The organism is Streptomyces venezuelae, from assembly GCF_008642315.1.
GTDB lineage: Bacteria > Actinomycetota > Actinomycetes > Streptomycetales > Streptomycetaceae > Streptomyces > Streptomyces venezuelae_D.
The window spans coordinates 2,045,469-2,276,154 of sequence record NZ_CP029192.1 but is presented as its reverse complement, the minus strand read 5'-3'; the positions used below and the strand labels follow the sequence as shown (position 1 = coordinate 2,276,154).

The window sequence follows — 230,686 nt, the reverse complement described above, 5'->3', positions numbered from 1 at the left end:
GCTGGGCGTGGCCGACGGCGGAGAGGAAGGCGAGCAGCTCTTCGCTGTTCATGATCCGCCTTCGCGCTGGTCCCGAAACCTGTCAGTCAAGGCTTACGCATGGCGGGATCCACTGTCAATTCCCGTGGATCCGCCTCAGGAGCCCCTCCGGTAATTCCGTGAATGACAGTTGACGGCTTGTTCCTTCACCTGTCAGTCCCCACTTACACATGAAGCAACGATAGGGCGGGGGAAGTCATGAGAAGGCGATCGGTCACGGTGCGCGTGGCCCGGTGGAGCGCACTGCATCCGGGGCGGGCGGTCATCGGCTGGCTGGTGTTCGTGGTGCTCTGCCTGGGGGGCGGGATCGCCGCGGGCATGAACAGCGCGACGGCGGAGGACTTCCGCGTCGGCGAGGCGGGACGGGCCGAGCCCCTGGCGACCGAGGGCGGCATCCCGCTGCGCTCCACGGAACACGTGCTGATCCGTGACGCCTCGGGCTCGGTGAGCAAGCCCGGCCCGCTGGACGAGGCGGCCGCGGACGCCGCGGTGAAGGACATCACCGCGCGGATGAGGGCCCTGCCCGAGGTCGCCTCGGTGAAGGCGCCCGTGGCCTCGGCCGGCGGACGCGTCCTGCGGGTCCCCGTCGAGCTGACCGGGACCGAACAGGACGACCAGAAGAGGGTTCCGCCGCTCCAGGAGCAGACGGCCGAGGCGGCGAAGGCCCACCCGGGGCTCGTGATCGAGGAGACCGGCGACGCCTCCGTGAGCAAGGGCGTCGACGACCAGCGCAACAAGGACCTGAAGCTCTCCGAGGCGATCACGCTGCCCGTCACGCTGATCACGCTGGCCGTGGTCTTCGGCTCGGTCGTCATGGTCGGCGTACCGCTGCTGCTCGCCGTCACCTCGATCATGGCGACGATGGGCCTGGCGATGGTGGCGTCGCACCTGCTGCCCGACACGGGCGTCGGGATGAGCATGATCCTGCTGATCGGCATGGCCGTCGGCGTCGACTACACGCTCTTCTACCTCAAGCGCGAACGCGAGGAGCGGGCCCGCGCGGGCGGCCGCCTCACCTCGGAGGCGCTGGTCGAGGCCGCCGCCGCGACGGCGGGGCGCGCGATCGTCGTCTCCGGGCTCGCGGTGATCGTCTCCACCACCGCGCTCTTCCTGGCCCGCGACGTCATCTTCGACTCGCTCGCGACCGGCACGATCCTGGTCGTCGCCGTGGCGATGGTCAGCTCGGTGACGGTGCTGCCCGCGCTCCTGGTCAAGCTCGGCCGACGGGCGGAGCGGCGCGCGGCGAAGCGCATCGCGCGGGGCAAGCCCGTCCGGACGTACGGCGAGAAGAAGCCGGGCCGCGCCTGGAACCTCCTGCTCGCCCCCGCCCGCAAACGCCCCGCGCTCACGCTCGGCCTGTCGGTCCTCGTGATGCTGGGGCTCGCGCTTCCGGCGCTGGACATGAACCTGAAGAACCCGGCGCGGGACAGCTTCTCGCGGGACATCCCTGCGATGCGCGGGTACGACAGGCTGCTTGAGGCCTTCCCGGAGCAGCGGGTGCGGCACGTGGTCGTGGTGCGGGCGGAGGCCTCGCGGGCCGGCGATGTGCGGGAGGCGTTGGGGGCGCTGGAGCGGAGGGCGGGGGCGGATCCGCTGTTCGCGCGCGCCGGCGGCGGCCCCGACGGGACCGAGAACGGCTCCGCCGGTGGTCCGCTCCTCCGCTCCTCCGAGGACCGGAGGACCACAACACTGGAACTCAACGTTCCGCACCCGACGTACTCGAAAAAGGCTGAAGACTCGCTCGAACGCCTCCGCCACACCTACCTGCCCGCGACCGTAGGCAAGCTGCCCGGCGTTGAGACGGCCGTCACCGGCGAGGTGCCGCGCGGCGTCGACTACGTGGGCCACCAGAACGACAAGCTTCCGCTGGTCCTCGGCTTCCTGCTCCTCATGACCTTCGTGATGACGGTCTTCGCCTTCCGCTCGGTCGTCCTCGGACTGCTCGGCGTCGTCCTCAACCTGCTCTCCGTCGGCTCCGCGCTCGGCGTGCTCGTGCTCGTCTTCCAGGGGGACTGGGCGGAGGAGCTGCTCTCCTTCGTCTCGCTCGGCGGCATCTCCTCGCGCGTACCGCTCTTCCTCTTCGTGATCCTTTTCGGGCTCTCGATGGACTATCAGGTCTTCGTCGTCAGCCGGATCCGCGAAGCGGCCCTCGACGGCGCGCCCACGCGGCGGGCCGTCATCGACGGCATCACGTCGTCCGCCAAGGTCGTCACCAGCGCGGCGATCGTCATGGTCACCGTCTTCGCGAGCTTCGTGATGCTGCACATCCTGGAGATGAAGCAGATGGGCCTCGTCCTCGCGGTGGCCGTCCTGCTCGACGCGTTCGTGATCCGCGTCATGATCCTGCCGGCCGCGCTGCTCCTGCTCGGACGCGCGGCGTGGTGGCCGTCGAAGGCGATACGCAGGGCGGAGGCACGGGTGGCGGAGGCGCGCCGCGTATCAGGGGACCAGGGGCGCCCCGGAGCGCACTCCACGGCGTACGCCCCCCATCCGGAGGGGCGCAGGATCGCACAAGGCAGATAAGCGGAGCAGTTGGGGGTGGTGGGTGGGCGCGCCCCCATTCGAACGCTTACGATCCTCTGCGTGTCCAAACTGACCGACGTGCCCAAACGGATCCTCATCGGGCGCGCACTGCGCAGTGACCGGCTCGGAGAAACGCTCCTGCCGAAGCGCATCGCACTCCCCGTCTTCGCGTCCGACCCGCTCTCGTCCGTGGCGTACGCGCCGGGAGAGGTCCTCCTGGTCCTCTCCATCGCGGGTGTGTCGGCCTACCACTTCAGCCCCTGGATCGCCGTAGCGGTCGTCGTGCTGATGTTCACCGTGGTGGCGTCCTACCGCCAGAACGTGCGCGAGTACCCGAGTGGTGGTGGCGACTACGAGGTCGCCAACACCAACCTCGGCCCGAGAGCCGGCCTCACCGTCGCGAGCGCCCTGCTCGTCGACTACGTCCTGACCGTGGCCGTGTCGATCTCGTCGGGCATCGAGAACCTCGGGTCCGCGGTGCCGTTCGTGGTCGAGCACAAGGTGCTCTGCGCGGTGGCGGTCATCGTCCTCCTCACCCTGATGAACCTGCGGGGCGTGAAGGAGTCGGGGAAGCTCTTCGCCATCCCGACGTACGTCTTCGTGGCCGGCGTCTTCATCATGATCGCGTGGGGTGCTTTCCGGAGCATCGTCCTCGGCGACACGATGAACTCGCCCACCGCCGACTACGAGATCAAGCCGGAGCACCAGGGACTCGCGGGCTTCGCCCTCGTCTTCCTGCTCCTGCGGGCCTTCTCCTCGGGCTGCGCGGCCCTCACCGGCGTCGAGGCGATCAGCAACGGCGTCCCGGCCTTCCGCAAGCCGAAGTCGAAGAACGCCGCGACGACGCTCGCGCTGATGGGCGGCCTGGCCGTCACCATGTTCTGCGGCATCATCGGCCTCGCCATGGCGACCAACGTCCACATGGCCGAGAAGCCCGCGCACGACCTGATCCACAACGGCGTCCCCGTCGGCAGCGACTACGTCCAGAACCCGGTGATCTCCCAGGTCGCCGAGGCAGTCTTCGGCCACGGCAGCTTCCTCTTCATGATCCTGGCGGCCGCCACCGCGCTGGTCCTGTTCCTCGCGGCCAACACCGCGTACAACGGCTTCCCGCTGCTCGGCTCGATCCTCGCCCAGGACCGCTACCTGCCGCGCCAGCTGCACACCCGCGGCGACCGCCTCGCGTTCTCCAACGGCATCGTGCTGCTCGCGGGCGCCGCCGCCCTGCTGGTCGTCATCTACGGCGCGGACTCGACCCGCCTGATCCAGCTCTACATCGTCGGCGTCTTCGTCTCCTTCACGCTCAGCCAGATCGGCATGGTCCGGCACTGGAACCGCCACCTGGCGAAGGAGAAGGACCAGACGAAGCGCCGCCACATGATCCGCTCGCGCGCGATCAACACGTTCGGCGCGTTCTTCACGGGCCTCGTCCTGGTCGTCGTCCTCGTCACCAAGTTCACGCACGGTGCGTGGGTCGCGCTGCTCGGCATGTGCATCTTCTACGTGACGATGACCGCGATCCGCCGCCACTACGACCGCGTGGCCGAGGAGATCGCCGCCCCGGAGACCCCCAACGACGACAGCGTGCGCCCCTCGCGGGTCCACTCGATCGTCCTGGTCTCCAAGATCCACCGCCCGACGCTGCGCGCGCTGGCGTACGCGAAGCTGATGCGCTCCAACACGTTGGAGGCCCTCAGCATCAACGTCGACCCGGCGGAGACGAAGGCCCTCAAGGAGGAGTGGGAGCGCCGCGGCATCACGGTCCCCCTGAAGGTCCTCGACTCGCCGTACCGCGAGATCACGCGCCCGATCATCGAGTACGTCAAGAACCTGCGCAGGGAGAGCCCGCGCGACGTCGTCAGCGTGATCATCCCCGAGTACGTGGTGGGCCACTGGTACGAGCACCTGCTCCACAACCAGAGTGCCCTGCGCCTCAAGGGCCGCCTCCTCTTCACCCCCGGCGTCATGGTGACGTCCGTCCCCTACCAGCTGGACTCCTCCGAGGCCGCGAAGAAGCGGGCCCGCAGGCGCTCGGAGTGGAACGCGCCGGGTGCGGTGCGGCGGGGCCCGGTGGAGAAGCCGAGGCGCACGAAGGAGCCGACCAAGAAGGCCTGACCGTCCCCTCTCGGCCCCCTGGTCCCTGGTGAGCGGCCGGACGACACCCACGTAGACTGGTGGGCTGTAGTCCGGCCGTTCCCCTTTTTCCCATACGTAGTGGAGTCACCCCGCCATGCAGGCAGAACCGAAGAAATCGCAGGCGGGGAACGCGCGGGAGGGCGCCGCCGAGCCGGCCGTCTCGTTGGTCGGCAAGGAGTACGAGGTCGAGGTCGGCCCCGTCGCGCACGGCGGCCACTGCATCGCCCGTACGGCAGAGGGCCAGGTCCTCTTCGTACGCCACACGCTGCCCGGCGAGACCGTGATCGCCCGCGTGACGGAGGGCGAGGAGGGCGCACGCTTCCTCCGCGCGGACGCGGTTTCCGTGCTGGAGCCCTCCAAGGACCGCGTGGAGGCCCCCTGCCCCTACGCGGGCCCCGGCCGTTGCGGCGGCTGCGACTGGCAGCACGCGAAGCCGGGCGCGCAGCGCCGCCTCAAGGGCGAGGTCATCGCCGAACAGCTCCAGCGCCTCGCCGGGCTCACCCCCGAGGAGGCGGGCTGGGACGGCACGGTCATGCCGGCGGAGGGCGACAAGCTCCCGGCCGGAGAGGTCCCGTCGTGGCGCACGCGCGTGCAGTACGCGGTGGACGCGGACGGCAACGCGGGCCTGCGCCGCCACCGCTCCCACGAGGTCGAGCCGATCGAGCACTGCATGATCGCGGCAGAGGGCGTTTCGGAGCTGGGCATCGAACAGCGCGACTGGTCGGGCATGGCATCGATCGAGGCCATCGCGGCGTCGGGCTCCCAGGACCGCCAGGTGATCCTCGCCCCGAAGCCGGGCGCGCGGCTGCCGATCGTGGAGCTGGACAAGCCGGTCTCGGTCATGCGGATCGGCGAGAAGGACGGCGGAACCCACCGGGTCCACGGCCGCCCCTTCGTCCGCGAACGCGCCGACGGCCGCACCTACCGCGTCGGCAGCGGCGGCTTCTGGCAGGTCCACCCGAAGGCGGCGGAGACCCTGATGCTCGCCGTCATGCAGGGCCTCACCCCGCGCAAGGGCGACACGGCCCTTGACCTCTACTGCGGCGTCGGCCTCTTCGCCGGCGCGTTGGCCGACCGGGTCGGCGAGAAGGGCGCGGTGCTCGGCATCGAGTCCGGCAAGCGCGCGGTGGAAGACGCCCGCCACAACCTCGCGTCCTTCGACCGCGTCCGCATCGAACAGGGCAAGGTCGAGTCGGTCCTCCCGCGCACGGGCATCACGGAAGCGGACCTCATCGTCCTGGACCCGCCGCGCGCGGGGGCGGGCAAGCAGACGGTCAAGCACCTGGCGGGTCTTGGGGCGCGCAGGATCGCGTACGTGGCTTGCGATCCGGCTGCGCTGGCTCGGGACTTGGGGTACTTCCGGGACGGTGGGTATCGGGTGCGGACGCTTCGGGCGTTCGATCTGTTTCCGATGACCCACCATGTCGAGTGCGTCGCGATCCTTGAGCCTGCGGAAAAGGGCCGCTGACCTGCTGTTTCTCTGAGTGTGCATTATGGGCGTTACGTGCGTTACGGGCGATATCTTGACGCATATCTGACGCACGTGACGCACGTTTGACGCACGGACGGCGTGATATCTGATGGGTCGTCATGCTTGATGCGTGACCGCCGGATGGAGTCCTCAACTGTGTGGTCGGAGGCACCCTGAAGGGGCTGGGGCATTGGCTGCCGAGCTGTTGGCTGCCCCTGCCCCATCGGCTTCTCGCTAATGACGTTCCGTGACACTGGGTGGGGTGTCCGGCGCGTGTTGCGTCAGGGGCCGTAGGGACTCCAGTGCCCGAGAAAGGGCCTGAGATCGTCGGCTCGTGGTTCGGGGATGTCAGGCAGCCGGGGCGGTGTGTTCAGCGGGTTCAGATGCTCCACGCGTGCTGCCGCCCAGTCGATCCATGTTTCGGCTTCGGTCCTGGTCTGGCCTGGGGGCATGGCGTCGACTCGGGTGTGTGCGGCGCTGACGTACTCCGCGAGTTTGGTGGCGTGACGCCATGCCGCCTCCTGCGCCTCGAAGTGCCGGAAGCGGTACGCCTCAGCGTACTGGACGCGCGCTTCTTTCATGGCGGCTTCCCAGCGGATGCGCTTCTGGCGGGCCGCCTCGACCTCGTCGAGACGTCTGCGTTCGGCGGCTTCGCCGCGAAGCGTGACCTCCTGCGCGATCTCGGCGAGCTGGTCTTCGAGGGGACGGTTGGGGGTGTCGGCCCATTCGCTCGCCCGGTGCGGCTGGCCGCCGCTGAGGACGAAGCGGAGACGTTCGGAGGGGGTGTAGTCGAAGCGGGGGATCCTGATCCAGGAGTTCTTCTTTGCCTCGGCGAGTTCCTTCTCGGTGGCGATGTGCTCGGTCCGGTCCTGTTCCTGGAGGACAAGGAATCCCACGGTCTGGCCCTGTGCGGTAATGGTGAAGTGTGGATTTGCCCTGCGGCGGCGATGGGACGGGGGTGCGAAGCCGGTCTGTCCCGCCGAACTGGAATGTCCTTCGGCCTCGGCAGCGGTGATCAGCGCCTGGATGAGCCGGAGGGCACGTCCCTGGACGGGCTTCGTGAGGCCCATTGGCTGTTGTTCGTTCTGCATTGTCCGGACCACGGTGTGCGGACGTGCAAGCCGCGCTGGCACAGGGATGGGTTCGAGGACCGCAAGGCGCCAGGCGGGGACGTCGACGAGCTTGATCTCGTACCCGCCCTGGCACCAGCCCCCGTACAGCTCCTTCGTCTCCGGGACCCTTCCGGACCTGCGTGCCGCGGCGACGCGGGGCGGCCACTTCTCCAAGCCCGGACCGCTGCCGCTCTTGACGATCCGGCCGTCGGCCTCCGCGAGCTCTTGCAGCAACTGCTCGGTGAACGTCACGCGATGCTGTGAAGGAGGGCTTGGCCTTCGTGCACAGGCCGGAGTCTCCCGTGCTCCGACGGACGGGGGTTGCGGCACGCCACTCCGGCTCTGCCGCGGGCGTGATTCACGGGGAGGGTACGTGCCGTGCGCCAGGTAGTACTGGCCAGGCCTCGTCAGAGCGACGCTCCACAGCCCACCCTTGCGGGAGACTGTGACCAGGCCTCGGTTCTGAAGTGCCTGACAGGTGCTCGTGTAGGAACCTGTCTCCCAGACGCCAGCAGGACACCCAGCTGCCACCCACTCGAGTACCGCAAGCTGACGTTCGTTGACCGGCCGTTCCACTGGTCCGCCCTCGACTTAGGACTTACGCGACGGGGCGGATGGTGTCAGTGATCGTGGTGCAGGGCGCACGTTCCGTGGAGGTTCACCCGAAGGAGTAGCCAGTGACGCCTTCGTAAGCGATCTTCCTGAGAAAGGCGTGAAGGGGTCCATGTGCGGCATGAAGGGCTAGCCTTCGCGGACACGGATCAGGCGCTGGAGTCCACGGACGGAATGCCGACCACAGACACGTCGATGCCCTGGGCGCGCAGCGCACGGGTTGCCTGCAGCAGGGACACCTGGGCGAAGGTGAACAGGTTCGTCGTCGTCAGGGCCTTCCCGCTCTTGAGCGAGATGGCGTAGACGACCCTCCGCGGGGTGAACTCCTCGCCCACGGGATGCCCCGGGCGTCGTTCCCGCACGCGGTGGACGAACTCGGCGCGCGCCTCCGCGTCGAAGCGCAGAGCCTCGGCGGAGACCCTGCCCTGGGCGAAGAGATGACTCAGCGGCGCCAAGGAGGCGGCCCTTTTGACATGGATCAGAGTTCCGTCCTCCGCGAGAAGATCCGCGGCCTCGAAACCGTGCGGATGCTGGGCGGTCCTGATCAGCCGGCGATCCAGGCACACGTAACCACGCTTCGCTGCCTCCAGGTTGTACTCCTCCTCCGTCGCGAGGTCGGTCGTCCAGCCCGGCAGCGAACAGCCGGCCGGTGCGGTGAGCAGGGCGTCGACCTCGCTCCGGATGCCCTCCAGGTACTGGTCCCCGATCTCGAACCAGCGCCCTTCGTGGTGGAAGTAGCGGCTGGCGCCGAGCGGAATCTCGGCCGTGATCCACTTGTGGGCCTTCACCTGGGCGCTCACCGGATCGGTGCCCTCCTCGTCCCGGTGCATTTGTATGTAGCCCGCGGACAGGGCTTCCAGGCGCCTGCCGGGCGGGATGCCGTCGAGCACCTCCAGAATGTCGTCGATCGCCGGAGAAGGCATGAGGCGGCGGACGGGCCCGACCTTCACCTGGTAGGAGAGTGCGGCGTCCTCCTGGTCGAGGCAGGCGGCGGGGACGGCCAGAGCCAGCGATCCGGTGTCCGCCGAGGCGCCCAGGAGATCGTTGAGGCGGGCCTCCAGGTCGCTGCGTCGCGGGTCTCCGCTCTTGAGCGGCCGGACGCGGGCGATCGCCTCGAACTCCGGTGCGGGAGAGTGGCGGGCGAGGATCGCCCGGATCTGCGTGAGGTCGTGGAGCAGGTCCTCGGGCTGCGCACCGAGATGGATCTTCAGGGCGTCCGTACCGGCCACCTGAGCCGTTCGCCGGCTGTGCTTCCCGATCGTCAGTTCCGTCGAGCTCAGGGTGCCGACCAGCCGGCTCACCACTTCTCCGTACTCCTCGATGGGGAACGCGCGGATGTGCTGTCCCTGGGCGGCCGAGCTCCGGTCCGTGCGGCCTCTGGCGTCCATCAGGCTGTGCGTGACCTGGCGGATGGCGTCGGGCTGCGCCGCGCGCAGGGCGAAGTCGAAGCCGAAGCCGGGGGAGATCCTGCTCTGGTCGAGCAGCAGGTGCCCCATGCCGAAAGTGAGGGCGAAGACGTCGTCGGCGACGGGGAGGAGCAGGACGCACGCCGAGGTGCGGTTCTCCACGGGCGGCTTCCGCCTGGTGAGGGAGTGCACCGCGGAGGTCCAGTCGGGCGGCTGGTGGTGGCCGATCACTCCGTGGCAGAGGAGCGCGGGGGCGTCCCCGACCGTCACGTCCTCGACGGCGAAGGAGTGATCGCGCTCGTACCTGGCGTTGAGTGCTGCCCGCAGGTCCGCGGGAGACGGGCCCGTGTCCCGGAGCAGGTAGAGAGTGCTGCGCCGGGTCTTGGGGGCGGTGGCAGGGCTGTGGGTGATGGTGGGGCCGAGCGGCATGGGGACTCCCGAGGTGGTGAGGCGAGGCCGTGGTGCTAACGACACTCAGTAGATGTGCTCATGAAAGCACTGTCAAACATGAATTCACGCTCGGGTTGTGGTGTAAGGTGTGAACTGCCCGCCAGGAGGACCCGCCTAGAGGAGAGGTGCCGCCCGGTCATGCCCGAGACAACAGCCCACGTAACAGCCGCGGAGATCTCCCGCATCGCTGGCGTCACCCGGGCCACCGTCAGCAACTGGCGTCGACGGCACGCCGACTTCCCCGATCCGTCCGGCGGCACCGACACCAGTCCGCTCTACGACCTCGGAGCGGTCCAGGCGTGGCTCGGCTCACGCGGTCACACGCAGGTCGCCGACCCCCGGGAGGAGCTGCGCACCGCGGTCCGCTTCCAGGCCTCCGACCCGGACAGGACGACCGGCCGCATCGGCTTCGTCCTCACGCTCGCCCGCCGCTCCCCGGACGAGACGGCGGCGCTCGCCGACCTCACGGACGCCGAGCTCGTCGCCCGCGCTGCCGAAGAGGTGGCCGAGCTCTTGGCCTCGCTCCCCGGGCCGGTGCCCGCGAGTCCCCCGTTCTCCGCATCCGACAGCCCCACACTGCGCGCGATCCTTCGCTGCGTACACGAGGAGGGCGGCCCGGCCGCGCTCGCGGTGCTCGCGGAAAGGGAGCTGGAGGACAGCGCCGCGACCGGCGTCTACAGAACTCCCGAACCCTTGACGCGGCTGGTCGCGGAGTTGCTCCCGGCGGGGGTCGCGCAAGTACTGGACCCGGCCTGTGGCAGCGGCGCGCTGCTGGCGGCCGCCGCCGTGCGCGGCGCCACCACTCTGCTCGGCCAGGACTCTGTACCCGTACAGGCCCAGCGTGCCGCCGTCGGGCTCAGCCTCGCCGCGCCGCGGGCCGAGGTCACCGTACGCATCGGGGACAGCCTGCGCGCGGACACCTTCGACGGCCTGATGGCGGACGCGGTGGTGTGCAACCCGCCGTACGGAGATCGCGACTGGGGCCACGACGAGCTCGCCTACGACCCGCGCTGGGCGTACGGCGTGCCGGGCCGGTCCGAATCCGAGCTCGCCTGGGTGCAGCACTGCCTCGCCCACCTCGCGCCAGGCGGCTGGGCCGTGCTGATCCTGCCGCCCTCCACTGCCTCCCGCCCCTCCGGGCGCCGGGTGCGGGCGGAGCTGGTGCGCGGCGGCGCGGTGCGGGCCGTACTGGCTCTCCCGGCCGGGGCCGCACCGCCGCTGCACGTGGGCCTGCAGCTGTGGGTACTGCAACGGCCCGAGCCGGGAGGCCCGGAGCGGAAGTCTGTGCTGTTCGTCGACACGGCAGGGTCGCCCGGGCCGGGTGCGGGGGAACAGGCGGCGGGTTCGCCGCGTACGGGTTCCTTCCGTGCCCCGATCGACTGGGCCGGCCTGACGGCCCAGTCGATCGCACACTGGGCGGCCTTCACCGCCGACCCGGACGGGTTCGCGGCCGAGCCCGGCACGGCACGTGCGGTACCGGTCGTGGACCTCCTCGACGAGCTCGTCGACCTCACCCCGGCCCGCCAGGTCCGTATCTCCCGCACGGATGTCGACCCCGTCGAGCTCTCCACGCGCACGGAGACGGGTCGCCGTGAGCTGACCGAAGCCGCCCGGTCCCTCCTCGACGCGGTGGACCTCACCGCCTGGACCCCACCCGATCCCGGCGGCGCGGCCCGGGAATGGCGTACGGCCACCGCCTCCGACCTCGCCCGGGGCGGGGCGCTGACCCTGCTCCGTACCGTGCCGGACGCCAAGGGACCGGAACCGGAGCCGGGAGTGGCCGCCTCCGCAACGGCGGCGCCGGTCCTCACAGGAGCGGACATCGCGCGCGGGACGGGCCCGACCGGCGACCCGGCGGAACTCCGCTCGGCGGCTCCCGCGCCCGTGATCGCCGTTGGCGACGTCCTGGTGCGGGCGATCGCGGGCGGTGCCGGGCCGATGGCCCGAGTGGCGGATGAGGGGGACGCGGGGGCTCTCCTCGGCCCACAGGTCCATCTCCTGCGCCCGGACCCGGCCCGCCTGGATTCCTGGTTCCTGGCCGGATTCGTCGGTTCGGCGGAGAACGTCGCGGGGGCCTCCACCGGCAGCACCGTCCTGCACGTGGCTCCGGGCCGGCTACGGGTCCCGCTGCTGCCACTGGACGAGCAGCGCCGCTACGGCGAGGCCTTCCGGCACGTCCACGGACTGCGCGTGCGGGCACGGCAGGCCGCGCGCCTCGCGGAGGAGACAGCGGCTCTGCTGACGGACGGCCTCACGGGTGGTGCCCTCCTCCCGGCCACGGCTACCGCCGGGGCGTCGTCCGCCACCGAACCGGCCTGAACCACACGTGCACTTCTCGACCATCCACCACACTTGTCCGCACCCGCTTCCCTTGGGCGGGACGGTCCGGAAGGAAACCGGGGAACCCCTTGAACAGCAGTAAGCACACGGAACTGGCGAATCACGCCTGGTCCGTCGCAGATCTCCTGCGCGGCGACTACAAGCAGTCCGACTATGGCAAGGTCATCCTGCCGTTCACGGTGCTGCGCCGGCTGGAGTGTGTCTTGGAGCCGACCCGGGAGCAGGTCGCGGAGACCGGGGCCCGGTACAAGGACCAGGAGGACATCGACCCGGACTACTGGCTGCGCAAGGCCTCGGGCCACTCCTTCTACAACAAGAGCGACCTGACCCTGAAGAAGATCGCTGGCGACCCGCAGAGTGCGGCGAAGAACCTTCAGATCTACGTCGCCGCCTTCTCGGACAACGCCCGTGAGGTCCTCGACAAGTACGAGTTCTCCCAGCAGATCAAGCGACTCGCCAGTGCCGACCTGCTCTACCAGGTCATCGGTAAGTTCACCGACCTGGACCTGCACCCCGAGGTCGTGCCCAACCACAACATGGGCTACATCTTCGAGGAGCTGATCCGCCGCTTCGCGGAGCAGTCCAACGAGACGGCGGGTGAGCACTTCACGCCCCGCGAAGTCATCAAGCTGATGGTCAACCTGCTGATCGCGCCGGACGGCGACGCGCTTCAGGTGCCGGGCGTGGTGCGTACGGTCATGGACCCGGCGTGTGGTACGGGCGGCATGCTCTCGGCCGCCGAGGACCACATCCGGGCCCTGAACCCGGATGCCACGGTGGAGGTGTACGGCCAGGAGCTCAACCCTGAGTCCTGGGCCATCTGCCGGTCCGACCTGATGATCAAGGGCCAGGACCCGGAACACATCGCGTTCGGCAACTCCTTCAGCGACCCCGCGCACCGCCGCGAGAAGTTCGACTACCTCCTGGCCAACCCGCCGTTCGGTGTGGAGTGGAAGAAGGTCAAGGACGAGGTCGAGTACGAGCACAAGCACATGGGCGAGGCCGGTCGCTTCGCCGCAGGCCTGCCGCGCATCAACGACGGCTCGCTGCTCTTCCTCCAGCACATGATCTCGATGATGAAGCCGGTGGACGCGAAGGGCGGTGGCGGCTCCCGCATCGCCATCGTCTTCAACGGCTCCCCGCTCTTCACCGGCGCGGCCGGCTCGGGCGAGTCCGAGATCCGCCGCTGGATCCTGGAGAACGACTGGCTGGAGGCGATCGTCGCCCTCCCGGACCAGCTCTTCTACAACACGGGCATCTCCACGTACTTCTGGATCCTCACCAACCGCAAGTCCCCGGACCACAAGGGCAAGGTCGTCCTGTTGGACGCGCGCGAGCAGTTCCAGAAGATGCGCAAGTCGCTGGGCGACAAGCGCAAGGAACTCGGCAAGCAGCACATTGCGGCCGTGACGCGCCTGTACGCGGAGGCCATCCAGGCCGCGGCGGACCCGAACCACGAGCTCCACGCCAAGGTCAAGGTCTTGGACAACGAGGTCTTCGGCTACCAGCGCATCACGGTCGAGCGCCCGCTGAAGCTCCGCTTCGAGGTCACGGAGGAGACGCTTTCTGTCCTGGCGGCGGCGAAGCCGGTCCAGAAGCTGGCGGACCCGGAGGCGTTCGTGGCCGCCGTCCGTACGCTGCTCGGCTCATCGTGGTCGAAGAAGTCCGACGCGCTGGTCGCTACGAAGGGCGTGGTCGCCGCCGCTGGCCTGTTGTGGCCGACTGGTGCCCCCTTTGCCAAGGCGCTCCGTGACGCGATCGGCGTCCGCGACCCCGAGGGCGAGTCACAGAAGGTCAAGGGCGAATCGGAACCGGACGCGGAGCTTCGCGACTACGAGAACGTCCCGCTGGGCGAAGACGTCGAGGACTACCTGAAGCGCGAGGTCCACCCGCATGTCCCGGACGCGTGGATCGACCACACGAAGACGAAGATCGGCTACGAGATCCCGGTAACCAGGCACTTCTACGTGTATGAGCCGCCGAGGCCATTGGCGGAGATCGACGCGGAGTTGAAGGCGTTGGAGGCAGAGATTCAGACCCTGTTGGGGGAAGTGACGGAATGAGCGAGTCCCGAGTGGCGCCTTGGCTGGCCAGTTCCCGTTGGGCCACAGTTCCCATTCGCCTAGTAGCCCGTCTGGGATCTGGGCATACCCCAAGCCGCAGCAAGCCAGAGTACTGGGAAGGGTGCACCATTCCATGGATCACTCTGGCGGACGTCTGGCAGTTGCGCAGTGGTCAAATTAGAGTCATCGCAGAGACTAAGGAGAAGATTTCACCACTCGGTGTCGCCAATTCGGCAGCTGTAGAGCACCCTGCAGGCACGGTGATCCTTTCGCGTACGGCATCCGTTGGCTTCTCCGCGATCATGGGGAGTGAGATGGCGACGAGCCAGGATTTCGCGACATGGACTTGCGGCCCAAAGCTCGACCATCGCTACCTCCTGTACACGTTGCGGGGCATGGCGCCGGACCTGAAACGTATTGCTATGGGGTCGACTCACAAAACGATCTACATGCCTGACATCGAGCAGCTCAAAATTCCACTGCCTCCGCCCGAGGAACAGCAGCGCATTGCCGATTTCCTTGATGCTGAGGTCGGTAAGCTTGACGCTATCGTCCGTTCGCGGTCGCAGCAGTATGAGCTACTCAATGAACGCATCGACAGTCAGGTACTCCGTATTATTGGGCGCAGTGAACTCGGGGATCCTGATTCTGGTGAGTCGCTCGCTGCCATGCGATGGCTTCTTCAGAAAGTGACCCGCCCGACGGCACACACCTCGGAGGTCGTCACGGCCTTTCGAGATGGTCAGGTGACTGCTCGCTCGCTGAGGCGAGCCGACGGATATACGAATTCGGCGTCCGCGGAACCTCAGGGGCAACATGTGTTGGCCGGTGACGTCGTCGTTCATGGGCTGGATGGGTTCGCTGGCGCAATCGGTACCTCGGAAGCTGCTGGAAATTGCAGCCCGGTCAATCATGTCATGTTTCCACAGGGTGAGGGTGATTCGCTCTACTACGGGAGATTGCTGCGCATTCTCGCGCTCCAGGGGTATCTCACTGGGTTTTCGCACAGTACGCGCGAGCGGGCATTTGACTTCCGTAACTGGGACATGTTCGGACGTATTCCGATCCCAGTTGCTTCCGTCGATGAGCAGCGTCGTATTGGGAAACAGATCAAGACGGTGCGGCCGTTGCGCGGCAAGCTGGATCTATTCAGTGAACGCATCGCGGAGCGCCGCCAGGCTCTCGTCACCGCCGCAGTAACCGGTCAGTTCGACGTCTCCACCGCCAGCGGACGCAACGTCACGGAGGGAATCACCGCATGAGCCCCGGCCCCGTCCACAGCGAGTCCGCCTTCGGCTCCGCCATAGTTGCCGCGCTGACCGAGCGAGGCTGGCGCGAGGTCAGCCCCGCCGGGTACCAGCCCGACCTCGGCCTGGACGCGGGGGAGCTCTTCGAGTTCATCCGCAAGACCCAGGCCGAGGAGTGGCACGAGCTCCGCACCGTCTACGGCGACGCCACCGAGGCCGAGCGTGGCTTCGCGCGCCGCCTCGACCAAGCCATCGTTAATGACGGCCTGCTCCACGTCCTCCGCAACGGCGTCAAGGACCGTGGCGTACTCCTCCGTGTGGCCTACTTCAAGCCAAACCTGGTTGCCGACGACTCCGTCCTGGACGGCTACCGCGCCAACCGCCTCACGATCGTGCGGGAGCTGGTGTACGCCACCAAGCAGCTCGACTGGGGCCACAAGCTCGACCTAACCCTGTTCCTCAACGGCATTCCCGTGGCCACCGCCGAGCTCAAGAACCCGCTCACCGGCCAGGGCGTCGAGCGAGCCATGAACCAGTACCGCACTGACCGCGACCCCACGGAGCTGATCTTCACCCGCCGGGTCATTGCGAATTTCGCCGTGGACCCTGACTTGGTCTTCGTCGCGACCGCGCTCAAGGGTAAGAACACCCGGTTCCTCCCCTTCAACACCGGCTCCGAGGGCGCCGGCCGCCCCGGCGGCGCTGGCAACCCGGTCCCCACGGCCTTCGGCCAGTACGCGACCTCGTACCTCTGGGAGCAGGTCTGGGAGCGGGAGAACTGGCTAGATCTCCTCCAGCGCTTCGTCCACCAGCAGAAGTCCAAGACCTCCGGCAGCACCACCACCCGCACCACGATCTTCCCCCGCTACCACCAGTGGGACGTGGTCAAGAAGTTGACCGCTCACGCCGCCACCCACGGCGCCGGTCAGAACTACCTGATCATGGCCTCGGCTGGGTCTGGCAAGTCCAACACCATCGGATGGCTCGTCCACCGCCTCTCCGACCTGCACGCGGACAATGACCCCCGCACGCTGAACACCGAGGCCCTGTCCGCCGGCTTCATCAAGCCCGGTGCGCCCGTATTCGACAAGGTCATCGTCATCACCGACCGCCGGAATTTGGACGCCCAGCTCCGTGAGACGGTCGGCAGCTTCTCCCAGACCGACGGCCTGGTCGTCAAGATCGACGAGAAGCACGGCGCCAAGAGCGAGCAGCTCGCCCGCGCGCTCTCCCGCGACACCGGCAAGATCGTCACGGTCACCCTGCACTCGTTCCCCGCGCTGCTCGACTACCTCCAGCGCAACCCGACCGAGATCAAGGGCACCACCTTCGCGATCGTCATCGACGAGGCCCACTCCTCCCAGTCCGGCGACGCCGCGACTTCCGTCCGTGCCGCCCTCCGCGAACTCGGCCTCGACTCCGACTCTGACGACGCCGGCGCGACCAGCGTCACCCTCACCGACAAGCTCAAGAGGAAGGCGCTCGAACGCTCCCGGGCCGCCAACCTCTCCTATTTCGCCTTCACCGCCACCCCCAAGTCCAAGACCCTCGAACTCTTCGGCACCCCGGACCAGGTGAACGGCAAGGCCGCCTACCGTCCCTTCCACACGTACTCCATGCGCCAGGCCATCGAGGAAGGATTCATCCTCGACCCGCTGCGCAACTACGTCACGTACAACACGTACTGGAAGCTGGTGAACCAGAACCACGACGAGCGCGAGGTCGACCCCGCCAAGGCGAACTCGCTCCTCGCCCGGTACGTGCTCACCCACGACTCCACCGTCTCCCAGCACGCACAGGTGATCGTCGAGCACTTCGTCGCCCACACCCGGGGCCGACTCGGCGGGCGCGCCAAGTCCATGGTCGTGACCGCCTCCCGGCATTCCGCCGTCCAGATGGCCCGAGCCATCAAGAGCTACATCAAGGACCGCGACTACCACACCAGGTACCCGGACCTGGGTGTCCTGGTCGCCTTCTCCGGTTCCCTCACCATCGACGGCGAGGAGACCACCGAGCCGAAGGAGAACGGCGGCCTCTCCGAGACCGCCCTGCCCAAGGCCTTCGGCTACACGCGCGCCGACGACAAGGCGGTCAAGGCAGGAGCGAAGGGGCAGCAGGAGTACCGGATCCTGGTCGTCGCCGAGAAGTACCAGACCGGCTTCGACCAGCCCCTGTTGACGACCATGTACGTCAACAAGACGCTGACCGGCATCGCGGCCGTCCAGACCCTCTCCCGTCTGAACCGCACCGCCGAACGCAAAGCACAGGCCGACCTCGCCGTCCTGGACTTCACCAACGAGGCCGAGGACATCAAGGACGCGTTCCGCCCGTACTTCGAGGAGGCGAACACCCTTCCCTCGGACCCCAACCTGCTCTACACCGCCCAGAGCCGGGTCATGTCCGCGCCGATCATCTCCGAAGCGGAGATGGACGAGTTCGCCGCCGCCTACTTCGAGGCGAAGGAGGCGGCCGCCGGCTCGCAGGCCAAGTGGGAGAAGCTGCACGCCGAGCTCTACCGACGGCTGTCCCCGGCCGTCACGCGCTATGAGGCCCTGCGCGACAACGACGAGGACGAGGACGAGGTCAAAACGGCCGAGGACTTCCGCGCCGACCTCATCGACTACGTACGCAAGTACGGCTTCCTCGCCCAGATCGTGCCTTACCACGATCCCGACCTGGAGCGCCTCCACCTCTACGGGCGCTACCTCCTCACCCGGCTGCGCGGGCGCACGGACGGGGGCGTGGACATCGGCGATGTGGACCTCAGCCACCTGCGTGTGCAGAAGACCGGAGAGCATGACGTCTCCCTCAGCCCGGAAGGCCCTGCGACGATGCCGGGCTTCGGCGACGGGCCGGGCGGCGCCAAGGAGGCCGAGAAGTCGCTCTTGTCCGAGCTGATCGAGAAGTTCAACGCCAAGTTCGGCACGGAGTTCACTGAGCAGGACGTCATCCGGCCCTTCGAGGAGGCCAAGGCCGACGCCAAGGTCCGGGCGGCGGCCGTCGTCAACGACGAGGACAACTTCGGCAAGGTCTTCGACAAGGTGTTCGCGGACAAGATGGCCGACCACGTGGACTCCATCGCCGGCCTCGGCCGCCAGTACTTCGGCGCCGACCGGAACTTCAAGTCCAGCCTCGACCGCAGCGCCCGCCGCGCCGCGTGGCGGATGATCCGCCGCGAAGAGGGCGTGGACGACGCCGCGTAGCCCCTCGGCACGTGTCGATGCCCTCGTACACCTCACTGGTGTACGAGGGCACCGCGCCGCCTCAGACCGTGTGGCCGGCCGCCAGCTCCACGAACCCGGCCCAGGCGGCGGGGCCGAGAGTCAGCACGGGGCCGCCGAGCTGCTTGGAGTCCCGGACGTGCACGGTGCCGGGGATGGCGGCCACCTCGATGCACTGACCGCCTTCGCCGCTGCTGGTAACTGCTCTTGAACCACGCCAGGTCCGGCAGACGCGGCTCGGGTATCTTGTCGTTCATCTCTCTCCCAGCAGTTTCTCGACGAAGGTCAGGGATTCGCGCGGCGTCAACGCCTGCGCCCGCAGGATGCCGTACTGCACTTCCATTTCCCTGACTGTCTCGCGGTCGGTGTAGAGGCGGCTGTGTTTCTGCACCTCTACGTAGGCGATCCAGCGCCCCTCGCTCGTCTCGATCAAGGTGAAAGGGCCTGCGAGTCCGCTGTGTTCTTCGCGTTCGTTGGGCATGACCTGGATCTCGACATTCCGACGTTGGCCGTGCAGCAGGACCTGTTCCAGCTGGCCCCTCATGACCTCTCGGCCTCCGATGGGTCGTGTCAGCACCGACTCCTCGATAACGAAGCTGAGCGTCGGCAGCCTCCGACGCGAGAAGATCTCCTGGCGCCCCAACCGTGCTGACAACCTCTGCTCGGTGGTGTCTTCGTCCAGCAATGGGCGCCGCATCCGGAAAACTGCTCGCGCGTACTCTTCGGTCTGCAACAAGCCATTGACCACGTGAGTGTCGTAGACGTGCAGCTCAACCGCCTCGGCCTCAAGCTTCGCCACGTCCCGGAAGAACGCCGGATACTGCGCCCGCGCCACCTCCTCCTTCAGTGCCTTCAGGACACCACCCGCGTCCAGTACGTCGTCCGACTGGTCGATGAGCCTCGGCGGCGGGATGCGCCGTCCCTGCTCGAACGACGCGATCGACTGTGCCGCGTACCCCACCAGCTTCCCGAACTCCGCACGTTCCAGCCCCGCCCGGGTCCGGAACAGCTTCAGCTGTTGCCCGAACGCCGTGACCACGCCCTGTCCCGGCTCGTCCTCCGGGCGCTGTCCCACCGGCTCCCGCCCGGCCTCCGCGTCATCGTCCCGCACCGCCGCCACCCCTCCGCGTGCGTACACCGCACCGCCCGCCCGCGTACAAGCGGCACGCGACGGCGCGTCACCCATGGTTACGCTACGCCACCACGGCTCACCGTGGAGCCATGACGAGCAACCCCGCCAGTACCAGCACCCCCACCCAACCGGCCATGCCCACCCACCATTTCGAGATGCGGTTCACCTCTACGCCCCGCGGCGCCCGACTCGCCCGCCGGCTGTGCGCGGAGCGGCTGCACGCCTGGGGGATCCCGTACAGTACCGAGGCGCACGACGCGGTCGTCCTCCTCGTGGCCGAGCTCAGCGCGAACGCCGTCCAACACGGCCGCGTGCCCGGCCGGGACTTCCACGTACGGCTCACCGTGCCCGCGCAGCCCATCGCTCCCGTGCGGATCGAGGTGACCGACACCCGTGGCGAGCGGACGCCCGTGGCCGCACCGTGCCTCCCCGGCCCGGACCGTACCGAGGGTCGCGGCCTGCTCCTCGTCGCTGCCCTCGCCGACCGCTGGGGCTGGGGCCCGCGCCCCGACGGGGCGCCCGGCAAGATCGTGTGGGCCGAGCGCGACCGGCGGAGCCGGGACGCAACGGCAGTTCTCGGCCATATGTGACAGACGTTCCCGCCCTCCCCTGGACGGAAGATCGCCACCCCCACCACACTGGTCCCGACATGTCGGGCCGGCCGACACCACCTCGGTACGCACGTCGGCGACAGAAACACGACGGGGCGGGGGCACGGTGCCGCAGCAGGTGATTGCCAGACGTTACGAACTCCTGGAGGAGCTCAGCCACGGCGGCATGGGCGACGTCTGGCGCGGCTACGACGCCGTACTCGACCGGCCCGTCGCTGTGAAGCTCATCCGGCCCCAGGCCGTCACCTCTCCGCAGATGGCGGACGAGCTGGCCAAGCGGTTCCGGCGTGAGGCCCGGATCACGGCCCGTATCCAGCACCCCGGCGTGCCGCAGGTCTACGACGCCGTTCTCGACGACACCCACGAGCGTCTGTTCCTCGTCATGGAGCTGGTCGAGGGCGTTCCGCTGTCCGGCTACGTGGACCCGGCCCGGCCGCTGCCGGTGAGCTGGGCTGTGGCCGTGGCCGCGCAGGTGGCCACCGTGCTTTCGCACGCCCACGAGGTCCCGGTGATCCACCGGGACCTCAAGCCGGGCAACGTCCTCGTCGCCCGGGACGGGACCGTGAAGGTCCTGGACTTCGGCATCGCGGCCATCCTGCGCACCGACGCGACCAAGCTGACCGCGACCGGAAGCCCGATCGGGACGTCCCAGTACATGGCACCCGAGCAGGTCCGCGGCGGACGTGTCACCCCGCAGACGGACCTCTACGCACTCGGCTGCGTCCTGCACGAACTGCTCTGCGGACACGCCCTGTTCCAGGCGGACAGTGAGTTCGCGCTCATGTACCAGCACGTCAGCGCAGCCCCCACACCTCTCCGGCAGATGCGCCCCGAGGTCCCGGCCGCCCTGGAAAACCTCGTCCTGCACCTGCTCCGTAAGGCCCCGGAGGCGAGGCCCGCCGACGTCCAGGAGGTGTACGAGCGGCTGCGGCCGTTCCTCCCGCAGGCAGGCCAGGAACCGGCGCCCGGCGAGAGCGGCCCGGCCGGAGCGCCGGACCCGACCGGGCTGTTCCGCCACCCGTACGCGCCCCGCTCCCGCCCCCGGCCGGTGGCCGCCCAGGCGCCTTCCGGGGAGCCGGCCCCCGCGCCCGTGCCCGTACCGGACGGACTCAGGGCGGACATCAAGGAGGCGTACGCGCACTCCGACGCCCTCCTGGAAGAGGAGCGGTTCGCGCAGGCCGCGGAGGTGCTGAGCGAGGTCATCGAACCGGCCGCCCGCGGCCTCGGCACCGACAACCGGCAGGTGCTTGAACTGCGCACCCAGCGAGCGGCCATCCGGCTCCTGGGCGGGGACTACCGCGCCGCCCTGCCCGAGTTCAATGCGCTCACCGACGCGTACGGGCGCATCGCGGGGCCCACGAGCGCGCGGGCCCGCGCCTGCCGTGCCCAGGCCGCCCGCTGCCGCGCCGAACTCGGTCAGGTGACGGAGGCGCTCACGGCACTGGAATCAGTGCTGGCCATCGTCCGGTCCGTGGACAGCGATGCCAGTGAGGAAGCCCTCGAACTGCGCCGTGACATCGGCATGCTGCTGCTCGCCCAGGGCCGCGCGGCTGATGCCCTGTTCGTGCTCGAACCGCTGCACGGCGACCTGAACGTCGTCTACGGGCCCGCGGACGAGCTGACAGCGGAGATTGCCGAGGCGCTGTCGCTGATACGGCTGGATCTGGACGGCCAGGCACCCTGAACGCCGTTCGGCAGGCGGTTCGGGGGCCAGCAAGGTGGCGGGGCCTGTCGGTTCCGCCAAGGGGAGGGAACAAGAGCATGAACGCGCAGCAGCCCAAGGGCGGCCAGCCTGATCTCAACACCCAGGTGAGGCAGGTGGCCAACGCCCTCCAGAAGGTGTACGGCGATCTGCTGGACACCAGCGACCTGGCGGCCAAGTGCTCGGGGGAGGCGTTCGAGACGCGCCGCACCTCCAGGGCGCTGGCCGCGCAGGCCGTGCGGATCGTCGCCGGTTTCAGCCCGGAGGAAGCCGCAGCCACCGTCATCGACGGGGACCTCGACCAGGGCATAGACGCGATCGCGGTGGTCGAGGGGGCCAAGCCGCACGTGTACCTCGTCCAGAGCAAGTGGAGCGCGAAGGGATACGCCAAGGGCGAGCGCGAGGCCGTACTCGAGCTCCTCGCGGGCCTCAGGCTCATCGACGAGGAGAACTTCGCCCCGTTCAACCCGCGGGGCCGCAGGCTGGCCGAGTACGCCAAATCCGTCATGGACCGGGGGACCGTCCCCGTCACCCAGGTCGTGGTGATGATGCGGCCCGACATGCCCGGCGACGGCTTCATGCAGGCGATCAAGAACGGGGAGGAGGAGTTCAACCGGTACGGCGACGTCTTGGGCCACCGGATCATCCTGGCTCCGGAGATCTGGGCTTCCGTACGAGCCGACCAGGCACCCGAGCCGGTGGTCCTGTCCGCCGAGCTGTTCCCCTGGTTCGGCATGGGATCCGACGCGTTGTACGAGTCCTACCAGGGAGTCGTAGACGCCGAGCAGGTCGCCGACTGGGCGGAGCAGCATGGGACGAACCTGTTCAACCTGAACATCCGCAAGCCCCTGGGCCGGACGCCCATCAACAACTCACTGATCGCCACCCTCACCGAGGAGCCGGCCAACTTCTGGTACTACAACAACGGCATCACCGTGCTCTGCGATCGTGTGGAGAAGGTTGAACGGTCGGCACGTGCTCCCCAGCAGAAGCCCCTGATGCTGACCCTGCACAACGCCAGCGTGGTGAACGGCGCCCAGACCGTGCGCGCGGTGGCCGAGGCGTTGCAGAAGGAGGACGCGGCGGCCGAGGCGAAGATAGGCGTACGGATCATCGTCACGCACGCGGCCCAGGAGTTCGCCAGCGACACCACGCGCGCCACCAACCGCCAGAACAGCGTGGGCGACCGCGACTTCGTCGCCCTCGATCCCGTACAGGGGGACATCCTGGACGAGATGCGGGCGGAACTCGGCCTGGAATACGGGGTGCAGCGCAGCGAGGTCGACCTTCCCGAGGAGTCCGGCTGCACCGTGGTCGAGGCGGCCGTTGCTCTGGCCTGCGCCCATGCCGACAGCCAGTACGCGGCCCGGATCGCGCTCGCCCTCGACCCGCTGTGGGAGCGTGGCCCGCAGGGGGTCTATGACGTGCTGTTCCGCCCGAGGCCGGGTGTCTACCTGCTGTGGAACGCTGTCCAGGTGGTCCGGGAGGTGCGCCGCTCCCTTCTCGACCTCCGTAAGCGCTATGAGGGCAGGGCCGCCGCGCTGACGGAGCACGGCACGTACCTGCTGGCCCATCTGGTCTTCCGGCTCCTCGACACCGAGGGGATCGACGAGCCCGACACCAAGCTGACCTGGGCCGGCGACGCCAAGGCGGAAACCAAGGAGATCGTCGAGCGGCTGCTGCCCGTCACCATGCAGGTCATCGACGGGCTCTCCGAGCGGCGCCCGCAGATCCGAGCCGTATGTGCGGACGTCGACCGGTGCCGAGAGGTCTCCGAACGGGTCGTGGAGGCCATGGCAGAGGGCAAGGACGGCTCCGCTCCGGACACGTACCGCCGCGTCCGACCGACTCGCAAGCGTCGCCGCCCCAACGCCGTCCAGATCCTCGTCGACAAGCGGGTACTGCCCGAGGGCGAGCCGCTCGCCCTCAGCACGGCCTACCCGACGGAAGCCGACGCGCTCAGGGACTGGCTGGCGGAAGACCCGCAGCGATCCCGGGCCACATGGACCAACCACCGGACGAAGCCCATCGTCTGGGCCCCCGACGGCAAGCAGTACTCGCCTTCCGGACTGATCACCCTCATGTGGGAGCAGGCCGCATGGGAGGAACGCCCCGTGGCCAACCAGGGCACGGCCCGCTGGGTCACCTCATCGGGGGACACCCTCGCCGATCTCGCGTGGCGGACGCTGGGCGACCTGGAGGAGCCGGACGAGTCCGACGAACCGGGCCGCCAGGATGAGGACGAGACCGACCAGTAACCACGGGAGAGAAGCCCGCCATGCCCCGCCTCGCCTTCGACATCGCCTTCTGCTCCCAGCTCCCCAAACTCCAGGGCACGGTCCGCAAGGGGGTCTTCGACGCCTGGGAGAAGTTCGAGCGACTCACCCTGGACCAGCTGTTCAAGGATCCCGGCCTGAAGCTGGAGTCGCTCAAAGGCGCCCGGGACCCGCACATCCGGACGATCCGGATCGATCGCGGCACCCGAGGGGTCGTGCTGGCACCCGACAGCGGGGACACGTACGTCCTGCTGCGCGTGCTGCCGCACGACGAGGCCAACGCCTGGGCCGTCAAGCAGAAGGCGAGCATCAACACGGTCACCCGGGCCGTCGAGATCCGCGACATCGCCGTCCTGGAGGAGCTCACCCCCGCATACGAGCGGATCGCCCCTGCCGCCGAGCAGCGGCTCTTCGCCCGGTTCTCGGACGGAGACCTCGCTGCCCTCGGCATCGACGGGACGACCCTGCGCCAGGCTCGGGTCCTGACCAGTGCGGAGCAGCTGGAGGCCTTCGCGCCGTTCTTCCCCCAGGACCAGCGGGAGGTTCTGGAGTACCTGGCCGCCGGCTTCACCGTGGAGGACGTGTGGCGCGAGGTGGTCGCCGTCAACCTGGCCGCCGCCGACAGCTCGGAGCCCGTGAACCCCGGCGACTACGAGACCGCAATCCGGCATACCCGCACCCGCATCGCCCTGGTCACCGGATCGGACGAGCTCCGCGAGATCCTCGACAAGCCCTTTGCCGCGTGGCGGGTCTTCCTGCACCCGTCTCAGCACCGGGTGGCCTACCGGGCCTCCTACTCCGGCCCGGCCCAGGTCACCGGAGGCCCTGGCACGGGCAAGACGGTCGTCGCCCTGCACCGCGTACGCCACCTGCTCGGCCACCTGCGTGACGGCGACCGCATCCTGCTCACCACATACACCAACGCACTGGTGGCCGCCCTGCGTGCGGGCCTCGCCGAGCTCGTCGACGACGTGACACTCCGGGACCGGGTGGACATCATGACCGTCGACGCGTTCGCCGGGCGAGTGCTGTCCACGTCGCGTCGGCCCCTGCGCGCCGACGAGGAGTCGGCCCGCTGGCAGCAGGCCGCCCGGGCCGCAGGCTTCACCGGGAGCCCGCAGTTCCTCGCCCAGGAGTACAGGCACGTCGTCCTCGCCCAGAACCTGCGTACGTACGAGCAGTACGAAGCCGCCGAGCGCAAAGGGCGGGGCAGCGCGCTGCCCGGGGCGGCCCGACCTTTGGTGTGGGGCGCCGTCGAGGAGTTCACCGCCCGGCTGGCCTCCGACGGGCTGCGGACCTACCTGGGCACCTGCACGGAGGCCGCGGACCTGCTGGAGCGGGCCGGGCCGTGCTATCGGCACGTCGTCGTCGACGAGGCCCAGGACCTGCACCCCGCCCAGTGGCGCCTACTGCGCGCCGCCGCCCCGGTGCGCCCGGACGACCTGTTCATCGCGGGAGACCCGCACCAGCGGATTTACGACAGCAAGGTCTCCCTGAAGTCGGTCGGGATCAAGGTCGCGGGGCGGGCAACGAAGATGCGCAAGAACTACCGCTCCACGCACGAGATCCTGAGCTGGTCCACCGCGCTCCTCATTGGGCGCCCCTTCGCGGAGCTTGAGGACGACGCTCGTCACGAAACGCTACTCGGGTACCGTTCGGCGCTGCACGGGAGCGGCCCCGAGACCCATGCGGCCGGCTCCGCGGAGGCGGAGCTGACAGCGCTCGTCGCACGCGTTCGCAGCTGGCTGGAGGACGGCATTGCCCCCGGTGACATCGGCGTGAGTGCCCGCTTCAACCGGACCTGCGACCACGTTGCCGCGCGTCTCTCGGCGGCCGGTATCCCTGCTCAGCGACTGCGGGCGGACCGGCCGGCGGCGGTAGACGCGGTGAACGTCGGCACCATGCACTCGTTCAAGGGCCTGGAGTATCGATGCGTCGCGGTGGTCGGCGTCCATGACGGCGCCGTGCCGTTTCCCAAGGCGGTGACGCCGGTGGACGTCGACCGTCTCCAGCACGAGGCCGACCTGTTGGCGGAGCGCTGCCTGCTGTTCGTCGCCTGCACTCGGGCCCGCGACGGCCTGTACGTGTCCTGGGCAGGGGAGCCCAGTCCTTTCCTGTCGACGACCGGACTGTGAGCCGGAACGGATACCTGCAGCGAAGGCCAGACCCCGTCCGCGGCGTTTCCGATGACGACGGAGTCGCTGCCTGTGGCTCTCGTCCGGCGAGACAGTAGTGCGAAGGGCTTTCAGCCCGCTGGCGGACCCTGCTTGTACGTGCTGTGGAGGTAGGTTCGCCGTTTGGCGCCCCGGTCACGAGTGCGTGTCTGGCGGGCACGCACTGACTCATCGCTTGATTCCGTAGCCACGACAACGCTGTGGCCATCATCAACACGCTGCTTGACCAAGGCGTACAGCTGCTCCCTGGTGGTGCCGATAGTTCCGGCGAGCCCGTGCTTGACTAGATCGATGAACTGGGTCCCCGTGAGATGCCGTTCGATCTGGTTGTATCCGAGGATCCGCGTGTCGCTGCCCGACCGCTTGCCGCGCGTGCAGTCGTCATCGAGTAGGAGCCGGATGTACGAGACGGGTAAGTACATGCCCGGAGCGAGCCCTTGAACCGGCTGCCTACTGGCCCCCTGGGGCCAATGAGCGAGCTTCACGAAGCAGGGGTCATTTCCGAGACGCCACTCGCTGGGCTGTGCCGGAGGCCTACTCAGCCTGGCCACTTCTTCAAGCCGGTCGAGTTGGCTTCTTAGGCGCGCGTCCACGTAGATCGATCGAGCATCCGGACCGAGCCGCTTGTACTGAACGAAGACAAAGCTCTTGGTCGGCTCGTGGTAGTAGAGCATGTCAGTGCCGAGGCGCGATTCCACCGGCGTGGCATTGACGTTGACGACCTCGAGCCGCCGTCCAGATGCGTCGTGGAGTACGTGAATGTCACAGCGGACCGTGTCTCCGTGTCGCCACTCGCTGAACATCCCGAACGCCTCGCCTGCGACGCGGACGTCGTAGTCGATCAGGCTGTGCTCTACAGGTTGTGGAATCAGCCCGGCGGTGTAGGGGGCGTCTACTGATCGAGGGCGTTGCCATGCGGCGAGTGCGGCGAGCGGGAAGTCGGCGATGCGTAGCAGGCTGCCCGTAGCGTCGCGCTGCTCCTGCCATGACAGGTCGGCAGGGCTGTCTCCAAAAACAGGAGGGTCCGCTTGGGCAATCAGCCAGTCGAGGAGGGAGCCAAGCCTGTGCCACCTTGCACGTAGCGCGCGTTCAAGTGACTGCGATACGGCGTCGCTGCAGGCGCCGACTGCGCCCAGCAGCGAAGCCTGGTCGAACTCCTGGCGCAGCGGACCTGGCAGATCACGGAGCAAGCCTTCAGAGCCATCGAGTGGAATGGTCTCCAAGCATTCCCGAAGCGGATCGACGGTGATGCTCTTCTCGACAGCCCCCACAGTGCCGTGTCGAGCCACGATGCCTATCCACGCGAGCCACCGTGATCGTTCGCGGTCGGGTTGGGCTGGGGTCTCGCCGATCAAGAGAACGATGGGTGGTCCGTCGAGAGCCGCGTCGAGTTTCAGGCTCTTTGGGCGGGACTTGGTCAGGCGTTGCTCAATTCTGAACTTGTCCTGATTGGCATCGAGTTCTTCCGAACTCAGAGTCACGATGAAGGCCACGTGCGGACTCTATCGGTCAAGGTTCAGGTCGCAATGGTCCTCTGTGGTTGGCGGCTCTGGGGTGGGGTGTTGAGGGGGTGTCGGCCCGAGGGCGGCGATGTTTGATGACGGTGACGCGAGTGCCGCACAGCGCGGTGAGGTCCTCGGGGTTGGAGGTGAGGATTGTGACCGGCCCGGGGCGGCCAATGCAGTGGCGGCGTGGCGTGCGATCAGTTCGGTGATCGGCTCCACGACGAGGCAGGGGAGTGGCCACTCCAGGGTCGGGCGGTTGATGCGGCGTGGACCACTTCGACGAGGGTGGACGCTGAGGTGCTCCGGCAGAGGCCATCGGTGTGGGCCAGGGTGAGCTAGGCGATGACCGTAAGGTCGCGCAGGACGGCCTTGGCTAGGCATTCGCTGTCCAGGACGAGATTGCCGCCGGGGAGCGGGTCCCGCGAGGCATCCGGCATCCGCTCCGTGCCCGTCTGATCGCGTCGCGCCTGGGTGCTCTGTCGCGCGAGGCCTGGGTCTCCTCGCCCGTGACGGGTCCGTGCTCATCCTCAGCGACGGTGATGAGTTCGTTGAGGTTGTCGCGCTCGATCTCGCGAGCCCAGCCGTGGCCACGTTGCGAGCTCATGCGGTGAGATATCCAACGGCGGCCCGTCTGGGGCCGCTGCGGCGTGCGTCAAGAGCTGCCCGTAGCGCTCATAACGCACGCAATGCACATTGATCTTGAGTCCGATTTGCGTCACGTGAGGCTCTGACCTGCGATTTTCTTCGACATGATTTCTGTTGACGTGTTTCCGATGACGCATCATGTGGAGTGTGTGGCGATTTTGGAGCCTGCTGCTAAGGGCGCCTGACCTGTGGTTTCGCCGAGTGTGCATTATGTGCGCTGTAAGCGTTACGGGCGATATCTTGACGCATATTCGACGCACGTGAGACCCGTTTGACGCACGTTCTGATGAGGCGTCAGGCGGTCGTTCTTGCAGGTGGCGGTGCGTCGGGTGGAGCCTGTCGGGTTCCTTCTTCGCTATCTCTTGGGTCAAGGGTCGTCGGTTATGGCCTGGTTTGGGGCTTAGTAGGAGCGGGGCCCGTGCGGGCTCCAGTGGCCGAGGAAAGGCTTGTGGTCGTCGCCGCTGGGCTTCGGTGGGGTGGGCAGCTTCGGCGCTGCGGTGGACTCGGCGAGGTGCTGGAGGCGGGCATCCGCGAAGGCGAGCCGCGCCTCGATCTCGGTCCTTTCCTGCCCAGGTGGCAGTGATGTGGCGTGGTTGCGCACCGCTGTGACGTATTCGTTCAGGCGCTTGGTCTGGTGCCAGGCGTCTGCTTGTTCGTCGAGGTGTTTGACGCGATAGGCGTGGGCGTACGCGGCGCGGGCTTCCTGCATGGCGGCCTCCCAGCGCCGCTGCTGCTCCTCTCGGGTTCGCTGGTCTGCGAGGCGTTTGCGTTCGGCGGCTTCGCCACGGAGGTCGACTTCCTGCGCGATTTCGGCGAGTTGGTCTTCCAGCGGCCGGTCGGGGAGGTCGGCCCATTCGCTGGCGCGGTGTGGGTTGCCGCCTCGGAGCGTGAAACGCAGGCGGTTTGAGGGCGTGTAGTCGAAGCGGGCGACGCGCATCCATGAGTACTTCTTGGCGTCGGCGAGTTCTTTGTCGGTGGGGACGTGTTCGCTGCGGTCCTGTTCCTGGAGGACGAGGAATCCGACGCTTTCGCCTTGGGCGGTGATGGTGAAGTGCAGTGGTGCTTTGCGGCGCCGATGGGGTGGGGGAGCGCCCTGGGTGGTTCCGAGTGCTGCCTTGTGGCCATGTGTTTCGGTCGCGGTGACGAGGGCCTGGAGGATGCGCAGGGCTCGGCCTTGGACGAGTTTGGTCAGACCCATGGGCTGTGGCAGCTTTTGAAGGGCGGCCACGATGGAGTGGGGTTTGGTGAGTCTGACCGGCACGGGCAGCAGGATGAGTTCGGTGAGGCGCCAGGCGGGGATGTCGACGAGCTTGATTTCGTAGCCGCGGTGCGTGCGGTAGCCGTAGAGCGCCTGCGTGTGAGGGATTTTGCCGGACCTCCGGGCGGCACTGACCCGTGACGCCCAATTCACTGCGTGCGGGCCGGATTCGAGGGGCTTGACGAGACAGCCATCGTTCGCGGCCAGTTCTTCGAGGAGATGGTCCGCGTAGCTTGTGCGGGCCTTCGGCACTGTCTTGGGCCGCGGCGGCGCTGGCTTTCGGTCGGGTCGCTTAGGTGGTTCAGCTGTCTGATCCATGGGGCGGATGCCGCGTTCGGTGAGGTGCTGCCGCCCTTTGACGGTGAGGTGGGCGCTCCAATCCCCCGGCGTTTGGCGATTTTGACGAGCCCTCGGTTTTGCAGGGCCTGCGCGCTGACCTTGTATGTGCTGCCCGGCCAGACTCCATCGGGACATCCCTGGCCCACCCAGTCGAGCACGGCCTGCTGCCGTTCGTTGAGGGCCTGTTGCATGTGGTTCTCCTGTGGTTCCCGGTCGTGCTGCCCTGGAGACAATGCCCGTCGTTTCCGTGGGAATTCGGGGCAGCCGTCGGGGGCCCTCGTTCGGATGAGATGTGTTGGGTGGCTCGTCTACAGCTTTCCGGCGAAGCACCGGACGGCTTGGTCAGGGGCGAACAGCCAGGTGAGCCAGCGTTCCCACAGACCATCCTCCTCGGCTGAGCGCCATCAGTCAGGCCGGACCGCGACGCCGCCGAGCGCGCGGGATGGGGTGTGTAGGTGAGTGCGACGTGGGTGGAGTGGTATCTGCGGGGTCGTTAGGGAGAGACAGAGGCTCAACAGGATTTGGCGGTTGGCCATCGACTGTGTCCATGCCGGGCAGAAATGCATGATCTTGATCGGTGTGAGCGCGCTGGGCACGCTCAGGTACCGGGAGGATATGGCGGCGGGTGAGTTCAGCGACGTCGATCATGGGGGCGGCGGCAATGTGGTCGAGGAGTTCTGCCTGCTGAGGTTCCAGGGCTGTGAGATGCCTGAGTACGGCGAGGACTTCGACGAGTTCCCGGCTCCAGTCGGGTTCCCATCGCTCGGGGCGTTCACAGTCGAGTTCACTGGTTACTTTGCCGGCGGCATGGTCGCTGCGGTAGGCGAGCCAACTGTCGAGCACGTTGCGCCCGCCCGTGGAGTAGTTGCGCATGCGTGGAGTGACACCGGTGAAGATGCCGCCTTCGATGACAAGTCGCTGGCCTTCGCTATCAAAGCTGATGGCCGAAGGGAGCTTATCGGGCGCGACTTCTCGGGCGTACGTGATCTCGGGGTATAGGCGCCGCCACCAGTTCGATGTGCCGGCCGGGCGACTGTCGGCGGGGTTGGTGCAGCGTGCTCCAAATGTTGAGGCCCACAATATGTGGTGTCCCAGGCTGATTGCCTCGTGCCAGAGTCCACGATCGGCGGTCAGGGGGACGCGCACGCCGAGGGAGTTGAGGTCGTCCGCGTAACGCTCGGTGAAGGCTGGATGGGCAGTGACAGCGGCGATGTAGGCGAGCAAGTCCTTTGGGAGGACTTGCTGTAGGCCGTATGAGTTGGCGAGGTGGGGTAGAAGCCCTGGGGTGATGTTGGGGGTTCGGTCGGCGTGCAGGAGCGGCAGGACGCGGCCGCCGTTTCCCTTGAAGTAATCGTTGTCCGGAAGGAGGGCGGTGAAGAGCAGAGCTGGACCGGTCTGTAATCGTTGGGTGTGCTGCTCGACTACGAAGATTTGGCCGTCGATGTCGGCCTGCCAAAGCTCGGGGCGGGAGCGGTCGATGACGCGGCCGTCGGGTATGAGCCACTGGCGGTCCAGGGCCCTGCGCGCGATGCGTATGGGAGCGGGACATGGGCCCTGCTCGACGCGCAGGAGAGTTGGTGGGTGGGGATGACCCGGGATTTGGAGGGCTTCCTTGTCTAAGGTGCGGTCCTGGGTCGCTTTGAACAGTTTTTCCTTCCTGGTGGGATCGCGTTCTTGGATAAGGAGGTTCCAACGTTGATGCAGGATGACTCTTGAGGGGCTGATGACCCAGTTTCGGTTGGGTTTGATGCCCGGCTTGCACCAGGGCATGAGCTCGGTGAGGGCGGGGAAGTCATCCCAGCCGCTCCGCGAGGCGGGTGTGAAAGGTACGGGCTCAACAGGTCGAGAAGTGAGCCACTCGGGACCGTCGATGTGCAGACTATGCAGTTGCTCCTCTTTGCTCTGTCGGGTGCCATGAACGGCAACGTAGTGGATCGGGGCCAAGTTCTCTTTTCGCTCGCCTTGCCGGCGGACGAAGATGGCGATGGCCAACTCCTGCTGCACTCCAGGGAAGAAGCGGCTGTTGAGCGGGGGCCTTTTGGTCTCGGGAGTGAGGTCGATGACCCAACCCTCTGTGCAGGTGCGCCGAAGGTAGGAACGCATGCCCTGGAAGCCCGCACCCCGGATGAAGCCGCCGGTGCTGACGAAGCAGACGACGCCGTGGCGGTGATCGCCATGCTGGTCGAAGACCTTGTGGGTGGCCCAGCGCCAGAAGTAGGTGCACAGGCTTTTCAGCTTGTTCTCGTACACGCCTGCTGCACCGCGCAGTCGGAAATCGTCCAGGGGCGGGGCGCCGCGGCCCGGTGAGCCCTTCTCGATCCATCCGCCCTGACCTTCTGCCTGTTCGCGGTGGGGAGGGTTGCCGATGACGACGGTGATGCGTTCGTTGCGTTGAATCGTGCTGGCTGCCTCGGCGTCGTCGCGTAAAGGCCCCCACAAGGCGCCATAGCGATCGAAGAGTTCACTGGGTCGCCACGGGTCGGCGAGAGTATCGGCCAAGTGCAGGCGCATGTCGCGTAGTCGGACCCGGGCATTGAGGTGCCGGAGCATCTGCCCCACACGCATCTGAGCGACGGAAAAGGCACCCATCTGCTTTTCGAATCCGATCAGTCGGCCTGCGAGTTCTTGCACGGATTCGGCGCGGAAGCCTTCGTTGCCACCTTCGGACTGTTTGCGCGCGACGAGGTCGATGATGCCGGTGAGGAAGGTGCCGGTTCCCATCGACGGGTCGATGATGGACACACCGGGGTCGGCGAAGCCATCCGGGCAGTCCAGACTGGTCGCCAGCACCTCATCAACCAGCCGGATCATCTCTGTCACCAGCGGGGCCGGGGTGTAGTAGGTGCCGGAGTCCTTGCGTAGCTCGGCGTCGTACTCCTGCAGGAAGTGCTCGTAGAGATGAATGTGGAAGCCAGGTTCGCCGGCGAGGGCGATTCCCCAGTCGATGGCGTCAATTACGCGGACGAGCATGTCGAGGCTGTCGCGGAATTCTCCCTCGACCTGGTCGGTGAGGATCTGCAAGGCGCGGCCCATGACGGAGTGCTCAGCCCCAAGCCGTCGGCCTACCTCGTGCAGGCTCATGCTGACCAGTGCTTTGTCGTTGCCGTCCGTGGTGTCGGAACCAGCTAGCAGGAGAGCAAAGGTGACGGACTGTGCGTAGCGGTCAGCAAATGTCGCGCGCTTGTCCCGGTCATCTGTGGTCGGGAAGAGATCAACTTCAAGTGTGGAGGCCAGGTCGCTGAACGGGCGCTGGTGGCGTGGAAGGCCCGCTTCGGCATCTAGGCGATCATGAACAGCATCACGCAGAAGCGCGCACAGTGGGGCGACCTGGGCGACCACCTCCCGCATTGACGTCAACGGGTGGGGCTGCCAGCCGAAGAATGCGACAAGCATCGCTTCGAAGGCGGCCTCGCTGGCGACCGGCAGCCGTAGGCGGGAGCCAGCGTTGCGTAGATCACCCTTGAAGTGGATGGCGTCGCCGTACTGCCGACCCGAGCGGTACATGATCCAGGTCTGACCGTTCGTGTAGATCAGGTTGGGCAGTTTCGCCATGCCCTCCCATTGACGGCGGTCGCGCTGGTTCAGGCCGCTGGGATGGATCGTGCTCTTGTCGGGGCTTTTCAGCTCGACGTAGCCGACGATGTTGCGCGGTGACTTTCCAATCCGCACCGCCAGGTCGGGGCGTATCCGGTGCGCGGTGATGGCTACCTCGGCGTGCAGGACCGCTTGCAGTCCCAACACTCCTGCTGCGTCGACGAGAAGGGTTTCGACTGCTCGGCGGATCGCGGCTTCCTTTTGCCCGTGCAGCAACGCCTGCTTACACGTCGCACCAAATTCGCTGACGATCCTCCGAAACCGCTCCTTGCGCTGCATCCCGCCCCCCGAGGCCAGCACGCGCCCGCATCATCTCAACTTACGGTAAACGCAACATCACTACCCGTCGAGAGTGCCTACCGATCGAGGCGCTGGGTGTGCGTGTCAACCCTGGTTCAGCGGCGCGCCTCATGGCGGCGTCGCGCCTGCACCCTTAGTGGCCCGGTGGCCAACTCCATTCCGATACTGGTGGCATTGTGCTGCGGGTAGGGGTTGGCTCCGGCTGCGTCAGGCCTTCTCGATCGTGATCCGGGCGTGGACGGCGGTGAGCATGGCGACGTCTTCGACGTCTGAGGTCAGGATCGTGACGTGCCCGGGCTGCGCTAGGGCGGTGGCGCAGAGCATGGCGTCGATGGCGTGTTTGTGGCCGTGCAGTCCGGCTGTGCGCAGTAGCGTCGCCGCCGACTGGGCGATGGCCTGAGTGACGGGCTCGACCCGGAGCCGGGACAGCGTCCATTTCAGTGCAGCGTCGTTGATCTTCGGGTGGATCACTTCGACGAGCACTGCGGCGGAGGTGAGGACGGGCAGGTCGGCGTCACGGGCTGCGGTGAGCCACTCCTGGACCTCGCGGTCGCGCTGGACGGCCTTGGCCAGGCCCTCGCTGTCCAGGATGAGGGCACCGCTCACGCGGCCGCACCGGCCCCGGAGGAGGGGGCACCAGTAAGCCGGGCCCGCTTGGCGTCCACGGCCGCCGGATCGGCGGGACCGTTGACACTCTCGAAGTCGGCGATCAGCTCGTCCAGGTTATCGCGCTCGATCTGGCGTTGGGCGGCTTTCTCTAGGTACGCGGATACGCCGCGCTTGCCTACTCGCTCGCGAATGGCCTGCAGGGTGCCGGCGGTGAGGGAGACGGAGATGCCGCTGCTGGGGCCATCGCCGGGGAAGAAGTCGCTGTCGTCGTCAGCCATGACACGAGTATGGCATTTCTAATGCTATATGGCGACCTCGTGGGCGGCGATGTGCGTCAAGAGATCGCCCGTGGAGCCCTTAGCGCACGCAACGCACGTTGACCACGAGGTCGACTTGCTCCTGATGCGCCGCTGACCTGCGGTTTCCTTTCACATGTTTTCGATTCACATGTTTTCGATGACGCATCACGTGGAGTGCGTGGCGATTCTGGAGCCTGCTGAGAAGGGCCGCTGACCTGCTGTTTCGTCGAGTATGCATGATGTGCGCTGTGGGCGTTACGGGCGATACCTTGACGCACGAGCGGCGCACGTGACGCACGTGTGACGCACGCCCGTCCCAAGACCTGACAGCCTTTCAGGTGTGTGAGGACTGCCTTGACGGCGCCGAGGGCGCAGGCGTCCGCGTCCTCCGTCGCGATGGTCGCGGCGTTCGGGAACGGTGGACGGCCCAGGCAGGCCCGGAACCGGTCGCGCGGCGCTGCCCCGAGCGCCCCGGCCGCCGGGCAGCAACCGGCCGGAGCGGGGTGGCGCCACCATCTGCCCGGCATGCCGGGCGTTGAGCCGCTGGATCACGTACGCCGCGCCCATGACCAGAACCAGCATGACGCTGATGGTCAGGGCTGCGTCCGTGACGGTCACCGCTCCGTTCCCGGACGGCCGGCCACGGACACGGCGGCGCAGTGGGTCGAGGACGCACCGCCCTCGTACTCCCACGACTCCTCAGGATCCTGTGCCCGTTCGGCGCACGCGTCCCCGTGCCGGGCTTCCTCCGCGGCCATCAGCGCGCTCGCGGTCAGCGCCGGACCTCCGGGATCGCTCGCGGCGGCCATCAGTCGTGCGGCCGCGTCGGCGCCGGTGCCGGGTGGGATCACCAAGAGGTCCCAGCGGCCGACTGTGTAGGAGAGCAGCAGGACCTTGTGCGGGTCGAGCTCCGTCGTGAACCAGCCGACCTTCACCACGTGCCCGTGGACGGGCACCTTGCGCGGGATGACGGGCCAGTGGGTGGGATTGACGGCGATGCGGGTGATGCGACCCCAGTGAGGGTCCAACGCGTCGGTCAGATCGGGCAGTTCCCGCAGCAGGTCGCGGGAGCGGGGCCACCAGGCGCCGTCCAGCAGGCCATGAGGCGACCCCGGGGCTTTCAGCGCGAGGCGGACGGCGGGGGCTGAGGGGTGGGGCGGAAGCGGTGGAAGAATGCTGATGGTCGCGGACATGACGCGAACCCGTCCCCAGGCGGCTGTCTGTGGACGGCGGCCCGGCGTCTTTGCTCGTCGAGAACGACGTCGGCATGGAAGCCAGTGTGCGAAATGCTCTCGACACCTCCAGGCTACTCCCTGTCCGGGCTCAACGGGCCATGTGGAGCAACCGAGTTCACACACTCCGCTCCCGGGGAGTGTCTCACCACTCCTCCCAGGCATCACATGACCGCGGAACGCGTGGACACCGGGCGCCCTCGGCGGGATGCCGGCAGCGGAGGAACTCCTGTCCCAGACGATCGAGCCTGACGGCCGCCGCACCCCCGGGCGGCGACCGTGGGCGCGAGGATGCGAGCCCCTCCTTCACCGCGTCCCCACGCGAGTCCTCCGTGGCAGCGGGGTCGCGGGAGGACCCCGCACCTGTCAGGAGGACGGAGGCTGGAACCGCGATTGTCGGAGCTACGGCCCCAGCCGGGCTTCGATGATGCCGCGCCGACTCGGGGGGCTGGGAGCCGGAGGCCGATGGACAGCGGCGGTGCTCACCTCGCCGGCTGACTCATCTGCCTCGTACGCAGCGTAGGGCGGGTACCCGCTGCCGTGAAGGGCGTACCCCCGGCTCATTCGGGGCGCCCGTACATGGGGGACCTCGCCCTTCGAGTGTGGGTGATCATGCGGAGCTCGTGTCCGGCGTCGTGCGTTGGTGGTCGGGTGCCTGGTCGCCCTGTGGGCAAGTGCCGGCCCGCTTGGCGGTCGGCACCACGGTCGGGCGACTACCGTGGATCGGCCGTGGGGGCTGCGTGCCCGACTCGGTCCGCGGCGACGAGCACGCTCGCGGTCAGCGGCGGACCGTCGCAGTCGGACGCGGCCGCCATCAGGCGGGCCGCCGGTTTCGCCTCGGTCTCGGGCGGGATGACGAGCAGGTCCCACCGCCCGGTGCTGTAGGAGAGCAGCAGTCAGCAGTTCATGACCGACCAACCCGCCAACCCGCCAACGGGTATCGGTCAGTGGCGGCCACCGCACCCCACAGATGCGCACGAGCGGCCGTCCCGAGCGGCAGGGGTACGCTGACAACGTCGAGGGCACGTCGTACTCCGGCGTTCGGACCGGTCTCGTCCTCGTTTCGGCCCCTCAGGAACGGGCAGTCGACTCCCACCGGGCGCCTCGCGCGCCGCCGGTCCGCTCGGCTCCAGCAGACCGCCCGCCGCTCGCGCCCACCAGGGCGAGAGTGCCCGACGACCCCGGCCGCGCTGTCGTCAACGAGGTCAAGGACCGCGCACGTCTCTCACTCGGTCTGGCCGTCCGGCCGCGGGGGCCTGATCCATCCCCTCGATGGCCTGCTCGCCGCGGTGCTCTACGCCGTAACGGGCCTCGGCGTCACGGTCGGCTTCCGCCGTGGCCTGACCAACGGCGGCCACCGGGCCGTCGGGCCGCTGCGCAGCGCGCTCGCGGTGGCCGGATCGACGAGCTTCCAGGGTGACGTGATCGGCTGGCTCCGGGACATGCGCTGCCCCACCCCGGACCGTCTCGCCGCCCGCCGCGCGTGAACACGAGCGACCGCATCCCGTTCAGGAGTTCTCATGACACTTGCCCCGCCGCCCCCGCTCTCCTCGTTGTCCGCCGTCCGCCTGCGTCTGGTGTCCCAGCCGGCCCAGGGCCACATGCCTCGGCTCATCGACGGCGCCTGGTGGCCCCGCTCGCTCGATCTGGTGTCCGAACTGCCCAGACTGCTGGCCGTACTGCCGCACGCCTGGGGGCAGGTCACCAGCGTTCTCGTGGACGAGGCCGCATGGTCCCCGTTCCCGGGTCGACTGCTCGTCGCCCATCAGGTCGTACGCCTGCGCCGCACGACCACCCAGCACTCCCCGTCCACCGTCTGTCTGCTGGCGCCCGGCCGTGGCCGGTGGGACCTACGGGTGGTGCCGCCTGCCGCCACGGACGCGGAGGCCAGGCGGCTGATGGAGAGTATGGCCATCGCTTTGAGGGGCAGTGTGGGGTTGTGAGCCGCAGTTCTTTGAGGGTGGCCTTTCGGCCCCCCGGGCCCGCGGCGCCCGGGCGCGGGCCTGGGGGTGTTGTCACCGAACCCGGCCGGGCAGGCTGCACGTGCCCGGCCCGGGACCGGCCGCGCTGCCGGGACGGGGAGTCCGCTCGGACGGTCGACGGAGTACGCTGGTGTTACCGAGGGTATTTCGTGCACCGGCTTCCACGTCGTTGTCGCTTTCGGTGATCTGATCTCGCCGAGCCGACTCCGGTCGGTCCGGGGCAGGGTTCGCTTCATGACCGCGACCGCTCTTTCCTCCGCGTCGACCTCTGGAAGTACGTCCTCTTCCGCGTCACCCCGGACCCCTTCCGCTCTCCTCGGTTCCTCGTCGGTGGCCGCGCTTGACCCGCTTTCGGGGCGGGGCGCTTCCCTGCGCACCTCGCGCGTGGACCGGTTGATGGTGGACGCGGTGCGCCTGCGTACGGTGTCGCAGACCGACCCGACCGTTTGCGTTCCGCCGACGGCGAGGTGAGAGCGGTGGGAACCCTGGTGGTCACCGCGGCCGCAGTCGGGTCTCCTCACCGCGTTGACGGTCCGGCTCGGCCTCGCGCACGCCGCGATGGCCATGGCCGTACAGGATGACGACACCGGCTCGGCCGAGCGGATTCTGGCCGATACCGGTACCACTCCTGCCGACCCGACCGGCGCATCACGGAGTCGTCCTGGCTGAAGCGGGCGGCACGCCGGGTCGCCACAGACTCGACAGCGGCCCGAGACCCCGGCCGTACCTCAGACGACAGGCCGGGTCCCTCCCGTGCCGTGTGCTTCACGGGCCGTTCGGGCCCGGGACCGTCATCGACGTAAGGAAAGTGAGAACCATGGGTGTTCTGATCACCGTGCTGGCGGTGTGCGCTGTGGCCGGGCTGGTCCTGCTCGCCCTGAGCCTGCACAACGTTCAGCAGTACGAGAAGGGCGTGGTCTTCCGCTTCGGGCGGCTGCTGCCGGACATCCGTGGGCCGGGCCTGCGCGTCACCCGGCCGATCGGGGACCGGATGCGGAAGGTGTCCGTACAGACTGAGGTCCTGGGCATCCCGCCGCAGGGGTCCATCACGGCCGACAACGTGACGCTCACCGTCGACGCGGTCGTCTACTTCAAGGTCATCGACCCCGTCAAGGCCCTGGTGAACGTGCGCGACTATCCTGCCGCCGTCTCCCAGATCGCCCAGACGTCGCTCCGCTCGGTCATCGGCAGGGCCGACCTGGACACGCTGCTCTCCGACCGTGACCACATCAACGCGGAACTCAAGAAGGTGATGGACGCTCCCACCGAGGAACCCTGGGGGCTGCGCATCGAGCGTGTCGAGATCAAGGACATCGCCCTTCCGGAGTCGATGATGCGCTCGATGTCGAAGCAGGCCGAGGCCGAGCGGGAACGCCGCGCGCGGGTCATCGCCGCCGACGGAGAGTTCCAGGCGTCCCAGCGGCTGACCGATGCCGCCGCGACCATGGCCGACACCCCCGGAGCACTCCAACTGCGTCTGTTGCAGACCGTGGTGGACGTCTCGGCCGAGAAGAACAGCACCCTCGTGATGCCGTTCCCCGTGGAGATGCTCCGCTTCTTCGAACATCAGAGTCGCCAGGGTGGGGACAGCAGTGCCGAGTCCGACGGGCGGCTCGTGCGCCGGAGTGACGGGCGCGCCGCGCTCTCCGCAGGGGCCGTGATCCCGGAGCCCGCCATCCACGCACCGGCCCCCGCGCGGTCGGCCTCCCTGCCTGAAGAGCCGACCGGCAGCCGTGCGGAGGTGGCCCGGGAGCGGCGGGACAACTGGCCGACGCGGCGTGACGCCGAGGAAGCTTTGAGCGATTGACCGTCCCGGGGCGCCCGGGGTGGCGCCGATCGTCCGACGTGCGTCTGACACGCGTTTGGCGGACATTCTGACGTGTTGTCAAGTGTGGCGGAGTCGCTCCTGCTCCCGGGCCGACCCGGGAGCAGGAGCTGCTTTCTGGGCGGTCGGGCGGCGCGGGATCGGCGCGCCGCCTTCCGGCCATTTCCACCCGGTCCATCCGGACATGCCCTCGCAGTCCACCGCGCCTGTGCGGATACGCGCTCGCCGGATTCCGCAGCTCGCGTGTGGCGGGATGCGCCTCCTGGCCGCGCGTCGATTCGCGCAGTCGTGGTTTCGTTGCTTCAGCCGGGCCCGGGACGACTCGACGTACGCAGCACTCCTCGTGCCGTGAGACGAGAGGACTCCGTGGATGCCTGCCGTACCGGCTCTCGTACGTGGATTGCTGACCGCCGTCTCCTGGCTGACCAGCCCGCTCACCCCGGACGACTACCTCGGACTGGTGAACCCCCTCCTCGATGCCCGCTTCCCGGTGGGGCGGGTGACAGCGGTGAGCCCGGAGACCGCGGACGTCGGCACGCTCACCCTCCGGCCCGGCCGGGGGTGGTCGGGGCACCGTGCGGGGCAGTACCTGCCGGTCGACGTCGAGGTGGGCGGCGTATGGCATTGGCGCACGTACTCCCTCACCTCGGTGCCAGGTCGAGAGGACGGGCTCCTGACGATCACCGTCAAGGCGGCGCCCGACGGCACGGTGTCGCCGCGGCTGGTCCACCGGACCTTTCCGGGGGCTGTCCTTCGACTCGGCCCGGCACAAGGGGAGTTCGTTCTCCCGGACCAACTTCCGCCCCGAATCCTGATGGTCACCGCAGGCAGCGGCATCACCCCGGTCATGGGCATGCTGCGTACGCTCATGAGTCACCGAACCCCGCACCCCGACGTCGTGCTGGTGCACAGCGCGCCCCGTGCCCGGGACGTCGTCTTCCGCTCCGAACTGCACATGGCCAGAAGGCAGGTGGACTGGCTGGACTATTACGAACACCACTCCCGGCAGCACGGCAGGCTGGCCCCGGAAGACCTCGGCCGGCTCTGCCCCGACTGGCGGGAGCGCGAGACCTGGGCCTGCGGCCCGGCCGGCCTGCTCGACACGGTGGAGGACCACTGGGGCCATGAGGGCCTTGCCGAGCGTCTCCATGTGGAGCGCTTCCGGCTCACGCCGGTCCTGCCGCCGGAGCCCGACGCCGGCCCCGGCTACCGGGTGCTGTTCACGCGCACCGGTGCCGAAAGCACGGCGGACGCCACGACCCCGCTGCTCGTCGTGGGCGAGTCGGCGGGTGCGGCGATGCCGTACGGATGCCGACGCGGCGTCTGCTTCGGCTGCCTCACCCCACTGACTTACGGCCGCGTGCGCGACCTGCGTACCGGTGAAGTCCAAGAACGGACCGGCCAGATGATCCAGACCTGTGTCTCGGCGGCGGCCGGACCGCTGGCCCTTGACGCCTAGCCACCAAGGAATCCCCGTGACCGTGACCCCGCTCGATGCCACCGAAACGACCCCCGGAAAGCACCTCGGCGAGGAACTCGGCGAGGAGCTCGACCGCATCCGCTCCGAGGTCATCGCCGCGCGCGGCGCCGACGACGCCTGTTACATCCGTACCGTGATCGCCACTCAGCGCGGCCTGGAGGCGGGAGGCCGGACAGCTCTGGCCGTCTCGCTGTTCCCGCCCGCCTGGGCTGCGGGTACGGCCATGCTCTCCATCGCCAAGATCCTGGAGAACATGGAGCTGGGCCACAACATCCTGCACGGCCAGTGGGACTGGATGGGCGACCCGGCCATCCACTCGACCACCTGGGAATGGGACTTCCTCACCCCCGCCGAGGCGTGGAAACACACCCACAACCACCTGCATCACACCTGGACCAACGTCGTCGACCGCGACCGGGACCTCGGATACGTCGTCTTCCGGATGAGCGCCGACCAGCGCTGGCGCCCGCGCCATCTCGCCCAGCCGCTCTACAACCTCGTACTCGCCCCGTTCTTCGAGTGGGGCATCGCGCTGTACGACCTGGAGCCCGATGCCGTCGCCGCGGGACGCAAGACATGGCGGTCCTTCGCGGCCGACCTGAGCGGGTTCCTCTCCAAGGCCACCCGCCAACTGGCCAAGGACTACGTCCTGTTCCCGCTGCTCGCCGGGCCCTCGGCCCTGCCCTGCCTACTCGGCAACCTCACCGCCAACACCGTGCGCAACCTGTGGACCAACACCATCATCTTCTGCGGCCACTTCCCCGGCGACGTCCAGACCTTCACCGAGGAGCACATCGAGGGCGAGACGCGTGGACAGTGGTACCTGCGGCAGATCCAGGGCTCGGCCGACATCGAGGGAAGCCCGCTCTTTCACATCCTCAGCGGCAACCTCGGCCACCAGATCGAGCACCACGCCTTCCCCGACCTGCCCAGCAACCGCTACGCCGAGATCGCACCGCGCGTGCGAGAACTCTGCGAGAAGTACGGCATCCCTTACGTCACCGGGCCGTTGTGGCGGCAGTACGGCTCCACCTGGGGGCGCATCCTGCGCTTCGCCCTGCCGGGGCGATGAACCGCGCAGGCGGAACCCAGGTGTTCACTTGGCGAGTGAGCCCTGGTCACCGTACGCCGCCCGGTGCGTCGCCGGGCGCCAATCAGACCGAGCCGACTCCATGACACAGCCGCCGCATGTCAACCGGTGCGGGCGTGCGCACCGAGTTCCTGCGGCGGCTGTGCTTCCTGCGGGGTGGCGGCTTAACCGACCGGCGGGCGCTACATGCGCAGCAGCAACTCTGTGGTCTCCCTGTACTGCCGCAGCGCGAGCCGTAGTTCCTCCGTCTGCGCTTCAGTGTCCTGGCCCCGCCAGCCCGCACGCAAGACACGGTGCCGCTCGGCGAGGGTCGCGGTCAGCTGGGTGACGGCTTCGTCGAAGACGCCGTCGGCCTCCTCCAGCGCCTGTCGTGGGCTCTCCACGAAGGTGTTGAGGGCCTGCTGGAGCCGCATGGTGAGCTTGTCCCGATCGCTTGGGGGGAGAAGCACGAGGCTGGGGGTGTGGTCGGGACCGGTGGTGCTGATGACCGGCTGATCGGGTGTGCGAGCCGGTTCGGAGCGGGGCAACCGCGAGGCATGCTGCTCGGCGGGGTTCGGCCTGTCGGCCCGGGGCTGTTGTGCGCGTTCCTGGTCGTACACCATCGTGTGCCAATTCCCTTCGCGTGACCAACGCCTCGAAGAGGGGGCGGGCTTCGATCATGGCCTCCCGCATCTCCTCGGTGCCGCTCCGGCCGCGGGCGGCCGTGTGCAGGCTGCGGTAGCCGTGGACGTAGTGGGTGTGGAGAGGAGGGTGCCCGCCGCGATGACCACCACGGCGATGATCATGGCTGCCCTCTGTGGCTCGGGCCTCGTGTCCTGCTGGTGCCTGCCGGTGGCGTCCACGCGCCGTGAGTGCCATCCGAGGCGTTGGTGGTCAGCGGCGGAAGGCGTTCTTGATCTTGTCGCCGGACTGCTTCAGGTTCCCTGAGACCCGGTCGGTCCTGCCCTCGCGCTGCAGTCGTCTGTTGCGGGTGGTCCGGCCGAGGCGTTCGGTGATCCGGCCCTTGAGTGCTTGTGCCTTGTTCCTGAACGTCTGTCCAGTACTCATGGCTGTCCTTGGTTCGTCCACTGGGTGGGTTGGGTGCGAGGTCACCTGCCGCTGCGGCTGAACCGGCGCCGACTGCCGCTGCTGCGACTGCCACCGCGGCCTCGCATGAGGAAACCGATGACCCACAGGGCAAGCAGTACGGCCGCGACCCACCAGAGGATCTGCATGGTGAAGCCGAACCCGAAGATCACCAGGATCAGCAGAAGGAGGAGAATCCACATGAGCATCGCCGGGCCTCCAGATCGCGCGGAATGGTTCCTGGTATCCGCGGGGTCCGGGCGAAGCGGGAAGGTGGAATGCGTCCCCGAACGGTCCGGAGTGGCATCGCCCCTACGCCGTGCCGTCAGTCAACGCCCGCTCGGCTCCTGTGTCAACGGCCCTTGAGCAGTGCGGGGTTGGGCGCCTGGTCCGGGGCTGTCGCGGTTGCCGGGACCGTGCCGGGAGCGTCGGCCGGATCGGTGGACGGCAGGACGCGGTCCTCCAACCAGGACAGGCCCATCACCGTGGCGAGCAGTACGAAGGGAACGAGAACGACCAGCGCGTACATGGATACCGCCTGCTCAAGCGTGTGTGCGGCGGGACGGGCACCGGCGGGGCTGCCCGCGACGGGCGCGTCGGGCCTGAGCCGCGATCGCTGTGGGGCGGCGGAAGCGGAGGCGGCGCCGCGCGTGATCGTGCCGCGGCGGACGCCTGCTCCGATACGCGGGGGCGGCCTGGGGCGCGACAACCAAGGGATGCTGCCGGGGGCCGGGGCGACACCGCGCACGCTAGCCCTCGCCACATGCCCTGAACAGGTCGCAAACAGCCAGCTCTATAGGCGGGGCAGGAGGCGGCAGAGGTAAGGACAACGTCCGCACACCCCGCGATGTACCTCACCACGCTGTTGCTCGCGGTGCTGGCCGCGGCCCTGTTCGTCACCCCGGCCGCGCTGTATCGCACGCTGTTCCAGCGTGGGGCCGAGCCCGAGGTCATGTCGGCCTCGTCACGGGTGGCGGGGGCGGGTCCGAGCGTTCTGATGCCGGCTCTCACCGGTGCCGTCCCGCTCGTCGTCGGGCCGGGCGTATCCACAGCCTCTTGACAGGACTACGCTGCGAAGCGAGGCCCCAGTCCCCGGCAGCGAGGTTCCGTTCCGCCCGGGGAGGCCCACAGTGATCGCCTTGTTCGCCATCCTGATCGTGGCCCTGTTCGGCCTCGGCTTCCTCAGTCCCCTGTGGTGGGCCGTCACGGCCGTGCTGATGTTCGTGGCCGTGCGCTACGGCCGGGGGCCTGCGGGCAGCCGGGGACAGGGCGGAAACTTCGAGTACCGCGACTACCGGGACCACAGAGACCGCGAGAACCGGTGGGACCGCCGCTACCGGCGACAGCGCCAGGGACTCTGGAGGCGCCAGGACCGTCGGGACGAGCAGCACCGTCGGTGATCGATGCGGATTCCGGTTTCCACGCGTCCCGCGCCGACTCTGTCCCACGGGCGCATTCAGTGGGTGGTGAGGCAGGTGTCATGGATCAGAGACTCAGGATCCAGGAAGACCGGTGGATGACGGCAGCCGAGGTGGCCTGGGGCGATGCGGCCCTGGACCCGGCCGTCGTAGAACTGCGCGCCGAGATCGCCCGGTTGCGCCGGGCCATGGGCGGCCGGGCGGTGATCGACCAGGCCCTCGGGATGATGATGGCCTTGGTTCCGTGTCCCCGCGGGGAGGCCGGCACCCTGTTGACGGACGTCGCGCGGCACTGTGGTCTCTCACGTCGAGAGGTGGCCGCCGCTCTCGTCGCCACCTCCGAGGGAAGCCCGTTCCCCGAACACCTGGAGCAGGCGCTACGCGGTGCGCTGCGGCGCCTGAACGCGGCAGACCGGACATGACGACCTGCGCCGAGCACACGTCACCCAGCGGATGAACCCAGACGGGAGAAGACGATGATCCAGTCAGCTGATGTCCGTGAGTGGCGCGGCCTCGACGTGGTGGACACGGACTCGCGCAAGATCGGTGTCCTCGAATCGGTCTATGTGGACACCACCACCGACGAACCGGCCATGGCCAGCGTGAGGACCGGGCTGCCCACCCGGCGCCAGCTGATGTTCGTCCCCCTCGACGACGCGATCACCGGGCCGGGCTACCTCAAGGTCGCCTATGCCAAAGCACTGGTGAAGACGGCCCCCTCGATCGGCACTGATGACGTGCTGCCCGCCGAGGACGAGGCAGGGATCTTCAAGCACTACGGGCTGCCCTACGAGCCCGGTGCGGCCGGTGAGCGGCAACTCGCCCGCCGCTGACCGCTTGCGGAGCTCCAGGAAGGCGTGCATAGGCTGTGGCTCCGGTCGCTGTGTTGTGAGGTGGGCACCATGCGTCGAGCGACCATGCCCCATGCCGCACAGCAGGTGACGGCCGCGGCTTCGGCAGGGGACGCGTCTCTGGTGGCCGAGGTCATCAAACTGCGCGCGGAGAACGATCAGTTGGCCAGGGCGCTGTCGAGCCGTGCGGTGATCGACCAGGCGCGCGGCATGCTGATGGCCGTGGCCCCGTGTTCCAGTGAGCGTGCCTGGGGCCTGCTGGTGGACGTGTCGCAGCACTGCAACGTCAAGCTCCGTGACGTTGCGGCGGCTCTGGTTGCCACGACGCGAGAGGAGGAGCTCCCCGAGCAGATGCGGCGGGAACTGCGCCGTGCGCTGGGACGCCTGCACGACCGCTGGTGACGGCTCAGGTGTTCAGCGGGCGGCACCGGGAGCTGTGACCTCAACTCTCCGGTGCCTTCGTCCCGGCCGATCGGCGGACGCCCTCATCGGGTGGCCCTGCGCATGGATCCCAAACCTTTGCGGGGAGGGACACGCTGGTGTGGGCGGAGCCCGGTGCGCCGGAGGGCGCCCTGGCCGGTGTCGTCGAGGTCGCGCTCAGGGCGAGGAGCGCGACGTCGTCGGCGGGACCGGTGGGGAAGGTGGCGAGGAGCCCGGTGAGGAGTTGTACGGCCCGTCGGGCCCCGGCAGGCGTACGTCGGCGGCCAGGCGGCGCAGGAACTCCTCGCGCCCGCGGAACTCCTCGCCCGGCGCGGTGAGTGCTGCGGCGCGTGCATGGGGCGCCTCGGTTCAGGAGACCGGAAGACGTGCGGGACAGGCATCGTGCCCAACTGGCAGTGCGTGGCCCGGGGCTGGGGGCGTCTGCTGTGCGGCATGGCCCCGGGCGGGCACCGCGTTGCCGTGCGCCGATGGCACGGGCTCACTCGGGAGCGGGCAAGTAGACGGTGAGGGCGCGACTCCTCTTGTCGAGGACGAGGGTGTCGGCGGCGGGGCTCACTTCCCCGTCCCGGGTGTAGTCGCCCGCCTCGCTCACACCGTCGATGCGCAGGCGGGTGGCGGTGGCTTCTTGGTAGACGCGGGAGCGGGCGAGGGTGCCGGTGAGGAAGGCCGCGACGAGGCGGGTGCGGGCGAAGGGGTGCTTTGCGTCGACGAGGCGCAGGTCGAGGAGTCCGTCGTCCAGGGTGGGGCGGTAAGTAGGGGCGAAGCCGGGCGGGTCGTAGCGGCTGTTTCCGGCGAACAGCAGCCACAGCCGTCGGGGCCGTCCGTCGAGGGTGATGTCGATGGGGGCGCCGTCGGCCAGGACGCGGAGCAGGCCGACGGCGAGGGCGGGCCATTTGCCCAGGGACGTCTCGCGGGCTTCGCGGGCCCGGACGAGTTCGGGGTAGGCGCCGATGCTGAAGGTGTTGAGGAAGTAGGTGCAGGTGCCGTCGCCGGTGATCCGGCCGAGGTCGACGGTGCCACCGCGGCCTGCCTCCACGGCCTCGGCGGCCTCTTGCAAGGTCGGCAGTCCGAGATCGGCGGCGAAGTGGTTGAGGGTGCCGCCGGGGAACACCGCGAGCGGCAGCCGGTTGTCGACGGCCAGCACGGCCGCGGCGTTGACCGTGCCGTCGCCCCCGACCACGCCGAGCGCGCCGCCGCGGGCCTGTACCTGCGCGGCGGCCCGCCGGAGCACGGTGTGCAGGTCCTCGCCTGCTTCGCACAGCCGTATGTCCGCTTTCGGCAGCAGGGCCCGCAGCTCGACTTCTGCCGGGGCCTCGCCGCCGGCGTCGCTGTTGACGACCACGACAAGACCTTCGCCGGACGGCAGAGCGGGAACCGGGAGTTTCGGTCGGGCGCTGTCGGCGGGCGCATCGCGATGCAGCGGCCACCAGCGGCAGGTCGCCGCCGCGACCCCCACGCCGAACGCGACGTCCACCAGAACGCGGCCGGGAGTGTGCGCCCCCGCGCGCAGACGGGATACGGCGGTGCCCACCGCAACGGGAAGGAGGGCGAACCCCAGCCGGGGCATCTCCAAGGTGGCGGCCGTCGCGAAAGCGGCTGCACCGGCCGTGCGATGGGAGGACACCACCCTGCTCGACGAATGCCGAAGCGGCCGACGCCTGTCGAGCACCTTGGTGGCGGCCTGGATGGCGGCAGAGGCAAGGGCGAGTGAGCCGGTGCCGCGCAACGCGGCCCGGCGAGCGCTGCGGCTGCCGGTCAAGCCCTTGGCGGCCCGGGAGGCGAGCTTCGCGCGTTCGCCGGGAGGCGGTTCATGGGTTCGCATGCCGGCCGAGTACCCCTCTGGGTGGTGAACAGGCTGCTGCGACTTCGGAGCCTTCTCCTTCGCATCGGCCCGCTGGCGCCGCCTGTGAGCAGGGGACCAGCACGGCCCCGGCCATGATCCGCCGGACAGGGCCTGGTCTCATCAAGCCAGGCGCCATTCTCCTGTGTGGGGTGGACGCTGGATGTGAGCGAGCCCGACCACGGCTGCCCTCCCTGTCCCGAGATGGGCCGGTGCGGCGTTCGCTGCGGTAGGCCGCACCTGGCCGGGAGACAGATCCATCCACGCCCGTCACCGGCGGCAAGGAGCAGCCCGCCGTGGCTCCTTCGGGAGGGCCGGACCCGGATCCCGCGCTCCCGGCGCGGAGAATGGCCGCGGCGGCCGAAGCTCTTCGTGGCAGGGTCAGGACACCAGCCCTGCCAGGGGCTCGCTGTCGTCGATGAGGGCGCGGGCAACGTCGGACAGGCGGCGGTTGTGGGCGCGGGCGTAGCGGCGTAGAGCGGTGAATGCCTGTTCCATGTCGACGCCCTGGCGTTCGGCGAGTTTGCCTTTGGCCTGCTCGATCAGTACGCGGCTGTTCAGCGCGGTCTGCAACTGCTCGTTGAGGACCGTGGTGCGCTGGGTGGACCGCTGTTGCAGCAGGCTGATGGTGGCGACATCGGCCATGGCCTGGGCGATGGACGTGCCGACCGGGTCGAAGGGGCCGGGAGCGGACCGGAAGAGATTCAGCGCGCCGACGACCTCGTCGCGCAACCGCATGGGCAGGGCCTGGACCGCGCCGAATCCGCGGAGCTGGGCCTGGGCGGCGAAGCGAGGCCAGCGGGCGGCCTCCCTCCGCAGATCGGGTGCGGACACCGGGGCGCCCGTGCGGAAGCAGTCCAGGCAGGGACCCTCGTCGTTCTGCAGCTGGAAGAGTTCAAGGAGGCGCACCTGTTCGTCGGAGGCGGCCATCACGCGCAATTCGCCGTCCCGGTCCGCGAGCAGCACTCCGGCGGCGCTCGCCCCGAGCAGCCCCACGCAGCGGTCGGTCAGCAGGCGTAGGAAGTCGATCAGGTCGAAGTCGGCGACCAGATTGTCCGCCAACTCGACGAAGGTCTGGGCCAGGAGCCGTTCATTCATCGTCAACACCCTTTACGGAAACTAGTCCTGCCGGAATGGGGCGGGAAGTGCGGCGCGTCATGCGCCCTCCGGTCCGGGCGAGGGCATCAGGTGTCCTCGTCGGTCCGGGTCGGCTCCGCACCCGCGGGGAAGCGGAGCCGGCGGGCCACCACGTCGGCGGCCACGTCGGTGAGCCGGTGCCCTTGGGCATAGGCGTAGGCGCGCAGTCGGACAAAGGCTTCGTCCACGCCGACGCCGAGCTGGACGGTGAGCATGCCGGTGGCCTGGGAGATCTCCGCCCGGTAGCCGCCCAGGTCCTCGATGTGCCTTCTGGTTGCGTCGTCGGGTGGTGCGCCCGTCGCGTCGATCCGGGCGTCGAGCAGGACCAGCGTCGCCAACTCGGCGAAGGCCAGTGCGTCGGCCAGTTCCTCCGCGTTCAGCCGGACCGGGACCTGCGCGTAAAGATCCAGGACGCCGGGACTGATCGCTCCTATCTGCAGAGGGAGCGCGAAGACCGCACGCGCTCCGGCTTCCAGAGCCGCGTCGGCGAACACGGCCCACCTGTCATGCAGTTCACCGGTCCGCAGGTCGGGCGTCAGGACGGCCTCGCCGTGTGTGAAGGCGTCCACGCACGGCCCCTCGCCCAGGGTGAGCTGCAGCTCCTCCAGCCGTTCGCTGATGTCGTCGGTACTGCACAGCGGGTGGCTCGCCGCGGCCGGGGACATCGCCGACATCCCGGCCCCGCCGACCGGCAGCGAGGTCACCGCCGCGGTGCACACATCCATCACGCCGACCCGGGCACCGCGTCGGGCCGCCTGTTCGGCGACCAGTAGGCGGATCCGGGACGACCGGCGGTTGGGCGTCACCCCCGCCACCGGGTCCACGCGTGATGGCCCAGTCCCTCCAGCCGCTCCACGGTTCGCTCTCCGAGGGGAAGCACCAGCACGCGGAACATCGTGGGCAGGCCCGGCCGCCAGATCTCTCCGATGTCCTGCCATCCCCAGGACCGGAAGGCATTCAGGGCCAGGTGATCGGCCGGATCCACCAAGGTGGTCCCGAGCGACGCCTGGTGGCCGGCCAGCAGCCGCTCCTGCAGTCGGCGTGCCAGGTCATCGTCCTGCGGATGCGGGCGGACCAGGACGTTGGTAACCGCGAAAACTCCATCGGCCTCCGTGAGTTGCTCGATACTGCGAGGCAACGCACCGTCGAAGCCGTGCCACCAGGTGCCGTCGCTGCGGACCGGGAATCCGAAGGCACAGCCCACCAGGCCGTCCGTCTCCGCGATCACCATGGCGAACCCCGGCCGGCGGATGTCACCGGCGAGGCGGCTCACGAACTCCTCCCGACCGCGACTGCGGTACTCCTCCTCGGGCTCGGTCTCGCAGGAAGCCATGTATAGGTCCGCCAGGTCCTGGCGCATGTCCTCCGCCAGCCAGCGGTTCACCCGCCGCAGCCGCACACCGGCCATGTCGGACGATTCGTCGCCAACGGGCGCCCGCGAGGGATCCCGCCGGGCCCAGGCCATCACGCCACACCTCCCGGAACAGCGGGGACGGCCGGAACCACCCGACGCGACGTGTCGAAGCCCGCTACGGCAAGCGGGACCGGTGCGGTGGCGAAGAGGGCAGCAGGGCGAGAAACCGGGCCGGGGACGGTCGAAGGACCCTGGAGCAAGAAGCCGGAACCGGTGAGGTCGATGTCGATGGTGCGTACGCCGTCGCGCAGACACCGCTCAAGGGTCGTACGCATCAGCGGCATCGTCTCCAGGCCGATCTCGCCCGCGAGGGTGATCAGGGCCCGGGTCCTTCTGTCGTGCCGGTAGCTGTTCAACGGGGGCAGGGGCATGACGCCTCGTTCCAGAGACTTGCCGACAGAGCCATGGGATGTGGCCGGACCACGGGCTCCTCCACGGGTGCTCCCGGCAAGGAATGCATTCGGCGGAGGTCGCGAACGGACGGTCCGGCCGTCTGTCCAGAGAGGGGACAGAGAGCCCGCCCCGTTCCCTCCAGGGGATGCGCCAGGTGATCGGACGAAGGGGTCCGCTCACCGCGGCCATCTGTGTCGAGCAACAACAGGTCCGCCGGGGTCCAGGACGTCCGTACCTCAGGATACCCCCCATCCCGCACCAAGCAGGCGGCCGGAGGACACCCGTCCTCAAGGGCTGGACGGCGGCCGGGCTCAGCGGTACCTGGACTGCACATTCGTTGTGCCACAAGGCACTTGGAGGCTGGTACGACATGCGGCGACCGACGGTCGCCTGCGCAGGGAAGTCCGTGAACCGAGCACCCCGTCGTCGTCGGCGCGAGGCTGTGGACCGGGGCGAGGGAGCTGTCGGCCACCCGCGGCAAGACGGCCACGGCCGCCACGTAAGCCAGCATCTGTCTGTTCCTGCCAATGAACGGCGCACCACGGGTGATTCCGGTGGCTACGCCGATCCCCGACGAGTTCCCCACTCGGCACTGATCACGTGTGCGCAGTGCCTACTGTGGATGATGCGGGAAGATCACGCGCGGCTCCGGCTTGTCGTGCTGGGACTTCGCCGGCTGTGCCTGGCTACTGTCGCTCTCTGTGTGACCACGGGGCTGAGCTCGTGAAGCTGGGCGCTGAGGCGTGTCAGACCTTCTCTGCGATCGCGCGTGGGTGGTCGGTGGTGAGTGTCTGGATGGCTTCCGTGTCGGTCGAGGCGGGGGGCCTTCTGCGCCGGTTGGGAACGTGCGTCACGAGATCGCACATAGCGCCCACAGTGCACGTAATGCACAGTGCCTCTGCTTCGGCTTGCTCCCGGCATGTCGCTGACCTGCGATTCTCTTTCACATGTTTCCGGTCCACATGTTTCGTGATGACTCATCAGGTGGAGTGTGCGGCGATTCTGGAGCCTGCTGAGAAGGGCCGCTGACCTGTACTCCCGGAGCCTGTAGCCGCGTGCTGTCAGTAGCAGTAGGGATACTTTCCCCCGCGGCCGGAACCGAGGGGGAGAGCGCGTGCGGGATCAGGTGGACGTCGGGGTCAGGCGGGGCCGGGCGTGGAGTGATGGCGAGGACGCTCGGCTTGTCGACGGCGTGCGTGAAGGGCTCGCTTTGTCCGAGCTCGCCGAGCGGCATGGCCGTTCGGCGGGTGGTGTTCGTGCCCGTCTGGCCCGGTTCGTTCCGGTTCCACAGTCCGGTTCGGACGTCGACGATCCGTTGGCCTGGCTGAGGTCCCGGCTGGCCGCGGATCCCGGCTACGCGTGGCGGGCCGTGGGTGCCGAGCGGCGTCGCCGTGAGCGGCGTGAGCGGCGCGGGGGGTGTGTGGCCACCGAGCCCGTGGGGGGTACCGGGGCGAGTACTTCGGCTGAGGTGCTGGCGGACTGGGAGCACGTGACCGGTCATGTCCTGCGTCCCGAGCGCCGTGAGGTGTTCCTGGCCCGGGAGGTGGTTCGCGACTTGGCGGCCGTAGCCGTTGTCGTACGGCGGGCAGCGGCGCGGCGGTTGTGGCGCGACGGTGAAGTGCTGCTACTGGAGCAGTGGTTGCTCGAGTGCGTGTGCCCTGGTGCCGTACGTCTTGCTGCCGACTGGGCGTTGATCGCCGAGCGCGATGCCGACACCGTGCTCGTTCTGCGGGAGTTGGTGGCCGCGGCGGTGAACGAGATGTCCGCGGATCGGGATCGCGAGGTCCTCTCCCGTCGCCTGGGACTCGAGGACCGGCCGGCGCAGACCCTGGAGACGGTCGGACAGTCCCTCGGCGTGTCGCGGGAGCGGGTTCGGCAGCTGCAGACGAGGGCTATCCGTCGCCTGGCCGCGGCCGACGCTCCGGCCTCGCTGAAGCTCCGAGAGTTACTGGCCGACCTGAGCTGTGTGCGGCGGGTGCCGCCCGAGGCGGGGCCTCCGGCGGCCGAACGGCTGCTGGACCTGTCGGACGTGCTGCTGCCCACGGTGCCGCCCCGGCAGGCGATCCCTCTGATCGCACGCCTGGCCGGTGCGGACAAGGTGCGTGCGGACAACCTGGCCGCCGAGGCGTCGACGATACGCATCCTGCGGCACGAGGCCGCCCGTCGTGAAGCGACACGGGAGCGGCGCATCGAACGTTCCAGTCGGCGCTGGGAAGCTCTGGGCGGCGCGATCACTTGGTTCGGCGAGCCCGCACCGGCCCCGCCCCGAACCGCGTTGGAAACGCTCCGCGAGGAGGAGAACGCCGACCGGGGCCGCTTCGGAGTGTGGACCTGCCCGAAGCTGGGCCGAGACGTGTCGTACGAGTCGGAGACCGAGCTGGGCGTCATCCAACTGCTCAGTCACGCGCCGCAGATCGCGTACTACCTGGAACAACCCCTGGCCATCGGCTACGAGTTCGCCGGGCGACAGCGCACCTACTACCCGGATCTCCTGGCCGCGACAGTGGACGGCCGTTGCATCCTGATCGAGGTCAAGCCGGTCTACGAGATGGCGATGGCCGTCAACGTCGCCAAGTACCGGGCCACCGAGGAGTTCTGTCGGCTTCGGGGCTGGGGCCTCCTGGTCACGGATGGCCACCGCACCCGCCGACTGCTCGAAGACCGTGCGGTCGACCCACGTCTGGAGACGGCGCTGATCGCCGCCCTCGACGCACAGGGTGAGCTGACCTGGCCACAGGTCATAGCCGCAGCTGACGCGCTGCCCCTGGATTCGCTGAGCCTGTGCTCTCTGATCCTCAAGCATGACTGGACGTGGCACAGCCGCCCGTACCGGCTCCGCGCGGCCTCACCGGCCAAGTGAGTCGAACCTGCGCGGGCAGCTGAGTGCCCCGTCGGCCGTGGTCGTCAGCGGGCCACTGATGTTTTGTGGGCGAGGTGGGACAGCTTTTCCGGGTTTCGGATGGCGTAGAGATGTGTGATCAGGTCGCCTTCCAGGCGTAGCGCCAGGACGGTGTCGATTTTGTCGGTCGTGCGCAGGATCAGGGCCGGGTGGCCGTTGATCTGTGCTGGTTGCAGGGTCGTGGAGGTCAGTTTGCTGAGTACGTTGAGTACCGGCTCTGCGCCTATTACTGGTTCCAGGGCGGCTCGTACTACCCCGCCGCCGTCCGTCAGCAGTACGACGTCCGGGGCGATCATGTCCAGCAGGCGCTGCAAGTCGCCTGTCTCGACCGCCTGTTGGAATGCCGCGAGCGCGTCACGTGACTGGGTCGGCGAGACGGCCTCGCGCGGGCGGCGTGCCGCCACGTGGGTTCGTGCGCGGTGGGCTGTCTGGCGGACCGCGGTGGTGGTCTTCTCCACGGCCTGTGCGATCTCGTCGTATGTGAGGTCGAAGACGTCGCGCAGGACGAACACCGCCCGCTCCGTGGGAGTGAGTGTTTCCAGTACGAGCAGCATCGCCATGGAGACGCTGTCGGCCAGCTCGACGTCCTCGGCGACATCGGGCGCGGTCAGCAGGGGTTCGGGCAGCCACGGGCCGACGTAGGACTCCTTGCGTCGGCGGAGGGTGCGCAGTCTGGTCAAGGCCTGGCGCGTGGTGATGCGGACCAGGAAAGCGCGCGCGTCCCGCACTGTTTCCTGGTCGATGTCCGCCCAGCGCAGCCAGGTCTCCTGGAGGACGTCCTCCGCGTCGGAGGCGGAGGAGAGCATCTCGTAGGCAACGGTGAACAGCAGGTTGCGGTGGGCCATGAATGTCTCGGTGGCTTGGTCCATGCCGGCGGTGTGCGGGGTGTGTTCGGGGGCGTCGGTCGTTTGCTGGTCGCGCTTGTCCACCGTCGGCTCCTGCCTGTTGTGTGCGTCCCTGATCCGTTCACGGTTGACGGTTCACGCACGCACTAGTCGCCGCCCGGTGGTCCCTTGTGACAGGGAAGCTTCGTGGGCTGTGTCACACCGCCGTGGTGTCACGGGGGAGGGGCGGGCGGTGACTTATGGGTGTCGAGACGCTGCACGGACGATCCGGGCGGCACACGATTCCATCAGTGAGGACGTTGCCATGGGAACTCGTATGGACCTGTTCGCGAACGAGATCGGCGCCAGGATCGGCAAGCGGATATTCGCCGTCAGTCAGGTGATCCACGAATCGCCGCTGCCCAAGCCCACCCAGGAGCTGGTGCAGTTGCGCGCCAGTCAGATCAACGGCTGCGGCTTCTGCGTGGACATCCACGGCAAGGACGCCGCGGCCGCCGGTGAGACCGCGGCCCGGCTGAACCTGGTCGCCACCTGGCGTCACTCCAGTGTGTTCACCGAGGCCGAGCGGGCGGCGCTCGCTCTCACCGAGGAGGGGACCCGCATCATCGACGGCTACGAGGGTGTGTCCGACGAGACGTGGGGCCGGGTCCGCGCACACTACGACGCGGACCAGACCGTCGCGCTGGTCGCCCTGATCGCCATGATCAACGCGACCAATCGGCTCGGGGTGATGCTCGACAACGAGGGCGGCGCCTACGAGCCCGGCAACCTCGCCACCATCGCCGGGTGATCACCGTGCCTGCACGGTTCCGGCTTCCGTGGAACTTCCGGTCCAGGCCACCAGGGCCTCGGCGCGTTCGGTTCGGCGGGTGGCCGCGTCGGTGGTCCGGGTGGCCCAGGCGATGTGGCCGTCGGGGCGCACCAGGATCTCCGTCACCCCGTGCAGGTCGTTGTCGGTGTCGTGTCCCGCGAGGTCGATCAGGGCGAACTTGCCCTGCGCGAGGAGTTCGTGAACCCGGGTGTTCTTCGCGCTCACCGTGGTCACGTCGATGTCCGGCATGCGGTGGCCCGTCAAAGGGTGGGCGCCCTGCCGCGGTGAGGCGTACGTCGTGTTCAGCGCGGAGACCCCGTCGGCCAGGAGGCGGTTGACGTCCTTGATGCCGAGCAGTTCGTCCAGCAGCGTGCGCAGCGCCGTCGCGTTGTGCTCGTAGGGCGGGACGAGGGTCAGTTCGGTGAGGAGCAGTTGGACTGCCGTGTTCTCGGTGACTGCCTGGCCGACCGGGCGCCGTTCGGCTTCGTAGCTGTCCAGCAGGTCGGCGGGAGCCCAGCCGTTGATCTCGGCGGCGAGCTTCCAACCGAGGTTCATGGCGTCCTGCAGGCCCAGGTTCAGGCCCTGCCCGCCTGCCGGGAAGTGGATGTGGGCGGCGTCACCGGCCAGCAGGACGCGGCCGGTGCGGTAGCGGTCGGCCAGGCGGGTCGCGTTACCGAAGCGCGACAGCCATCGTGGTTCGGATATGCCGCAGTCGTCTCCGCAGATGCGTGTCACGGCGTCCCGGAACTCCTCCAGGGTCACCGGCTCGGCGGCGGGGGTTCGCATGCGCTCGGGGTCGATGTAGACGAAGCGGGTGAGTCCGGCCTCCAGCGGTACGACCATGATGCCGTTGGCCCGTGCCGCTTCGAGGGCCTCGGGGGAGGCGTCGACCGTCGCGAAGTCGCCGAGTACGCCGGTGAGGGTCTCTTCGGTGCCGGGGAAGCCGATGCCGGCGGCCTGCCGTACGGCGCTGCGGCCGCCGTCGCATCCGACGACGTACCGTGCCCGGGAGGTGGTGGGCCGGCCGTCCGCGTCACGGAGGTCGAGCGATACGCCCGTCTCGTCCTGGGCGAGGCCCGTGACCTCGTATCCGCGGTCGATCCGCACTCCCAGTTCACGTGCCCGCTCCTCCAGCAGGGCTTCCGTGTGCGCCTGGGCCAGGAACAGCGTGTAGCCGTGCCGGGTGTCCAGCGCGCTGAAGTCGAGCCGGGTGGGCAGGTTGGCGAAGTGCCAGCCCGGCAGGGTCTTGCCCAGCGGCAGGAAGCGCGGCAGGAGGCCGCGCATGTCCAGCACCTCCAGGCTGCGCGGGTGCAGCGTCAGGGCCCGGGAGTTCCGCGTGGCCTCCGTACGGCGTTCCACGATCCGCACCCGCGTGCCGGCCAGTGCGAGTTCGCATCCGAGCATCAGGCCCGTCGGTCCGGCGCCGACGACTATGACGTCAGATTCATGTTCATGAGCTTCGACAGGTTCCATGACTGCTCCCTCATTAGTGAACGGTGTTCACGTGAACACCGTTCACTATAGTGAGGTGCATGACCTCTCCGTCAATCCCGAGCAGGGGCCGCCCGGCGCGCCTCGACCGTGCGAAAACCGTCGAGACCGCCCTCGAGCTGCTGGACGACGTCGGCCTCGAAGCGCTCACGATGCGCAGGCTGGCCGAGCGGCTCGGCGTCCGGGCCGGGGCGCTGTACCGCCACTTCACGACCAAGCAGGACCTGCTGACCGCCATGGCCGAGCGCATGCTCGGTGACGTCCAGGCGTCACCGGAGGCGGCCGACTGGGCAGGGCGTCTGCGGGCGCTCGCCCGAGCGTTGCGCCGGGCCCTCCTGGCCCACCGTGACGGCGCCAGGGTCTTCGGCGGCACCCACTCGGTGGGTCCCCACACGCTGGCCTTCGCCGAATCCGTCGTCGGTGTGCTCCGCGAGGCCGGATTCGGGGACGAGGACGCCGGTCGTACGCTCATGACCCTGGTCAACTTCACCCTGGGTCACACGCTGGAGGAACAGGCGGCCGCCGCGCCGCACGAGGACGGGGCGCCGGACGACCCGGGCCGGCTGCGAAGCGCGGTGCAAGCCGGTCCGTACCCACATCTCGCGGCCACGGTGCCCGTGCTCACCAGCGCGGACTTCGACGCCCACTTCGAATTCGCCCTCGATCTCCAGGTTGAAGGGCTGCGTCGGCTGCGGTCCGGTGCCGAGTGAGTCCTTCCGTGCGTCGATCGCGGGGCGGAAAAGCGAAAGGCGGGCCCCTGAGGGCCCGCCCACCGCTCGGCTCAGTCGAGCGGGTGTACCGCTTCATGCGCTTCATGTGCCGGCCGACGCGACGCCCGCGTCGGCCTCACGCTTTCGTGCGGGCTCACACCCCCGCGTACGAGTGCTTCCCGCCGAACAGGAAGTTCACCCCGTAGTAGTTGAACAGGTAGGACGCGAAGGCGGCCAGGGCGATGTAGGCCGCCTTGCGGCCCTTCCAGCCCGCGGTGGCGCGGGCGTGCAGGTAGCAGGCGTAGAAGACCCAGGTCACGAAGGACCAGACCTCCTTGGGGTCCCAGCCCCAGTAGCGGCCCCACGCGTCGCCCGCCCAGATCGCGCCCGCCACGATCGTGAACGTCCACAGGGGGAAGATCGCGGCGTTGATGCGGTACGAGAAGCGGTCGAGGGACGTCGCGGAGGGGAGGCGGGAGAGGATGTCGTTGCCCGCGACGCGGGCCCACAGGGCGAGACGGAGGCTGACCGGGCCCTTCTTGTCGCGCAGGGCGAGGGCCAGGCCACGCTCGGACGCGGCGACGCGGCCGTCGGTGAGGCGTGCTTCGTAGCGGTCGCGGAAGAGGTAGACCAGCGCGGACAGTGCGCCCAGGTAGAGCGTGGCGCCGCAGAAGATGGCCGTCGAGACGTGGATCCACAGCCAGTACGAGTGCAGGGCGGGGACGAGCGGGGCGCTGTCGGTGTAGAGCCAGGTGACCGCGATGCCCAGGTCGAGCAGGACCGTGGTGACCAGCGGCAGGCCGATCCACCGCACGTTCTTCTTGGCGAAGAGCAGGGCGAGGTAGACGCCGACGCCGACCGTCGCGAAGGTGGTGGAGAACTCGTACATGTTGCCCCACGGCGCCCGCCGCACCGACAGCGCCCGGCTGACCACGCCGCCCGCCGCGATGAGGAAGGCGAGCGTCGTCAGGGAGATGGCGATGCGCCCGTACAGGTCGCCCTGTGCGTCGTCGCCGTGGGCGCCGGGGCCGTCGGCCATGTCACGTGATTCGGAACGCGACCGCTCGATGACCTTCGGCCGCTCCAGCACGGCCGTGCCGCCGCCCTCCGCCGCCTTCGCCCGGCCCGCCCCGGCCGCCGCCGCGCCGCCGTCCCGCTCCTCGGCCACCAGCGCCGCGGCCGTGCGTCCGACCTTGCTGCGGCTGCCGAAAATCCATTCGGTGATGTGGGCGAGGAAGGCCAACGTGTAGACGGCCATTGCCGAATAGATCAGTACGTTACTGATATTCGCCAAGTTCTCGTTGGCGGCCAGTTCCATTTCTCGACCCCTTTGGAGGATTCAGACTGCGGCCCGGGCACGCTCCGCACCCGTAGGGGAGCCTAGCCGTCGCACCGGACCGGACGGCAACCGGGGTCCGGCGCGCCCTCACGCAAAGGCCTTCGCATTTGCGGCAGTTGGTGAAGGGCCGGGGGAGGTGCCGTGGGGGATCTTCCGGGTGCGGTTGGGGGCCGGGTGGTGCGGGGGTGTGAGCGGCCGGCGGGTGGAGCACCTTGATCGGCGGTCGGCCGCCAGTGGGCGCAGGTTGACGCTCTATCAGGCGTCGTGATTGAATCGATCATGATTCGATCAAAAATCGAGCGAGATGTGTCGCACGCACCTTAGCCGCACACATCGTGTTTCACGAGAACCCGTCGGCGGGGGCCGGGTTCTCCATCTGTGAGTGAACTGCCATGTGCCGATGCCCCGTTCCGTTTTCCGAGGGGGGAATTCGGCCACTGTCGCCGAGTGTCACGTCATGAACGCAGAAATCAGCAGGGGGCCGGTCGGCGGCCACGAGCGTTTCGAGCTCGACGCGCTGGAGATGCACGGCTCTCTCGCCTCGCCCGTCATCGAGTCGATGAACTTCCTCAACGAGATCTCCCAGCGCTTTCCCGAGGCCCTCTCCATGGCCGCGGGCCGGCCGTACGAGGGATTCTTCGACACCGAGGACGTCCACCGCCACCTCCGCGTCTTCGAGGACCACCTGCGGTCCGTGCACGGCGGCGACGAGGCCCGGGTGCGGCGCACGATCCTGCAGTACGGGCGGACCAAAGGCATCATCCACGACCTGATCGCCGAGAACCTCTCCGTCGACGAGGGCATCGACGTCGACCCGGAGAGCATCGTGGTGACCGTCGGCTGCCAGGAGGCGATGTTCCTCACCCTGCGCGCGCTGCGCAGGGACGACAAGGACGTGCTGATCGCCCCGATGCCCTGCTACGTGGGCGCGACCGGCGCGGCCGAACTCGCGGACATGCGGGTGCTGCCCGTACGGGAGAGCGCCGAGGGCATCGACCTCGACGACCTCGTACGGGTCGTGACCGAGGCGAGGGCCGCCGGGCTCCGGCCGCGCGCCTGCTACGTGGTGGCCGACTTCGCCAACCCGTCCGGCGTCACCCTCGGGACACGGACCCGGGAAGCGCTCATCCGGCTCGCCGAGGAGCACGACTTCCTCCTCCTCGAGGACAACCCCTACGGGCTCTTCCACGCCCCCGGCAGCGAGCCGCTGCCCACGCTCAAGTCGCTCGACGGCGACCGGCGCCGCGTCGTCTACCTCGGCTCGTACGCCAAGACCGGGCTGCCGGGCGCGCGCATCGGGTTCGTGGTCGCCGACCAGCGGGTGGGCCGGGCCGGCGCCGACGGCACCGTGCTCCTCGCCGACGAGCTGGCGAAGATCAAGAGCATGCTCACGGTGAACACCTCACCCGTCGCGCAGGCCGTCATCGGCGGCAAGCTCGTGGCCAACGGCTGCAGCCTGCGCGCGGCCAATGTCCGCGAGACGGAGCTCTACCAGGGCAACCTGCGGCACGTCCTGGCCGAACTGGCCCGCAATTTCCCCCAGGACGCGGAACCGCGCGTGACCTGGAACACGCCGGGCGGTGGATTCTTCGTCGTCCTCACCGTTCCGTTCGCCGTCGACGACGCCCTTCTCGAGGACTCCGCGCGCCGCCACAAGGTGCTGTGGACACCCATGCACCACTTCTACGGCGACGGAAAGCCGCGGCACCAGATCCGGCTTTCCTTCAGCTATCTGTCTCCCGCGGAGATCACGCTCGGCGTCGAGCGCCTCGCCGCCTTCGTGCGCGAACAGTCCGCCGCGCTCTGAATTTCCCCCCTCTCCGCCGGCTCCAGCTTCGCTTTTCCCTTTCTCCCTTTCCCCCTTGTCTTTTCCCCTGCCATCATCGTATTGAGAAGGAATGTCATGAGTCCCTTGGGCGATCTGCGCATCGATCACGTCGGTTTCGCGGTCGGTGATCTCGCCGAGGCCACCGAATTCTTCGAGCGCCACTACGGCCTGGGCGTGTACGCACGGAGCGAGCAACACGGCGCCGACGACGGGACCGTGCGGACGAACGCCGTCGGCCGCGCGGGCATACGCCTGCTGCTCACCGACGCGCGGGGCGCCGACCACGCGGCCGCCGCCTACGTCGGACGGCACGGTGACGGCGTGTCGGACATCGCCCTGAGCACCGCGGACGCCGCGGCCGCCTACGCCGAGGCGGTACGGCGCGGCGCCCGCCCCGTCGCCGAGCCGCAGGAGCGCGACGGTGTCGTGACCGCGACCATCGGAGCGTTCGCCGACGTCACGCACACCTTCGTCCAGCGCGCCGAAGGAAGCGACGACCTCGCGCTGCCCGGCCTGGCACCGGTCGCCGCCGGCCAGCAGCAGGACGGTCCCGACGCCCCCGCCATCGGGCTGCACACCATCGACCACTTCGCCGTCTGCCTCGAAGCCGGTCAGCTCGACCCGACCGTCGCGTACTACGAGAGCGTCCTCGACTTCGAGATGGTCTTCACCGAGCGCATCATCGTCGGCGGCCAGGCCATGGACTCCAAGGTCGTGCAGAGCCGCTCCGGCGCGGTGACGCTCACCCTGATCGAGCCGGACACCTCCCGCGAGCCGGGCCAGATCGACAAGTTCATCAAGGAGCACGGGGGCGGCGGCGTGCAGCACATCGCCTTCGCCACCGACGACATCGTCCGCGACGTGAGCCGGCTCGGCGAGAACGGCCTGGGGTTCCTCACCACGCCGGGCGCGTACTACGAGCAGGTGCCCGACCGGCTCGACCTGCTCCGCTACTCCGTCGAGGCGCTCCGCGAGCTGAACATCCTGGTCGACGAGGACCAGGACGGCCAGCTCCTGCAGATCTTCACCAAGTCCGTCCACCCGCGCGGCACCCTGTTCTTCGAGGTCATCGAGCGGCTCGGTGCGCGGACCTTCGGCAGCGGCAACATCAAGGCGCTGTACAGCGCCGTCGAGCTGGAGATGGAGCGGGCGCGGCAGGAGGAAGCCGGCGCATGACCGTGCCCGTGCACGAGGTGGACCTGCGGGCCGCCGCGGTGAGCGTCGCCGAGATGGCGCGGCTCGCCGCCGACCGACTCCCCGCCGACGTACGCGACTTCGTCGACGGCGGCAGCGGTGACGAGTCCACCCAGGCCGCCAACCGGGCCGCCCTGGACGCCGTACGCCCGGTGCCGCGGGTGCTCGGCGGCACGGAGGAGGCCGACACGTCCGGCACGCTGCTGCGCAGCACCGCCGGACTGCCGCTCGCCGTGGCCCCGATGGCGTACCAGCGGCTGCTGCACCCGGAGGGCGAGCTCGCGGCGGCGCGTGCCGCGCGCGACGCCGGGGCGCCGTACATCATCAGCACCCTGAGCAGCCATCCGATCGAGGAGATCACCGCGGTCGGCGGGGCCTGCTGGTTCCAGCTGTACTGGATGCGCGACCGGGCCGTGGTCCTCGACCTGGTCCGGCGCGCCGAGGCGGCCGGCTGCGAGGCCCTCGTCGTCACCGTCGACGTGCCCCACATGGGCCGCAGGCTGCGCGACGTGCGCAACGGCTTCTCGCTGCCGGACGACGTGCGCGCGGCCAACCTCGGCCCTGCCCCCAGCACCGCGCATGCCCGGGAGTCCGGGGCCTCCGCCGTCGCCACGCACACCGCGCTCGCCTTCGACCCGGCGATCGGCTGGGACGACCTCGCCTGGCTGCGCGGACAGACCGCCCTGCCGCTCGTCCTGAAGGGCGTCCTCGACCCGCGGGACGCCGCACGGGCCGTCGGCATCGGCGCGGACGGCGTGATCGTCTCCAACCACGGAGGCCGCCAGTTCCCGGCCGCGCCGCCCAGCGTCACGGCGCTCACGCCGGTCCTCGACGAGGTCGGCGGGCGGTGCGCCGTACTGCTCGACAGCGGGGTGCGCACCGGCGCGGACATCCTGCGCGCCCTCGCGCTCGGGGCCGACGGGGTGCTGTGCGGGCGGCCCGTGCTGTGGGGGCTCGCCGTGGACGGCGAGGCGGGCGTACGGCACGTACTGCGCCTCCTCGACACCGAGTTGCGGGAGGCACTGCTCCTGTCGGGCTGCCCCGACCTCGCGGCCGCGCGCGATCTCGCCGTCGTACGGATCTGAACCGAGGCGGCGACTCCCGCGACGGGACACGGCCGAGGGGGCGCCCGGACGACGTCGATCGTCCGGGCGCCCCCCTCCTCGTACCGTCGATGCCTCGCGGCGCGCCCCGGTTACACCGCGGCCAGCTGCGGGAACAGCGGCATGTCCGCCGCCGCCTTCAGATAGTCGGCGCCCGCGGTGCCGCCCGTGCCGGGCACCCGGCCGATGATCTTCATCGTGACGCCCCAGTGCGTGCGCTTCATGCCGCGCCAGCCCGCGTCCAGGCTCCGCATGGCCTCCTCCAGGCGCCGCGCCTCCGCCGTCGGCCAGCCGCCGACGCGCGCCAGGAACTGCTCCTGCAGCGTGGCGTCGAGGGCGAACAGCGGGCCCTTCTCCGGCGAGTGGACCTCGCCCGCACGCTTCGCGCTCACCGTCTCGACGAGCTGGTAGGGCCGGGACTGGATCGCGCTCGCGCCGTGCGTGTGGTCGCGAATCACCGCGAACGACTCCGGCGGCATGGTGGTGAGGACCCGGTACAGCGGTGATGTCGCGCCCGCGAGGCGCGTGCCGACCGTCTCCAGGAACGCCGCCGCTTCGGCGGGCCGGTCGGCGCGGACCGACTCGACGGCGAACATCAGCGCCCGCGCCACCCGCGCGAACAGCCGCTCGAACAGCTGGATGGAGCGGATGAACATGCGCTCGTCGTGCAGCGTGGTGACCGGCAGCAGCGCCACCTCCACCGCGCGCAGCAGTGCGGCGGGCGCCTGCGTGCGCAGTGCGTCGACCGCCTCGCGCGCGGCCGGTGCCGCCGCGTCGGGGCCGCCCTCGGCGAGGGCGGACCGCACCGCGTCGAGCGGCGCGGTGTCCGCGAGGGCCAGCGGCGCGTACTCCGGGAGCCGGGCGAGGGCCTGCCACACCGCGGTGGTGCGGGACCGCTGCCGGTCACCGCCGCCCGTCGCGGTGAGCGCGTCGCTCTCCCGTACGACGAGGTCGGCGAGGAGCACCCCCGTCAGCAGGTCGTCGGCCCGCTCGGCGGCCTCGGGCCCGCCGTCCGAGTTCCACTCGGCGATGCGCAGGACGTCGTTGCCCGCGTAGCTGACGTAGCTCATCGGCCGGTCGGTGAAGGTCAGCGGCAGCCAGGTGTCGAACAGCCAGGCGTCCGGCGAGGACCAGGGCCGGGCCCGGCCCGCGCACTCGATGCCGAGCCGGGCCCCGCGCAACAGGGCGACCAGCTCGGGTGCGGCCGCCGCCTTTCCGGTCTGCTGGTAGTAGCCCACGACCCGCTCGTACGGGAAGCCGGTGAAGTCCGGCCCGCCGTTCCCGAGCGACTCGTGGGACCAGGCGGTCACGGCGTCGACCGTGTCCCGCAGCGCTTGCGCGCGGCTCGCCCGGGAGCCGCGCCCCAGGGCCGTGCCGCCGACGCCGATCTGCCCGTCCTCGCGCTGCCCGTCCTCGCGCTGGTCGGCGGATCCCCCCACCGGCGTCTTCTCCGTCATGTTCACGCTTTCACCCATTCACCCGTCACTTGTCACCCGCTGCGTGTCGGCCGCCCCCGGCGCCCGTGTCACGCGTCGGCGCGGTCCGCCGCCATGGCGTCGGCCAGGCTCTTGGGGCGCATGTCCGTCCAGTTCCGCTCGATGTGGTCCAGGCAGGCCTGCCGGGAGTCCTCGCCGAAGACGCGGTCCCAGCCGGCCGGCACGTCGACGAAGGACGGCCAGAGCGAGTGCTGGCCCTCCGCGTTGACCAGGACCAGGTAGGTGCCGTTCTCGTCCTCGAAGGGGTTCGTGGCCATGGGTGGTTCTCCTTGTTGCCGTGAAGTGTGGTGATTACTACGTCAGTTGGTGGGGCGGGTACGGGCGGCGATGACCGGGGCGATCACGTCCAGGGCCGCAGGCGTGGTCATCCCCAGGTGGGTGCAGTCCACTTCGAGTTCGTGGATCTCACCCGTCACGTGGGCGTCCCACGCCTTGACGGCGTGGGGGTGCGCGTCGCCCGCCTGCCCGGAGCGGAACGCCAGCACGTCCCCGCGGAAGACGTCTGGCACGAACTCACCCGCGATCCGGCGGTTGTTGGCGGCGACGCGGTGCAGGCCCTCGATGCCGTCCTCGCCGAGCCCGGCCAGCGGGCTGTCGTGCTCGCGGAGCAGGGCGGCGACGCCGGCGGTCGTCAGCGGGCCGCGGGGGCCGCCGCTCGCTTCCGTGCCCCCCGTGGTCGCGGGTGCGGCGGCGGGTGCGGCCGCGGCCGCCAGTACGCCGAGGATCTCCTGCAGGAGATCGCCTTCGTCGTCCGCCGCCTGCGGGGTCTCCCACGCCGAGGGGTAGGAGTCCAGGAGCGCGAGCAGCTCCACCTCCGCGCCCTCGCTCTGCAGCCTGGTGGCGATCGCGTGCGCGACCAGGCCGCCGAACGACCAGCCGACGAGCCGGTACGGGCCTTCCGGCTGCACCGCGCGGATCCGGGCCGCGTACTCCGCGGCCATCGCGGGCAGGTCGTCCGCGCAGGCGTCGGCGGGGTGCAGACCGCGCGCCTGCAGGGCGTACACGGTGGCGTCCGGGCCGAGCCGGGTGATGAAACCGGTGTAGCACCAGCCGATGCCGACGACGGGGTGGATCAGGAAGTACGGGGAGGGGGCTCCGTCACCGGTTTCGGGGCTTCGGCCCTTGCGCAGGCGCAGCACGGGGGCGAACGGGTCGTCCTCGCCTTCCGCGCCGGGCGTGCCGTCGCGGACCGTCGTGCCGTCCGCGCCGTCGTCGCCGGGCAGTCGCTCGGCGAGGGCGGCGACGGTCGGGGCCTCGAAGACGCTGCGGATCGACGCGGCGGTGCCTAGCTCGGTGCGGATGCGGTTCACCAGGCGGGTGGCGAGCAGGGAGTGCCCGCCGAGTTCGAAGAAGTCGTCGTCGATGCCGACCCGGGCCACCCCGAGCACATCGGCGAACAGCTCGCACAGCGCCGTCTCGCGGGCGTTGCGCGGGGCGCGCCCCACGGTGCCGCGCACGACCGTGGCGTCGGGCGCGGGCAGGGCCTTGCGGTCCACCTTGCCGTTCGGGGTGAGCGGGAGTTCCGGCAGCGTGACGACGGTGGCGGGGACCATGTAGTCGGGCAACTGGCCGCGCACGTACGCGCGCAGCTCCTCGGCGTCGACGCCCCGGGCCGGGTCTGCGGGCACGGCGTACGCGACGAGGCGCTTCACGCCGTGGCCGCCGGGCCGGTCCTCGAAGACCGCGGCGACGCTCCGCGCGACCGAGGCGTGCCGGGTCAGGGCCGCCTCGATGTCGCCCAGCTCGATCCGGTAGCCGCGGATCTTCACCTGGTGGTCGGTGCGGCTGAGGTACTCCAACTCGCCGTCGCGGGTCCAGCGGGCCACGTCGCCCGTCCGGTACATGCGCGCGCCCGCGGGGCCGTGCGGATCGGCGACGAAGCGGCCCGCGGTGAGGCCGGGCTGCGCCAAGTAGCCGCGGACCAGGCCCTCTCCGGCGAGGTACAGCTCGCCGGGGACGCCGGGCGGCACCGGGCGCAGGGCGCCGTCGAGGACGTAGGCGCGGGTGTTGCGGATGGGGCGGCCGATGGAGGGGGCGGCGGGTGGGGTGATGCCCGCGTCGGTGCTGGTGCCGGTGTCGGTGTCGGTGTCGGTGTCGGTACGGGTGTCGGAGTCGGTATCGGTGCCGGTACGGGTTCCGGTGCCGGGGGAGAGTGTCGCCGCCGTGGACCACACCGTCGTCTCCGTCGGACCGTAGAGGTTGGTGACCTCCGCGCCGGTGCGCACCATGCGGTCCGCGACGTCCGGCGGCAGCGCCTCGCCGCCGACCAGCATGCGCAGCCCTTCCGCCGCGGCGGGCCGCTCGGTGAGCAGCGCGTGCCACAGCGTCGGCGTGGCCTGCATGATCGTCGCTCCGCCGGCGCCGATCAGCTCCGCGAGGGCGGCCGGGTCGACCACGGCGGCCCGGTCGGCCACCACGACGCTCGCGCCGTGCAGCAGCGGCAGCAGCAGCTCCACGGCGTGGATGTCGAAGGCGACCGTGGTCACCGCCAGCATCCGGTCGGCGGTGCCGAGCGGGAACCGCTCGCCCATCGCCGTCAGGAAGTTGAGGAGGCTGCGGTGCGGGACGACCACGCCCTTGGGCGTACCGGTCGAGCCCGAGGTGAAGATGGTGTACGCCGGGTGGTCGGGCCGCAGCGGGGAGACCCGTTCCCTGTCGGTCAGGTCGCGGTCCGCGTACCCGTCGATCTCCGCGCGGAACTCCGCGTCGTCCAGGTGGAGCGCGGCCGTCCCCTCGGGGAGTCGCGCGCCGCCCTCGCGGGTGGTGAGGACCGCCGCGGGGCGGGCGCCCGCGAGGACGGCCGCGACCCGGTCGACGGGGTGGCCGAGGTCCACCGGCAGGTAGGCGGCGCCCGCCTTCTGGACGGCGAGCAGCGCGACCACCAGGCGGGGCGAGCGCGGCACGGCGAGCGCGACGACGCTCTCCGGGCCCACGCCGCGCGCCACCAGGGCGCGGGCCAGCCGGTTGGCTTCGGTGTTCAGCTCCGCGTACGTGAGGCCGGTGCCGTCCTCCTGCCAGAGCGCCGAGGCATCCGGGGTGCGGGCCGCCTGCTCCTCGAACAGGGCGGGCCAGCAGCGCTCCAGGGGCTCGGCCGCGGTGTCGTTCCACTCGGTGAGCACGCGCCGCCGCTCGTCCGGGGCGAGGACGTCCACGCGGGCGGCCGGCAGCTCAGGGTCGGCGGCCACGGCACGCAGCACCCGGCGCAGCCGGTCCGCCCAGCCCAGCACCGTCTCCTCGGTGAACAGGTCGGGCCGGTAGGTCAGGCGCAGCCGGATCGCCTCGCCCGGAAGCACGGTCAGGGTCAGGGGGTAGTGGGCGGCGCCGCTGCCCTCCGTACCGGCGATCTCCAGGCCGCGGTAGGCGGGGGGACCGTCGCCCGCGGGTGCCGGGTAGTTCTCGAACACGTAGAGCGTGTCGAAGAGTTCGCCGCCGGGGCCGCCGGAGCCGCCCGCGCCCGCGAGCTGCTGGATCTCGCCGAGGCCGAGGTACTCGTGGGCCGCGAGCGCTGCCCGTTCGCCCTGGAGCCGCGCCATCATCGCCGTCACGGGCTCGGCGGGGTCCACCCGCAGCCGTACCGGGAGCGTGTTGGCGAACAGGCCGATCATCGACTCGACGCCGGGCAGGTCGGCGGGGCGGCCGGAGACGGTGGCGCCGAACACGACGTCGTCCGTCCCGGTGAGGGCGGCGAGCACGAGCGACCAGGCGCCCTGCACCACGGAGTTCAGGGTGAGTCCGCGGCTTCGGGCGAGCTCGGCGAGGTCCGCGGTGAGCTCCGCGCCCAGCGTCGTCTCCGTCTCCTCGGGGACGACGGTCTCGCGGCCCGCACCGGCCGGACCGAGCAGCGTCGGCCCGCCCAGCCCGTCCAGGTGGCGCCGCCAGGCGGCCACGGCGTCGGCGCGGTCACGGTCCGCCAGCCAGCGCAGGTAGTCGCGGTAGGGACGGGGCGACGGCAGGGTGTGGTCGCCGCCGTCGTGCGCGTACATCGTGAACAGCTCGTGCAGCATCAGCGGCACCGACCAGCCGTCGAGCAGGATGTGGTGGCTGGTCATCACGAACCGGTACGAGCCAGGGGCGAGCCGTACGAGCAGACAGCGGACCAGCGGTGGCCTGCGCAGGTCGAAGCGGGTCGCCCGGTCCTCGGCGAGGGCCGCGTCGAGCCGCTCCCGCCGTTCGCCGGGGGCCACCGGCGCGAGGTCGAGGAGCCGCCAGGGCATCCGCACCCGGTCCGGTACGACCTGGACGGGCTCGCCGCCCCTGCGCTCCCGGAACGCGCCGCGCAGGTTGCCGTGCCGGGCGAGCAGCCCGTCGGCGGCGCGGCGCAGCGCCCCGGCGTCCAGGTCACCGCGCAGATCGAAGACGAACTGCAGGTGGTAGACGTCGGCGCCGCCCTCGTCGTACTGCGCGTGGAACAGGAAGCCCTCCTGCAACGCCGTCAGCGGCAGCACGTCCTCGATGCGTGCCTTGGCGCGCGTCATCGCTGTTCCCCGTCCTCGACCGTGCGGCCGTCCGTGAAGGTGCCGGTGTCCCCGGCGGGTGAGCCGACGTTGCCGGGCCCGTCGGCCGAGCCGAATCCGTCGGTCGAGTTGGTGTCGTCGAATCCGTCGAAGTCGTCGAAGTCGTCGGGTGCGCCGAATCCGTCGAACCCGTCCGCCGAGCCGAACCCGTCGCCCGTGCCGGCCTCGTCGAACCCGTCCGCCCCGCCGAACTCGTCCTCGAATCCCTCGATCTCGCTCTGGTCGAGCGTCACCAGGTCGAAGTCGGATGCCGTCGCGCCGCCCGCGCCGCCCTGCTCCACATGGCGGGCCAGCACGGTCAGCGTCCGGATCCAGGCGTCCGCCATCGCGGTGACCTCGGATTCCGTCAAGAGGGCGTCCGCCCAGGTCCACACCGCGCGGAGCTCCGCGCCGTCCGCGGTCGCGCGGGCCACCGCGTTGACGGTGAGCGCCGTGCGCAGCGGCATCGCGCCCGGCGGCATCCCCGCACCGTCCGCGTCGCCCGCCGCCTCGGGCGCCAGGCCCCAGTCGGCCGCGCGCCCCGGGCCGTCGAAGCGGCCCAGGTAGTTGAAGCCGATCTGCGGGGTCGGGAGCGCGGCGAGACCGGCCGCCGTGTCCGCGTTGAGGTAGCGCAGCAGGCCGTGGCCGATGCCGTGGTCCGGCACGGCGCGCAGCTGCTCCTTGGCGCGCTTGAGCACGTCCCCGACGGCAGGTCCGGCCCGCCACAGGTCGTCCCAGTCCACCTCGCCCGGGTCGATCCGTACCGGGTGGACATCGGTGAACCAGCCCACCGTGCGGGACAGGTCGAGCCCGGCGGCCAGCTCCTCGTGGCGGCCGTGGCCCTCGACCTCGACGAGCACCGGCTCGCCCTGCGGCCTGCCGCGGCCGGACAGGGTCGCCAGGGCCAGTGCGGTGAGGAGGACGTCGTTGACGCCCGCGTTGAAGGCCGCGGGCACCCGCGAGAGGACCGCCTCGGTGACCGGCGCGGGCAGCGACACCGCCAGGGTCCGCGCGGTGGCGGTGGTGTCCCGGGCCGGGTCGAGGGCCCGCCCGCCGAACGGCTGCTCGGGCCGGTCGTGCAGCCCGGTCCAGTACGCCAGTTCGGCGGCACGGGACGGCGCGGCCGCCTCCTCCGTGAGCAGGGTCGCCCAGCGGCGGAAGGACGTGCCGACCGGTTCCGGGCGCGGGGTGCGGCCCGCCGCGACGTCGCGCCACGCCGCGCCGAGGTCGTGCATCAGGATCCGCCAGGACACACCGTCCACGGCGAGGTGGTGGAGGGCGAGGAGCAGGCGCCCGGAGGCCGCGTCGCCCGCGTCGAACCAGACCGCCTGGAACATCACGCCGTCGGCGGGGGAGAGCCGCTCGCCCGCGGCGGTCGCCTCCTTGGCGAGCAGGGAGCGTGCCGATGCCTCGTCCATGCCGGTCAGGTCGACACGGCGCAGACAGTCGGCCGCGGAGACCGAGCCGACGGGTCGTACGCGCATCCGCGGACTGCCCTCGGCATCCGAGACGTCGAGTCGCAGCATGTCGTGGTGGTCCACGAGGGCCTGCAGCGCCGACGCCAGGCCCGTCTCGGTGAGGGCCGCCGGCACCTGAAGCAGCGCGGACTGCTGCAGTCCGTCCAGCGTGCCACCCCGCGCCAGCAGGTCGTGGACGACCGGCGTGAGCGGGATGTCGCCGGTGCCGTCGTCGGCCGGGACGTCCCGCGCCGCGGTGACCGTGCCCGCAGCCGCGGCGAGTTGAGCCAGCGTGCGGGCCTGGAACACGTCCTTCGGGGCGAGTTCGAGGCCGGCCGCGCGGGCCCGGCTCGCGAGCTGGATGGAGCCGATGCTGTCGCCGCCGAGCTCGAAGAAGTTGTCGTCGACGCCGACCTCGTCGACGCCGAGGACCTCGCCGACCAGCCGGCACACGATCTGCTCGCGCTCGGTGCGCGGCGCGGTGCCCGCGCTCGACCGGAACACCGGCGCGGGCAGCTTCGCCCGGTCCAGCTTGCCGTTGGCGGTCAGCGGCAGCTCGTCGAGCGCGACGACCGCGGCCGGGACCATGTAGTCGGGCAGCGACTCGGCGACGTGGGCCCGCAGCTGCGCCGGGTCCACCCCGCGCGCCGCGTCGGCCGGGATCGCGTAGGCGACGAGCCGCTTGTCGCCCGGCCGGTCCTCGCGGACCACGACGGCGCTCTGCGCGACCGAGGCGTGCCGGGTCAGCGTCGCCTCGATCTCGCCCGGCTCGATGCGGAAGCCGCGCACCTTGACCTGGTCGTCGGCGCGGCCCACGAACTCCAACATGCCGTCGTGCCGCCAGCGCGCCAGGTCGCCGGTGCGGTACATGCGGGAGCCCGCGGGACCGTACGGGTCGGCGACGAACCGCTCGCCGGTCAGCGCCGCCTTGTCGAGGTAGCCGCGCGCCAGGCCCGCGCCCGCGATGTACAGCTCGCCGACGCAGCCGGCCGGGACCGGCGCGAGCGCCGCGTCGAGCACGTACGTACGGGTGTTGGCCATCGGGCGGCCGATCGGCAGCCGGTCGCCGAGTTCGTCGGCGGATCCCACCAGGTGCGTGGTGGCGCAGAGCGTGATCTCGGTCGGCCCGTACAGGTGGCGCACCACGACGTGCGGCGCGGCCCGCAGCACGCTCTCGACGGCGGCGACCGAGACGACGTCGCCGCCCGTGAGGATCTCCTTGACGCCGCCGAGCGCGTCGCCGAGGTCGTCCGCGACGACCCGGAAGAGCCCGGCCGTGAAGTGCACGCCGGTGATGCCCTCGGCGACGATGAGCCGCTTGAGCTCGGCGACGTCCGGCTCCCCGGGCGGGGCCAGTACGACACGACCGCCCGCGAGCAGCGGCACCCACAGCTCGTAGTCGGAGATGTCGAAGGCGTACGGGGCGTGCATCAGGACTTGCTCGTGGTGGCCGCCGTCGGCCCAGGCCGGGTCGAGGGCGAGCTCCAGCAGGGAGCGGTGGGTGATCGCGATGCCCTTGGGCTTCCCGGTCGACCCGGAGGTGTGCATGACGTAGGCGAGGCCCTCGGGCCCGGCCGCCGCCACCGGTGCCTCGGCGACCGCTTCGGCCTCCTCGGCGAGGACGACTTCGGCCGCGTTCCCGGGCAGGCCCCGCTCGCGCCAGGCGCGGTCGGTGACGAGGACGCGCGCGCCGGAGCCCGCGAGGACCTCCCGCATGCGCTCGTCCGGGTAGCTCTCGTGCAGCGGCGCGTACGCGGCGCCCGCCTTGAGGATGCCGAGCAGGGCGACCACGAGCTCCGGGGACCGTTCCATCAGGACGGCGACGCGGTCGTCGGGGCGCACGCCGAGACCGGTCAGCCGGTGCGCGAGCCCGTTGGCCCGCCGGTCGAGGTCGGCGTAGGTGAGGTGCCGGTCCCCGAGGGTGACGGCGACGGCGTCGGGGCGGCTGCGGGCGAGCCGTTCGAAGGTGCCGTGCACCGTCGAGTCGAGCCCGGCCACGGCGACCTCGGTGGCGTTCCACTCGGTGAGGACCCGGTGCCGTTCGTCGGCGTCGAGGATGTCGATCCGGTCGACCGGCAGGTCCGGGGCGGCGAGGGCCGCGCGCAGGAGCCGGCCGAGCCGGGCGGCGATCAGCTCGGCGCTCTCGTGGTCGAACAGGTCGGCGCTGTACTCGAGCATGCCGCGGATGCCGGAGGCGGCGCCGCGCTCGTCCGTGCGCTCCTGAAGGCTCAGCGACAGGTCGAACTTGGCGACGCCGATGTCCACGGGCTCCGCGCCGATCCGCACTCCGGGAAGTTCGAGGTCGGCTTCCGGGGTGTTCTGGAGGGCCAGCAGGACTTGGAAGAGGGGGTGTCGGGCGCGGGAGCGGGTGGGGTTGAGGAGTTCGACGAGGCGTTCGAAGGGGACGTCTTGGTGGGCGTACGCGTCGAGGTTGGTGGTGCGTACGCGGTCGAGGAGGTCGCGGAAGGTGGGCTGTCCGGAGACGTCGGTGCGCAGGACGAGGGTGTTGGTGAAGAAGCCGATGAGGTGGTCGAGGGCTTCGTCGGTGCGTCCGGCGATGGGGCTGCCGATGGGGATGTCGTCGCCGGCGCCGAGGCGGTTGAGAAGTGCGGCGAGCGCGGCCTGCACGACCATGAACACCGACGAGGACGACTCACGCGCGAACTCCGTGACCCGTGCGTGGAGTTCGGCGTCCCAGGCCATGGAGACGCGACCGCCCACGTGGCTGGACTCGCCGGGGCGGGGCCGGTCGGTGGGCAGGTCGAGCTCCTCGGGGAGCCCGGCGAGGGCGCGGTGCCAGTGGTCGAGCTGCCGGTGCGCCAGGGACGCCGGGTCCTTCTCGTCGCCGAGGAGTTCGCGCTGCCAGAGCGCGTAGTCGGCGTACTGGACGGGCAGTGGCTCCCATGCCGGGGCGGTGCCGTCGAGGCGGGCCGCGTACGCGGTGCCGAGGTCCTGGGCCAGCGGGCCCATCGACCAGCCGTCGCCCGCGACGTGGTGCAGCGAGATCAGCAGCACGTGATCGGTCGCGTCGAGCGTGAACAGCGAAGCGCGCAGCGGCAGTTCGCGGGAGAGGTCGAAGCCGTCGCTCGCGGCCTTCTTCAGCAGATCCGGCAGCGCGTCCTCGTCGGTCCGTACGAGGGACAGGGCGAAGGCGGCGTCGGCGGCCGCCAGGACGCGCTGCTCGACCTGGCCGTCACGGGCGGGGAAGACGGTGCGCAGCGACTCGTGCCGGGTGACGACGTCGCCGAGCGCGGCCTCCAGGGCGCCGGTGTCGACGGCGCCCGTCAGGCGCAGGACCACCGGCATGTTGTAGAGGGCGTCGGCGTCGTGCAGCTGGCCGAGCATCCACAGCCGGTGCTGGGCGAAGGAGAGCGGGAGCGGCGCGGGCCTCTCCCGCGGCTCCAGGGCCGGGCGCGCGGAGCCCGGGTCCGTGGCCGCGGCGGCGAGCCCGGCGACGGTCGGCGTCTCGAAGAGCGCGGCCAGGGGGAGTTCGACGCCGAGGGCGGTGCGGATGCGGGCGGCGAGACGGGTGGCGAGCAGGGAGTGGCCGCCGAGGTCGAAGAAGCTGTCGTCGATGCCGACCCGGTCGACGCCGAGCACCTCGGCGAACAGGCCGCACAGGACCTCCTCGCGCGGGGTGCGCGGCGCGCGTCCGGCGGCCGGACCGCCGTACTCCGGCACGGGCAGCGCGTCGCGGTGCACCTTGCCGGTGGGGGAGAGGGGGATCGCGTCCAGGGCGACGACGGCGGCCGGGACCATGTAGTCGGGCAGCGACGCGGCGACGTGCGCCCGCAGCAGGGCGGGATCGACACCGCGCGCCGGGTCGGCCGGTACGGCGTACGCGACGAGACGCTTGTCGCCGGGGCGGTCCTCGCGGACGACGACGGCGGAGTGGGACACCGACGGGTGCCGGTCGAGTACGGCGGCGATCTCGCCGGGTTCGATGCGGAAGCCGCGGACCTTGACCTGGTCGTCGGCGCGTCCGAGGTATTCGAGCTCGCCGTCGGTGTTCCAGCGGACGAGGTCGCCGGTGCGGTACATGCGCTCGCCGGGCGCCCCGAAGGGACACGCCACGAAGCGTTCGGCGGTCAGGTCCGGCCGTCCGAGGTAGCCGCGCGCGACACCGTCGCCCGCGAGATAGAGCTCACCCGTCACCCCGGCCGGGACCGGGCGCAGGCCCGCGCCGAGCACATAGGCGCGGGTGCCCGTGACCGGGCGGCCGATCGGGGCGGAGACGGCGCCCGTCAGCGGGCTGCTGAGCGTGGCGCACACGGTCGACTCGGTCGGTCCGTACGCGTTGAGCATCGTCCGGCCCGACGACCAGCGGGCGGTCACCTCCGGCGGACACGCCTCGCCGCCGGTGATCAGCCCGCGCAGGGTGGGCACGGCCGCCGGGTCGAGGGTGGCGACGAACGCGGGCGGCAGCATGGCGTGCGTGACGCCGGTGTCGGCGATGAGCCGCACCACGGCGTCCCCGACGACCTGTTCCGGACGTGGCACCACGAGGGTCGCGCCGGCCAGCAGCGTCATGACCAGCTCACCGGCGGAGGCGTCGAAGCTGAGCGAGGCGAACTGCAGCACCCGGGAAGCCCCGTCCACGCCCAGCGCCTCCTGGTGGGAGAGCGCGAGGCTCGCCAGGCCCCGGTGGGTGACCTGCACGCCCTTCGGGGTGCCGGTGGAACCCGAGGTGTACACGACGTACGCGGGGTGCCCGACCCGCAACGGGGACACACGGTCCGCGTCCGTCAGGTCGGCGCCGGACAGGGCGGCGGTCGCGTCGGCGAGGGCCGGATCGTCGAGCCGCCAGCGCGGGACGGACGACGGCACCCGGCCCCCGGCGTCGCCCACCGTCAGCAGCCCGACGGGCGCGGCGTCGGCGCACATGTAGGCGGCGCGCTCGGCCGGGTAGTCCGGGTCGACGTTCAGGTAGGCGGCGCCCGCCTTCACCACGGCGAGGGCGGCGAGCACGAGGTCGGCCGAGCGCGGCAGGGCCAGGGCCACCACCGAGTCGGGACCCACCCCGTGGCCGACGAGCAGGCGCGCGAGCCGGTTGGCGCGGGCGTTGAGCTCGGCGTATCCGAGGGCCGCGCCGTCGTGCAGGACGGCGGTCGCGTCGGGCGTGCGGGCGACCTGCGCCTCGAACAGTTCCGGCAGGGTCGCGGCGCCGACCTCGGACGAGGCGGTGTTCCACCCGGTGAGGACCCGGTGCCGCTCGTCGTCGTCGAGGACGTCGATCCGGCTGACCGGCAGGTCGGGGGCGGCGACGGCCGCGCGGAGCAGCCGCTCCAGGCGGCGCGCGAGACCGGCCGCGGTGTCGGCGTCGAACAGATCGCGGTTGAACTCCAGGACGCCGTCGGCGCCCGCACCGGCACCGTCCGGCTCCCGCACGCTGAACACCAGGTCGAACTTGGCGACGTCGGTCGCCCCGGGCTCGGCCGCGATGGAGAGCCCGGGCAGTTCGAGGTCGACCCCGGGGGTGTTCTGGAGGACCAGCATCACCTGGAAGAGGGGGTGTCGGGCACGGGAGCGGGTGGGGTTGAGGAGCTCGACGAGCCGCTCGAAGGGGACGTCCTGGTGGGCGTACGCGTCGAGGTTGGTGGTGCGTACGCGGGTGACGAGGTCGCGGAAGGTGGGCTGTCCGGAGACGTCGGTACGCAGCACCAGGGTGTTGGTGAAGAAGCCGATGAGGTCGTCGAGGGCTTCGTCGGTGCGTCCGGCGATGGGGCTGCCGATGGGGATGTCGTCGCCGGCGCCGAGGCGGTTGAGGAGTGCGGCGAGCGCGGCCTGCACGACCATGAACACCGACGAGGACGACTCACGCGCGAACTCAGCTATGCGTGCGTGCAGTTCGGCGTCCCAGCCGAACGGTGCCATGCCGCCCCGGTGACTCGCCACAGCCGGGCGGGGCCGGTCGGTGGGCAGGTCGAGTTCGTCGGGGAGCCCGGCGAGGGCGTGCTGCCAGTGGTCGAGCTGGGTGCGGGCGAGGGTGCCCGGCTCGTCTTCGTCGCCGAGGAGTTCGCGCTGCCACAGCGCGTAGTCGGCGTACTGGACGGGCAGTGGCTCCCATGTCGGTGCGGTGCCGTCGAGGCGCGCCGCGTACGCGGCGCCGAGGTCCTGGGCGAACGGTGCCATGGACCAGCCGTCGCCCGCGATGTGGTGCAGCGAGACGATGAGCACGTGCTCGCCGTCGGTGACCTTGAACACCCGGGCGCGCAACGGAAGTCCGGAGGAGAGGTCGAAGCCCTCCCGAGCCGTTTCCATGAGCAGGTCGGGGAGTTCGTGCTCGTCGGTCTCGGTGACGGGCAGGGGCACGTTCCAGGTGTCGAGGACGACCTGGTGGGCTTCGCCGTCGATCTCGGGGAAGACGGTGCGCAGGGATTCGTGGCGGCCTACGACGTCGTTGAGGGCGGCGTGCAGGGCCTCGTGGTCGAGGGTGCCGCGCAGGCGCAGCACGACGGGCATGTTGTAGAGCGCCCCGGCGCTTTCGAGGCGGTTGAGGAACCACAGCCGTCGTTGCGCGAACGACAGTGGCACCGACTCGGGACGCGAGGTGTGGCGTACGAGCGCGAGGCGCGCGTCGTCCGCACCGGAGAGTCCGGCGAGGCCCGCGACGGTCGGCGCGTCGAAGAGCGCGGTCAGGGGGAGTTCGACGCCCAGGGCCGTGCGGATACGGCTGACCAGGCGGGTGGCGAGCAGGGAGTGCCCGCCCAGGTCGAAGAAGCTGTCGTCGATGCCGACCCGGTCGACGCCGAGTACCTCGGCGAACAGGCCGCACAGGACCTCCTCGCGCGGGGTGCGCGGCGCGCGCGAGCCCTTGCCCGCGGTGACGGCGGCGTAGTCGGGCGCGGGCAGGGCGCGCCGGTCGAGCTTGCCGTTCGGGGTGAGCGGCAGGGCATCGAGGGTGACGACCGCGGCCGGGACCATGTACTCGGGCAGTGAGGCGGCGACGTGCGCCCGCACCTCGCCCTGGTCGACGCCACGCACGAGATCGCCCGGATCGGCCGGGACGGCGTACGCCACGAGGCGCTTGTCCCCGTCGCGGTCCTCACGGACCACCACGGCCGCACGGGCGACCGACGGGTGCCGGTCGAGTACGGCGGCGATCTCGCCGGGTTCGATGCGGAAGCCGCGGACCTTGACCTGGTCGTCGGCGCGTCCGAGGTATTCGAGTTCACCGTCGGTGTTCCAGCGGACGAGGTCGCCGGTGCGGTACATGCGCTCGCCGGGTGCCCCGAAGGGGCAGGCGACGAACCGCTCGGCGGTCAGGCCGGGGCGGCCCAGGTAGCCGCGCGCGACACCGTCGCCCGCGACGTACAGCTCACCCGGCACCCCGGCCGGAACCGGACGCAGGCCAGAACCGAGCACGTAGAAACGGGTGTTGGCGAGCGGGCGCCCGATCGGCAGCGGGCCGGAGGGGAGCTCCTCGCCCGGCGCGACACGGCGCTCGGCACAGCTGACGGTCGTCTCCGTCGGCCCGTACACATTGCGTACGGCGACCGTCGGGTGCGCGGCGCGCCAGGTGTCCAGCGCCCCTGCGGTCAGCGCCTCGCCCGCGAGCAGCAGGTCGCCGGTCGGGGAGGCGTGCTGGGGCAGGGCCTCCAGGATCGGCAGGTGGCTGGGGGTGGCCTTCAGGAGGGTCGGTGCGGTGTCGGGCAGTCCGGCGTCGTCGAGGCTGCCCACGGTGACGCGACCGCCGACCGTGAGCGGCGTGAGCAGCGCGGTCACCGTCATGTCGAAGGACACCGACGAGTGCAGCAGCGCGGAGCCGCCCGCGCTCGGATAGCTCGCGCCCGCCCACTCCAAGTAGTCGACGAGGTTGCGCTGTTCGACGACGACACCCTTCGGGGTGCCGGTGGAGCCGGAGGTGTAGATCACGTACGCCGGGTGGTGCGGCAGCAGCGGGCCGGAGGCCCGCCGCGCGTCACCAGGACCGTCGGAGACGGGGGCGATCGTGTCCACGAACAGCGGGGCCACAGCGCCGAGTTCGGCGCGGTCCCGGACCGTCTCCTCGGTGGTGAGGAGCAGAGCGGGCGCGGCGTCGTCCAGCATGTACGCGATGCGGTCCGCCGGATAGCCGGTGTCGACCGGCAGGTACGCGGCGCCCGCCTTGGCGGCGCCGAGCAGGGCGGCGAGCAGCAGCGGCGACGGCGGCAGGGCGATGGCCACCAGGTCCTCGGGGCACGCGCCGTGCTCGGTCACCCGCCGGGCCACGCCGTCCGCGAGGGCGTCGAGCTCCGCGTACGTCAACCGCTCGGTGCCGTGGGCGACCGCGACGGCGTCGGGGGTGCGGGCGGCCTGCGCCTCGAACAGCTCGGGCAGGGTGGTGGCGCGGACCTCGCCGGAGGTGTCGTTCCACTCGGTGAGCACGCGTCGGCGCTCGTCCTCGTCGAGCACGTCGGCCCGGCTGACAGGAGCGTCCGGGTCGGCGAGGAGGGCGCGCAGGACACGTTCGAGGCGGGTGGCGAGCGCGGCGGCGGTGCCGTGGTCGAACAGGTCGCCGTTGTACTCCAGGGTTCCCGCGATGCCGCCGGGGCCCCGGTCGCCGTGGTGCTCCCTGACGTTGAACGAGAGGTCGAACTTGGCGACGCCGGCGTCCGCGGGCTCGACCGCGAAGGTCAGTCCGGGGAGTTCGAGGTCGGCTTCCGGGGTGTTCTGGAGGGCCAGCAGGACTTGGAAGAGGGGGTGTCGGGCGCGGGAGCGGGTGGGGTTGAGGAGTTCGACGAGGCGTTCGAAGGGGACGTCTTGGTGGGCGTACGCGTCGAGGTTGGTGGTGCGTACGCGGTCGAGGAGGTCGCGGAAGGTGGGCTGTCCGGAGACGTCGGTGCGCAGGACGAGGGTGTTGGTGAAGAAGCCGATGAGGTGGTCGAGGGCTTCGTCGGTGCGTCCGGCGATGGGGCTGCCGATGGGGATGTCGTCGCCCGCGCCGAGGCGGTTGAGGAGTGCGGCGAGCGCGGCCTGCACGACCATGAACACCGACGAGGAGGACTCACGCGCGAACTCGGCGATGGAGGCGTGGAGTTCGGCGTCCCAAGCGACGTCCACACGGCCGCCCGCGTGGGTGGTGACGGCCGGGCGGGGCCGGTCGGTGGGCAGGTCGAGCTCCTCGGGGAGCCCGGCGAGGGCGTGCCGCCAGTGGTCGAGCTGCGTGTGGGCGAGGGTGCCCGGCTCGTCCTCGTCGCCGAGGAGTTCGCGCTGCCAGAGCGCGTAGTCCGCGTACTGGACGGGCAGTGGCTCCCATGCCGGTGCGGTGCCGTCGAGGCGGGCCGCGTACGCGGTGCCGAGGTCCTGGGCCAGCGGGCCCATCGACCAGCCGTCGCCCGCGATGTGGTGCAGCAGCAGCGCGAGGACGTGCTCTGTCTCGCCGAGCCGGAACAGGGCGGCGCGGACCGGTAGTTCACGGTCGAGGTCGAAGCCGTCCCGCGCCGCTTCCTTCAGCAGGTCGGGGAGTTCGTGCTCGTCGGTCTCGGTGATGGGCAGGGGCACGTTCCAGGTGTCGAGGACGACCTGGTGGGCTTCGCCGTCGTTCTCGGGGAAGACGGTGCGCAGGGATTCGTGGCGTCCTACGACGTCGTTGAGGGCGGCGTGCAGGGCGTCGTGGTCGAGGGTGCCGCGCAGGCGCAGGACCACGGGCATGTTGTAGAGCGCCCCGGCGCTTTCGAGGCGGTTGAGGAACCACAGGCGTCGTTGCGCGAACGACAGCGGCACCGACTCGGGACGCGAGGTGCGGCGTACGAGCGCGGGGCGCGCGTCGTCCGCCTGCTCCTCCGCGACCAGGGCGGCGAGCCCGGCGACGGTGGGGGCCTCGAACAGGGCGGCCAGGGGGAGTTCCACGCCGAGGACCGTGCGGATACGGCTGACCAGGCGGGTGGCGAGCAGCGAGTGGCCGCCCAGGTCGAAGAAGCTGTCGTCGACACCGACCCGGTCGACGCCGAGCACCTCGGCGAACAGGCCGCACAGCGCCTCCTCGCGCGGCGTGCGCGGGGCGCGCCCGGCGGCCGTCGTGCCGAAGTCCGGGGCGGGCAGGGCGCGCCGGTCGAGCTTGCCGTTCGGGGTGAGCGGCAGCGCGTCCAGCGTCACCAGGGCGGCCGGGACCATGTACTCGGGCAGCGACGCGGCGACCTGGGCGCGCAGCCCGTCGTGGTCGACGCCCCGCGCCGGGTCGGCCGGGACCACGTACCCGACCAGGCGCTTGTCGCCCGGCCGGTCCTCCCGTACCACCACCGTCGACTGGGCGACGGCGGGCGCGGCGGCCAGCGCGGACTCGATCTCGCCGAGCTCCACGCGCAGCCCGCGGATCTTGACCTGGTCGTCGGCGCGGCCGAGGTATTCGAGCTCGCCGTCGGCGTTCCGGCGGACGAGGTCGCCGGTGCGGTACATGCGCTCGCCGGGCGCCCCGAAAGGGCAGGCGACGAACCGCTCGGCGGTCAGGCCGGGGCGGCCCAGGTAGCCGCGCGCGACACCGTCGCCCGCGAGGCAGAGCTCTCCCGCGACACCCGCGGGGACCGGGCGCAGCCAGGCGTCGAGGACGTAGGCGCGCATGTTCGGGACGGGGGAGCCGATGGCGGGCCGCGCGGTGCCGGACAGCGGGCCGCTCAGCGTGGCGCACACCGTGATCTCGGTGGGACCGTACGCGTTGAGCATCGTCCGGTCCGGCGACCAGCGGGCCACCAGCTCACCGGAGGACGCCTCGCCGCCCACGAGCAGCGTGCGCACCGACGGCAGGTCGTCCGGCGCGAGCACGTCGAGCGCCGACGGCGGCAGCAGGGTGTGCGTGATCCCCTGCCGCGCGGCCAGCTCGACCAGCGGGGCGCCCGGCCGCAGCCGGTCCGCGGGGGCGAGCACCAGCGTGGCGCCGGAGAGCAGCGCCATGGACAGTTCCCAGAACGCCGCGTCGAAGCTGAACGAGGCGAACTGCAGCACCCGGTCGCCGGGGCCGAGCCGCCACGTCGTGGCGGTGGCGAGCAGCCCGGGCACGCCGGTGTGCGGGACGACGACGCCCTTGGGGCGCCCCGTGGAACCCGAGGTGTAGATGACGTACGCCGGGTGGGTGCGGTGCAGCGGGGCGCGGCGGTCGGCGTCGGTGAGGTCGTCGTCGGCGTACCCGGAGACGTCCGCGGTGGCCGGGTCGAGGTGGGCGGTGCCGGGCGGCAGCGCGGCGGCGAGGTCGCCCGTGGTGAGCGTGAGCGCGGGCGCGGCGTCGCCCAGCATGTACGCGATGCGGTCCGCCGGGTAGGCGGGGTCGACCGGCAGGTAGGCGGCGCCCGCCTTGAGCACGGCGAGCACGGCGACCGGCAGCTCGGCGGAGCGTCCCAGCATGAGCGCGACGGTGTCCTCGGGGCCGACGCCGCGCCGGACCAGCAGCCGGGCCAACCGGTTGGCGCGCGCGTTCAGTTCGGCGTAGGAGAGCGTGACGTCCCGGAACGCGCCGTTCTCGAACGTGACGTCCTCGAAGACGACGGCGGGCGCGTCGGGGGCGAGGGCGGCCCGCTCCTCGAACAGCTCCGGAATGGTGCGGTCCGTGAGGTCGGCGCGGGGGGCGCCGGAGGTCAGCCGGGCGTGCTCGGCCTCGGTCAGCAGGTCCAGGTCGCCGATGCGCGACTCCGGGGCGTCCGCGACGGCCGACAGGAGCCGTACGAACCGTGCCATCAGCCGCTCGACCGTGGCGGTGTCGAACAGGTCGGTGCTGAACTCGACGAAGCCCAGCAGTCCGGCGGGGGCCCCTTCGGCGTCCCGGGTGTCGGTCAGGCTCAGGGACAGGTCGAACTTGGAGCCGCCCGGGTGGACGCCGTGGTGGTCCACGGAGAGGCCCGGCAGCGTCATCGCGGACGCCGGGGTGTTCTGCAGGGCGAGCAGGACCTGCACCAAGGGCTGACGGCCCGCGACCCGCGCCGGGTTGAGCTCCTCGACGAGCCGCTCGAAGGGGAGGTCCTGATGGGCGTAGGCGGCCAGGTCGGCGGCGCGCACCCGGTCCACGAGCTCGTCGAACCCGGGGTTGCCCGAGGTGTCGGTGCGCAGGACGAGGGTGTTGACGAAGAAACCGACGAGATCGTCGAGCGCCTCGTCGGTGCGGCCCGCAACCGGGCTGCCGACGGGGATGTCCGTACCGGCGCCGAGCCGGCTGAGGAGCGCGGCGAGACCGGCCTGGAGCACCATGTGCAGGGTCGCGCCGCGCGCCGCCGCTAGCGCGCCGAGCGAGCGGTGCAGTCCGGCTTCGACGGTGATGGGCAGGGCCCCGCCCTCCTGCCCGGGGGTCGCCGGGCGCGGGCGGTCGACGGGCAGCGCCAGCTCCTCGGGGAGACCGGCGAGCGCCGTGCGCCAGAAGTCGAGCTGGCGCCGGGCCTGGCTGCCGAGATCGGCACTGTCGCCGAGGAGTTCGCGCTGCCACAGGGCGTAGTCGGCGTACTGGACGGGCAGCGGCTCCCATGCCGGGGCGGTCCCGTCGAGGCGTGCCGCATAGGCCTCGCCGAGGTCGCGGGCGAGCGGCGCCATGGACCACTCGTCGCCCGCGATGTGGTGCAGGACGAGGAGGAGGACGTGCGTGCGCGGGCCGAGGGCGAACAGCGCGGCCCGCACCGGTATCTCCCGCGCCAGGTCGAAGTCGGCGCGCGCGGCCGCCGCCAGCAGAGCGGGCAGCTCCCGCTCGTCGGCCTCGGTCACCGGCAGTTCCGTGCGCCACGCGTCGAGGACCGACTGGCGGGCCTCGCCGTCGGCTTCGGGGAAGACGGTGCGCAGCGACTCGTGGCGGCCCACGACGTCGTCGAGCGCGGCCCGCAGCGCATCCCGGTCGAGGTCGCCGCGCAGCCGCAGCGCGAGCGGCATGTTGTACGTGGAGCCGACGCCGCCGGCCCTGCGCAGGAACCACAGCCGCTGCTGGGCGAAGGAGAGCGGTAGCACCTCGGGCCGCTCACGCCGCGTCAGGGCGGGGCGCGCGGGCGCCGATTCGCCGAGGCTGCCGGCGAGACCGGCGACGGTCGGCGACCCGAAGAGCTTGACCAGCTGCATCTCGGCGCCGAGTTCGGCCCGCACGCGGACGGCGAGCCGGGTCGCCAGCAGCGAGTGGCCGCCCAGGTCGAAGAAGTTGTCGTCGATGCCGACCTGTTCGACGCCGAGGACCTCGGCGAACAGCCGGCACAGGGTCTCCTCGCGGGCGTCGCGCGGCGCCCGGCCGCTGCCGCCGTCGAACCGGGGCGCGGGCAGGGCGCGCCGGTCCAGCTTGCCGTTGACCGTCAACGGCAGCGCGTCCAGGACCACCACGGCCGCCGGGACCATGTACGAGGGCAGCGCCTCGCTCGCGTACGCCCGCAGCGCGGCGGCGTCGGGGCCGGTGCCGCGCGGCACCGCGTAGGCCACGAGCCGCTTGTCGCCGGGTCGGTCCTCGCGGACGACGACCGCGACCTCGGCCACCCCCGGGTGCCGGTCGAGCACCGCCTCGATCTCGCCGAGCTCGATGCGGAAGCCGCGGATCTTCACCTGCTGGTCGGCGCGGCCCTCGTAGGAGAGCAGTCCTGCGGCCGTCCAGCGGGCCAGGTCCCCGGTGCGGTACATGCGCTCGCCGGGCCCGCCGAAGGGGCAGGCGACGAAGCGTTCGGCGGTCAGGCCCGCGCGGCCCAGATAGCCGCGGGCCAGACCGGCGCCCGCCACGTACAGCTCTCCGACGGCGCCGGGCGGCGCCGGGCGGAGCCGGTCGTCCAGGACGTAGGCGCGCAGGTCGGGCAGGGCGGGGCCGACGGTGCTCCCGCTGTCGGCGGCCGCGCTCTCGCGGGTCAGGGCCTGCTGGGTGACGTGCACGGTCGTCTCGGTGATGCCGTACATGTTGACGAGCGTCGGGGCGTCGTCGGCGTGCCGCTCGTACCAGTCGGCGAGCCGCCCCGGCACCAGCGCCTCGCCGCCGAACACGACGTGGCGCAGGGCGAGTTCGGTGCCGGGGCGGCGCTGGTCGGCCTGGATGAGCTGGTAGAACGCCGACGGGGTCTGGTTGAGGACGGTGACGCGCTGCTCGGCGAGGAGGTCGAGGAACGCTTCGGGGGAGCGGGACACCGCGTGCGGCACCACGACGAGCCGCCCGCCGTACAGCAGGGCGCCCCACAGCTCCCACACCGAGAAGTCGAAGGCGTACGAGTGGAACAGCGTCCACACGTCGTCGGCCCCGAAGCCGTACTGCTCCTCGGTGGCGGAGAACAGCCGGGTGACGTTGCGGTGGGTGACGACGACGCCCTTGGGCCGGCCCGTCGATCCCGACGTGAAGATGACGTACGCGGGGTGGTCGGCGCTCAGCGGGGCGGAGCGGTCGGCGTCCGCGGGGTCGTGCGCGGGCCCGTCCCCGAGGTCGTGCACGGCGTCGGTGCCGTCCAGGACGAACACCGGCCGCGCCTCGTCGAGGACGGTCGCGCGGCGGGCCGCCGGGGCGTCCGGGTCGACGGGGAGATACCCGGCGCCGCTCTTGAGGACGGCGAGCACGGCGACGACCAGCTCGACGGAGCGGGGCAGGACCAGGCCGACCAGGCTCTCAGGACCGGCGCCGCGCGCGATCAGCCGGTGGGCGAGCCGGTTGGCCCAGGTGTTGAGCTCGCGGTAGGTGAGCGTGGTGTCCTCGTACACGACCGCCACCGCGTCGGGCGTGCGGTGGGCGCGGGCCTCGAACCACGCGGGGAGCGTGCCCGCGTCGAGGTCCGACGCGGTGCCGTTCCACTCGGTGAGGACCCGGTGGCGTTCCTGCGGGTCCATGACGTCGACGGTGCCGATGGGCCGGTCGGGCTCCGCGGTCAGCGCCCGCAGATAGGCGACGAAGCGGCGCCCGTGGTCGGCGATGTCCTGCTCGCCGTACGCGGCTGTGTTGCCCGCGATGCGCACACCGATGCCGTTGTCGCCGGTGCCGCCCTCGAAGACGATGACCATGTCGTCGACGGGACCGCTGGGCATGCCGTGCGCCGCGCCCGTGCACGGGCCGAACCGCAGCCCTTCCTCCAGCGGCAGGAAGTTGATGGAAGGACCGAACATCCGGCGGGAGAAGCCGCCGAGGCCCAGGTCCTTGCGCAGGTCCTCGCCGCGGTAGCGCTGGTGGCGCAGGAGGCCGCGCATCTCCTGGCCGACGGCGCGCTGCAGTTCGGTGAAGGTGAGCGCCGGGTCGACGGCCACGCGCAGTGGCAGCACGTTCGAGGTCATGCCGGGCGTCGTCTTGGTGACCGGGGTGAGCCGCCCGGTGACGGGGAAGCCGAGCACGACGTCGTCGGTGCGGGTGAAGTGGCGCAGATACGCGGTGGCGGCGGCGGTCAGGGTGACCTGCCAGGTGGACCGGGCCTGCCGGGCGAGACGCTTGATCCCGTCGAAGTACTCGGGCTCCAGGCGGCTTTCGTACCGCGGGGACTCGCCCCACAGGCCGGTGGCTCGGTCGGGGAGGTTGAGGAGCTCGGAGTCGTCGCCGAAGCGGTCGAGCCAGTAGGCACGGTCCCGTTCGCTCCGCTCGCTCTCCGCGTAGGTCACGTGTTCGTCGGTGAACTCGGCAAGGGAGGAGAACGGGGTGGGGGTTACGGCGTCGCCGCCCTCTTCCGACACGCGTTCCGTGTAGCAGTCGGCGACGCGCTGCACGAGAAGACTGAACCCGAAGGCATCGCAGACGATGTGGTGGACGCGGGTGTACCAGTAGTGGCGGTCCGGGGCGAGACGGAACAGCATGTGCACGAAGAGCGGGCCCTCGCGCAGGTCGAAGGGCCGGTCGAGGTCCTCCTGCATCACCGCGAGGGCGGCCGCGTGCGGGTCGTCCTCGGCGGACACGTCCACGAAGGGCAGGGGCCAGTCGCGCTCGGCGCGCACGGCCTGCCAGGGTTCGCCGCCCGTCTCGCCGAAGGTGACGTGAAGGGCATCGGCCTCGTCGGTGGCCTGCCGCAGCGCCTTCTCGAACTGCTCCCGGTCCAACGGCCCGTGAAGCTCCACATAGCCGTTGATGTTGTACAGGAGGCTGTTCGGAGCCAGTTCCTGAGCGAACCAGACGCGCTGCTGCGCCGCCGACAACATGTGACCAGCGGAATGCGTACCCTCGAACACCTTGTGAATCCCCCACGGATAACGGGGGCAGGTGAAGATCTTTCGCCTCTGGCCCCCCGGCGCGACGGGCACTCACCGTGTCCCGCGCACACATTCCAAAGTCGAACAAAGATCATGTTACATCCGGCATGAGGCGGTCAAGCACGGGTGGAGTCCGCTCGGAGCCCGATGTCACGCTCCGTCATGTCGCCGTTCGCCCAATGAATTTGGGGTGGACTACGGCGAGCGCTCGCCCGTCGGCACGAGGCTCCGCGGCAACCGGGGCTCCACCACGCGCCGGAAGACCTTCCGCACCGGTGGCGTCGAGAGCAGGAACACCGCCGTGACGACGCCGACGGTGAGGAGGACCTGGCCGAGGACGCCCAGGTCCTTCAGAACCGGGTACAGGCCCGCCGCCTCGCCCGCGCGGATCAGCAGGCCGTGGAGGAGGTACGGGTACATCGTCGCCGCGCCCAGGGCGGTGAAGACGGTGCGGCGGCGGGGGACGCAGGCGAAGAACGCGGCCACCAGGACCGCGCTGACGGCGAAGATGCCGATGCGGACGGCCAGGTACTGGGGCCAGCCCACGTCCAGGTCCGTGTAGCCCGTGTCCATGGAGAGCCAGTGCTCGTCGGGGGCCGGAATCCACAGGTAGGACGCCGCTCCGGCACAGAGCAGGGCCGGTACGCCGCAGCGGCGGGCCATGCGGGTGCGCAGGAGGGCGAAGTGTTCCGGGCGCAGGTTCAGGCCCAGGACGAACCAGGGCAGGAACATCAGGACGCGGGGGAGCGCCAGGTCGTAGTGCGTGGTGGTCAGGCCCGCGGCCAGCGAGAGCGCCGCCGCCATCGGTACCGGCCAGCGGATGGCCCGCCACACCGGGGTGCTCAGACGCCAGAGGAACAGGGCGATCAGGAACCAGCAGAGGTACGTCGGTTCCGTGGGGGTGAAGGCGAACGGCTCGTCCCGCACCGCGCTGTTCGTGGCCGAGTACGCCAGCTCGAAGAACAGGTAGGGGAGCAGGACGCCTTCGACGAGACGGCGGACCTGGTCGGGGCGGCCCGTGAAACGCTGGGAGAAGTAGCCGCACAGCAGGATGAACGCCGGCATGTGGAACGTGTAGATCAGCGTGTGCACGGACTGGAGCGCGTGCGTGCCGTAGACGATCTGTTCCCAGGAGTGGCCCAGGGCGACCAGCACGATCAGCAGGAACTTCGCGTTGTCGAAGAACGGGTCGCGGCCGACGTCCCGGCCGCCCTTGCCGTTCGGAGCGTCCAGCGGCTCCTGCGTCTCCCGCGGCTCGGCGGTCGGCATCCGGAGGCGCATCAGGCCCTCGACCTCCCCTCCGTCGGGGAACCCACCGGCTGCCAGGGAGCCAGGCGGCCTCCTCCACGCGTGGCGTGGGTCCAGTACAGGCGGCTGTCGAGGCCGAGCATCGTGAGGACGACGCCGCCCGACGACAGGGGAGCGCTCGACGGCGCGCCCGCGGGCAGTACGCCCGTGTGGTTCCACTGCGGGCGGGTCCTCGCGGTGCCCGACGCGCCCCACGCCGTGGCGACATCGCCCGTGGCCGTCCTGGCCGCGAGCAGCACGCCGCCCCAGTCGTCGGCCGTGGCGCTCACGGGGCCGTAGCCGCCCGCGCCGCCCAGGTCGGTGACGGACGTCGACGTGTGCGCGGTGGACGAGCGGCGTACGCGGCCCGGTTCCGAGGAGGGGGCGGTGAGGGCGTCCGCGTGCAGGCGGGCCGAGCACACGTTCCCCGAGTTCGGGGCGCGGTAGAAGACCCGGACGCCGTCGTCGTCCCTGCGCAGGGTCAGCGGCAGGGTGGTGGCCGGGAGGCCGGTGGCCAGCGGGCCGCGCACGTCCGCGCCCGGCTCGTCCCGGATCCAGGCCAGGACGGTGTGCGGGGTCGCGGCGAGGACGTAGGCGCGCCCGGCACGGTCCGTCGCCGCGACCGGGTCGCCGTGCACCGCCTCGCCGCCCAGGGCACGCCACGGCGTCCACGTGCCGTCCGGCTGCTGGGCGCGTGTCGTCAGCTGGTGGGTGCTGTCACGCAGGAAGACCGACATCGCGCCGTCGCGGTCCACGACGACCGCGGGGGAGCTGATGTCGTTCGTACCGATCTCGTCGGACAGCTCGGGGGTGCCCAGCGACTGCCAGGGCCCGAAGGGCTCGCCGGGGCCTTGCTGGACGACGTACCCGACTTCCCTGCTGTACCCGTCCACCGCTCCGTCGCCGGACAGCGTGCGCGTGCCGAAGACGGCGATCCGTCCGTCGGGGAGAGCCGTCGGGCGTACACCGGTGTCGATGCCGGTCCCCGGCTGGAACACGGGCCCCTTCCAACGGCCCGCGCCCCACTTTCCACCAGCCCCGCCCTTGCCGCCGGGCCGGTGCCAGTGCGCGATGCGGCCGTCGAGCACGGCGAAGGCCCACAGGCTGTCGTCCTTGCCCGCCAGCAGCCAGTCGGCGCCGCTGTCGCCCGCGTGGTGGATGCTGTGCGACCAGCGGGGCTTCGGGCTCGCGGCGACCTTGAGGTCACCGCAGCCCGCCGGGTCCCCGCAGGCCTCGCGGATCGCGTCGTCGCTCGCGGAGTACGTCGCGAGGGTGCGTGCCTTCGACGCGCCGGACGCGGGGTCCAGGGCCTGGGGCAGGCCGCCGTTGAAGTAGCCCATGTAGGTCTGCACGGTGAAGTGGGGGCGCGAACCGGAGGCCGCGTACCGGGCGAGTGCCTGCTGGACGAAACGGGCGCCGAACCGGTGGTCCTGGTGGTCGGAACACTTGAGGTTGCGGTCCAGGCGGCCCGGTGTCGGGTTCTGCATCCGGACCTGCGTGGGCCGGAACCGCCGGAGGTAGCCGGTCAGGGTCTGGATGAGCTGTTCCTTCGTGTACGAGAAGTCGCGGGTGACGGGCCCGCCGTGCGCCAGTTGCGAGCCGAGCGCGTCGATCCGGCCCTCCCACAGTCCGTGCAGGCTGTGCGGGCGGTCGCCGGTGATGCTGCCCGCCTCGTGCAGCAGCGTCCACACCAGGTGGATGTGGGGGTACCCCTGCAACGTGTCGAGCTCCGCATGCCCCCCACCGGCCGTCGCAATCATGGTGCGCTGCCAGGGGTGGTCCGGGCGCCCGGTGACCATCTCCGCGTACGCGGCGCGGATGCCGTTCTGCCGCGCCTTGGCGTACTTGCGCTTGTCGCTCTTCGGGCGGGGCCGGCCCTGGCTCGCGCCCAGGCCCACGTCCCTGCCCGCACCCGTACCCGCGCCCGCCCGAGGCCCGTTGACGCCGTTGGACTCGCCGGACGTCAGGTAGATCGTGGTCAGCGGCCTGCCGCTGCGCAGCGACTGCCCGACCTCCGGGTTGATGAAGAACAGGTCGTCGTCGGGGTGCGCGACGATCTGCACGATCGCTTCGGTGGTCTGCGGCTGCGGCCCGGAGGCCGCCCACGTACCCGTCGGGGCCGCCTTGCTCATGTCCGGCGCCTGGTGCGGGTCGAGGGGCGCCTCGCCGCTGTCCCCCGACGAGCGGACGGCCAGGCCGATGCCGACCCCTACGGGCGCCATGGCACCCAGCACGGTGGCCGCGAGGACGTTGCGACGGGTGGCGCGCAGGCGCGGGAGAGTGCGCTTCTCGGGGGGCATGAGTGGTCTTGCCTATCTGCATGTGACGTACCGGCCACTCGGCTCGTGAGGCGCCGCCGTGGACTCCTTGATCACTGGGGAGGATGGCGCGGGGAGGAGCGGGGTTGTCCTCAGTGATCTTCCTCACGGGTGTCCTGGGGGTGTCCTGCGGATGGCCCACGCCTGTACTGGCGGGTGTCCGCGCCGGTGCACGCACCCGCTCCCGCCCCTGCGACCGGGTAGCTTCGCCGCGGTGACCTTCATCGAGAAGCAGGGCCGCACGTCACTCACCGACGGGGCGCGGGTGCGCTGGACGGCGGCAGCGCCGGTGGACGGCGGGCCGCGGGGCGCGGACGGTGAGCGGCCGCCGCCCGTCGTGCTGCTCCACGGCGGCCCCGGCCTGCCCGACTATCTGGCCGACGTCGCCGCCATGGTCGCGGACCTCGCCCCCGTCTACCGGTACGACCAGCGCGGGACCGGCCGGTCGCCGTGGCAGGGGCGGCACACTCTCGCCCGGCACGTCGACGATCTCGGCGAACTCCTCGACGCGTGGGGCGCGCGCCGGGCCGTGCTGATCGGGCACTCCTACGGCGCCGACCTCGCCGCCCGGTTCTGTCTCGCGCACCCGGACCGGGCGGCCGCGGCGATGCTGATGTGCGGGCCGTTCCTCGGGGACTGGCGCGCCGCGTACCGGGCCGAGCGGAAGCGGCGCATGACCGAGGCGCAGCGGGAGCGGCTCCGCGTACTGGAGGGGGTGCCGCACCGGACCGAGGAGCAGGAGGTCGAGCTGCTCACGCTCGCCTGGTTCACCGACCACTCCGATGCCGGACGTGGCCGGTGGTGGGCGGAGCGCGGTGCCCGACTGCGGCGCCCCGTCGCCTGGGCCATGAACCGTGAGCTCGGCGACGCGGGGCGCGCGGATCCCCTCGACGGGCGGGTGGACGAGCTGCGCGAACGGCTGCCCGCGCGGACCGAGCTGCTCGGCGGATGCGACGACCCCCGCCCCTTGTCGGCGCTCGCCGCACTCGCGCGCGATCTCGGTCATCCGCTGACCCGCGTCGAAGGCGCCGGTCACGAGCCCTGGCTGGAGCGGCCCGACGTCGTACGGGCATGTCTGCGGCGCTTCGTGCGGGACGTGCCGGCTGCCTGAGACGTCCTCCCCGGTCTGACGCGGCGCGGCACCTCGTGCGGACCCGACTCTCCTATTGCACATATATTGCAAGTGCGGGAAGTGTGCAGAAGGAGCGTGTGCAATGGGCAAACCAGTGGTGCTGGGCATCGAGTCGTCGTGCGACGAGACCGGTGCGGGGATCGTCCGGGACGGAGAGCTGCTCGCGCACGTGGTGGCGTCGAGCATGGACGAGCACGCGCGGTACGGCGGTGTCGTGCCGGAGATCGCCGCCCGCGCGCACCTGCACGCCTTCAACCCCGTCGTCCGCCAGGCCCTCGACCAGGCAGGACTGCGGCTGAACCAGCTCGACGCGGTCGCCGTCACCACAGGACCCGGCCTGTCCGGCGCACTCCAGGTGGGGCTCGCGGGCGCCAAGACGCTGGCCTACTCGGCCGGGGTCCCGCTGTACGGGGTGCACCACCTGGCCGGGCACGTCGCCGCCGACATCCTGGAACACGGCCCGCTGCCCGAACCGTGCGTCGTGCTCATCGTCTCGGGCGGGCACACCTCGCTGCTCCTGGTCCGGGACCTGGTGCGCGAGCCGATCCTGCACCTCGGCGACACGCTGGACGACGCCGCGGGGGAGTGCTTCGACAAGGTCGCCCGGATCCTCGGCCTGCCCTACCCGGGCGGTCCCGCGATCGACCGCGCGGCGCGCGACGGGGACCCGAGAGCTGTGGCGTTCCCCCGGCCGCTGACCCGCTCCGGCGACGACCCGTACGCCTTCTCCTTCTCCGGGCTCAAGACCGCCGCGGCCCGCTGGGTCGAGCGGCACCGCGTCCGGGGCGAGGAGCTGTCGGTGGCCGACGGGGCCGCGGCGCTTCAGGAGGCCGTCGCCGACGTACTGACCCGCAAGGCGCTGGCGGCCTGTCGCGCGTACGACGTACGGACGCTGGTCGTCGTCGGTGGCGTGGCGGCGAACTCCCGGGTCCGCGGGCTCGCCGAGGAGCGGTGCGCGGCCGCCGGGATCGAGCTGCGCGTGCCGCCCATGACGTTGTGCACGGACAACGGCGCCATGATCGCAGCCGTCGGCGACCTGCTGGTGCGCGCCGACGCCGAACCAGCGCCGCTGAACGTGTCGGTCGACCCGTCGGCACCGCTCGACTACGCCTCGCTCACCCCGCTGCCGAGCGCGCCGGCCCGGGCCGCCTGATGGCCGTCACCGTCGAGGCCGTCTCCGGAAGCCGTCTGCTGTCGTACGCGGACGGCGTCCGGAGCGTGTACGTGGACGCCTTCGGAGGCGCGCCCTGGGACGAAGGGCCCGAGCACGCCGACGGCTACCTGCGGCGGCTCGCGGCCGACGTCACCCGGCCCGGCTTCACCGCCGCACTGGCGCTCGACGGGGACACCGTCCTCGGCTGGGCCACCGCCTGGACGACGCCGTCGCCGTTCCCCACGAGCCGGTGCTACCCCCAGATAGCGGCCGCCCTCGGCGAGGAACGCACGGCCGCCTGGCTGTGCGGCGGCCGAGAAGTGGACGAACTGGCGGTTTCCTCGCGCGCGAGGGGTACCGGTGTGGGCACCGGGCTGCTGGACGCGGTGACCGAGGACCGGGCCGACGGCCGCTGCTGGCTGCTGACCTCCGTGGCCGCCGAGGAGGCCCGCGCCTTCTACGGACGGGCGGGCTGGACGCCGGTCACCCGTCCCGCGGCAGCGGGCACGGGGCTCGCGGTCCACCTCGGCCCCCGGCACCCGGACCGCGCCGCCGCCCCACGCCCCCTCTGGGCACCACGAACGGAGCAGCACCCCCCATGCGTACCGCCGACATCCGCCAGCGCTTCCTGGACTTCTTCGCCGCACGCGGGCACACCGCCGTACCCAGTGCCCCGCTGCCCACCCCGGACCCGACGCTGCTGTTCGTGAACGCGGGCATGGTGCCGTTCAAGCCGTATCTGACCGGCGAGCAGCCCGCCCCGTGGCCGCGGGCGACCAGTGTCCAGAAGTGCATCCGCACCCTGGACATCGAAGAGGTCGGCAAAACCACACGGCACGGCTCGTTCTTCCAGATGAACGGCAACTTCTCCTTCGGGGACTACTTCAAGCACGAAGCGATCGGGTACGCCTGGGAGCTGTCCACCGCGGCGCGGAAGGACGGCGGGTACGGGCTCGACCCGGAGCGGATCTGGGTGACCGTGCACCACTCCGACGCCGAGGCCCGTGCCATCTGGCGCGAGGTCGCGGGCCTCCCCGACGAGCGGATCGTGGACCGCGGGGACGAGGACAACTTCTGGTCCATGGGCGTGCCGGGCCCGTGCGGGCCCTGCTCGGAGCTCTACTACGACCGCGGGCCCGCGCTCGGCCGTGCCGGCGGGCCCGCGGTCGACGAGGACCGGTACATGGAGTTCTGGAACCTCGTCTTCATGCAGTACGAGCGGGGCGAGGGGCCCGGCAAGTCCGGCTACCCGATCCTCGGCGAACTCCCGCGCCGCAACATCGACACCGGCATGGGCCTGGAGCGCATGGCCACCCTGTTGCAGGACAAGCCCAACCTGTACGAGATCGACGAGACCCGGCCCGTCCTGGACCGCGCCGCCGACCTCGCCGGCCTCCGCTACGGCGCCGACGCGCAGGCCGACGTACGCCTCCGCGTCGTCGCCGACCACGTCCGCACCGCGCTCATGCTGCTCGCCGACGGCACCACGCCCGGCAACGAGGGCCGCGGCTACGTCCTGCGCCGCATCCTGCGCCGCTCGGTCCGTGCCATGCGCCGGCTCGGCTTCCACGACCCGGCCCTGCCCGAGCTCCTGACGGTCGCCCGCGACTGCATGGCGCCCAGCTACCCCGAGGTCTCCGCGCACTTCGCCCGCATCGCCGACCAGGCGTACGGCGAGGAGGACGCGTTCCGCGCCACCCTCAAGCAGGGCACCACCGTCCTGGACACCCAGGTCGCCGAGGTCAAGCGGGGTGGCGGCAGGACGCTGCCCGGAGACCGGGCGTTCCTGCTCCACGACACGTACGGCTTTCCCATCGACCTCACCCTGGAGATGGCCGCCGAACAGGGCGTCGAGGTGGACCGCGAAGGCTTCACCGCGCTGATGAACGAGCAGCGGGAGCGGGCCCGCGCCGACGCCAGGGCCCGCAAGTCCGGCGGCACGAACGACACTTCGGCGCTGCGCGCCGTCCTCGACGCGCACGGGCCGACCGACTGGCGGGCCTGGGACACGCTGACGACCGAGTCGACCGTGCTCGCCGTCCTCGGAACGGCGGACGCGGTTCCGGCGGTGCGTGAGGGCGAACTGGCCATTGTCGTCCTGGACCGCTCGCCGTTCTACGCCGAGTCCGGCGGCCAGGACAGCGACGCCGGACGGATCTCGGGAACGTCCGGCGAGGCCGAGGTCATCGACGTGCAGCGACCGCTGCCCGGCCTCGTCGTCCACCGGGTCCGCGTCACGGCGGGCGAACTCGCCGCGGGGGAGCGGGTGGTCGCCGCGGTCGACCCCGAGTGGCGGCTCGGCGCCCGGCAGGCGCACTCCGGCACCCACGTCCTGCACGCCGCGCTGCGCGAGATCCTCGGCCCCAACGCCCTGCAGTCCGGCTCCTACAACCGCCCCGGCTACCTCCGCCTCGACTTCCCCTGGCGCGGCGCTCTCTCCCCGGCCGTCCGCGGCGAGGTCGAGGAGGCCGCGAACCGGGCGCTGCGCCGGGACCTGCCGGTCGGAGTGCGCTGGATGACGCTGCCCGAGGCCAAGGAGATCGGCGCGCTCGCCCTGTTCGACGAGACGTACGGGGAGAAGGTACGGGTCGTCGAGATCGGCGGCGCCTGGTCGCGCGAACTGTGCGGCGGCACGCACGTCGAGCACGCCGCGCAGGTCGGCACGGTGGCCCTCACCGCGGAGTCCTCCGTCGGCGCCGGCATGCGGCGCCTGGAGGCGGCGGTCGGCATCGAGGGGTTCGGCTACCTGGCCCGCGAGCGCGACCTGGTCACCCGCATCGCGGAACAGATCGGAGCACCCCGCGCCGAGCTGTCCGACAGGATCGCCGGACTCCTCGACCGGCTGAAGGCCGCGGACCGGGAGAACGCCCGCCTCAAGGCGCGGGCCACGGCGGCCCGCGCCGGCGAACTGGCCGAGGGGGCCGTCGACGCCGAGGGAACGCTGGTGGTGACCGCGACGGTCGACGGCGCGCCCGACGAGGCGCGCGCCCTGGCCCTCGCGGCCCGCGACCGCCTCCCGCACGGCCGGCCCGGCGTCGTGGCCGTCGCGACGTCGGCGGGCGCGTTCGTGCTGGCCGTCAACGGCCCGGCGCGCGAGGCGGGCCGCGAGGCGTCCGCGATGGTCAAGGAACTCCTCGGTGGCCGGGGCGGCGGCTCCCGGGACGTCGCCCAGGGAGGTGGAGTGCCCGCGGATGACCTCGCCGGGATCCTGGCGGAGCTGCCCCGGTTCGTCGCCGGGCGCTGAGCGGCGGGGGACCGCCCGCGCCCGGCGACGGGTCGCTCAGCTCGTGGTCGTGAGCGGCCCGTACGCGTCGGGGCGGCGCGTCGCCAGGAACGGGAAGAGCTCGAGCCAGTCGCGGCGGGCGTCGAGGTCGAGGTCGGCGACCAGGACGGCGGGCTCGTCGCGCGGGGCCTGCGCGAGGACCCGGCCGTAGGGGTCGACGATGAACGAGCTCCCGTAGAACGTGAGGCCGTTCTCGGAGCCGATCCGGTTCGGCACCACCATGAACGTCGCGTTGGCGATCGCGTTGCCGGTGATGACCTTCTGCCAGATCGGCTGCGTGTCGAAGCCGGGGTGGCCGGGCTCGGAGCCGATGGCGGTCGGGTAGACGAGGACGTCGGCCCCGGCCAGCGAGTAGGCGCGGGCCAGCTCGGGGAACCACTGGTCCCAGCAGGTCGGCAGGCCGAGGCTGGCGTCGTCGACCCGCACCAGCGGGAACGCGTCGTCGCCGGCCGGGCCCTGCCGGAACCAGTGGTCCTCGTAGTAGCCCTCCGAGACCGGGATGTGCGTCTTGCGGGTGCGCTGGGCGAGAGTGCCGTCCGGGGCCACGAGGATCGCGGTGTTGTAGCCGAGGCCGTCGTCCTCGCCGTCCGGCGCCGGGGCCCGCTCGTACAGCGAGGCGTGCACGTACACCCCGTACTCACGCGCCGCCTCGGCGGCGAAGGTGAACGTCGGACCGGTGAGCAGCTCCTCGGGCTCGGCCGGGGCGGGGTGGTCGGCCTTGCGGACGACCGCGAAGTACGGCGAGAGCGTCAGCTCCTGGAGGCACACCACCCGCGCGCCCTCCGCCGCCGCGAGACGGATGCCCTCGCGCAGGGCCGCGCGGTGCTCGTCCGGGTCGCGGTGCCAGCGCTGCTGCACGGCGGCCACGCGCAGGGGGGACCGTTCGGCGGGCCGGGTCCTGGTGGGGGACGCGGGCGGGTTGTACGCGGTGATCAGACGCATGACGACTTCCAGACTTCCGGGGAGCGGTACGGACGGGGCGCGGGACGGCCGTGCCGGAACGTTCCGGCACGGCCGAATGTAAACCGTGCCGGAACGTTCCGGCAAGAGCGGACTCCCCCCTGATCGCGTACGTCTACACTTCGGCCACGTGAATGCCCGTACCGTCACCCTCCTCGACGTCGCCCGCGCCGCCGGAGTCTCCAAGAGCACCGCCTCCGACGCCCTGCAGGGCGCGGGCCGGGTCGCGGAGGCCACCCGCGAGCACGTCAGGGAGGTCGCCGCCCGCCTCGGCTACCGGCCGAACAGCGCGGCGCGCAGGCTCCGCCGCGCCAGCACCGGCGCCATCGGGCTGCACCTGCCCCAGACGGCGACCCGCCTCGACTACTACATGAACCTCGCCTTCGGGGCCGTCGCCCGCGCCCAGGAGGAAGGGTTCGACGTCGTCCTGCTCGCGCCCGCCACCGGCACGCACGAACCGCTTGCCGCACGCGTCGACGGGCTCCTCGTCATCGACCCCGAGATCGGCGACCCCGCCGTGCCCGGGCTCCTCGGTGCGGGCATCCCCGTCGTCACCGGCGAGCGCTACCTCGGTACGGCCCCCGCCCCCAGCGGCGCGGTCGTCTGCGACAACGCCGCCTCCCTGACCGCCCTCCTGGACCACGTGCACGCCCGCGGCGCCCGCCGCCCCGCCCTGCTGGCGCCCGCCGACACCTCCGCGTGGGCCGCGGCGCTGCACGGCACGGCCGGTGCCTGGGGGCGTACGCACGGCGTGCCGGTGGAGGTCCGCACGGTCTCCTTCGCCGCGACCCCGCGCGAGGTGGAGGAGGCCACGCTCGCGCTCCTCGCCGCGGCACCGGACGTCGACGCGGTGATCTGCGCCCCGGACGGCGCGGCGCCGGGGGTCCTTCAGGCGGCGGCCGCCGAGAACCGGACCGTGGGCGACGACTTCTACGTGGCCGCCTGCGTGGACGGCACCGCCGTGCGCGGCGCCGCCCCGCCCGTCACCGCCGTCGACCTGCGGCCCTCGGCGTACGGCCACGCCTGCGCGGAACTCCTCTGCGACATCCTCGCGGGCCGCACGGACCCGGCGACGGTCCGCACGCACCGGTGGGCCCTGGAGGCCCGCGCCTCCACGCTCGGCGTCGCCCCGGCCGGCTGAGGCGAGCCGCCCGGAATGCAGCCTTCCGTCAACGGCGGGACAGTGGGTACGTCGCCCGACGACGGGCGGCACCGACGGAGCGTGTCGCCGAGGGAGCGTGTCGACGTGGCCAAGGGAAAGAAGCTCGAAAAGGGTGACCAGGTCTCCTGGAAGAGCCATGGGCAGACCGTTCCGGGCAAGGTGAAGAAGAAGATCACGGAGCGCACGGAGGCCGCGGGACGAACCGTCGACGCCTCCAAGGACGAGCCCCAGTACGAAGTCACCAGCGACAAGTCCGGCCGCGACGCCGTCCACAAGCCCGGGGCCCTGCGCAAGAAGGGCGGCGGCTCTTGAGCGCCGGTGGCAGCGGCGGCGAAGAGCAGCGGGACGACACGTACAAGGAGTTCACGGAAGCCGTCAACATGACGCCTCGCGCGCTCAAGGACTGGCTGGACACGGACGACTCGAAGAGCGTGGGGCAGTCGGACGGCGGCGGCGAGAGCGTCGGGCACGCGTCCGGGCGCCGCATCGTCGAGCTGCTGGAGAAGAAGAAGGCCGATCTCACGGACAGCGACATCGCGCACATGCGTAAAGTCGTCGGATACGTGCACCGCCACATGAAGCAGCGGCCCAGCGGCGACGTCACGGAAACGCGGTGGAGGTACTCCCTCATGAACTGGGGGCACGACCCCGTGGCGTAGCGGCGTGGCGCGGATGTGCGGCGCGCAGGTGCGGAGCGAGCAGGGAAGAACATGAGCGCCGGTCCCGGAGAACCCGAGCAGCAAGCCCTCTTCGGGTGGTCCGACACCGTCCCCGAGGCCGCCGCACCCGCGCCGGGTCGCGGCGGCGCCTTCCGGGACGGCCCCGAGGCCCGCCGCATGCTCGACGTACGCGACGTCTACGCCGAGCCCGCCGCCCTCGACTCCCCGCGCGGGCAGCAGATCATGAGCCGGCTCTCACCGGACGTACGGGTGACCGAGGTCGACGGGCACTGGCGCATCCCCTCCCTGCACGGCAACGACGGCAACATCGGCCGGTGGGTCCGGATCAAGACCGAGACGCTCGTGCTCGGCGTCAAGCACACGCTCGCCACCCGCCCCAACGGCCGCTCGGCCGACTGGATCGCCCCCGGCCCCTCCAACGGCTGCGCGATGGCCTGCGCCTACTGCTACGTCCCGCGCCGCAAGGGCTTCGCCAACCCCATCACGCTCTTCACCAACATCGAGGCGATCGTCACCCACGTCCGGCGCCACGTACGGGCCCAGGGCCCGAAGACCGAGCCCAACCAGTGCGACCCGCAGGCGTGGGTCTACGACATCGGCGAGAACGGGGACTGTTCCGTCGACGCCCTGGTCAGTGACAACACGGCCGACCTCGTCGCCGCGTTCCGCGCCATGCCGACCGCCAAGGCCTCCTTCGCGACCAAGTTCGTCAACCCCGATCTGCTCGCGCTCGACCCCCAAGGGCGTACGCGGGTGCGCTTCTCCGTCATGCCTCCCGACGACGCGCGGCTCCTCGACATCCGCACCAGCCCGGTCCCCGAGCGGATCGCCGCGGCCGCCGACTTCCTCGACGCCGGGTACGAGGTCCACTTCAACCTCTCGCCCGTCGTGCTCCGCCCCGGCTGGCAGCGGGACTGGGCCGAGCTGCTCACGCACCTCGACGACGTCCTGCCCGCCCGCGTGAAGCAGCAGGCGGCCGCCGAGATCATCATGCTGACCCACAACGCGGGGCTCCACGAGGTCAACCTGGGCTGGCACCCCAAGGCCGAGGAGCTGCTCTGGCAGCCGGACGCGCAGGAGACCAAGCGGTCGCAGAACGGGGCCCTCAACGTCCGCTACTCCCAGGACGTCAAGCGGCAGGCCCTGGCGCGCCTCCAGCAGCTGCTGGAGGCACACGCGCCCTGGCTGCGCATCCGGTACGCCTTCTGACGATCCTGCTCAGGCGATCCTGCCCAGACGATCCTCCTCATCCGAGGAGGATCGTTACGTCTTTCACGTACGGGTGATATGGGGCGTATCGGGGCGTAGGGCTGGGGAGTCACCGGTCGGCTCGCGTTGCTCGTCGAGCCGCAGGCAACTCAGCTCACAGGAAAGAGAGTTCACATGCGCCGCTCCGCCGCCGTCATCCTCGGTGCCGTCACGCTGCTGGGGGTCCTCGCGGTGCCCGCCAGCGCCGTGCCGGACCCCGTCACGACCGTCGACTGCCTGACCCAGGCGGCCGGTGACGTCACGGCCCTCGTCGACCCGGCGAGCCTCGGCGTCCCCACGGAGGTGCCGGGCACGGCGTGCCTCGCGCCGTGACGGTCTGAAGGCCCGGGGGCGGCCCGATCAGGCCGCCCCCTGCTCAACAGGCCCACCGGAAGGGGTGGTTCGGGTTCTCAGCCGCCCCACCGGTAGCCGTCACCGAAGAGGAGGGTGTGCTCCAGCACATCCTCCATCGGGTCGTCGATCTGGCCGGTGCTGATCAGCGCGACGACGGGGGCGTTGTGCGAGTTCTCGTGCGTCTCGTCGGCGTGTGCCGTGCCGGAGCACAGGACGGCCGGCGCGGCCGCCACGGCCGCGACCAGAGTCCAGCGGGACATCTTCTGCACCCAATTGCCGTTCACTGCGATCTCCTTGGAGCGTGCGCGTACGGACCGCCGGTCGTGGTCCGCTCACCCGGTGTAACCCGGACACGCTCGGGAAGTCACCGATCGTCACCGACGATCATACGAACGGGTTGTCGCTTCCCGTCCCCCGAATGCCCCAATCCCCTTAACCCGTAAGGCTGTCGCATGTTCCGTTGTGCCCTGGCTCTCGCTCTCGTCGCCCTCGCCGCTGGTATGGGACCGGCTCAGGCGGCCATCAACCCGGCGAATCCCGGCCCGCTGCCCCTGCCGCTGCCCGTCGCCGACACCGTCGTCAACGAAGGGGTATCGGTCGAAGGGCCGCTGATCAACAACATCGGCCTGCCGACCGTGCTGTGACGGCAGGTCAGGCGCGGAGCTCCGGCGGAAAACCGGTCCAGCGCAGCTCCTCGGGCAGGTGCCGCATGTCGTTGTAGAGCACCAGCGCGGCGGGACGGCCCGGGGTGTAGCGGATGACCGTCAGGGCCGCGTTGCCGTGGTTCAGGCCGAGCCAGCGCGCCGGTGGGGCGTCGAGTGCGGCGCGGACCAGCCACGCGGTCAGGAAGTTGTGCGTGACGAGGAGTTCGTGGCGCGGGGTGTCGCCGGGGACGGGGCCGGTGAAGCGGGACAGCGCCTCGGCGGCGAGTGCGGGGCCCTTCTCGCGCTCCGCCTCGGGGAACCCGGCCAGGCGCTCCAGTGTCGCGTCGGCCGTCTCCGGAGGCAGCTCGTCCTTGCGCGGGACGTAGGGGATGTAGTCGCCCGCCGGGGCCGAGCGGATCAGCGGGGCGTTGCCGTCGAGGCCGTCGGATATCAGGGCCGCGGTCTGTTCGGCCCGGGGGAGCGGGCCGTGGTGGACCGCCGCGAACGGGATGCCGCGGAGCCGCTCGCCGAGCAGGGCGGCCTGTCGGCGCCCGCCCGGCGTCAGTCCGCTCTCGTCGGGTGTGGCCTCGCCGTGCCGCGTGATGTAGAGGTGGCGGGTGGACGTCGCGTCGGCCGCGCCGGTCGTCGGAGTGATCATGGGGGCAGGGACGCCCTCGCGTTCCGCGCCGGTTCCACCCGCCCCGAACAGACCCCACGAAAGCGTACGTAAGGTGGCGGGACACCACAGAAGAGGAGCGTGACATGTCCGCCGCCGCACGGAGTTCTTCCGCCCTGCTGGGCCTCGACGCCATCAAGGGTGACCTCGCCGCTCTCTACCGCGATCTGCACGCCCACCCCGAACTGTCCTTCGCCGAGCACCGCACCGCCGCCGAGGTCGCCCGCCACGCGCAGTCGTACGGATACGAGGTCACGACCGGCGTCGGCCGCACCGGCGTGGTCGCCGTCCTGGAGAACGGCGCGGGGCCCACCGTCCTGCTGCGCGCCGACTTCGACGGGCTGCCCGTGACCGAGCGCACCGGACTGCCGTACGCGTCCGTGAACGAGGGCGTGATGCACGCGTGCGGCCACGACATGCACGTCACCTGCCTGCTGGGCGCGCTGAAGCTGCTCGCGGACGCCCGCGCCGACTGGTCGGGCCGGATCGTCGGCGTCTTCCAGCCCGCGGAGGAGGTGGCGAAGGGCGCGCAGGCGATGGTCCGGGACGACTTCTACGCGCGGTTCGGCGTGCCGGACGTGGTGCTCGGGCAGCATGTCGCGCCGCTTCCCGCCGGGCTCGTCGGCGCGCATCCCGGGCCCGCCTTCGCGGCGACCGACTCCCTGAACGTGCGGATGTTCGGCAAGGGCGCGCACGGTTCGCGGCCCGAGGCGTCGATCGACCCCGTGGTGATGGCCGCCGCGACCGTGATGCGGCTGCAGACGGTCGTGTCCCGCGAGATCTCCGGCGCCGAGACGGCCGTGGTGACCGTCGGCTCGCTCCGGGCGGGCACGAAGGACAACATCATTCCCGACGAGGCCGAGCTGAAGATCAACATCCGGTCGTACACGCCCGAGGTCCGTGCGAAGGTCCTCGCCGCCGTCGAGCGCATCGTCAAGGGCGAGGCGGCCACGGCGGGCGCGGAGCGGGAGCCCGAGATCACGGAGATCGACACCTTCCCCGTGCTCGACAACGACGCCGACGCGGTGGCGAGGACGATGGCCGCCGTCGGCGCGGTGCTCGGTGAGGACCGTGTCTTCGACCCCGGCCCCGTGACCGGCAGCGAGGACGTCGGGTACTTCGCGACCTCCGCCGACCGTGAGATCCCGCTCTGCTACTGGCTGTTCGGCGGCGCCGACCCGGCGGAGGTCGCCGCGGCCCAGAAGGCGGGGACCTTCGAGCGGGACATCCCCTCCAACCACTCGCCGTACTTCGCGCCCCTGATCGAGCCGACCCTCAGCACCGGGGTCACCGCGCTGACGGCGGGCGCGCTGGAGTGGCTGGGCGGCCCGCCGTCACCGTGACGGCAACACAGTGACGGCGGCTCAGCGGCAGCGGCTGGGTGGCGAGGGCTCAGCCCTCGTCGCCGCCGTCCTCCAGGTTGCCCTCGGTCTCCAGGTAGGCCTGCCGCAGCGCTTCGAGCACCGCCGGGTCCGGCTTCGCCCACATGCCGCGCGACTCCGCCTCCAGGAGGCGCTCCGCGATGCCGTGCAGGGCCCAGGGGTTGGCCTCCTGGAGGAACTGACGGTTCGTCGGGTCAAGGACGTACGTCTCGGTGAGCTTGTCGTACATCCAGTCGGCGACGACACCCGTCGTGGCGTCGTACCCGAACAAGTAGTCCACCGTGGCGGCGAGTTCGAAGGCGCCCTTGTAGCCGTGGCGGCGCATCGCCTCGATCCACTTCGGGTTGACGACGCGCGCCCGGAAGACGCGGCTGGTCTCCTCGACCAGCGTGCGCGTGCGGACCGTCTCGGGGCGGGTCGAGTCGCCGATGTACGCCTCCGGGGCCGTGCCCCGCAGCGCGCGCACGGTCGCCACCATGCCGCCGTGGTACTGGAAGTAGTCGTCCGAGTCCGCGATGTCGTGCTCGCGGGTGTCCGTGTTCTTCGCGGCCACCGCGATGCGCTTGTACGCGGTCTCCATCTCGGCGCGGGCCGGGCGCCCTTCGAGGCCGCGGCCGTACGCGTAACCGCCCCACACCGTGTAGACCTCGGCGAGGTCCGCGTCGGTGCGCCAGTCGCGGGAGTCGATGAGCTGGAGCAGACCCGCGCCGTACGTGCCGGGGCGCGAACCGAAGATGCGGGTGGTGGCCCGGCGCTCGTCGCCGTGCTCGGCGAGGTCGGCCTGGGCGTGGGCGCGCACGTGGTTGCGGTCGGCGGGCTCGTCCAGTGAGGCGGCGAGCCGCACCGCGTCGTCGAGCAGGCCGATCGTGTGCGGGAACGCGTCGCGGAAGAAGCCCGAGATGCGCAGCGTCACATCGATGCGGGGGCGGCCCAGCTCCTCGTACGGAACGGCCTCCAGGCCCGTCACGCGCCGCGACGCGTCGTCCCAGACGGGGCGGATGCCGAGCAGCGCCATCGCCTCGGCGACGTCGTCGCCCGCGGTGCGCATCGCGCTCGTGCCCCACAGGGACAGGCCCACGGAGGTGGGGTACTCGCCGTTGTCGGACTTGTACCGCTCGACCAGGGAGTCGGCCAGGGCCTGGCCCGTCTCCCACGCGAGGCGGGAGGGGACGGCCTTCGGGTCGACCGAGTAGAAGTTCCGGCCGGTCGGCAGGACGTTGACCAGACCGCGCAGCGGCGATCCGGACGGGCCCGCGGGGACGAAGCCGCCGTTCAGGGCGTGCACGGCGTGGTCGAGCTCCGCGGTGGTCGCCGCGAGGCGCGGCACGACCTCGCGGGCCGCGAACTCCAGGATGGCGGCGACCTGTTCACCGTGGTCCGCGGCCACGGCGGCCACGGCTGCCGGGTCCCAGTCCGCGTCGTCCATCGCCTGGACCAGCGCGCGGGCCTTGTCCTCGGCCTCGTCGGCCGTCACGCGCGTCGCCGCCGACTCATCCAGGCCCAGCGCCTCGCGCAGACCCGGCAGCGCGGTCGTGCCGCCCCAGATCTGGCGGGCGCGCAGCACCGCGAGGACGAGGTTGACGCGGTCGGCGCCGGCCGGCGGGTTGCCGAGGACGTGCAGACCGTCGCGGATCTGCATGTCCTTGATCTCGCAGAGCCAGCCGTCGACGTGGAGCAGGAAGTCGTCGAAGCCGTCGTCGTCCGGGCGCTGCTCAAGACCCAGGTCATGGTCGAGCTTCGCGGCCTGGATGAGCGTCCAGATCTGCGCGCGGATCGCCGGAAGCTTCGCCGGGTCCATGGAGCTGATCTGCGCGTACTCGTCGAGGAGCTGCTCCAGGCGCGCGATGTCGCCGTAGGAGTCGGCGCGCGCCATCGGCGGCACCAGGTGGTCGATGAGCGTGGCGTGGACGCGGCGCTTGGCCTGCGTGCCCTCGCCCGGGTCGTTGACCAGGAACGGGTAGATCAGCGGCAGGTCGCCGAGCGCGGCGTCGGGGCCGCAGGCGGCCGAGAGGCCCGCGTTCTTGCCGGGCAGCCACTCCAGGTTGCCGTGCTTGCCGAGGTGGATCATCGCGTCCGCGCCGAAGCCGTTGTCGGCGGCGGGCGCCGCGATCCACCGGTACGCGGCCAAGTAGTGGTGCGACGGCGGCAGATCCGGGTCGTGGTAGATCGCGATGGGGTTCTCGCCGAAGCCGCGCGGCGGCTGGATGAGGATGAGCAGGTTCCCGCGGCGCAGGGCGGCGAGCACGATGTCGCCCTCGGGGTCGCCGCCGTCGCCCACGCGGGAGCGGTCGAGGAACATCTCGCCGGGCGGCGGCCCCCAGTGCTGCTCGACCGACTCGCGCAGTTCCTCGGGCAGCGTCGCGTACCACCGCTTGTAGTCGGCGGCCGGGATGCGCACCGGGTTGGCGGCGAGCTGCTCCTCGGTGAGCCAGTCCTGGTCGTGGCCGCCCGCGTCGATGAGCGCGCGGATCAGCTCGTCGCCGTCGCCGGAGACCAGGCCGGGGATGTCGGCCTCGGGGCCGAAGTCGTACCCCTCCGCGCGCAGCCTGCGCAGCAGCTCCACGGCGGACGCCGGGGTGTCGAGGCCGACGGCGTTGCCGATGCGGGAGTGCTTGGTCGGGTACGCGGACAGCACCAGGGCGAGGCGCTTGTCGGCGGCCGGGATGTGCTTGAGGCGTGCGTGGCGCACGGCGATTCCGGCGACGCGGGCCGCGCGCTCGGCGTCGGCGACGTACGCGGGAAGGCCGTCTTCGTCGATCTCCTTGAAGGAGAAGGGGACGGTGATCAGGCGGCCGTCGAACTCGGGCACCGCGATCTGGCTCGCGGCGTCCAGCGGCGAGACGCCTTCGTCGTTCTCCTCCCAGGCCGAGCGCGACCCGGTCAGGCAGAGCGCCTGGAGGATCGGCACGTCCAGGCCGGTCAGCGCGCCCGCGTCCCACGACTCGTCGTCGCCGCCCGCGGAGGCCTCGGCGGGCTTGGTGCCGCCGGCCGCGAGGACGGTGGTCACGATGGTGTCGGCGGCGCCGAGCGCGTCGATGAGCTCGGGTTCGGGGGCGCGCAGGGATGCCACGTACAGCGGCAGCGGGCGGGCGCCCGCGTCCTCTATCGCGCCGCACAGCGCGTCCACGAACGCGGTGTTGCCGCTCATGTGGTGGGCCCGGTAGTAGAGCACCGCGACGGTCGGGCCCTCGACGTCGGCGCGGGCGGTGCGCTCCAGCGGGCCCCACGACGGGGCGGCCGCGGGCGGCTCGAAGCCGTGGCCGGTGAGCAGCACGGTGTCGGAGAGGAAGCGGGCCAGCTGCTCCAGGTTCGCGGGGCCGCCGTGCGCCAGGTAGGCGTGCGCCTCGGCGGCGATGCCGACGGGCACGGTCGAGGAGGCCATGAGCTGGGCGTCGGGAGCCTGTTCACCGGTGAGCACGACCACGGGGAGGCCGGTGGCGATGAGCTGGTCCAGGCCGTCCTGCCAGGCGCGGACGCCGCCGAGGAGGCGTACGACGACGAGGTCGGCGCCGTCGAGCAGGGCGGGGAGCTCGGCGAGGTCGAGGCGGGACGGGTTGGCGAACCGGTAGTCGACCGGGCCTCCCGCCGCGCGGGCGCTGAGCAGGTCGGTGTCGGAGGTCGACAACAGCAGAAGCATGCGGGCGCAGGCCTTCCTCGGGGTGTCCGCGCCCCGGGTGGTCGTATGGACGGCAGGAGTTCCTGGCTCACCCCACGTGGGTGGGGCTCACAGTGGCGGGACCGCGCCGGATTCGCACCGGGCTTCCTCCCTCGGGTCCTGGTGGACCCACGCCGTCGCTGGCGTCGACGGACTCGATAGCCCGCCGCCTGCATAGTAAGTCCTGCCCGCCCCGCGCGGTGCGGCCACCTGCCGGGACCATCCGGCTCGGGAGGCGACCGGCCCGATCCGCGTGGGTATGCTCGCCGCCATGCCGCCCACCTCAGCATCCTCCCCAAAACAGGGCGAATCCCTCATACGCGACCGGGGTGACGCCTGCCCCGGAGCCCTCCGCCTGCACCGCGCCGACGACGGCCTCCTCGCCCGACTCCGCCTGCCCGGCGGGCTCTTGACGGGCCGTCAGGCAACGGTGCTGGCCCTCGCCGCGGAACGCCTGGCGGACGGCGACCTCAGCATCACCTCACGCGGCAACATCGAGCTGCGCGGCCTCGGCGACGCGTGCGGCGCCGAACTTTCCGCGCTGCTCGCGGACGCGGGCCTGCTCCCCTCCGAACGGCACGAACGCGTCCGGAACGTGGTGGCGTCCCCCCTCGCGGGAACGGACGGAACCGGCCACGCCGACGTCCAGTTGTGGGCCCGTGAGCTGGACGGACTCCTCTGCGCCGAGGACTGGACGCCCCGACTTTCCGGCCGCTTCCTGTTCGTCCTCGACGACGGCCGGGGAGACGTGGCCGGGCTCGGCGGCGATGTGACCTTGATCGCAGAATCGGGCGGGACGGCGGTGGTCGGGGTGGGGGACCTGACGTACCGGGTCGCCGGGAGCGACGCCCCGCGCGCCGCGCTCGCAGCGGCGAAGGCATTCCTCGCTGCGGCGCACGCGGCGGGCAACGGAGCTTGGCGGGTGCGGGAACTGCCCGCCGACCAGCCCGTAGACCTGGCCGAGGCGCTGGAGGGGGCGGGGGTCGAGGCGGTGGGGGTCGGGCCGGGGGCTGTGAGTCCGGGGGGCCCGCCGCCGCCCGGTGTCATCGGGCGTGCCGTCTCCGTGCACGCCCCGCTCGGGCGCGTCACCGTCGCTCAATGGCGGGCCCTGCTGCCGCTTCCCGCGGACGAGCTGCGCGTCACCCCGTGGCGCGGGTTCGTGATCCCCGGCTTCGGGGACGACGCGGCGGCGCGGGAGCGGCTGGCCGTGCTGGACGGCGTCGGGCTCCTCACCGCTCCCGACTCGCCCTGGCTCGGCGTCGGCGCCTGCACCGGCCGCCCCGGATGCGCCAAGTCCCTCGCCGACGTCCGCGCGGACGCGGTGCCGGGCCACGGGCCCCTGCCCGTCCACTGGTCCGGCTGCGAACGCCGGTGCGGGCACCCGCACGGCGACTGGGTCGACGTCCTCGCCACCGGGGACGGCGGCTACGAAGTGACGCTGCACGCCGGAGGCACCACCGTCCCCGTCAACGGCGGCGGCACCCTGACCGAGACGGTCACCACGGCACGTACCACCACGAAACCAACGGCCACGAGATGAGCGAGAGCACAGTGTTCGACTACGAGAAGGACGGCGCGGCGATCTACCGCGAGTCCTTTGCCACCATCCGCGCGGAGGCGGACCTCAACGGCCTGCCCGCCGACGTCAGCCAGGTCGCGGTCCGGATGATCCACGCCTGCGGGATGGTCGACCTCGTGCGCGACCTCTCGTACAGCCCGCGCGTGATCGCCGACGCCCGCAAGGCGCTGCGCGACGGCGCGCCGATCCTCTGCGACGCGAACATGGTCGCGAGCGGCGTCACCCGCAAGCGGCTGCCCGCCGACAACGACGTGATCTGCACGCTCGCCGACCCGTCCGTGCCGGACCTCGCGCAGCGCATGGGCACCACCCGCAGCGCCGCCGCCCTCGAACTCTGGCGCGACCGCCTCGAAGGCTCCGTCGTCGCCATCGGCAACGCGCCCACCGCCCTCTTCCGCCTCCTGGAGATGATCGAGGAGGGCGCGCCCCGCCCGGCCGCGATCCTCGGCATCCCCGTCGGCTTCGTCGGCGCGGCCGAGTCCAAGGACGCCCTCGCCGCGCACACCTCCGGCGTGGAGTACCTGGTCGTACGGGGACGTCGCGGCGGCAGCGCGATGGCCGCGGCGGCGATCAACGCGATTGCGAGCGAAGCGGAATGAGCGGCGTGCCCATGCCCACCGAACAGCCCATGCCCACCGGACAGACCTCCCCCACCGGACAGACCCCGCAGGGGCAGCTCTACGGCGTCGGGCTCGGCCCCGGCGACCCCTCCCTGATGACCGTGCGCGCCGTCGAGGTGATCGCGTCCGCCGACGTGATCGCGTACCACTCCGCACGGCACGGCCGCTCCATCGCCCGCTCGATCGCGGCCGAGCACCTGCGCGCCGACCACATCGAGGAAGCGCTGGTCTACCCCGTCACCACGGAGAGCACCGACCACCCCGGCGGCTACCGCGGCGCCCTCGACGACTTCTACGAAGAAGCCGCCGCCCGCCTCGCCGCCCACCTCGACGCGGGCCGCACCGTCGCCGTCCTCGCCGAGGGCGACCCGCTCTTCTATGGCTCCTACCAGCACATGCACAAGCGCCTCGCGCACCGCTACCCCACCGAGGTGATCCCCGGCGTCACCTCGGTGAGCGCCGCGGCCGCCCGGCTCGGCGAGCCGCTCGTGGAGGCCGAGGAGGTGCTGACGATCCTGCCCGGCACGCTCCCCGAGGAGGAGCTCGCGGCGCGCCTCGCGTCGACGGACTCGGCGGTCGTCATGAAGCTCGGCCGGACCTTCGGGAAGGTGCGCGGTGCCCTGGAGCGCGCCGGCCGCCTCGACGAGGCGCGGTACGTCGAGCGGGCCACCATGAAGGGCGAGCGCACCGGCAGCCTCGCGGAGGTCGACCCGGAATCGGTGCCGTACTTCTCCGTGGCGGTGCTGCCGAGCCGGGTCGCGCCGCTCACCGGAGGCCCCGCGCCCGAGCCTTCGGCCGATCCGGAGCGCGGCGAGGTCGTCGTCGTCGGTACGGGTCCCGCCGGACCGCTCTGGCTGACGCCCGAGACGCGCGGCGCGCTCGCCGCCGCCGACGACCTCGTCGGCTACACCACGTACGTCGACCGCGTGCCGCACCGCCCCGGACAGCGGCGGCACGGCTCCGACAACCGCGTGGAGTCCGAACGCGCCGAGTTCGCCCTGGAGCTCGCGCGGCGCGGGCGGCGCGTCGCCGTCGTGTCGGGCGGCGACCCCGGCGTCTTCGCGATGGCCACGGCCGTCCTGGAGGTCGCCTCGCAGGACCAGTTCGCCGACGTACCGGTCCGCGTGCTCCCCGGAGTCACCGCCGCCAACGCCGCGGCCGCCCGCGCGGGCGCGCCGCTCGGCCACGACTACGTGACCCTCTCCCTCTCGGACCGTCTCAAGCCGTGGGAGGTCATCGCGGAGCGCCTGGCCGCGGCGGCCGCGGCGGACCTGGTCCTCGCGCTCTACAACCCCGGCTCGCGGAGTCGCACCTGGCAGGTGGGCAAGGCGCGGGAACTCCTCCTCGCGCACCGGACGCCGGATACACCGGTCGTCCTCGGCCGGGACGTCGGAGGTCCCGAGGAGAGCGTGCGGATCGTACGCCTCGGGGACCTCGACCCCGCGGAGGTCGACATGCGGACGCTCCTGATCGTCGGCTCCTCCCAGACCCAGTGGGTCAGGCGCCGCGGGGGCCGGGACCAGATCGTCTGGACACCGCGACGGTATCCCGAGGGGTAGCCCTCGTGCGTGCCGTCTGCGGATGCGTCGCGGTTGCTCGCGCAGTTCCCCGAGCCCCTAAAAGCCCGCGCCCCGGCTTCCAGGGGTGCGACAAACAGCGCGACCGGCCACGAAGCGCCCGCACCCGACCATGCACGGGCGTTTTTCAGGGGCGCGGGGAACTGCGCGACGGGCCACGATGCCCCCGCACCTGGCCGCGTACGGGCGTTTTTCAGGGGCGCGGGGAACTGCGCGACGGGCCACGAAGCGCCCGCACCTGACCACGCACGGGTGCCTTTCAGGGGCGCGAGCAACCACGACGCACCCGCACCGGACCGCGCACCCGTGCTTTCAGGGGCGCGGGGAACTGCGCGACAAGCCACGACGCGCCGTCAGCCGCCCACGTACCCAGGCAACCGCTTCCCCCGGCGTGGCGACGCACGTGACCCCCTCCGGCCCGGCGGGGCGCCGGACGAGCACCACAGGGATCCCCGCCTCGCGCGCAGCGGTGAGCTTCGGGGCCGTCGCCACGCCCCCACTGTCCTTCGTCACCACCACGTCGACCCGATGCGCGCGCAAGATCTCGCGCTCGCCGGCGAGCGTGAACGGCCCCCGGTCGAGGAGCACCTCCACGCGCGCGGGGAACGGCGGCTCGGGCGCGTCGACGGAACGTACGAGGAACCAGTGAGCGTCCAGCTCAGGTCCCGCGAAGGCGGCGAGCCCCATCCGCCCCGTGGTGAGGAACACCCGCTCGCCAAGGGCGGGGAGAACCCGCGCCGCCTCCTCCAGGGAACCGACCTCGTGCCAGTCGTCCCCCTCCGACGCGACCCAGCCGGGCCGCCGCAGGGCGAGCAGGGGAACATGGGCACCGGCGGCGGCCGTCGCCGCGTTGAACGAGATCGTCCCGGCGAAAGGATGGGTGGCGTCGATGAGCGCGTCCACGTGGTGCTGCCGCAGCCACGCCGCAAGGCCTTCCGCCCCGCCGAAACCCCCGACGCGCACCTCGCCCGGCGGCAGCCGGGGCGCCGCGACCCGACCCGCCAGGGAACTGGTCACCCGCACCCCCGCCTCGTCCGCGAGGAGCTCCGCCAGACGGCGGCCCTCGGTCGTTCCCCCCAGAATCAGTACGTGCACGGAGTTCGGGTTCCTTCATGAGTGAGGCAGCAAAGGCCACGGGCGGGCGCAGCGCCCAACTCAAGCACACCGGTCTGCGGCCCGGCTGGACGACCGGCGCCTGTGCGACGGCCGCCACGACGGCCGCGTACACGGCGCTGCTCACCGGCGACTTCCCCGACCCGGTGACCATCACCCTGCCCAAGGGGCAGACCCCCGCCTTCGCCCTCGCCGCCGAGGAACTCGGCACCTCCCACGCCATGGCCGGGATCGTGAAGGACGCGGGCGACGACCCGGACGTCACCCACGGCGCCCTCGTCCGGTCCACGGTGCGGCGGCTGCACGCGGGCGCGGGCGTCGTCTTCAAGGCGGGCCCCGGCGTCGGCACCGTCACCCGGCCCGGGCTGCCCCTGGACGTCGGCGAACCGGCGGTCAACCCCGTACCGAGGCAGATGATGCGCGACCATGTGACGGAGGTCGCCGCCCGCGCGGGGACCACGCCCGACGTGGAGATCACCCTCTCCGTCGACCACGGCGAGGAGATCGCCCGCTCCACCTGGAACCCGCGCCTCGGCATCCTCGGTGGCCTGTCCATCCTCGGGACGACCGGCATCGTCGTGCCCTACTCCTGCTCGGCGTGGATCGACTCGATCCGTCGGGGCGTGGACGTGGCGCGGGCGGCGGGGCGCACGCACGTCGCCGGGTGCACGGGGGCGACGTCGGAGAAGACGGTCGTCGCCGAGTACGGGCTGCCGGAGGACGCGCTGCTCGACATGGGGGACTTCGCGGGCGCGGTCCTCAAGTACGTACGCAGGCACCCCGTCGACCGTCTCACCATCTGCGGCGGCTTCGCCAAACTCTCCAAGCTCGCGGCGGGCCACCTCGACCTGCACTCGGCCCGCTCCCAGGTCGACAAGGGCTTCCTGGCCGTCCTCGCCCGCCGGGGCGGCGCATCCGAGGATCTTGCCGCGCAGGTCGCGGACGCCAACACGGGCCTGGCCGCACTCCAGTTGTGCGCGGCGGCCGGGGTGCCGCTCGGCGACCTCGTCGCACAGACGGCGCGCGACGAGGCGCTCGGGGTGCTGCGGGGCGCCCCGGTCGTGGTCGACGTCATCTGCATCGACCGGGCGGGGACCGTGGTGGGGCGCAGCGCCCTCAAGTGAGGGCGACCGTGCCGCTCCAGGTGGAGTGCGCCGTCAGCAGGTGTGACGGTCCCGGTCCGCCGAGTACAGGTGACTGTCGCGGAACTGCGAGGCCCCCAGCGTCCGGCCCACCATGATGACGGCGGTCCGTACGATGCCCGCCTCCTTCACCTGCCCGGCGATGGACTCCAGCGTGCCGCGCAGGATCACCTCGTCGGGGCGGCTGGCGAGGGCGACCACGGCGGCGGGGCAGTCGGCGCCGTAGTGCGGCAGGAGTTCCTCCACCACGCGGTCGACGTATCCGGTGGCCAGGTGGAGGACGAGCAGCGCGCCGCTGCGGCCGAGCGTGGCCAGGTCCTCGCCCTCGGGCATGGCGGTCGCGCGCTGGGCGATGCGCGTGAGGATCACGGTCTGGCCGACGGTCGGCACGGTCAGCTCCCGCTTCAGCGCGGCCGCCGCCGCGGCGAACGCGGGGACGCCCGGCACCACTTCGTACGGCACACCGGCCGCGTCGAGCCGCCGCATCTGCTCGGCGACGGCGCTGAACACGGACGGGTCGCCCGAGTGCAGCCGCGCCACGTCGAGCCCCTGCTCGTGCGCGCGCACCAGTTCGGCGGTGATCTCGTCGAGGTTGAGCTGCGCGGTGTCCACGAGCTGCGCACCGTCCGGGCACTCCGCGAGCAGCTCGCGCGGCACGAGGCTGCCCGCGTACAGGCAGACCTGGCAGGAGGCGATCCGCCGCGCGCCGCGCACCGTGATCAGGTCGGCGGCGCCGGGTCCCGCGCCGATGAAGTACACGGTCATCTCTCGTCAACTCCTGCTGTTCTGTGCTTGGGCGGGGACCGTGGCGGTGGCGGTGGTGAGTGCCTCGTCGAGTGGCTTGGTGACGGACCACTGGGTGACCGGCATGGCCTGTCGCCAGCCGGTGAAGCCGCCCACGGGGACGGCCTGCGCGACCGCGAGCCGCACCAGCTCGCCGCCGTGGCGCCGGTACCACTCGGTGAGCAGCGCCTCCGACTCCAGCGTGACCGTGTTGGCGACGAGCCGGCCGCCGGGCGGCAGCGCCTCCCACCCGGCGTCGAGGAGGCCGGGCGCGGTGAGGCCGCCGCCGATGAACACGGCGTCGGGCGTGGGGAGCCCGGCGAGGGCGGCGGGCGCGGCGCCGGTGACGACGCGCAGGCCCGGCACGCCGAGCCGGTCGGCGTTACGGGTGATCCGCTCCGCGCGCACGGGGTTCTTCTCGATGGTGACGGCACGGCAGGACGGGTGCGCCCGCAGCCACTCCACGGCGATGGAGCCGGAGCCGCCGCCGACGTCCCAGAGCAGTTCGCCGGGCGCGGGCGCGAGCGCGGCGAGCGTGGCGGCCCGCACGTACCGCTTGGTGAGCTGCCCGTCGCTTTCGTACGCGGCGTCGGGCAGGCCGGGTACGACGCCGAGCCGCGGCGCGTCGGGGGAGCGGCGGCACTCGACCGCGACGACGTTCAGCGCGTCGCCGGGCGCGTGCGACCAGGTGTCGGCGACCCCTTCGTACGAGGACTCGCTCTCGGCGCCGAGCTGTTCGAGGACGCGCAGCCGGCTCGGGCCGAAGCCGCGTTCGCGCAGCAGGGCGGCGACCTCGGCGGGAGTGTGTGCGTTCGCGCTGAGCACGAGGACGCGCCGGCCGTCGTGCAGCGCGGCGGCGAGCCGCGCGGCCGGGCGTCCGACGAGCGTGACGACCTCGGTGTCCTCGACGGGCCAGCCGAGGCGCGCGCAGGCGAGGGAGACGGAGGACGGGTGCGGGAGCACGTGCAGCGCGGCGGCGCCGAGCTCCTCGGTGAGGGCACGACCTATGCCGTAGAACATGGGGTCGCCGCTGGCGAGGACGGCGATGCGGCGCCCGGCGTGGGCGGCGAGCAGACCGGGCACGGCGGGCCGGAGCGGGGAGGGCCAGGGCACGCGCTCGCCGGGGCACTCCGGGGCGGGCAGCAGCTCCAGTTGGCGGGGCCCACCGATGACGACGTCGGCGCCCGCGAGGGCGGCACGCGACGCGCCGGGCAGGCCGCCCCAGCCATCGGCCCCGATCCCGACGACGGCGACGACCGGTATGCCTGTGGGCGGTGCGGGGGTCACTGCTGGTACCTGACCTCGTGGTTTCGGGAAGGACTGCGCAGCCGAACTCTACTGGGGACCTGGCGCCGCATCCGTATCGCCGGGGGTGCGGGGGTGCTCGGGGCTGCCGCTGGTCGGGTGCCTGGGGCCGCCACCCGCGACCCTCTACTTATACTTAGCTTAGGCTAAGCTAATCAACTTATGGATCTTGTCAGAGAACCCGCGGCGAAGGGGACGGCAACGGACACGCGCCGCGCTCGGCCGGCCGCCGGCCCCGGCGCGCACAGCCCCGCCCTCCGAGCCCTCGCCCACCGCGTCTCCGCCGCCACCGGAGACGAGCTCCCCGCTCTCCTCGACGCGTTCTGGCAGGACGTCGAGGCGCATGGCGGCACCCCGCTCGTCGAACCCGTCGAGGGCGACCCCCGGCACCGCGCCGTCACGTTCCTGTGGCGCGGGCACCGGGCGACCCGCCGAGTCCTGCTCCTCGCCAACCGGCTCGTCGACCGCGAACGCCTCGCCGACGCCCTGCTGACCCACCTGCCCGGCACGGACGTCTGGTACCGCACCCTCCGTCTCCGCGCCGACCACCGCGCCTCGTACCGCCTGGCCGCCGACCTCTCGCCGGGCGACCTCCCCGCCGATCCCGGGGCCCGCCAGTCGCGGCTTCGCGCTCTGGTGCCGCACGCGGCCCACGACCCCCGCAACCCGCGCCGGCTCGGCGACCGCTGGGGACAGCCGGACAGCTCCGTCTTCGCCCTCCCGGACGCGCCCGCGCAGCCGTGGGCCGAGCGGCGCGACGGCATCCCGCGAGGCCGCGTCGAACGCCACCGCCTGCCCGCGGGCGCGCTCGGCGCCGAACGCGACGTCTGGACGTACCTTCCGCCGGGCGGCCCGAGGCCCGACAGCCCCGTCGTCGTCCTGTGCGACGGCGACATGTGGTTCGGGCGGCTCGCGCTCGAGGACACCCTGGACGCCCTCGCCGCCGACCGCGCCGTACCGCCACCCGTCGTCCTCGCGCCCGACGCCGTCGACCGGCTCACCCGCTGGCACGACCTCACCGCCCACGACGACTACGTCACCTTCCTCGCCGACGAGGTGCTGCCCTGGGCGGCCGGACGTCTGTCCCTGGCGCCCCGCCCCGCCCGCACCGCCGTCGCGGGCCAGAGCCTCGGCGGACTGACCTCGCTGTACGCCGTACTGCGCAGGCCCGACCGGTTCGGCGCCGCCCTCGCCCAGTCCCCGTCGCTGTGGTGGCGGCCCGGGCTGCCGCACGGCGTACCGAAACTGGCGCCCGCCGACGAAGCACCCTGGCTCGCCGAGCGCTTCGCCGCAGACGCGGCAAATGGGGCAGACGCGGCAGACACGGCAGTCGGGGCAGACGCGACAGGCGCCTCCGGCACGCCGTGCCCGCCCCTCCGTGTCCATCTCGACGTCGGGCTGCACGAGGGCTCGATGGTTGATCACAGCCGGTGCATGTACGAGACGCTGGCCGCCCGCGGACACCTCGTCTCCCTCAGGGAGTACAACGGCGGTCACGACTACGCCTGTTGGCGCGGCGGCATCGCGGAAGGGCTGGTCAACCTGCTCGGCCGCACGGGCGCGAGCCGGCCGCGGGCCTAGCGCGCGAGGCCCGTCGCGGGGGGAGCCATCCGTGTCGCTGTTGGGCTGAACGGGTGACTTGGCGTAAGAATTGGCCGGTGCAGAGAACAAGTGCGAGCCAGGACGGGGTGGGAAAGTGAGCAGCAGTCAGCGCCACGACGTCACCGATGAACAGTGGGAAGGGCTCGCCCAGGTCGTACCGCTGCGCAGCCGCAACGAATGGCCTTCCTGGCCGGGGCACCGCGCGCTGCCCGACGCGGAGACCGAGACGCGCCGCCGCTTCGTCGTGATGCGGGTCAACGTCTTCGCGGACGCCCGCGAGGTCGCCGAGACCGTGATGGCACAGATCCCGGTCCTGCTGGACCTGACCGGCGCCGAGACGGACGTCGCCAAGCGCGTCCTGGACTTCAGCAGCGGAGTCGTCCTCGGACTGAACTGCGGGATGCACCGGGTCGACAAGAACGTCTTCCTCCTCGCGCCGCCCGGCACGGAGGTCCAGGGCCTGGTGGACGCGGTCTCGCAGCCGTGAGGAGAGGGCACGACCGGGCGGAGCCCCTGGCGGCTTAGTCGCTCGGTGGACCGCGTGGGGGCCCTTCGAGGGGATTCCCCCGATCGTAGGAAGGTCGGTTGGGCGTAACGGTTCGCCGTGCGCACGGCCGCCTACCTTCCGGTCATGACGGTGCATTCCCGAAAGCCGGCCGCGCAGCCATCGGCGGCCCAGGACCGGCCGCAGGTCACCCAACTGCGCCTGTCCGCCTTCGCAGGACACCGCGCCGCGGTGCTCCCGCTCGGCCCGATGACGCTGCTCACGGGCCCGAGCGGCAGCGGAAAGACCAGCGCGCTGGGTGCGTACGAGGCGCTGGCCCGGCTCTGCGCAGGAGCGGAACTCCCCGACGTCTTCACGGACCCCGTGGCGTGCGTGCCCGAGCGCGCCCGAGCCGACGGGCAGCGGCGGCGCGGCTTCCGCATCGGCTGCACGGTCGACGGACCCGCCGGGTCCGTCCGGCTCGACCTCGCCGTGCAGGCCGAGCCCGAACTGCGCGTCGTGGGCGAGCGGCTGACGTGCGGCGACCTCGTCCTCCTGGAGACCGCGCTGCGCGACCCGGGCCGGCGCGTGGTGCAGGCCGCCTGGCACACCGCGGGCGCGACCCCCGTGACGCGCGCCCCCATGCCGGACGACCGGCTCGGCACGGCGCTCGTGCCGTTGCGCGTCGCGGGCAAGACGGACGGGCAGCGGCTCGTGCTCGCGGCGGCGGAGCAGGTCGTCGTCGCGCTGCGCTCGGCGTACGTGTGCGACCCGCGGCCCAGCCGCATGCGCGCCCCCGTCCCCGCCGGACTCGTCGGCTCCGGCCGCCTCCTCGGCGGCTGCGACAACCTCGCCGAGGTCCTGTGGCGCACCCGTGCCGAGTGCGCGGTGCGGCACGCGATGCTGGTCTCGGCCGTGCGGTCCGGATGCGCGGGGCCGGTCGCGGACGTCGTCGCCGAAGAGGTGGAGGACGGCGCGGTGCACGCGTACATCGACCGGGGCGGCGGGGTGCGCACGCCGCTCGGGCGGCTCGGCGACGGCGAGTTGCGGTATCTGGCCCTGGCGCTGGTCCTGCTGACCGGATCCGGAGTGCTCGCCGTCGACCCGGTGGCGGAGGTGCCGCAGGCGTACCAGAGCCTGACGATCCTCGCCGACGGGCTCGACCGGCGCCTGGACGCACGGCAGGCGCGAACCCTCGGGGAGCTGGCGGCGCGCACCTGCGGACGCGGGCACATCAGGTTGGTCGGAGCGGTGGGGGACGCGTCCTGGGCGGCGGACGCGGGGGCCTCGGTGGTAGACCTTGAGCCGTGACGGAACGACTTGACGTGGCGGTACTGCAGCGCAGGCTGGCCGAGTTCGCGGCGGCGCGCGACTGGGAGCAGTACCACACCCCCAAGAACCTGGCCGCGGCGCTCAGCGTGGAAGCCTCCGAACTGGTCGAGATCTTCCAGTGGTTGACCCCGGAGGAATCGGCCCGGGTGATGCAGGACCCGGACACGGCGCCCCGGGTGGCGGACGAGGTGGCGGACGTTCTCGCGTATCTGCTGCAGTTCTGCGAGGTGCTGGGAATCGACGTGCTGGCGGCGCTCGCGGCGAAGATCGAGCGGAACGAGGGGCGCTTCCCGAAGCCGGAAGCTCCCTGAGTACTCCCGTGGAACTCATCATTCCAATATTTTCGTCACTCTCCGGAGTGGATGGCTTGTCCAAACTTCACTGTGTGTCCACAGATTTCCGCCCTGCCCTGGCTTTTCGCCCGGATGGGCCTCACTCTGGGTAGTGGACAGGGGAGTTCGGGCAAGCGTGCGGTGGGTGCGCGCGGGATGGAGGGGCCGGGATGAACGCGATGCGGCTCATCGAGGCGAACCGCCGCGCCCTGGCGCGCAGTCAGGATCCCGCGGACATCGTCGTGGAGGTCTGGCAGTCGCAGGCGCTCGCGCAGGCGATCGGCAACCACCTCGCGGTCGCGGGACCTCCCGAGTTACGGGGCGAGGCGCTGGGCCTGAGCGAGGTCGGCGGCAGAGCCTGCGGGGTGCTCGACGCCCCGCGTCTGGGCGTGGAGGACATACGGGCCGCGCGGCTGACGGGGACGGGCGACGCGCACGAGGTCCTGCTCGGGCTCGGCAGGCTCCTCGGGGAGGTCGGCATCGCGCTCGTCGGTGTCGCGATGGGAGCCGAGGACGAGGGGGTGTACTGGCAGTGCATGGAGGCGATCGACGCGGCGGACGAGTCCAGGGACCGTGTGCTGGAGATGCTGCGCAGGCTCGCGGTGCGGGCACAGGCCCTGCCGGAGCCCGACTCGGCGGCGGGCCCGGCATGAGAAGGCTCCCGGCCGACCCCGCTCAGGAGCGGGGTCGCGGAGGCGGCGGAGGTCGCGGGGGAGGCCCGGTGCGGTCAGAAGCGGCCGGACTCGTCGTCGACCTGGGGGCGGGTGCCCGGGGCAGGGGTGCCGGAGGCGGACGACTCGGAGGAGGTGGTGGCAGCCCCGGTTGGCGCGGTGGACCCGGTCGGTGCGGTGGACCCGGTGGGTGCCGTCGACTGCTGCAGGTCGGCGTCGAGCTGGGTCAGATCCGCGTTGAGCGCGGCCATCAGCTCCTCCATCTGCTGCAGCAGGCCCTTGGGTGGCTCCTGCTGGGCGGGCACGGACGCGTCGTGCGCGGCCTCTTGAGCGGGCGCGGCCTCCTGATCGGGCACTGCTTCCTGGGACATGACGGCCTCCTCGGCCCTCGCCCTCCCCGAGGGGGCGGGCAGTTGACGCAGGCGACGCCCCGGCAGCGGCCGCCGGCGCGGGTGCCGGGCGGTCCGGCTCCGCCCGAGCCAACGATCACCCGTCCGACGTGGTCACTGGACGCGGGCGCGCGCCGCCGCCGTGTTGACGCTTTTTCACCCGACCGGGTCGGTGGGGCAACGGCGGGACCGGCGGGGTTGACGGGCGTTCGAGCGTGCAGGATGGATCCATGGATCTTCGAATCTTCACCGAGCCCCAGCAAGGGGCCACCTACGACACCCTGCTCACCGTCGCCAAGGCCACCGAGGACCTCGGCTTTGACGCCTTCTTCCGCTCGGACCATTACCTCCGCATGGGTTCCTCCGACGGGCTGCCGGGCCCCACGGACGCATGGATCACGCTCGCCGGGCTCGCCAGGGAGACCAAGCGGATCAGGCTGGGCACGCTGATGACGGCCGGCACGTTCCGGCTGCCCGGTGTGCTCGCGATCCAGGTGGCACAGGTCGACCAGATGTCGGGCGGCCGGGTCGAACTGGGGCTCGGCGCGGGCTGGTTCGAGGACGAGCACAAGGCGTACGGCATTCCGTTCCCCAAGGAGAAGTTCGCCCGCCTCGAGGAGCAGCTGGAGATCGTCACCGGCCTGTGGGGCACGGAGGTCGGCCAGACCTTCAGCCACGACGGCAAGCACTACCAACTCACCGACTCGCCGGCCCTGCCCAAGCCCGCGCAGGGCAAGGTGCCGGTCCTGATCGGCGGCCACGGCGCGACCCGCACCCCGCGCCTCGCCGCGCAGTTCGCCGACGAGTTCAACATCCCCTTCGCCTCGGTCGAGGACAGCGAGCGGCAGTTCGGCCGGGTCCGCGCGGCCGCCGAGCAGGCCGGGCGCAAGGGCAGCGACCTGGTGTACTCCAGCGCGCTGGTGGTGTGCGTCGGCAAGGACGACGCGGAGGTGGCACGGCGTGCGGCGGCGATCGGCCGTGACGTGGACGAACTCAAGGCGAACGGTCTCGCGGGTTCGCCCGCCGAGGTCGTCGACAAGATCGGGCGGTACGAGGCGATCGGCGCGAGCCGCATCTACCTCCAGTGCCTGGACCTGGCCGACCTGGACCACCTGGAGATCATCTCCTCGCAGGTGCAGTCGCAGCTGTCGTAGGCGACAGGCCGGCCCCTTGACGTGGCCGCCGGGCTCACCCCTCCGGTGCCCGGCGGCCACTTCGCGTGGTGAGGACAGGAGTGGGAGCGGGTTCGTCGGGGCGTGGGAGGTCGGTGCACCGGTGGGAGGTCGAATAAACCTGAAGGGCGGCAAGATCGCTGCATCGGGGTAACCAGGCAGCAAATCCAGGCGAGTTGGGCGAACCGGCGGTTAGCGTTCCCAACGGATCCGGGCGCTTTCCCGGATTCGCCCACGTTTCACCGTATGCCTCCTCATGTCTCTCACGTCGCAAAGGAGAGCTCGCCCCGATGAGCGTTGACACCAGCCCGGAAGAGCGGCTGGAGCCTGCACCGCGGACCAGCCTGAGCACCGAGGCCGCCCGCAACCTCGCCACCACGACCAAGTCCGCCCCCCAGATGCAGGAGATCACCTCGCGGTGGCTGCTGCGGATGCTGCCGTGGGTGGAGACCAAGGGCGGCACCTACCGGGTGAACCGGCGGCTGACCTACACCGTCGGCGACGGGTGCATCGAGTTCCTGCAGGACGGTGCCGACGTCCGGGTGGTGCCCAGAGAGCTGGGCGAGCTGGCCCTGCTGCGCGGCTTCGACGACGACGAGGTGCTGTCGGCGATCGCCGACCGGTTCGTGCAGCGCGACTTCCGCGCGGGTGAGGTGCTGGTCGAGCGCGGCGCCCCGGCCGAGCACATCCACCTGATCGCGCACGGCCGGATCAACCAGACCTCCGTCGGCAAGTACGGCGACGAGGTGGCCGTCGCCGTACTTGCGGACGGAGGCCGGTTCGGTGACGACGCGCTGCTTGACGAGGGCGCGCGGTGGGACTTCACCGCCACCGCCGCGACCTCCGGCACGCTGCTGACCCTGTCCCGCTCCGACTTCGCGGCCCTGATGTCCTCCGCGCCGAGCCTGCGTGCGCATGTGCGGGAGTTCACCTCGCGGTCCGTGCCCCGGCAGACGCGGCACGGCGAGGCCGAGATCGCGATGTCGGCGGGGCACGTCGGCGAGGCGAAGCTGCCGGGCGCCTTCGTGGACTACGAAGCGCACCCGAGGGAGTACGAACTCTCCGTCGCGCAGACCGTCCTGCGGGTCCACACGAGGGTCGCCGACCTCTACAACGGCCCGATGAACCAGACCGAGGAACAGCTGAGGCTCACCGTCGAGGCGCTGCGCGAGCGCCAGGAGCACGAGCTGATCAACAACCGTGAGTTCGGTCTGCTCCACAACGCGGCCTTCAAGCAGCGCATCCAGCCCCACTCCGGCGCGCCCACGCCGGACGACCTCGACGACCTGCTCTGCCGTCGGCGCGGCACCAAGTTCTTCCTGGCCCACCCCAGGACCATCGCGGCGATCGGCTGGGGCTTCAACGCCTACGGGGTCTACCCGGACAACGTCGACCTCGGCGGCCAGCAGGTTCCCGCCTGGCGCGGCGTACCGATTCTGCCGTGCAACAAGATCCCCATCACCGAGGACAACACCAGCTCGATCCTTGCGATGCGTACGGGCGAGGACAACCAGGGCGTGATCGGGCTGCACCAGACCGGGCTCCCGGAGGAGTACGAGCCGGGCCTCTCGGTGCGCTTCATGGGCATGAGCGAGCAGGCGATCATCTCGTACCTGGTCACCGCGTACTACTCGGCGGCTGTGCTGCTGCCCGACGCGCTGGGCGTCCTGGAGAACGTGCAGATCGGCCGCAGGCGCGACTAGGGCCGCCCCGTCACCTCACCTCATGAAGGAGCTACGGATGCCCGATCCCGGGCTGCCCACCCTGCATCCGAACCCCGCCCTCGAAAGGATTCTGCGCGGCCCGAGCGGCCTGGGCACGGCGGGGCTGCACCTGGGCGCGGTACCGGTTGAGACCGCGAGCCCGGCGGAACCGGTCGCGCTGCCGGAACCGGCGGAACCGGCGGAACCGACGAAACCTGCGGAAGCGGCGGGACCGGTAGGACCGGCGGAACTCGCCGTACCGGCCGTACCGGCCGAGGGGACACCGATCCCAGGGCTCTATCACCACGCCGTGCCGGAACCCGATCCGGCACGGGTCGCCGAGGTCAGTCGGCGGATCAAGGCGTGGGCCGTGGACGAGGTCCAGGCGTTCCCGCCCGAGTGGGAGGACCAGTTCGACGGCTTCTCCGTCGGGCGCTACATGGTCGCCTGCCACCCGGACGCCCCCTCCGTCGACCACCTGATGGTCGCCACCCGGCTGATGGTCGCCGAGAACGCGGTCGACGACTGCTACTGCGAGGACCACGGCGGCTCGCCCGTCGGCCTCGGCAGCCGCCTGCTGCTCGCCCACACGGCCCTCGACGACCTGCACACGACGGAGGAGTACGAACCGGCATGGCGTGAGTCACTGAAGGCGGACGCACCGCGCCGCGCCTACCGCTCCGCCATGGCGTACTTCCTCCAGCACGCCTCGCCCTCGCAGGCCGACCGCTTCCGGCACGACATGGCCCGCCTGCACCTGGGCTATCTCGCCGAGGCCGCGTGGTCCGAGACCGACCACGTGCCCGAGGTGTGGGAGTACCTGGCGATGCGCCAGTTCAACAACTTCCGCCCCTGCCCCACCATCACCGACACCGTCGGTGGCTATGAACTGCCGGCCGACCTCCACGCCCTGGCGGCCATGCAGCGGGTCATCGCCCTCGCGGGCAACGCCACCACCGTGGTGAACGACCTGTACTCGTACACCAAGGAACTCGACAGCCCCGGCCGTCATCTGAACCTGCCCGTAGTGATCGCCGAACGGGAGGGCGTCTCCGACCGGGACGCCTACCTGAAGGGGGTCGAGGTCCACAACGACCTGATGCACGCCTTCGAGGCGGAAGCGGCCGCCCTGGCCGCGGCCTGCCCCGTCCCGAGCGTGCTGCGCTTCCTGCGGGGAGTCGCCGTATGGGTCGACGGCAACCACTACTGGCATCAGACCAACACCTACCGATACAGCCTGCCCGACTTCTGGTAAGAGGAGCCGACACCACTGTGACCAGCACTGATCTCGCCAACGGCACGTCCCTGTCCATCCCCGCTCCGGCATCCCCCTACCAAGGGGACATCGCCCGCTACTGGGACGGGGAGGCCAGGCCGGTGAACCTGCGCCTCGGCGACGTCGACGGGCTCTACCACCATCACTACGGCGTCGGGGACGTCGACCAGGACGCGCTGGGGGACACCGCCGACAGCGGGTACGAGAAGCGGCTGATCGCCGAACTCCACCGCCTGGAGTCGGCGCAGACCGATGTGCTCCTCGACCAGCTCGGACCCGTCGGGCGCGACGACACGGTCGTCGACGCGGGGTGCGGGCGCGGCGGCTCGCTGGTCATGGCCCACCAACGGTTCGGCTGCCGGGCCGAGGGCGTCACGCTCTCCGCCAAGCAGGCCGACTTCGCCAACCGGCGCGCCCGCGAACTCGGCATGGAGGACTACGTCCACGCCCGCGTGTGCAACATGCTGGACACGCCGTTCGAGACGGGCCAGGCCAAGGCCTCGTGGAACAACGAGTCCAGCATGTACGTCGATCTGGACGACCTCTTCGCCGAGCACTCCCGCATCCTCGCGCCCGGCGGCCGCTACGTGACCATCACCGGCTGCTGGAACCCGCGGTACGGCCAGCCCTCGAAGTGGGTCTCGCAGATCAACGCGCACTTCGAGTGCAACATCCACTCCCGCAGGGAGTACCTGAAGGCCATGGCCGACAACCGGCTCGTGCCGCAGGCCATCGTCGACCTGACGGACGCGACGCTGCCCTACTGGGAGCTGCGGGCGACGTCCTCGCTGGTCACCGGCATCGAGGAGGCGTTCATCAACTCGTACAGGGACGGCTCGTTCCAGTACGTGCTGATCGCCGCAGACCGGGTCTGACCCGCAGGAGGCGAGGTCCGGGGCCGTCCGACGACGACCCCGGGCCGACTACTGTCCGCCCGTGGACCGGCCGAAGAACTCCAGCTCGGCGATGGCCACTTGGCGCTTCTTGCCGGTGCCGTACGCGGAACGCAGGATCAGCCGCGCGTTCACCGCGTCCCGTACGCGTACGTCGAGCTTCTGCACACCGCCGTCGTTGATGCGGCGGTGCATCACGTGCTCCTTGCCCGCCGAGTCGTTGACCACGATGTCGAACTCCATCGGCCGTGCCTGTTCGGCGGCCTGCGCGCTGCGCGACGAAGTGCCGGGCGTGATAAGGAGGTTGAGCAGGTCGGTGGGCTGGCCGAAGTCGGCCTGGATCCACTGGCCCGCCGAGTCCCCGGAGTAGCCGGTGCCCCACCAGGTGTTGCTGTAGCCGTCGAAGGCGAGCTTGGCGGCCTGCCTGGGGGAGGCGTGCGAGGCGCTGTAGTCGTTGGGGTGGACGGGGACCCGCTTCGCGAAGTGGTCCTGCACGGCCCGCGCGGCCGGTGGCCCGCCGAAGATCCCGCCCACGATCAGGCCGACGACCACCGCGATGCCCACGGCCCGCGCTATCCAGCGGGTGCGGTCGCGGTGGAGCCGCGGACGCTGTCCCGCGTACGGGCCCTCGGCGGCCGGGGCCGCGTGGTCCTTGAGCGGGTTCGCGCAGCTGCGGCAGAAGTGGCGGCGGGGAGCGTTGGGCGTACCGCAGCTCGGGCACGGCGGGCCCGACTCGGGCTCGACGGGCACGGCGGCCTGGCGTACGCGCGGCCGTGCCGCCTCGGGCCTGCCCGGCAGCACGCTGCCCGGCGTCTCCGGTGCCACGGGCTCGGAGCCCTCGGGCACGGGCACGAGCAGGGACCGGATGGCCGTGTCGGAGGGCCGGGGCGGTCCGGCGGGCGGCTCCGCGGGGCGGCTCTCGGGGCCGGTGGAGGGGAGCGGGACGGTGGTGTCGGTCGAACCGGCGCCCGCGCCGGACCCGGTGGGGGGAGCGACACGGGGATCGACGCGCGGGTCGGCCGGGGTCTGTGGCGCGGCGGGACCGTCCGCGGTCGGCGCGTTGCCCGGGCGGGCGGGGCCCGAGGTGCCGGCCGGGGTGTCCCAGCGGAGGAAGGCCCCGCACGAGTCGCAGAAGGACTGGCCGTGCTGGCGGGCCGGGGTGCCGCACTCGGGGCACGGCGTCGTGTTGGCGGGTGAGTTCTGCATGGCGTCCGTCTCGGGCTGGTCGGGCATCTCTAGGTCCCTTCAGGGAAAGGCGTGGCTGTCACCTCGGCCGTGAAGGGGAGGTGGGCGGGGCGGGCCGCCGCGACGACGGCCCGCAGGCGGTGCGTGTCCACGGAAGCGGGATCGTGGACACGCAAGGTGACGTGCAGGGCGGGGCGCGGGGTGCCGGGGAAGGCGCCCAGCGGGCGTGCGGACCAGGTCGCGCCGCCGCTCTCGGCGATCTCCGGGCGGACGCCGAAGGCGAGTTCGACGGCGGCGGCCAGACCGCGCCGGGTGCCGCGGACCCGGTGCAGGTCGACGGCGGAGGCGACGGCGTGACGGCGCGTGGCCAGCGGCTCGGTGCCGTCGAGCTCCGTACCGACCCAGTCCGTCAGCCAGTCGAGGAAGTCCTCGGGCGTCAGGGACGGCGTGAAGTACGCCTCCAGGCTGTCCAGTACGGCGAAGACCGGAGCGAGGACGACGTCGAGTCCGGAGACGAAGCGCAGGATGAAGTCGTCGTCGGCGAAGACGGCGGGCAGCTGGTCCCCGATGGGGTGCGCGGACCCGAGCCCGGGCAGGGACCCCCGCCGGGAAGCCTGGCCGTCACCGTGGCTGTCTCCTCCGTCGCCGCCGTCCCCTCCGTCACTGCCGCCCCCGGGCCCGTGACGGTCACCGCCGCCCCCGGCCCCACCGGCCGCTTCCGGCGAGTGCCCCGCCTGGGCGGCGTAAGCACCCGTGACCTCGGACTTCACCCAGGACGCACGCATACCGCCCAAGGTGACGGACGCCCCCGGAGCGCTCGCTTTCGCGCCCGCGTCACCGGTGCCGGCCTTCGCGGGCTGCTCGGCGGCGCCGTCGGACGCTCGCGCGGCACGGCGCCCCTTGGCGGGGGCGCGGGTCGCCTTGGGAGCGGGCTCCGGTTCGGGGCGGGGTTCGGGCTCAGGTTCGGGGGTGGGAGCCGGGTCCGCCTCGGGGGAGGTCGGGCTCGGAGTCGCGTACGGGTTCGGTTCGGAGGAGCCGGGGGCCGGAGTGGCGTACGGGTTCGCCCCGGAGGCGGCGGGGCTCGGCGTGGCGTACGGGTTCGGGGCGGACGCGTGGCCCGCGTCGGAGTAGGGGTTCGTTCCGGAGGTGTGCGGGACGGGGGTCGCCGGGCCGAAACCGGGCGTGGGAGCGGGAGCCGCCTCCGGAGCGCCCTCGGGCTCCGGGGAGTTGTTCGCCTGGTTCTCGTCGGTCGTCATCGTGCCTCGATGACGCGGACGCGGTGGTCGAAGGGGAACAGGAGGGCCGAGGGGGCCAGTTCGATGCGGTCCGTGGCGTCGCCCCTGCGGCCCGTCAGCGGGTCGGCGGGGTGCAGGAGCACCTCGTCGACGAGCTCCACGCCCGGCACCCGCTGCAGCGCGGCGAAGATCTCGCCCGCGCGCAGCGGGCGGCCGAACGGCCAGCCCTCGCGGTGGGCGCCGCCGCTCAGCGGGTCGAGGTAGGCGTAGAGGGCGTCGAGCGCCTCGGAGCGTACGCGTTCGGCGTGGGCCGCGCGGAACGAGTGGAGCGTGGCGACCACGGTGACGCCCTGGTAGTAGGGCGGGCCGACCGAGAGGCGCGTGCCGAGGGGGCGGCGGTCGTCGAGGAACGAGGTGACGCGGGAGAGGAGTTCCTCACCGGGCACCAGCTGCTCGAAGCGGAGCCGCCCGCCCCGGTCCGGCACCGCCTGGGGGACGACGAGGACCCGGACGGCGTTCTCCCCTGCCTCGGCGGAGTCCGCGGCCAGGCAGTGGATGCGCGCCGTCTCGGGCGCGGCCCGCCGGGCCAGCTCCTCGTAGTCGCGCGCCGTCACGGCCCGCTCCTGCGCGCGCAGCGCGATCGGCGCGCGGACCTTCGCCTCCTCGACCGTCTCGCCGTCCACTCCGCCGCGCGCCGCCTCGCGGTTCTCCACGCGGGCGACGTACGGGATGGAGCTGCGCAGGACCTGGATGGCGCCGCGCGCCACGTTGCCCGTGCGGCCGCCGCCCGTGCGGTAGCGGGTGGCGCGGATCGCCGCGCCCTTCTGCGGGACGGCGCCGAACTGCCGCAGGGAGCCGTCCGGTTCGCGCACCGCGGGGCCGAACGCGATCTCGCCGGTCGCCGCGTCAAGGGTGATGTGCGGGTCGTAAGGGCCGGAGGAGGCGAAGTCGTCGACGACCTGCCACTCGGCCCAGCCCGACCCCTCGCCGTCGGAGACCTCCAGGACCAGCGGCGGCCGGTCGGCGACCACCGGAGCCTGGGCGAGCCGGACGCGCTGTCCGGGCACGCCCGTGGAGTCGCCGAGGAGTTCGTCGCGTATGACGTCCGCGTGCGCGACACCCGTCGTGCCGCCGATGGTGAACGCGGCGGCGGACCGCACGGTCGGCGACGCGCTGTAGAACGGCTGGCCCTTCGCCGCCTCGGTGACCCGGCAGCGCAGCCAGCCCGCGTCCTGCCGTCCGATGCGCGAGACGATGTGCCCGGCCGGGATGTGCAGCACGACGTCGCCGGGCCGGTTGAGGCCACCGGTGGAGTCCTCGTCCACCTCGCACTCGGTCCAGCCTTCGGCGGTCCACGCCTCCCACACCAGCGGCGGCTGCCGCGGGTCGACGCCCACGCCGTCCACGCGGCTGTCGAGCTGGAGCACCGCCGCACACCGCGGCACCGCCGCGCTGAGCCCGAAGAGCAGCGTGTCGCCGGGCCGCGGCGACTCCGCGAAGACCGCCACGTCACGCCCGCCGAAGATGTCCTGCCCGCAGTCCTGCGGCGTGCTGCCGTCCTCCTGCCGCAGCACGGCCGACAGCTCGCAGGGCACCACGGTCAGATCCGCCTCGGTGGCGAAGGCCACCGCCTCCTCGGTCTCGGTGCGGCTGGTCGCGACCTCCGTGCCCGTGGGCAGCACCACCGGCTCGGGCTGCGGCGCGGAGAGCCAGAACGTGACGTCCGCGCGGGCCGACGAGGGCGGGAAGAGGGTGACGCCGAGCAGGTCGAGGAAGGCCAGGTGGTTCTTCTCCGGCACGCGGTTGAGCCGGTACACGATCTGGTCGGCCATGTGCGCGACGGCCTCGACGAGGGTGACGCCCGGGTCGGAGACGTTGTGATCGGTCCACTCCGGGCAGCGCTGCTGGATGTAGCGCTTGGCGTCGTCGACGAACTGCTGGAAGCGCCGGTCGTCGAGGTGGGGTGCGGGCAGGGCCATCGGACTTCAGACTCCGCTCTCTGATTCCGTGGACGGGATCACGTAGAAGGGAAAGACGAGACTGCGCGGATTGTTGGTGCCGCGCACGGTGTAGCTCACGTCGATGAACAGGACGGACGGGTCGTCGGGGGCCGGACTGACCTCGACGTCCAGGACGTCGATCCGCGGCTCCCAGCGGTCGAGCGAGGACCGCACCTCGTACCGGATCCGCCCCGCCGTCGCCTCGTTGACCGGCGCGAACACCATGTCGTGCACGGCGCAGCCGAATTCGGGCCGCATCGGGCGCTCGCCCGGCGCGGTGGCGAGCACGAGACGGATCGACTCCTCGATCTCGCGCTCGCGCCGGGCCAGCGCGATGCCGCCGCCCGCGTTGATGCGCAGCGGAAACGTCCAGCCCGCACCGACGAACTGCTCACTCATGATCAGTGGCCCCCTCGACCCTGGACTCGACGCTAGAAAGGAATGCCATTGCGCAGCACCGCGGGTGCGGTCAGCGCGACGGTCGCGGGCGACGTGATCGCCGCTGCCGCCCCCGCGTTGACGGCCACGGCGCCCGCCGCGGTGACGGAGACCGCGCCGACCGCGTTCACGGCGACGGCGCCCGCCGACTTGAGGCTGACGACGCCGGTCGCGTTGATGTCCGCCATGCCGCCCGCGTTGACGCCGAACTTGGCGCCCGCCTTGATGTCGACCGCGCCGCCCGCACTCATCGTCAGCGAACCGCCCGCGGTCAGCGACAGGTTGCCGCCCGCCCTGATGCTGACGTTGCGGGTGCCGGAGATGGACACCGTGCCGTCACTGCGGATGGTCACACTGGTCCGCGTCTCGTCCATGTGGACGGTGAGGCGGCCGTTGCCCGTCTGCAGCCGGATGCCGCTCTTCATACGGGACTTGGCGTCCACGAGCTCCATGGTGTGGCCGCTGCGCGAGGAGACGGAACGCCAGTTGACCCGGCCGCTGGTCGGGTCGATCGGCTGCAGCCCGTCCGTGTTGGGCGTCGGCTTGTCCCGGCCGTTGTACAACCCGGCCAGCACATAGGGGTGTTCCAGGGATCCCCGGTCGAAGGCGACGAGCACCTCGTCGCCCACCTCGGGCATCATCAGACCGCCGCCGCGGACACCGCCCAGCTGCGCGATGCGGCACCAGTCGCTCTCGTACGTGTCCGAGAGCCACGGGAAACGCAGCTTCACGCGGTTGAGCCTGAGCGGGTCCTTCGCATTGCTGACCAGCGCCATCGCGACGCCCGGCATCGGCGGCGCGGCGTCCGCGCCGCCCGAGGCGAGGCCGTACAGGGAACGGAACTGGCGCCCCGAGACGGTCAGCCACGTCGTGAACGGCCGCCCGGACTCGAAGAGATGACGCACCCCCGTCGCCGTGTACTTGCCCTCGAAGGGGAACCCCGCCCCCTTCAGCGCGACGGGCTGCCCCGGCCGCAGGTCGGGATTGCCGGTGACGGCGACCTCCACCTCGGCGAAGGACCCCGCCACGTCGTCCGCGAGCGACCGGGCGGCGTGCGTGACCTGCGCCTGCGTCGTGTACGGCCACCCGGTGTCCGTCAGCTCCGCCTTCCCGAACGGCTGCGACAGCTGCGCGGGCGTGATGTCGGTGACGATGTCCTTGCTGCGGACAGCGGGGGACTGCGCGGACAGGGCGCGCTTGGCCCGCATGTCCCACCCGCGCACCCCGGCCGTCGCGACCTGGCCCGCCGCCGTCACCGCGACCCTGCTGTGCAGCGCGTTGTGCCTGAACTCCAGGACGTACGGGCTCTGCGCGGCCGGTGTCGAGTCGGACGGCGCCCCGGACGCGGGCGCGAGCTTGGCGAAGCACAGCTTCCCGTCCTCGTCGAAGGACAGGTGCGTGTCGTTCTCCTGCGCGAGCCGGGAGAGGAAGTCCCAGTCGGTGATGTTCGGCTGGGTCGCCAGTTCGTACACCGTCGGCGTCGACTCGATCTTCCCGAGCTTCACCTTGTTGGCGGCGGCGACGCGGCGCACGATGTCGGATGCCGTCATGTTCGGGAAGCCCTTCACGCGGCGGTTGCGGAGCAGCCGGTGCCCCGGGTCGTAGCCGCGCACGACGAGCTGCTTGCCGCCGGCGTCCGCGTCGACTTCCAGGGCGGTGACCTCACCGGTCAGCATCGGTTTGCCGCGCACGCCGTCCGTGAACGGGCACAGGACGGCCTTGGCGCCCACCTTGATCTGCGGGAACTTCTCCAGGATGTCCCCGCCTTCGTCGACGAAGGTCAGCTGGAAGGCGGACGGCACGTTCACACTGGCGTCCACCCAGCCCTCCACGAGCAGCACGGCGAGCTTGTCGGGCAGGACGAACCCGCCGATCTCGGCGTGCAGGACGCTCGTGTACGTCTTCTCACTCATCAGGACTCCACGTGCGAGGGGGCGGTGACGGGGCCGGGCCGGGCCTCGTCGGCGGCGGGCAGCAGCAGCTCGGTGCCGGGCCGCAGCCGCATCGGGTCGTCGATGTCGTTGGCCTCGGCGATCAGCCGCCAGCGGGTGGCGTCCCCGTACTCCCGCCACGCGAGCGACGCCAGCGAGTCACCCGCGACCGTGCGGTGCACACGGCGCGCGGAGAGCGCACCGGACGTCGGGTTCTGCCCCTTGGTGGGCATCGACACCTCGGTCAGCGCGAGCGAGCACGTGGCGCGGATCGGCTCTCCGGTCGGGTTGAACAGCGTGTACGTGGCGCTCACGTTGGTCACGTACGCCACGAACTGCACGGTGTTGAACGACCCCCACGAGAACCGTACCCACGGCGGCGAAGGACGCTTGGAGCTGACGCTCTGCGGAGTCACCTCGCAGCACGACAGGAGCAGCTCGACCTGCTTCTGCACCTTCCCCGAGTTGGGTGTGCCCGACGAGTCGAGGAACACCTCCAGCTGGAGGGTGGCGGGGGCGGCGCCGGTGAACTTCGGCGGAGCGCCGCGCGTGTACGCGACCGCGCGCTGCGTACGCCACTCCGCGGACCGCGCCATCTGCAACTGCGTCGGATTGAACTGGAACTCCACCTCACCGATCCGCCCGCCCATCGACCCGCCGAGGTCGGTGGGCGGCTGGTGGATGGCGAGCGCGGCGCGCACGAGGCTGGCGCCGGCCTTTCCGCCGGTCGGCGCGGCCATCTCAGGCACCTCCCGCGTCGGTGAAGCCGTGGTGCGCTATCTCCAGCGTCTCCGTCGCCACGGCGGGACTGTCCGGACTGAGACTCGGCCCCTGCCAGCGCACGGGCAGCACCTCGACGAGCCCCCACTGCGCCACGATGGAACCGTCCGCGCGCAGCGCCGCGATCTGCGCGGTCGGCCGCGAGATCCCGGTCGCGATGGACGAGATCCAGGCGGCCACGCGGGCCGTGTCGGCGGTCAGCGGCCGGGTGAGCCGGATCGTGGAGAAGGTCACGCGGGTCGGCAGCTGCCAGACGAACCCGTTGTTGCCGCCCTCCTGCCGCTGCTCCACCTCCACCTCGGAGGAGAGCCCGTCGCACCCGTTGAACAGGCCGAGGTCCTGGCCGTCGATGGTGAGCTTGAAGAAGACGGTGGAACCGGGGTCCTTGGACGAGGGCATGGTTTCTCTTTGCTGTGGTGGTGGCGGAAGGGCGGTCTGTGCGCGGTCGGTTGTCGGCTAGCGGCCGTGGTCGCGGAGCCGGCCCACGCGCTCGCGGTCACTGCGCAACTCCGCACGGAGCAGCCGCGAGAGCGGAGCGAGGAGCCGCCGCGCGAGGTCGTCGAGGTCGGCGGGGGCAGCGGCTTCGGAGGAGGCGGCAGCGGGGTCGGGACCGGCTTGCTCGGACTGCGCCGGAGCGGACGGCTTGGACTCCGCGGGGGCGGGCCGGGGGGCCGGGGCCGGGGCGGGTTGCAGGGGGATGGACACCTGTGACTGCGGTCGGGGCTGCGGTTCGGGCTGAGCGGGCGCGGCGCGTCGTTGTACGGGAGGCGCAGGGGTGGGCGCGGTACGGACGACGCGCTGCGTGGAGCCGGGCGTGGGACGGGGCGCGGGAGCGCTGGGCTTCGCGAGGGGTACGACGACGGGGGCGACGCCGCCGTTCCTGTGCGCGGGCGTGTGCGTGGCGGCGTGGGGTGCGGGACTCGCCGACTTCTGCAGGGGCACGGGGGCGGGCGCCGCCTGGGGGTGCTGAGCCCCCGTCGCGGGGGTGTGCGACGTGCTCGTGGTGTGTGGGGTCAGGCCACGGGCGGGGGAGAGGGGGTACTGCTCCGCGGCGGGCCGGTGACTGCCGGGGGCGATGCGGCGGTTGATCGGGACGACGGGGAGCGGATGGTGGTGCGTCCGGTGTGGCTTCGGGGCGGATGCGGGTGTTGCGGGTGCGGACGTGGGTGCGCCGGTTGCCCCGGGGGCGGGGGCGCTTGCCGTCGACTTCGGGGCAGGCGTCGTCGGTGCGCTGCCCGCCGGGGTGTGGTGCGAGGGGCCCTGGGGCGAACGGCCGGGGCCCGCGAGTGGCGCGGTCCCGCTGCTCGCCGACCTCTGGACGGGGGCGGCGGGGACGACGGGCGCGCCGATGGCGGTGCGGCGGGGGCGGTCGTTGCCGCTTGTGGTGGGGGTGGGCGCGTCGGTCGTCGACGGACCGCTCGTGGGCTGGGGGTGGTTCTGGGGGACGGCCGTGGGGGTGGGGCCGGAGGTCGTCGGCTTCGGGGCGGCTGCGGGGGCTGAGGTGGGTGTGGTGAGCGGTGCGGGTGGGGTGGATGCGTTGCTCGCCGACCGCTGCACGGGCGGCAGGGGGGCGCCGATGGCGGTGCGGCGGGGGCGGTCGTTGCCGCCCGCGGTGGGGGCCGCCGCGTTGGTCGTCGGCTGGGCGGGTGCCGACGGGCCGGTGAGCGGGCGTGTGCGGTCCTGCGGTGCCGGGGTGGGCGTGGCGGGCACGGCGGGCATGTCGCTCGCCGACCGCTGGGCCGGGGGCAGGGGGGCGCCGATGGCGGTGCGGCGGGGGCGGGTCCGGTCGCTTGAGGTGGTGGGAGCGGTCGGCGGGGTCGGTGCGTCGTTGGCTGACCGCTGCACGGGGGGCACGGGTGTGCCGGGGCCGGTGGGACCGGTGGGACCGGGGTGGCTCTGGGGGGCGGCCGTCGGGGTGGGTCCGGCGGCCGTCGGCTTCGGGGCGGGCGCGGAAGCGGGCGCGGAGGTGGTGGGCCGCGCGGGTGCGTCGCCGGTGGACCGCTGGGCCGGGGGCAGGGGGGCGCCGATGGCCGTGCGGCGCGGGCGGGGCCGGCCGCTCGCCGTGGGGGTGGATGTAGATGTGGGTGCGGGGCCGGCGTTCGGCGGGGTGTGGGCGGGGGCCGTCGGGGTGCCGGTCGGGGTGGACGTGGACGTGGACGTGGGCGTCGGCCTCGGTGCCGGGTCGGCGGGCGTCGGCTTGTGGGCGGGTGCCGCCGGGCCGTTGGCCGGGGTGGGGGCGGCGTGGCTCCGACCGGGGGCCGTGGGTGCGGGTCCGGCGCCGGCCGACTGGTGGGACGGGGGCGTCGGGGCGTCGGTCGCCGGGGTGGGGCGGGTGCGCTTTTGGACGGGGGCCGTGGGGGCCGGGGTCGCGCTCGTCGGCTTCTGGGCAGGGGTGGTCGGGCTCTCGGCCGGGGCGGGGCCGGGGCCTGTCGACCGCTGGGCGGAGGGGCCCGGTCCGTCGACCGGACTGCGGGTGCTCGCTGCGGAGGGGGTCGTGGGCCTGGAAGCGGGCGCCGGGCTGGTGTTCGTCGACCGCTGGACGGGTGGCTGGTGCGGGGCGCTCTTCGGCGCCGGGCCGCTCGCCGAGGGGGCGGGTGCGGACGGGGACTTGGGCGCGGTGGCGCTGTTCGCCGTCCGTTGGACGGGGGCCTCCTGCGGGCGGGTCTTCGGAGCCGGGGTGCTCGCCGTCGCGGGGGCGGTCGTGCGCTCGGGACCGTTGCCGGCCGTCCGCTGGACGGGGGCCTGGTGCGGGGCGCTCCGCGGAGCCGGGCCGCTCGGTACCGCCGGGGAGGACGTGCGCTCGGGACTGCCGTCGGTCGTCCGCTGCACCGGAGGCTGGTGCGGGGTGCTCCGCGTCGCGGGCGCGTCCGCTGCGGTCTCGTGCGGGCGGGCCTTCGGCTCGGGACCGTTGTCGCCGGTCGTCCGCTGGGCGGGGGCCTGGTGCGGGGCGCTCTTCGGCGCCGGGCCGCTCGGCGCGGGGGCGGCGGGCGTTTGCTCGGGCGCGGGGCTGTTGGGCGCGGTCCGCTGGACAGGGGCCTTCTGCGGGGCGGGGGCCTTCCGCTGGACAGGCGTCACCGGCGCGTCCGGTGCGGGCGCGGGCGGAGGGCTCTGCGGCGGAGTCGACGCGGGCGCACCGGTCGGCGTGCCCGTGCCGGGCTGCGCGCGCTGGACCCGGCGTATGCGAGGCCGTCGCTGTACGGGCTCAACGGGGGATTTCGCCCGTACAGCGACGGGGTCCGTGGCCGCGGATGCGGCAGGGGAGGCCGGGCCGGCAGCGGGCACCGGCCCGGGGACATCGCTGGCCGGAGCGTCGGGGCCGACGCCGGGCGCGACGGGGGGCGGAGCCGTACGCGCCGCCCCGACAGGAAACAGCTGCCGCTGCGGCACCACGCCCGGCGCCGCCGACACGAGCGGGGAACGCCGGGTCCCACGCGACGGCTGCGCGACGGGTACGGCAGGGCTGCCCGGCGAGGTGCGAGCAGGAGCAGGAGCAGGAGCAGGAGCGGGACCGGACAGCGGACGCGCGGCGGCGGACCGCTGCACCGGCGCCTTCGCGGACGGAGCCGCAGCCCCACCGCCACCCGCCTCGGACGGCGACGCCTGCTCCTCCGTGCCGGCCTCGCCCATCCCCCGTACCGGCAGACGCAGCGAAGGCAGGTCGAGGTCGCCCGGCCGGCCTGCCACCGGCGTCAGGACGTCGTGCAGCACGCCTCCGGGCGCGGAGGCACGTACCGCATGCCCCAACTCCCCGCCGAAAGACGGGTTCTGGTGCGTGGCGAGCATCGCGCCGAAGCCCTGCTCGGCGACCGTACGAGGCGTCGAGAGCACACGCTGGACCGGCGGCACGGTGGCCCACCCGCCACCACGGCCGCCACCACCGGCACCGGCACCGACCTCAGCAGAGCCCTCGGCAGCAGCGGCCCCGGCCGAGCCGGCCTCGGAGCCGCCCGGCGCACCCGCGCCCGACACCTCCGCGCCGGACGCCTCCGTACCCGACGCCCCCGCCTCGCCCCGAGACCCCCGCCGCCACTTGAACAAGCCCATCACTTACCTCGACTCACCGACCGGTCGCCTTCGCCTCCGCCTGCTCCACCAATGTGGCGGTCCGCGCCACGTACGCGCGCCGGTCCGCGTGTTCGAGGTCGAGGATGTCGTCCATGCCCCAGTGGAAGTGGTAGGCGAGGTACGCGACTTCCTCCTCGATGCGGTCGGCCGCGTACGTCACGATTCCCCCAGGCGGCTCCCGGCCAGCTCCACCTCGAAGGACTCCGAGCAGTGCGGGCAGGCCACCGCCGCGCGGGTGTGCCCCTCCGCGTTGATCTGCCGGTAGAAGTCCTGGAGGAAGGCCAGGTCGGAGGCGAACATGTTCTCCACCGTGCCGTCGTGGACGGAGCCGAGCGTGCCGAGCCGGGTGATGACCCGGCCCAGCAGCACGACGGACAGGTAGGCGGGGTTCTCGCGCACCCGCACGTCCCGCAACGGCACCAGTTCGTCACGTGCCGTCGCGAGCCGCATCGCGCCGTTGCGGTGCACGGTGCCGGACTCGTCCACGAACCCGCGCGGCAACTCGAACTCGAATTCCGTACGCAGTGGTTCGCGGACGCCCGTCACCGCGCCGGGCACCGTGCCCGCACCCGGCCCCGCCGGACCCTCGCGCCGCATTATTCGATGACCAGCTCTTCGAAGACGATGGTGACCTGCTCGGTCAGCGCGGCGGCGTCACCGGCCTTGACCCCGCTGGTCTCCACCTTGCTGCACCAGGCGTTGCGCAGGTTGTAACGCTTCACCGGGTTGTTCTGGTAGTCCATCATCATGATCGTCGCGTTCTTGCGCGCCGAACCCATGTCACCCGCGATGGACTTGTTGATCCACTCGCTGAAGACGGGGCTCTGCGTCATGCCGCGCGTGACCGTGCACTCGCCGGCCTTCTTCACGCCGGGCATCTTCTTCACGACGGGCTTTCCGTCCGCCGACACCTGCTGGTACTCGATGACGTCCTGCTCCATCGAGAGGCCGCTGACCTCCTGCAGGTACTCGACCATGACGCCGTCGATCTGGAGGCCGAAGTTGTGTGTAGTGAGCGCATCACCGGGCTGAAGGGACAAGGGGGTTCACTCCTGTTGCGTTCTTGCGGATATACGTGAAGGTCGAAGGGCGCGCCGGGGCGCGCGGAGCGGCTACTCCTCCAGCTCGCCGCCCCCGCCGGAGAACTGGGCGAGCCGGAACACCACGAACTCGGCGGGCTTGACCGGCGCGATGCCGATCTCGCAGACGACCCGGCCGAGGTCGACCGACTCCGGAGGGTTGGTCTCCTCGTCGCACTTCACGTAGAAGGCGTCCTCGGGACGCGCGCCGAACAGGGCGCCCGAACGCCACTCGTTGACCAGGAAGGCCGAGACGTTGCGGCGGATACGCGCCCACAGGGCGTGGTCGTTCGGCTCGAACACCACCCACTGGGTGCCGATGAGGATCGACTCTTCGAGGTAGTTGAAGTAGCGGCGCACGTTCAGGTAGCGCCAGGCCGGGTCGGACGCCATGGTGCGCGCGCCCCAGACGCGGATGCCGCGGCCCGGGAAGGCGCGGATGCAGTTCACGCCGATCGGGTTGAGCAGGTCCTGCTCGCCGCGGGTGATCTGCAGGTCCAGGTCGACCGCGCCGCGCACGATCTCGTTGGCCGGCGCCTTGTGCACACCGCGCTCGGCGTCGTTGCGCGCCCAGATGCCCGCCATGTGGCCGGACGGCGGCACGACCACCGACTGACCGGACGCCGGGTCGAAGGACTTGATCCAGGGGTAGTACAGGGCGGCGTAGCGCGAGTCGTAACCGGCCAGCTCCTGGCGCCACTGCCGGACCTGGCGGGCGTTCAGCGACGGCGGCGGGTCGATGATGGCCATCCGGTCGCCCATCAGCTCGCAGTGCGAGATGAGGCCGAGCTGAACCGCCTTGACCTGCTCCTCGTCGATGATGCCCTGCTGGTAGGCGGCCATCAGGTCGGGCACCGCGACCATGTTGATCTCGTCGAGGGCCTCGAGGCCGCCGAAGCCGGTGCGGTCCGAGGAGTCGCCGATGAACTGTGCGGTCTCCACGCGCGACACGTGGCCGTTCGAGGCGGGCACGGCGGGGGTGGCGGGGGCCGGGGGCGCCAGCGTCACGGTCTGCGCGTCGGGCTTGGCGAGCTGGCCGCCTGCCGTGGAGGCCTCCTCCAGGGCGATCGTCTTGGACCGCTGCCTGACCTGCGTGACCACGTAGTTGCGGGCGGTCTTCTTCGCGCTGACGTCGAAGTTCTCGACGACCTTGTCGCCGTCCTTGACGATCAGCTTGAAGCGGTCGGCGGCGCCCTCGCCCTCGCCGTCCTGCACCTCGACGGTCAGCGCGCCGCCGTCCGTGGTGCCCGCGGTGATCGCCGACACCGTGAACGCGCCGAGCGCCACGGGCTCGCCCGCGGTGAGCTCCTTGGGGGCCTGCGCCTGCGTCTGCTGCGCGGGGGCCTGCTGCTGGGGCTCGCTCGCGTCGGTGCCGCCGACGCGGACGATGTACGCGGCGCTGCCGCCGTTGTTGAAGAACCCGTACACGGAGTGCGCCAGGTAGTACCCGTCCGTGAACTCGCCGAACGCGGCCACGTACTGCGACCAGTTGGTCACCAGCGTCGGCTCGTTGAGCGGTCCCCGCGGCGCAAGGCCGACGAAGGCCGCGACGGAGGTGCCGACGCCTTCGATGGGGCGCGAACCGCTGGCGACTTCCTCGATGTAGACGCCGGGGGACAGGTAGTTGGGCATGCTGCTGTGCTCCAAGGCTCGAGGGGTGGCGAGGGTGCGCGGGCGGACCGGCGATGCGCCGGTGCGGCTGCCGCTCGTTCCCCCTGTGTGCCGGCCGTGTGCCGGTCCCCGCTGGTTCGTACCTTGTCGACGATGTCTCACGCGCGGGCCGGTGCGTAGAGACGGAAGGACGTCAGTGAGGGCAGATGCCGCTGCCCGTTCAGCCGTCGGGCGGACGCCGCCGACCTGTGCGTTCGTGGTGACGGCCGGGCGTACCCGGCGGGCGCGGGGGGCGTTGCCCGTCCGGTCACGGGCCCGGGGGCGGAGGGCAGGCCGCAGGCGCGGTGCTCGGGAGGATTGAGGCCCTTCCGTACGGGGCACGGCCGAATGTGAATGGTCGGTGGCGCATATGCCACGCCCTGAGTGCCCAGCACGTCAACACCTGGTCAACATGGTGCCGCAAGTGACCCGCACGAGTCGGGGGAGTGCTGGGGCTGACGTAACGTTTGGTGCGTACGGCCATCCGTGGCGCGTACGAACGGGCACTTCGCGGTGCGTCACAGGGCAAGGAGCGCGGGCTGACAATGCGGGGCGACGCGGGCGGCCGCACGGGCCGGGACGGCGGAATCGGGGCCGACCGGGCTGATCGGGACGACCTGGGCGAACCGGGCCACCCGGGCGGGCCGTTGTGGTTCCAGGTCCTCGGCCCTGTGCGGGCCTGGCGCGACGGGCAGGCCCTGACGCTCGGACCGCCGCAGCAGCGGGCGACGCTGGCGGCGCTGCTGCTGCGCGGGGGCCGGCCGGTGTCGGCGGCGGAGCTGGTGGACGCGCTGTGGGACGAGTCGCCGCCGCCGCGTGCGGTCGGCACGCTGCGGACGTACGTGTCCCGGCTGCGCGCCCTCCTCGAACCGGACCGGCGGGCCCGCGAACCCGCCAGGCTCCTGGTGTCGGCGGGCGACGGATACGCGCTGCGCGTGCCGCGCGGCGCGCTCGACGCGAGCGAGCTGGAGGACCGCGTCGCGGCGGCGCGCTCGCTGCGAGGGTCCGGTGAACTCGCCCATTCCTACGCCGAGTTGAAGGCGGCGCTCGCGCTCTCCGACGGTGCTCCGTTGGCCGGGCTGCCGGGGCCGTACGCGCGGCGTCAGCGGGACCGGCTCACCGAGCTCTCCGTCACCGCGCAGGAGGAGTTCTTCGCCTGCGCGCTCGAACTCGGCTGCCACGGCGAGACGATCGCTCCCCTCACCGTCTTCGCGGCCGAGCACCCCCTGCGCGAACGCGCCCAAGCCCTGCTCATGCTGGCCCTGCACCGGGGCGGCCGCCGGGCGGACGCGCTGGCGGCATACGAGACGACGCGCCGCACGCTGGCCACGGAACTGGGCGTGGACCCGGGCAAGGACCTCACCACGCTCCACGCCTCCCTGCTCCGGGGCGCGCCCCTGCCCCCCAACGGTTCGGTGGCCGGTCCGGTGGCCGGCACGGCTTCGGGTGAGATGTCCGGGCGGCCGGTGGAGGGCGTGCTGGGCGGTGCCGTGCCTGGTACGGCGTCCACCCAGCCCCTCGCCCACATACCCGCGGTGACGCCCGCACCCGCACCTGCCGTCACGTCTGCACCTGCGCCTGGCGCCGCACCCGTATCCGCCCTCCCGCCTGCCCCTGCGCCTGCCGTCGCACCCGCACCCGCCCCCACGCCCGCGCCCGTACCCGCCGTCACGCCCGCCCCTGCGCCCGCCGTCGCACCCGCAGCAGCCTCCGCCCCCGCATCCGCCGTCACGCCCGCCCCTGCGCCAGCCATCGCCCCCGCATCCGCCGTCACGCCCGCCCCCGCACCCGCCCTCACGCCCACCCCCGCACCCGCCGCCACACCCCCACCCCCACCCACGTCCCCACCCCGCACCACCCCCGTCGACCTCCTCGCCCGACCCCTCCCCCTCAGCGCCCCAACCCCCCTGCCGGGAACGGCGAGCAGTTCCGTGCGTGCCTCCGCCGTTCCCCTCACCCCCGCTCAGCTCCTTCCCGACGTGCCCGACTTCGCGGGGCGGGAGGCCGAGGCGCGGGTGCTCACCGAGACCTTGCGGGCCGCCGTCTCCGGGAGTGCGATGGCCGTGGCCACGCTCACCGGGCTCGGTGGCGTCGGCAAGACCGCGCTCGCCGTGCACGTCGCCCACGCCTTACGGGACGAGTTCCCCGACGGGCAGCTGTACGTCGACCTGCGTGGCGCCGACGCCGTCCACGGCGTGGACAGCGGCAGCGCGCTCACCGGGTTCCTGCGCGCGCTCGGCATCCCCGAGAGCGCCGTGCCCGACGGGCTCGACCAGCAGACCGCCCTGTACCGTTCGCTCCTCGCCGGACGGCGCGTTCTCGTGTTCCTCGACAACGCGCGCGACACCGCGCAGGTGCGGCCTCTGCTGCCCGGCGCGCCCGGCTGCGCGGTCCTGGTGACCAGCCGTTCGCGGACCATCACCCTGCCCGGTGCGCGCCTCGTCGACGTCGAGACTATGGACGAGCCGCAGGCGCTCGGTCTGCTCAACGCCATGCTCGGCGCCGAGCGCGTGGCCGCCGAGCGGGACGCCGCACGTGAACTCGTCGCGGTCTGCGGCGGGTTGCCCCTCGCCGTCCGTATCGCCGCCGCCCGCCTGGCCGCACGGCCGGGACGCCCCATGGCCGACCTGGTGGCGCGGCTGCGCGACGAGCGCCGCAGGCTGGACGAGCTGCGGGTGGACGACCTGGGCGTCGAGGCCACCTTCCGGCTCGGGTACGAGGCCCTGGAGCCGGGCCTCGCCCGCGCCTTCCGCATGGTCTCGCTCTGCTACATGCCGTCGTTCTGCCGCGGTGCCGCCGGCGCCCTGCTCGGCGTCGACGAAGAGGAGGCGGAGCAGGCCGTGGAGCGGTTGGTCGACGCGGGGCTCATGGAGCTGCACGGCGAGGACCGCTACCGCTTCCACGACCTGGTACGGCTCTTCGCGCGCCGCCAGTGCGAACTGCGCGAGACCGCGGCGGAACGTGCCGCCGCGCGGCTGCGCTTCCTCGACTACGTCCTGGCCACCGTCATCACCGCGATCCGCCGCACGAAGCCGCACAGCGTGCTGCCCGAGCTGCTGCACCGGCCCGCGTCCGCGGGCAAGGCGCTGCCCGACGAGGCCGCCGCGCACGACTGGCTGGTCGTCGCGCACTCCCGGCTGTGCGACGCGGCGGAGAACGCCCTGCGTCACCTCCCGGACGAGACGGGTGAGGCAGGTGAGGCAGGTGAGGTGGGTGAAGCGGGTGACAGGTCCGGCTCCGGCGCGGTCGGCGAAACCGGCCCGCCCGGCCTTCGTCCCGTCGTCGATCTCCTCACCGGCTGGTCCCACCTCGTCGCGGGCACCGCGCGCCACCGCGACCTGGAGCCGCTCGCCGAACTGGCCCTGCGCACCGCCCGCCGGCACGGCGACGACCGGTCGGCGGGCCGCGCCCTGCGGCTGCTCGGCGCCCCGCACTACGGCACCGAGACCTACGGCCGCGCCGAGCGCGCGCTCCGCGAGAGTCTGCACCTCGCCGCCGGATGCGGGGACCTCCTCGTCGGCGCGGAGGGCAGCCACGAGCTGGCCATCGTCCTCATGGGCACCGGCCGGTTCGCGACGGCTCTGGAGCAACTGCGCCTGGCGTACGCCAGATTCGGCGCGCTCGGCGGGCACGACGACCGGATCCGGATCCTGTCGCACATGGCCCGCGCGTACGTAGCCCTGGGCAGGCGCCCCGCGGCGGACACGGCGATCGACGAGGCCGTGCGGCAGGCCCGGCGCTCGGGCAGCACGCACACGCTCGCGCACGTCCTCTACCAGGCGGGCTGTGCGCTGCTCGCGGGCGGCGGGGCGGTCGCGGCGGCGGAGCAGCTCCGGGAGGCGCAGCGGCTGCACCGCAGGGCGCGCAACCCCCGCTGGGAGGCCCTGTGTTGGGCGCGGCTCGCGTACTGCGAGCTGGAGCAGGGCAGACCCGGCGCGGCCGTGCGCTGCGCGGACGCGGCGCTCGCCGTCGAGGGAGAACTGGGCGACGCGTTCTGCCACGCGCTGGCGATGGCCGCACGCGGGCGGGCGCTGCTCGCCCTCGGCGACCCGGAGCGGGCCAGGGCCGCCCTGCGGATCGCGCACCGCGTCATGGAGCGGCGCGGCGCCCTGGAGGCCGACGAGATCGCCGCTCTCCTCGCCAAGTGGCCTCCGCGCGCGGCGATGCACGGCCCTGTGCTCTCCGCGTACGGCTGAGGGCCCGCCCGCGGTGGGTGCGCCTCGGAGGGGCCGTCCGCAAGGGCAGCGGGGCCTGCCCTTGACGTCGCCCTTTCGTACAAGGAGGGACCCGTGGGTGCGCTCTACCGTGCCCGTATGACGTGGTGGAACTCCCTTGACCCGGCCGCGGTGACCGTTGACCCCGGTGGCCGGGCGACCGTGCGGCTTCGCGTACGCAACACGGGAGACACCGTCGAGGAGTACCGCCTCGGAGTCGTCGGCGCGGCCGCCGGATGGTCCCGCGTCGAGCCGGACGTGCTGCGGCTCTACCCCGGCAGCGAGGGCACCGCCGAGATCTCCTTCGCACCGCCCCGCTCGCCCGACACGGCCGCGGGACCCACGCCGTTCGGCATCCGCGTCGAGCCCCGGGAGAACCCCGAGGCCCGTGACGTGGTCGAGGGTCAGGTCACGGTCGCTCCGTTCTCGGAGATCCGCGCCGAACTGCTCCCGCCCACCGTCGTCGGACGCTTCCGCGGCCGGGCCTCGGTCGCCGTGGACAACCTCGGCAACACCCCGCTGACGGTGGCCCTCACTCTCCGCGACGACGCCGGCCGCCTCGCCTTCGAGGTCGACCCGTCCGCCGTCCAAGTGGCGCCGGGCCGCGCCGCGTTCGCGAACCTGACCATCCGCCCGCAGCAGGTGCTGTGGACCGGTTCCGGGCAGACGCACCCGCTCACCGTCTCCGTGCGCCGCTCCGGCGACGAGCGGGGCCAGGAGCTGCCCGGCAGCTTCGACCAGCGCCCGGTCCTGCCCCGCGGGCTGCTCGCCGTCGGCGGCGTGCTCGCGGCGCTCGCCGTCGCGTCCGTCGTGGCGTGGCTGACGTACGCGCCCGACTTCGACGGGTCGGCGCGCGAGAACCAGGCGGTCGCCGCACCCGCCGCCGTCCCGCAGGGCGGCGAGAAGGACACGCTGGACGCCGCTCCGACGCCTCCGAAGGGGAAGGCGGACGGCGGCGGCCGCGGCGACGCGGACTCGGGCCCGGGCGGTACCGGCGGAGGCGGAGCCAGTGGTGGCGGCTCCGGCGACGGCGGTACGTCGGGCGGTACCGACACGACCGGAGGCGGCGCCGGTGGCGGCGGCAGCAGCGGGGAGACGGTGTCGGACGGTGGCGGCGAGGCGCGCACCGGCCCGCCCTGGCGTCGCGGCTACGCGCGGGACGTCGTCGTCGAGTACGCCCAGCAGCGCCTCGCCGCCCTCGGTTCGAAGAATCCCTGCACGCTGACCGGCCACTGGACGCCCGGCGTCATCGACTCCAACACAGAGGCAAAACTCATCTGTTACCAGAAGGCCGTGGTCCGCACCGGCCAGAACTCCGGCAACAACACCGCTCAGATCTTCGAGACGGACGACATGGGCACGCTGGGCCGTGCCACCCTCACCTCGCTGTGGGCGCAGGGCATCCGGCCCGACGCCGTGCGCTCCGGCGCCGACAGCTGGGAGGTCGTACAGCTCCAGGCCGCGTTCTGGTGGGCCTCGCAGGCCGGCATCAGCGACAAGGACCTGGACCGCGACCGCGCGTACGCCGAGCACGGCGTCGCCTACTTCAAGAACGGCCGTAGCGCACCCACCACGGCCCGCTACAACGACAACACGGCGGCTCACATCAAGGATTACCAGGCCTCCGTCGGCCTTCCGGCGACCGGCACCGCTGACAGCGCGACCCTGCGCGCCCTCGTCGGCGGCAGCGTCCACCACCCCGGCGTGACGGGGCGGTGAGCGGCATGTGGACCTCTCTCGAACCCGCAGCGACCTCCGTCGAGCCCGGCTCCACCGCGAGCGTGCGGCTGCGCGTGCGCAACACCGGCGACACCGTCGAGGAGTACCGCCTCCAGGTGGTCGGCGCGACGGCGGGCTGGGCCCGCGTGCAGCCCGACGTCCTGCGGCTGTACCCGGGGGCCGAGGGCACCGCCCAGGTGGAGTTCTCCCCGCCCCGCACCTCCGACGCGCAGGCGGGGCCGACCCCGTTCGGCGTCCGCGTGCAGCCCCGCGAGACGCCGCACACCATGGATGTCGCCGAGGGGCAGATCACGGTCGGCCCGTTCGCCGAACTCCGCACGGAGCTGCTCCCGCTGGTCGTACGCGGCCGACTGCGCGCCAAGGCGTCCGTGGCCGTCGACAACCTCGGCAACCAGCAGCTCACGGCGTCCTTCTCGGGCCGTGAGAACGGCGAGGAGCTGGAGGTCGAGTCGGAGCCCGGCTCGGTCCAGGTCGCGCCGGGACGCGCCGCGTTCGCCGACCTCAGCATCAAGCCCGGCGCGGTGAGCTGGGTCGGCGGCACCGTCAAGCGCCCCTTCACGGTGTCCGTGCTGCGGGCCGGGGTGCCGGAGCCGGTGGAGCTGCGCGGCACGTACGTGCAGCCGTCGGTGATCCCGCGCTGGGCGATGGCCGTGTTCTCGGTGCTGTTCGCGCTGGGCCTCGCGTTCGCCGTGATGTGGTTCAACCACAAGCCGGCCATGTCGACGCAGGCCAAGGAGAAGCCGGGCGAGCAGCGGGAGCTGCCGCAGGGCGACGGCATGAAGAAGGCGCCGAGCCCGTCGGCGAGCCCCTCCGAGAAGGAGGAGCCGAAGGAGCCCCCGAAGGAGCCCAAGCCGCCGGAGTCCGGCGGCGGGGGCGGTGGCGGCGCGCCGAAGGACGACAAGCCGAAGGGGCCCAAGCTGCGCACCATCCGCAGCGCGGAGGGCGGCGGCTGGTACCTGGAGACCAAGCGGGGTGCGAAGGCGGACGGCACGTACGTCGGCCAGAACCCGGAGCTGACGGACGAGTTCGGCAAGAACCAGAAGTGGATCCTGCACCACTACCCGGAGACCGACACGTACTCCCTGGAGGCGGCGAACGCTCCCGGCGCCGTCATGGACGTGAAGGTCGGCACGAACATCGTGCAGATCTTCCACGCGCCGCCGGAGAACATCAAGAGCGGCCGGCTGCCCGACAACCAGAAGTGGAAGCTGGAGAGCCAGCCCAACGGCCTGTTCCACATCGTCGCCGTCAACAACGGCGAGTGCCTCACCGACATGCAGAACGACACCAGCGCCATCACGTGGAAGTGCGGCGACGGCAACAGCATGGGCTGGACGATCTCGGACTGGCCGGAGTAACCCGGCCAGTCCGGGAGGGGCGACGCGGTCAGCGTTGCCAGGGCAGTGACGTCCCCGGTTCGAGGCGGCCCATCTTGCGGTACTCGCGCCGGGCACCGGCCCGGACGTCCGCACCGGACACCGGGCCGCCGTGGCCCGCCGCCTGATACGCGGCGGTCACGGCGGCCGACCGGATCGCGCCGCCCGACAGCTCGAACTCCTTCGCGCAGGCGGCGAGTTCCTCGTCCAGGTCCTCGGCGCAGGGTGTGCCCGTCAGACACGTGCGCCACAGGGCGAGCCGCTGCTCGACGTCCGGGAACGGGAAGTCGACCACCAGGTCGAGGCGGCGCGTGAACGCGTCGTCGATATTGGCCCGCAGGTTCGTGGTCAGCACCGCGATCCCGTCGAACGCCTCCAGGCGCTGCAACAGGTACGCGCTCTCCAGGTTGGCGTACCGGTCGTGCGAGCTCTTGACCTCCGAGCGCTTGCCGAAGACCGCGTCGGCCTCGTCGAAGAGCAGCACCGAGTCGGTGCGGTCGGCCTCCACGAAGATCCGCTCCAGGTTCTTCTCCGTCTCGCCGATGTACTTGTCGACCACCGCCGACAGGTCCACCACATAGAGGTCGAGGCCCAGTTCCCCGGCCACGACCTCCGCCGACAGCGTCTTGCCGGTGCCGGAGTCCCCGGCGAACAGCGCGATGACGCCGCGCCCGCGCCCGCCGCCCGTGCGCAGCCGCCACTCGCCGAGCACCTTGTCGCGGTGGCGTGCGCGCAGCGTCAGCTCGTTGAGCATGGCCAGGGGCTCGTCGGGGAGCACGAGGTCCGCGAAGCCGACCTGGGGTCTGATCCGCCGGGCGTGCTTGTCGAGCAGCGGCGCGGACTGGAGCCGGGCGCTGCGCTGCAGGTGCGTCACGGTCGGCGCGGTCCCGTCGAACGCGGCCAGTTCGGCGGCGTCCCGTGCGGCGCGACGGATCTGCGTCCCGCTGAGCCGGTACGGCGCGACGGCCTCGCCGAGGTCGAAGTCCGGCTCGTACGCGGGGGAGTGCCTGGCGAGTTCGGTCTGCCACGTACGGGCCGCGTCGACGGCGTCCTGCGGTGCGTCGAGCACGAGCAGCCCGGCGTCGGGCGCCCACCCCGGGTCGTAGGGCTCACTGCCGAAGAACACCACCGGCACGTCGCCGGTCAGCAGGGAGCGCATCAGGGGCCCGGGTTCGGCGGGCAGCGGCCCCACGACGAGGGCTGCGCGCCGCAGCCGCGCCTCACGGACCAGCGCGACCGCCGCGGCGTCGCCCGCCGGACCCGACGCGCCCGACGGCCGGTACCGCAGCACCGGCAGCCCGGTCGCCCGCAGCGCGTCCGCCACGGGCCCCGCGGCGGTGCCCTCCCTGCGCTCGCGCAGATGCACGCGGAGCGGCCGCTCGGCGGCGAGGGCGGCGACGCGGGCGGCGAGCGGGTGCGCGGAGCAGGCGGCGTCCCCGGTGGTCCCGGTGCCCTCGGTCCGCTCGGCGTCCCCGGCCCGCTCGGTGTCCAGCAACTCCACGTCACAGTCGACCAGTTCAGGGTCGAGCGCGTCGTCGCCGAGAAGCTGCGCCACCACCCGCTCGGGCACGCGCAGTGCCCGCCCCGGCAGCGGCCTGTCCTCCTCCTCCACGACGATGAGCCCGCCGGCACGCAGCGGTGACCGGGGGTGGAAGCGGCGGCGGGCGAGCGGCTCGTGCGGCCCCGTGCCCGCGAGGTCGAGCGCCAGCGTGACGGTGGCGCGCCGGCGGCCGACGTCGTCGTTGAGGTAGCCGTACAGCGGCTCGAAGCGGCGGTCGACGTCGGGGGCGAGGGCGGCGAGCAGGATGTGCCGGTCGAGCACGCTGAGCCCGAACTCCCCGGCGAGCGAGTCGAGTGCGTCGGGGCCCTCGTCGGGAGCCCCGCCCTCCGCGTCCACGCCGCCCGCCATATCCCCCGCGGCCTGCGCCGACGGCAGCGGAGCCGTCGCGAGCCGGAGTGCCGTCTCGGGCGTCACGTACATCCCGCGGAGCGGATCCGCGGCCGTGGGGTCGTCGGCGGCGCGCAGCTCGACCAGCTCGGCGACGCGTTCGCGCAACGCCTCGAGCCGAGCGACCATGGCGTTCTGCGGGCTCACCGGTCCGCCTCCGCCCCGTTGTCGTCGCGCCGCTTGCGCATCATCCGGGGCCGGGAGTCGGCCGGTTCCCCGTCGAGGCCGCGGACACCGACGACCGCGCCCTCGGTGACCGGGGGTGCCACGTCGTAGGTGGGCGAGACCGGGAACGGCACGGTGATCACGACGTCCAGGGACGGCTTGAGCTCACCGCCGAGCGCCGACCAGATGTCGGCGATGGAGCGCGACTCGGGCGGCGGCACGGCGACGGACAGCGGCAGCGTGGCGCGCAGCGCGGCGAGCGCGTCCGGCAGGCGCTCCGGCGGCAGCAGTTCGTGCCCGAGGAGCGTGCCGAGGGCCGCGGAGAGCAGCCTGTGCTCGTCCTCGGGGCGGTTGGTCCAGGCGGTGAGCAGGTAGGAGAGCCGGAACCAGCGGGGCGGCTGCCGCCTGCGCAGGACGATGCCGTCCGGCCCCCGCTCCGCGTAGGCGCCGCGTTCGCGGCGGGCGACGTCCTCGCGGATGTCGTACAGATACGAGTTGAGCGTGGGCGCGTTGCGTCTCGCCGCCCAGTCGCGGGTCGGTGCTTCGAAGACGACCTCGCCGGTCCCCTCCGGAAGCGCCTCGCGCAGCAGTGCGCGCAGCGCCTCGTCGACTTCGTGGATCACGCCCGCGCTCCCCGTATGTAGAGGGAGAACCGGTCCGGTCGCCGCATCGGCTGTCGCCGCATTAGATGTACCCCTCCCGCAGCGCGTACGCGACGGCATGCGCGCGGTTCTGCAGCTGCAGGCGCGTCATCAGCGCGTGCAGAACGTTCTTGACGGTGCGTTCGGAGTAGGCGAGTTTCTCCGATATCTGCTTGGTGTCGAGCCCCTCCGCGATCAGCCGTACCACGTCCACCTCGCGGGGCGCCATGCCCAGCGTCGGCACGAGGGCGCCGGCGGCGGACGGCGTGCCGTCGAGCGCGGAGAGCCGGAGGCGGCCCAGCTGGGTCATGAGCCGGTTGATGAGGTCGGGCGGCAGCTCGCCCTCGCCGCGTGCCGCGCTGTGCACGGCCCGCAGCAGCTTCTGCGGGGTGGCCTGGTGGCGCCAGAGGATGGCCCGCACGCCGTACTCGACGACGGCGAGCAGTTCGGGCTCGCGCAGCTCGCTGGCGATGAGGACGACGCGCTGTTCCGTGGACCGGGCGAGGCGGCGCAGTTCGCTGCCCGCCGGGTCGTCGAGCCGGTCGACGAGCATGACGGCGACGCGTTCCTGCGGGGCGTCCTTCGTCGTACCGGGCGGTGCGGGGGTCGAGCCGTCTGTGGCCCTGTCCACCAGTTCCACGGTGGGCTGGTGCCGTAGGTGGCTGATGACCCCGGCTCTGCTGAGGGGGTCGGTGGCGTGCACGGCCACCGAGATACGTGTATCCGACACTGAAATTCCCTGTCTTCCCCCGAATAGCGACGGGCACAGGGTGGTCGGAAGCAATCAACAAACGATTGCCATCGAATCAACGAGGTCGTTTACGAGCACGTGAGTGAATGCTGCGCGGCTGGGGACCTGATGTACAGGGCCGGCACAGCGGCGTTCCCCCGGGGGACTGTGCCGGTCCAGGTTTCCCTGGTTCGGCCATGAGCCGGGGAAGCCGTGCCCGCTTCGAGGACAGGCTCTCAGGGCTCCGCGAACCCGCCGTGCGCGCAGACCCGCGCGGCGACGTCACGGAGCTTCACGTTGTTCTCCTGCGAGTAGCGGCGCAGCACGTCGAACGCCTCCTCCTCCGTGAGGCGGTGCCTGCCCATGAGGATGCCCATCGCCTCGCCGATGGTGTGCCGGGTGGAGACGGCCTGCTCCAGCTGGGCGTGGGTGCGGGCGCTCGAGAAGGCGACGGCGGCGTGCGAGGCGAGGAGCAGGCCGGCCGTCTCGTCGTTCTCGTTGAAGGCGCCGGGCCGGGCGGAGTACAGGTTCAGCGCGCCGAGCTCCTCGTCCTCGGTGAAGAGCAGGAAGCCCATCATGCTGCCGATGCCCAGCGCCCGCGCCTCGACGGCGTACGCGGGCCAGCGTGGCTGGTCGTGGGTGAAGTCGGAGATGCGGAAGACCCGCTCGCCGCCCCCGCTCCACGCGACGTCGAAGCACGGCCCCTCGCCTTCACGGGCCTGCAGCGCGTCACTGTCGACGACGAGCTGATGGGTGGGGGCGAGGGTCTCCACCTGCCCGCCGTGCAGGATCAGGATGCCGGCAGCGTCGCAGCCCTCCACGAGCTCGGTGGCCGACGAGGTGATCCGCTCCAGCGTGGCGTCGACCGACGTCTGCGCCAGCAGGTCCCGCGCCATCGCGGCCATCTGCTTACCGAACCGGGCCCAGTCCACGCTGTCCTCCATCCTCGCCGTCCTCCGTCCTCACGACGTCTGAGCACTCATCTCCTACCCAGCTTCCCGCGCGACCTTCGCGATCGCCCGCACGACGCCGCTCCATGCCTGGTCCGGGGCTGTACGGCGGCGAAAATCCCTGCGTGCGCCCGGTGTGTTCGCTGTACGTTGAAGGCGCGCGCCGGAAACGGGAAGCGCCCCGCGGAGGCCGTGCGCCGCGTCCGACAGTTGATCACGCAACCGCAGCTCAGACTGTGTTTTGAGGCCGACCTGAAGTGTTTCTGACGATCAGTACCTCCGGTACCCCTGAACGCCCCGCCACCGATCTCGGCTTCCTGCTGCACAAACACCCCGACAACCGGCATACACGCAGCGTGTCCTACGGCACCGCGCACGTCCTCTACCCCGAGGCGACTCCCGAGCGTTGCACCGCCGCGCTGCTCCTGGAGATCGACCCCGTCGCGCTCGTGCGGCGCGGCAAGGGGAAGGGCAAGGGCCGGGGCGGGGCTCCGGACGCGGCTCTCGCGCAGTACGTGAACGACCGGCCGTACGCCGCCTCGTCGTTGCTCGCCGTGGCGATCGGCGCGGTGTTCTCCAGCGCCATGCGGGGCGTGTGCGCCGCGCGCCCCGAGCGGGTCGCGCAGCCGTTGCCGCTCCGTGTCGAGGTGCCGGCCCTGCCCGCCCGTGGCGGTGCCGAGCTGGTGCGGGCGCTGTTCGAGCCGCTCGGGTGGGCCGTGGCGGTGACGCCGGTGCCGTTGGACGTGCGGTTCCCGGAATGGGGGGACTCGCAGTACGTACAGCTCGTACTCGAAGCGCCCGACGGGACGCTGACGCTGGGCGAGGCGCTGCGGCACCTGTACGTGCTGCTGCCCGTCCTCGACGACGCCAAGCACTACTGGGTCTCGCCGGACGAGGTCGACAAGCTGCTGCGGGCCGGTGAGGGGTGGCTGGCCGGTCACCCGGAGCAGGAGGTCATCACCAGCCGTTACCTGTCGCGGCGCCGGTCCCTGACCCAGGAGGCCAGGGAGCGGCTCGAACTGGTGCGGCTCGCCGACGCGGACGACACGGACGTCGACGAGATCGACAACGCCGTCGACGAAGGCACCGACACCGAGGAGAAGCCGGTGCCGCTCGCCGTGCGGCGCCGGGAGGCGATCCTCGCCGAGCTCGTCGGGGCCGGTGCCGGACGGGTGCTCGATCTCGGGTGCGGGCAGGGACAGCTGGTGCAGGCCCTGTTCAAGGACGTCCGGTTCACCGAGATCGTCGGGGTCGACGTGTCGATGCGCGCGCTGACCGTCGCCTCGCGGCGGCTGAGGCTCGACCGCCTCGGCGAGCGCCAGGCCGGCCGTGTCCGGCTCGTGCAGGGCTCGCTGGCGTACACCGACAAGCGGCTCAAGGGGTACGACGCGGCCGTGCTCAGCGAGGTGATCGAGCACCTCGACGAGGCGCGGCTGCCCGCGCTGGAGTACGCCGTGTTCGGCTCCGCGCGTCCCCGTACCGTCCTCGTGACGACGCCGAACGTCGAGTACAACGTCCGCTGGGAGTCGCTCCCCGCCGGGCACGTGCGCCACGGCGACCACCGCTTCGAGTGGACGCGTGACGAGTTCCGCGCCTGGGCCCACAGCGTCGCCGAACGGCACGGCTACGACGTCCGGTTCGCCCCCGTCGGCGACGACGACCCCGAGGTCGGCCCGCCCACGCAGATGGCCGTGTTCACCCAGGCCGTCACGGCGGCCAAGGCACCCGAGACAGTCAAGGCACCCGAGACGGTCAAGTCAGCCCAGAAGGACCAGGTCGCATGACGAACGACACCCGCACCGGCGGCGCCGCACGCGCCCTCGCCGTCACCGACCTCTCCCTCGTCGTCCTGATCGGCGCCTCCGGCTCCGGCAAGTCGAGCTTCGCGCGCGAGCACTTCAAGGCGACCGAGGTCATATCCAGCGACTTCTGCCGCGGGCTGGTCGCCGACGACGAGAACGACCAGAGCGCGAGCCGCGACGCCTTCGACGTCCTGCACTACATCGCGGGCAAGCGCCTGGCCGCGGGCCGCCGCACCGTCGTCGACGCGACCAACGTGCAGAGCGAAAGCCGCAAGCAGCTGATCGAGCTGGCCAGGCAGTACGACGTGCTGCCCATCGCCATCGTGCTCGACGTGCCCGAGGACGTCTGCGCGGCGCGCAACGCCGCCCGCGCCGACCGGGCGGACCTGCCGCGCCGCGTCATCCAGCGCCACCAGCGCGAACTGCGGCGCTCGCTGCGCCACCTGGACCGCGAGGGCTTCCGCAAGGTGCACGTCCTGCGCGGGGCCGAGGAGATCGACACCGCCACCGTCGTCACCGAGAAGCGGTACAACGACCTCACCCACCTCACGGGCCCCTTCGACATCGTCGGCGACATCCACGGCTGCGCCGCCGAGCTGGAGACCCTGCTCGGCAAGCTCGGATACGTGGACGGCGCGCACCCCGAGGGCCGTACCGCCGTGTTCGTCGGCGACCTCGTCGACCGCGGCCCGGACACCCCGGGCGTGCTGCGGCGCGTCATGTCGATGGTCGCCGCGGGCACCGCCCTCTGCGTGCCCGGCAACCACGAGAACAAGCTCGGCCGCCACCTCAAGGGCCGCGGCGTCCGGCACACCCACGGCCTCGCCGAGACCGTCGAGCAGCTGTCGGCCGAGAGCGAGGAGTTCCGCACGCGGGTGCGGGAGTTCATCGACGGCCTCGTCTCGCACTACGTCCTGGACAGCGGCCGGCTCGTCGTCTGCCACGCCGGACTGCCGGAGAAGTACCACGGCCGCACCTCGGGCCGGGTCCGCTCCCACGCCCTGTACGGCGACACGACCGGCGAGACCGACGAGTTCGGCCTTCCGGTGCGCTACCCGTGGGCCGAGGAGTACCGGGGCAGGGCCGCGGTCGTCTACGGCCACACCCCCGTGCCCACCGCGACCTGGCTCAACAACACCATCTGCCTGGACACCGGCGCCGTCTTCGGCGGCCGGCTGACCGCGCTGCGCTGGCCGGAGCGCGAACTCGTCGACGTACCGGCGGAGCGCGTCTGGTACGAGCCCGCCAAGCCGCTGCGCACCGAGGCACCCGGCGGCCACGACGGGCGGCCGCTCGACCTGAACGACGTGCACGGCCGCCGCGTGGTCGAGACGCGGCACGTGGGCCGTGTCGCCGTGCGCGAGGAGAACGCCGCCGCGGCCCTGGAGGTCATGAGCCGCTTCGCCGTCGACCCGCGCCTGCTCCCGTACCTGCCGCCGACGATGGCGCCGACGGCCACCTCCCGCCGCGAGGGCTACCTGGAACACCCGGAGGAGGCCTTCGCCGCGTACGCGCACGACGGCGTCGCCCGCGTCGTGTGTGAGGAGAAGCACATGGGGTCGCGCGCGGTGGTCCTCGTCTGCCGCGACGCGGACGCGGCCCGCGAGCGGTTCGGAGTGGGGGACGGCCCCCGCGGGGCGGCGCCCACCGGCTCCCTCTGCACCCGCACCGGCCGCCCCTTCTTCGCCGACCCCGCCGTCACCGAGGAGATCCTCGGCCGCGTGCGCGACGCCGTCACCGAGGCCGGCCTGTGGGAGGAGCTGGCGACGGACTGGCTGCTGCTCGACGCGGAGCTGATGCCGTGGTCGCTGAAGGCGTCGGGGCTGCTCCGCACGCAGTACGCCGCCGTGGGCGCCGCCGCAGGAGCCGTCTTCCCCGGCGCGGTCGCCGCCCTGGAAGCGGCGGCGGCACGCGGCGTCGACGCGGGCGAACTCCTGATCCGGCAGCGGGAACGCGCCGCGGACGCCGCCGCGTTCACCGACGCCTACCGACGCTACTGCTGGCCGACCGAGGGCCTGGAGGGCGTGCGCCTCGCGCCGTTCCAGATCCTCGCCGTCCAGGGGCGCAGCCTCGCCGGGCTCCCGCACGACGAACAGCTGGCCCTGATCGACCGCATGGTGGAGCACGACAGCAGCCAGGGCTCCGACCTGCTGCAGACCACCCGCCGCCTGTACGTCGACACGGGCGACCCGGAGTCGGTGCGGGCGGGCGTCGACTGGTGGCTGGAGATGACCAGCCGGGGCGGCGAGGGCATGGTCGTCAAGCCGGTCGAGGCGCTGGCCAGGAACGCGCAGGGCCGGCTCGTCCAGCCCGGCGTCAAGTGCCGCGGCCGCGAGTACCTGCGGATCGTCTACGGCCCGGAGTACACGCGCCCGGAGAACCTGGCGAAGCTGCGCGAACGCCACCTCGGCCACAAGCGGTCGCTGGCCGTCCGCGAGTACGCGCTCGGCCTGGAGGCGCTGGACCGGCTGGCGGACGGCGAGCCGCTGTGGCGGGTCCACGAGGCCGTGTTCGCCGTCCTCGCCCTGGAGTCGGAGCCGGTGGACCCCCGGCTCTAGAGCCTCCAGGCGGAGCTGAAATGCCGTCATTCCGTCGAGCACGAGCTGGTCGGGCAGGACGGCAGGGACAGCGGGCCCCGCTGCTTTGGCCAACGACGCGCGTGGGCCGTCCGGCCGGGGAAAGATGGACCCCATGGGATTCCATGTCGACTCCGAGGCCGGGCGGCTGCGCCGCGTCATACTGCACCGCCCCGATCTGGAGCTCAAGCGGCTGACTCCGAGCAACAAGGACGCCCTGCTCTTCGACGACGTCCTGTGGGTGCGCAGGGCCCGTCAGGAACACGACGGGTTCGCGGACGTGCTGCGCGACCGGGGGGTGGCGGTCCACCTCTTCGGCGACCTGCTGACCGAGACCCTGGACGTGCCCGCGGCCCGCCTCCTCGTCCTGGACCGCGTCTTCGACGAGAAGGAGTACGGGCCGCTCGCCACCGACCACTTGAGGGCCGCTTTCGAGACCCTGCCCTCGACCGAGCTCGCCGAGGCGCTGGTGGGCGGGATGACGAAGCGGGAGTTCCTGGAGCGGCACGCCGAGCCGACGTCCGTGCGCTTCCACTGCATGGACCTGGACGACTTCCTCCTCGGCCCGTTGCCCAACCACCTCTTCACCCGTGACACCTCCGCCTGGATCTACGACGGCGTCTCCATCAACGCGATGCGCTGGCCCGCGCGGCAGCGCGAGACCGTGCACTTCGAGGCGATCTACCGGCACCATCCGCTGTTCCGCGGCGAGGACTTCCACGTCTGGTCGCGCGGCCAGGCGGACTACCCCTCGACCATCGAGGGCGGCGACGTCCTGGTGATCGGCAAGGGGGCGGTGCTCATCGGCATGAGCGAGCGCACCACGCCGCAGGCCGTCGAGATGCTCGCGCACAAGCTGTTCGCGGCGGGCTCGGCGCAGACCATCGTGGCCCTCGACATGCCGAAGCGGCGCGCCTTCATGCACCTCGACACGGTGATGACGATGGTCGACGGCGACACCTTCACGCAGTACGCGGGGCTTGGCATGCTCCGCTCGTACACGATCGAGCCGGGCGTGGGGGAGCGGGAGCTGAAGGTCACCGACCATCCGCCGGAGCACATGCACCGCGCCATCGCCGCCGCGCTCGGCCTCGACGGCATCCGGGTCCTCACGGCCACGCAGGACGTGCACGCCGCCGAGCGCGAGCAGTGGGACGACGGCTGCAACGTCCTCGCGGTGGAGCCGGGCGTCGTCGTCGCGTACGAGAGGAACTCGACGACCAACACGCACCTGCGCAAGCAGGGCATCGAGGTGATCGAGATCCTGGGGAGCGAGCTGGGGCGCGGCCGGGGCGGGCCGCGGTGCATGAGCTGTCCGGTGCAGCGGGATCCGGTGCCGGGGCTGTAGGTCTCTGTAGGTTCCGCGGACGGCCGAGCCCTTGCTGCGCCGCTGCCGGGGTCCTGTATATAAATGTGGAGCGTCGTATATAGTTTCAACAGTCACCGTCTTTCGTACGCCCATCCGCATTCCTGGAGCGCCTCATGGCCACAGACCTCACCGGCCGCCACTTCCTCAAGGAGCTGGACTTCACCGCCGACGAGTTCCGCGGTCTGATCGAGCTGGCCGCCGAGCTGAAGGCGGCCAAGAAGGCCGGTGCCGAGACGCCCCGGCTGCGGGGCAGGAACATCGCGCTGATCTTCGAGAAGAACTCGACGCGGACGCGCTGCGCGTTCGAGGTGGCCGCCGCCGACCAAGGCGCCTCTACGGTGTACATCGATCCGGCGGGCTCACACATCGGCAAGAAGGAGTCCTCCAAGGACACCGCCCGGGTGCTCGGCAGGATGTTCGACGCCATCGAGTTCCGCGGCGACGCGCAGGACACGGTCGAGACGCTCGCCGCCCACGCGGGCGTGCCCGTCTACAACGGTCTGACCGACGCCTGGCACCCCACCCAGATGCTCGCGGACGTGCTCACGATGACCGAGCACAGCGCCAAGCCCCTCACCGGCATCGCCTTCGCCTACCTCGGCGACGCCCGCTTCAACATGGGCAACTCGTACCTGATCACCGGCGCCCTGCTCGGGATGGACGTGCGCATCGTCGCCCCCGAGGCGTACTGGCCGGCTCCGGAGGTCCGTGCGCGGGCCCAGGAGCTCGCCGCGGTCAGCGGGGCGCGCCTGACGCTCACCGAGGACGTCGCGGAGGGCGTCAGGGGCGCGGACTTCGTCGGCACCGACGTCTGGGTGTCGATGGGGGAGCCGCAGGAGGTGTGGGCGGAGCGCATAGCGGCCCTCGTGCCGTACGCGGTGACGATGGACGTCCTGCGCGCCACGGGCAATCCGGACGTAAAATTCCTGCACTGCCTGCCCGCCTTCCACGACCTCGGCACGAAGGTCGGACGCGAGGTCCACGAGACGTACGGTCTCGACTCCCTGGAGGTCACGGACGAGGTCTTCGAGTCGGCGCACTCCGTGGTCTTCGACGAGGCGGAGAACCGGATGCACACGATCAAGGCGGTCCTGGTGGCGACGCTCGCCTGAGACGCTCGCCCGAGCACCCGCTTCACGCACGACGCGCACCACGCACCACGCACCACCAGAATCGAGAACCACCCCATGAGCCCCACACGCACCAACGGGCTTCGCATCAAGTCCCCCGACCAGCTCGTCGCCGAATCCGGCGCGGACCTCGAGGGCCACGGCCTGCGGCGCACCATGGGGCTCTTCCAGCTCGTGTGCTTCGGCGTCGGCGCGATCGTCGGCACCGGCATCTTCGTCGGCCTCTCGGACTCCGTCGCCGAGGCGGGGCCCGCCGTCGCGGTCTCCTACGTCCTCGCGGCCGTGACCTGCATCTTCACCGCGTTCTCGTTCGCCGAGCTGGGCGGCGCGATCCCGGTGTCGGGCAGCTCGTACTCCTTCGCGTACGCCTCGCTGGGCGAGCGCACCGCGTTCCTCGTGGGCTGGTGCCTGCTCCTGGAGTACGGCGTGTCGGTCTCCGCGGTCGCGGTCGGCTGGAGCCAGTACCTGAACGAGCTGCTGCACAGCCTCACCGGCCGGCAGCTGCCCGCCGCGCTGTCCGCGGGGCCGGGCGAGGGCGGCGCGGTGAACCTGCCCGCCGTCGTCGTCATCCTGCTCGCCGCCGTGCTCCTGGTGCGCGGCATCCGCGAGAGCGCCGGTGCCACGGCCGCCATGGCGGTGCTGAAGATCGGCATCCTGCTGCTCTTCCTGGCGATCGCGTTCACCGCGTTCGAGGACGGCAACCTCACGCCCTTCGCGGGTGCGGGCGCCTCCGGCATCACCGCGGGCGCCTCGCTCGCCTTCTTCTCCTTCATCGGCTTCGACGCGGTCACGACGGCAGGCGAGGAGGTGAAGAACCCGCGGCGCAACATTCCGCTCGCCATCCTGATCTGCATCGGCGTCGTCACCCTGCTCTACGTCGCCGTGGCGCTCGCGGCCATCGGCGCGCTCGGCTCCGACGCCGTCGCCGACAAGCCCGCCGCGCTCTCGCTCATCGTCAACCAGGTCACCGACTCGACCCTCGGTGGCGGCATCATCGCCTTCGGCGCGGTCGTCGCCATCGCCTCCGTGGTGCTCGCCGTGATGTACGGGCAGACCCGCATCCTCATGTCGATGTCCCGCGACGGGCTCATGCCGCGCGTCTTCGAACGCGTCTCGCCGCGGACCAGGACCCCCGTCGCCAACACGTGGATCGTCGCGGCGGTCGTCGCCGTGCCCGCCGCGTTCTCCTCGCTCGACGTCGTCGTCAACCTGACCACCATCGGCACGCTGTCGATCATGGTCGTGGTGAACGTCGCGGTGATCGCGCTGCGCCGCTCGGCCCCGGATCTGCGCCGCACCTTCCGGGTGCCGTTCCATCCGGTGAGCCCGCTCCTCGGGGTCGGCTTCTGCCTCTACCTGATCTGGGGCACGGGCTGGACGACATGGCTCCAGTTCGCGGTGTTCGTGGCGGTGGGCGCGGTGGTCTACGCGCTGTACGGGCGCGGGCACTCGCGGCTGGGCCGGGGCGAGGTGCCGGTCAGCACTGGTGCGGGGGCCGCGTAGGAAGCGTGAACCAGACCGCCTTGCCGGACGCGGTGGGGCGGTGGCCGCAGGACGAGCTGAGGGTGCGGATCAGGAGCAGGCCGCGCCCGTGTTCCTGCCAGGGGTCCGGCTCGACGTGCGGGCCCGGGTCGGTGAGGTCGCCGGGCGGCAGCGGGTTGGTGTCGTGCACCTCGACCTGACAACCCGTCGGCAGCAGCTCGATCACCAGCTCTATGGGGTCCTTGCCGCCGGTGTGCTCCACGGCGTTGGCGACCAGCTCCGCGGTGAGGAGCTCGGCGGTGTCGGTGTCGGGGGACGACTCGATGTCGGTGAGGGCCGTGCGGACCAGGGCACGCGCGACCGGCACGGCTGCCGTCGTGTGCGGCAGGGCGATGCGCCAGGAGGCGGGGGAGGAAGGCTCGTGCAAGGCGGGTCCGTTCAGCGCAGCAGGTGGCGGTCCTGCTTTCAACCGTACGAATCTTAAGCGCTATGTCGACAGGGGCGACGGTCGGGGATTTCCGGGACGTCCGACCCTGTGGGGCCCCGGGGTGTTCCGGGGGACAAGACGCGCATTTCGGTACGGTCGTTCCCTCGCGAACCCCGTGTTCCCGCGAGGCCGACGTCCCGCCTATCGCGTACTCGTGACGACAGTCACGGAACGGTGATAACTTCATGAGGTAGCCCACGTCCGAGCACTCCAGCCTCAGGCCGAGGAGGCCGCACCTGATGAGTCCCTTCACCGGCTCCGCGACCCGCACTCCCGACTGGCGGCACCTGCGCCTCACCGTCGACGAGGGCGTCGCCACGGTCACCCTCGCCCGCCCCGACAGGCTCAACGCGCTCACCTTCGGTGCCTACGCCGACCTGCGCGACCTCCTCGCGGAGCTCTCCCGCGACAAGTCCGTGCGCGCCCTCGTGCTCGGCGGCGAGGGCCGCGGCTTCTGCTCGGGCGGCGACGTCGACGAGATCATCGGCGCCACGCTCGCCATGGACACCGCTCAGCTCCTCGACTTCAACCGCATGACGGGCCAGGTCGTCCGCGCCATCAGGGAGTGCCCCTTCCCGGTGATCGCCGCCGTGCACGGCGTGGCCGCGGGCGCCGGCGCGGTGCTCGCCCTCGCCTCGGACTTCCGCGTCGCCGACCCCTCAGCACGCTTCTCCTTCCTCTTCACCCGGGTCGGCCTCTCCGGCGGCGACATGGGCGCCGCCTACCTGCTGCCGCGCGTCGTCGGACTCGGCCACGCCACGCGGCTGCTCATGCTGGGCGAGCCGGTGCGCGCCCCCGAGGCCGAACGCATCGGCCTCATCAGCGAGCTGACGGACGAGGGCGGCGCCGCACAGGCCGCACAGACACTGGCCCGCCGCCTCGCCGACGGACCGGCCCTCGCGTACGCGCAGACGAAGGCGCTCCTCACCTCGGAGCTCGACATGCCGCTGGCCGCCGCCATCGAACTGGACGCGTCGACGCAGGCGCTCCTGATGAACGGCGAGGACTACGCCGAGTTCCACGCGGCGTTCACCGAGAAGCGCCCGCCGAAGTGGCAGGGGCGGTGACCATGACGACCCCGCACCGCATCGCCGTCATCGGCGGCGGCCCCGGCGGGCTCTACGCCGCCGTGCTGCTCAAGCGCCTCGACCCCGCCCGCGAGGTCACCGTCTGGGAGCGCAACGCGCCCGACGACACCTTCGGCTTCGGTGTCGTCCTCTCCGACGAGACGCTCGGCGGCATCGAGCACGCCGACCCCGCCGTCTACTCCGCGCTCCAGGCGGAGTTCGTACGCTGGGACGACATCGACATCGTGCACCGCGACCGGCGGCACACCTCCGGAGGCCACGGGTTCGCGGCCCTCGGCAGGCGCAGGCTCCTGGAGATCCTGCACGACCGCTGCCGGGACCTCGGCATCGACCTGCGCTTCCGTACGAAGGCGCCCCCCGCCGCCGCGCTCGCCACCGAATACGACCTGGTCGTCGCCGCCGACGGCATCCACAGCCTCACCCGCGAGGCACACGCCGACGTCTTCGGGCCGTCCCTGACCACCCACCGCTGCCGCTACATCTGGCTCGCCGCGGACTTCGCCTTCGACGCGTTCCGCTTCGAGATCGCCGAGACGGAACACGGCGTGATGCAGCTGCACGGATACCCGTACTCCTCGGCGGGGACGGGTGCCTCCACCGTCATCGTCGAGATGCGCGAAGAGGTCTGGGAGGCCGCGGGCTTCGCGGAGCTCGACGAGCACGAGTCCACGGAACGCTGCGCCAAGATCTTCGCGGAGGCGCTCGGCGGCCGCCCCCTGCGCGGCAACAACTCCTCCTGGATCAACTTCCGCACGGTCACCAACTCCCGCTGGTCCCACGGCAACACGGTCCTGCTCGGCGACGCCGCTCACACCGCCCACTTCTCCATCGGATCCGGCACGAAGCTCGCCGTCGAGGACGCCCTCGCGCTCGCCGCCTGCCTGGAGGAACAGCCCGACATCCCGGCCGCGCTCCGGGCGTACGAGGAGGAGCGCCGTCCCGTCGTCGCCTCCACGCAGCGTGCGGCCCGCGCCAGCCTGGAGTGGTTCGAGCGGCTCTCCGACTACCTGGACCAGCCGCCGCGCCAGTTCGCGTTCAACCTCCTCACCCGCAGCCGCCGCGTCACCCACGACAACCTCCGCCTGCGTGACGCGGACTTCACACGCGCCGTCGAGCGCGACTTCGGCTGCCCGGACGGCACGCCGCCGATGTTCACGCCGTTCCGGCTCCGCGACCTGCCCCTGCGCAACCGTGTCGTCGTCTCCCCGATGGACATGTACTCCGCCGTGGACGGCGTCCCCGGCGACTTCCACCTGGTCCACCTGGGCGCGCGGGCGCTCGGCGGCGCGGGCCTCGTCATGACCGAGATGGTGTGCGTCAGCGAGCGCGGCCGCATCACGCCGGGCTGCGCGGGGCTCTACACGGACGAGCAGGCCGAGGCGTGGCGGCGCGTCACGGACTTCGTGCACGCGCAGGCGCCGGGCGCGGCGATCGGCCTCCAGCTCGGCCATTCCGGCCGCAAGGGCTCCACGCGGCTGATGTGGGAGGGCATCGACGATCCGCTGCCCGACGGCAACTGGCCGCTCGACGCGGCGTCGCCGCTTCCGTACAAGCGGGGCAGCCAGGTCCCTCGCGAGCTCTCCCGTGCGGGCCTCGCGGAGATCCGCGAACAGTTCGTGGCGGCGGCGCTCCGTGCCGACCGCGCGGGATTCGACCTCCTCGAACTCCACGCGGCGCACGGGTACTTGCTGTCGGGTTTCCTCTCGCCGCTCACGAATCGCCGCACCGATGCGTACGGGGGCGACCTGGCGGGCCGGCTGCGCTATCCGCTGGAGGTCTTCGACGCGGTGCGGGCGGTGTGGCCCGCGGGCAAACCCATGACGGTCCGCATCTCCGCGACGGACTGGGCGGAGGGCGGCACGACCGCGGAGGACGCGGTGGAGATCGCGCGGGCGTTCGCGGGGCGTGGGGCCGATGCGATCGACGTCTCCACGGGGCAGGTGGTCGCGGACGAGCGGCCGGCGTTCGGGCGCTCGTACCAGACGCCGTACGCGGACCGGATCCGGAGTGTGACCGGCATCCCGGTGATCACGGTGGGCGCGGTCTCGTCGTGGGACGACGTCAACTCCCTGCTGCTGGCGGGGCGCGCGGATCTGTGCGCCCTGGCCCGCCCTCACCTGTACGACCCCCACTGGACGCTGCACGCCGCGGCCGAGCAGGGGTACGCCGGTGAGGCGGCACCGTGGCCCCTCCCGTACCGGGCGGGCAGCCGCCGCCCGCAGACGGGCCGCACGGACGCGCCCAAGCAGAGACTGCAACTGCCTGTGTGACGCCGGGTGCGGGTGGTGCGTCTAGGGGGTCGCGGTGATTCTGATCTCGGCCGCCTTGCCCTCGCCCCGCAGGCGCACCGTGCCCGGGGTGTCCCGGCGGACGCCGTCCAGGCGGGCGAGTGGGGTGGTCCTGCCGTCCGGGGTGAGCAGGGTGAGGCCCTCCGTGACGGGCATCAGCAGGAGGATCTCATCCGCCTCGCACCCCGGCTCCGCCCCACCCGACACGGTGACGTCGACGATGCGTACCCGTGCCGTCGCCCGGCCCCGGCGCGTCATCACGTTCAGGTTGCGCACCGGGCCGCTCGGCAGGTGGCAGTCCGTCGGTGCGTCGCCGGGGAAGGCGAACGGGGTCAGGGGTGCGACCCGCTGCCGGGTGCCGGAAAACGTCAGCAGCATGCCTTCGCCCTCGACCGGGGTGATCACGCGGTCGGTGTCGGGGAAGTGCGAGAAGGGGCCGTCTCCGGCCACGTCCGCCACGCTGACCCGCCAGTCCGCGCCCTTTGCGACCTCCCTCGTCGTACCGCCGCCGTTCTTCCACGGGACGGCGCGGTACGCGCTCCAGCGCAGGACTCCTTCGTTCATCGGCGCAGTCTATGCGGGGTGCACGAAGCGGGCGCCGGGCTCCCGCAGGCGTTCGTCCAGGGCCGCGAACACCGCCGCCGAGCGGACGCCCGGCCAGTTGTCGGGGAGCAGGGCGGCGGGGAGGCCCGGGTCGGCGTAGGGGAGTTGGCGCCAGGAGTCGAGGGCGAGGAGGTGGTCGCGGTAGGCCTCGGCGGGCGAGTCGCCGGGGGCGCCGCGGGACTCCCACGCGCGGAGCACCGGCTCGTGGCGGTCCAGGAACGCCTCGTGCTGTTTGGCCAGGGCGGCCAGGTCCCACCAGCGGGCCACCGCCTCCGGTGTCGGGGCGAAGCCCAGGTGTTCGCCTCGGAACAGGTCGACGTACGGCGCGAGTTGGAGGCGGGTCAGGGTGTGCCTGGTCTCCTCGTAGAGGTGGGCCGGGGCGATCCAGACGCCCGGCGCCGCCGTGCCGAAGCCCAGGCCCGCGAGGCGGGAGCGCAGCACGTGCCGCTTGGCGCGTTCCGCCTCGGGGACGGAGAAGACCGCGAGGACCCAGCCCGCCTCGTGGCCGGCCTCCGCGCCGTAGATGCGGCGGTCGCCGTCGTCCAGGAGCTGGCGGGCGTCGGGCGAGAGCGCGTACCCCGCCGAGCCGCCCTCCGTGCGTCCGGGCACGAGCAGGCCGCGCCGCTTCAGCCGGGACACCGACGACCGCACAGACGGCGCGTCGACGCCGACCGGGGCGAGGAGGCGCACCAGCTCGGCGACCGGCACGGGGCCGGGCGCGGCCCGCCCGTAGGCGCCGTAGAACGTGACGATCAGGGACCGTGGAGTGTGCTGCTCGGACACGTGATCACTCTACGGGCCCGGGACCGCCCGGTATCCGTCCGCGCAGCCGGAAGCGCTGGAGCTTGCCGGTCGCGGTGCGGGGCAGCGCGTCCAGGAAGACGATCTCCCTCGGGCACTTGTAGGGCACGAGTTCCCCTTTCACGAACTCCCGCAGCCGGTCCTCGTCGGGCTCCGCGCCCGCGCGCAGCACCACGTACGCCACGGCCACCTGCCCGCGCAGTTCGTCGGGGCGGCCCACCACCGCCGTCTCCGCCACGTCGGGGTGGCGCAGCAGGGCGTCCTCGACTTCGGGGCCCGCGATGTTGTACCCGGCGGAGATGATCATGTCGTCGGCGCGGGCGACGTAGCGGAAGTAGCCGTCGGTGTCCCTCACGTAGGTGTCGCCCGTGATGTTCCAGCCGTGCCGCACGTACTGGAGCTGCCGCTCGTCGGAGAGGTAGCGGCAGCCGACCGGGCCGCGCACCGCGAGCAGGCCGGGTTCGCCGTCGGGCAGCGGCGCCCCGGAATCGTCGACCACGCGCGCGTGCCACCCGGGGACGGGGAGTCCGGTCGTGCCGGGCCGTATCGCGTCGTCGGCGGCGGAGATGAAGATGTGCAGCAGTTCGGTCGCGCCGATGCCGTTGATGATGCGGTGCCCGGTGCGCTGCTGCCAGCTCTGCCAGGTGGCGGCGGGCAGGTTCTCGCCCGCGGACACGCAGCGCCGCAGCGAGGAGACGTCGTGCCCGTCGAGCTCGTCGAGCATCGTGCGGTACGCGGTCGGGGCGGTGAAGAGCACGCTGATCCCGTGCCGTGCGATCGCGGGCAACAGCTGCTTGGGGCCCGCCTGTTCGAGCAGTACGGACGAGGCGCCGAAGCGCAGCGGGAAGATGACGAGACCGCCGAGGCCGAAGGTGAAGCCCAGGGGAGGGCTGCCCGCGAACACGTCGTCCGGTGTCGGTTCGAGGATGTGCCGCGCGAACGTGTCGGCGATGGCGAGCACGTCGCGGTGGAAGTGCATGCAGCCCTTGGGGCGGCCCGTCGTGCCGGAGGTGAACGCGATCAGCGCGACGTCGTCGGCCGCGGTGTCCACCGCTTCGTAGCGGTCGGGTTGGCGGGCGGCGCGTGCGAGGAGGTCGTCGGGGCCCTCGCCGCCGTACGTGGTGACGTTCAGGCCCGGCACGCCGGCCTTGATCAGGTCGTCGACCGACCGGACGTCGCACAGCGCGTGCCGCACCTCGGCGATCTCGCACATGGTGGCGAGCTCCTGCGCGCGCTGCTGGGCGAGGACGGTCACGGCGACCGCGCCCGCCTTCATCACGGCGAGCCAGCAGGCCGCGAGCCACGGCGTGGTGGGCCCGCGCAGCAGGACGCGCTGCCCCGGCCGTACGTCGAGTTCGGCGGTGAGTGCGTGCGCGATCCGGTCGACGTGCTGCCGCAGCGCGCCGTACGTCCAGGTGTCGCCGGACGCGGCGTGGAAGGCGGGGCGTTCGGCGCCGAACCGTTCGGTGGTCCGGTCGAGGAGTTCCGTGCCGCAGTTGAGGCGGTCGGGGTAGTGCAGTTCGGGGCGGTCGTGGACCAGTGCGGGCCACTGTGCGCGCGGCGGGAGGTGGTCCCGGGCGAACGTGTCGACGTGGCCGGACGGTGTCGGCCCCGGGTTGGCTGGATTGCCGGTCGGTTCCATGGCGGCTCTGCCCCCTTGCCTGCCGGACGGGCGCTGTGGTGGGCTCGCTCCATGAGCGTATCGTGATGGTGACGACAGTCAACGGTGCGCGATAAAGGAAGGATCCGGGATGACGGCATTCTCGCTCAATCCTGAACAAACCGCCCGTTGTGCGGAGCTGCGGACGCTCGCCGCCGAGCGTCTGCGCCCCCTGGCGGAGAAGGGCGAGCCCGGCCACGTGAACCGGCCCATGGTCGCGGCGCTCGGCGAACTGGGCCTGCTGGGCTGCCTGTTCGAGGAGAGAGGGGTGGGCGAGGGGCGTCCCGGCGGCGCGTCCGGCGCCCTCGACCTCTGCCTGACCCGGGAGTCGCTCGCGTACTCCTGCACGGAGGCGGAGACCGCCTTCGCCCTGCAAGGGCTCGGCGCCCACCCCGTGCACGCCCACGGCTCGCCCGAGCAGCGGGAGCGGTGCCTGCCGCCCGTCCGCGCCGGGCACGCCGTCGCGGCCTTCGCGCTCTCCGAGCCGGGCGCGGGCTCGGACGCGGCGGCCCTGAGCCTCGCGGCGGAGCGGGACGGCTCCGGCGGCTGGCGCCTCACCGGCGAGAAGTGCTGGATCTCCAACGCGCCCGAGGCCGACTTCTACACCGTCTTCGCCCGCACGTCGTCGGGGGCGGGGTCCCGCGGCGTCACCGCGTTCCTGGTCCCCGCCGACCGCGCGGGCCTCACCGGCACCCCGCTCGACATGCTCTCCCCGCACCCCATCGGTGCCCTCGCCTTCGACGGCGTGCGGGTCGGGGAGGAGGACGTGCTCGGCGAGGTCGACCGCGGCTTCCGCGTCGCGATGACGACGCTGAACCGGTTCCGGCCGAGCGTCGGCGCGTTCGCCGTCGGCATGGCGCAGTCCGCGCTCGACGCGACCCTGGCCCACACGGCCGAACGGACCGCGTTCGGCGGCCCGTTGAAGGATCTGCAGGCGGTCGGCCACCAGGTCGCCGAGATGGCGACGCGCACGGAGGCGGCCCGCCTGATGGTGTACGCGGCAGCGGCGGCGTACGACAGTGAGGGGCCGCAGGGCCCCGGCATCGCCCGGCGCGCCGCGATGGCGAAGCTCATCGCCACGGAGACCGCGCAGTATGTGGTCGACGCGGCGGTCCAGTTGCACGGCGCCCGCGCGCTGCGCCGCGGCCACCTGCTCGAACACCTCTACCGCGAGGTGCGTGCACCCCGGATCTACGAGGGCGCGAGCGAGGTCCAGCGCACGATCATCGCCAAGGAGCTGTATGCCCAGGCGCACGCCCAGCCGCATGCACAGACACACGCCCAGCCGCACGCCCACGAGGAGGAGCCGCCCGCATGAGCGACAGCGACCACCTGCACCGCGTCAACCCCGCCGAACTCTCGCCGCCCACGGGCTTCTCGCACGCCGTCACCGCGACGGGCTCCCGTCTGGTCTTCCTCGCCGGACAGACCGCGCTGGACAGCGAGGGCAAGGTCACCGGGTCGACCCTGCCCGAGCAGTTCGAGCGGGCCCTCACCAACCTCCTGACCGCCCTGCGCCACGCGGGCGGCACCCCGGCCGATCTCGCGCGCGTCACGGTCTACGCCACGGACGTCGCCGACTACCGGGCCCGCGCCGGCGAACTGGGCCGGATCTGGAAGCGGTTGGCGGGCCGCGACTATCCGGCGATGGCGGTGGTGGGCGTCGTCAGGCTGTGGGACGAGGAGGCCTTGGTGGAGCTGGACGGAACCGCGGTGCTGGCCTGAGCGCGCACGTCCCGGACCTTTCTGGCACGTCGGCGGGCCGCGGCGAGTGCCTGCTCGAGGGAGCGGGTGCCGGTGATGACGCACAGGGTGTACGTGACGTCGTCGAGCTGTCGACGCAGCGCGGGGTCGACCGCCGCGCTGTCGGTCTTCGCGTGGAGGGATTCGTAACGTTCGACGAGGTCGGCGAGGACGGAGGGGTGTGCCTGCAACATGAACGTACTCCTGCACAGATGTCGGTGGGGGCACTGGTGGGGGGATCTGATGCCCCTGTTACCCCCGGTTTCCGGTGTCATGCACCGGTCCTTTTCCTGAAAGGCGGAATGCCTGCTACCGGGTGCAACGTGCGGATCACGGGGTACCCGGCGACGACCGCGGCCACCGGGGTCGTGCGAAACGGAACGTCCGAGAGTTCCGCAGGAGGGGTTACCACGTGCGTACGCGAAGGGTTTCGGGTGTTATCGGGGTCACGGTGCTCGCGGCTGCGCTGCTGTCGAGCTGTGGCGACAGCGACGACGGCGGCGGGTCCGACAAGCCGTTCGCCAAGGACAGCGCCGACCAGATCGCTTCCAAGGCGGTGGCGGCCACCAAGGGTGCCGACTCCATGCGCATCAAGGGCGACATGCGGCAGGACGGCAAGCCGGTGAGCCTCGACATCGCGGTCGACCAGGAGAAGAACTGCGAGGGGACGATCGGCACGGGCGGCGCGAAGGCCGAGGTGCGGCACACGAACGGCACCTTGTACATGCGGGGCAACGAGCAGTACTGGAAGGCCTCGCTGAAGAACAAGCCCGGCTCGGAGAAGGTCATCTCCAAGGTCGCCGACAAGTGGGTCAAGATGCCCGCCGACGACGCCTCGACCGCCGGCATGTGCGACAAGCAGGGCCTGGTCGCGTCGATGGACGAGAACAAGTCCGAGCGCAAGGGCATGAAGAAGGGCGAGACGACGTCCGTCGACGGCAAGGACGCCATCGCCCTGACGAAGAAGGGCTCCGGCGGCGAGACGAACACGATGTACGTCGCCACGGAGGGCAAGCCGTACATCCTCCGCGTCTCCACGAAGGGCGGCGACGCCCCCAACGACGCGACGTTCGGCGACTACGACAAGCCGGTGAAGCCGGAGACCCCGGCCAAGGGCGAGACCGTCGACCTGAAGGAACTCGCGGCGTCCGGGCAGTGACCGCGTAAGCGGCGATGAAGCACAGGGGCCCGCACCGTGGTGCGGGCCCCGGGCGAACCGGACTCAGATGTCCCGGAACGTCTCGATCTGCGCGCCCACCGAGTTCAGGCGCTCCGCCAGGTCCTCGTAACCGCGGTTGATGACGTAGACGTTGCGCAGCACGGACGTGCCCTCGGCCGCCATCATCGCGAGGAGCACGACGACGGCGGGGCGCAGGGCCGGCGGGCACATCATCTCCGCCGCGCGCCAGCGGGTCGGGCCCTCGACCAGGACACGGTGCGGGTCCAGGAGTTGCAGACGGCCGCCGAGGCGGTTGAGGTCGGTGAGGTAGATCGCGCGGTTGTCGTAGACCCAGTCGTGGATCAGCGTCTTGCCCTGCGCTGCCGCCGCGATGGCCGCGAAGAAGGGGACGTTGTCGATGTTCAGGCCGGGGAACGGCATCGGGTGGATCTTGTCGATCGGCGCCTCCAGCTTGGAGGGCCGGACCGTGAGGTCGATCAGGCGCGTGCGGCCGTTGTCGGCCGGGTACTCCGCGCTGCGGTCGTGGTCGAGGCCCATCTCCTCGAGGACCGCGAGCTCGATCTCCAGGAACTCGATCGGCACCCGGCGCACCGTCAGCTCCGACTCCGTGACGACCGCGGCGGCCAGCAGGCTCATCGCCTCGACCGGGTCCTCGGAGGGGGAGTAGTCGACGTCGACGTCGATGGTGGGGACGCCGTGCACGGTCAGGGTGGTCGTGCCGATGCCCTCCACCTTGACGCCGAGCGCCTCCAGGAAGAAGCACAGGTCCTGGACCATGTAGTTCGAGGAGGCGTTGCGGATGACGGTCGTGCCGGCGCCGCGGGCCGCGGCGAGCAGCGCGTTCTCGGTGACCGTGTCCCCGCGCTCGGTGAGGACGATGGGACGGTCGGGGGAGACGTCGCGGGCGACCGTCGCGTGGTACAGCCCCTCGGTCGCCGCGATGTCCAGGCCGAACCTGCGCAGCGCGATCATGTGTGGCTCGATCGTGCGGGTGCCCAGGTCGCAGCCGCCCGCGTAGGGCAGCTTGAAGTGGTCCATGCGGTGAAGCAGCGGGCCGAGGAACATGATGATCGAGCGGGTGCGGCGGGCCGCTTCCGCGTCGATGGCGTCCATGTCCAGCTTGGCGGGCGGCACGATCTCCAGGTCGACGCCGTCGTTGATCCAACGGGTGCGCACCCCGATGGAGTTGAGGACCTCCAGGAGGCGGTAGACCTCCTCGATGCGGGCCACACGGCGCAGCACCGTGCGACCCTTGTTCAGGAGGGACGCACAGAGCAGCGCCACGCACGCGTTCTTGCTCGTCTTGACGTCGATGGCGCCGGAGAGCCGACGGCCGCCGACAACTCGCAGATGCATGGGGCCCGCGTACCCGAGCGAGACGATTTCACTGTCGAGAGCCTCGCCGATCCGGGCGATCATCTCAAGGCTGATGTTCTGGTTGCCGCGCTCGATGCGGTTCACGGCGCTCTGGCTGGTGGAGAGCGCCTCGGCGAGCTGCGTCTGCGTCCAGCCCCGGTGCTGCCGGGCGTCGCGGATGAGCTTGCCGATGCGTACGAGGTAGTCGTCTGCCATGTGTCGTACGTTATCTCAGATATGAGATGGCGTACGCGTTGGGGTAGGCCATCCGAGGATCGGCCGTAAGAGGGGCCTTTTCCGGTGCGCGGGGGCGTGCGGCTCAGCCGCAGCCGCACGAGGCGTGCCGGCCGCCGTGCACCGACGCGTACGCCGTGGGCCGGGGCCCCGCCGCCGCCCGCGTCACTCGGGCGGCGGCCGCGCGTCCTGCCGACGACTGTGCGTCGTGCACCACTGTGCCTCCGACGAGCGTCAGGCGCACCTCGGACGAACTGATATCGGCCACCGGACACCGCGTCACATCGCGGTCGAGCAGCACCAGATCGGCTGCTTTTCCCCTCTCCACGGTGCCGGTGAGGCGGTCCGAGCGGAGTTGACGCGCGGTGCCCATGGTGTGCATGAGCAGGGACGACGTACGGCTGAGGCCTTCCTCCGCGCGGTACAGGTCGCCCTCGCCCTCCATGCCCTCGCGGTCGATCGCGGTGCGGATCTGGTTCCAGACCTGCAGGGGGTCGACCGGCCAGTCCGAGCCACCCGCGAGCGCCGCGCGCCGGTCCCTCAGGCTGCGCGCCGGGTACTGCCAACGGTGGCGGCGGGCGCCGATGTAGGGCAGCAGGGCGTCCATCGTCCAGGTGTTGCGGGCGGCCCACTGGAGCTGCATGCAGGCGACGACGCCGAGCGCGGCGAACCGCGGCAGATCGGCGGGGTCGACCAGTTGGAGGTGGGCCGTGGTGTTGCGGAGATCACGGCGGCCGGTCTTCCGCAGGGCGTACGCGTACCCGTCGAGGGACGTGCGCACGGCGCGGTCGCCGATGGCGTGCGCGTGCATCTGCCAGCCCTCGGCGTTGAAGGCGGCGCTGAGCCGTCCGTAGTCGGCCGCCGACACGTACAGGTCGCCGCGGTGGTCGGTGGGCCTGCCGTCCTTGTCGAGGTACGGCTGAAGGAGCGCGGCGGTCTGCGCCGGGTACTCGATGACGCCGTCGAGGAACACCTTGACGGTCCCGAAGCGCAGTCCGCGTACGTCCCGGAAGTCGGCCCGCAGCTTGTTCGCGTACGCGAGTGCCGCGGCCGGATCCTTCGTCATGTCGGTGTCGACGCGCAGGGCGGGCACGATGCGCTGGAGCAGCCGGTCCGACTCGGCGAGCCGCTGATACAGCTTCAGCTCGTCGCGCCCCACGACGGCCTCCATGAACGTGGTGACCCCGGACGCGGCCGCCTCGGCGAGGATTTTCGCGGCGGCATCCGCCAATCGAGTCTCGTCGGGCTCGGGGATGTGCCGGGAGACGAGCGGCTGGGCGTCGTCCTTGAGCACCCCGGTCGGCTTGCCGTCCGGCCCCTTCACGATCTTGCCGCCGACCGGGTCGGGCGTGGACGCGGTGATCTTCGCGATGTCCAGGGCCCGCTGATTGGCCCACAGGTTGTGGCCGTCGCCGCCGCGCAGGGCGATCGGGCGGCGGGTCGGCAGGGCGTCGAGCATCGTGTGGTGCGGGGCGGTGCCGTGCGGCAGCAGCCCGACCGGGTTCCAGTCCTCCACGACGAGCCACCCGTCGGGCTCCTGCTCCGCCGAGTCCTTGAGGAACCCCGTCAGCGTCTTCCGCAGCTCCTCGACGGTCTGCTCGGCGCCCGCGAGCGAGGGCCGCAGCGACCGGCTCGCGGCGTCCATCGGGTGGGCGTGCCCGTCGTGGATGCCGCTCATGACGGTGCCGCCGGCCGCGTCCACGACATCGGTGTCCCGCCCGACGTGGCGCTTGACGACGGCGTCGGGACCGACGGCGAGGATGCGCCCGTCCCGCCCGACGGCCACGGCCACGGCCTCGTGCCGGGTGGGGTGGGCGGAAGTGCCGGTGAAGACGCGGGCGTTGTGCACGACGAGGGCGGCGGAGCGGCGACGGGATGCCGGGCCGGCGGGGGAGGAGGCCGCGGCGGCGGGGCCCGCCGCGGTGACGAGGCTCGCCGCCCCCACGGCTCCGGCGGCCCCCGCGGCGGCGAGGAGACCGCGCCGCGAGAGGGGGGAGGGCTGGGCGGAGGCTTCGGACGACTGGGGCACGACCACACTCCAAAGGTGACGGGACCGGCAGGGAAGGTGGAGGGAACCCTTGACGAGTAATCCGTTAACCAGAACCCGCCCCGGACGACGGATTCCGTACGATGTGCCGCGTGCCAGGGCCGACTCTCGCCGACATAGCCCGCGCCGCGGAGGTCTCGACGGCGACGGTCTCGCACGCCCTCAACGGCACCGGAAGGGTCGGTGAGGCCACCCGCCGCCGGGTCCGCGAGACGGCGACCCGCCTCGGCTACGGCACGCCGGGCCCGCCCCGTACCCGCACGCTCGGCATCGCCGTCACCACGTTCCCCGCCGCCTGGAACTACACGGACATCGCCTACTTCTCGCGCGCCGTCACCGCGGCCACCTCCGCCGCCCACGCCCGCGGCTACGCCCTCGTCACCCTCCCCGCCGACCGCGCCGCCGACGACTCCTGGCACAGCCTCGCCGTCGACGGCATGCTGATCATGGACAGCCCGCGCGGCGACCCGATGGTCCGTGCCCTGCGCGCCCGCGGCATCCCGCTGGTCTTCGACGGCGTGCCCGGCGACCCGCGCCCCGGCGACCACTGGGTCGACAACGACCACGAGTCGGCCGTCCGCGAGGTGCTCGACCACCTCGTGGCGTCCGGCGCCCGCCGCGTCGCCCTGCAGTCAGGCAGCGGCGACGAGCACTACGCGCACGCGGTGACGGCGGCGTACGAACGCTGGTGCGCGGACCGTGCCACGCCCCCTCTCGTCGTCCCGTTCGACCCGGCCGACGACGAAGGCCACGCGTTCGACGTGCTGCTGAGGGATGCCGAGAACCGGGTCGACGCCGTCCACGCCGCGTACGACCCCGGAGGCCGCCAACTCCTCGCCGCGGCGGCCCGCCACGGCCTGCGCGTCCCCGACGACCTGCGCGTGGTCTGCGCGAGCGAGGACCCCGCCTACGCGCGGACGACCCCGCCCGTGACGACGGTGACCCTTTCCCCGGAACAGATGGCCCGCGCCGCCGTGGCGGTCCTCGTCGCCCTGATCGAGGACGACGGGACGGCGCCTTCGGGCCCGGTGTCGGTCCCGGCCGGCCTGATCGTGCGGGCGTCGTCGAACCCGCGCCCCACTCAGCCGGTCTGAGGCGTCGCCCCGGCGAGCACCGTGCCGACGACCCGGCGGACCTCCGCGGCCGGTGGAGCGCCGCCGTCACGCCCGGCGAACAGCAGGTGCCCGCTCCCGACGACGGTGAAGGCGAGCGCGTCGGGGTCGCACTCCGCGACGAGCCGGCCGAGGTCGCGCTCCGCCGCGAGGTAGGCGGCGAGCACCGCCCCGGCCTCCGTCAGGAGCGGAATGCCGACCGGCGTGGTGCGGCGCAGCCGCGCCCGCAGCGCGTCGCGCGAGGCGACCAGGCCGAGGACGCCCAGCGCGAGCGGCCCGAACAGGTCCGTCAGCGCGGCGGCGACGTTCCCGGCGACCGTGCCGGTCCCCGCGGCCCCGGACAGCGCGGCGCCCCGCCCCTCCACCTCGCCGATCCGGTCGCGCACCAGCTCGGCGAGGAACGCGTCGAAGTCGTCGAAGTGCCGGTGCAGGACCCCCTTGGCGCAGCCCGCCTCCGTGGTGACCGCCCGGCTGGTCAGCGCGTTCGGCCCGTCCCTGAGCAGGACACGTTCCGCGGCGGCGAACAGTTGCTCGCGGACATCGCGGATGGCCACCCCTGTAGGCACTTGAAGCCCACCCTTCTCTCGGCCGCTCATGCTCCCACTTCGTCCCGCCCCGTTGACGAGTGGGCATGTGCCCACTCAGAGTGGGCACATGCCCACTATCCCTGAGGGCGAGCCGCACCGGCACCGTCGGATGGCCGAATCCTTCGGCGAGGACGCCGAACGCTACGACCGCGCCCGCCCCCGCTACCCCGACGCGCTCGTCCGCCGCATCGCCACCACCGCCCCCGGCCCCGCCGTCCTCGACGTCGGCTGCGGCACCGGCATCGTCGCCCGGCAGCTGCGGGCGGCGGTGCGAGGTGCTGGGGGTCGAGCCCGACGCGCGGATGGCGGACCTGGCGCGGCGGCTCGGCACCGACGTCGAGGCCGGGACCTTCGAGGACTGGGACCCGGCGGCCCGTACGTTCGACGCGGTCGTCGCCGGACAGGCCTGGCACTGGGTCGACCCGGTCGCGGGGGCGGCGAAGGCGGCCCGGGTCCTGCGCCCCGGCGGCCTCCTCGTGGCGTTCTGGAACGTGCACGAGCCGCCGCCCGCCGTGGCGGACGCGTTCGCCGACGCGCTCCACAGGGTGGCGCCGGACTCGCCGGTCGACGTCCGTTCGAAGCCGAGCCCGAAGCCGCTGCTCGACACGGCCGCCGACGGCGTCCGCGCGACGAACGCCTTCGACGACCCCGAGCGGTGGTCCTACGAGTGGCAGTGGACGTACACCCGAGACGCCTGGCTCGACCAGCTCCCCACCCAGGGCGCGCTCACCCGCCTCCCGGCGCGGGCGCGGTCCGAGGTCGTCGAGGCGGTGGGCGCCGCCGTCGACACGCTGGGCGGCAGCTTCCCGATGCGCTACACGACGGTGGCACTCACCGCTCGGACCGCGGGCACGAGCTGACGGCCATCACTGCCAGGTCATATTGATCTCACGCCCGAAATTGACGTATCCGGCGCGTCGGAAGGCGTTCGCCATCGGGGCGTTGCCCAGGTCCGTGGACGCGCGGATGCGCGGGACGTCCTGGGCGGCGAGGACGTGGGTGCCCTCGGCGAGAAGGTCGTCGATGTAGCCGTTGCCGCGGTGCGCGGGGAGGACCGCGATGTAGGCGATGATCGCGTTGTATCCGTTGTGCGCGGGGATGACGAACCCCACCGGCTCCCCGCCGGGCAGTGTCGCGATCCGCCACCAGTCTCGTGGGCTCGCGTAGCGCGCGAACTCGTCCTCGTAGTGCTTGGCGGCCGCTTCCTGGGCGGTCATCCGGGTCAGGTCGGCACGGCCGTGCGCGTCGAGGGTGCCGTCCAGGGCCACGGCCATCAGGGCCACGAGTTCCTCGGCGCCGTGGACCGGCCGGAACGCGAGGCGTCCCCCGGTGGGCACGGGGGCAAGTGACTCCGGACGCCACTCCAGCCGCAGTCGTTCGACGAAGAGCCGGGCGCCGGTCCTCTCCAACACCGTCATCCGGTCCTCGACGGCTTGTCTGGTCACCGTGTCCTCGCGCCAGTCCGGCGGGACGAAGCGGCTGTACTCGGGGGGATTCGACCCGTCGGGAAGCGTGGCGGCCATCGCGGTGCGCAGGAGCCGCACCCCGATGTCCGTGCGATCGGAGTCCGCGGCGTTGTCGTCCATGTCGAGGACGTCGAGGATGAGGGGTGTTTCGCCGTCGGCCCGACTCCACCAGGCGGCTCTGGCCAGCAGGCGGTCGCCGCGCAGGGCGACCCACATCCATTCAGGGCGTCGGCGGCCGGTGGCGAGGTCGTCCGCCAGTTCCTCGTTGAGGAGGTAGGGAAGTCGGGTGAACAGGTCCAGATCTTCGCGTCCGCCGATGGGACGTATGGTCAGGTCGTTTTCTTCCACGGTTCATGCTGCCCCCGACCTCGCGCGACGGAAACGGGACAGCCCGGGCGCGCCTCGTCGTACCCAGGGGTCATGTACTAGAGTTATCTCGACATCGAGATATCTGCCGAGGCGCACCAGAAGCCGCCACTCGGTAAGGGTTACCTAACTAAGCCTTACCTTAGCGGACCGACGAGGAGTCGTGGCGGCAGGATGTACGGAACGCGCGAAAAAATCTGAAGGAGACTGTCGTGTCGGCGAACAGCTTCGACGCCCGCAGCACGCTGCGCGTGGGCGACGAGTCGTACGAGATCTTCAAGCTGGACAAGGTCGAGGGCTCCGCACGCCTTCCCTACAGCCTGAAGGTGCTGCTGGAGAACCTGCTCCGTACCGAGGACGGCGCGAACATCACCGCCGACCACATCCGCGCGCTCGGCGAATGGGACTCGCAGGCCCAGCCCGCGCAGGAGATCCAGTTCACGCCGGCCCGCGTGATCATGCAGGACTTCACCGGCGTGCCCTGCGTCGTGGACCTCGCCACCATGCGTGAGGCCGTGAAGGAGCTCGGCGGCGACCCGGCGAAGATCAACCCGCTCGCCCCGGCCGAGCTGGTCATCGACCACTCCGTCATCGCCGACAAGTTCGGTACGTCGGACGCCTTCGGCCAGAACGTCGAGCTGGAGTACGGCCGCAACAAGGAGCGCTACCAGTTCCTGCGCTGGGGCCAGACCGCCTTCGACGAGTTCAAGGTCGTCCCCCCGGGCACCGGCATCGTCCACCAGGTCAACATCGAGCACCTGGCCAGGACCGTCATGGTCCGCAACGGCCAGGCGTACCCCGACACCCTCGTCGGCACCGACTCGCACACCACGATGGTCAACGGCCTGGGCGTGCTGGGCTGGGGCGTCGGCGGCATCGAGGCCGAGGCCGCGATGCTGGGCCAGCCGGTCTCCATGCTCATCCCGCGCGTCGTCGGCTTCAAGCTGACCGGCGAGCTGAAGCCGGGCACCACCGCCACGGACCTCGTGCTCACGATCACCGAGATGCTGCGCAAGCACGGCGTCGTCGGCAAGTTCGTCGAGTTCTACGGCGAGGGTGTGGCGGCCACGAGCCTCGCCAACCGCGCCACCATCGGCAACATGTCGCCGGAGTTCGGCTCCACCGCCGCGATCTTCCCGATCGACGACGAGACGCTGAACTACCTGCGCCTGACCGGCCGCGACGCCCAGCAGGTCGCGCTCGTCGAGGCGTACGCCAAGGAGCAGGGCCTCTGGCTCGACCCGGCCGCCGAGCCGGACTTCTCGGAGAAGCTGGAGCTCGACCTGTCGACGGTCGTTCCCTCCATCGCCGGTCCGAAGCGTCCGCAGGACCGCATCGTCCTCGCCAACGCCGCCGAGCAGTTCAAGACCGACGTGCGCAACTACGTCGACTCGGTCGACGAGGCGGGCAAGGAGTCCTTCCCGGCCTCCGACGCCCCGGCCACCACGAACGGCGTCCCGTCGAACCCGGTCCTCGTGACCGCCCCCGACGGCTCGACGTACGAGCTGGACCACGGCGCGGTGACGGTCGCGGCCATCACCTCCTGCACCAACACCTCGAACCCGTACGTGATGGTCGCCGCCGCGCTCGTCGCGAAGAAGGCCGTCGAGAAGGGCCTGACCCGCAAGCCCTGGGTCAAGACCACCCTCGCGCCCGGCTCCAAGGTCGTCACCGACTACTTCGACAAGGCGGGGCTCACTCCCTACCTCGACAAGGTCGGCTTCAACCTCGTCGGCTACGGCTGCACCACCTGCATCGGCAACTCGGGTCCGCTCCCGGACGAGGTCTCCAAGGCCGTCAACGAGCACGACCTGGCCGTGACGTCCGTCCTCTCCGGCAACCGGAACTTCGAGGGCCGCATCAACCCCGACGTCAAGATGAACTACCTGGCGTCGCCGCCGCTGGTCGTCGCGTACGCCCTGGCCGGCTCGATGAAGATCGACATCACCACCGAGGCTCTGGGCGCCGACCAGGACGGCAACCCGGTCTACCTCAAGGACGTCTGGCCCACCGAGGCCGAGGTCAACGACGTCGTGGCGAACGCCATCGGCGAGGACATGTTCAACAAGTCCTACCAGGACGTCTTCGCGGGCGACGCCCAGTGGCAGGCGCTGCCGATCCCGACCGGCAACACCTTCGAGTGGGACAGCGAGTCCACCTACGTCCGCAAGCCCCCGTACTTCGAGGGCATGGCGCACGAGCCGTCCCCCGTCGAGGACATCCAGGGTGCCCGTGTCCTCGCCAAGCTGGGCGACTCGGTGACGACGGACCACATCTCGCCCGCCGGTGCGATCAAGGCCGACACCCCGGCCGGCAAGTACCTGACGGAGCACGGCGTGCAGCGCCGCGACTTCAACTCGTACGGCTCGCGCCGAGGCAACCACGAGGTCATGATTCGCGGCACCTTCGCGAACATCCGCCTGCGCAACCAGATCGCGCCGGGCACCGAGGGCGGCTTCACGCGTGACTTCACGCAGGACGACGCGCCGGTCTCGTTCATCTACGACGCCTCGCGCAACTACATCGACCAGGGCATCCCGCTGGTCGTCCTCGCGGGCAAGGAGTACGGCTCCGGCTCGTCCCGCGACTGGGCCGCCAAGGGCACCGCGCTCCTCGGCGTCAAGGCCGTCATCGCCGAGTCGTACGAGCGCATCCACCGCTCGAACCTCATCGGCATGGGCGTCCTGCCGCTCCAGTACCCGGAGGGCCAGACCGCCTCGTCCCTCGGCCTGACCGGCGAGGAGACCTTCTCCTTCTCCGGCGTCACCGAGCTGAACAACGGCTCGACCCCGCGCACGGTCAAGGTCACCACCGACTCCGGTGTGGAGTTCGACGCGGTCGTCCGCATCGACACCCCCGGTGAGGCGGACTACTACCGCAACGGCGGCATCATGCAGTACGTGCTGCGCAGCCTGATCCGCAAGTAGTCAGCGGGCAGGACAGGCAGTCGAGGGCCGTACGTCCCGGGCATCGTCCCGGGGGGTACGGCCCTTCCGCGTGTCACCGCCCCGCTCACCCGGCGAGGGGCGCCGGCGAGTCCGAAAGGCCGGGGATCTGCCCCAGCTGTCGGGGGCCGGTCGCGCCCCCGTCGCGCGGCCGACCCCCGACGTACTGCTCACCCGTCTGCCGGCAACGTGCCTACCGCGCACGTCGCCGCGCGTGACGGGTCAGCTCAGCGGAATGCTCTTCACGGCCGAAAGCAGCGGCACGAGAACGTAGTCACCGTTGCCGGCACCGCAGCTCGGCCGTGTGTCGACGGTGTCGGAGATGTTCGTGCCGGTCGTGTACCGCTTGTCCGGGGCGGGCACGACGCTCGTCATGTGACTCTTGAGCCGCTCCGAGTAGTACACGCACTGGTGCAGGTTGAGGCGGCTGCCCGAGGTCAGGTCCAGGGGCAGGGAGCCCGAGAGCCCCGGGTTGGGCACGTGGTTGCCGTTGCCCGGACCGCAGGTGGGCGTGGTCTCTCTGGTGTTCGAGACCTTCGTGCCGGTGGAGTAGCGCCCGTCACCGCTCGGTGTCACCAGGGTGGTGAAACGGTCGGTGGCCGCGCTGCGGTAGTAGTCGCACTGCTGGAGGTTGAGATAGCGCCCCGAGCCGAGGTTCAGCGCGTTGACGCCGTGCAGGAGCGGCACCGGTACGTGGTTGCCGTTCCCCGCGCCGCAGGCGGCCGAGGTGTCGGCGGTGGCGGAGTGCTTCGTGCCGGTGGAGTAGCGGCCGTCGCCGCTCGGCGTCACGAAGGTGTTGAAGTGGTCGTCGAGGCTGCTCGCGTAGTACGCGCACTGGTGCAGGTTCAGATAGCCGGAGGCGGCGGCCCCCGACTCCCGGACCTGCTGGTCCCGGGCCGCGGCCACCGGACCCGCCGCGCCCAGGAAGGTACCCGCACCGACCGCGAGGGCGAGTACCGGTCGCCATCCGCGCATGGCCGTCCATCGCTTCATTTCGTTCTCCCGTCCGGGTGCGGGCTCCGCTCTGGAACCGTCCCGCACTTCCTGCGACGAAGCTCCCAGGGGCACCCCGCACCCCGGTATCCCGAAACCTGGGGATTGGCGGATTCGCGCGGATGCGCATGGATCCGCGCGGCTACGCCCGGGGCCACCCGCCGTACGGCACGGTGATGAGTTCCATCGCGTGCCCGGCCGGATCCAGGAAGTACACGCCCCGCCCGCCGTCGTTGCGGTTGAATTCGCCCGGCTGCTTCTGATGCGGGTCGGCCCAGTGCTCGATGCCGCGTGCGCGGATCTTGTCGTACGCCGCCTCGAACTCCGCGTCCGGGACGAGGAAGGCGTAATGCTGCGGGGTGATCGACTCGGCCGGGACGGTGGCGAAGTCGAGGGTGACGGAGTTGCTGAGGGCGACCGCGATGAACGGGCCCCATTCTTCGGCGATTTCGAGGCCCAACAGCTCCGCGAGGAATTCGGCGGACTCCCGGTTGTCCCGGGCGTGGACGATCGTGTGATTCAAATGGACGGACAAGGAATGCCTCCACAAGGCATCTCCCGACACCTCCATGCCTCACCCGGTCGGTGACCGGCACGCGATGTCGCCGTGGATCTTAGGCACGCCGCCACCGCGCTGTCGAGCGGACGGCCGACGACCCGGGAACGGCCGAGATGTGCCGCCGCGCGTCTGGACTTGCTCTCACAGTCTCCCTACGCTCTCCCGCACCATCCAGAGAGAGCGCTCTCAGAACTCAACTCCGCTCCACCCACCCCCTGTTGGAACGAAGAGAGGTCCCCCCTGTGAGACGCAAGACCACCACACGCCTCGGCCTGTCCGCCGTACTCGTCGCGGCCGCCTGCGCGGGCACCGCGCTCGTCCCCACCGCCGCCGCCGACTCCGGCCCCGCCACCGCAGGCACCTCCGCCTCGGGCGAAGCACTCGCCTCCGACGGTCTCCTCAAAGCGATGCAGCGCGACCTCGGCCTCTCGCCCGCCGCCGCCCGCGAACGGCTCGCCGACGAGAAGCAGGCCGTCAAGGTCGAGCGCGCGGCCAAGAAGGCGGCCGGGGACGCGTACGGCGGAGCCTGGTTCGACGCGGGGCGCGGCCGCCTCACCGTCGCCCTGACCGAGCGCTCCGCCGCCGCGGACGTGCGCGGCACCGGCGCGGACGTCCGCATCGTCGAGCACAGCGCCGCCGAGCTGGACGCCGCCAAGGCGCGCGTCGACAAGTTCGCGGCCAAGGGTCACGGCAAGGACAAGGTCAAGGCGCCCGCGGGCGTGGCCAGTTGGCGGGTCGACGCCAAGGCCAACCGGCTCGTCGTCGACGTCGTCGAAGGCCACCGCGCCGACAACGATGTCACCGACTTCCTCCGCCGTGCCCGCGCCACCGCCCCCCTGCGCGTGGACACGGTCCCGGAGGCGCCGAGCACCTTCGCCGCCGGAACCGTCGGCGGCGACCCGTACTACACCGGCAACGTCCGCTGCTCCATCGGCTTCTCCGTGCACGGCGGCTTCGTCACCGCCGGGCACTGCGGCAAGGCGGGCGCGGGTGTGCGCGGCTGGGACGGCTCCAACATCGGGTCGTTCCAAGGCTCTTCGTTCCCCGACAACGACTACGCGTGGGTGTCAGTCGGCAGCGGCTGGTGGACCGTACCGGTCGTGCTCGGCTGGGGCGCGATCCCCGACCGGCTCGTGAAGGGGTCGGCGGAGGCGCCGGTCGGCACGTCGATCTGCCGCTCCGGTTCCACCACGAAGTGGCACTGCGGGAATCTTCTCGCCAAGAACGAGACCGTCAACTACTCGGGCGGCGCCGTCGTCCACCAGCTGACCAAGACCAGCGTCTGCGCCGAGGGCGGTGACTCGGGCGGCTCGTTCATCAGCGGCGACCAGGCCCAGGGCGTGACGTCCGGCGGCTGGGGCAACTGCAGCAGCGGTGGCGAGACGTGGTTCCAGCCGGTGAACGAGATCCTTCAGCGGTACGGGCTGCGGCTGCACACCGCATAACGTGCGCGATGCGCCCGGCTGCCGTAACGGCCGGGCGCATCCGTCCAGTTACCGCGCGGGCCGGATCGACAACCTGTGCCGGAACTCGTCCCGCGGGTCGTACTCCGCCTTCACCCGCTGCAACCGCGGATAATTGTCCTTGTAGTAGAGCGTGTACCAGGGCACGCCCGACTTGTTCTGCTCCGGGTCGTCCAGGTCCGCGTCCGGGTAGTTGATGAACGCGCCGTCGCTGACCGCGCCCGGCACCGGGACGCCGCCGCTGTCGGCGTACACCCCGCGATAGAGCGAGCGCACCCACTCGGTTTCGCGGGTGCCGTCCTGCGTCTCCGCGTCCCAGCCCGCCATGTAGACGGCCTTCAGGATCGAGTCGCGCTGTGCGACGGCGGTGGCGTCGGGGGCCACCTTGCGGGCGGCGCCCCCGTAGGCGACGAGCCACAGAGTCCCGCTGATGCGCGCTGCTGGGTCGTCGGACGGCCTCAAGTGCTCGTGCAGTACGTCGAGTTGCCGGTCCGTGTAGGTCTTCCGCAGATACGCGCTCTTGACCTTGAACGGCGAGGACCTGGTGTCCGTGATGGAGGTCAGCGCGTTCAGCCACGACAGCGGAGGCCTGCGGATGGCGGGCTGGGCCCCCACCCCTCTCCCCACGGCGGCGATGTAGTCGTCCACGAGCCGCCGCGCGCCCGGCACGGCCGTGTCGATCACACCGGCGAGGACGGCGCCCGAGCCCGCCGCCTGGGTGGTGTTGACCATCAGCACGCTGAAAAGGCTCGCGTACGGCGAGTCGGGGTCACTGTTGCGTTCGCACCACTGCCCGTGGTTGCGCATGAGGGTCTTGAAGTCCCGCGCGTCGAGGTCCTTCCAGCTCCAGCCGGCCCGGAAGGCGAGGAAGGAGGCGGGGGCCCTTGGCAGCAGCTCGGCCGGGTCGTCGCCGCGGGCCCCCGGGGTACGGAACCAGTACCGCGTCACGACGCCGAAGTTGCCGCCGCCCGCGCCGGTGTGCGCCCACCACAGGTCGTGGTGCGGGGTGTCCGGGTCGCGTTCGGCGATGATGGCGCGGGCCTTGCCGTCCTTGTCGACGACGACGACTTCGAGGGCGTGCAGATGGTCGACGGAGACGCCGTCGCGCCGCGACATCACGCCGTAGCCACCGCCGACGACGTGCCCGCCGATGCCGACCTCCGCCGTCGCGCCCGCGGGAATCGTCACGCCCCAGCCGATGAACAGCTCGCGGTACACCTCGGCGAGCTGCGCGCCGGGCTCCACGCAGAACGCCCGCCGCTCGGCGTCGTACGAGATCTCGCGCATCGGCGACATGTCGATGACGGCCTTGATGTCCGGGTGGTCGACGAAGTCCTCGAAGCAGTGGCCTCCGCTGCGTACGGCGATGCGCTTGCCCTGCCGTACGGCTTGCTGCACGGCGTCGACGACCTCGGCGGTGGAGTGCACGACGCGGTAGTAGTCGGGCTTGCCGACGAAGCGGGCGTTGCAGCCGCGTTGGGTGAGGGAGAGATAGCGGGGGTCGTCGGGGCCGATGGGGGCGGTGGGCGACCCGGTGCGCGGGGTGGGCGTCGGCGTCCCTTCGGCGGCTCCGGCCGTCCCGGCGGTTCCGATTGCGAACGCCGCGCCCCCGGCTGCGGTGGCCGCGATCACGTGTCTGCGACTCGGAGCGTTGGTGACTCTCTCTGGGTTCTCCGGCTCTGCCATGTGTGGTCCCCCGTCGGGTGAGTGGTGTGGGTCGCGTGAGGCGCGATCGACCCCACCACCATCACGGCGGGTGTGGCCCCCGTCATCCACCGTTCGTCCGAGGGGCGCGTGCTCTCCAGGGTGCAGACGAACCCCTTAGGGGTGGGCCTGTAGATGGAGGGCTTTCCGGCCAGATCAGAGCACCGTCGCGTGGATGCGGGCGATGGCCCGCAGCACCTCGTCGCGGTTCTTCGCCTGCTGCATCCACGCGGGCAGCCGGGCCACCACGGTCATCTTCCGGCCGTGGTCGTTCCAGGGAATCCCTTCACGCAACTGCGCCTGCACGAACCGCTTGAGCAGGTCCAGGTGCTCCAGGTTGTACGCCCACACCCAGCCGTGCCGGGTCTCGGTCTGGAGCCACAGCCGGGCGCCGAAGTACGGGTCCCTGGCTGATCCGCAGGGGTCCCGGCGGAAGGCCAGGCCACCGCGACGCGATTCCTTCGCCGTACCGCAGGTGCGGCAGACGAGACGCCTCGGCACGAAGAGGCCCGGGGCGGGTTCTCCGGGAGGGCTCGGTGCCGGTGCAATGTGTGCGGCTTCGTCGCAGTCGGGACAGCGCACGAGGACGGAGTCCAGGAAGTCGAGCCTCGTGCGGCGCGGGTCACGGAACCGGTGGGGGTGGGTCGCGGTCCGGCTCGTCGGGCTCATGGGCCCAGTATGGTCCAGTCGACGGGGCGCTACGACGACAGGTGGCGTACGGCCAGCGCCACCGCCTCACTCGGTGTGGCGAACAGGCCGAGGTTCGGGGTCAGGAAGCCGGTGCCCACTCCGTACGTGCCGTCGCCGTTCGTCGTCAGGCACGGTCCCGTCAGGGTCAGCTCCGGGCGCGTGGTGGTCGAGAAGCGCAGCGCCCAGTGGCTGGTGAACGGGTACAGGGCGCGTAGTTCCGGTGCGGCGTACGCGGCCTCGATGAGGCTCCGGTAGGCGGGCGCCCAGGGGTAGGGCAGCTCGCTCGCCTCCGTGCGAAGGTCTTGCCACTCGTTCTCCGTCTGGCGTGCGAAGTCGGCGGCGTCGGGATGTATCGGCATGAGGCCTGAGTGTGCCGGATCGCCGCGAGGCCGCGCAGCCCCGGCGCCCGTCATGCGGGCCCTGGTACGGCGCCGCTACGTAACGTTACGATGGCATATGGTCGCCGGTCTGATTTTGGACGCCAACGGGTTCGAGCTGGTTGTGGATGGCCGACGGGTGGGTCCGCGGCGGCTGTTGCAGACTTCAGACGTCGACCTCCTCGACAAGGTCGCCGCCCAGTACGTGGACGCCGTGCGCAGCGGCTCCAAGGAGCAGGTGTTGCTCGCGGTGGGGCGTGACTTGTATGGGTGGCTCGACGGCGACCTCGGCCAGTTGACGCGCCTGCTCGATGAGGCGTCGGCGCCGCTGGTGTTCGAGGTTCAGGCTCCGGCGCGACCTTCGGCAGCGGCGTGGGCGCTGCTGCGGGCCCCGTACGAGTTGCTGGCCGGCCCCGAGGGCGGGTTCCTGGCGGAGTCGCCGAAGCTGTTCGCGGTGGCGCGGCGACTCGGTCAACCGAGTGTGCCGCAGACCCTGGACGGGTACCGGCTCGGGGTCGCGTTCATGGCATCGGCACCCCGGGGACAGCACGAACTGGACTACGAGGCCGAGGAGATGGCCATCCTCACCGCCGCCGGAGAGACGAGCCTCGATCTCGTCGTCGAGGACTCCGGCAATCCCGAGCATCTCGGCCTGCGCCTGTCCGAGCTCGGTGGAATGCCGGTGGTTCATCTGTCGTGCCACGGGCTGCACAACTGGCGTCCTGGGCCGGACGAACCCGCCACTCCGGTCCTGCTGATGGAGGACGATCTCGGGGACGGCTCTCCGACCAGCGCGGACGCGCTGGTGGGTTTGCTGACCCCTCGTCCGCGGCTGGCGTTCGTGTCGGCCTGCCTGACCGCCACCGGTGCCGACGTGACCGGACATGTTCCCGCTGGTGCCGGTCACCGGGGCGGTCCTGCGCCCGATCCCGGCGTGCCGGTGGCGCACTCGTTGGCCACCGGGCTGGTGACCGCCGGGATTCCTGCCGTCATCGGCTGGGACGGCTCGGTCAGCGACCGAGCCGCCACGCGTTTCGCCGAACGCCTGTACCAGCAGCTCAGCCGCCGGGTCGAGGTGACCGAGGCCGTCGCCGTCGCCCGCCGCCATCTACTGGCCTGTTCCGACGAGCGCCAGCGCGCCGACTGGCACCTGGCGCGGTTGTGGCTGGGCCCGGCTGGTGGCGGCTCTGTGGTCGGGGGAAACCGCAAGCGCCAGATGGTGCCCCCGCACCACGGGACCCAGACGTTCATGGACCGCAAGCACCAGCTACGGGTCGCGGCAGCGGAGATGTTCGTGGGCCGTCGCCCGGAAATGCAGCAGACGCTGCGCGCCCTGCGCGGCGGGCGGAAAGCCGGGGTCCTGCTCCAGGGGCAGGGCCGGTTGGGCAAGTCGAGCCTGGCCGCCCGGATCGCCGACCGTCACCCCAACCGGGCCGTCGCCGTTGTGTTCGGCGACTACACCCCGACGGCGATCATCGACGCCATCGCCGACGCCGTCGCCGCCAACCCCGATGCCCGCGCCCTCATCGAGGCGAGGCGCGCCGAGCTCCGTGAACAGCCGGACCGCCTGCGGCCACTGCTGATCGACCTGCTGGCCGGACCGTGCGCCCAACAACTCGACGACATCCGCAAACCCCTCCTGCTGATCATCGACGATCTCGAACAGATCCTCACCGCCGACCCCGACGGCCCGCACCGGGTCGATCCCGAGCACGCCGCCGTACTCGCCGACGTGCTCAGTGCGTTCGACCCGTCCATGACCGACAGCCGTCTGCTGATCACCAGCCGCTATACGTTCGCGCTCGACGGGTTGCAGGCTCGGTTGGAACCGGTCCAGTTGCAGCCGTTGTCGTCGGCGGCGCAGCTCAAGCTCCAGCGCCGTCAGCAGGGCCTGGCCCCGGCCGGGTACGCAACCCAGCGAGCCGACCTGGCCCAGCGGGCCCTTGACGTCAGTTGCGGCAACCCCGGACTCCAGGACCTCATCGGGCTGCGCCTGGTCTACAGCAGCCAGGTCGACCAGGCCCGTGCCGAGGCCGCGGTCGCGGGCATGGAGGCATACCTTCACCAGGGTGACCTGCCGGCCGACAACGCCGACATCGGCGATTTCCTGGCGAACCTGGCCCTCGACGCACTCCTTGACCAGGCCGGACCCACCCACTGCGCCCTGTTACGGGCCTGCACCCTGTTCACCGTCCCGGTCCCGCAACCCGTCATCGACGTCATCGCCGCCGCTGTCGGCGGATCGGCGGCCCGCCTGTGCGGCCTCGGGCTCCTCGACACATTTCCCGACCAGCATCGCCCCAACGTCCCGGCCCTGGCCGTCAACACCCTCGCGGCCGGACGCCTGGCGCCCCTCACCTCCGACGAGCAGGCCGTCCTCGCCTCCGTGGCTGCCGAACCGCTGTACGCCCAGTGGGGCGGCCCCATACCCCGCCCCGACCGCGGCGGCGACATGGACCTGCAGTTGACGCAACTGGCCCTGGCCGCCGACAACCCGACCATCACCGCCGACTGCGCCACTGCGGCCGTGTCCGCCCTGCGGCAGGGCCCGGCGTCCACCGCCGCCGAACTCGGCCACCACGCGATCACTCTCCTCGACCGCCACGACCACGAGGTCCCCGTCGGCCTGTTACGGGCCGTCGCCGACGCGGCCGTCACCAGCGGAGACGGCGCCCACGCCGACACCCTGCTCAACCGTGCGGTCCAGCAAACCCGGACCAGTGAGGTGCAGATCAACCCGGCAGCCCACGGCGCACTTCTCTACGACCAGGCCAACCGCCTGCTCACCCGCGGCGAGGTTGACCAGGCCGAGGACTTGCTTCACCAGGCCCGCCAACTGTTCACAGACGCCGGCGACACTCGCTCGGTCGCGGTCATGTGGGGGCAGACCGCCGACATCCTTCAGCAGCGGGGCGAGGCCGACGAGGCACTACGGCTCCGCCGTGAGGTCGAACTGCCTGTGTACGAGCGGATCGGTGACACCCGGTCGGTCGCGGTCACCTGGGGGCAGATCGCTGAGATCCTTTATCAGCGGGGCGAGGTCGAGGAAGCATTGCGGATCCGCCGCGAGGTCATCCTGCCTGCATTCGAGCGGATCGGTGACACCCGTTCGGCCGCAGTCGCCTGGGGGCAGATCTCTGACGTGCTTCAGCAGCGGGGCGAGGTCGAGGAAGCATTGCGGATCCGCCGCGAGGTCACCCTGCCGACGTACGAGCGGATCGGTGACACCCGCTCGGTCGCGATCACCTGGGGGCAGATCGCTGACATTCTCGAACAGCGGGGCGAGGTCGACGAAGCATTGCGGATTCGCCGTGAGGTCGAACTGCCTGTCTACGAGCGGATCGGTGACACCCGTTCGGTCGCGGTCACCTGGGGGCAGATCGCCGAGATCCTCTTTCAGCGGGGCGAGGTCGACGAAGCAATCGAACTACAGCGCAAGCGCTTGAAAGCAAATGAGCAGCTCAGGGACATGGATGGCGTCGCGGCAGCCAACTGGGGCCTTGCGCGCATCGATCTGAGTCGCGAGGATTTCGACGCGGCCATCCCGAGGCTGTCCACCTCATTTCACTTGTTCTTGCAGCTTCAGCGACCGGATGGCATCGCGGTTGTCGGGGCCACCTGGGGGCAACTTCTGCTGGCCGCAGGCGAACGCGCACAGGCCCGACAGGTGTTCCAGACGAGCCGAGCCGCTGCCGTCAAGATCGGTATGTCGGACGTAGTCGACGAGCTCGACGAGTTACTGGATGCCACCGACGACGGAAACGAGGAACCGTGATCATCGAGTTTGTCGGAGCGGACGCCGAAGCCGCCGGGAAGAGTGTCGCCGCGTTGACCACGGAATGGGGCTACCCACCCGAACCCGTTGCGACAGCGGAACCGGCGATCGATCCGGACTCCAAGGTCGTCGACCCTGTTGCGGTGACGGCCCTGATCGTGTCCATCCCCTCAGCCATGCTCGCGGTCGCGGACATCGCCGACCGTATCCACAAACGGCGCCGCGCCGGCGATCTCATCGAACGCGCCCAACAGCTCAGGGCTCAGCAGGCAACGGCACGACTCGTCCGCGAAGACCGCTCCGTCGACCTGGCCACTCTCACTCCCGACCAGCTTCTGGACCTCATCGCCGACGAGGATTCCGCGACCTGAACCTCAGCGCCTGCGGTCCGCGATGGTGCGGAGCGCCGCGCGTACTTCCTCGCTCGCGAGACCCTTCGTCCGGCAGTACGTGAGGACGTGCGCGTCGGCCTCCTCCGTGTCCAGCGCAGCGAGGCCGCGCAGGGCGGTGTCGCGCGGGTAGTAGCCGGGGTCGGCGCTGAGGATCGACGCCAGGGGTGCGACGCAGTCGGGGGAGTGGCGGGCGACCAGGGTCTCGGTCGCGGAGACGCGGACGTCCGCGGTCTCCGGCGAGGTCGCCAGCACGGCCAGCCCCGACACCGCTTCGGCCCCCGCGCACTCGGCGAGCGCCGTCACCAGTTCCTCCCCCACGTCCGGCCGGAACCGCGACGCCATCGCGGCGAGGACGTGCACCGCCGGGGCGCCCATGCGGCCCAACGCCCTCACCGCGCCCCGCGCGACGTCACGGTTCGCGTCCGTCGAGGCGATCTCCCCGAGCGCGGCGACCGCCTCCCGCACGGGGAACCCACCCAGCGCCCGCACCGCCTGCACCCGCACCGGCTCCGACGGGTCGCGTGCGGCGGCCAGCAGGACGCGTAACGACTCTGGCGCACCGATGCGGCCCAGCGCGTGCACCGCCCGAGCGCGCAGTGTGCCCGGCTCCTCGTTGTCGCCCGCGAGGGACGCGAGGCGCGCGGCGGCCGGTTCGTGTCGCAGGTCCCCGAGCGCGTCGGCGGCGGCCGATCGTACGTCCCTGGGGTTCTCCGGGCCGAGCGCGTCCAGGAGCAGCGGCGCCGCGTCCGCGCACTCCAGCAGCCCCAATGCGATGGCGGAGCCCCGGCGTTGCGGCCGGGCCGCGGGGGAGTCGTCCGCCAGCGCCGCGAGCAACTCCCGTACGGGCGGCTCGGGCAGCGCCGACAGAGCCCGCGCGACCGTGTCGACGGTACGGTCGTCGCCCAGCGCGGCGAGCAGCGCTTCGGTCGCCGCGCTGCCTCCGACCGCGCCGAGCGCCGATGCCGCCGCTCTGCGCACCATCGGTACGGACTGCTCGCCGAGCAGAGCGATCAGGTTCGGTATGTCCCGGTAGTCCTCGCCGAAGCGTGCGGGGTGTTCCTGGATGTACGCGCAGACCGTCACGGCGGCGCAGGCGGGAGTACGGTCCTCGGCCGGTATCCGCGGCGCGGCGCCGTGGACGTGGCTCCGCAGTATCTCCATGCCGTAGTTGGTCCTGGCCAGGAGGGCGGCGGCGGGTCGTGCGGTCGCCGCGTCCGGGTCGCACAGCGCGCGCGTCAGCATGAACTCGGCGTCCGTGCCCGCCGGTGGCGGCCAGCAGTCCTCGGGGAGCTGCGCGAGCGCCAGGACCGCCCCCTTCCGCAGGCGCGGTGAGCTGCCTTCGGATGCCGCCAGGTACAGCAATGCCGGTGCGGTACGAGGGTCACGCATCGCCCCCAGCGTCTCCACGGTGTGCATCTCGTCGCCGGGCAGCAGCGCCCAGAGCGCGGCAAGGAGTGCGGGCACGGCCTCCGGAGGGCGCAGCCGGGCCACCGCCTCGACGACCATGCGTGGCGGCTTCGGGTCGCCCAGGCGGTGGATGAGCTCACGGACCGCCTCGGGGCCGCCGACCGCGCCCAGGTCCTCGTACATCCGGGCTGCCCGCGCCCAGTTGTCCGGTTCGCCGCGCCGCGCCGTCCTCAGGATCCGGGGGACGGCGCGGCGGTCCCGCAGCTCCGCGAGGGCGGACAGTGCGTGCAGGTGCAGCCGTTTCGGGTAGGCGTCCGGCCGGTTGACGCAGTCGAAGAGGGCGTCGGCCGCCTCACGCCCGCCGATGTCCCTCAGCAGGTCGACGGCCCACGAGTAGTGCGGGGAGGGGCCGGACCGCATGACTTCGGCCAGGCCCGCGACATCGCCCTCCAGCCGCATCCGCACGATGTCCGGCTCCACGTCAGGCCTCCCGGCGCGTGTCCTCGTCCGCCATCGCCACGTACAACGGCGTGCCTACGACGATGTCGACCTGTCGTCCGTCCCGGCCGGCCGCCGTGCCGTGCAGCAGCCGTCGTGCGAGGAACTCGCTGTAGACCGGCGGCTCCTTCAACGTCTCGGCGAACTCCAGGACGTCATGTGCCGCGTCCTGTCCGTGCGCACGTCCTTGCCGGTCGTCCAGCAGCCTGAACAGTGACGGCAACATCGAGTAGGTGCGCTGGATCGTCTCGGGCGCGGTGCGCTGGCCGAGGAGGTGGTGCGCCGAGCCGATCAGCGCGATCACGGTGTCGCCGTCGCGGCCCGTCATGAACGTCGGCCCCTCGGGAGACCCGTACCCGGCGACCCGCAGCTCCAGGTCACCCCGGAACCAGGGCCTCGGCTCCGTCATCCAGCTGACGTCGAACTCCCGCTCCAGGTAGGCCTCGACGATGTCCAGCTTGTCGTACGAGGTCACGTCCGCACGCGGCGACTGGACGGCGACACTGAGCACCTTGAGGTCGACCTTCGCCTCGACGGCGAGCCTTTTCAGCAGCTTCGGCGGGATCTGCTCGTACAGCATGTCCAGCTTGGTGCGGGAGACGTAGAGGTAATACCTCACGTGCGTCAGGGGAGCTTCAGGAACGCGGTCCAGGCGTCCGGGGTGACGGTGAAGTGCGGGCCGTCCGGGTTCTTGGAGTCGCGGATGTGGATGGCGGTGGGGTGGGTGGCGACCTCGACGCAAGCGCCGCCTTCGTCGCCGCTATAGCTCGACTTTCGCCAGTTGTAGGCGGCTTCGAGACATGCGCCGCCCTGTTCACTGCTGTAGCTCGACTTGAACCAGGTAAGCGCGGTGCCGCTCATTGCTCTCCTAGCAGACGGTCCAACAGGTCTCTGGTCTCAAGGGGGTTGAGAGCCTGTGTCCGCAGCATCGCACACTTGCGCTCCAGAATGGACACCTCGTCCGGGTCGGCGATCAGTTGGCTGCCTCGCTGTGCCTCGGTGTAGCCAAGGCGCTGGTGGTCCGGGGTTTCGATGAGGATGAAGGGCCCGGACAGCCCGGCGTGGAAGCTGCGGCCGACGGGCATGACCTGAAGCGTGACGCCAGGCAGGGAGGTCAACTCGAGCAGGTGACGAAGCTGGGCAACGTACACGTCGTCGCCGCCGAGGCGGTCCATCAAGGTCACCTGGGAAATGATGAAGCACACTGTCGGAGGCGCTCGCCGGTGGAGAACTTCTTGGCGCTCCATGCGCGCCGCAACGCGTAGCTCAATCTCGTCCTCGGTGAGTGCCGGAACATCGTTCTGGAACACACCTCGTGCGTAGTCCGAGGTCTGAAGCAGGCCAGGCAGGACCTGGTTGTCGTACCAGGACAGAGCAAGTGCCTCACGCTCGAGGTCCATGTACTCCTCCGCCCACCTCGGAACGAGGTCGATCTCCGGCATGTTGGAGACCGCAGTCTCCAACGTGCCGTTGGTGCCCAGCAAAGCGTCAAGCTGCACCGCCAAGTCCAGCTTCAACGCCCTCCGCCCCTGCTCCACGGAGGCGATTTGCTCCTCGCTGAGGCCAAAACGCTCGGCGAGCGAACTCTGCGTGTAGCCGGCTGCGGACCGGTGCAGTGCAAGCAGAGCACCCACCATCCGCATCGCCGACGCGTTCCTGTGTGATCGTCGCCTTGGCCTGCTCATACGGTCCAACTCCCCAACAGAAGCCGTGCTTGCACGCAGGGAACCCGTACAGCCCGCCCGTACGGGTTTACACACTGCTTCATCATGACCACGGAGAGTGACTCTCGTCACGTGAACCGAGAAAGTTTCTACCGGCGCGAGCGCCACTCCATCCCCGCAGCCCGCGCCTTCGCCGCCGCAGCGCTCGGCGACTGGGGGATCGAGGGTGAACGCGCCGACGACATCACGCTCTGCGTCAGTGAGTTGGTGACCAACGCGCTATTGCACGGCGTCCCGCCCGGACGGGGATTCCGGCTGTACGTCGACCATGGCGGCGACACCATCCGCGTGGCCGTGCACGACAGCGGCAGCGGACGGCCGAGGCTCGACCTCGACGAGCGGGAGGACGGCGAGTCGGGGCGCGGACTCCTGCTCGTCGCGGCGCTGGCCGACAAGTGGGGGGTCGAGGAACAGGCACCGGGCAAGACGGTGTGGTGCGAGTTCGTCCTCGCGCCGCCACCCCTCCTCGCGTCAGCTGTTCTTCTTGCGGTCGAACCAGACCGTGGCGAGCGTCGGGACGAGGCCGGCCCAGAACAGCACCTGCGGCACGGTCCGTTCGGACCACGGGATCTCCGCGATGAGCAGTGTGCAGAGCATGGCCCACGCGGCCTGAGCGAGGACGATGCGCGCCCACTTGCGGCGCCGGATGAGGGAGCGGATGTTGATGCGGACGCCCGCCCGCAGCCGCCGGTACCTGAGCAGGGCGCCCACCGTCCACAGCGCGGACATCGGGACGAGGAACCAGAGGCGCTGGCCGAGCGAGACGGGCAGCTCGCGCGGGGTCTCGCCCTCGGTGACGAAGAGGTCGAGGCCGGAGGCCGCGATGACGGCGAGGCAGAGCAGGGCGAGCCAGCGGATGCCGCGCAGCATGCGGTACGACGCGTCGTCGAGGCCGTCCCGCATGGGACGGGAGTCCGGGGCGGAGGCCAGCGCGTCGGCGTACAGCGTGGCGGCCTCGCGGGCCTTGACGCCGGGCGCGGAGGCGGCCTTTCTGGTCTGGCGGGCCAGGGCGTATGGGTGGTTCGGGTCGAGGCGGAGGATCGCGTGGTCCAGCTGGTCGGCGCCCGTGCTGTTGCCGGCCAGGTCGGCGATCTGCCAGGCCACTTCGTGCGCGTAGACCTCTTCGGGACCGAGGCGGAGCGCCTCCATGGCGATGTCGCCCGCCTCGTGGAGGGGGCCCTGCATCTGTGCGGCGGTGATCTGGCCGCCGCCCGCCTGCCCGATGCGGACGAGGCGGATGCGCCAGACGACGTCGGCGAGGAGGGCGTACGCGTACCAGTAGTCAGGAGCGAGACGTATCGCCTCCCGCAGTACGCCCTCCGACTCCTGCCAACGCGTGCCGCCGACGCCGCGCAGGGCGTGGGAGCGCATGATGAGACCGCCGACGTCCTCGGGGTCCAGCGCGAGCGCCCGGTCCGTCGCCGTCAGGGCCTTCGCGTGCTGGTCGGAACGCACGAAGCAGAGGGCGAGTTTGGTCCAGGCCCGGATGTCGTCCGGGGCCTCGACGAGGCGCTGCCCGAGCAGGGCCTCGGCCTCGTCGTACCGCTTGAGCTCGATGAGTCCGTCGGCCCGCTCGACGGTGGGGTGCACAGTGCCGGTGCTCACAGCTCTACAGCTTCCGCTTCTTCTTGAGGTAGGTGACCAGGTCGTCGTACATGCCGCCCTCGTTGGCGAACATCGCCACGTTGCGGGCGGAGGCGAACCACGGGTCGCTGGAGGGAGGGATCGTGGCGGCCGCGGCCGTCAGGTCCTGCATGCCGATCATGCGGACGGTGCCGGTGCGCGCGGAGTCGAGGAGCGCGCGCTCGGCGGCGGCCTCGCAGAGGTGGGCGAGGTCGGCCCCCGACAGGCCGTCGGTGGCCTTGGCCAGCTTCCGCAGGTCGATGCCCGCGACGGGGCGGTCCTTGAGGTGGTAGCGGAGGATGGCCTCGCGGGCAGGGGCGTCGGGCGGCAGGACGAGGATAGTGCGGTCCAGGCGGCCGGGGCGGCGCAGCGCGTTGTCCACGTCCCAGGGGACGTTGGTGGCGGCCAGCACGAACACGCCCTCGTTGGCGCCCGCGTCGATGCCGTCGAGCTCGGTGAGAAGCTGGTTGACGGTGTTGCGCATGCCGCTGTGGGCGGTGCGGCTGCGCTTGGCGCCGAGGGCGTCCAGCTCGTCGAGGAAGAGGACGCAGGGGGCCTGGCGCCGTGCTGTCTCGAAGACCTCGTGCATGTTGCGCTCGGAGTTGCCCATCCACATGTCGAGCACGTCGTTGATGGATATGGAGAGGAAGTTGGCGCCGAGTTCGCCCGCGACGGCGCGGGCGATGAAGGTCTTGCCGCAGCCGGGCGGGCCGTAGAGCAGGAGGCCGCCGCGCAGGCTCTTCCCGTACAGCTTGCGCAGCTCGGGGTTGCGCAGCGGCGCGAGGAACGCGGCCTCCAGGCGGTCCTTGACGTCCTGCATGCCGCCGACGTCGGCGAGCCGCACGCCGTCGGGCGCCTCGACCTCCCACGCTGAGGCGGCACCGGGGTCGCCGCTCCCGTCGGCGGTCCGCGGCGCCTCGGGGACCGCTGGGCTCTCGACGAAGCGGGGCGGGACGACGTCACCGACCTGGTCCTCGGCGGCCTTCCAGTTGAAGCCTGCGGGGGGTGCTTGTGACTCCGCGGGCGGCTGGGGTGCTTGCGGCGGCTGGGGCGCCCCCATCGCCCGCGCCATCAACTCCCGCGCCTGCGGGTCACCCGGCGCGCGCTGGAGGGCGACGGCGGCCTCGGCGACCGCCTCGTCGTGATGCCCGCCCGCGATGAGGAGCTCCGCGAGGTGCAGCCGCAACGGCACGTCGTCGGGCGCACCCGCGACGGCGGTGCGCAGGCTCTGGATCAAGGGGGAGTGCTCGGGCATGGGACGAGGATACGGGGGGCGTCACACGAGGTGAGCGGCCCGCCCGCCGCGCATGAGGGGTCCGCCCACCGCGCGTGAAAGGTCCGCCCACCGCACGTGAGCGGTCCACCCGCCGCACGTGAGCGGCCTGCCCCCGGCACGACAGCGGCCCGCCCACCGCCCCCGACCGAGGTCAGGTGCGGCAGGCGGGCCGGGGTCGCCGGACGTGTGATCAGCCGAGCAGCTCCACCTCCGCCAGCGTCACCGCACCGCCACCGGCACCGCCCTTCGGAACCAGGCGGTAGTGCCCGTACGAGCCCGGGTGGGCGATCGTGAAGGCGCGGGTCTGCTGGTCCCAGGCGAAGGATTCGCCCGAGCGCTTGTCCAGGTCCCGCCACTTGTTGCCGTCCGCCGAGCCCTGGAGCACCCAGCCGCGCGGCGCCTTCGCCTTGTCGGCGGGGGACGTCAGCGTGTACTGGACGGCCTTCGTCCGGGTGGCCACCGGCAGGGTCACCGCCGCATCCGTGCTCGCCTCCGTCGCCGACGAGTCGTCGAAGAGCGCGCCCTCACCCTTGAGGGCGTCCTTCCGCGGCGACGGGACCTTGTCGTCCTTGGTGATCGACGCGGGCTGGGCGTTCCTGCCGCTGCCCCAGGCCGACGGCTTCGGGCCCATGTCGAAGTCGATGACTCCGCCGCGGGCGACGACGTCGTGCGGGAGCGCGGTCGACTTCCACGGCTTGCCGTTGACCTTGAGCCCCTGCACGTAGACGTTCTTCGCGCTGTTCCTCGGCGCCTTGACGACGAGGTCGCGGCCGTTGTCGAGGTGCAGGGTCATCTTCGTGAACTGCGGGGACCCGATGGCGTACTCGCCGCTGCCCATGACCAGGGGGTAGAAGCCGAGCGACGAGAAGAGGTACCAGCCGGACTGCTCGCCGTTGTCCTCGTCGCCGTGGTAGCCCTGCCCGATCTCGCTGCCCGTGTAGAGGCGGGAGAGGACCTCGCGGACCTTCTCCTGCGTCTTCCACGGCTGCCCGGCCGCGTCGTACATGTACGCGGCGTGGTGGGCGACCTGGTTGGAGTGGCCGTACATCCCCATGCGTACGTCACGCGCCTCCGTCATCTCGTGGATGACGCCTCCGTAGGAGCCCGCGAACTCGGCGGAGCCGGTCTCCGGAGTGGCGAAGTACGTGTCCAGCTTGTCGCCGAGGCCCTTGCGGCCGCCGTACAGGTTCGCCAGGCCGCGCGAGTCCTGCGGCGCGGTGAAGGCGTACCCCCAGGCGTTGGTCTCCGTGTAGTCGTGGCCCCACACGCGCGGGTCGAACTTCTCCGAAGGCACGCGCCAGACGCCCTTGGTGTCCTTGCCCTGGAAGAAGCCGGGGTCGGTGCCCGCGCCCGCCGCCTTGCCGTCGAAGAGGTTCACGTAGTCACGGGCACGGTTGAGGAAGTATTCCGACTCCTCCTTGTAGTGCTTCTTGCCCGTCTTCTTGTAGAGGGCCGCTCCCATCCGGGAGATCCCGTAGTCATTGAGGTAACCCTCCAGGGCCCACGACAGGCCCTCGTGCGTCTCGCTGGGCGTGTAGCCGAGGAACGGCGACGTCTTCATGCCCTTGCGGCCGACGCCGGACGTCGGCGGGACCACGGTCGCGTTCTTCAGGGCGGCGTCGTACGCGGCCTCCGCGTCGAACTTCACACCCTTGGTGTACGCGTCGGCGAACGCCACGTCGGACGACGTGCCCGTCATCAGGTCCGCGGCACCGGGCGACGACCAGCGCGAGGTCCAGCCGCCGTCCTTGTAGTGCTGCACGAAGCCGTCGACCAGCTCACCGGCCTTCTTCGGGGTGAGCAGCGAATACGCCGGCCACGTCGTGCGGTACGTGTCCCAGAAGCCGTTGTTCACATACGGCTTCCCCTCGACGATCTTCGCGCCGGTGTGGGTGGGGGTGTCGGGCCCGGTCTGGGGCGAGAACGGGGAGGCGTACTTGTACGTCGACTTGCCGCCGCCCCCCTTCGCCGCGACCTTCTCGAAGCCCGAGTTGGGGTACAGGTACAGGCGGTACAAGCTGGAGTACAGCGTCGTGCGCTGCCCCTCGCTCGCGCCCTCGACCTCCACCTTGCCGAGGATGTCGTCCCACTGCTTCTGCGCCCGGTTCTTCACCCGCTCGAACGACGTGCCCCGCGGTATCTCGTCGGCGAGGTTCGCCTTCGCCTGGTCCAGGCTGATGAGGGACGTCGCGAGGCGGAGGCCGACCGTGCGGTCCTTGCCGGGCTTGAAGCGCAGATAGCCCGTGACGTCGCCGCCACCGCCGCCCTCCAGCTTGCCGCCCGCGGTGGCGGGGGCGTCGAAGGTGCCGTAGACGAAGAGCCGCGTGGCACCCGCCGACAGGCCCGACTTGACGTCCGAGAACCCGGAGACGATGCCCTTCTCCTTGTCGAGGGTCAGGCCGCCCTTCTCCGACACGTTGTCGAAGATGACGCTCGCGTCGTCACCGGGATAGGTGAACCGCATCATCGCCGCGTGGTCGGTGGGCGCCATCTCGGCCTTCAGGCCGTTCTCGAACGTCACCCCGTAGTAGTGCGGGCTCGCCGTCTCCTTCTCGTGCCGGAAGGGCAGCGCGCGCTTGGTGCGGGACGCGCTCGGGGTGTCCTTGTCGACGGACGGCATCATCTGGAACGTCTGCCGGTCACCCATCCACGGGCTCGGCTCGTGGCTCGCGCTGAACGCCTGCATCGTCGGCAGGTTGTCGTCGTTGTTGCCGCGCGCGTAGTCGTACAACCAGCTCAGGGAGCCCGCGTTGGTCACCGGCGTCCAGAAGTTGAAGCCGTGCGGGACCGCGGTGGCGGGGAAGTTGTTGCCGCGCGAGAAGCCGCCGCTGGAGTTGGTGCCGCGCCGCGTGTCGGCGTAGTCCGAGAGATGCGCCTTCGGCTTCTCCGGGGCCTTCTCCTTCAACGACACGTCGTCGACCCAGCCGCGGAACTTCGCGGGCCCCTTCGGGGAGTCGTACGCGACGAGGACGCGGTCGACGGTCTTGCCGCGCGCGACCTGCCCGATGCGCGACGCGACGTTGTTCCACTGGTTGACGTAGAGCACCTTGGAGTTGCCCTGCCCCTGCGGGGTCAACGGGAACCCGTGCTGGTCGACGGCCTTGAGCTCACTCAGGTACGTGCCGTCGGTGAAGGCGAGATCGACCGAGACGTTGGTGGCGGCGTAGTCGAGATCACCCTCGGCCATGGAGGGAAACACGCGGTACCCGAGCTCGGTGTCCCGCTCGACCTTCACATTGACGTCGAAGACCTTGTTGTACGAGTAACCGCGGCCGTCCGCCTTGTGGCTGCCCGCGTAGCGCAGCGCGTGCTTCCCGGTGAACCCGGCGCGGGACTTGGCGGTGGGCGAGCCGCTGGGGCCGCGGTCGACGAGGCTCAGCATGTCCTCGGGGCCGGGGGCCTGCGTACCGCCGACGGACAGCTGCACGTCGGCGAGTTGGAGGGCGTCGGAGGCGCCGTTGTTGGCGGTGACGTCGAGGCGGAAGTGGGAGTAGGCCTTCGCGTCGTCGGGCTTGGCGAAGTCGTACTTCTTCGTCTTGTGCCGCCCGTCGAAGACCTCCCCCTTCCGCTCGTCGAGGACGGTCCACTCCTTGCCGTCCGTCGAGCCCTTGAGGGTCCAGTCCTTGGGGTCGCGCTCGGCGTGGTCGTTGGCGGACGTCAGTGCGTACGTCACGACCTTCGCGGGCTCGTCCAGGTCGAACTCGGCCCAGCCGTCCTTCGCGAACGTCAGCCATTTGCTGGTCGCCTCGCCGTCGACGAGGTTCGCGGCGACCTCGCCGGACCCGGCGTTCTCACCGCTGGCCCGCACCTCGGTGACGTGGTCGTTCACGCTGCCGGGCAGCCCGGAGCTGAACTCGCCGTTCACCCCGGCGGACTTCTTCTTCCCGTCGGGCCCCGTCTCGACGGTGCTCAGCCAGTCCGGCAGGGCCTGGCCGTCCTCGAAGGACGAGGAGAACTCCCGGTCGGCCCGCGGCGCCCGTTCGGGTCCGGCGACGGCGGCCCCCTGTGCCGCCACGACGAGCGCGATCGCGAGCGTCCCGGCGGCCATGGCCGAACGGGGCCGTTGACCGGGCGGGCGGTGGTGAGCGTGGTGGCTGAGGTGTTGTCTGAAACGAGGTCTGCGTGCCGAGTTCGGCATCCCCGAGCCCCTCCTTGCGAGTTGGACAACGTTGTCACGGTCGCTGCGCAAGGTCTAGTAGGGAGGCAAGTGGCAAGTGGTGTCAAGGCTGTTGGTGGGGGGCGTCTTGGGGCCAGCCTGTGACGTACTGTGCCCGGCGCGGGGGAGAGTGTCGGCTTGCGACGCTTTGCGGCGTGTTGGACCACGTGGTCGCGTGGTGGCCCGGCTGACGCGCTGCTGAGGCGAGGCGGTGTAGGGCCGTCGTACGCGTACGAGTTCGGGGTGGGCGTCGCTGGGGGGGGCGGAGCTGCCCCCCCCCTGGGTGGGCGCCCGGGTTGGTTCGCCAAGTACGTGTCAGGCCGACGCGGTCCTCGTCCGGCTCAACGGAGTTGCCGCGGGGGCCGCCGGTGCACCGGCAGGGGTCAAGTGCCGCCGCTCCGCGACCTGCTGCCGCCACCCTTCGGCCTGCTGCCCGCGGCACTCGTCGCCTCGTTCGACGCGTGGGACTCCATGCAGCAGGCCCCCGGCTGCCCGACCAGGTCGCCCCGACCGGCCGGGCCCGAGTGAGGCCCGCGGACGGCGTGTGCCGTGCTCCTCAGGCAGGCGTGTGGTGCGCGAGGCCGTCGAGGAGAAGGGTGAGGCCCGCCTCGAAGGCCTCCTCGGGGTCGATGACCGGAACGTCGGCGGGCAGGTCTCCCTGCGGCGGGTCCGCGTCCGCCTGCTCCTCCAGTACGCAGCCGACCGTGTACCGGCCGGCGGCCAGCATCGCCATCTGCGCGTCCCTCTCGGGCACGCCGGAGGCGACGAGGAAGGCCAGCTTGTGGCGGATCCGGTCGAGGTCGCCGGTCGGGGTCGTGCCCGCGTGGAGACGGGCGCCGTCGCGGCGCATCAGCAGCGTGCGGCGGAAGCTGCGGGAGTTCTCCGCGAACCACTCGCGCCAGTCGTCGTCGGGGGAGGGGAGCGGTGCGGTGGAGTGCGGGGTCATGGCCGAGTCCGCCATGGCCGCCAGCAGATCCCTCTTCGTGCGGAAGTGGTAGTAGAGCGACGGCTGCTCGACGCCGAGCCGTTTCGCCAGCCGCCTGGTGCTCACGGCGTCCAGGCCCACCTCGTCGAGCAGATCCAGCGCCTCGGTGACGACGGTCTCGCGGTTCATCTTGGTCACGTTGACATTCTATCGGTGATAGAGGACTCTCGATCACAGGGGGAATCAATCACCGATAGATTCTGGCGGTCGTCATGAAAGACAAGAAGATCTCGACGGGTTCCCTGCGGGTTCTCGTCGCCGGTGGCGGGATCGCCGGGCAGGCGCTCGCCTTCTGGCTCACCCGTGGCGGTCACCGCGTGACGGTCGTCGAGCGCTTTCCGGCGCTGCGCGCCTCGGGTGCCCAGGTCGACCTGCGCGGGCAGGGCATCGAGGCGGTCGAGCGCATGGGGCTGCTGCCGGCCGTGCGGGATCAGCTCGTGGACGAGGCGGGTGTCGCGTTCGTCGACTCCCGCGGGAAACCGAAGGCGACGCTCATGGCGAACACCTCCGGCAAGGGGCGGCAGTCCCTCACCTCGGAGTACGAGATCATGCGCGGCGACCTGGTCCGCGTCCTCAACGACGCGACCAAGGACGGTGCCGAGTTCGTCTACGGCAAGAGCGTCGACGGCTTCGACCAGGACTCGGACCACGTCACCGTCTATTTCTCGGACGGCACCTCCGGCGCGTACGACCTGCTGATCGGAGCGGACGGACAGGGCTCACGCATCCGGCGGGCGCTCCTGCCGGAGGGCTTCGACCCGTACTGGCGCGTCGGCATCCACATGGCCTACTGGTTCGTCCCGCGCACCGCCTCCGACACGAACATCCGCGACACCTACATGGTCCCGGGCGGCCGCCAGATCATGCGGCGCAGCCACAACGCGACCGAGACCCAGGTGTACTTCGTGCTGCGCGAGGACTCGGCGGAGGCGTCCGCGATCCACCGTGCGCCCGTCGAACGGCAGCAGAAGTTCTGGGCCGACCGGTTCCGCGACGCGGGCTGGCAGACCGAGCGCTTCATCGAGGGCATGGCGGACAGCCCGTTCTTCTACTCCCAGGAGATAGCCCAGGTGCGCACCGACACCTGGTCCCAGGGCCGCGTGGTCCTGGCCGGGGACGCCGCGCACTGCGCGTCCCCGTACAGCGGCATGGGCGTCTCCGGCGGTCTGGTCGGCGCGTACGTCCTGGCCGGCGAGATCAACCGGCACGCCGACGACCTGCCCACCGCCCTGGCGAACTACGACCGCGTCCTGCGGCCCTTCGTCGACGCGATCCAGGCGGAGGTCAACCCCCGCGTCCTGCGCATGGGCATGCCCACGAACAAGCACGCCATCAGCGCCTTCCGGAACGCCACAGCGCTGGCCTGTTTCCTCCGCGTCCCCGAGCTGGTCGCGCGGTTCGCCAAGGAGGACCGCGGAGGCGACTGGAAGCTGCCGGTCTACGCGGACGTGCCCGCGCGCACCGCTTGATCAGTCGTGGCGCTGACGTGCCGTTCGGCGAGCAGCCGCTTGCGGTGGGCGCGGCGGCGGAACGCGGTGACGGCGGCGATCGTGGTGCCGACGAGGATGCCGAGGGCCGGGAGGGCGACGGCGGCGATCAGACCGACCACCAGCGTGACGTAGCCTCCGCGGTCCCCGATGGCGTACTTGGACGGCCCCTCGGACGTGCAGGTGATCTCGTAGTCGCCCGGCCGTGACACCTCGATCGTGCGGAGCGGGTTCCACGTCTCGTCGCGGGTGAGGAAGAAGTCGATGCCCGGGCCGGTGAGACGGGGGTTCCCTGGACCGGAGATGCCGCACTTCTGGGCCGGTGACGGGCCCCGGCTCTCGACCCAGATCGCTCTGTCGCTCTCCGGGCCGAGCCGCAGCGTGACGGTGTCACCGTCGGCGAACTGCCGCCCCGTGTCCACCGCGTCGAGCGCGCCGGTGAACCGGTACACGCCGATGGCCAGGCCCAGCACGATCAGCGCGACGGCGGTCACGGCCGCCGTAACGTACCAATGACGGCCGGGCCGGAGTTCGTTCGGCCGTATCCGTGACGGCGGGGGAGGGGCAGTCGGCACCGGCACACTGTAGAACGCCCGTTCAGCGTGAAGTCACGGCGTCGGCGTCAGCCACTTGCCCTCTCGCATGACGACCCTCCCGCGAAGTTCCGGCTCCCCGCGCCAGGCACGCACCGTCCGCGGGACCACGCGTACGTACACATAGGGCCCCTCTTCCGCACGCGGATCCCACCCGAACTTGTCGGCGAACGCCCGCGCCGCGGCCTCCGGCACCTCCTGGTCGGGGAAGCACTCCGCCTCTCCCTGGAGGAGCAGCACGTCGAAGGTGTCCGGCAGCGACAGACGTACGCGCGGCTCCGCACGGATGTTCCGCACCGTCGCCGACGCGGCCCCCGTGCACACCCACACCGCCCGCCCGTCCCACAGGAACCACAGCGGCACCTGGTGCGGCCCGTGCTCCGGGTGCGCGGTCGCCACCCATGCGTCCCGCTCGGCGGCGAGGCGGCCCAGCGCGTCGCGCGTACGCTCCGCCGTCGACCGGCGGTGAACGATTCCCGTGCTCTCCATGAGGACCGACCCTAGCCAGCCACCCCGTGTTCACGTCACCCCTGCCACTCGGGTGACCCGAGGGAAAGTCCATGGAAACCGGCGCGAAAGTCCACGGGTTCCGGCCGCGATGTGCGAGAGGTTCGGACGGGGATCTTCACCGGCCCCCGACCGGGATCGTCACCGGCCTCGACGCGGGGTCGTCAGCGGTCCCGACCCGGGATCACCACTGGCCCCGACCCGGGATCATCACTGGTCCCGACCAGGGATCGTCGCAGGTCTCAACTCGGAAAAGGCTGCAGTCCAAAGTCGTATTCGATCTTGCCCACCCGGCCGCGAGTGGACTATACCTGTCCGCGTCTGCCCGGCCGTCCGACCCGGCCGCAGGCCCGGGGGTGTGGGGGCGGGGGCGCGTCGAACGTCAACTGCCTTTTCCCGTCCGAGAACCCGGCGCACGAGCCCAGCTTCACACCACCGCGGTGCCGGGGAGGGTCCGGTTCACCGCCTGAGTCCTGGAGAAGGCGAGGACTTGAGCATGGGATCCACCAGCGTCAACCGTCGTGATGTCATGAAGAGGGCAGCGGCCGCGGGGCTGCTCGCGGTGCCGGCCGTGGGGGCGCTCACCTCGTGCGCCAGCGGGGGCGGCGAGGAGAACAAGGCCGAAAAGGGCGAGAAGAGCAAGAAGAACCCGCTCGGCGTGAAGGCGGACGCCGGACTCACCGTCTACATCTTCAACGGCGGGTACGGCGACAAGTACGCCCAGTTCGTCACGGACATGTACGCCAAGAAGTACCCGAAGGCCGATCCGGAGCAGAAGCCCACCGAGAAGATCGCCACCCAGGTCCAGCCGAAGATCGTCCGCGGCAAGCCCACCGCGGACGTCGTCAACAACTCCGGCGCCGACCAGATGAACCCCGGCAAGCTTGTCCACAACAAGCAGGTCGCCGACCTCGCCGAGGTGCTGGACGCGCCCTCGTGGGACGACCCGAACGTCACCGTGCGCGAGACCCTCGTACCGGTCGTCGAGCAGATGGGCCGCTTCGGCGGCAATGAGTGCTATCAGCTCAACATCGCGCTGACCGTGTACGGGAACTGGTACTCGAAGAAGCTGCTCGAAGACGGGCTCGAAAGCGAGTACCCCAAGACCTGGGACGAGATGCTCGCCGTCTGCAAGAAGGCCAAGGCCAAGGGCATCCACGGCTGGAGCTACCCGGGCGGCCACCCGCGCTACATGTTCTTCAGCATGTACGCGATGTTCGCCCAGCGCGGCGGCCGCGACGTCACCACGGCCATGGACTACCTCGAGCCGAACGCCTGGAAGCACGAGGCGGTCAAGGACGTCTTCGAGGCGTGGGAGGAGCTCGTCGCCAAGAAGTACGTGCTCACCGGCTTCGACGGCACCGAGGCGCACACCGAGATGCAGACCGCGTGGACGAAGGAGGGCAAGTGCCTCTTCGTGCCCAACGGTTCCTGGGTGGAGAACGAGGCCAAGGACACCACGCCGAAGGACTTCGCGATGCAGGTCGGCGCTACCCCGTCGCTCGACTCCGGCGACAAGATGCCGTTCGGCACGCTCTACTCCCCGGCCGGTGAGCCCTTCATCGTCCCGGCCAAGGCCAAGAACCGGCAGGGCGGCCTGGAGTGGCTGCGGATGATGTACAGCAAGGAAGCCGCGCTCAACCTCTTCAAGGAGATCGGCTCCATGCCCGTCGTCAAGGGCGCCATCGACGGGCAGAAGCTGCCCTCGGGCACGGCGAGCGCCCAGGCGGCCATCAAGGCGGCCGGCGACAACATCGTCATCCCCCAGTTCATGGACTGGTACAACGAGCTGTTCCGCGAGGACTTCAACAACATGATCCACAAGTTCATGCAGGGCCAGATCGGGCCCAAGCAGGCGATGGACACCATGCAGAAGGCCTCCGACCGGATCATGAAGGACCCCGACATCACCAAGGTCAAGAAGGCCTGACCAGACGGTCCGGGGCCGCTGCCGGCCCCGGACCCCGGCACGTAACCGAGCACGTGTAGGCATGTGGAAGAGCGGGCGGGGCTGATCAGCGTGAAGACCGACACCCGGGTGGACCAGACGCCACCTCCCAAGAAGCAGGCCGAACGCAAGCCCCCACCGGGCCCGCCGAACCTGCTGCTGTTCGTCGTGGCGGCGCTGCTGCCACCCCGCTTCACCCCCGAACGCGTCCGCTACGACCGGCGCTACCGCACGCTCGACAAGTACCGCTTCATCGTGGGCTTCCTCGCCGTGCCGCTCGCGTTCTACGCGCTGTTCGTGATCTCGCCCTTCATCCAGGCGATCTACTACTCGTTCACGGACTGGTCCGGCGGACCCGTGGCGAACTTCGTCGGGTTCGACAACTACGAGAAGATGTGGAACGACGAGCGGTTCTGGGACTCCCTGCGGGTGAGCGCGCTGTTGCTCGTCATCGCGCCCGTCCTCACCCTCGTCCTCGGCATGTTCTTCGCCTACATGATCACCTCGGGCGGGCGGCACCGCAGGGGACGGGCCATCGCGGGCGTCGCGGGATCGTCGGTCTACAAGGTCGTCTACTTCTTCCCGCAGGTCCTGTCCGTCGCCATCATCGCCGTCGTCTGGGGACGCGTCTTCAACACCAACAGCGGTCTCATCAACGGCGGCCTCGACAAGGTCGGCGTCGACGGGCCCGCCTGGCTCGGCGGGGACGAGACCCTCGGTCTGATCTCCCTGCTCACCGTGATCAGCTGGAGCTTCATCGGGTTCTACGTGGTGCTGTTCTCCGCGGCGATGGGCGCCATCCCCAAGGACATCTACGAGGCCGCGCTCCTCGACGGCGCGGGCCGCGCCCGCACCTTCTTCAACGTCACCCTCCCGCTGATCTGGGACACGGTGCGCACCGGCTGGATCTACATGGGCATCCAGGCGCTCGACACCTTCGCGATCTGCCTGGTCATGGTGCCGCCGCACGTCCTGAAGGTGACCCCGGTCTTCCTCTACGAACGGTTCAGGGACGGCCAGTACGGCTACGCCACCTCCATCGGCGTCGTCCTTCTCTTCCTCAGCATGGCGTTCTCCCTGATCGTCATGCGGGTCGGGAACCGCGACCGGATCGAATACTGAGACCGCGGGAGTCACTGCATCATGACCACCACCACCACCGCCCCGCCGTCCAAGACGACGTCCGCGCCCCGCCGCGAGAAGGAGACGGGCGGTGCCCTCAACGTCTTCTCGCACGCCTTCCTCGTGCTGTGGGTCATCCTCGCCGCCGGGCCCCTGATCTGGGTCGCCCTCACCGCGTTCCGGCCCTCCGCCGAGATCCTCAGCGACCCGATGGGCTGGCCCGCCTCCTTCCACTGGGAGAACTTCTCCAACGCGTGGAACAAGGCCAACATCGGGCAGTACACCCTCAACTCGCTCATCATCCTCGCCGGTTCGCTGACCGGCACCATGCTGCTCGGCTCGATGGCGGCCTACGTCATCGCCCGCTTCACCTTCCCCGGCAACCGCGTCATCTTCATGCTGTTCGCGGGCGGCATGATGTTCCCGGTCATCCTCGCCCTGGTGCCGCTGTTCGCCGTGATGGAGAACTTCGGGCTCCTCGACACCCGGCCCGGGCTGATGATCGCGTACATCGCGTACTCGCTGCCCTTCACCACCTTCTTCCTCACCTCCTTCTTCCGTACGCTGCCGACCGGCGTGCAGGAGGCGGCGATGGTCGACGGCGCCTCCCACACCCGTACGTTCTTCCAGATCATGCTGCCGATGGCCAAGCCCGGCCTCGTCAGCATCGGCATCTTCAACTTCCTCGGCCAGTGGAACCAGTACCTGCTGCCGCTGCTGCTCAACAACGAGGACGAGAAGAGCTACGTACTCCCGCAGGGGCTCGCCTCCTTGGCCGTCTCCCAGGGCTACCGGGGCGACTGGGGCGCCCTCTTCGCGGGTCTGACGATCGCGATGCTCCCGGTGCTCGTGGTCTACGCCGTCTTCCAGCGACAGGTACAGGCCGGACTGACGGCAGGGGCCATCAAGTGACCTGGTAGAGCAGGTGATTTCGAGTTGGCCACGAAAGTGGTCTAGGCCTGTCAAGGCGAATCCGGGCCTGAGTAGTGTCGGCGCGACGGCGCCGCGGGGGGCGACTGGACGCGCTCAAGTCGACACCGATGTCGAAGGGTTGAAACAGCATGAGGAATCGAATAGTCGCCACCGGTGCGGCAACGCTCGCCATGGCTCTGGGACTTACCGCCTGCAGCGGTGACAGCGACAGCGGGGACAGCAAGACGATCAAGCTCGTCGCCGCCGACTACGGCGACAAGGCATCCAACGCCTCCAAGGTGTACTGGGCCGAGGTCAAGAAGGAATTCGAGGCGGCCAACAAGGGCTACAAGGTCGACGTCCAGGTCATCAACTGGAACGAGATCGACAAGTCCGTCAAGAACATGATCCAGGCGGGCAACGAGCCCGACCTGCTTCAGACCGGCGGATACGCGGACAAGGTCGCCGACGACCTGCTCTACAAGGCCGACGAGGTCCTCTCGCGCGAGACCCGCGACAACCTCATCCCGTCCTTCGCCAAGGCGGGCGAGGTCGACGGCACCCAGTACGGCATCCCGTGGGTCTCCTCCAGCCGCGTCATGTTCTACAACAAGGCCGTCTTTAAGAAGGCCGGCGTCAAGAACCCGCCCAAGACGTGGGACGAACTCGCCGACGCCGCGAAGAAGATCAAGGACAAGAAGGCCGCCGACACCCCCTACGCCCTGCCGCTCGGCCCCGAGGAGACCCAGGGCGAGTCGATGATGTGGGAGCTCGGCAACGGCGGCGGCTACACCGACGCCGACGGCAAGTACACCCTCGACAGCGCGAAGAACGTCGAGACCTTCGAGTGGCTCAAGACCAACCTGGTCAAGCCCGGCCTGACCTACCCCAACCCGGCCTCCACCGACCGCAAGACCGCCTTCGCGGACTTCGCGGCGGGCAAGGTCGGCATGCTCAACGGCCACCCGAGCCTGATCCAGATGGCCAAGGAGGGCAAGGTCGACTACGGCGTCGTGCCCATCCCCGGCAAGACGGGACCGCTCGACAGCACCCTCGGCGTCGCCGACTGGATGATGGCGTTCAAGGACGGCGGCGCGGAGAAGGAAGGCGTGAAGAAGTTCCTGGACTTCACGTACTCCAAGAAGATGCTGGCGTTCGACGAGATGTACAACCTCATGCCGGTCACCAAGGACGCCCTCAAGCAGATGACCGACAGCGGCAAGCACAAGGACCTGGAGCCCTTCTTCCAGGTGCTGCCGAACGCCAAGTTCTACCCGCTCGGCGACATCAGCTGGGACGTCGTCTCCGCCGAGATGAAGAAGACCGGCGGCAAGGCCGTCTCCGACGACCCGAAGCAGATCCTCGGCGATCTCCAGAAGAAGGCGGAGTCGGCCGCGGCCGACGCCAAGTAGCGGCCGGCGCCGAGTAAAGGAGTTCTCGTGTCGCTCAAAGCCCCTTCGCCCCCGGCCGACACCGGCCGGGGGCGGGGCGGGCGCGCACCACGGCCGGTGAGCCGCCGCAGCGGCCTGGCCCGGCTCGGTCCGCTGCCCTGGATAGCGCCCGTCGTCCTGCTGATCCTCGCCGTGGTCGTCTGGCCCGTCGTCGAGCTGATCCGCACCTCGTTCCTCAACATCTCCATCTCCGGCAAGGTGCGCGGCAGCGCCGGGACCGACAAGTTCAAGAAGCTCTTCGAGGAGAGCGACTTCAGTGCCGTCCTCATCTGGACGGTCGTGTGGACGGTCGTCGTCGTCAGCGTGACGATGCTGCTCTCGCTCGCCCTGGCCCAGCTGTTCAACCAGAAGTTCCCCGGCCGCCGTTACGCCCGCTGGGCCCTCATCGCCCCCTGGGCCGCGTCCGTCCTGATGACCGCCATCGGCTTCAAGTGGATGCTCAACCAGACCGCGGGCGTCCTCAACACGCTCATGCTCGACCTGGGGCTCATCGACAGCTCCAAGGACTGGCTGGGCAAGCCGGAGACCGCCTGGCCGTGGATGATGGGCGTCGCCGTCTTCGTGTCGCTGCCCTTCACCACGTACACCCTCCTGGCCGGGCTCCAGACCATCCCGCAGGACGTGTACGAGGCGTCGCGCATCGACGGCGCGGGGCCCTGGCAGACCTACCGCCACATCACGCTGCCGATGCTGCGGCCCGCCTTCCTCGTCGGCGTCGTCATCAACCTCATCAACGTCTTCAACTCCTTCCCGATCATCTGGGCCATGACCCAGGGCGGTCCGGGCTACGACACCTCCACGTCGATGGTGTTCATGTACAAGCTGAAGGAGACCGACATCGGTGAGTCCGCGGCCATGTCGGTCGTCAACTTCCTGATGGTCGTGGTGCTCGTGCTGATCTTCCTGAAGGTCAGCCGGTGGAACGAGGAGGACTGATGGCCACCGCGACGGCGACCCGCCCCGCGCCCCGGAAGGACGACGCGCCGAAGAAGGCGAAGCGGACCTTCCGGCCCCGCACCCTGGTCATCACGGCCTGCGCGTGGCTCCTTGCCGCGATCTTCCTCGCGCCGTACCTGGAGATGATCGTCACCGCGCTCCGCCCCAAGGACGAGCTGCGGGACCGCACCTACCTGCCCAAGGACCTGGAGTGGGCCAACTTCATCGACGTCTGGAAGGAGTCCGAGCTTGGCCAGAACCTCCAGGTCACGCTGCTCGTCGCGGGCGGCGCCACCCTGCTGGTGCTGCTCGTCTCGCTGCCCGCCGCGTACTACACGGCCCGCATGCGCTACCGCGGCCGCAAGGTCTTCCTGCTCCTGGTCCTGGTCACCCAGATGTTCCAGCCCACGGCGCTCCTGGTCGGTCTGTACCGCGAGTTCCACCAGCTCGACATGCTCAATTCGGTCTGGACGCTGATCCTCACCAACGCGGCGTTCAACCTCGCTTTCGCGGTGTGGATCCTGACGGCGTACATCAGCTCCATCCCCGCGGAGCTGGAGGAGGCCGCCATGGTGGACGGCACCAGCAGGTTCGGCGCCATGATCAAGGTGACGCTGCCGCTGGCGCTGCCCGGCGTGGTGACGGCCGTGATCTTCACCTTCATCACGTCCTGGAACGAGTTCGTGATGGGCCTGACCCTCACCACCGAGCCGGAGAAGCAGCCCCTGACGGTGGGCATCAACAACTTCATCGGCAACTACACGGTGCAGTGGAACTACCTCTTCGCGGCGTCCGTGGTCGCGATCGTGCCGGTCATCGTGCTGTTCGCGATCATCGAACGGCATGTGGTCTCGGGCCTCACGGCGGGGTCCGTAAAGTAGTCGGCGCACAGAGTCCGATCATGGGCCGGTAGGTGGGAGCAATCGTGGTGAGCGGCGCGTCCGGGCAGCCGAACAAGATCGGCGGACGTGTCCTCGCCGCCGCCTCCGTCACCGTCGTGCTCTGGGCGTCGTCGTTCATCTCGATCCGCAGCTCCGGCGAGCACTTCGGCCCCGGCGCGCTCGCCTTCGGCCGCCTCGCGGTGGCATCGCTCGTCCTGGGCGCCATCCTGCTGGTCAGGCGCGAAGGGTTTCCGCCCCGCGAGGCGTGGCTCGGCATCGTCGCCTCGGGCGCCCTGTGGTTCGGCGCGTACATGGTCGCGCTGAACTGGGGCGAGCGCGAGGTGGACGCCGGCACGGCCTCCATGATCGTCAACGTCGGGCCGATCCTGATGGCGCTCCTCGGCGGCCGGCTGCTCAAGGAGGGCTTCCCGCCCAAGCTGATGGCGGGCATGGCGGTGTCGTTCGCCGGTGCCGTGGTGGTCGGGTTCGCCACCTCCGGCGGGGGCGGCTCCTCGCTCCTCGGTGTGCTGCTCTGTCTGGTCGCCGCCGTGGTGTACGCCGTCGGTGTGGTGCTGCAGAAGCCGACGCTGAAGCACGCGACACCCCTTCAGGTGACGACGTTCGGTGCGCTCACGGGAGCGGTGGCGTGTTCGCCGTTCGTCGGACAGTTCGTGTCCGAGGTGGAGCGGGCGCCGATGTCGGCGACGCTGCAAGTGGTGTACCTGGGCGTGTTCCCGACCGCTCTCGCGTTCAGTACTTGGGCGTACGCCATCTCCCACAGCACCGCGGGGAAGATGGGTTCGACCACGTACGCCGTGCCGGTGCTCGTCATCTCCATGTCGTGGCTGTTCCTCGGCGAAGTGCCCGGCTGGCTCGCCCTCCTCGGCGGTCTCCTCTGCCTGTCCGGCGTCGCGGTGGCGCGCATGCGCGGAAAGGCGCCGGAGCGCGCTCCGAAGGACGTGCCGGCGGGGCCTCTCACCACGGACTCCGGGACTGCCGCGAAGTCCACGCGCTGAGGTCTCGATTTCCGTCAACGACTTGACTGCGGCAGCTCCTTCAGCGGAGTTTGGAGTTCACAACTTGTACATGGCCCGGTACCCGTTTCCGAGACCGGCGTCACGGGGGGCCACGCGCCGCCCGAATGAGGGCAAAGGGTGAGAGTCAATGGAGACTCCGGGGTCGCAGTCGTCTCTGCACCGGGCCAATCTGGAGCGGGTCGTGCGCGCCGTGCGCCTCGCCGGGTCGCTCACGCAGGCCGAGATCGCGAGGACGACGGGCCTGTCGGCCGCGACGGTCTCCAACATCGTGCGCGAGCTCAAGGACGGCGGAACGGTCGAGGTCACACCCACCTCGGCGGGCGGCAGGCGGGCCCGCAGCGTCTCGCTCAGCGGTGACGCGGGCATCGTCATCGGCGTCGACTTCGGCCACACGCACCTGCGCGTCGCCGTCGGCAACCTCGCCCACCAGGTCCTCGCCGAGGAGTCCGAGCCGCTGGACGTCGACGCGTCCGCCGCGCAGGGCTTCGACCGGGCCGAGCAGCTCGTCACCCGGCTGATCGAGGCCACCGGGGTGGACCGCACGAAGATCGCCGGAGTCGGGCTCGGCGTGCCCGGACCCATCGACGTGGAGTCCGGCACGCTCGGTTCGACGTCGATCCTGCCGGGCTGGACCGGCACCAAGCCCGCCGAGGAGCTGGGCGGCCGCCTCGGCGTGCCCGTGCACGTCGACAACGACGCCAACCTGGGCGCGCTCGGCGAGCTGGTCTGGGGCAGCGGCCGCGGCGTCAAGGACCTCGCGTACATCAAGGTCGCCAGCGGAGTCGGCGCGGGCCTCGTGATCAGCGGCCGGATCTACCGGGGCCCCGGCGGCACCGCGGGCGAGATCGGGCACATCACGCTCGACGAATCGGGCCCCGTCTGCCGCTGCGGCAACCGCGGCTGCCTGGAGACCTTCACCGCCGCCCGCTACGTCCTGCCGCTGCTCACCTCGAGCCACGGCACCGATCTGACCATGGAGCGCGTGGTCGGCCTCGCGCGCGACGGGGACCCGGGGTGCCGGCGCGTGATCGCCGACGTCGGGCGGCACATCGGCAGCGGCGTCGCGAACCTCTGCAACCTCCTGAACCCCTCCCGTGTCGTGCTCGGCGGTGACCTCGCGGAGGCCGGTGAGCTGGTGCTCGGACCGATCAGGGAGTCGGTCGGGCGGTACGCGATCCCGAGCGCCGCGCGTCAGCTGTCCGTGCTGCCCGGCGCGCTCGGCGGCCGCGCCGAAGTGCTGGGCGCGCTGGCCCTCGCACTCAGCGAGATGGGCGATTCAACCCTTTTGGACGGATCGATGCCTGCGGGTGCACCTGCCTTCACTTAGATAACGCATGGCACCGTTGTCATCTCGTTAAGGATTTACTCCTTGACGCTGGTGTGGCGGCCGAGTTGACTTCGAGCCACCTCGGCCGCAACGACGCGGCCTCGTCAGGGAGGCACCCCACCATGAACGCAATGACGCGTCGCGTCGTCATAGGCACGGCCGCGGTTTCGATGGCACTCGCCATGACCGCATGCGGCAAGGCAGGCGACGGCGACGACAAGGGCAGCGGCGGCGACAACAAGACCATCGGTCTGCTGCTCCCCGAGAACAAGACCACGCGCTACGAGACCTTCGACCGTCCTTTCATGGAGGACAAGATCGAAGAGCTCTGCTCGGACTGCAAGGTCAAGTACAACAACGCGGCCCAGGACATCGAGACCCAGAAGAAGCAGTTCGACGCCCTCGTCACCCAGGGCGTCAAGGTGATCATCCTGGACGCGGTCGACTACAAGTCGACCAAGTCCTGGGTCAAGCAGGCCGACAAGCAGGGCGTGAAGGTCGTCGCGTACGACCGCCTCGCCGAGGGCCCGCTCGCCGCCTACGTCAGCTACGACAACGAGAAGATCGGCCGCCTCCAGGGCGGGGCCATGGTCAAGGCGCTCGGCTCCGACGCCAAGGACGCCAACGTAGTCATGATCAACGGCTCGCCGACCGACCCGAACGCCCCCTTCTTCAAGAAGGGCGCCCACTCGGTGCTCGACAAGAAGGTCAAGAAGATCGTCTACGAGCAGGACATCCCGGACTGGTCGCCGGACGAGGCGAACCGCAAGATGGCCTCCGCGATCGACAAGCTCGGCAAGGACGGCATCCAGGGCGTCTACGCCGCCAACGACGGCATGGCGGGCGGCGTGATCACCGCCCTCAAGCAGCGCGGCATCAAGGTCCCGGTCGGCGGCCAGGACGCCGAACTCGCGGGCGTGCAGCGCATGTTGAGCGGCGACCAGGACTACACGATCTACAAGCAGATCAAGCCGGAGGCCGAGACCACCGCCGAGATCGCCGTCCGCCTGCTCCAGGGCAAGGACATCGACGCGATCACCGACCGCAAGGTCGACTCGCTCAGCGGCGACTTCAAGGGCATCCCGGCCAAGCTCTACGACGCGCAGGCGATCACCAAGAACGAGGTCGCGGACACGATCGTCAAGGACAAGGTCTACAAGGTCAGCGAGATCTGCACCGCCCAGTACAAGAAGGCGTGCGACGCCGCGGGTATCAAGTAACGCCCGCTTGCGGTAAATCCGTCTCTACGAGACGAGGCCCACGGGCCGCGCGAGAGCGCTCCCCGGCCCCCGTGAGAGACGGCTTCAGTACCGGTCCGGTGCCCGCCCCGACAAACCGCCCCGCAAACGGGGGGCGGGCACCTGACTTGCCCTTGACGCACCACCATTCCCCGCCGGTCAGGCGGCGAAGGAGATGATTCACGTGTCCGCTACGCCCGTGCTGGCGTTGCGCGGGGTCTCCAAGCGGTTCGGCGCCGTACAGGCGCTCACGGACGTAGACCTCGAGATCCACACCGGTGAGGTGGTCGCCCTCGTCGGCGACAACGGCGCCGGCAAGTCCACTCTCGTCAAGACGATCTCGGGCGTTCACCCGATCGACGACGGGACCATCGAGTGGGAGGGCAAGGGGGTCCGCATCGGACGCCCGCACGACGCCCAGAACCTCGGCGTGGCCACCGTCTACCAGGACCTGGCCCTCTGCGACAACCTCGACGTCGTCGCCAACCTGTTCCTCGGCAGCGAACTGAAGACGGCCTCCGTCCTCGACGAGATCAAGATGGAGAAGCGGGCCAAGCAGCTCCTGGACACCCTCTCCATCCGCATCCCCAGCGTCCGCATCCCCGTCGCGGCGCTCTCCGGCGGCCAGCGCCAGGTCGTCGCCATCGCCCGCGCCCTGGTCGGCGACCCCAAGGTCGTCATCCTCGACGAGCCGACCGCGGCGCTCGGCGTGGAGCAGACCGCCCAGGTCCTCGACCTGGTCGAGCGGCTGCGCGAGCGCGGCCACGGCGTCATCCTCATCAGCCACAACATGGCCGACGTGAAGGCCGTCGCGGACCGCGTCGCGGTGCTGCGGCTCGGCCGCAACAACGGCACGTTCACCGTCGCCGACACCACCAACGAAGAGATCATCGCCGCCATCACCGGCGCCACGGACAACGCCGTGACCCGCCGCAAGGCGCGTACGGCCACGGCGACGAAGGAGGACGCAAAGTGAGCGACCTCGCCAAGACCCCCAAGGCCCCCGCCGACGCGCCGCCGCCCGAGGCCGAGCCCTCCGCCGCGCCGTCCGCCGCGGTCGACCCGCGCCTCCTCGTCCGCGAGGAGGGCCTCGCCGGCTACTGGACCGAGTTCAAGCGCAAGATGCGCGGCGGTGAGCTCGGCTCGCTGCCCGTCGTGGTCGGTCTGATCGTCATCGCGATCATCTTCCAGATGAAGAACGAGCACTTCCTGGACGCGAGCAGCCTCGCGAACATCGCTGTCTTCACCTCCGGCCTCGGCATCATGGCCGTCGGCATCGTCTTCGTCCTGCTCCTCGGCGAGATCGACCTGTCGGTCGGTTCGGTGGCCGGCATGGGCGCGGCCGTCTGGGCCGTGCTGAGCGTCACACACGAGCTGAACGACTGGCTCTCGGTGTTCATCGCCATCGCGTCCGGCGCGGTCATCGGCTGTCTGCACGGGTTCTTTTTCGCCAAGATCGGCGTGCCCGCCTTCGTGGTCACCCTCGCGGGCTTCCTCGGCTGGAGCGGTCTGCAGATCTGGCTGATGGGCGGCGAGGGCAGCATCAACACGCCCGAGGGCAGTGTCGTCGAGGACCTCACCGGTCACTTCTTCGCCGAGAAGGGCGCGGCGTACGGCCTCGCGGCCGTCGCGATCATCGCCTACGCGGGCTCCCTGCTCCTCGACAGCAAGCGCCGCAAGACCGCCGGGCTCCCGTCCCGGCCGGTCAGCGAGATCGTCCTGCGCACCGCCGTCGTCGCCGTCCTCGCGGGCGGCGCTGCGTACGAGCTGAACGAGCCGCAGGGCGCCCGCGGCCTGCCGCTGGCCCTGGTGCTCTTCCTCGCCGTCCTGGTGATCGCGGACTTCGTGGCCCGGCGCACCACCTTCGGCCGCCAGGTCTTCGCGGTCGGCGGCAACGCGGAGGCCGCGCGGCGCGCGGGCATCAACGTGGACCGCGTCCGGATCATCGTCTTCGGCATCTCCGGCATGCTCGCCGCCTTCGGCGGCCTCTTCATCGCCAGCCTCTCGGGCGGCGCCACGAAGAGCCTGGGCGGCGGCAACACGCTGATGATGGTGATCGCCGCGGCGGTCATCGGCGGCACGAGCCTCTTCGGCGGCCGCGGCAAGGTGTGGTCCGCGCTCCTCGGCATGCTGGTGATCCAGTCCATCCAGCAGGGCCTGAACATGCTCGGCATGGCCAGCGAGATCCAGTACATGATCACCGGTGCGGTCCTGCTCGCCGCGGTGGTCATCGACTCCGTCTCGCGCCGTACGCAGAAGTCCGCGGGGCGCGCGTAGCGTTCCCCTGAGCGGTCTTCTCGGCCGCGCGCCGATTGTGGCTGGTCGCGCAGTTCCCCGCGCCCCTGAAGGGGCGCGGGGATCTCCGTTTGGCCGGGGAAAACGCCTCCCGGACGCGTGCCTCAGCCGCGGAACATTAGACTCGACAGACCCGGCAACGCTCGAACAGCACATCTCAGCTCTACTGCAAGGAGGCACGGGTGCCGCTGCTGACCCGCATCACGGGACCGCGCGATCTGGACCGTCTCAGCCCGGAGGAGCTGAACCAGCTGGCCGGAGAGATCCGCGGCTTCCTCGTCGACGCCGTAGCCAAGACCGGCGGCCACCTCGGGCCGAACCTCGGCGTCGTCGAGCTCACCATCGCCCTGCACCGGGTCTTCGAGTCCCCGCAGGACAAGGTCCTCTTCGACACCGGCCACCAGAGCTACGTGCACAAGCTGCTCACCGGCCGCCAGGACTTCACCAAGCTGCGCAGCAAGGGCGGCCTCTCCGGCTATCCCTCGCGCGCCGAGTCCGACCACGACGTGATCGAGAACAGCCACGCCTCCACCGTCCTCGGCTGGGCCGACGGCCTCGCCAAGGCCAACCAGGTCCGCGGCAAGGACGACCACGTCGTCGCCGTCATCGGTGACGGCGCGCTGACCGGCGGCATGGCCTGGGAGGCGCTCAACAACATCGCCGCCGCCAAGGACCGCCCCCTCGTCATCGTCGTCAACGACAACGAGCGGTCCTACGCCCCCACGATCGGTGGCCTCGCCAACCATCTGGCGACGCTGCGGACCACCGACGGCTACGAGCGCTTCCTGGCCCGCGGGAAGGACTTCCTGGAGCGCACGCCCGTCGTGGGCAGGCCGCTCTACGAGACCCTGCACGGCGCCAAGAAGGGCCTGAAGGACTTCATCGCCCCGCAGGGCATGTTCGAGGACCTCGGCCTGAAGTACGTCGGCCCGATCGACGGCCACGACGTCGAGGCCCTGGAGTCCGCCCTGCAGCGCGCCAAGCGCTTCGGCGGCCCGGTCATCGTGCACTGCCTCACCGAGAAGGGCCGCGGCTACCAGCCCGCGGAGCAGGACGAGGCCGACCACTTCCACGGCATCGGCCCCATCCACCCCGACACGGGCCTGCCCATCGCCGCCGCCGGCATGGACTGGACCTCCGTCTTCGGTGAGGAGATGGTCAAGCTCGGCCACGAGCGCGAGGACATCGTCGCGATCACCGCGGCCATGCTGCAGCCGGTCGGCCTGAAGAAGTTCGCCGAGGAGTTCCCCGGCCGGGTCTACGACGTGGGCATCGCCGAGCAGCACGCCGCGGTCTCCGCCGCCGGCCTCGCCGCGGGCGGCCTGCACCCCGTCTTCGCGGTGTACGCGACCTTCCTCAACCGCGCCTTCGACCAGCTCCTGATGGACGTGGCGCTGCACAAGTGCGGCGTCACCTTCGTCCTGGACCGGGCGGGCGTCACCGGAACGGACGGCGCCTCGCACAACGGCATGTGGGACATGTCGATCCTGCAGTGCGTGCCGACGCTGCGGATCGCCGCGCCGCGCGACGCCGACCAGGTCCGCCTCCAGCTGCGCGAGGCCGTCGAGGTCGACGACGCCCCGACCGTGGTGCGCTACTCGAAGGGCGCGGTCGGCCCGGCGGTCAAGGCCGTCGGCAAGGTCGGCGGCATGGACGTGCTGCGCAAGGCGGGCACGAACAAGCCGGACGTCCTGCTCGTCTCCGTCGGCGCGCTCGCCCCGATGTGCCTGGAGATCGCCGACCTCCTGAACAAGCAGGGCATCACCACGACCGTGGTCGACCCGCGCTGGGTCAAGCCCGTCGACGAGGCCATGGCGCCGCTCGCCGAGCAGCACCGCGTCGTCGTCACCGTCGAGGACAACTCCCGCGCGGGCGGCGTCGGCTCGGCGATCGCACAGGCTCTTCGCGACGCGGGCGTCGACGTGCCGCTGCGCGACTTCGGCATCCCGCCGCGCTTCCTCGACCACGCCTCCCGCAAGGAGATCATGGCCGAGATCGGCCTGACCGCCCCGGACATCTCCCGTCAGGTCACGGGCCTGGTCGCCAAGCTCGACGGACGGTACGAGCGGAACACCGCGTCCGCCGTGGACTCCGTGGAGCCCGCCCGCGACTGAGCCACGCGCCGACGTCGACACGCACCGCCGATGGGCCGGTCACATCACCCTGTACGGGTGGTGGAACCGGCCCATTCGCGTGAATGGGCCCGTCCCGGCGCTTACGGGGTACTCGGCCTCTCGATCATGTCGAGGACGACAAGCGTGGGAGGTACGCCCGTGAGCAGCACCCTCTTCAGGACGAAGAGCGTCGAGCAGTCCATCAAGGACACCGAGGAACCGGAGCACGCGCTCAAGAAGTCGCTGTCCGCCCTCGACCTCACGGTCTTCGGCGTCGGCGTCATCATCGGCACCGGCATCTTCGTGCTGACCGGAAAGATCGCCAAGGAGACGGCGGGGCCCTCGGTCGCCCTCGCCTTCGTCGTCGCCGGGCTCGTCTGCGCCCTCGCGGCGCTCTGCTACGCCGAGTTCGCGTCGACCGTGCCGGTCGCCGGATCCGCGTACACCTTCTCGTACGCCTCACTCGGCGAATTCCCCGCCTGGATCATCGGCTGGGACCTGATCCTGGAGCTCGCGCTCGGCTGCGCGGTGGTCGCCGTCGGCTGGTCCGGCTATCTGCGCTCGCTGCTCGACACCGCGGGGATGCATTTGCCGCAGGCGCTGAGCGGGACGCACGAGGGACAGTTCGGCTTCGACCTGCTCGCCGCCGTCCTCGTGCTCGTCCTCACCGGCATCCTGGTCGCCGGAATGAAGCTCTCCTCGCGGGTCACCAACGTCATCGTCGCCGTCAAGGTCACCGTGGTGCTCCTCGTCATCATCGTCGGCGCGTTCCTCGTCACGGGCGCCAACTACGACCCGTTCATCCCGCCCACCGAGCACGTCGAGGGCGGCGGCGGCATCACCGCGCCGCTGGTCCAGCTGCTCTTCGGCTTCACGCCCTCGCACTTCGGCGTCATGGGCATCTTCACCGCGGCCGCCGTGGTCTTCTTCGCGTTCATCGGCTTCGACATCGTCGCGACCGCCGCCGAGGAGACCCGCGACCCGCAGCGCGACGTGCCCCGCGGCATCCTCGGCTCGCTGCTCATCTGCACGATCCTCTACGTCGCCGTCTCCGTCGTCGTCACCGGCATGCAGAAGTACACCGACCTCTCCACGGACGCCCCGCTCGCGGACGCCTTCAAAGCCGTCGGGCACCCCTTCTGGTCCGGTGTGATCAGCTTCGGCGCGGCCGTCGGACTCACCTCCGTCTGCATGATCCTGCTGCTCGGCCAGACCCGCGTGTTCTTCGCCATGAGCCGCGACGGCCTGCTGCCGAAGACCTTCTCCAAGGTCCACCCGAAGTTCGGCACCCCCTACCGCTCCACGATCCTGCTCGGCGTGATCGTCGCCGTCGTCGCCGGCTTCACCTCCATCGACGAACTCGCCGAACTGGTCAACATCGGCACTCTGTTCGCCTTCGTCGTCGTCGCCCTCGGCGTCATCCTGCTCCGCAAACAGCGCCCCGACCTGCCGCGCGCCTTCCGCACCCCGCTGGTGCCCTTCGTGCCGATCCTCTCCGTCCTCGCGTCGCTCTGGCTGATGCTGAACCTGCCCGCGGAGACCTGGCTGCGGTTCGGCGTCTGGATGGTCCTCGGCGTCGTCATCTACTTCGTGTACGGGCGCTCGCACAGCCGGCTGCACCAGCGCGACCCGCACGCGAACGACGCACGGTAGTCGCCCCGGATGCTCGCGCCGCCCTCGGCGCCACTGCGCTCCGTACGCCACCTCCGGGTACCGGGCCCGCGAAAGGAGCACGGCGCCGACGGCGGTGCCCGGCACCCCCACGCCTACTGGGCCCGCCTGCTGCCGCTGCTCGCCGCCCTCGCGTGCGTGACCCGGCTGCCCTCCTTCCGGTGGCCGCTGTGGAACCCCGACGAGGGGTACCTCGCCGTGCAGGCGCGGATGCTTGCGCACGGCGGCGCGCTCTACGAAACCGTCGTCGACCGCAAGCCGCCGCTCGTTCCCTGGCTGTACGCGGGCGCCTTCGCGCTCTTCGGCGACGGCTCGCTCCTGCCGCTCAAGGTGCTCGCGGTCGCCGCGCAGCTCCTGACGGCGGTACTCCTCGTCTCGCTGGCCCGGCGGCGCTGGGGCGACGGGGCGGGGCGCACGGCCGGCGTGCTGTACTTCCTGATCTCCATCGGTCTCAACCCGGAGGACACCCAGGCCGCCGCCTTCGAAGTCTTCATGCTGCCGTGCACGGCCGCCGCCATGTGGTGCGCCGACCGGCGCCGCTGGGGAGCCGCGGGCACCGCGGTGGCCTGCGCGTTCCTCGCCAAACAGACCGGGGGAGCGGTCCTGCTCCCGGTCGGCTGGCTGCTGTGGCGGGCCGGCGCGCACCGCCGCGACACGGTGCGCCTCGCGGCGGGCCTCGGCGTGCCCGTCCTCGCCGCGGCCCTCCTGACGACACCCACGGGCTTCCTGTTCTGGACGGTCACCGGCTCGGGGGCCTACGCCTCCTTCACCGGCTCCGAACTCCACGTACTGGGCCGCGGCCTGGTGAACGCCGCGGTCCTCGCGGCGGCCTGCGCGGGGATCGTCGCGCCCGTCGTACGCGTCCTGCGCATCGCCCGCACCGGCGCACCCGAACTCTGGCTCTGGCTCGCCTCGTCCGTGGCCGCCGTCCTGCTCGGCTTCCACTTCTTCGGCCACTACTACCTGCAACTCATGCCGCCGCTCGCCCTGTTGGGCACGGCCGCCCTGCAGATCCTGCCGCGCGAACGGACGGCCCGCGCGATCGTCGTCTCCGGCTGCGCGTGCGCCGTGTTCCTCGGATGGGGCCTGCTCGCGCCCCGTCCCGAACTGGCCCACGCCACCCGCCTCGCGGAGGCCGTCAGGGACCGCACGGCGCCCGACGACCGCGTACTGTTCTGGGGCATACACCCCGAGGCGTACTGGCTCGCCGACCGCGCCCCCGCCAGCCGCTACCTCACGGCCGGACTGCTCACCAACTACAGCGGCGGCAGGAACGGGCCCCAGGTGGGGGAGAAGTACGCGGTCGACGGCGCCTGGCCGGTCTTCCGCGAGGAGCTGCGCAGCCACCCCCCGGCGGTCGTCGTCGACGACTCACGCGGCAAGCCCTTCGCCCCGGACCGCGTCCCCGCCCTGCGGCGCATGCTCGCGGTCGGGTACGAGCCGGTACTGCGGACCGGGGGAGCGGTGGTGTACGTACGGGTGACGGGGCGGGACGGCCGGTGACGGGGTTCAGGGGCGTACGGTCCGGGGGCCCGCACACTCCGCCCCCGTCTCGCCCACCCTGCGGCGCAGCTCGCGGTCGGCCGTGACGACCAGACAAGGGCGGCCCTCGGCCCCCGCGGCCACCTCCACGATCCGGTCGTCGCCGCTGCCGGACGCGCTCTCCACGCGTACGCCCGGCACGGACTCCACGCCGCGCGCGGCGCCCTCGACGACCAGGACCACCTCCAGCGGCCCCGGATACCCGGGCAGGCCCTCCTCCGCGTACCGGACGAGGGAGTCCCGCAGCCGCTCGGCGGCGCCGCGCCGGTCGCGCCACCAGCCGTCGGGCACGGATCCGACGACGTTCGCGGCATCGACGACGACGAGAGTGTTCATGCGGCAAACGTAAACTAATGGGCAGAACATCGTGCGTCCGCGAAGTGGAAGGGTTGGCGCAGAGTCATGCCGTCGAGGTCAAGCAGCACCGGTGCGCCGGAGACCGCCCGCTGGCTGCTGCGCGGCCGTGACGGCCGTCTCACCGCCTACGCCCGCGCCGAGGGAGGCCTCCTGCGCTGGACGGAGACCAGACCCGGCGGACCCGACTGGGAGGGCCCCGACTTCTTCGAGGCGCCCGACCTGACCTACCTCACCCTCGCCCAGGGCGCCGACGGCTACGTGCACTTCCTGGGCCGCCGCGAGCGACGCGACGCCGAGGGGAAGCCGCTCGTCGAGGTCGTGCACTCCATCCAGTACCAGTCGGGCAGGCCGCTGATGGACTGGCGCTCGCTCGGCAACCCGCACACCAAGCTCGTCGAGCGCGCCCCGCACCTCGGCGTGCCCGCCGCCGCGGTCGACGCCGCCGGCACCGTCCACGTCTTCGTGCGCGACGCGGTGGGCGGCATCCGGATGCGGCGTGAGGGCAAGGGCGGCAAGTGGGAGGGGTGGAAGGACTTCAAGGTCCGCGACACCCTGGACGGCGCGGCCGCGGTCGCCACGTCGACGGGCCGCATCGAGGTCCTCGCCCCCTCGGGCAAGGCCACGCTGCGCTGGGCCCAGGAGGAGCAGGGCGGTGAACTGGTGCGCGCCGACGACATCCCGCTCGCCCCGGCCCCCGGCTCCGGCACGGCCCTGGAAACCGGCCCCGACCGCCTCACGTACTACGCGGCCGACGCCCTCGGCGACGGCGTCCTGGCCCACCGCACGGCCGGCGGCGGCCCCGCGCTGCCCCTCGGCGGCAACCCCGGCACCGGCCCCACGGCCGCCGTCCGCACGACCATAGACGGCCACGACTGCACGGTCCTCGCCCACCGCGCGAGCACGGGCCGCCCCGCACTCGCTGCGTTCCCCACGGAGGACGAGGGAGCGGGACTGTGGTGGGCCGAGACCGGCGAACCGTGCCTGGGCGCGCCCGCGCTGACGCTCGACGCGCACGGCCGCGTCGTCATGGCGGCGATCGGCCTCGACGGGACGCTGCGGATCGCCCGCCAGAAGGCGGAGGCGGGACTCGCGCTGGGGGCGTGGGCGCGCGTCTGAGCAAACGGAAGCGGGCCGTACGGGACAACTCCCGTACGGCCCGCTCCTGTTGTCGCGTTGTCGCGTTGTCGCGTTGTCGCGCGTTACGCCGGTACGCTCGCCACGCCCTGCGCCAGGAACCGCTTCCCGTTCACCCGCTCGCTGACACCCTCACGGTCCAGGTACGGCGTGATGCCGCCCAGGTGGAAGGGCCAGCCCGCGCCGGTGATCAGGCAGAGGTCGATGTCCTGCGCCTCGGCGACGACGCCCTCGTCGAGCATGAGCCCGATCTCCTGCGCCACCGCGTCGAGCACGCGGTCCCGCACCTGCTCCTCGGTCAGGACGGAGTCGCCCTGCTTCAGGAGAGCGGCGACCTCGGGGTCGAGCTCCGGCTTGCCGGAGTCGTACACGTAGAAGCCGCGCTTGCCCGCCTTGACGACGGCCGCGAGGTTCGGGGACACGGTGAAGCGCTCCGGGAAGGCGCGGTTCAGGGTCTCCGAGACGTGCAGACCGATCGCCGGACCCACCAGCTCAAGGAGCACCAGCGGCGACATCGGCAGACCGAGCGGCTCGACGCCCTTCTCGGCGACGGCGACCGGGGTGCCCTCGTCGATGACGTTCTGGATCTCGCCCATGAAGCGGGTGAGGATGCGGTTCACGACGAACGCCGGAGCGTCCTTGACCAGAACAGCGGTCTTCTTGAGCTTCTTGGCGACACCGAACGCCGTGGCCAGCGAGGCGTCGTCCGTCTGCTCGCCGCGCACGATCTCCAGGAGCGGCAGGATCGCGACCGGGTTGAAGAAGTGGAAGCCGACGACCCGCTCGGGGTGCTTCAGCTTCGACGCCATCTCGGTGACCGAGAGCGAGGAGGTGTTGGTGGCGAGGATCGCGTGCGCCGGAGCGACGGCCTCGACCTCGGCGAACACCTGCTGCTTGACGCCGATCTCCTCGAAGACGGCCTCGATGACGAAGTCGGCGTCGGAGAATCCCTCGGCCTTGTCGAGCACGCCGGAGACGAGCCCCTTCAGGCGGTTGGCCTTGTCCTGGTTGACGCGGCCCTTGAGGAGGAGCTTGTCGATCTCCTCGTGGACGTAGCCGACGCCCTTGTCCACGCGCTCCTGGTCGATGTCGGTCAGCACGACCGGCACCTCGAGGCGGCGCAGGAAGAGCAGCGCGAGCTGCGAGGCCATCAGACCGGCGCCGACGACACCGACCTTGGTGACCGGACGCGCGAGGTTCTTGTCCGGGGCGCCCGCGGGGCGCTTGCCGCGCTTCTGCACGAGGTTGAACGAGTAGATGCCCGCGCGCAGTTCACCGCCCATGATGAGGTCGGCGAGCGCGGTGTCCTCGGCGTCGAAGCCCGCCTGCAGGTCGCCGTTCCTGGCGGCCTCGATGATCTCCAGGGCGCGGTAGGCGGCCGGAGCGGCGCCGTGCACCTTGGAGTCGGCGATGGCGCGGCCGCGCGCCACGGCGGCGTCCCAGCCCTCGCCGCGGTCGATCTCGGGGCGGACGACCTCGGTCTTGCCGTTCAGGACGGACGCCGTCCAGATCAGCGACTGCTCCAGGAAGTCCGCGCCCTCGAAGAGCGCGTCGGCGATGCCGAGCTCGAAGACCTGCTTGCCCTTGAGCTGACGGTTCTGGTTCAGCGAGTTCTCGATGATGACCGAGACGGCCTTGTCGGCGCCGATCAGGTTCGGGAGCAGCGCGCAGCCGCCCCAGCCCGGGACCAGGCCGAGGAAGACCTCGGGCAGCGAGAACGCGGGCAGCGCCTTGGAGACGGTGCGGTACGAGCAGTGCAGACCGACCTCGACGCCACCGCCCATCGCGGCACCGTTGTAGTAGGCGAAAGTCGGCACGGCGAGCCCGCTGAGCCGCTTGAAGACTTCATGCCCGCCCTTGCCGATGGCGAGCGCGTCATCGTGCTTCTTCAGCAGCTCGACGCCCTTGAGGTCGGCGCCGACGGCGAAGATGAACGGCTTGCCGGTGATGCCGACGCCGACGATGCCGCCCTCGGACGCCTCCTTCTCGACCTGGTCGATCGCCGTGTTCAGGTTGGCGAGGGACTGCGGTCCGAAGGTGGTCGGCTTCGTGTGGTCGAAGCCGTTGTCGAGGGTGATGAGCGCGAAGCGCCCGGCACCGTGGGGGAGGTCGAGGTGGCGTACGTGCGCCTGCGTCACGACCTCGTCGGGGAACAGCTCGGCCGCACCCTTCAGAAGCTCAGTGGTGGTCGTGCTCACTTGTCGCCTCCGGCGTCCTTGTGGTGGGGGTTCTCCCAGATGACCGTGGCGCCCATGCCGAAGCCGACGCACATGGTCGTGAGGCCGTAGCGGACCTCCGGCTGCTCCTCGAACTGCCGCGCCAGCTGCGTCATCAGGCGTACGCCGGAGGAGGCGAGCGGGTGGCCGAACGCGATGGCGCCGCCGTACTGGTTCACGCGGGCGTCGTCGTCCGCGATGCCGTAGTGCTCCAGGAAGGCGAGCACCTGCACGGCGAAGGCCTCGTTGATCTCGAAGAGACCGATGTCGCCGATCGTCAGCCCCGCCTGGGCGAGGGCCTTCTCCGTGGCCGGGATCGGGCCGTAGCCCATGACCTCCGGCTCGACACCCGCGAAGGAGTACGCGACGAGGCGCATCTTCACGGGGAGGTTGTTCGCCCGGGCGAACTCCTCCGACGCGATGAGGGAGGCGGTGGCGCCGTCGTTGAGACCGGCGGCGTTGCCCGCGGTGACGCGGCCGTGCGTACGGAACGGCGTCTTGAGGCTCGCGAGGTTCTCCAGGGTCGTCCCCGGACGCATCGGCTCATCGGCGGTGGCGAGCCCCCAGCCGGTCTCACCGGCCTCCTCGTTCGTGCGCCGTACGGAGATCGGCACGAGGTCGGCCTGGATCTTGCCGTCGGCGTACGCCTTGGCGGCCTTCTCCTGCGAGCGCACGGCGTACTCGTCGGCACGCTGCTTGGTGATCGTGGGATAGCGGTCGTGCAGGTTCTCGGCCGTCATGCCCATGAACAGCGCGGACTCGTCGACGAGCTTCTCGCTCACGAACCGCGGGTTGGGGTCGACGCCCTCACCCATGGGGTGGCGGCCCATGTGCTCGACACCGCCGGCGACGGCGATGTCGTACGCACCGAAGGCGACGCTGCCCGCGACCGAGGTCACGGCGGTCAGGGCGCCGGCGCACATGCGGTCGATCGAGTAGCCCGGCACGGACTGCGGCAGCCCGGCGAGGATGCCGGCGGTGCGGCCGATCGTCAGACCCTGGTCGCCGATCTGCGTGGTCGCGGCGATGGCGACCTCGTCGATCTTGGCGGGGTCGAGGTCCGGGTTGCGGCGCAGCAGCTCCCGGATGGCCTTCACGACGAGGTCATCGGCACGGGTCTCGTGGTAGATGCCCTTCGGGCCCGCCTTGCCGAACGGGGTGCGGACGCCGTCCACGAAGACGACGTCCCTGACGGTACGAGGCACGATGGCTCTCCTCCAGGGTGCGGTTGCGCCACGCCTGCGGCGCGCTTCCTTCGTCCACCCTACTTGTCGGTAACTAGGTGGCCAAGGGCGACCTCGGCGAGGCAAACGTCACACTCGCGCCCGTTCGCCCATCACTGATTGGGCGGCTCCCCGTACCTCGCCGGTTCGTTGGCTGCCAGTGGGTGGGTGGCGGCCCCTGTCCCGCCGCTGCGCGGCGGATCGTCCCCACCCACCCACCCACCCGTTCACCCCGCACGCACAAGCCCCGTAGGGACGGGTGGCCTTGTCCCCGTAGGGCGGCGGGTGGATTTGCTGGGAGTCGGTGGGGCAGCCGGGCATTCGCCGCCGCCGAGCGCGTCCGGCGGACCCGCTCCTACGGGGTGTGAGCGTGCGGGGCGCACGGACGGGCGGGTGGGGATGATCCGCCGCGAAGCGGCGGCATAGGGGCAAGCCGCGCGACTGCGGGCAGGCGGGGTGCCGGGCCCGCCCCTACGGGGTGTGAGCGTGCGAGGCGCACGGGCGGGCGGGTGCGTGGCATCCGCCCGCAGCGGCGGTATAGGGGCAAGCCGCGCTACTGCCGGTAGGTGGGGTGCTGGCCCGCCCCTACGGGGCATGAACGCGCGGGGCGCACGGGTGGGTGGGTGGGTGGTATCCGCCGCGAAGCGGCGGGACAGGGGTAAGCCGCCCAACTGCCGGTAGGCGGGGTGCCGGGCCCGCCCCTACGGGGTGTGAGCGTGCGGGGTGCACGGGCGGGTGGGTGGGGATGATCCGCCGCGGAGCGGCGGGGGCGGGGGAGTCCGCCCCTGCGGGGCGTGGGCGTGTGGCGTGGGGCCACCCGGGGCCTTGTGCGGCCCGGGTGGGGGCGGGGGTGTCAGGAGAGGGCCGTTACCAAGGGTGGGGTTACCTGGGTGATCTGCCAGGGGCGGGCGCCGTGCGCGGCCAGTGCCGCCGAGACCGACGCCTCGTCGACTTGAGTCGGCGGCTCCCAGCAGACACGACGCACCGTATCCGGGGTGATCAGGTTCTCCTGGGGCATGTTCAGCTGCTCGGCGAGAGCGGAGATCGCCGCACGCGCGGCGGAGAGCCGCGCCGCCGCCGCCGGATCGCGGTCCGCCCAGGACCGGGGAGGCGGCGGACCGGTCACCGCTTGGCCCGGCTGCGGAAGCTCCGCGTCGGGGAGCGCCTTCGCGCGGTCCACCGCCGCCTGCCACTGCTCGAGCTGACGCCGCCCCATCCGGTGCCCGAACCCGGACAGCCCCGCCAGCGCGTGCACGTTCGGCGGCAGCCCCAGCGCCGCCTCGACGATCGCACCGTCGCTGAGCACCTTGCCGGGGGACACGTCACGCCGCTGGGCCACCTTGTCGCGGGCGTTCCAGAGCTCTCGTACGACCGCCATCTGACGGCGTCGGCGCACCTTGTGCATGCCGGACGTGCGACGCCAGGGGTCCTTGCGGGGCGGCGCGGGCGGCGCCGACGCGATCGCGTCGAACTCCTCGCGGGCCCACTCCAGCTTGCCCTGCCGGTCGAGCTCCTTCTCCAGCGCGTCGCGCAGGTCGACGAGGAGCTCGACGTCCAGCGCGGCGTACCGCAACCAGGGCTCGGGGAGCGGCCGGGTCGACCAGTCGACCGCGGAGTGCCCCTTCTCCAGGACGTAGCCGAGCACGCTCTCGACCATCGCGCCGAGTCCCACGCGCGGGAACCCGGCGAGGCGCCCCGCGAGCTCCGTGTCGAAGATCCGGGACGGCACCATGCCTATTTCGCGGAGGCAGGGAAGATCCTGCGTCGCCGCGTGCAGGACCCACTCCGCGTCGCCGATGGCCTCGCCGAGCCCGGAGAGGTCGGGGCAGGCGACGGGGTCGACGAGCGCGGTGCCGGCGCCCTCGCGGCGGAGCTGGACGAGATAGGCCCGCTGCCCGTACCGGTAGCCGGACGCGCGCTCGGCGTCCACGGCGACGGGACCCGTGCCCGCGGCGAAGGCCGCGACGGTCGCCGCGAGCGACTCCTCGTCGGCGATCACCGCAGGAATGCCGTCGCGGGGCTCCAGCAAGGGGATCGGCGCCGTTTCGACGTCGTCCGGAGGAGCGCCTCCGGTGGTTCGCAGTGAGCTGTCTGCTGCGGTCTCTTGGGCGTCGGTCACCTGTCAAGGGTATCTGTGTATGGACAGCGCCCGTCGACGGAACGTTCCGTCGACGGGCGCTCGGGGGGTGTAAATCAGTCAGTGGATGATGCCGGTGCGCAGTGCGACCGCCACCATCCCGGCCCGGTCACCCGTGCCGAGCTTGCGCGCGATCCGGGCGAGGTGGCTCTTCACGGTCAGGGCGGACAGGCCCATCGAGACGCCGATGGCCTTATTGGACTGGCCCTCCGCGACCAGGCGCAGCACCTCGACCTCACGGCCCGAGAGCTCTCGGTAGCCGCCGGGGTGGCTCGGGGTGCCCGGAGGGCGACGGTGCATGCGGGCGGCGGCCGAACCGATGGGGGCCGCGCCGGGGCGGGTGGGGAGTCCGACGTTCGTACGGGTGCCGGTGACGACGTAGCCCTTGACGCCGCCCGCGAGGGCGTTGCGCACGGCACCGATGTCGTCGGCGGCGGAGAGGGCGAGGCCGTTGGGCCAGCCCGCGGCACGGGTTTCGGAGAGGAGCGTCAGGCCGGAGCCGTCGGGGAGGTGGACATCAGCGACGCAGATGTCCCGGGGGTTGCCGATGCGGGGACGAGCCTCCGCGATGGACGAGGCCTCGATGACGTCGCGTACACCGAGGGCCCACAGGTGGCGGGTGACGGTGGAACGGACGCGGGGGTCGGCCACGACGACCATGGCGGTCGGCTTGTTCGGGCGGTAGGCGACCAGGCTTGCGGGCTGCTCGAGGAGAACGGACACCAGGCCTCCTGGGTGGGGGGACGGGAGGGGCCGGCTCGGGGATGAAGCCGGGACGAACCGTGCTTTCAAGGTCACAAACCTCTTCGGCACCAATCCCTGTCGCCTTTAGGAAATGATCACGATTTGGTGAGCAATAATTCGGGCAATTCGGACATGCGCTCGATCATCCGAAGATCAAACCGAACACGCCCACGTTCGAGTGACCCTCTATGAGGCAAACCCGAGACCGGGTAAACCCCGCGACAAGACAAACCCCGCGGCGTGAACCGCGGGGGGCGAATGATCCGAGTATTCGTCCGTCGTCAGGAGGACATCAGCAGGACATCAGGAGGAGATCAGGGGGGCATCAAGGGGACAGCGGTCCCCGTCGTTGCGGCAGCGACACCACGGACGCGTCGCCCCACCCGCCGGGAGCCCCCGCCCCGCCGGGCCCGCCGGGCCCCACGGGCGGCAGCCCCGCGACCTGGCAGAGCAGATCGCACCACGCCGCCAGATGCGCCCCCGTGTCCGGCACCCCGCCGCCGCCCTCCCGCGGCGTCCACGACGCCCGGATCTCGATCTGCGAGGCGGGCGGGCGCTCCGAGAGCCCGCCGAAGTAGTGCGAACCGGCGCGCGTCACCGTGCCGCTCGCCTCGCCCGCCGCGAGCCCCCGCGCGCCGAGCGCACCGGTCAGCCACGACCAGCAGACCTCCGGCAGCAGCGGATCCGCCGCCATCTCCGGTTCGAGTTCCGCTCTCACGAGCGTGACGAGCCGGAAAGTGCCCTGCCACGCGTCGTGCCCCGCCGGATCGTGGAGCAGGACGAGCCGCCCGTCGGCCAGGTCCTCCTCGCCCTCCACGACCGCCGCCTCCAACGCGTACGCGTGGGGCGCGAGCCGTTGCGGCGGCCGCGTCGGAT

The 230,686-nt window shown here is 71.3% G+C and carries 167 protein-coding genes, 7 pseudogenes and 1 riboswitch (2 of these 175 only partly in view); of the genes and pseudogenes, 88 read left to right on the top strand and 86 right to left on the bottom strand.

Annotated elements, in window-relative coordinates:
- Nucleotides 1-52, bottom strand: the beginning of a protein-coding gene (locus DEJ48_RS09465; RefSeq protein ID WP_150215733.1) for an ArsR/SmtB family transcription factor. The gene continues 296 nt to the left of window position 1, outside the view; only the first 52 of its 348 coding nucleotides appear in the window; its start codon is at nt 50-52; its stop codon lies beyond the left edge, outside the window.
- A 185-nt stretch (nt 53-237) separates the two neighbouring features.
- Here DEJ48_RS09465 and DEJ48_RS09460 point away from each other — a divergent pair, with 185 nt between their 5' ends.
- From DEJ48_RS09460 to DEJ48_RS09450, 3 genes are all read left to right on the top strand, one after another.
- Entirely contained in the window at nt 238-2,562 is a 2,325-nt protein-coding gene (locus tag DEJ48_RS09460; protein ID WP_150215732.1) for an MMPL family transporter, read from the top strand.
- A gap of 60 nt (nt 2,563-2,622) precedes the next feature.
- The gene (locus DEJ48_RS09455; RefSeq protein ID WP_150215731.1) at nt 2,623-4,677 is read left to right on the top strand and encodes an APC family permease; all 2,055 of its coding nucleotides are present in this window, start codon (nt 2,623-2,625) and stop codon (nt 4,675-4,677) included.
- A 115-nt stretch (nt 4,678-4,792) separates the two neighbouring features.
- On the top strand, nt 4,793-6,166 hold the full coding sequence (locus tag DEJ48_RS09450) for a class I SAM-dependent RNA methyltransferase (RefSeq protein ID WP_150215730.1): 1,374 nt from the start codon (nt 4,793-4,795) through the stop codon (nt 6,164-6,166).
- Between the two features lie 284 nt (nt 6,167-6,450).
- Here the strand turns inward: DEJ48_RS09450 and DEJ48_RS40260 are convergent, their stop codons facing one another.
- Nucleotides 6,451-7,533 carry a hypothetical protein gene (locus tag DEJ48_RS40260; RefSeq protein WP_223831980.1) on the bottom strand — a complete coding sequence of 361 codons (1,083 nt, stop codon included), beginning with the start codon at nt 7,531-7,533 and terminating at the stop codon, nt 6,451-6,453.
- 509 nt (nt 7,534-8,042) lie between these two features.
- Nucleotides 8,043-9,728, bottom strand: a complete 1,686-nt coding sequence (locus DEJ48_RS09440; RefSeq protein WP_150215729.1) for a DUF6119 family protein — start codon at nt 9,726-9,728, stop codon at nt 8,043-8,045.
- 159 nt (nt 9,729-9,887) lie between these two features.
- On the opposite strand from DEJ48_RS09440, the gene DEJ48_RS09435 reads away from it, so the two are divergent.
- From DEJ48_RS09435 to DEJ48_RS09420, 4 genes are all read left to right on the top strand, one after another.
- Nucleotides 9,888-12,068: an N-6 DNA methylase gene (locus tag DEJ48_RS09435; RefSeq protein WP_150215728.1), complete on the top strand. Its 2,181-nt coding sequence runs from the start codon at nt 9,888-9,890 to the stop codon at nt 12,066-12,068.
- Nucleotides 12,069-12,157: 89 nt separating this feature from the next.
- Nucleotides 12,158-14,152, top strand: coding sequence for a class I SAM-dependent DNA methyltransferase (locus DEJ48_RS09430; protein WP_150215727.1), 1,995 nt, complete (start codon nt 12,158-12,160; stop codon nt 14,150-14,152).
- Entirely contained in the window at nt 14,149-15,414 is a 1,266-nt protein-coding gene (locus DEJ48_RS09425) for a restriction endonuclease subunit S (RefSeq protein WP_150215726.1), read from the top strand. Before DEJ48_RS09430 ends, DEJ48_RS09425 begins: the two co-directional genes overlap by 4 nt.
- On the top strand, nt 15,411-18,602 hold the full coding sequence (locus DEJ48_RS09420; protein WP_150215725.1) for a type I restriction endonuclease subunit R: 3,192 nt from the start codon (nt 15,411-15,413) through the stop codon (nt 18,600-18,602). Before DEJ48_RS09425 ends, DEJ48_RS09420 begins: the two co-directional genes overlap by 4 nt.
- 61 nt (nt 18,603-18,663) lie before the next feature.
- Here DEJ48_RS09420 and DEJ48_RS41050 read toward each other — a convergent pair whose 3' ends face one another.
- Nucleotides 18,664-18,786, bottom strand: coding sequence for a DUF397 domain-containing protein (locus DEJ48_RS41050; RefSeq protein WP_373429537.1), 123 nt, complete (start codon nt 18,784-18,786; stop codon nt 18,664-18,666).
- 87 nt (nt 18,787-18,873) lie between these two features.
- A complete protein-coding gene (locus tag DEJ48_RS09410; RefSeq protein ID WP_223831979.1) occupies nt 18,874-19,731 on the bottom strand; it encodes a helix-turn-helix domain-containing protein in 858 nt (285 codons plus the stop codon).
- A gap of 110 nt (nt 19,732-19,841) precedes the next feature.
- Between DEJ48_RS09410 and DEJ48_RS09405 the strand changes: the two genes are divergently transcribed.
- The 4 genes from DEJ48_RS09405 (at nt 19,842) to DEJ48_RS09390 (ending at nt 26,476) form a co-directional block, all read left to right on the top strand.
- Nucleotides 19,842-20,342 carry an ATP-binding protein gene (locus DEJ48_RS09405; protein WP_150215723.1) on the top strand — a complete coding sequence of 167 codons (501 nt, stop codon included), beginning with the start codon at nt 19,842-19,844 and terminating at the stop codon, nt 20,340-20,342.
- A 127-nt stretch (nt 20,343-20,469) separates the two neighbouring features.
- Nucleotides 20,470-22,047, top strand: coding sequence for a serine/threonine-protein kinase (locus DEJ48_RS09400; protein WP_150215722.1), 1,578 nt, complete (start codon nt 20,470-20,472; stop codon nt 22,045-22,047).
- A 77-nt stretch (nt 22,048-22,124) separates the two neighbouring features.
- Nucleotides 22,125-24,323 carry an AIPR family protein gene (locus tag DEJ48_RS09395; protein ID WP_150215721.1) on the top strand — a complete coding sequence of 733 codons (2,199 nt, stop codon included), beginning with the start codon at nt 22,125-22,127 and terminating at the stop codon, nt 24,321-24,323.
- Nucleotides 24,324-24,343: 20 nt separating this feature from the next.
- Nucleotides 24,344-26,476, top strand: a complete 2,133-nt coding sequence (locus tag DEJ48_RS09390; RefSeq protein WP_150215720.1) for a UvrD-helicase domain-containing protein — start codon at nt 24,344-24,346, stop codon at nt 26,474-26,476.
- A 110-nt stretch (nt 26,477-26,586) separates the two neighbouring features.
- On the opposite strand, the gene DEJ48_RS09385 is transcribed toward DEJ48_RS09390, so the two are convergent.
- From DEJ48_RS09385 to DEJ48_RS40245, 9 genes and pseudogenes are all read right to left on the bottom strand, one after another.
- Nucleotides 26,587-28,008 carry a hypothetical protein gene (locus tag DEJ48_RS09385; RefSeq protein WP_150215719.1) on the bottom strand — a complete coding sequence of 474 codons (1,422 nt, stop codon included), beginning with the start codon at nt 28,006-28,008 and terminating at the stop codon, nt 26,587-26,589.
- Nucleotides 28,009-28,108: 100 nt separating this feature from the next.
- Nucleotides 28,109-28,457, bottom strand: a pseudogene (locus DEJ48_RS09380) (DNA-binding protein); the annotation flags it as partial.
- Nucleotides 28,394-28,597: pseudogene (locus DEJ48_RS40940) on the bottom strand (hypothetical protein); the annotation flags it as partial. The pseudogenes DEJ48_RS40940 and DEJ48_RS09380, both read right to left, overlap by 64 nt.
- A 468-nt stretch (nt 28,598-29,065) precedes the next feature.
- A complete protein-coding gene (locus DEJ48_RS40250; RefSeq protein WP_223831978.1) occupies nt 29,066-30,175 on the bottom strand; it encodes a hypothetical protein in 1,110 nt (369 codons plus the stop codon).
- Nucleotides 30,176-30,670: 495 nt separating this feature from the next.
- Nucleotides 30,671-34,135: a type ISP restriction/modification enzyme gene (locus tag DEJ48_RS09355; protein WP_150215715.1), complete on the bottom strand. Its 3,465-nt coding sequence runs from the start codon at nt 34,133-34,135 to the stop codon at nt 30,671-30,673.
- 228 nt (nt 34,136-34,363) lie between these two features.
- Complete coding sequence (locus tag DEJ48_RS09350; RefSeq protein WP_150215714.1) at nt 34,364-34,762, bottom strand: type II toxin-antitoxin system VapC family toxin; 399 nt, start codon at nt 34,760-34,762, stop codon at nt 34,364-34,366.
- On the bottom strand, nt 34,759-35,043 hold the full coding sequence (locus DEJ48_RS09345; RefSeq protein WP_150215713.1) for a hypothetical protein: 285 nt from the start codon (nt 35,041-35,043) through the stop codon (nt 34,759-34,761). The genes DEJ48_RS09350 and DEJ48_RS09345 overlap by 4 nt, the downstream gene beginning before the upstream one ends.
- A gap of 635 nt (nt 35,044-35,678) precedes the next feature.
- On the bottom strand, nt 35,679-36,257 hold the full coding sequence (locus DEJ48_RS09335) for a DUF5994 family protein (RefSeq protein WP_150215712.1): 579 nt from the start codon (nt 36,255-36,257) through the stop codon (nt 35,679-35,681).
- 752 nt (nt 36,258-37,009) lie between these two features.
- Nucleotides 37,010-37,192, bottom strand: a pseudogene (locus DEJ48_RS40245) (hypothetical protein); the annotation flags it as partial.
- Between the two features lie 393 nt (nt 37,193-37,585).
- Between DEJ48_RS40245 and DEJ48_RS09325 the strand changes: the two are divergent.
- The 5 genes from DEJ48_RS09325 to DEJ48_RS09305 all read left to right on the top strand — a co-directional run bounded on the left by DEJ48_RS09325 (nt 37,586) and on the right by DEJ48_RS09305 (nt 42,655).
- Nucleotides 37,586-37,783 carry a hypothetical protein gene (locus DEJ48_RS09325; RefSeq protein WP_223831977.1) on the top strand — a complete coding sequence of 66 codons (198 nt, stop codon included), beginning with the start codon at nt 37,586-37,588 and terminating at the stop codon, nt 37,781-37,783.
- Nucleotides 37,784-37,816: 33 nt separating this feature from the next.
- Nucleotides 37,817-38,239 carry a DUF5994 family protein gene (locus DEJ48_RS09320; protein ID WP_150215711.1) on the top strand — a complete coding sequence of 141 codons (423 nt, stop codon included), beginning with the start codon at nt 37,817-37,819 and terminating at the stop codon, nt 38,237-38,239.
- Nucleotides 38,240-39,095: 856 nt separating this feature from the next.
- Nucleotides 39,096-40,085 (top strand): slipin family protein, encoded by a 990-nt coding sequence (locus DEJ48_RS09315; RefSeq protein WP_150215710.1) that lies wholly within the window; start codon nt 39,096-39,098, stop codon nt 40,083-40,085.
- Nucleotides 40,086-40,473: 388 nt separating this feature from the next.
- Complete coding sequence (locus DEJ48_RS09310) at nt 40,474-41,562, top strand: ferredoxin reductase (protein WP_150215709.1); 1,089 nt, start codon at nt 40,474-40,476, stop codon at nt 41,560-41,562.
- A gap of 22 nt (nt 41,563-41,584) precedes the next feature.
- Nucleotides 41,585-42,655, top strand: coding sequence for a fatty acid desaturase family protein (locus DEJ48_RS09305; protein WP_150221082.1), 1,071 nt, complete (start codon nt 41,585-41,587; stop codon nt 42,653-42,655).
- A gap of 200 nt (nt 42,656-42,855) precedes the next feature.
- Here the strand turns inward: DEJ48_RS09305 and DEJ48_RS40240 are convergent, their stop codons facing one another.
- The 4 genes from DEJ48_RS40240 to DEJ48_RS09285 all read right to left on the bottom strand — a co-directional run bounded on the left by DEJ48_RS40240 (nt 42,856) and on the right by DEJ48_RS09285 (nt 44,447).
- Nucleotides 42,856-43,122, bottom strand: coding sequence for a hypothetical protein (locus tag DEJ48_RS40240; RefSeq protein ID WP_223831976.1), 267 nt, complete (start codon nt 43,120-43,122; stop codon nt 42,856-42,858).
- Nucleotides 43,123-43,546: 424 nt separating this feature from the next.
- The gene (locus DEJ48_RS09295) at nt 43,547-43,720 is read right to left on the bottom strand and encodes a CsbD family protein (protein ID WP_150215707.1); all 174 of its coding nucleotides are present in this window, start codon (nt 43,718-43,720) and stop codon (nt 43,547-43,549) included.
- A 41-nt stretch (nt 43,721-43,761) separates the two neighbouring features.
- Nucleotides 43,762-43,947, bottom strand: a complete 186-nt coding sequence (locus tag DEJ48_RS09290; RefSeq protein ID WP_055564639.1) for a hypothetical protein — start codon at nt 43,945-43,947, stop codon at nt 43,762-43,764.
- A gap of 143 nt (nt 43,948-44,090) precedes the next feature.
- Nucleotides 44,091-44,447, bottom strand: coding sequence for a hypothetical protein (locus DEJ48_RS09285; protein WP_150215706.1), 357 nt, complete (start codon nt 44,445-44,447; stop codon nt 44,091-44,093).
- Nucleotides 44,448-44,582: 135 nt separating this feature from the next.
- Between DEJ48_RS09285 and DEJ48_RS09280 the strand changes: the two are divergent.
- From DEJ48_RS09280 to DEJ48_RS09260, 5 genes and pseudogenes are all read left to right on the top strand, one after another.
- A pseudogene (locus tag DEJ48_RS09280) lies at nt 44,583-44,798 on the top strand (DUF6328 family protein); the annotation flags it as partial.
- 70 nt (nt 44,799-44,868) lie between these two features.
- Nucleotides 44,869-45,138: a hypothetical protein gene (locus DEJ48_RS09275; protein WP_150215705.1), complete on the top strand. Its 270-nt coding sequence runs from the start codon at nt 44,869-44,871 to the stop codon at nt 45,136-45,138.
- A 116-nt stretch (nt 45,139-45,254) separates the two neighbouring features.
- Nucleotides 45,255-45,578 carry an ANTAR domain-containing protein gene (locus tag DEJ48_RS09270; RefSeq protein WP_190537291.1) on the top strand — a complete coding sequence of 108 codons (324 nt, stop codon included), beginning with the start codon at nt 45,255-45,257 and terminating at the stop codon, nt 45,576-45,578.
- Between the two features lie 54 nt (nt 45,579-45,632).
- A complete protein-coding gene (locus tag DEJ48_RS09265) occupies nt 45,633-45,989 on the top strand; it encodes a PRC-barrel domain-containing protein (protein ID WP_150215703.1) in 357 nt (118 codons plus the stop codon).
- Nucleotides 45,990-46,058: 69 nt separating this feature from the next.
- Nucleotides 46,059-46,409: an ANTAR domain-containing protein gene (locus DEJ48_RS09260; protein WP_150215702.1), complete on the top strand. Its 351-nt coding sequence runs from the start codon at nt 46,059-46,061 to the stop codon at nt 46,407-46,409.
- A 517-nt stretch (nt 46,410-46,926) separates the two neighbouring features.
- On the opposite strand, the gene DEJ48_RS09255 is transcribed toward DEJ48_RS09260, so the two are convergent.
- From DEJ48_RS09255 to DEJ48_RS09240, 5 genes are all read right to left on the bottom strand, one after another.
- Complete coding sequence (locus DEJ48_RS09255; protein WP_150215701.1) at nt 46,927-48,270, bottom strand: diacylglycerol kinase family protein; 1,344 nt, start codon at nt 48,268-48,270, stop codon at nt 46,927-46,929.
- Nucleotides 48,271-48,669: 399 nt separating this feature from the next.
- Nucleotides 48,670-49,386, bottom strand: a complete 717-nt coding sequence (locus tag DEJ48_RS09250; protein ID WP_150215700.1) for a GAF and ANTAR domain-containing protein — start codon at nt 49,384-49,386, stop codon at nt 48,670-48,672.
- A gap of 86 nt (nt 49,387-49,472) precedes the next feature.
- Nucleotides 49,473-50,231, bottom strand: a complete 759-nt coding sequence (locus DEJ48_RS09245) for a GAF and ANTAR domain-containing protein (protein WP_223831975.1) — start codon at nt 50,229-50,231, stop codon at nt 49,473-49,475.
- Nucleotides 50,228-50,890 (bottom strand): hypothetical protein, encoded by a 663-nt coding sequence (locus DEJ48_RS40235; RefSeq protein ID WP_223831974.1) that lies wholly within the window; start codon nt 50,888-50,890, stop codon nt 50,228-50,230. The genes DEJ48_RS09245 and DEJ48_RS40235 overlap by 4 nt, the downstream gene beginning before the upstream one ends.
- A complete protein-coding gene (locus DEJ48_RS09240; protein ID WP_150215698.1) occupies nt 50,890-51,210 on the bottom strand; it encodes a hypothetical protein in 321 nt (106 codons plus the stop codon). Before DEJ48_RS09240 ends, DEJ48_RS40235 begins: the two co-directional genes overlap by 1 nt.
- Nucleotides 51,211-52,346: 1,136 nt before the next feature.
- Between DEJ48_RS09240 and DEJ48_RS09235 the strand changes: the two genes are divergently transcribed.
- On the top strand, nt 52,347-54,092 hold the full coding sequence (locus tag DEJ48_RS09235; protein ID WP_150215697.1) for a sigma factor-like helix-turn-helix DNA-binding protein: 1,746 nt from the start codon (nt 52,347-52,349) through the stop codon (nt 54,090-54,092).
- A 44-nt stretch (nt 54,093-54,136) separates the two neighbouring features.
- On the opposite strand, the gene DEJ48_RS09230 is transcribed toward DEJ48_RS09235, so the two are convergent.
- Complete coding sequence (locus DEJ48_RS09230) at nt 54,137-55,000, bottom strand: RNA polymerase sigma-70 factor (protein WP_150221081.1); 864 nt, start codon at nt 54,998-55,000, stop codon at nt 54,137-54,139.
- Nucleotides 55,001-55,280: 280 nt separating this feature from the next.
- Here DEJ48_RS09230 and DEJ48_RS09225 point away from each other — a divergent pair, with 280 nt between their 5' ends.
- Complete coding sequence (locus DEJ48_RS09225) at nt 55,281-55,766, top strand: carboxymuconolactone decarboxylase family protein (RefSeq protein WP_150215696.1); 486 nt, start codon at nt 55,281-55,283, stop codon at nt 55,764-55,766.
- On the opposite strand, the gene DEJ48_RS09220 is transcribed toward DEJ48_RS09225, so the two are convergent.
- Nucleotides 55,767-57,260, bottom strand: coding sequence for an FAD-dependent monooxygenase (locus DEJ48_RS09220; RefSeq protein ID WP_150215695.1), 1,494 nt, complete (start codon nt 57,258-57,260; stop codon nt 55,767-55,769). It abuts the gene before it with no gap.
- A gap of 59 nt (nt 57,261-57,319) precedes the next feature.
- On the opposite strand from DEJ48_RS09220, the gene DEJ48_RS09215 reads away from it, so the two are divergent.
- Complete coding sequence (locus DEJ48_RS09215; protein WP_150215694.1) at nt 57,320-57,988, top strand: TetR/AcrR family transcriptional regulator; 669 nt, start codon at nt 57,320-57,322, stop codon at nt 57,986-57,988.
- Nucleotides 57,989-58,142: 154 nt separating this feature from the next.
- On the opposite strand, the gene ccsB is transcribed toward DEJ48_RS09215, so the two are convergent.
- Nucleotides 58,143-59,306, bottom strand: a complete 1,164-nt coding sequence (ccsB, locus tag DEJ48_RS09210) for a c-type cytochrome biogenesis protein CcsB (RefSeq protein WP_150215693.1) — start codon at nt 59,304-59,306, stop codon at nt 58,143-58,145.
- A 478-nt stretch (nt 59,307-59,784) separates the two neighbouring features.
- On the opposite strand from ccsB, the gene DEJ48_RS09205 reads away from it, so the two are divergent.
- From DEJ48_RS09205 to DEJ48_RS09195, 3 genes are all read left to right on the top strand, one after another.
- A complete protein-coding gene (locus DEJ48_RS09205; RefSeq protein ID WP_411757439.1) occupies nt 59,785-61,134 on the top strand; it encodes a PLP-dependent aminotransferase family protein in 1,350 nt (449 codons plus the stop codon).
- A 96-nt stretch (nt 61,135-61,230) separates the two neighbouring features.
- Entirely contained in the window at nt 61,231-62,331 is a 1,101-nt protein-coding gene (hppD, locus tag DEJ48_RS09200; RefSeq protein WP_150215691.1) for a 4-hydroxyphenylpyruvate dioxygenase, read from the top strand.
- Complete coding sequence (locus DEJ48_RS09195; RefSeq protein WP_150215690.1) at nt 62,328-63,434, top strand: alpha-hydroxy acid oxidase; 1,107 nt, start codon at nt 62,328-62,330, stop codon at nt 63,432-63,434. Before hppD ends, DEJ48_RS09195 begins: the two co-directional genes overlap by 4 nt.
- Nucleotides 63,435-63,544: 110 nt before the next feature.
- Here the strand turns inward: DEJ48_RS09195 and DEJ48_RS09190 are convergent, their stop codons facing one another.
- The 6 genes from DEJ48_RS09190 to DEJ48_RS09165 all read right to left on the bottom strand — a co-directional run bounded on the left by DEJ48_RS09190 (nt 63,545) and on the right by DEJ48_RS09165 (nt 90,547).
- Nucleotides 63,545-64,909 (bottom strand): hypothetical protein, encoded by a 1,365-nt coding sequence (locus DEJ48_RS09190; RefSeq protein WP_150215689.1) that lies wholly within the window; start codon nt 64,907-64,909, stop codon nt 63,545-63,547.
- A 68-nt stretch (nt 64,910-64,977) separates the two neighbouring features.
- The gene (locus tag DEJ48_RS09185) at nt 64,978-65,205 is read right to left on the bottom strand and encodes an MbtH family protein (RefSeq protein ID WP_150215688.1); all 228 of its coding nucleotides are present in this window, start codon (nt 65,203-65,205) and stop codon (nt 64,978-64,980) included.
- A gap of 42 nt (nt 65,206-65,247) precedes the next feature.
- Nucleotides 65,248-69,423, bottom strand: coding sequence for an AMP-binding protein (locus DEJ48_RS09180; protein ID WP_150215687.1), 4,176 nt, complete (start codon nt 69,421-69,423; stop codon nt 65,248-65,250).
- Nucleotides 69,420-86,909 carry a non-ribosomal peptide synthase/polyketide synthase gene (locus tag DEJ48_RS09175; protein ID WP_150215686.1) on the bottom strand — a complete coding sequence of 5,830 codons (17,490 nt, stop codon included), beginning with the start codon at nt 86,907-86,909 and terminating at the stop codon, nt 69,420-69,422. The genes DEJ48_RS09180 and DEJ48_RS09175 overlap by 4 nt, the downstream gene beginning before the upstream one ends.
- A 246-nt stretch (nt 86,910-87,155) precedes the next feature.
- Nucleotides 87,156-88,241 (bottom strand): acyltransferase family protein, encoded by a 1,086-nt coding sequence (locus tag DEJ48_RS09170; RefSeq protein ID WP_150215685.1) that lies wholly within the window; start codon nt 88,239-88,241, stop codon nt 87,156-87,158.
- Entirely contained in the window at nt 88,241-90,547 is a 2,307-nt protein-coding gene (locus DEJ48_RS09165; protein ID WP_150215684.1) for a PIG-L family deacetylase, read from the bottom strand. Before DEJ48_RS09165 ends, DEJ48_RS09170 begins: the two co-directional genes overlap by 1 nt.
- A gap of 232 nt (nt 90,548-90,779) precedes the next feature.
- Between DEJ48_RS09165 and DEJ48_RS09160 the strand changes: the two genes are divergently transcribed.
- From DEJ48_RS09160 to alaS, 4 genes are all read left to right on the top strand, one after another.
- A complete protein-coding gene (locus DEJ48_RS09160) occupies nt 90,780-91,676 on the top strand; it encodes an alpha/beta fold hydrolase (RefSeq protein ID WP_223831973.1) in 897 nt (298 codons plus the stop codon).
- A gap of 103 nt (nt 91,677-91,779) precedes the next feature.
- Nucleotides 91,780-92,850: a tRNA (adenosine(37)-N6)-threonylcarbamoyltransferase complex transferase subunit TsaD gene (tsaD, locus tag DEJ48_RS09155; RefSeq protein ID WP_190537290.1), complete on the top strand. Its 1,071-nt coding sequence runs from the start codon at nt 91,780-91,782 to the stop codon at nt 92,848-92,850.
- Entirely contained in the window at nt 92,850-93,560 is a 711-nt protein-coding gene (locus tag DEJ48_RS09150; protein ID WP_150215682.1) for a GNAT family N-acetyltransferase, read from the top strand. The genes tsaD and DEJ48_RS09150 overlap by 1 nt, the downstream gene beginning before the upstream one ends.
- The gene (gene alaS, locus DEJ48_RS09145) at nt 93,449-96,094 is read left to right on the top strand and encodes an alanine--tRNA ligase (protein ID WP_150215681.1); all 2,646 of its coding nucleotides are present in this window, start codon (nt 93,449-93,451) and stop codon (nt 96,092-96,094) included. The genes DEJ48_RS09150 and alaS overlap by 112 nt, the downstream gene beginning before the upstream one ends.
- Before the next feature lie 36 nt (nt 96,095-96,130).
- Here the strand turns inward: alaS and DEJ48_RS09140 are convergent, their stop codons facing one another.
- Nucleotides 96,131-97,075, bottom strand: a complete 945-nt coding sequence (locus DEJ48_RS09140; RefSeq protein ID WP_150215680.1) for a carbon-nitrogen hydrolase — start codon at nt 97,073-97,075, stop codon at nt 96,131-96,133.
- Nucleotides 97,076-97,223: 148 nt separating this feature from the next.
- Here DEJ48_RS09140 and DEJ48_RS09135 point away from each other — a divergent pair, with 148 nt between their 5' ends.
- The 5 genes from DEJ48_RS09135 to DEJ48_RS09115 all read left to right on the top strand — a co-directional run bounded on the left by DEJ48_RS09135 (nt 97,224) and on the right by DEJ48_RS09115 (nt 100,516).
- Nucleotides 97,224-98,234 (top strand): LacI family DNA-binding transcriptional regulator, encoded by a 1,011-nt coding sequence (locus tag DEJ48_RS09135; RefSeq protein ID WP_150215679.1) that lies wholly within the window; start codon nt 97,224-97,226, stop codon nt 98,232-98,234.
- A 105-nt stretch (nt 98,235-98,339) separates the two neighbouring features.
- Nucleotides 98,340-98,567, top strand: a complete 228-nt coding sequence (locus tag DEJ48_RS09130) for a DUF2945 domain-containing protein (RefSeq protein WP_223831972.1) — start codon at nt 98,340-98,342, stop codon at nt 98,565-98,567.
- Complete coding sequence (locus DEJ48_RS09125; protein ID WP_223831971.1) at nt 98,564-98,914, top strand: DUF3140 domain-containing protein; 351 nt, start codon at nt 98,564-98,566, stop codon at nt 98,912-98,914. The genes DEJ48_RS09130 and DEJ48_RS09125 overlap by 4 nt, the downstream gene beginning before the upstream one ends.
- A gap of 51 nt (nt 98,915-98,965) precedes the next feature.
- On the top strand, nt 98,966-100,144 hold the full coding sequence (locus tag DEJ48_RS09120; protein ID WP_150215677.1) for a spore photoproduct lyase family protein: 1,179 nt from the start codon (nt 98,966-98,968) through the stop codon (nt 100,142-100,144).
- A 174-nt stretch (nt 100,145-100,318) separates the two neighbouring features.
- Nucleotides 100,319-100,516: a hypothetical protein gene (locus DEJ48_RS09115; protein ID WP_150215676.1), complete on the top strand. Its 198-nt coding sequence runs from the start codon at nt 100,319-100,321 to the stop codon at nt 100,514-100,516.
- A gap of 77 nt (nt 100,517-100,593) precedes the next feature.
- Here the strand turns inward: DEJ48_RS09115 and DEJ48_RS09110 are convergent, their stop codons facing one another.
- Nucleotides 100,594-100,797: a hypothetical protein gene (locus DEJ48_RS09110; RefSeq protein WP_150221078.1), complete on the bottom strand. Its 204-nt coding sequence runs from the start codon at nt 100,795-100,797 to the stop codon at nt 100,594-100,596.
- A 192-nt stretch (nt 100,798-100,989) separates the two neighbouring features.
- On the opposite strand from DEJ48_RS09110, the gene DEJ48_RS09105 reads away from it, so the two are divergent.
- Nucleotides 100,990-101,181, top strand: a complete 192-nt coding sequence (locus DEJ48_RS09105; RefSeq protein ID WP_150215675.1) for a hypothetical protein — start codon at nt 100,990-100,992, stop codon at nt 101,179-101,181.
- Between the two features lie 7 nt (nt 101,182-101,188).
- Here DEJ48_RS09105 and DEJ48_RS09100 read toward each other — a convergent pair whose 3' ends face one another.
- Complete coding sequence (locus DEJ48_RS09100) at nt 101,189-101,839, bottom strand: histidine phosphatase family protein (protein WP_150215674.1); 651 nt, start codon at nt 101,837-101,839, stop codon at nt 101,189-101,191.
- A 104-nt stretch (nt 101,840-101,943) separates the two neighbouring features.
- On the opposite strand from DEJ48_RS09100, the gene DEJ48_RS09095 reads away from it, so the two are divergent.
- Complete coding sequence (locus DEJ48_RS09095) at nt 101,944-103,200, top strand: amidohydrolase (protein ID WP_150215673.1); 1,257 nt, start codon at nt 101,944-101,946, stop codon at nt 103,198-103,200.
- Between the two features lie 49 nt (nt 103,201-103,249).
- Here DEJ48_RS09095 and cobN read toward each other — a convergent pair whose 3' ends face one another.
- The gene (gene cobN, locus DEJ48_RS09090) at nt 103,250-106,876 is read right to left on the bottom strand and encodes a cobaltochelatase subunit CobN (protein ID WP_150215672.1); all 3,627 of its coding nucleotides are present in this window, start codon (nt 106,874-106,876) and stop codon (nt 103,250-103,252) included.
- Between the two features lie 33 nt (nt 106,877-106,909).
- Nucleotides 106,910-107,048, bottom strand: a riboswitch (cobalamin riboswitch).
- A gap of 105 nt (nt 107,049-107,153) precedes the next feature.
- Here cobN and DEJ48_RS09085 point away from each other — a divergent pair.
- The 3 genes from DEJ48_RS09085 to DEJ48_RS09075 are packed head-to-tail and all read left to right on the top strand — an operon-like array spanning nt 107,154 to nt 110,652.
- Nucleotides 107,154-108,434, top strand: coding sequence for a cobalamin biosynthesis protein CobG (locus DEJ48_RS09085; protein WP_150215671.1), 1,281 nt, complete (start codon nt 107,154-107,156; stop codon nt 108,432-108,434).
- Nucleotides 108,431-109,072 carry a precorrin-8X methylmutase gene (locus DEJ48_RS09080; RefSeq protein ID WP_150215670.1) on the top strand — a complete coding sequence of 214 codons (642 nt, stop codon included), beginning with the start codon at nt 108,431-108,433 and terminating at the stop codon, nt 109,070-109,072. The genes DEJ48_RS09085 and DEJ48_RS09080 overlap by 4 nt, the downstream gene beginning before the upstream one ends.
- Nucleotides 109,073-109,083: 11 nt before the next feature.
- Nucleotides 109,084-110,652 carry a precorrin-2 C(20)-methyltransferase gene (locus DEJ48_RS09075; RefSeq protein ID WP_223831969.1) on the top strand — a complete coding sequence of 523 codons (1,569 nt, stop codon included), beginning with the start codon at nt 109,084-109,086 and terminating at the stop codon, nt 110,650-110,652.
- A gap of 330 nt (nt 110,653-110,982) precedes the next feature.
- Here DEJ48_RS09075 and DEJ48_RS09065 read toward each other — a convergent pair whose 3' ends face one another.
- Nucleotides 110,983-111,765 (bottom strand): cobalt-precorrin-6A reductase, encoded by a 783-nt coding sequence (locus DEJ48_RS09065; protein ID WP_150215669.1) that lies wholly within the window; start codon nt 111,763-111,765, stop codon nt 110,983-110,985.
- Nucleotides 111,766-111,782: 17 nt separating this feature from the next.
- Here DEJ48_RS09065 and DEJ48_RS09060 point away from each other — a divergent pair, with 17 nt between their 5' ends.
- Entirely contained in the window at nt 111,783-112,907 is a 1,125-nt protein-coding gene (locus DEJ48_RS09060; protein WP_150215668.1) for a cobalt-precorrin-5B (C(1))-methyltransferase, read from the top strand.
- Between the two features lie 33 nt (nt 112,908-112,940).
- On the opposite strand, the gene cobM is transcribed toward DEJ48_RS09060, so the two are convergent.
- Together cobM and cbiE are read right to left on the bottom strand one after the other, a co-directional pair.
- Nucleotides 112,941-113,690 (bottom strand): precorrin-4 C(11)-methyltransferase, encoded by a 750-nt coding sequence (gene cobM / locus DEJ48_RS09055; RefSeq protein WP_150215667.1) that lies wholly within the window; start codon nt 113,688-113,690, stop codon nt 112,941-112,943.
- A gap of 6 nt (nt 113,691-113,696) precedes the next feature.
- Nucleotides 113,697-114,995, bottom strand: a complete 1,299-nt coding sequence (gene cbiE, locus DEJ48_RS09050; RefSeq protein ID WP_150215666.1) for a precorrin-6y C5,15-methyltransferase (decarboxylating) subunit CbiE — start codon at nt 114,993-114,995, stop codon at nt 113,697-113,699.
- 180 nt (nt 114,996-115,175) lie between these two features.
- Here cbiE and fes point away from each other — a divergent pair, with 180 nt between their 5' ends.
- From fes to DEJ48_RS09025, 5 genes are all read left to right on the top strand, one after another.
- A complete protein-coding gene (gene fes, locus DEJ48_RS09045) occupies nt 115,176-116,594 on the top strand; it encodes an enterochelin esterase (protein ID WP_150215665.1) in 1,419 nt (472 codons plus the stop codon).
- A 115-nt stretch (nt 116,595-116,709) separates the two neighbouring features.
- Entirely contained in the window at nt 116,710-117,102 is a 393-nt protein-coding gene (locus DEJ48_RS09040; RefSeq protein WP_150186684.1) for a cell division protein SepF, read from the top strand.
- 144 nt (nt 117,103-117,246) lie between these two features.
- On the top strand, nt 117,247-118,410 hold the full coding sequence (locus DEJ48_RS09035; RefSeq protein ID WP_150215664.1) for an AAA family ATPase: 1,164 nt from the start codon (nt 117,247-117,249) through the stop codon (nt 118,408-118,410).
- Nucleotides 118,407-118,742 carry a nucleotide pyrophosphohydrolase gene (locus tag DEJ48_RS09030; RefSeq protein WP_150215663.1) on the top strand — a complete coding sequence of 112 codons (336 nt, stop codon included), beginning with the start codon at nt 118,407-118,409 and terminating at the stop codon, nt 118,740-118,742. Before DEJ48_RS09035 ends, DEJ48_RS09030 begins: the two co-directional genes overlap by 4 nt.
- Before the next feature lie 191 nt (nt 118,743-118,933).
- On the top strand, nt 118,934-119,416 hold the full coding sequence (locus DEJ48_RS09025; protein WP_150215662.1) for a DUF6099 family protein: 483 nt from the start codon (nt 118,934-118,936) through the stop codon (nt 119,414-119,416).
- A 191-nt stretch (nt 119,417-119,607) separates the two neighbouring features.
- Here DEJ48_RS09025 and DEJ48_RS39655 read toward each other — a convergent pair.
- Nucleotides 119,608-119,805 (bottom strand): annotated as a pseudogene (locus tag DEJ48_RS39655) (hypothetical protein); the annotation flags it as partial.
- Between the two features lie 248 nt (nt 119,806-120,053).
- Between DEJ48_RS39655 and DEJ48_RS09015 the strand changes: the two are divergent.
- The 4 genes from DEJ48_RS09015 (at nt 120,054) to DEJ48_RS09000 (ending at nt 124,849) form a co-directional block, all read left to right on the top strand.
- Entirely contained in the window at nt 120,054-120,977 is a 924-nt protein-coding gene (locus tag DEJ48_RS09015; protein ID WP_150215660.1) for an LLM class F420-dependent oxidoreductase, read from the top strand.
- 308 nt (nt 120,978-121,285) lie between these two features.
- On the top strand, nt 121,286-122,698 hold the full coding sequence (locus DEJ48_RS09010; RefSeq protein ID WP_150215659.1) for a family 2B encapsulin nanocompartment shell protein: 1,413 nt from the start codon (nt 121,286-121,288) through the stop codon (nt 122,696-122,698).
- Nucleotides 122,699-122,720: 22 nt separating this feature from the next.
- On the top strand, nt 122,721-123,953 hold the full coding sequence (locus DEJ48_RS09005; RefSeq protein ID WP_223831968.1) for a family 2 encapsulin nanocompartment cargo protein terpene cyclase: 1,233 nt from the start codon (nt 122,721-122,723) through the stop codon (nt 123,951-123,953).
- 17 nt (nt 123,954-123,970) lie between these two features.
- Nucleotides 123,971-124,849 carry a geranyl diphosphate 2-C-methyltransferase gene (locus tag DEJ48_RS09000; protein WP_223831967.1) on the top strand — a complete coding sequence of 293 codons (879 nt, stop codon included), beginning with the start codon at nt 123,971-123,973 and terminating at the stop codon, nt 124,847-124,849.
- 48 nt (nt 124,850-124,897) lie between these two features.
- Here DEJ48_RS09000 and DEJ48_RS08995 read toward each other — a convergent pair whose 3' ends face one another.
- The 12 genes from DEJ48_RS08995 to DEJ48_RS08945 form a co-directional block, all read right to left on the bottom strand.
- The gene (locus DEJ48_RS08995; RefSeq protein ID WP_150215657.1) at nt 124,898-126,100 is read right to left on the bottom strand and encodes a discoidin domain-containing protein; all 1,203 of its coding nucleotides are present in this window, start codon (nt 126,098-126,100) and stop codon (nt 124,898-124,900) included.
- Between the two features lie 2 nt (nt 126,101-126,102).
- A complete protein-coding gene (locus DEJ48_RS08990) occupies nt 126,103-126,648 on the bottom strand; it encodes a phage tail protein (RefSeq protein ID WP_223832450.1) in 546 nt (181 codons plus the stop codon).
- 656 nt (nt 126,649-127,304) lie between these two features.
- Nucleotides 127,305-129,266, bottom strand: coding sequence for a putative baseplate assembly protein (locus DEJ48_RS08985; protein WP_150215656.1), 1,962 nt, complete (start codon nt 129,264-129,266; stop codon nt 127,305-127,307).
- Nucleotides 129,267-129,272: 6 nt separating this feature from the next.
- Nucleotides 129,273-129,686 (bottom strand): GPW/gp25 family protein, encoded by a 414-nt coding sequence (locus DEJ48_RS08980; protein WP_150173253.1) that lies wholly within the window; start codon nt 129,684-129,686, stop codon nt 129,273-129,275.
- 32 nt (nt 129,687-129,718) lie between these two features.
- Complete coding sequence (locus DEJ48_RS08975; RefSeq protein ID WP_150215655.1) at nt 129,719-131,638, bottom strand: VgrG-related protein; 1,920 nt, start codon at nt 131,636-131,638, stop codon at nt 129,719-129,721.
- Nucleotides 131,638-132,396: a LysM peptidoglycan-binding domain-containing protein gene (locus tag DEJ48_RS08970; protein WP_150215654.1), complete on the bottom strand. Its 759-nt coding sequence runs from the start codon at nt 132,394-132,396 to the stop codon at nt 131,638-131,640. Before DEJ48_RS08970 ends, DEJ48_RS08975 begins: the two co-directional genes overlap by 1 nt.
- Nucleotide 132,397: 1 nt before the next feature.
- The gene (locus tag DEJ48_RS08965) at nt 132,398-132,835 is read right to left on the bottom strand and encodes a phage tail protein (protein WP_150215653.1); all 438 of its coding nucleotides are present in this window, start codon (nt 132,833-132,835) and stop codon (nt 132,398-132,400) included.
- Between the two features lie 57 nt (nt 132,836-132,892).
- On the bottom strand, nt 132,893-134,281 hold the full coding sequence (locus DEJ48_RS08960; RefSeq protein WP_150215652.1) for a hypothetical protein: 1,389 nt from the start codon (nt 134,279-134,281) through the stop codon (nt 132,893-132,895).
- 2,212 nt (nt 134,282-136,493) lie between these two features.
- Nucleotides 136,494-136,661: a DUF6760 family protein gene (locus tag DEJ48_RS39650; RefSeq protein WP_165283553.1), complete on the bottom strand. Its 168-nt coding sequence runs from the start codon at nt 136,659-136,661 to the stop codon at nt 136,494-136,496.
- Complete coding sequence (locus DEJ48_RS08955; protein ID WP_150215651.1) at nt 136,658-137,098, bottom strand: hypothetical protein; 441 nt, start codon at nt 137,096-137,098, stop codon at nt 136,658-136,660. The genes DEJ48_RS39650 and DEJ48_RS08955 overlap by 4 nt, the downstream gene beginning before the upstream one ends.
- Nucleotides 137,098-137,541, bottom strand: coding sequence for a phage tail protein (locus tag DEJ48_RS08950; protein ID WP_125515614.1), 444 nt, complete (start codon nt 137,539-137,541; stop codon nt 137,098-137,100). Before DEJ48_RS08950 ends, DEJ48_RS08955 begins: the two co-directional genes overlap by 1 nt.
- Nucleotides 137,542-137,613: 72 nt before the next feature.
- Nucleotides 137,614-139,212 (bottom strand): phage tail sheath family protein, encoded by a 1,599-nt coding sequence (locus DEJ48_RS08945; protein WP_150215650.1) that lies wholly within the window; start codon nt 139,210-139,212, stop codon nt 137,614-137,616.
- Between the two features lie 563 nt (nt 139,213-139,775).
- On the opposite strand from DEJ48_RS08945, the gene DEJ48_RS08940 reads away from it, so the two are divergent.
- From DEJ48_RS08940 to DEJ48_RS08930, 3 genes are all read left to right on the top strand, one after another.
- Nucleotides 139,776-143,426 carry an AfsR/SARP family transcriptional regulator gene (locus tag DEJ48_RS08940; RefSeq protein WP_150215649.1) on the top strand — a complete coding sequence of 1,217 codons (3,651 nt, stop codon included), beginning with the start codon at nt 139,776-139,778 and terminating at the stop codon, nt 143,424-143,426.
- 93 nt (nt 143,427-143,519) lie between these two features.
- Nucleotides 143,520-145,163 (top strand): peptidoglycan-binding domain-containing protein, encoded by a 1,644-nt coding sequence (locus DEJ48_RS08935; RefSeq protein WP_223831966.1) that lies wholly within the window; start codon nt 143,520-143,522, stop codon nt 145,161-145,163.
- A gap of 5 nt (nt 145,164-145,168) precedes the next feature.
- A complete protein-coding gene (locus DEJ48_RS08930; RefSeq protein WP_150215647.1) occupies nt 145,169-146,542 on the top strand; it encodes an RICIN domain-containing protein in 1,374 nt (457 codons plus the stop codon).
- 28 nt (nt 146,543-146,570) lie between these two features.
- On the opposite strand, the gene DEJ48_RS08925 is transcribed toward DEJ48_RS08930, so the two are convergent.
- The 4 genes from DEJ48_RS08925 to DEJ48_RS08910 all read right to left on the bottom strand — a co-directional run bounded on the left by DEJ48_RS08925 (nt 146,571) and on the right by DEJ48_RS08910 (nt 150,988).
- Entirely contained in the window at nt 146,571-148,637 is a 2,067-nt protein-coding gene (locus tag DEJ48_RS08925) for an ATP-binding protein (protein ID WP_150221075.1), read from the bottom strand.
- 14 nt (nt 148,638-148,651) lie between these two features.
- Nucleotides 148,652-149,296: a DUF4255 domain-containing protein gene (locus tag DEJ48_RS08920; RefSeq protein WP_150215646.1), complete on the bottom strand. Its 645-nt coding sequence runs from the start codon at nt 149,294-149,296 to the stop codon at nt 148,652-148,654.
- A 61-nt stretch (nt 149,297-149,357) separates the two neighbouring features.
- Nucleotides 149,358-150,044 (bottom strand): response regulator transcription factor, encoded by a 687-nt coding sequence (locus tag DEJ48_RS08915; protein ID WP_150215645.1) that lies wholly within the window; start codon nt 150,042-150,044, stop codon nt 149,358-149,360.
- Between the two features lie 236 nt (nt 150,045-150,280).
- Nucleotides 150,281-150,988: a GAF and ANTAR domain-containing protein gene (locus DEJ48_RS08910; RefSeq protein WP_150215644.1), complete on the bottom strand. Its 708-nt coding sequence runs from the start codon at nt 150,986-150,988 to the stop codon at nt 150,281-150,283.
- 263 nt (nt 150,989-151,251) lie between these two features.
- On the opposite strand from DEJ48_RS08910, the gene DEJ48_RS08905 reads away from it, so the two are divergent.
- The 5 genes from DEJ48_RS08905 to DEJ48_RS08885 all read left to right on the top strand — a co-directional run bounded on the left by DEJ48_RS08905 (nt 151,252) and on the right by DEJ48_RS08885 (nt 159,374).
- A complete protein-coding gene (locus DEJ48_RS08905) occupies nt 151,252-152,778 on the top strand; it encodes a 3' terminal RNA ribose 2'-O-methyltransferase Hen1 (protein ID WP_150215643.1) in 1,527 nt (508 codons plus the stop codon).
- Nucleotides 152,775-155,354, top strand: a complete 2,580-nt coding sequence (locus DEJ48_RS08900) for a polynucleotide kinase-phosphatase (RefSeq protein WP_150215642.1) — start codon at nt 152,775-152,777, stop codon at nt 155,352-155,354. The genes DEJ48_RS08905 and DEJ48_RS08900 overlap by 4 nt, the downstream gene beginning before the upstream one ends.
- Nucleotides 155,355-155,487: 133 nt before the next feature.
- Entirely contained in the window at nt 155,488-156,720 is a 1,233-nt protein-coding gene (locus DEJ48_RS08895; RefSeq protein WP_150173291.1) for an arginine deiminase, read from the top strand.
- A gap of 134 nt (nt 156,721-156,854) precedes the next feature.
- Complete coding sequence (gene argF, locus DEJ48_RS08890) at nt 156,855-157,853, top strand: ornithine carbamoyltransferase (RefSeq protein WP_150215641.1); 999 nt, start codon at nt 156,855-156,857, stop codon at nt 157,851-157,853.
- Nucleotides 157,854-157,928: 75 nt separating this feature from the next.
- A complete protein-coding gene (locus tag DEJ48_RS08885; RefSeq protein WP_150215640.1) occupies nt 157,929-159,374 on the top strand; it encodes an amino acid permease in 1,446 nt (481 codons plus the stop codon).
- Here the strand turns inward: DEJ48_RS08885 and DEJ48_RS08880 are convergent.
- A complete protein-coding gene (locus DEJ48_RS08880) occupies nt 159,349-159,795 on the bottom strand; it encodes an ATP-binding protein (protein ID WP_150221074.1) in 447 nt (148 codons plus the stop codon). The two genes, DEJ48_RS08885 and DEJ48_RS08880, sit on opposite strands and share 26 nt — an antisense overlap.
- Before the next feature lie 284 nt (nt 159,796-160,079).
- Between DEJ48_RS08880 and DEJ48_RS08875 the strand changes: the two genes are divergently transcribed.
- Entirely contained in the window at nt 160,080-160,907 is an 828-nt protein-coding gene (locus DEJ48_RS08875; RefSeq protein ID WP_150215639.1) for an enoyl-CoA hydratase family protein, read from the top strand.
- Nucleotides 160,908-160,909: 2 nt separating this feature from the next.
- Nucleotides 160,910-163,198, top strand: a complete 2,289-nt coding sequence (locus DEJ48_RS08870) for a bifunctional salicylyl-CoA 5-hydroxylase/oxidoreductase (protein ID WP_150215638.1) — start codon at nt 160,910-160,912, stop codon at nt 163,196-163,198.
- Nucleotides 163,199-163,219: 21 nt separating this feature from the next.
- Here the strand turns inward: DEJ48_RS08870 and DEJ48_RS08865 are convergent, their stop codons facing one another.
- The 3 genes from DEJ48_RS08865 to DEJ48_RS08855 are packed head-to-tail and all read right to left on the bottom strand — an operon-like array spanning nt 163,220 to nt 166,262.
- On the bottom strand, nt 163,220-163,780 hold the full coding sequence (locus DEJ48_RS08865) for a HutD family protein (protein WP_150215637.1): 561 nt from the start codon (nt 163,778-163,780) through the stop codon (nt 163,220-163,222).
- A 9-nt stretch (nt 163,781-163,789) separates the two neighbouring features.
- Nucleotides 163,790-164,602 (bottom strand): PaaX family transcriptional regulator C-terminal domain-containing protein, encoded by an 813-nt coding sequence (locus DEJ48_RS08860; RefSeq protein ID WP_150215636.1) that lies wholly within the window; start codon nt 164,600-164,602, stop codon nt 163,790-163,792.
- A gap of 4 nt (nt 164,603-164,606) precedes the next feature.
- Entirely contained in the window at nt 164,607-166,262 is a 1,656-nt protein-coding gene (locus DEJ48_RS08855; protein WP_150215635.1) for an AMP-binding protein, read from the bottom strand.
- Between the two features lie 109 nt (nt 166,263-166,371).
- Here DEJ48_RS08855 and DEJ48_RS08850 point away from each other — a divergent pair, with 109 nt between their 5' ends.
- Complete coding sequence (locus DEJ48_RS08850) at nt 166,372-167,598, top strand: acyl-CoA dehydrogenase family protein (RefSeq protein ID WP_150215634.1); 1,227 nt, start codon at nt 166,372-166,374, stop codon at nt 167,596-167,598.
- Nucleotides 167,595-168,005: a RidA family protein gene (locus tag DEJ48_RS08845; RefSeq protein ID WP_150215633.1), complete on the top strand. Its 411-nt coding sequence runs from the start codon at nt 167,595-167,597 to the stop codon at nt 168,003-168,005. The genes DEJ48_RS08850 and DEJ48_RS08845 overlap by 4 nt, the downstream gene beginning before the upstream one ends.
- Here the strand turns inward: DEJ48_RS08845 and DEJ48_RS08840 are convergent.
- Nucleotides 167,918-168,217: a DUF5133 domain-containing protein gene (locus tag DEJ48_RS08840; protein ID WP_150215632.1), complete on the bottom strand. Its 300-nt coding sequence runs from the start codon at nt 168,215-168,217 to the stop codon at nt 167,918-167,920. The two genes, DEJ48_RS08845 and DEJ48_RS08840, sit on opposite strands and share 88 nt — an antisense overlap.
- A 257-nt stretch (nt 168,218-168,474) precedes the next feature.
- Between DEJ48_RS08840 and DEJ48_RS08835 the strand changes: the two genes are divergently transcribed.
- Nucleotides 168,475-169,182: a hypothetical protein gene (locus DEJ48_RS08835; protein ID WP_223831965.1), complete on the top strand. Its 708-nt coding sequence runs from the start codon at nt 168,475-168,477 to the stop codon at nt 169,180-169,182.
- A gap of 63 nt (nt 169,183-169,245) precedes the next feature.
- Here DEJ48_RS08835 and DEJ48_RS08830 read toward each other — a convergent pair whose 3' ends face one another.
- Together DEJ48_RS08830 and DEJ48_RS08825 are read right to left on the bottom strand one after the other, a co-directional pair.
- Nucleotides 169,246-170,775 carry a helix-turn-helix domain-containing protein gene (locus tag DEJ48_RS08830; RefSeq protein ID WP_150173344.1) on the bottom strand — a complete coding sequence of 510 codons (1,530 nt, stop codon included), beginning with the start codon at nt 170,773-170,775 and terminating at the stop codon, nt 169,246-169,248.
- Nucleotides 170,776-170,878: 103 nt separating this feature from the next.
- Entirely contained in the window at nt 170,879-172,822 is a 1,944-nt protein-coding gene (locus tag DEJ48_RS08825) for an amidohydrolase (RefSeq protein WP_223831964.1), read from the bottom strand.
- A 101-nt stretch (nt 172,823-172,923) separates the two neighbouring features.
- Between DEJ48_RS08825 and DEJ48_RS08820 the strand changes: the two genes are divergently transcribed.
- Nucleotides 172,924-173,934: a LacI family DNA-binding transcriptional regulator gene (locus tag DEJ48_RS08820; RefSeq protein ID WP_150215630.1), complete on the top strand. Its 1,011-nt coding sequence runs from the start codon at nt 172,924-172,926 to the stop codon at nt 173,932-173,934.
- On the opposite strand, the gene DEJ48_RS08815 is transcribed toward DEJ48_RS08820, so the two are convergent.
- On the bottom strand, nt 173,922-174,518 hold the full coding sequence (locus DEJ48_RS08815; protein ID WP_150215629.1) for a TetR/AcrR family transcriptional regulator: 597 nt from the start codon (nt 174,516-174,518) through the stop codon (nt 173,922-173,924). The genes DEJ48_RS08820 and DEJ48_RS08815 overlap by 13 nt on opposite strands.
- Nucleotides 174,519-174,606: 88 nt before the next feature.
- Between DEJ48_RS08815 and DEJ48_RS08810 the strand changes: the two are divergent.
- Nucleotides 174,607-175,399, top strand: a pseudogene (locus tag DEJ48_RS08810) (class I SAM-dependent methyltransferase).
- Nucleotides 175,400-175,405: 6 nt separating this feature from the next.
- Here the strand turns inward: DEJ48_RS08810 and DEJ48_RS08805 are convergent.
- On the bottom strand, nt 175,406-176,353 hold the full coding sequence (locus DEJ48_RS08805) for a GNAT family N-acetyltransferase (protein WP_150215628.1): 948 nt from the start codon (nt 176,351-176,353) through the stop codon (nt 175,406-175,408).
- A gap of 230 nt (nt 176,354-176,583) precedes the next feature.
- On the opposite strand from DEJ48_RS08805, the gene acnA reads away from it, so the two are divergent.
- The gene (acnA, locus tag DEJ48_RS08800; protein ID WP_150215627.1) at nt 176,584-179,298 is read left to right on the top strand and encodes an aconitate hydratase AcnA; all 2,715 of its coding nucleotides are present in this window, start codon (nt 176,584-176,586) and stop codon (nt 179,296-179,298) included.
- A gap of 240 nt (nt 179,299-179,538) precedes the next feature.
- Here acnA and DEJ48_RS08795 read toward each other — a convergent pair whose 3' ends face one another.
- Both DEJ48_RS08795 and DEJ48_RS08790 read right to left on the bottom strand, forming a co-directional pair.
- Entirely contained in the window at nt 179,539-180,309 is a 771-nt protein-coding gene (locus DEJ48_RS08795) for a hypothetical protein (RefSeq protein ID WP_150215626.1), read from the bottom strand.
- Nucleotides 180,310-180,451: 142 nt separating this feature from the next.
- Complete coding sequence (locus DEJ48_RS08790; RefSeq protein WP_150215625.1) at nt 180,452-180,844, bottom strand: VOC family protein; 393 nt, start codon at nt 180,842-180,844, stop codon at nt 180,452-180,454.
- Nucleotides 180,845-181,110: 266 nt separating this feature from the next.
- On the opposite strand from DEJ48_RS08790, the gene DEJ48_RS08785 reads away from it, so the two are divergent.
- The gene (locus tag DEJ48_RS08785) at nt 181,111-182,313 is read left to right on the top strand and encodes a S1 family peptidase (protein ID WP_223831963.1); all 1,203 of its coding nucleotides are present in this window, start codon (nt 181,111-181,113) and stop codon (nt 182,311-182,313) included.
- Between the two features lie 48 nt (nt 182,314-182,361).
- Here the strand turns inward: DEJ48_RS08785 and DEJ48_RS08780 are convergent, their stop codons facing one another.
- The 3 genes from DEJ48_RS08780 to DEJ48_RS08770 all read right to left on the bottom strand — a co-directional run bounded on the left by DEJ48_RS08780 (nt 182,362) and on the right by DEJ48_RS08770 (nt 185,084).
- Complete coding sequence (locus tag DEJ48_RS08780) at nt 182,362-184,017, bottom strand: FAD-dependent oxidoreductase (protein WP_150215623.1); 1,656 nt, start codon at nt 184,015-184,017, stop codon at nt 182,362-182,364.
- A 174-nt stretch (nt 184,018-184,191) separates the two neighbouring features.
- Entirely contained in the window at nt 184,192-184,704 is a 513-nt protein-coding gene (locus DEJ48_RS39645; RefSeq protein WP_190537288.1) for a hypothetical protein, read from the bottom strand.
- A 29-nt stretch (nt 184,705-184,733) separates the two neighbouring features.
- Nucleotides 184,734-185,084, bottom strand: a complete 351-nt coding sequence (locus DEJ48_RS08770) for a DUF6193 family natural product biosynthesis protein (RefSeq protein WP_190537286.1) — start codon at nt 185,082-185,084, stop codon at nt 184,734-184,736.
- A 97-nt stretch (nt 185,085-185,181) separates the two neighbouring features.
- On the opposite strand from DEJ48_RS08770, the gene DEJ48_RS08765 reads away from it, so the two are divergent.
- Together DEJ48_RS08765 and DEJ48_RS08760 are read left to right on the top strand one after the other, a co-directional pair.
- Complete coding sequence (locus DEJ48_RS08765) at nt 185,182-188,877, top strand: CHAT domain-containing protein (RefSeq protein ID WP_150215622.1); 3,696 nt, start codon at nt 185,182-185,184, stop codon at nt 188,875-188,877.
- Nucleotides 188,874-189,248 carry a hypothetical protein gene (locus DEJ48_RS08760; RefSeq protein WP_150215621.1) on the top strand — a complete coding sequence of 125 codons (375 nt, stop codon included), beginning with the start codon at nt 188,874-188,876 and terminating at the stop codon, nt 189,246-189,248. The genes DEJ48_RS08765 and DEJ48_RS08760 overlap by 4 nt, the downstream gene beginning before the upstream one ends.
- 3 nt (nt 189,249-189,251) lie before the next feature.
- Here DEJ48_RS08760 and DEJ48_RS08755 read toward each other — a convergent pair whose 3' ends face one another.
- Genes DEJ48_RS08755 through DEJ48_RS08740 form a run of 4 tightly spaced genes read right to left on the bottom strand, consistent with a single transcriptional unit; the run spans nt 189,252 to nt 192,817 of the window.
- Nucleotides 189,252-191,156, bottom strand: a complete 1,905-nt coding sequence (locus DEJ48_RS08755; RefSeq protein ID WP_150215620.1) for a HEAT repeat domain-containing protein — start codon at nt 191,154-191,156, stop codon at nt 189,252-189,254.
- Nucleotide 191,157: 1 nt separating this feature from the next.
- Nucleotides 191,158-191,793, bottom strand: a complete 636-nt coding sequence (locus DEJ48_RS08750; protein WP_150215619.1) for a DUF7019 family protein — start codon at nt 191,791-191,793, stop codon at nt 191,158-191,160.
- Between the two features lie 5 nt (nt 191,794-191,798).
- The gene (locus tag DEJ48_RS08745; protein ID WP_150215618.1) at nt 191,799-192,035 is read right to left on the bottom strand and encodes a DUF397 domain-containing protein; all 237 of its coding nucleotides are present in this window, start codon (nt 192,033-192,035) and stop codon (nt 191,799-191,801) included.
- A complete protein-coding gene (locus tag DEJ48_RS08740) occupies nt 192,032-192,817 on the bottom strand; it encodes a helix-turn-helix domain-containing protein (protein ID WP_223831962.1) in 786 nt (261 codons plus the stop codon). The genes DEJ48_RS08745 and DEJ48_RS08740 overlap by 4 nt, the downstream gene beginning before the upstream one ends.
- A gap of 126 nt (nt 192,818-192,943) precedes the next feature.
- Between DEJ48_RS08740 and DEJ48_RS41045 the strand changes: the two are divergent.
- A pseudogene (locus tag DEJ48_RS41045) lies at nt 192,944-193,330 on the top strand (ATP-binding protein); the annotation flags it as partial.
- A 39-nt stretch (nt 193,331-193,369) separates the two neighbouring features.
- Here the strand turns inward: DEJ48_RS41045 and DEJ48_RS41040 are convergent.
- From DEJ48_RS41040 to DEJ48_RS08720, 3 genes are all read right to left on the bottom strand, one after another.
- A complete protein-coding gene (locus DEJ48_RS41040; protein WP_150215616.1) occupies nt 193,370-194,503 on the bottom strand; it encodes a tetratricopeptide repeat protein in 1,134 nt (377 codons plus the stop codon).
- 4 nt (nt 194,504-194,507) lie between these two features.
- Nucleotides 194,508-195,776, bottom strand: coding sequence for a tetratricopeptide repeat protein (locus DEJ48_RS08725; protein ID WP_150215615.1), 1,269 nt, complete (start codon nt 195,774-195,776; stop codon nt 194,508-194,510).
- Nucleotides 195,777-195,987: 211 nt separating this feature from the next.
- A complete protein-coding gene (locus tag DEJ48_RS08720) occupies nt 195,988-199,845 on the bottom strand; it encodes a GH92 family glycosyl hydrolase (protein ID WP_150215614.1) in 3,858 nt (1,285 codons plus the stop codon).
- A 495-nt stretch (nt 199,846-200,340) separates the two neighbouring features.
- On the opposite strand from DEJ48_RS08720, the gene DEJ48_RS39640 reads away from it, so the two are divergent.
- A complete protein-coding gene (locus DEJ48_RS39640; RefSeq protein WP_190537285.1) occupies nt 200,341-200,481 on the top strand; it encodes a hypothetical protein in 141 nt (46 codons plus the stop codon).
- A gap of 28 nt (nt 200,482-200,509) precedes the next feature.
- Here the strand turns inward: DEJ48_RS39640 and DEJ48_RS08715 are convergent, their stop codons facing one another.
- On the bottom strand, nt 200,510-201,067 hold the full coding sequence (locus DEJ48_RS08715; protein WP_190537954.1) for a TetR/AcrR family transcriptional regulator C-terminal domain-containing protein: 558 nt from the start codon (nt 201,065-201,067) through the stop codon (nt 200,510-200,512).
- An 83-nt stretch (nt 201,068-201,150) separates the two neighbouring features.
- Between DEJ48_RS08715 and DEJ48_RS08710 the strand changes: the two genes are divergently transcribed.
- Entirely contained in the window at nt 201,151-202,407 is a 1,257-nt protein-coding gene (locus tag DEJ48_RS08710; RefSeq protein WP_150215612.1) for an FAD-dependent monooxygenase, read from the top strand.
- On the opposite strand, the gene DEJ48_RS08705 is transcribed toward DEJ48_RS08710, so the two are convergent.
- Nucleotides 202,377-202,919: a hypothetical protein gene (locus DEJ48_RS08705; RefSeq protein WP_150215611.1), complete on the bottom strand. Its 543-nt coding sequence runs from the start codon at nt 202,917-202,919 to the stop codon at nt 202,377-202,379. The two genes, DEJ48_RS08710 and DEJ48_RS08705, sit on opposite strands and share 31 nt — an antisense overlap.
- 114 nt (nt 202,920-203,033) lie before the next feature.
- Nucleotides 203,034-203,507, bottom strand: a complete 474-nt coding sequence (locus tag DEJ48_RS08700) for a pyridoxamine 5'-phosphate oxidase family protein (RefSeq protein WP_150215610.1) — start codon at nt 203,505-203,507, stop codon at nt 203,034-203,036.
- A 514-nt stretch (nt 203,508-204,021) separates the two neighbouring features.
- Here DEJ48_RS08700 and ngcE point away from each other — a divergent pair.
- The 14 genes from ngcE to DEJ48_RS08630 all read left to right on the top strand — a co-directional run bounded on the left by ngcE (nt 204,022) and on the right by DEJ48_RS08630 (nt 221,960).
- The gene (ngcE, locus tag DEJ48_RS08695) at nt 204,022-205,455 is read left to right on the top strand and encodes an N-acetylglucosamine/diacetylchitobiose ABC transporter substrate-binding protein (protein WP_150215609.1); all 1,434 of its coding nucleotides are present in this window, start codon (nt 204,022-204,024) and stop codon (nt 205,453-205,455) included.
- Between the two features lie 198 nt (nt 205,456-205,653).
- Nucleotides 205,654-206,595: a carbohydrate ABC transporter permease gene (locus DEJ48_RS08690; RefSeq protein WP_223832449.1), complete on the top strand. Its 942-nt coding sequence runs from the start codon at nt 205,654-205,656 to the stop codon at nt 206,593-206,595.
- Between the two features lie 21 nt (nt 206,596-206,616).
- Nucleotides 206,617-207,507, top strand: coding sequence for a carbohydrate ABC transporter permease (locus tag DEJ48_RS08685; protein ID WP_150215608.1), 891 nt, complete (start codon nt 206,617-206,619; stop codon nt 207,505-207,507).
- 149 nt (nt 207,508-207,656) lie between these two features.
- Complete coding sequence (locus DEJ48_RS08680) at nt 207,657-208,919, top strand: extracellular solute-binding protein (protein ID WP_223831961.1); 1,263 nt, start codon at nt 207,657-207,659, stop codon at nt 208,917-208,919.
- Nucleotides 208,920-208,946: 27 nt separating this feature from the next.
- Entirely contained in the window at nt 208,947-209,894 is a 948-nt protein-coding gene (locus DEJ48_RS08675; RefSeq protein WP_150215607.1) for a carbohydrate ABC transporter permease, read from the top strand.
- Entirely contained in the window at nt 209,894-210,775 is an 882-nt protein-coding gene (locus tag DEJ48_RS08670) for a carbohydrate ABC transporter permease (protein ID WP_150186739.1), read from the top strand. Before DEJ48_RS08675 ends, DEJ48_RS08670 begins: the two co-directional genes overlap by 1 nt.
- 41 nt (nt 210,776-210,816) lie before the next feature.
- Nucleotides 210,817-211,791 (top strand): DMT family transporter, encoded by a 975-nt coding sequence (locus DEJ48_RS08665; protein WP_223832448.1) that lies wholly within the window; start codon nt 210,817-210,819, stop codon nt 211,789-211,791.
- 148 nt (nt 211,792-211,939) lie between these two features.
- A complete protein-coding gene (locus tag DEJ48_RS08660) occupies nt 211,940-213,139 on the top strand; it encodes an ROK family transcriptional regulator (protein ID WP_150215606.1) in 1,200 nt (399 codons plus the stop codon).
- Nucleotides 213,140-213,261: 122 nt separating this feature from the next.
- Nucleotides 213,262-214,359 carry a substrate-binding domain-containing protein gene (locus tag DEJ48_RS08655; RefSeq protein WP_411757438.1) on the top strand — a complete coding sequence of 366 codons (1,098 nt, stop codon included), beginning with the start codon at nt 213,262-213,264 and terminating at the stop codon, nt 214,357-214,359.
- Between the two features lie 193 nt (nt 214,360-214,552).
- A complete protein-coding gene (locus DEJ48_RS08650) occupies nt 214,553-215,353 on the top strand; it encodes an ATP-binding cassette domain-containing protein (RefSeq protein ID WP_079074604.1) in 801 nt (266 codons plus the stop codon).
- The gene (locus tag DEJ48_RS08645) at nt 215,350-216,654 is read left to right on the top strand and encodes a sugar ABC transporter permease (protein WP_150215605.1); all 1,305 of its coding nucleotides are present in this window, start codon (nt 215,350-215,352) and stop codon (nt 216,652-216,654) included. The genes DEJ48_RS08650 and DEJ48_RS08645 overlap by 4 nt, the downstream gene beginning before the upstream one ends.
- 200 nt (nt 216,655-216,854) lie before the next feature.
- Nucleotides 216,855-218,786, top strand: coding sequence for a 1-deoxy-D-xylulose-5-phosphate synthase (gene dxs, locus DEJ48_RS08640; protein ID WP_150215604.1), 1,932 nt, complete (start codon nt 216,855-216,857; stop codon nt 218,784-218,786).
- A gap of 126 nt (nt 218,787-218,912) precedes the next feature.
- Entirely contained in the window at nt 218,913-220,439 is a 1,527-nt protein-coding gene (locus DEJ48_RS08635) for an amino acid permease (protein ID WP_150215603.1), read from the top strand.
- A gap of 9 nt (nt 220,440-220,448) precedes the next feature.
- Nucleotides 220,449-221,960 carry an ArnT family glycosyltransferase gene (locus tag DEJ48_RS08630; RefSeq protein ID WP_150215602.1) on the top strand — a complete coding sequence of 504 codons (1,512 nt, stop codon included), beginning with the start codon at nt 220,449-220,451 and terminating at the stop codon, nt 221,958-221,960.
- Between the two features lie 6 nt (nt 221,961-221,966).
- Here the strand turns inward: DEJ48_RS08630 and DEJ48_RS08625 are convergent, their stop codons facing one another.
- The gene (locus DEJ48_RS08625; protein WP_150215601.1) at nt 221,967-222,335 is read right to left on the bottom strand and encodes an NTP pyrophosphohydrolase; all 369 of its coding nucleotides are present in this window, start codon (nt 222,333-222,335) and stop codon (nt 221,967-221,969) included.
- Between the two features lie 66 nt (nt 222,336-222,401).
- On the opposite strand from DEJ48_RS08625, the gene DEJ48_RS08620 reads away from it, so the two are divergent.
- Complete coding sequence (locus DEJ48_RS08620) at nt 222,402-223,472, top strand: hypothetical protein (protein WP_150215600.1); 1,071 nt, start codon at nt 222,402-222,404, stop codon at nt 223,470-223,472.
- An 83-nt stretch (nt 223,473-223,555) separates the two neighbouring features.
- Here DEJ48_RS08620 and DEJ48_RS08615 read toward each other — a convergent pair whose 3' ends face one another.
- The 5 genes from DEJ48_RS08615 to DEJ48_RS08595 all read right to left on the bottom strand — a co-directional run.
- On the bottom strand, nt 223,556-225,688 hold the full coding sequence (locus DEJ48_RS08615) for a 3-hydroxyacyl-CoA dehydrogenase NAD-binding domain-containing protein (protein WP_150215599.1): 2,133 nt from the start codon (nt 225,686-225,688) through the stop codon (nt 223,556-223,558).
- Complete coding sequence (locus tag DEJ48_RS08610) at nt 225,685-226,911, bottom strand: thiolase family protein (RefSeq protein WP_150215598.1); 1,227 nt, start codon at nt 226,909-226,911, stop codon at nt 225,685-225,687. The genes DEJ48_RS08615 and DEJ48_RS08610 overlap by 4 nt, the downstream gene beginning before the upstream one ends.
- 871 nt (nt 226,912-227,782) lie before the next feature.
- Nucleotides 227,783-229,048, bottom strand: a complete 1,266-nt coding sequence (locus tag DEJ48_RS08605; RefSeq protein WP_150215597.1) for an HRDC domain-containing protein — start codon at nt 229,046-229,048, stop codon at nt 227,783-227,785.
- Nucleotides 229,049-229,126: 78 nt separating this feature from the next.
- Entirely contained in the window at nt 229,127-229,789 is a 663-nt protein-coding gene (locus DEJ48_RS08600) for a response regulator transcription factor (protein WP_016643199.1), read from the bottom strand.
- Nucleotides 229,790-230,135: 346 nt separating this feature from the next.
- Nucleotides 230,136-230,686, bottom strand: partial view of a DUF3000 domain-containing protein gene (locus DEJ48_RS08595; RefSeq protein WP_150215596.1) — the 3' portion only. Its footprint extends 145 nt past the window's final position; 551 of the gene's 696 nt are visible here — the last part of the coding sequence; its start codon lies off the right edge, out of view; its stop codon occupies nt 230,136-230,138.

What these genes read in the sequence shown, in the direction of transcription:
- DEJ48_RS09460 (WP_150215732.1), top strand. Translation starts at nt 238, where the DNA reads ATGAGAAGGCGATCGGTCACGGTGCGCGTGGCCCGGTGGAGCGCACTG.
- DEJ48_RS09450 (WP_150215730.1), top strand. Translation starts at nt 4,793, where the DNA reads ATGCAGGCAGAACCGAAGAAATCGCAGGCGGGGAACGCGCGGGAGGGC.
- DEJ48_RS09440 (WP_150215729.1), bottom strand. Translation starts at nt 9,728, where the DNA reads ATGCCGCTCGGCCCCACCATCACCCACAGCCCTGCCACCGCCCCCAAG.
- DEJ48_RS09435 (WP_150215728.1), top strand. Translation starts at nt 9,888, where the DNA reads ATGCCCGAGACAACAGCCCACGTAACAGCCGCGGAGATCTCCCGCATC.
- DEJ48_RS09425 (WP_150215726.1), top strand. Translation starts at nt 14,149, where the DNA reads ATGAGCGAGTCCCGAGTGGCGCCTTGGCTGGCCAGTTCCCGTTGGGCC.
- DEJ48_RS09420 (WP_150215725.1), top strand. Translation starts at nt 15,411, where the DNA reads ATGAGCCCCGGCCCCGTCCACAGCGAGTCCGCCTTCGGCTCCGCCATA.
- DEJ48_RS09405 (WP_150215723.1), top strand. Translation starts at nt 19,842, where the DNA reads ATGACGAGCAACCCCGCCAGTACCAGCACCCCCACCCAACCGGCCATG.
- DEJ48_RS09395 (WP_150215721.1), top strand. Translation starts at nt 22,125, where the DNA reads ATGAACGCGCAGCAGCCCAAGGGCGGCCAGCCTGATCTCAACACCCAG.
- DEJ48_RS09390 (WP_150215720.1), top strand. Translation starts at nt 24,344, where the DNA reads ATGCCCCGCCTCGCCTTCGACATCGCCTTCTGCTCCCAGCTCCCCAAA.
- DEJ48_RS09355 (WP_150215715.1), bottom strand. Translation starts at nt 34,135, where the DNA reads ATGCAGCGCAAGGAGCGGTTTCGGAGGATCGTCAGCGAATTTGGTGCG.
- DEJ48_RS09345 (WP_150215713.1), bottom strand. Translation starts at nt 35,043, where the DNA reads ATGGCTGACGACGACAGCGACTTCTTCCCCGGCGATGGCCCCAGCAGC.
- DEJ48_RS09335 (WP_150215712.1), bottom strand. Translation starts at nt 36,257, where the DNA reads ATGTCCGCGACCATCAGCATTCTTCCACCGCTTCCGCCCCACCCCTCA.
- DEJ48_RS09320 (WP_150215711.1), top strand. Translation starts at nt 37,817, where the DNA reads ATGACACTTGCCCCGCCGCCCCCGCTCTCCTCGTTGTCCGCCGTCCGC.
- DEJ48_RS09315 (WP_150215710.1), top strand. Translation starts at nt 39,096, where the DNA reads ATGGGTGTTCTGATCACCGTGCTGGCGGTGTGCGCTGTGGCCGGGCTG.
- DEJ48_RS09310 (WP_150215709.1), top strand. Translation starts at nt 40,474, where the DNA reads ATGCCTGCCGTACCGGCTCTCGTACGTGGATTGCTGACCGCCGTCTCC.
- DEJ48_RS09295 (WP_150215707.1), bottom strand. Translation starts at nt 43,720, where the DNA reads ATGAGTACTGGACAGACGTTCAGGAACAAGGCACAAGCACTCAAGGGC.
- DEJ48_RS09290 (WP_055564639.1), bottom strand. Translation starts at nt 43,947, where the DNA reads ATGCTCATGTGGATTCTCCTCCTTCTGCTGATCCTGGTGATCTTCGGG.
- DEJ48_RS09270 (WP_190537291.1), top strand. Translation starts at nt 45,255, where the DNA reads ATGACGGCAGCCGAGGTGGCCTGGGGCGATGCGGCCCTGGACCCGGCC.
- DEJ48_RS09265 (WP_150215703.1), top strand. Translation starts at nt 45,633, where the DNA reads ATGATCCAGTCAGCTGATGTCCGTGAGTGGCGCGGCCTCGACGTGGTG.
- DEJ48_RS09260 (WP_150215702.1), top strand. Translation starts at nt 46,059, where the DNA reads ATGCGTCGAGCGACCATGCCCCATGCCGCACAGCAGGTGACGGCCGCG.
- DEJ48_RS09255 (WP_150215701.1), bottom strand. Translation starts at nt 48,270, where the DNA reads ATGCGAACCCATGAACCGCCTCCCGGCGAACGCGCGAAGCTCGCCTCC.
- DEJ48_RS09250 (WP_150215700.1), bottom strand. Translation starts at nt 49,386, where the DNA reads ATGAATGAACGGCTCCTGGCCCAGACCTTCGTCGAGTTGGCGGACAAT.
- DEJ48_RS40235 (WP_223831974.1), bottom strand. Translation starts at nt 50,890, where the DNA reads ATGGCCTGGGCCCGGCGGGATCCCTCGCGGGCGCCCGTTGGCGACGAA.
- DEJ48_RS09240 (WP_150215698.1), bottom strand. Translation starts at nt 51,210, where the DNA reads ATGCCCCTGCCCCCGTTGAACAGCTACCGGCACGACAGAAGGACCCGG.
- DEJ48_RS09230 (WP_150221081.1), bottom strand. Translation starts at nt 55,000, where the DNA reads ATGGACCAAGCCACCGAGACATTCATGGCCCACCGCAACCTGCTGTTC.
- DEJ48_RS09225 (WP_150215696.1), top strand. Translation starts at nt 55,281, where the DNA reads ATGGGAACTCGTATGGACCTGTTCGCGAACGAGATCGGCGCCAGGATC.
- DEJ48_RS09220 (WP_150215695.1), bottom strand. Translation starts at nt 57,260, where the DNA reads ATGGAACCTGTCGAAGCTCATGAACATGAATCTGACGTCATAGTCGTC.
- DEJ48_RS09215 (WP_150215694.1), top strand. Translation starts at nt 57,320, where the DNA reads ATGACCTCTCCGTCAATCCCGAGCAGGGGCCGCCCGGCGCGCCTCGAC.
- ccsB (WP_150215693.1), bottom strand. Translation starts at nt 59,306, where the DNA reads ATGGAACTGGCCGCCAACGAGAACTTGGCGAATATCAGTAACGTACTG.
- DEJ48_RS09205 (WP_411757439.1), top strand. Translation starts at nt 59,785, where the DNA reads ATGAACGCAGAAATCAGCAGGGGGCCGGTCGGCGGCCACGAGCGTTTC.
- hppD (WP_150215691.1), top strand. Translation starts at nt 61,231, where the DNA reads ATGAGTCCCTTGGGCGATCTGCGCATCGATCACGTCGGTTTCGCGGTC.
- DEJ48_RS09195 (WP_150215690.1), top strand. Translation starts at nt 62,328, where the DNA reads ATGACCGTGCCCGTGCACGAGGTGGACCTGCGGGCCGCCGCGGTGAGC.
- DEJ48_RS09190 (WP_150215689.1), bottom strand. Translation starts at nt 64,909, where the DNA reads ATGACGGAGAAGACGCCGGTGGGGGGATCCGCCGACCAGCGCGAGGAC.
- DEJ48_RS09185 (WP_150215688.1), bottom strand. Translation starts at nt 65,205, where the DNA reads ATGGCCACGAACCCCTTCGAGGACGAGAACGGCACCTACCTGGTCCTG.
- DEJ48_RS09180 (WP_150215687.1), bottom strand. Translation starts at nt 69,423, where the DNA reads ATGACGCGCGCCAAGGCACGCATCGAGGACGTGCTGCCGCTGACGGCG.
- DEJ48_RS09175 (WP_150215686.1), bottom strand. Translation starts at nt 86,909, where the DNA reads ATGTTGTCGGCGGCGCAGCAGCGCGTCTGGTTCGCTCAGGAACTGGCT.
- DEJ48_RS09170 (WP_150215685.1), bottom strand. Translation starts at nt 88,241, where the DNA reads ATGCGCCTCCGGATGCCGACCGCCGAGCCGCGGGAGACGCAGGAGCCG.
- DEJ48_RS09165 (WP_150215684.1), bottom strand. Translation starts at nt 90,547, where the DNA reads ATGCCCCCCGAGAAGCGCACTCTCCCGCGCCTGCGCGCCACCCGTCGC.
- tsaD (WP_190537290.1), top strand. Translation starts at nt 91,780, where the DNA reads ATGGGCAAACCAGTGGTGCTGGGCATCGAGTCGTCGTGCGACGAGACC.
- DEJ48_RS09150 (WP_150215682.1), top strand. Translation starts at nt 92,850, where the DNA reads ATGGCCGTCACCGTCGAGGCCGTCTCCGGAAGCCGTCTGCTGTCGTAC.
- alaS (WP_150215681.1), top strand. Translation starts at nt 93,449, where the DNA reads ATGCGTACCGCCGACATCCGCCAGCGCTTCCTGGACTTCTTCGCCGCA.
- DEJ48_RS09140 (WP_150215680.1), bottom strand. Translation starts at nt 97,075, where the DNA reads ATGCGTCTGATCACCGCGTACAACCCGCCCGCGTCCCCCACCAGGACC.
- DEJ48_RS09120 (WP_150215677.1), top strand. Translation starts at nt 98,966, where the DNA reads ATGAGCGCCGGTCCCGGAGAACCCGAGCAGCAAGCCCTCTTCGGGTGG.
- DEJ48_RS09115 (WP_150215676.1), top strand. Translation starts at nt 100,319, where the DNA reads ATGCGCCGCTCCGCCGCCGTCATCCTCGGTGCCGTCACGCTGCTGGGG.
- DEJ48_RS09110 (WP_150221078.1), bottom strand. Translation starts at nt 100,797, where the DNA reads ATGTCCCGCTGGACTCTGGTCGCGGCCGTGGCGGCCGCGCCGGCCGTC.
- DEJ48_RS09105 (WP_150215675.1), top strand. Translation starts at nt 100,990, where the DNA reads ATGTTCCGTTGTGCCCTGGCTCTCGCTCTCGTCGCCCTCGCCGCTGGT.
- DEJ48_RS09100 (WP_150215674.1), bottom strand. Translation starts at nt 101,839, where the DNA reads ATGATCACTCCGACGACCGGCGCGGCCGACGCGACGTCCACCCGCCAC.
- DEJ48_RS09095 (WP_150215673.1), top strand. Translation starts at nt 101,944, where the DNA reads ATGTCCGCCGCCGCACGGAGTTCTTCCGCCCTGCTGGGCCTCGACGCC.
- cobN (WP_150215672.1), bottom strand. Translation starts at nt 106,876, where the DNA reads ATGCTTCTGCTGTTGTCGACCTCCGACACCGACCTGCTCAGCGCCCGC.
- DEJ48_RS09085 (WP_150215671.1), top strand. Translation starts at nt 107,154, where the DNA reads ATGCTCGCCGCCATGCCGCCCACCTCAGCATCCTCCCCAAAACAGGGC.
- DEJ48_RS09080 (WP_150215670.1), top strand. Translation starts at nt 108,431, where the DNA reads ATGAGCGAGAGCACAGTGTTCGACTACGAGAAGGACGGCGCGGCGATC.
- DEJ48_RS09075 (WP_223831969.1), top strand. Translation starts at nt 109,084, where the DNA reads ATGCCCACCGAACAGCCCATGCCCACCGGACAGACCTCCCCCACCGGA.
- DEJ48_RS09060 (WP_150215668.1), top strand. Translation starts at nt 111,783, where the DNA reads ATGAGTGAGGCAGCAAAGGCCACGGGCGGGCGCAGCGCCCAACTCAAG.
- cobM (WP_150215667.1), bottom strand. Translation starts at nt 113,690, where the DNA reads ATGACCGTGTACTTCATCGGCGCGGGACCCGGCGCCGCCGACCTGATC.
- fes (WP_150215665.1), top strand. Translation starts at nt 115,176, where the DNA reads ATGGATCTTGTCAGAGAACCCGCGGCGAAGGGGACGGCAACGGACACG.
- DEJ48_RS09035 (WP_150215664.1), top strand. Translation starts at nt 117,247, where the DNA reads ATGACGGTGCATTCCCGAAAGCCGGCCGCGCAGCCATCGGCGGCCCAG.
- DEJ48_RS09025 (WP_150215662.1), top strand. Translation starts at nt 118,934, where the DNA reads ATGAACGCGATGCGGCTCATCGAGGCGAACCGCCGCGCCCTGGCGCGC.
- DEJ48_RS09015 (WP_150215660.1), top strand. Translation starts at nt 120,054, where the DNA reads ATGGATCTTCGAATCTTCACCGAGCCCCAGCAAGGGGCCACCTACGAC.
- DEJ48_RS09010 (WP_150215659.1), top strand. Translation starts at nt 121,286, where the DNA reads ATGAGCGTTGACACCAGCCCGGAAGAGCGGCTGGAGCCTGCACCGCGG.
- DEJ48_RS09005 (WP_223831968.1), top strand. Translation starts at nt 122,721, where the DNA reads ATGAAGGAGCTACGGATGCCCGATCCCGGGCTGCCCACCCTGCATCCG.
- DEJ48_RS08995 (WP_150215657.1), bottom strand. Translation starts at nt 126,100, where the DNA reads ATGCCCGACCAGCCCGAGACGGACGCCATGCAGAACTCACCCGCCAAC.
- DEJ48_RS08985 (WP_150215656.1), bottom strand. Translation starts at nt 129,266, where the DNA reads ATGGCCCTGCCCGCACCCCACCTCGACGACCGGCGCTTCCAGCAGTTC.
- DEJ48_RS08980 (WP_150173253.1), bottom strand. Translation starts at nt 129,686, where the DNA reads ATGAGTGAGCAGTTCGTCGGTGCGGGCTGGACGTTTCCGCTGCGCATC.
- DEJ48_RS08975 (WP_150215655.1), bottom strand. Translation starts at nt 131,638, where the DNA reads ATGAGTGAGAAGACGTACACGAGCGTCCTGCACGCCGAGATCGGCGGG.
- DEJ48_RS08970 (WP_150215654.1), bottom strand. Translation starts at nt 132,396, where the DNA reads ATGGCCGCGCCGACCGGCGGAAAGGCCGGCGCCAGCCTCGTGCGCGCC.
- DEJ48_RS08965 (WP_150215653.1), bottom strand. Translation starts at nt 132,835, where the DNA reads ATGCCCTCGTCCAAGGACCCCGGTTCCACCGTCTTCTTCAAGCTCACC.
- DEJ48_RS08955 (WP_150215651.1), bottom strand. Translation starts at nt 137,098, where the DNA reads ATGCGGCGCGAGGGTCCGGCGGGGCCGGGTGCGGGCACGGTGCCCGGC.
- DEJ48_RS08945 (WP_150215650.1), bottom strand. Translation starts at nt 139,212, where the DNA reads ATGCCCAACTACCTGTCCCCCGGCGTCTACATCGAGGAAGTCGCCAGC.
- DEJ48_RS08940 (WP_150215649.1), top strand. Translation starts at nt 139,776, where the DNA reads ATGCGGGGCGACGCGGGCGGCCGCACGGGCCGGGACGGCGGAATCGGG.
- DEJ48_RS08930 (WP_150215647.1), top strand. Translation starts at nt 145,169, where the DNA reads ATGTGGACCTCTCTCGAACCCGCAGCGACCTCCGTCGAGCCCGGCTCC.
- DEJ48_RS08925 (WP_150221075.1), bottom strand. Translation starts at nt 148,637, where the DNA reads ATGGTCGCTCGGCTCGAGGCGTTGCGCGAACGCGTCGCCGAGCTGGTC.
- DEJ48_RS08910 (WP_150215644.1), bottom strand. Translation starts at nt 150,988, where the DNA reads ATGGAGGACAGCGTGGACTGGGCCCGGTTCGGTAAGCAGATGGCCGCG.
- DEJ48_RS08900 (WP_150215642.1), top strand. Translation starts at nt 152,775, where the DNA reads ATGACGAACGACACCCGCACCGGCGGCGCCGCACGCGCCCTCGCCGTC.
- DEJ48_RS08895 (WP_150173291.1), top strand. Translation starts at nt 155,488, where the DNA reads ATGGGATTCCATGTCGACTCCGAGGCCGGGCGGCTGCGCCGCGTCATA.
- argF (WP_150215641.1), top strand. Translation starts at nt 156,855, where the DNA reads ATGGCCACAGACCTCACCGGCCGCCACTTCCTCAAGGAGCTGGACTTC.
- DEJ48_RS08885 (WP_150215640.1), top strand. Translation starts at nt 157,929, where the DNA reads ATGAGCCCCACACGCACCAACGGGCTTCGCATCAAGTCCCCCGACCAG.
- DEJ48_RS08875 (WP_150215639.1), top strand. Translation starts at nt 160,080, where the DNA reads ATGAGTCCCTTCACCGGCTCCGCGACCCGCACTCCCGACTGGCGGCAC.
- DEJ48_RS08870 (WP_150215638.1), top strand. Translation starts at nt 160,910, where the DNA reads ATGACGACCCCGCACCGCATCGCCGTCATCGGCGGCGGCCCCGGCGGG.
- DEJ48_RS08865 (WP_150215637.1), bottom strand. Translation starts at nt 163,780, where the DNA reads ATGAACGAAGGAGTCCTGCGCTGGAGCGCGTACCGCGCCGTCCCGTGG.
- DEJ48_RS08855 (WP_150215635.1), bottom strand. Translation starts at nt 166,262, where the DNA reads ATGGAACCGACCGGCAATCCAGCCAACCCGGGGCCGACACCGTCCGGC.
- DEJ48_RS08850 (WP_150215634.1), top strand. Translation starts at nt 166,372, where the DNA reads ATGACGGCATTCTCGCTCAATCCTGAACAAACCGCCCGTTGTGCGGAG.
- DEJ48_RS08845 (WP_150215633.1), top strand. Translation starts at nt 167,595, where the DNA reads ATGAGCGACAGCGACCACCTGCACCGCGTCAACCCCGCCGAACTCTCG.
- DEJ48_RS08840 (WP_150215632.1), bottom strand. Translation starts at nt 168,217, where the DNA reads ATGTTGCAGGCACACCCCTCCGTCCTCGCCGACCTCGTCGAACGTTAC.
- DEJ48_RS08830 (WP_150173344.1), bottom strand. Translation starts at nt 170,775, where the DNA reads ATGGCAGACGACTACCTCGTACGCATCGGCAAGCTCATCCGCGACGCC.
- DEJ48_RS08820 (WP_150215630.1), top strand. Translation starts at nt 172,924, where the DNA reads ATGTGCCGCGTGCCAGGGCCGACTCTCGCCGACATAGCCCGCGCCGCG.
- DEJ48_RS08795 (WP_150215626.1), bottom strand. Translation starts at nt 180,309, where the DNA reads ATGAAGCGATGGACGGCCATGCGCGGATGGCGACCGGTACTCGCCCTC.
- DEJ48_RS08780 (WP_150215623.1), bottom strand. Translation starts at nt 184,017, where the DNA reads ATGGCAGAGCCGGAGAACCCAGAGAGAGTCACCAACGCTCCGAGTCGC.
- DEJ48_RS39645 (WP_190537288.1), bottom strand. Translation starts at nt 184,704, where the DNA reads ATGAGCCCGACGAGCCGGACCGCGACCCACCCCCACCGGTTCCGTGAC.
- DEJ48_RS08770 (WP_190537286.1), bottom strand. Translation starts at nt 185,084, where the DNA reads ATGCCGATACATCCCGACGCCGCCGACTTCGCACGCCAGACGGAGAAC.
- DEJ48_RS08765 (WP_150215622.1), top strand. Translation starts at nt 185,182, where the DNA reads ATGGTCGCCGGTCTGATTTTGGACGCCAACGGGTTCGAGCTGGTTGTG.
- DEJ48_RS08745 (WP_150215618.1), bottom strand. Translation starts at nt 192,035, where the DNA reads ATGAGCGGCACCGCGCTTACCTGGTTCAAGTCGAGCTACAGCAGTGAA.
- DEJ48_RS08740 (WP_223831962.1), bottom strand. Translation starts at nt 192,817, where the DNA reads ATGCGGATGGTGGGTGCTCTGCTTGCACTGCACCGGTCCGCAGCCGGC.
- DEJ48_RS08725 (WP_150215615.1), bottom strand. Translation starts at nt 195,776, where the DNA reads ATGCCCGAGCACTCCCCCTTGATCCAGAGCCTGCGCACCGCCGTCGCG.
- DEJ48_RS08720 (WP_150215614.1), bottom strand. Translation starts at nt 199,845, where the DNA reads ATGGCCGCCGGGACGCTCGCGATCGCGCTCGTCGTGGCGGCACAGGGG.
- DEJ48_RS08715 (WP_190537954.1), bottom strand. Translation starts at nt 201,067, where the DNA reads ATGAACCGCGAGACCGTCGTCACCGAGGCGCTGGATCTGCTCGACGAG.
- DEJ48_RS08710 (WP_150215612.1), top strand. Translation starts at nt 201,151, where the DNA reads ATGAAAGACAAGAAGATCTCGACGGGTTCCCTGCGGGTTCTCGTCGCC.
- DEJ48_RS08700 (WP_150215610.1), bottom strand. Translation starts at nt 203,507, where the DNA reads ATGGAGAGCACGGGAATCGTTCACCGCCGGTCGACGGCGGAGCGTACG.
- ngcE (WP_150215609.1), top strand. Translation starts at nt 204,022, where the DNA reads ATGGGATCCACCAGCGTCAACCGTCGTGATGTCATGAAGAGGGCAGCG.
- DEJ48_RS08685 (WP_150215608.1), top strand. Translation starts at nt 206,617, where the DNA reads ATGACCACCACCACCACCGCCCCGCCGTCCAAGACGACGTCCGCGCCC.
- DEJ48_RS08680 (WP_223831961.1), top strand. Translation starts at nt 207,657, where the DNA reads ATGAGGAATCGAATAGTCGCCACCGGTGCGGCAACGCTCGCCATGGCT.
- DEJ48_RS08670 (WP_150186739.1), top strand. Translation starts at nt 209,894, where the DNA reads ATGGCCACCGCGACGGCGACCCGCCCCGCGCCCCGGAAGGACGACGCG.
- DEJ48_RS08660 (WP_150215606.1), top strand. Translation starts at nt 211,940, where the DNA reads ATGGAGACTCCGGGGTCGCAGTCGTCTCTGCACCGGGCCAATCTGGAG.
- DEJ48_RS08655 (WP_411757438.1), top strand. Translation starts at nt 213,262, where the DNA reads ATGAACGCAATGACGCGTCGCGTCGTCATAGGCACGGCCGCGGTTTCG.
- DEJ48_RS08650 (WP_079074604.1), top strand. Translation starts at nt 214,553, where the DNA reads ATGATTCACGTGTCCGCTACGCCCGTGCTGGCGTTGCGCGGGGTCTCC.
- DEJ48_RS08635 (WP_150215603.1), top strand. Translation starts at nt 218,913, where the DNA reads ATGTCGAGGACGACAAGCGTGGGAGGTACGCCCGTGAGCAGCACCCTC.
- DEJ48_RS08630 (WP_150215602.1), top strand. Translation starts at nt 220,449, where the DNA reads ATGCTCGCGCCGCCCTCGGCGCCACTGCGCTCCGTACGCCACCTCCGG.
- DEJ48_RS08625 (WP_150215601.1), bottom strand. Translation starts at nt 222,335, where the DNA reads ATGAACACTCTCGTCGTCGTCGATGCCGCGAACGTCGTCGGATCCGTG.
- DEJ48_RS08620 (WP_150215600.1), top strand. Translation starts at nt 222,402, where the DNA reads ATGCCGTCGAGGTCAAGCAGCACCGGTGCGCCGGAGACCGCCCGCTGG.